Consider the following 201,377-nt stretch of genomic DNA (forward strand, 5'->3'; position numbering starts at 1 on the left):
TGATACAGAAATTTTTGTATCAGATCAAGAGATTCAGAAGTTCAGAGAACAAAAACTTGCTGAAGATCAAGAAAGAGCCATGCAAGCCCTTGTTGAGATGGAGAAGAAGGAAAGTGAGGATCAAGAGGAAGCTCCTTCTGGCCCACTGATGATTGGCTATCAAATCAAAGACAATGAAGAAATACGTACGCTTGATAGTATTATGGACGAAGAAAGACGAATCACCGTCCAAGGGTATGTGTTCGATGCAGAAACGCGCGAACTAAAAAGCGGCAGAACCCTTTGTATCTTTAAAATTACCGATTATACGAATAGTATTTTGATCAAAATGTTTGCGAGAGAAAAAGAAGATGCTCAGCTCATGAAATCCTTGAAAAAAGGGATGTGGGTCAAAGCAAGAGGAAGCATTCAAAACGATACGTTTGTGAGAGATCTTGTCATGATCGCAAATGACGTCAATGAAATGAAACCTCAGCTGAAAGAAGATACTGCACCAGAGGGAGAAAAGCGTGTTGAGCTTCATTTGCATTCGCCAATGAGCCAGATGGATGCTGTCACTGGCATCGGTAAACTTGTTGAACAAGCAAAAAAATGGGGGCATGAGGCCATTGCCCTGACAGATCACGCCGTTGTACAATCCTTTCCAGATGCGTATGCAGCAAGTAAAAAGCATGGCATCAAAATGATGTACGGGGTGGAAATCAATTTAGTCGATGACGGAGTACCGATTGCGTATAATCCAGAGCACCGCTTGTTAGAAGATGCGACGTTTGTCGTATTTGATGTTGAGACAACGGGACTCTCTGCTGTGTATGATACGATCATTGAGCTTGCAGCCGTGAAAATCAAAGGCGGGGAAATCATTGACCGCTTTGAGGCATTTGCAAACCCTCATCATCCGTTATCAGCCACAACCATTGAACTAACCGGTATCACGGATGATATGGTGAGAGATGCACCAGATGTGGTCGATGTTGTTCGGGATTTCAAAGAGTGGATTGGACAAGATATCCTTGTTGCTCACAATGCGAGCTTTGATATGGGCTTTTTAAATGCAGCATATAAGCGACTGTTAAAAACAGATAAAGCGTCAAACCCTGTCATTGATACACTAGAACTCGGCCGATTCCTTTATCCAGAATTTAAAAATCACCGGCTGAACACGCTGTGTAAAAAGTTCGATATTGAACTCACGCAGCATCACCGGGCGATTTATGATGCAGAAGCAACTGGTTACCTCATGCTGAAGATGCTAAAAGATGCGGCTGAAAAAGAGATTGCCTACCACGATCAATTGAATGAAAACATGGGGCAGTCCAATGCGTATCAGCGCTCACGTCCTTACCATGCAACCGTGATTGCACAAAATGAGACGGGTCTAAAGAATTTATTTAAGCTTGTTTCACTTTCTCATATTCATTATTTCTACCGCGTGCCGCGCATCCCTCGCTCACAGCTTGAGAAATATCGAGAAGGTTTAATTGTTGGGTCTGCTTGTGATAAGGGTGAAGTGTTTGAAGGAATGATGCAGAAGTCACCTGATGAGGTAGAAGACATTGCCGCATTTTACGACTATTTAGAAGTTCATCCGCCAGAAGTGTATCAGCATTTACTCCAGTTGGAGCTTGTTCGGGATGAACGTGCATTAAAAGAGATCATCACAAACATTGTAAAACTTGGTGAAAAACTGAATAAACCAGTCGTGGCGACTGGAAATGTGCACTACCTGCATCCAGAAGACAAAATTTATCGCAAAATCTTAATTTCATCACAAGGCGGGGCGAATCCACTCAATCGTCATGAACTGCCAAAAGTTCATTTTAGAACAACTGATGAAATGCTAGAAGCCTTCTCTTTTCTTGGAGACGAGAAGGCGAAAGAGATTGTCGTGACGAATACGCAAAAAGTATCTGAGATGGTCGAAAGTATCAAACCAATCAAAGACGATCTTTATACACCAAAAATTGAAGGTGCAGATGAAGAAATTCGGGAAATGAGCTATAACATGGCTCGCAGCATCTACGGTGACGATTTACCGAAAATTGTAGAAGACCGGATTGAGAAAGAATTAAAGAGTATTATTGGTCACGGTTTCGCTGTTATTTATTTAATTTCTCATAAGCTTGTTAAGAAATCACTTGATGATGGATATCTAGTTGGTTCAAGGGGATCAGTTGGTTCATCTCTCGTTGCGACATTAACAGAGATTACAGAAGTGAACCCGCTTGCGCCGCACTATGTATGTCCAAGTTGCAAGCACTCTGAGTTCTTTAATGATGGATCGGTTGGCTCAGGATTTGACCTTCCTGATAAAGACTGTCCTGAATGCGGCACACCGTATAAAAAAGACGGACACGATATTCCGTTTGAAACGTTCTTAGGTTTTAAAGGAGATAAAGTGCCCGATATCGACTTAAACTTCTCAGGAGAATATCAGCCGATTGCCCATAACTATACGAAAGAGCTGTTTGGTGAAGAGTATGTATACCGCGCAGGTACAATCGGTACCGTTGCAGAAAAAACGGCATATGGTTATGTGAAAGGCTACGCAGGAGATCATAACCTTCATATGAGAGGTGCTGAAATTGACCGGCTCGTACAGGGCTGTACGGGCGTCAAACGGACAACGGGCCAACATCCAGGCGGTATTATCGTCGTGCCGGATTATATGGACATTTACGATTTCTCACCAATTCAATATCCAGCAGATGCGACAGGTTCTGATTGGAAAACGACACATTTTGATTTCCATTCAATCCATGATAACTTGCTGAAACTAGATATTCTTGGACACGATGATCCAACGGTCATTCGGATGCTTCAGGACTTGAGCGGAATTGATCCAAAAACGATTCCGACAGATGATCCTGAGGTCATGAAAATCTTCCAAGGAACGGAATCTCTCGGTGTCACAGAAGAACAAATTGGATGTAAAACGGGAACACTTGGGATCCCAGAGTTTGGCACAAGGTTTGTTCGTCAGATGCTTGAAGATACAAAACCGACCACCTTCTCGGAACTTGTTCAGATCTCTGGTCTATCTCACGGTACAGATGTATGGCTCGGCAACGCCCAAGAGTTGATTCATAATAAAACGTGTGAACTAAGCGAAGTGATTGGCTGTCGTGATGATATTATGGTCTATCTGATTTATCAAGGTTTAGAGCCGTCACTTGCCTTTAAAATCATGGAATCTGTTCGTAAAGGGAAGGGACTTCCTCCTGAATGGGAAGAAGAAATGAAGAATAATAACGTACCGAACTGGTACATTGATTCTTGTAAAAAGATTAAATACATGTTCCCTAAAGCCCACGCGGCTGCTTATGTATTAATGGCTGTTCGGATTGCTTATTTCAAGGTGCACCATGCACTTCTGTACTATGCGGCTTATTTTACCGTTCGTGCTGATGATTTTGATATCGAAACGATGACAAAAGGATCGAATGCGATTCGAGCGGTCATGGACGATATTAACTCAAAAGGTCTTGATGCATCACCGAAAGAGAAGAACCTATTAACTGTACTAGAGCTTGCACTTGAAATGTGTGAAAGAGGCTATCACTTTAAAAAAGTAGACCTATACCGATCAAGTGCCACTGAGTTTATCATTGATGGAGACGGGCTAATCCCGCCATTCAACTCCATCCCTGGACTCGGAACAAACGTTGCGTTAAATATTGTACGCGCACGCCAAGATGGTGAATTCCTTTCAAAAGAAGATTTACAAAAACGAGGAAAAGTGTCTAAGACCATCCTTGAGTATTTGGATCGTCAAGGCTGCTTAGAAGCACTTCCTGATCAAAACCAGCTTTCTTTGTTCTAATTTGAAAAAGAAGAGCGCCCTTAAAGGGCGTTCTTTTTATATATACAATAATATTATTATGTTAACTAAATATTTTAACTGGAATTATTTTCTTGTTGGTTCATATATCTTGATTTAACGTCGTGTTTTGAGAGAAGAGATCGTATGTCATTCTTTCTACCCAAATAGAGCAAAAAAGAGAATTTAGCCGTCTGAAATGTTCTCATACGACATATGATCATTTTGGGTACAGTCACATGAAGAATCAGGAGAAAACCCTCGGTGAGCGTCAAGCTGATGGCTGTTTACTATGCACATTTTTGAAACACGCTTGATTCTTTTCAACACTGTACAAAACACGAACGGAATGACAAGGAGGTGGTCATTTCTTGTTCAATGTTTCACGTTTAAGAAAAAAGAAGGGGTGAGAAGTAGGTACATGTCAGATTACAACTATGTAGAGGTGCTTCAAAAATCTATTTTGTTTTACGAAGCCCAGCGTTCCGGAAAGCTTCCTGAAAGCAATCGTCTTAACTGGCGAGGGGATTCTGGACTAGAGGATGGGAAAGATGTTGGTCATGATTTAACAGGCGGCTGGTACGATGCTGGTGATCATGTGAAGTTCGGGCTTCCGATGGCTTACTCGGCAGCCGTGCTTGCATGGACAGTCTATGAGTACCGAGAAGCTTACGAAGAGGCAGAGCTGCTTGATGATATGTTAGATCAAATCAAGTGGGCAACCGATTATTTTTTGAAAGCCCATACAGGTCCAAATGAATTTTGGGCGCAAGTAGGCGATGGGAACGCTGATCATGGCTGGTGGGGGCCAGCAGAAGTGATGCCGATGAACCGGCCTGCATTTAAAATTGATGAACATTGTCCAGGAACAGAAGTAGCCGCCCAAACCGCAGCCGCTTTAGCAGCGGGTTCAATTATTTTTAAAGAAACAGACGCGCCATATGCAGCAAAACTTCTCACCCATGCAAAGCAGCTTTATGCATTTGCTGACCAATATCGCGGTGAGTATACAGATTGTGTCACCAATGCGCAGCCATTTTATAACTCCTGGAGCGGCTATATTGATGAGCTCATTTGGGGTGGAATATGGTTGTACTTGGCGACAAATGACCAGACCTATTTAAACAAAGCACTAAAAGCAGTAGAAGAATGGCCGAAGGATTGGGATTATACGTTTACGATGTCGTGGGACAATACCTTTTTTGCTTCGCAAATTTTACTTGCGAGAATCACAAAGGAGAAAAGGTTTATCGAATCGACAGAGCGTAATCTCGATTACTGGTCGACGGGTTTTGTTCAAAATGGAAAAGTAGAAAGAATCACTTATACGCCTGGCGGACTAGCGTGGTTAGATCAATGGGGCTCACTTCGTTATACAGCAAATGCTGCATTTTTAGCGTTTGTGTACGCAGATTGGGTCTCTGATCAAGAAAAAAAGAATCGATACCAAACGTTTGCGATCAGGCAAACACACTATATGTTAGGGGATAATCCGCAAAATAGAAGCTATGTCGTTGGATTTGGCAAAAATCCGCCGATGCATCCACACCATCGAACTGCACATGGCTCATGGTCTAATCAGCTGACAACTCCTTCTTCTCATCGGCACACGCTTTATGGAGCGCTTGTTGGGGGGCCTAATGCACAGGATCAGTATACCGATGACATCTCTGACTATGTATCAAACGAGGTAGCAACAGACTATAATGCCGCCTTTACTGGAAATGTAGCCAAAATGGTGCAGCTGTTTGGTCAGGGGCAGTCAAAGCTGCCGAATTTTCCGCCTAAAGAAAAAGTGGAAGATGAGTTTTTTGTAGAGGCAGCTGTCATGAGTAACGATACAACATCTACTCAGATCAAAGCCATTCTATACAATCGATCAGGCTGGCCGGCAAGAAGTAGTCAATCACTTTCTTTTAGATATTATGTCAATCTAAGCGAGATATTTGCGAAGGGATTCACTGATAAAGATATTCAAGTGACAGCTGTCTACAATGAAGGCGCTTCCTTATCTCCGTTAACGGTGTATGACGCATCATCCCATATCTATTTTACAGAAATCGATTTTACTGGCGTAGCTATTTTTCCAGGAGGCGAATCGCTTCATAAGAAGGAAATACAGTTCCGGTTATCTGCGCCAAATGGTGCGAATATATGGGATGCCTCAAATGATTATTCCTTTCAAGGATTAACATCCAATATGCAAAAAACAGCGAGAATTCCTGTTTTTGATCAAGGTATTTTAGCATTTGGTACGCTTCCGAATAAATAAATATAAAGGGTGAGGACATGACAAATAAAGAACGGTTTTTAGCGCTTTATCATCAAATGAAAAACGATGCGAATGGATATTTTTCAAAAGAAGGCATTCCGTATCATTCCGTTGAGACACTCATTTGCGAGGCGCCTGATTACGGGCATATGACAACTTCAGAAGCTTACAGCTACTGGTTATGGCTTGAAGTATTGTATGGGCATTACACAGGCGATTGGAGCAAACTAGAAGCTGCTTGGGATAATATGGAGAAGTTTATCATTCCAGTAAACGAAGATGGACATGACGAACAGCCGCATATGAGCTCTTACAATCCATCTAGCCCAGCCACATACGCTTCAGAAAAACCATATCCAGATCAATATCCGAGCCAGTTGACGGGTGCTCGCCCTGCTGGTCAAGATCCAATTGATCATGAACTGAGGTCAACTTACGGAACGAATGAAACGTATTTAATGCACTGGCTTCTTGATGTAGACAACTGGTATGAATATGGGAATTTGCTCAACCCATCACATATAGCCGCATATGTAAACACATTCCAGCGGGGTCCGCAAGAATCCGTATGGGAGGCCATCCCTCATCCATCACAAGATGATAAAACGGCCGGAAAGCCCAATGAAGGTTTCATGAGCTTGTTCACAAAAGAAAATCAAGCGCCAGCCGCCCAGTGGCGCTACACAAATGCGACGGACGCTGATGCGCGTGCAATACAGGCGATGTATTGGGCAAAGGAACTTGGCTATAATGGGTCAGTCTATCTTGATAAAGCGAAAAAGATGGGTGATTTCCTTCGTTACGGAATGTACGATAAATATTTTCAAACAATTGGAAGCGGCAAGCAAGGTAATCCGTATCCTGGAAATGGAAAAAGTGCATGTCATCACTTAATGGCGTGGTACACCTCTTGGGGCGGGGGACTTGGAGAATATGCGAATTGGTCATGGCGTATCGGAGCGAGCCATTGTCATCAAGGGTATCAAAACCCAGTCGCTGCCTACGCTTTATCCTCAGATAAGGGAGGCTTAAAGCCATCGTCACCAACTGGTGCAAGTGATTGGGAAAAGACGTTAAAGAGACAGCTTGAATTTTACGTCTGGCTTCAATCAAAAGAGGGAGCGATTGCAGGAGGTGCTACCAACAGCTGGAATGGAGACTATAGCGCTTATCCAGCAGGAAGAAGCACATTTTATGATATGGCTTATGAAGATGCGCCTGTTTACCATGATCCTCCGTCCAATAACTGGTTTGGAATGCAAGCATGGCCGATTGAGCGTGTAGCAGAGCTTTATTATATCTTTGCAAAAGATGGCGACAAAACATCTGAAAATTTCCAAATGGCCAAATCTGTCATCACAAAATGGGTCAACTATTCACTAGATTATATTTTTATTGGCACTCGTCCTGTGTCGGATCAAGATGGATATTTTTTAGATGGTCAGGGTCAAAGAATTCTAGGGGGGACAAATGTTGCTGTTGCTACGACGAGTGCACCTGGAGAGTTTTGGATTCCTGGGAATATAGAATGGAGCGGCCAGCCTGACACTTGGAGCGGGTTCCAATCTGCAACAGGTAATCCAAATTTAACGGCAGTTACAAAAGATCCTACTCAAGATACTGGTGTACTGGGCAGTCTAATCAAAGCACTCACATTCTTTGCTGCTGCAACACAGAAAGAGACAGGAAACTACACAGCGCTTGGCATAAGAGCAAAAGAGACAGCGGCACAGCTCCTTGAGGTTGCTTGGAATTACAATGATGGTGTAGGGATTGTGACAGAGGAAGACAGAGAAGACTACCACCGTTTCTTTAAAAAAGAAGTGTACTTCCCTAATGGCTGGAACGGAACATTTGGTCAAGGAAATCAGATCCCTGGTTCCAGCACCACTCCTTCTGACCCGCAGCGAGGAGGTAACGGAGTGTATACGAGCTTTGCAGATCTTCGTCCGAAAATCAAGCAAGACCCAGCTTGGTCAGCACTGGAGAGTAAATATCAAGCATCTTTTAATGAAGCAACAGGCAAATGGGAAAACGGAGCGCCAAGTTTCACCTATCACCGTTTCTGGTCGCAAGTTGATATGGCTACGGCTTATGCAGAATACCATCGTCTCATAAACGAATAGAACTTAGTGCAGCTGCCGGCTTTTTTAGTCGGCGGTCTTCTCATGAGATAAATGAAGTGAAAGCAAAGGTGATGTCATCATGGTTAATAAGAAAGAATTTATGAATCATTCATCGAATGGCGGATCACAGGAACAAGAAAATCAAAGCTGGAGAAAAGAAGCAAATGATCGAATCTTACAACATAGACAAAGAGAGCTTGTCATAAACGTCATCGATAAAGAAAAAAAACCTTTAGCCGGAATAGAGGTTGAAATAAAACAAATCAGACATGAATTTGCATTTGGTTCAGCAATGAATGACCAAGTACTATTCAATCAAACGTATGCTGATTTTTTTGTTCAACATTTTAATTGGGCTGTGTTTGAAAATGAGGCAAAATGGTATGCAAATGAGCCTGAACGAGGGAAAATAACCTACGAAAAAGCAGATGCCATGCTGAATTTTGCCAATAGACACCAAATTCCAGTGAGGGGGCACGCCTTATTTTGGGAGGTAGAGGATGCCAATCCAAACTGGCTGAAATCATTACCGAATCATGAAGTATATGAAGCTATGAAAAGGCGGCTTGAACATGCAGGGAATCATTTTAAAGGAAAATTCCGTCATTGGGATGTAAACAACGAAATGATGCATGGTTCATTTTTTAAAGACCGGTTTGGGAAACAGATTTGGAAATGGATGTATGAAGAAACGAAGAAAATTGACCCTCAAGCCTTGTTGTTTGTCAATGATTATAATGTAATCTCATACGGCGAACATCATGCATATAAAGCACATATCAATGAACTTCGTCAGTTGGGGGCACCAGTTGAGGCTATTGGAGTTCAAGGTCACTTTGAAGATCGAGTGGATCCAGTCGTTGTAAAACAAAGACTAGATGTGCTTGCTGAGCTTGGTCTACCGATATGGGTGACAGAGTATGACTCTGTTCATCCGGATGCCAATAGACGAGCGGATAACTTAGAAGCTTTATATCGGGTAGCCTTTAGTCATCCAGCTGTAAAAGGTGTGCTGATGTGGGGATTTTGGGCGGGTGCTCATTGGAGAGGTGAGCACGCAGCCATCGTGAATCATGATTGGTCGTTAAATGAAGCAGGCAGGCGTTATGAAAAGCTACTACAGGAATGGACGACACAAAGAGTGGAAAAAACAGATGCGAATGGCCAAGTGACATGTCCAGCGTTTCACGGGACGTATGAGGTTCGAATTGGTGAAGTAAGTAAAATGTTGCAGCAGCAGACGATTGAACTTGATTCAACTAAACAAACACCGCTGCAACTAGATATCATCGTACCAGTAGAATAAGGGATTGTGATGAGAATGGAATGAAAAAATGGGTTCAACGGGTGGCTTGTTTTATGCTGCTGATCACTTTATGGGCGGGTTGGTTCACTCTGACCGTAAAGGCCTCCTCCTATGTGCAAACATCTGGTACACATTTTGTATTGAACAACCACCCATTTTACTTTGCTGGCACAAATAATTATTATTTTCATTACAAATCAAAAAAGATGGTAGATGCTGTTTTTGACGATATGAAGGCAATGGATTTAAAGGTTATTCGTATTTGGGGATTTCACGATGGTACCCCTCAAGAAAACTCAGTCTTACAATCTCGTCCAGGTGTTTATGAAGAATCCGGTTTTCAAAAACTAGACTATGCGATTTATAAAGCAGGGCAGGAAGGAATCAAGCTGGTCATCCCATTCGTGAACAATTGGGATGACTTTGGCGGGATGAATCAATATGTGAAGTGGTTTCAGGCAGGATCACATGATCACTTTTATACAGATCCTCGGATTAAAACAGCTTACAAAAACTATGTGCGCTATGTATTAGAGAGAACCAATACGTACTCAGGTGTTCAATATAAAGATGATCCTGCTATTATGACATGGGAGCTCGCCAATGAGCCGCGCGCTCAGTCAGACCCTTCGGGAGATATACTAGTAAACTGGGCAGATGAAATGAGTGCATGGATCAAATCAATTGACTCGAATCATCTTGTTGCTGTAGGAGACGAAGGGTTCTTTCGCATGACAGGTCATGATGATTGGTTTTACAGTGGAGGAGAAGGTGTTGATTGGGATCGTTTGACTGCTCTCCCTCATATTGATTATGGAACCTATCATTTATACCCGGATCACTGGAATCAGTCTGCTGCATGGGGAGTGAAATGGATCAAAGATCATATCACCCGAGGAAACGCAATCGGAAAACCTGTTGTATTAGAAGAGTTTGGCTATCAAAATCAAGCAGCCCGTCCTGATGTATATGATAGCTGGCTGAAGACAATTGAACAGCTCGGAGGCGCAGGTAGCCAATTTTGGATTTTAACAAGCATTCAAGACGATGATTCCCTCTACCCGGATTATGATGGTTTTCGAGTTTTAAAGGAGAGCCGGGAGGCAGGAATTATTCGTGAACACGCCAAAAGAATGAATGAAAAGAACTGATGAAGAATGCCTGTTTATAAGGAACTTCATTTGCATAAAAAAATTGGATATGGTATAGTTTTTATGGAAATGCTAACGATTACCGAGACAAGAGTGGGGAAACCCGCTCTTTTGTATTGAACAGGCAATTTTTGTCTCGACATTATTCATCCGTTTTCTGCTCCCCCTGCTCACAATAAAGCAGGGTTTTTATGCAGAATGATTGATAAGAGCGTTTATCGAAAGCACAAGGAGGAAGAGAATGAGCAAAAAAGTAGTGGATATCGTAAGCGACATGGTGCAGCCAATTTTAGATGGCTTACAGCTTGAACTCGTTGATGTTGAATTTGTCAAAGAGGGTCAAAACTGGTTCCTTCGCGTATTTATTGACTCTGATAAAGGCGTCGATATCGAGGAGTGTGCCAAAGTGAGCGAAGCCTTGAGCGAAAAGCTTGATGAGGCAGATCCAATTAGCCAAAACTACTTTCTTGAAGTGTCCTCTCCTGGAGCGGAGCGCCCATTAAAGAAAAAAGCTGATTTTGAAAAAGCACTTGGAAAAAATGTTTTCATGAAAACATACGAACCAATTGATGGTGAAAAGGCATTTGAAGGTGAGCTTACAAGCTTTGATGGTGAGATTGCAACAGTGACAGTGAAGATCAAGACAAGAAAGAAAGAGATCAATATTCCATACGAAAAAATCGCTAACGCAAGATTAGCAGTTTCGTTCAATTAACCTTTTCATTGATATAAGGGGGAACCATAAAAATGAGTAGTGAGTTGTTAGATGCCCTGACTGTTCTTGAGAAAGAGAAGGGCATTAGTAAAGAAATTATTATTGAAGCGATAGAAGCTGCACTCATTTCTGCATACAAGCGTAATTTTAATCAAGCACAAAATGTGCGTGTTGATTTAAACCGTGAAACGGGAACGATTCGCGTATTCGCAAGAAAAGATGTTGTAGATGAAGTGTATGATTCTCGCCTTGAAATCTCTGTAGATGATGCAGCAAATATCAACCCGAATTACATGGTTGGTGACGTGGTTGAAATTGAAGTCACACCAAAAGATTTCGGACGCATTGCAGCTCAGACAGCGAAACAAGTCGTGACGCAGCGAGTGAGAGAAGCAGAGCGAGGTGTGATTTACACTGAGTTTATCGATCGTGAGGAAGACATCATGACGGGAATCGTTCAGCGAATTGACAGTAAATTCATTTACGTGTCACTTGGCAAAATCGAAGCCCTTCTTCCGGTCAATGAACAAATGCCAAATGAGGACTACAAACCACATGACCGCATTAAAGTGTTCATTACGAAAGTAGAAAAAACAACAAAAGGACCACAAATTTATGTATCAAGAACACACCCAGGTCTTTTAAAGCGTTTATTTGAAATCGAAGTGCCAGAAATTTATGATGGTACTGTAGAGCTTAAATCTGTCGCTAGAGAAGCAGGGGACCGTTCTAAAATATCTGTTCGTACAGATGATCCTGATGTTGATCCAGTTGGTTCTTGTGTAGGACCTAAAGGTCAGCGTGTACAAGCAATTGTCAATGAGCTGAAAGGCGAAAAAATTGACATTGTTCATTGGTCGAATGACCCGGTTGAATTTGTTGCCAATGCGTTAAGTCCATCAAAAGTTCTTGATGTCATTGTAAATGAAGAAGATAAGGCGACAACTGTCATTGTCCCTGATTATCAGCTGTCATTAGCCATTGGTAAAAGAGGTCAAAATGCGCGTCTTGCAGCAAAATTAACGAGCTGGAAGATTGACATTAAAAGCGAAACAGATGCAAGAGAACTCGGTATTTTCCCAAGAACTGAAGACTCTGAATCTCTTTTCTTAGAGGCTGAACCAGTAGCTGAGGAATCTGACGAATAAGAGGTGATATAAAAGGTGAAAAGCCGAAAAAAAATCCCGCTTAGAAAATGCGTCGTGACGGGAGAAATGAAACCAAAGAAAGAACTGATTCGCGTAGTTCGTTCAAAAGAAGGTGAAGTGTCTGTTGACGCAACCGGAAAAATGAACGGGCGCGGCGCTTACCTTTCTCTCGATAAAGAAACCATTCTTGCGGCGAAGAACAAACGTAGTTTACAGCAGCAATTTCAGACACAGATTGACGAACACATTTTTGAAGAATTACTAGAACTAGCTGAAAAGGTGAAAAAACCGAATGACTGAATCTGAATGGTATCCTTTGCTTGGTCTAGCAAATCGAGCTCGTAAAGTCGTGTCAGGAGAAGATCTGGTGATCAAAGAAATTAGACATGCGCGTGCTAAGCTGGTTCTTCTTGCAGCAGATGCCTCATCCAACACAGAGAAAAAGGTATCTGACAAATGCAAATTTTACAATGTTCCGGTTAGAAAAGTTGAAGACCGTTCCGTTCTCGGACGTTCTATAGGGAAGGAAGCTCGCGTAGTTGTCGCTGTCACTGACCAAGGCTTCGCTAAGAAGCTCATAAGCTTGCTCGATTAATTTATTTGGGGGTGAACGAATGGCTAAAGTGAGAGTATATGAATACGCAAAAGCCATAGATGTTTCAAGTAAAGATATTATAGCAGCGCTTAAGGATATGAACGTGGAAGTGAACAACCACATGGCGACGCTTGAAGACGACACTGTGAAAAAGCTAGACGCTATCTATAAAAAAGCCAAAGCAAAAGAGACAGCTAACGAGAAACCCGCAGAACAAAAAAAACAATCATCTAACAAAAACAATGATAGAAAGAAGAATGACGTGCAGAATAATCAATTTAATAAAAACAAAAAAAACAACAACCAAAACAAAAACAAAAATAAACGCGGCGGCAACAACAAGGCGCAGCATCAGCAAGCAAGACCTGTGAAGCCGAAAAAAGAGCTTCCTGAAAAAATTGAATTTACAAATTCAATGACAGTCGGCCAGCTTGCTGACGAGCTTGGCAAAGAAACTGCTGAAATCATCAAAAAACTGATGATGCTTGGTGTCATGGCTACGATCAACCAAGAGCTCGATAAAGATACAGTCGAATTAATTGCTTCTGAATATGGTGTTCCAGTAGAAGAAGTCATCATTTTAGAAGAAACTGAACTTGAAAAGTATGAAGTTGAAGATAAAGAAGAAGATATGCAAGTACGCCCTCCAGTCGTAACGATCATGGGACACGTTGACCACGGGAAAACAACGCTTCTTGACAGCATTCGGAAAACGAAAGTTGTTGAAGGCGAAGCGGGTGGAATTACGCAGCATATTGGTGCATACCAAATTGAAGAAAACGGTAAGAAAATCACGTTCCTTGATACACCAGGACACGCAGCTTTCACTACGATGCGAGCACGCGGTGCTGAAGTAACAGATACGACGATCTTGGTCGTTGCAGCAGATGATGGTGTCATGCCGCAAACGATTGAAGCGATCAACCACGCAAAAGCGGCAGAGGTGCCAATCATTGTGGCTGTCAATAAAATTGACAAACCAACAGCGAACCCTGACCGCGTGATGCAGGAATTAACTGAGCATGGTCTTGTACCTGAGGCTTGGGGCGGCGAAACCATTTTCGTTCCTTTATCTGCAAAAACAGGCGAAGGCATTGACGAATTGATCGAAATGATCCTTCTTGTCAGCGAAGTAGCAGAACTAAAAGCCAACCCAAATCGTGCGGCAAAAGGAACTGTGATCGAGGCTGAGCTTGATAAAGGAAGAGGTTCTGTTGCAACCCTTCTCGTTCAAACTGGTACACTTCAAGTAGGTGACCCAATCGTTGTCGGAAATACATTTGGCCGTGTACGTGCAATGGTCAATGACATCGGACGCCGCGTGAAAACAGCAGGACCATCTACACCTGTTGAAATCACTGGTTTAAATGATGTACCGCATGCAGGGGATCAGTTCCTCGTATTCAAAGATGAAAAAACAGCTCGTCAAGTCGGTGAGGCGCGTGCATCTAAACAACTTGATGAACAGCGTTCAGACAAAGCGAAATTATCTCTCGATGACCTATTTGAGCAAATCAAACAAGGTGATGTAAAAGATATCAACTTAATCGTAAAAGCAGACGTACAAGGTTCTGCTGAAGCACTGACGGCAGCTCTTCAAAAAATTGAAGTAGAAGGCGTCAAAGTGAAAATCATCCATACGGGTGTTGGAGCGATTACAGAATCTGATATCATTTTAGCAAGTGCTTCTAATGCGATTGTGATCGGATTTAACGTACGTCCTGATGGCAATGCGAAGAGCACAGCTGAAACAGAAAACGTAGATATTCGCTTACACCGCATCATCTACAAAGTCATCGATGAAATTGAAGCTGCAATGAAAGGGATGCTTGACCCTGAATATGAAGAAAAAGTCATCGGTCAAGTTGAAGTTCGTCAAACGTTCAAAGTATCAAAAATCGGTACAATTGCTGGTGGCTATGTCACTGAAGGTACCATTACTAGAGACAGTGGTATCCGCTTAATTCGTGATGGCGTCGTCATCTTTGAAGGTGAAGTCGACGTATTAAAACGATTCAAAGACGATGTGAAAGAAGTTTCACAAGGCTATGAATGTGGTATTACCATTAAGAAATACAATGATATCCGTGAAGGTGATGTCATGGAATCATTCGTTATGCAAGAAATCGAAAGAAAATGATCGGTTATACCGAGTGTGAGTGTATGATCTATGATGCATCCTCACTGAAGGAAAAACGTGCGGTTCTGCAGCGTATCATGACAAGAACGCGCCATAAATTCAATGTGACCATTGCTGAAATGGACTATCAGGATACATGGCAGCGTACTTCGATCGGAATCGCCGTCATTTCCTCCTCCCGGGTTCAAGTGGAAAAGGAACTTCAGCGTGTGTTAAGCTTTATTGATTCTTTTCCGGAAATTGAACGAACGATCACGAAAACTGAGTGGTTTTAACTAGAGGTGATAAGATCATGAGTATGAGAGCAACCCGTGTGGGTGAGCAAATGAAAAAAGAATTAGGCGACATCCTTGGCAGAAAGCTAAAAGATCCAAGAATCGGCTTTTTGACTGTAACGGATGTTGAAGTATCCGGTGATTTGCAAATTGCTAAAGTCTATATTTCTGTTCTTGGCGACGAGAAGAAAAGAGAGGAAACCTTAAAAGGCCTTGCAAAGGCGAAAGGGTATATCCGCTCTGAAATTGGCAATCGAATCAGACTTCGCAAAACACCAGAGCTTCACTTTGAATTCGATGAGTCTGTAGACTACGGTAACCGAATTGAAAGCCTGATTGCTGAACTAAACACAAAAGATCACGAATAAGACGTTGAAATAAGGATAGGCGATGATCGTCTGTCCTTTTTCATCGTTTATGAAAGGAGAGAACGCAGGTGCAAAACGGTGTTCTTTTATTACATAAAGAAAGAGGCATGACCTCTCACGACTGTGTGTTTAAAGTGAGAAAGATTTTACACACAAAAAAAGTGGGACATACAGGGACACTCGATCCAGAGGTTTCAGGTGTTCTGCCTATTTGTATTGGACGAGCGACAAAAATTGTGGAGTACTTAACAGATAAATCGAAAACGTATGATGCGGAAATCACCATTGGATTTTCTACAACGACAGAAGACCAAACAGGTGAAGTAGTAGAAGAAAAAAAGGTGCCGGTACCGATGTCAGAAGATGACATTGATGCTGCGTTGAAACAATTTGAAGGAACCATTGAACAGATTCCTCCGATGTTTTCTGCTGTGAAAATTGGCGGAAAAAAGCTCTATGAATATGCGAGGCAAGGCATTGAAATTGAACGTCCAAGCCGTGAAATTACCATTCATCGCATCGAGCGGACAACACCTGTCACATTTGAAAATGGTAAAGTATCATTTAGATTCACCGTACTGTGTTCAAAAGGCACATATGTGAGAACGTTAGCTGTCGATATCGGAAAAAAACTTGGGTTTCCAGCCCACATGTCTCACCTCATTCGCATAGGATCTGGTGACTTTACGTTAGATGAATGTATCACTCTTGATGAGTTGCGGGAGATCAGCGAGAAAGGAACGGTTGAGGAACATCTTGTGCCGATCGAGCGTGCGCTCAATCATTTGCCGAAATGGGAGATAAATGATACATTAGCAAGTAAAGTGGAAAACGGTGCAGTCCTACCTATGCCTGATGAATTTGCTCATTTTGCAGAGGAAGATCGTGTCGCTGTCTTTGCTCCTTCAGGCCATTGTATGGCGATTTATATGAAGCACCCGACCAAACAGAACCTGATGAAGCCGGCGAAGATTTTATCACAGGACAAGCAATCTTAAAGAAAAGGTGACCATCTCGTGAAGACTATACATATTTCACACCCACATACATTGAATCAAAAGGATCAAGTCCCGTCTGTGATGGCTTTAGGGTATTTTGACGGTGTTCACCTCGGACACCAAAAAGTGATTGATGCAGCGAAAAACATTGCGGAAAAAGAGGGTTTAGCTCTAGCTGTCATGACTTTTCATCCGCATCCATCACATGTTCTGCAAAAAGCACGTGAACCAAAAGACTTAATCACACCGCTTGAGGATAAGATTGATTTTATCGAACAATTAGGTGCTGACTACTTATACATTGTGCAATTCAGCGAAAGCTTTGCAGCACTGTCTCCTCAAGACTTTGTCGATCAATATTTGGACGAACTGAATGTGAAGCATGCAGTCGCTGGTTTCGATTTTACATTCGGCCGGTTTGGCGCAGGCACAATGGAAACGTTTGACGAATACGGGAAAGGGCGGATTGCTGCGACCATTGTACCTAAGCTTTCCAACCAAGACCGGAAAGTCAGCTCGACCCTGATACGTTCCGCATTGAAAAATGGAGACGTTGAATATGTGAGTGAGCTTTTAGGCAAACCGTATCAGCTGCGAGGCATTGTGATTCATGGAGATAAACGAGGACGCACGATTGGCTTTCCAACCGCCAATGTTGGTTTATCTGCTGAATACATCATCCCGCCAACAGGCGTATATGCAGTGAGAGCGGAAGTGAAAGGCAAGGTGTATGACGGTGTTTGTAACGTTGGCTACAAACCAACATTTTATGAAAAACGTCCTGATCAGCCTGCGATTGAAGTGAACCTTTTTGATTTTAACGAAGAAATTTATGGTGAACCGATTAAATTACAGTGGTACAAACGGATTCGCAGTGAACAAAAATTTAACGGTATCCAAGAATTAACGGCTCAAATTAGTCAAGATAAAGAAGAAGCGATTCAGTTTTTTCAAAATCATCTTCATTAAACAAAAAAATCGCAGAAAAACCGCTCTATCATTTGCAAAATCGGCATATTTTTAGTATGATAATTCCTGTAGCTTTAAAACCACTTACTTGGCAGGCCGACTTCACCGACGGTTGCGAGGTAGATGGGGCTAACATGATTTGGAGGTGAAACAGGATGGCTATTACTCAAGAGCGTAAAACTCAATTAATTAATGAGTTCAAAACACACGAATCTGATACTGGATCTCCAGAAGTTCAGATCGCTGTCCTAACAGAATCAATTAACAACTTGAACGAGCATTTACGTACTCATAAGAAAGATCACCACTCACGTCGCGGTCTTTTGAAAATGGTAGGTAGACGTCGTAATCTTCTTACGTATCTACGTAATAAAGACGTAACTCGTTACCGTGAGTTAATTAACAAACTAGGCTTACGTCGATAATCGTAAAAAGCGGGAGGATTCCCGCTTTTTTATCGTATAATCACTAATATTTTATGGTTAAAATGTTGAAAGAATGGCAAAAACCCTTCTACATACAGCTTTCACATTGATATGTGAAAATCATTTTGTTCATAATAAGAAATAACCTAAAAACTTTACGACAAGAGAGGAGTTTATCACAGAATGGGACAAGAGAAACAAGTCTTCACCATAGACTGGGCTGGACGTCAACTGACAGTTGAAACTGGCCAGCTTGCAAAGCAAGCAAACGGAGCGGTTCTCGTACGCTACGGAGATACGGCTGTGCTTAGCTCAGCAACAGCTTCTAAAGAACCAAAACCACTTGATTTTTTCCCGCTCACTGTAAACTACGAAGAAAGATTATATGCAGTTGGTAAAATTCCTGGTGGTTTCATTAAAAGAGAAGGCCGCCCAAGTGAAAAAGCAATCCTTGCGAGCCGCTTAATTGACAGACCGATCCGTCCACTATTTGCAGACGGATTTAGAAATGAAGTACAAGTCATTAGTATTGTCATGAGTGTGGATCAAGATTGTTCATCTGAAATGGCTGCAATGTTTGGCTCATCTTTAGCTTTATGTGTGTCTGACATTCCATTTGAGGGACCAATCGCTGGCGTGACAGTAGGACGAGTAGATGGAAAGCTCATCATCAACCCAAATGTTGAGCAGCTTGAACAAAGCGATATCAACCTTGTTGTAGCTGGAACAAAAGATGCAATCAACATGGTAGAGGCTGGTGCTGATGAAGTCCCAGAAGAAACAATGCTTGAAGCCATCATGTACGGCCATCAAGAGATCAAACGCTTAATCGAATTCCAAGAAGAAATTGTAAAAGCTGTCGGTAAAGAAAAAATCGATATTCCTTTATATGAAGTCGATCAAGCATTAGCAGAGGAAGTAAAACAACTTGCTGAAGCGGATCTACTGAAAGCGATTCAAGTACATGAGAAGCATGCTCGTGAAGATGCTATCAGTGCTGTGAAAAAAGCTGTCGTTCAAAAATTTGAAGAAGAAGACCGTGACGAAGCAACGATTAAACAAGCGAAGGATGTCTTAAACAAGCTTGTGAAAAACGAAGTTCGCCGCCTTATTACTGAAGAGAAGGTACGTCCAGATGGACGCGGCGTCGATCAAATCCGTCCACTTTCTTCAGAAGTAGGACTTCTTCCAAGAACGCACGGTTCAGGATTGTTTACAAGAGGCCAAACACAGGCACTCAGTATTTGTACATTAGGTGCACTTGGTGATGTACAGATTCTTGATGGTCTTGGTGTTGAAGAGTCTAAGCGATTCATGCACCATTATAACTTCCCACAATTCAGTGTTGGTGAGACCGGCCCAATGCGTGGTCCAGGCCGTCGTGAGATTGGACATGGTGCGCTAGGCGAACGTGCATTAGAGCCAGTCATTCCATCTGAAAAAGATTTCCCTTATACGGTTCGCCTTGTGTCTGAGGTGTTAGAATCAAACGGTTCTACTTCACAAGCAAGTATTTGTGCGAGCACACTTGCGATGATGGATGCCGGTGTTCCAATTAAAGCACCAGTTGCAGGGATTGCAATGGGACTTGTTAAATCTGGTGAATACTACACAGTGCTGACAGACATTCAAGGAATGGAAGATGCACTTGGAGATATGGACTTTAAAGTAGCAGGTACATCTAAAGGTGTAACAGCGCTTCAAATGGACATTAAAATCGATGGTCTATCAAAAGACATTTTAGAAGAAGCACTTCAACAAGCGAAAAAAGGAAGAATGGAAATTTTAGATAGCATGCTGTCAACGATTCCAGCTTCTAGAGGAGAATTGTCACGTTATGCACCAAAAATCTTAACGATGACAATCAATCCAGATAAAATTCGCGATGTCATTGGACCAAGCGGTAAACAAATCAATAAAATCATTGAAGATACCGGTGTGAAAATTGATATTGAACAAGACGGTACAATCTTTATCTCTTCTACTGAAGAAGACATGAACCAAAAAGCGAAGAAAATCATTGAAGATCTTGTCAGAGAAGTTGAAGTTGGCCAACTTTACCTAGGTAAAGTGAAACGAATTGAAAAATTCGGTGCCTTCCTTGAAATCTTCAGCGGCAAAGATGGACTTGTTCATATTTCTGAGCTTGCACTTGAACGTGTTGGCAAAGTAGAAGATGTCGTGAAGATTGGTGACGAACTACTCGTCAAAGTCACTGAGATCGATAAACAAGGCCGTGTGAACCTTTCTCGTAAAGCTGTTTTACGTGAAGAAAAAGAAAAAGAAGAAAAGCAGTCTTAATGAGATTAAATAAAATGTGTTAGAAGCCAGGTATCCGTGCCAGGCTTCTTTCTTTTCTTGCGCGTAACAATAGTTCTAGCTTGTTTCTCCCCATCATAATTTGTGGTAAAGGGGAGGGACAACCATTGAAAAAAACGATACCATTCTTTGTGTTTGTATTTTTACTGCTCGTGTCATATCAAACGATGAAGCAGCCGGCTGCTGTTACATATATGAATTCAATGAAAGAGCACGCCGAGGTAGCATCTGTTTCAAAAGATATTCTATATCAAGAGATCGAATCGAAGTCTTCTGACTATGAAGAGAAGCCGCAAAATGCTAAGATTGATAAAGTGTGGAAAAAGATGCCTGGTTTAAATGGACAGACAGTCGATATCGATGCTTCTTACGAAAAAATGAAAAAACAGGGCTCTTTCGATGAAAAGCTGCTTGTTTTTAAAGAAACAAAACCATCTGTCCATTTGCATGAACTTGGTGCTGAACCTATCTATAAGGGACATCCAGACAAAAAGATGAATGCATTCCTGATCAATGTAGCTTGGGGCGACGAGCATTTAACAAAGATGTTGAATACACTAGAAAAGCATCAAGTGAAGGCAACCTTTTTCTTAGAAGGCAAATGGGTGAAAAACAGTCCAGACCTTGCTAAAAAAATCGTGGCAGATGGTCATGAAATTGGAAATCATTCATACAATCACCCGGATATGCGCACACTGACAAGAGAACGAGCATTAGAGCAGATGATTAAAACAAATCGCCAAATTGAAGAATCCCTTGGGAAAAAACCGATATGGTTTGCGCCTCCAAGTGGCAGCTTTAAAGAAGAAACAGTAAAGCTTGCGAAACAAGAAGGAATGGAAACCATTATGTGGACAGTAGACACGATCGACTGGCAAAAACCATCACCAGCTGTATTACAAAAACGAGTGCTTGGGAAAATTCACAATGGGGCGATGATATTAATGCATCCAACAGACGCAACAGCGAGAAGTCTTGACGCACTTATCACTCAAATCAAAGAAAGAGGATATGAATTAGGAACGGTTTCTGACCTCCTAAGTGAAAAAAGACATCCGTGATGCGATCTGTTTGTTGAATAGGAGGAGCAAAACTTGGTCAAAACGTATACATGCCAAAACGGAGTAAGAATTGTACTTGAAAACAATCCCACTGTAAGGTCTGTCGCAATTGGCGTCTGGATTGGAACAGGTTCTAGACATGAGACACCAGAAGTAAATGGGATCTCACACTTTTTAGAGCATATGTTCTTTAAAGGAACAAAGACGAGATCTGCACGTGATATCGCAGAATCCTTTGACCGCATTGGTGGTCAAGTGAATGCCTTTACGTCAAAAGAATATACTTGCTATTATGCAAAGGTACTTGATTCACATGCTGGGTATGCCCTCGATGTGTTGAGTGACATGTTTTTCAACTCTGCTTTTGACGAAGAAGAGCTGAAGAAAGAAAAAAATGTGGTCTATGAAGAAATTAAAATGTATGAAGATACTCCTGATGACATCGTTCATGATTTGTTAAGTAAAGCCATTTACGGTGATCATTCATTAGGTTATCCGATTTTAGGGACAGAGGAAACACTCTCTACTTTTAACGGTGATTCCCTTAGAAAATATATGGATGAATTCTATACGCCAGATCGCGTCGTCATCTCTGTTGCAGGGAACGTCGATGACACCTTCATTCGTGAGGTCGAAACATTATTTGGCTCGTATGAAGGAAAGGGGAAAAAGCAGCCTGTCGAAGCCCCGCAATTCCACTATGACAAACTGACACGCAAAAAGGAAACAGAACAGGCGCACCTTTGCATGGGCTTTAACGGACTTCCTGCTGGAGATCAGGGCATCTATGACTTAATCGTCTTAAATAATGTTCTAGGCGGTAGCATGAGCAGCCGGTTGTTCCAAGACGTAAGAGAAGATAAAGGACTTGCGTATTCTGTATTCAGTTATCATAGTTCATTTGCAGATAATGGAATGCTGACGATCTATGGTGGAACTGGAGCGAAGCAGCTGAACCTGCTATCTGAAACCATCTTACAAACATTAGACGTCTTAAAACGTGAGGGAATTACGCAGAAAGAACTTGAAAACTCTAAGGAGCAAATGAAAGGCAACCTCATGCTCAGTCTTGAAAGCACAAACAGCAAGATGAGCCGAAATGGTAAAAATGAATTACTCCTTGGCAAACATCGTACGCTTGATGAAATTATTGATGAAATCAATCGCGTCTCATTAGACGGCGTGAATAATTTATCGAAAAGAATCTTTACAGAAGATTATGCGCTCTCGCTTATTAGTCCAACGGGTGATCAGCCATCATAATGTAAACAACACGGCAGACTTCTCAAGAGGTCTGCCGTTTATTGTATACCAAGAAGAAAGGGGCCCTGCGTTCATGAAACACGAAAAACTGAAACAGCTATCTCCGCTTCTTAAACAAGCCATCTCTTTCCAGCCGATGACATCTGGATTTTCGGGAGACCGCACCTTTTTGGTCATAACGCCTAGTGAAAAGCTAGTACTCAAGCTATCAGACATTCAGAAATATTCCAGTTTGAAAAAGAAAGCGTCCATTCAGCAGAAGTTAAAAAATCGAGGCGTTATTTGTTCTGAAGTGATGGAGGTCGGAGTGAGTGCTGAACAAAACTGTACCTTTCGTATTTTTCCATTTATCGAAGGAGAGATTGCTAGAGCATCCATTCATCTGCTCACAGAAGAAGAGCAGTATGAAATCGGAAGGCGGGCAGGCAGAGACTTGAGTATCATGCATACATGCGATGCCCCTTTTTATGCAGCCCCTTGGGATAAGAAGGTATTAGCGAAACATGAACGGTATGTATATGCCTATCAATCAAGTGGAGTTGCCTTTTCCCATGATCAATTCGTATTAGATTTTATTCAGTCACATGCTGATGTAGTTAAAGAGAGACCAAACCAGTTCCAGCACGATGATTTTCATGTAGGGAATATCATCATACAACGTCATCAATATGCGGGTGTGATCGACTTTGATCAATCCGACTGGGGTGATCCGATTCATGACTTTTATAAACTGTCTTTATTCAGTCGAGAAAGCAGCATTCCATTTTCAGCCGGGCAATTGGATGCCTATTTAAGTACGCAGACAACACATGATTTTTGGCTTCTTTTTTCCATCTATACAGCCATGAGCTGTTTTTCTTCTATTGTTTGGACGTTATCCTATGACCCGGGGCATGTAAAAGACATGGTGAATCGAGTGGAGAGAATGCTGACAGACCATAAGCGTTTTACTCAACTGACGCCAGTTTGGTATACAGATTGGCTTGATTCGTGCGTGTAGAACGGGACGGTCTATTCACCCTCCGTGCTGCATATATGATATGGAAGGGGAGTGATGCGATTTTGAGGCTGAGTGAGCTGTCAGGAAAAGAGATCGTCGATATTAAAAGAGCGGAGCGGCTTGGCGTGCTTGGACAAACCGACCTTGAAATAAATGAACAGGACGGTCAAATTACAGCACTCATCATACCTTCCGTCAAATGGTTTGGCTTTCGAAAACAAGGAAATGACATCCGCGTTCCGTGGAATCACATTCAAAAAATAGGATCAGATATGATCATTCTCGATGTGCCTGAAGAACTTCAGCCGCACGGAGAAAAAGAGCACCCATCATAAAAGGGTGCTCTTTTTCTTTTCTCTCCCCGATTTGTTCACAGGCTGAATCCTCTCCTCATATGCTGAAAGGGAGATTCGGAAAATATTACAGACTTTTTTAAATAAAGAAGGTGAACGGTCAGTATGTTGAGCGGTTTAACGGTTGCGGTGATCGGGGGAGATGCTAGGCAGCTTGAAATCATTCGCAAGCTGTCACAGCAGCATGCCAAAGTGTTTTTGGTCGGATTTGATCAGCTGGATCATGGATTTATTGGTGCTGAAAAGCTGAAAATGTCAGAGCTTCCATTTGAGCAGGTAGACAGTATGATCCTTCCGGTATCAGGTGCTACAGACGAAGGGGTCGTTGCCACCGTTTTTTCAAATGAGAAGGTCGTGCTAGAAGCTAAATATTTAGAAAGAACCCCTGCACATTGTACCTTGTACTCAGGTATTTCTAATATGTACTTAGACAATATGGCAAAGCAGGTGAACCGGAAGCTTGTGAAGCTGTTTGAGCGAGATGATATTGCCATATATAATTCTATTCCAACAGTTGAAGGGATTATCATGATGGCTATTCAGCAAACGGACTATACGATTCATGGGTCACATGTCGCTGTTCTCGGGCTTGGTCGAACAGGGCTCACCATTGCCCGCACATTTCGGGCGCTAGGTGCGGAAGTGAAAGTTGGTGCTGCAGATACAGCCCATTTAGCGCGAGCCTTTGAGATGGGACTTGATCCATTTTCAATGGACCGTTTAAAAGATGAAGTAACGGATGTCGACATCATCATCAATACGATTCCAAGCTTAGTATTAGATTCATCTGTCATCGTTAGCATGACACCAAAGACACTCATTTTGGATATCGCCTCCCGCCCAGGTGGAACAGACTTTGACTTTGCACAAAAGCATGGAGTGAAGGCACTTCTTGCACCAGGACTTCCAGGGATTGTGGCACCAAAGACAGCCGGACAGATCATTGCAAAAGTGCTTTCTGGGCTCTTATGTCAACTTGCGGAGGAAAAAAGGGGGATGGAATCATGACAACACTAAAAGGGAAAAGAATCGGCTTTGGTTTAACAGGTTCTCACTGCACGTACGAAGCTGTTTTTCCGCAAATCGAATCACTCGTGAAAGAAGGGGCAGAAGTGCGTCCTGTCGTGTCGTATACGGTGCAAAATACGAATACGAGATTCGGAGAAGGAGCGGACTGGATTGAGCGGATTGAGAAGCTGACAGGATTTCAAGCGATTGACTCAATCGTCAAAGCAGAGCCACTCGGACCAAAACTTCCACTTGATTGTATGGTCATTGCGCCTTTAACAGGCAATTCAATGGCGAAATTTGCAAATGCACTGACAGACAGTCCAGTCTTAATGGCTGCTAAGGCGACCATTCGTAATCACCGCCCTGTCGTTTTAGGCATTTCCACCAATGATGCATTAGGTTTAAATGGTACAAATCTCATGAGACTCATGTCGACAAAGAACATTTTCTTTATTCCATTCGGCCAAGATGATCCATTCAAAAAACCGACTTCCATGGTAGCGCATATGGATCTACTGACGAAAACGGTAGAAGAGGCGCTCGAGCATAGACAAATTCAGCCCATTTTAATTGGAGCAAACGAATAATAGATTCACTAGAAAATCATGAAAGATTCAAAAAAGGTACTTCAAGCCTTGCTTTTCTATGGTAAAATAAAATGTAAAAAGTCATAGGATGGCCATCCGAAAGAAAAGAATCATGGATGGGTCGGAAGGAGTTTTACTGATGGGAAGAGGATTGCATGTAGCTGTAGTTGGAGCGACTGGAGCTGTCGGTCAACAAATGTTAAAAACACTAGCTGACAGAGATTTTGAAATGGATACACTTACCCTACTATCCTCAAAACGTTCTGCTGGAACAAAAGTGACATTCAGAGGTCAAGAGTATACCGTTCAAGAAGCAACACCTGAAAGCTTTGAAGGGGTCAATATTGCACTATTCAGTGCGGGAGGAAATGTTTCCAAAGCGCTAGCTCCTGAAGCAGTCAAACGAGGTGCAATTGTTGTCGATAATACAAGTGCTTTTCGTATGGACGAAAAGACCCCTCTTGTCGTACCAGAGGTAAACGAAAAAGATTTGCATGACCATCAAGGGATCATTGCAAACCCTAACTGTTCAACGATTCAAATGGTGGCGGCGCTAGAACCGCTTCGTCAAGCGTATGGCATGAAAAAAGTCATTGTGTCTACTTACCAAGCAGTATCAGGTGCAGGACATGAAGCCATTGACGAACTGTACAGCCAGTCGCAAGCCATTTTAAATAAAGAAGATGTGAAACCAGAAGTCATGCCTTATCAAATTGCCTTTAATGCGATTCCGCAAATTGATAAATTCCAAGACAATGGCTATACATTTGAAGAAATGAAAATGATCAATGAAACGAAAAAAATCATGCACTTGCCAGAGCTAGAAGTAGCGGCAACATGTGTGAGACTACCAATTGAAACGGGTCATTCAGAATCAGTTTACGTTGAACTTGAATCAAATGACGCAACGGTTGATGACATCAAGTCCATCCTAAAAGATGCACCAGGCATCACATTACAAGATGATCCGTCTCAGCAAATTTATCCAATGCCTGCAGATGCTGTTGGTAAAAACGACGTATTTGTCGGCCGCATTCGGAAGGATTTGGATCGTCCAAATGGCTTCCATATGTGGATTGTATCTGATAACCTGCTAAAAGGCGCTGCATGGAACTCCGTTCAAATTGCAGAAAGCTTACGAGCATTAAAATTAGTTTAACATTCAATGGATGATGAGGACGAATAGAAGAGAGTTAGGCATCTTTCGCCTACTCTCTTCTGTTACGTCAGAATGAACTTGGAGTGAAAACAGTGAAAATAATTGTCCAAAAATTTGGCGGTACATCTGTCAAAGATGATCAAGGGAGAAAAAGGGCACTTGCACATATCTTATCTGCAAAAGAGAAAGGCTATAAATCGGTCGTTGTCGTGTCTGCGATGGGACGAAAAGGCGATCCTTATGCGACAGATACGCTGCTTGGTCTGCTTTATGGCAGTGCGCAGCATATGACAAACCGAGAAAAAGATTTACTCGTGTCTTGCGGAGAAAATATTTCAGCTGTTGTTTTTTCAAGTATGCTGAATGAAAACGGGCTAAAGGCTGTTGCGATGACAGGATCACAAGCAGGCTTTGTGACAGATAAAGAACATACAAATGCGAAAATTATTGACATGAAGTGTGAACGTCTTGAGGCGGCACTTTCAGAGCATGACGTGGTTGTCGTTGCTGGATTCCAAGGCGCTGCAAAAAATGGAGACGTGACAACAATCGGACGAGGCGGCAGTGATACGTCAGCTGCTGCGTTAGGCGCTGCATTGCAGGCAGATTACATCGATATTTTTACAGATGTAGAAGGGGTCATGACAGCAGATCCTCGTATCGTAGAAAATGCAAAACCACTGAGAGTCGTGACATACACAGAAATTTGTAACCTCGCATACCAAGGGGCAAAAGTCATTCACCCTAGAGCTGTTGAAATTGCCATGCAAGCAAAAGTACCAATGAGGGTCCGTTCAACATACTCTGATGATGAGGGCACACTCGTGACATCACACTACTCAGATAAAATGAGTCATGATGTGTACGACCGCCTGATTACGGGTATTGCACATGTCAATGATGTCACACAAATCAAAGTCCCAGCTAAAGAGGGACAGTACAGCGTACAAACAGAAGTCTTTAAAGCAATGGCAAATGCCCAAATCAGTGTCGATTTCTTCAACATTACACCGAGCGAAATCGTCTATACGGTGACAGGTGCAATGACTGAAAAAGCAACGGCGATCCTAAAAGATCTAGGCTATACGCCGATTGTCACGACAAACTGTGCAAAGGTATCAGCTGTTGGAGCAGGCATTATGGGTGTACCAGGTGTCACATCTAAAATTGTATCTGCACTATCTGAGCAAAATATTCCGATCTTACAGTCCGCTGACAGTCATACGACGATTTGGGTGTTAGTGAACGAAGAAAACATGAGAGCGGCTGTTAATGCCCTTCATGAAGTGTTTGAACTTTCAAGATAAATGTGATTGAATCATGATGAGGTGAAAAAAATGAATTTCGGAAATATCGCAACAGCTATGATTACACCTTTTGATAAAAAGGGCAACATTGATTTCCAAAAGCTATCAATTCTCATGGATTACTTGTTAAAAAACGGCAGTGACTCTTTAGTCGTTGCAGGGACAACAGGCGAATCGCCAACTTTATCGACTGAAGAAAAAGTCGCTCTTTTTCAGCAATCGGTGAAATTAGCAAATGGTCGTTGTAAAATCATTGCAGGAACAGGCAGTAATAACACAAATGCGTCTATTAAACTAACGAAAAAAGCAGAAGAAGCGGGCGTTGATGCAGTGATGCTTGTCGTACCTTACTACAACAAGCCATCACAGGAAGGCATGTATGCACACTTTAAAGCAATTGCCGAGTCTACATCTCTTCCTGTCATGCTTTACAATGTACCAGGAAGAACGGTTGCTTCATTAGCACCAGAAACAACGATTAAGCTTGCGCAAATACCGAACATTGTCGCAATCAAAGAAGCAAGCGGTGATCTAGATGCCATGACAAAAATCATTGCAGAGACACCAGAAGATTTTGACGTTTACTCTGGTGACGACAGCCTAACGCTTCCTGCGGTTGCGATTGGTGCAAGAGGAGTCGTCTCTGTGGCTTCTCATATCGTAGGCCTTGATATGCAGCAAATGCTAAAAAGCTACGCTTCAGGACAAACAGCGAATGCGGCATTGATTCATCAAAAGCTGGTGCCGATCATGAACCAGCTGTTCTCAGCGCCAAATCCAACGCCTGTCAAAACAGCTCTTCAGCTGAAAGGATTAGATGTCGGATCTGTTCGACTCCCGCTTTTACCTTTATCAGAAGAAGAGAGACTGAATTTAAGCAGCGTATTAAACAGCTGATCAAAACAAAAAAATTCGTAAGCGGTCATTCTCAGATGTCCCTGAGTATGACCGTTTTTTATACATAAACACTTTCTTAAAATGTGACTTCATCTTGTTTTCTAAAATTAGATTCAGTTATAATAGCATTAAGCGATGATGGACGGGCTTGAGACTAGGAGGATAAGAATTTTGAAAAAGAAAAATACAGAGAACGTAAGAATTATTGCACTGGGAGGCGTTGGAGAAATCGGGAAAAACTTATATGTCATTGAGATTGATTCCGACATATATGTTGTAGATGCAGGACTCATGCATCCAGAAAACGAAATGCTAGGCATTGACGTGGTCATTCCTGATATCTCTTATTTAACAGAACGAGCTGATCGGGTGAAAGCAATTTTTCTTACCCACGGACATGATGAAGCAATCGGAGGCGTATTCCATTGCTTAAGCAAATTGTCTGTACCAGTTTACGGCACGAAGCTAACCCTTGCGTTACTTCGAGAAAAGTTAAAGCAATACGGCTTCAATCAAAAAGCTGATTTGCGAGAGGTTCATGCAAAGTCAGTCATTACATTTGAAACAACAAAGGTATCATTCTTTAGAACGAATCACAGTATTCCTGATTCAGTCGGAATCAGCTTCAAAACATCTCTTGGTTCAATCGTATGCACAGGTGATTTTAAATTTGATCAAACCCCAGCGCTTAACCAAGCCTGTGACATCGGAGAGATTGCGAAAATTGGAAACAATGGCGTTTTAGCACTTCTTTCAGACAGTGCAAATGCTGAAAAACCAGGCTATACACCTTCTGAGGCGCTCGTCCAAGACGAAATCTCAAATGCGATGTACAATGCTGAAAATCGTGTGATTGTCGCTGTATCTTCATCAAATATTAACCGTGTACAGCAAATCATTAATGCCACAAACCAAAATGGCCGTAAGCTTGCAGTAGCAGGGAAAAATATGATGACAACTCTTCAGCTTGCGATCAAACTTGGTTATGTGACAGCAGACGAAGAATTATTTGTTCCAGTCCAAGAAGTGAAAAAAATGGCGAAAAACAGTGTGGTCATTCTCACAGCAGGAAGCCACGGTGAGCCTCTCGCTGCTTTAACAAAAATGGCGAAACAAAATCACAAACAGCTTCATATTGAAAAAGATGACACGGTTGTGATTGCTTCTACACCTCTTCCAGGACAAGAACTCACCTATTCAAAAACGGTGGATTTCCTTACAAGAAGCGGAGCACAAGTGATTTTTGCTCAAAAACGTGTGCATGTATCTGGACATGGCTGTCAAGAAGAGTTAAAGCTTATGCTGAACTTACTGAAGCCGAAGTATTTAATTCCTGTAAACGGCGAATATCGCATGCAAAAAGCACATTCTCGTATTGCTGAAGAAGTGGGAATGAAACGAAGCGACATTTTCTTAATTGATAAAGGCGATGTTGTAGAATTTAGAGGACAAAACGTAAAGATCGGTGAAAAAGTGCATCAAGGGAACATTTTGATCGACGGTCTTGGTGTTGGTGATATTGGGAATATTGTCTTACGTGATAGACGCCTATTGTCTCAAGATGGCATCTTAATTGTGGTCATTACGCTCGATAAACAAAAGAAACAATTAATTTCTGGACCTGAGATCATCACAAGAGGATTTGTTTATGTAAGAGAATCCGAAGAGCTGATTGTGAAAGCAACAGAAATGGTCAAAGGGATTGTGAAAGAGCAAACGGAAAACTCAATTGTTGAATGGTCAACACTGAAACAATCCATGCGCGATGTACTAAATCAATTCCTATATGAAAAAACAAAACGCAAGCCAATGATCATTCCAATTATTATGGAAGTGTGATGAGAAAAGCCCAAAGAGCACAAGCTCTTTGGGCTTTAGATTGTTGACAAAGTGCTAAAATGAACTTTATTTTAGCACTTTGTCTTCTTTTTAGCGTGATAGAAAACCTTTGCAGTCTAGGAAGGACGAGCACCGGAGCGGAGCGAATTTGACATTCGTGAGTACCGAAGCGCAGGACTGACAACGAATGCGAGGGTTTGTCTACACGCTAAGCCCAAGGAGCACAAGCTCTTTGGGCTTTTTTGATGTGACATGATGAATGCGGATGGAATGTGACGATCTTGTTCATAATAGGAGGAGAGTTTTTAGGAAAGGATGGAGACAAATGGACGAACAGAATGAACAGCAGCCTGAGCGAAAACCAGAAGAAAAAGATAGCATTATGAGCAAAATACAACAGCTTGGTGAAACAGCCGTCCCGCAGTTGTCACAAGATACAAACATACATTGCCTGACTATTATTGGACAAATTGAAGGGCACATGCAGCTGCCGCCACAAAATAAAACAACCAAATACGAACATGTCATTCCACAAATCGTAGCAGTTGAACAAAACCCAAAAATTGAAGGACTTCTGATCATTTTAAATACAGTGGGCGGCGATGTAGAAGCAGGACTAGCTATTGCGGAAATGCTCGCTTCTTTATCCAAACCGACTGTATCCATTGTGCTTGGCGGCGGCCACTCTATTGGGGTCCCAATCGCCGTATCGTGTGATTATTCATACATTGCCGAAACAGCAACGATGACCATTCACCCTGTACGTTTAACCGGTCTAGTCATCGGTGTTCCGCAAACCTTTGAATACTTAGATAAAATGCAGGAAAGAGTCATTAATTTTGTCACGAGTCACTCAAACATTACAGAAGAGAAATTTAAAGAGCTTATGTTCTCTAAAGGCAATCTAACAAGAGACATCGGGACAAATGTCGTTGGCCATGAGGCGGCTGAATACGGACTGATGCACGAAGTCGGCGGCGTTGGACAAGCGATTAAAAAGCTGAACGAGCTTATTGGAGAACGGGCTGCACAAAACGAGGGGCTGATCCAATGATTTTATATACACCTATGCCTTATGAAGCCATTTACGCTGAGGAACAAGGAGAACGTAAACTTCAGCAGGTAAACATTCAGGGCGTGCCAGTGATGGTTGAAATGAAAGAAGATGAAGCGGAAATCGTTCAAGTAATGAGTACAAATCCAATGGACTTTTTGAATCAGGAGCTTGCACCAGGTAAGCGATTGAAGTTACATTTAGGCACCAATCAAACCGACTCATATGAATGATTCTATGCTATAATAAAGGGAAAACTTACAACAAGATGCAGCCAAAACCAGGCTGCTTTCTTTCTGATCTTTTCGTAGGTTATATTTTCTTTTGTAGTAAGGTGATGAGTATGGCGAAAAAGAGAAAACGTAAAACAAGAAAAAAACAAAATAAACAGCTAAAACTGAAATATGAACTAAATGGGTTAGTCTGTATTGCCATAGCGATCATTGCCATTTTACAGCTAGGTGTAGTTGGACAAACCTTTGTACATCTATTCCGATTTTTTGCAGGTGAATGGTTTATTCTCTGCCTTATCGGATTATTTCTTTTTGGTGTGACGATCTTTTGGAAAAAACAAATTCCTGATTTACTGACAAGAAGAAAAGCAGGCTTATACTGCATCATTGCGAGCATCTTGCTTTTGTCCCATGTGAAGCTTTTTCAGCATCTTTCAGCTGCAGGCGTGATAGGCTCTCAAAGTGTAATCAGAAATACGTTTGAGTTATTCTTAATGGATATGAAAGGTGAGACAGGCTCGCCCGATTTAGGAGGCGGTATGATCGGTGCCGTATTATTTGCGGCCTCCTATTTCTTGTTTGCACAAGCAGGATCGCAAATCATGGCCATTGTACTAATGCTGATCGGAATTGTGCTGATCACAAACCGGTCACTGCAAGAAATGGTCAAAAAAGTGATGCTGCCTGTATCACAATTTTTGGTGAAGCAGTGGAAAGCATTTATTGAAGATATGAAAGGCATAAGGCAGGCGAAAAAGAATGCACCTGCGCAGAAAACAAGTGAAAAGAAAAAACGTTCACGCTTGCAAGAAGAGGCCGAAGAAGATCATGATCATATCTTGATCGAGGAAGAAGAACAGGCTTCTGACAATCGTCAGCCGATTATCTCAAGTTTTGCTGATCGAGATGACATGCTCACACCGCAAGTTCAAAAAGATCAGCCGATCAATGAGCCAGATCCTCTTCAAGAAACTGTACAAGGCACTCCGTCTCATGATACAGGGGATGAACCAAAAGAAGCTCCGCCTATGACGTTTACGGAGCTTGAAAATAAGGATTATGAGCTGCCATCGCTTGATATTTTAGCTGAGCCGCAGCATTCAGGTCAGCAAACAGATAAGAAGAATATTTATGAAAATGCAAGAAAGCTTGAAAAGACCTTCCAAAGCTTTGGTGTAAAAGCAAAAGTGACACAAGTTCATTTAGGGCCGGCCGTCACAAAATATGAAGTATACCCTGATGTCGGCGTGAAAGTAAGTAAGATCGTCAACTTGAGTGATGATCTAGCCCTTGCATTAGCAGCAAAAGACATTCGAATTGAAGCGCCGATTCCTGGCAAATCCGCCATCGGAATTGAAGTTCCCAACGCAGAAATTGCGATGGTTTCTTTAAAAGAGGTTTTAGAATCGAAACAAAATGACCGCCCAAATGCCAAGCTACTCATCGGACTCGGCCGAAATATTTCTGGTGAAGCTGTGCTGGCTGAAATGAACAAAATGCCGCATTTACTTGTGGCTGGTTCGACAGGAAGCGGAAAGAGTGTATGTATCAATGGTATTATCACAAGCATTCTCATGAGAGCAAAACCTCATGAAGTAAAAATGATGATGATTGACCCGAAAATGGTTGAATTAAATGTTTATAACGGCATCCCGCATCTGTTGGCTCCAGTTGTGACCGATCCTAAAAAAGCCTCACAGGCACTTAAAAAAGTGGTTAGTGAAATGGAGCGCCGTTACGAATTGTTTTCTCATACGGGCACAAGAAATATTGAAGGGTACAATGATTACATTAAACGAATGAATCAATCAGAAGAGGCGAAGCAGCCAGAACTCCCTTATATTGTCGTCATTGTAGACGAGCTTGCTGATTTAATGATGGTTGCTTCCTCTGATGTGGAAGATTCCATTACAAGGCTTTCTCAAATGGCGCGTGCTGCAGGGATTCATTTAATTATCGCCACACAGAGACCTTCGGTTGATGTCATTACTGGTGTCATTAAAGCCAATATTCCATCCCGTATTGCATTTAGCGTATCGTCACAAACCGATTCAAGGACCATTCTTGATATGGGAGGCGCAGAAAAATTGCTGGGCAGAGGGGATATGTTGTTTTTACCGGTCGGTGCGAACAAACCAGTTCGTGTACAAGGCGCCTTTTTATCAGATGAAGAAGTGGAACATGTCGTTGATCATGTCATCACACAGCAAAAAGCACAATATCAAGAAGAAATGATCCCAAGTGAAGAAACGCAAGATCAGCTTGGGGCTGTGGACGACGACTTATATGATGAAGCAGTTGAACTGATCATTGGCATGCAGACGGCCTCTGTTTCTATGCTGCAAAGGAGGTTCCGCATCGGTTATACCCGTGCCGCACGTCTTATTGACGCAATGGAAGAGCGCGGGGTTGTCGGACCATATGAAGGCAGTAAACCGAGAGAAGTCCTCCTCTCAAAAGAACAACATGACGAGCTCTCTTCATAATTCGAAGAGAGCTTTCCTAACATGAAGTTAACGATATATTGATTATGTTAACTGGATGTCAGACTATTTATTTATTTGCAAAAACGTGATATAGTTATGTTCATCTTATCTCGGAATAGAGATTTCTCATCTTATCATTTGCATTGATTAGACGGAGGGAAAACATGTCGACCAAAACAGACAATCGCCATTTATATTTGAAAGTGATTGACCGTATTAAAGAAGATATTCAAACAGGTGTATATGCCGAAAAAGAAAAGCTCCCTTCTGAGTTTGAGCTCTCAAAGCTTTTAGGCGTGAGCAGAGCGACCCTTCGTGAAGCCCTTCGTATATTAGAAGAAGAGAAGTATTTAATTAGAAGGCATGGTGTGGGAACTTTCGTCAACTCAAGACCGCTTTTTTCTACTGGCATTGAACAGCTGACAAGTGTCACAAAAATGATTGAACAGGTCAATATGACGCCAGGTACGATCTTTTTGTCCTCACAAGAAGGAGAGCCGACAGAGAATGATGTCATTCGTTTTCAGTGTGATGAATCCGAGAAGGTTTTTTCAATGGAACGCGTTCGAACAGCAGATGGACAGCCAGTCGTCTATTGTTTAGATAAAATTCCGGTCAAACATCTTCCCGCTTCTTTTACTCATGAGGAAGAATCGCTTTTTGAGCTGTTTGGCAGAGAACCGCACAGCGGAATTAAATATGCAGTGGCAGACATCGAACCGATTGGTTATCACGATCAGGTTTCACCGATACTAGAATGTGACCCAGAAACAGCCTTACTATTACTGAAACAAATGCACTATGATCAAGATGATCAGCCGGTCTTATACTCGCTCAATTATTTTCGAGCGGATAAATTCAGCTTCCATGTCATACGTAAACGATTTTAACAAAGCAGTCGCTTCCATAGGCGGTTGCTTTTTGTTTGCCCATACATAAAACCCGTGAAACATGCCACACTAATACGTAACAGTATATAGAATTGGGTGAATGATGTTGGGCGAGAAAACTGTCAGTAAAAAGAATATTATTGCATTATCATCAGTGCCTCTAATCATGACACTTGGGAACTCGATGCTAATCCCCGTATTACCAGAGATCGAAAAGAAACTCTCAATCACTTCCTTTCAAGTGTCACTCATTATTACGGTATACTCCGTTGTGGCGATTTTGTGTATTCCGATTGCCGGTTATTTATCTGACCGAATTGGGCGAAAAAAGGTGCTTTTGCCGTGTCTTTTAATCGCAGGACTTGGAGGAGCTGTGGCAGCTGTTGCCTCAACCATCATGAAAGAACCCTACATGTGGATTCTATTTGGCAGGGTCCTTCAAGGAGTTGGTTCAGCTGGGGCGGCACCTGTCGTTATGCCATTTATTGGCGATTTGTTTCACGATGATGAAGAGGTAAGTGCGGGACTTGGAGCCATTGAAACTTCTAATACAGCTGGAAAGGTACTAAGTCCTATTATTGGGGCACTTCTCGCTTCTTGGTTTTGGTTTGTACCGTTTTGGTTCATTCCATTCTTTTCAATCATCAGCTTTGTGATGGTACTGTTTATGGTTGAATCCGCAAAGAAAGAGGAAGATCCGCCTACATTTAAGGAGTTTTTAAAATCAACAAAGACGATTTTTAAGCATGAAGGGCGCTGGCTTTATGCCATTTTTGCTATTGGCGGTTTTATTATGTTTCTTCTTTTTGGCGTGCTCTTTTATTTATCAGATAATCTAGAGGCAGCGTATCAAATAACGGGTGTCAAAAAAGGCTTGCTGCTAAGCATCCCGCTTCTTTTCTTATCAATCAGCTCGTACATTGCAGGGAAAACAATCGGGAAAGAAAAGGGGAAAATGAGGATATTTCTCATCGTTGGTATGGCTCTTTTATCACTTTCGTATATATTTTTATGGTGGAATCACAGTTTTTACGTGTTGTTTATCTGCTTAAGTATTGGCGGCGTAGGGATCGGCATTGTTCTTCCAGCACTTGATGCGTTGATAACAGAAGGGATTGAAAAAGAGCAGTGCGGAACCATTACGTCATTTTATAGCAGCATGCGGTTTATCGGTGTTGCTTTAGGACCTCCAATTTACGCATTTCTGATGGATAAAGGAGACTCCATCGTTTTTATTCTATCGACCATATGTAGTCTCATTTCATTATTTTTGGTCCTCTTTTTTATCCAGCCAGATGAAAAGGATGAAAGTGAACAATTGAAAACGGTTTAAACATAGAAAAAAGACGGTATTTTGCCATCTTTTTTCTTTTTTATAAATTGACATGTAAAATTTTGATAGTTAAACTAATGTATAGTAATATCTTTTAAATTATCCCAAATAGGAGGTGTTCAAAAACATTCATTTTCTGTCTTTGTTTTAAGGCAGAAATTGAGCTCGTGGCTGATGATGGATATGCGTTTCTTCAACACGAAAGGACAATTGAATAGGTCATCCTGCCATTAGCACGTTGAAGGAGACGAAGTCAGCACTTCAGACACGCTCAAAAACAGCAAATTGATTGATGAACTAGAAGGAGCTTGAAGCAGCTATGTTGCAAATAATTAAAGCAAGATGGATTGTATTAATGGTGTGGATGATAACAGCTGTGATTCTGTTTATTACTGCGCCCAATTTAGAGGAATTAACAAGAGAAAAAGGGCAGTTAAAGGTTCCAGAGGGGACACCAACAGCTGAGGCACTTCACTTATTGGATAAGCTTTCAGATCATAATGGGAAAAAAGATACTGGTGTGATTGTATTCTCCGAACAACATTTGTTCCCTGCCAAAGAGCAGGAATTAAAAAAGGCTTTAGCTGCACTCATGACACATGCCCCAGAACTCCACATTGACGGAATTACTTCGTATTTTCATGTAGAACGTGACATTCAAAAACAACTTTTATCAAAGGATAAAAGTACACTTCTTGTTCCATTCAAATTCGACCACTACGAAACAAAAGCTGTGAAGGTTAAAGAACGAATTGAGGAAGTTTTAAAGCCCTACAACGTCTCATATGAAATGACAGGTCAAAAATTTGTGGACTCAGATGTCATTAAAAGCTCTCAACAAGGTCTGAAGAAAACTGAACTTATTACGATGATTTTTATTTTCTTTATTTTAATAATTGTATTCAGATCGATACTGGCACCTGTTGTCCCGCTTATTACGATTGGCATTTCTTATGCTGTCAGCCGGTGTATTGTGGCTTTTCTCGTAGAATATACACCATTTCCTCTGTCTAATTTCACTCAGATTTTTATGGTAGCTATTATGTTCGGTATAGGAACGGATTATTGTATATTACTTTTAAGCCGTTTTAAAGAGGAGATTGGTCAGGGGCGTGATGTCAAAGAATCGATTATCATCACGTATCAATGTGCAGGGAAAACGGTCTTTTTCAGCGGCTTAGCTGTGTTAGTCGGCTTCTCAAGTATTGGTTTCGCAAAATTCCAATTGTACCAATCAGCCGTCAGCGTTGCCGTAGGCGTTGGCATTCTGCTCATTGCACTTGTCACAATCGTTCCCTTTTTTATGTCGGTTTTCGGAAAATCCCTTTTTTGGCCGTCTAAAAGAGAAAACATTCGTCATCCACAAAGTAAGATTTGGGAATGGGCTGGGCGCTTTTCATTTAAAAGACCGCTCATCAGCTTAGGTGTAGTTGCACTCATCACTGTTCCTCCGATTCTGATGTATGACGGCACTCTTTCTTATAATAGTTTAAATGAGATTGGGACAAAGTATGAGTCAGTGTCTGCATTTAATACGATATCTGAGCAATTTGGCTTTGGTGAAGCGCTGCCGCTGAATGTGCTTGTCGAAAGTGACAATGAGCTCGATAATCAAGAAAAGATTGTCATGATTGAAAAACTGACCCGTAAGTTAAATGACATTGAGGAAGTAAAAGCGGTTCGCAGTGTCACTCGCCCAGTTGGAGATGGGTTAAGTCAGCTCTACGTTACCTCTCAAGCGAAAGAGCTGGGAGGAGAGCTTGGGAAAGGTCATGAGGGCATCGGGAAAATTACAGATGGCTTGACCGAAACAAACTTAGCACTTCTCAAACAAAAACCAAAAATTGAAGAATCCGCTAAAGGGATTGATCAATTGATTGATGGGACAAAAGCCATCAAAGGTGGGATCGGAGAAGTGAGGAAATCACTCATTTCTTTAGAGGATGGTGTGAGGCGCAGTAAAGAGGGCGTAGGAACCATTCGCACTGAAATCAAACAAGCGAAAAAAGAATTAGAGCAAGAATATCGCAAAAGTGAAACCATGATTCAAGATCTTGAACGAGTCGTAAGCACACTCGAAGGTCACGCAACATCAAATGAGCAACTGATGACAACGATTAAGAAAGTGAAACAATCCTACGAAAACGTATCATTTGAAGGGCTTGAAAACCGGCTTCCAGAAATCAAAGATATGAATGAATATAAAGAAATCAAAAAAGTATTCAAAGACACAAAAGGAATGATCGATCAAGCTGGAGAGCAAATGAGCGTCTATGAAGAGGAAGCAACTGCCTTTAAACAAAAGATCAAGAAAGCAGATCAAGTCATTCAAACGTTCTCATACAAGCAAAAAGAAATCAAACAACAAGTAAAGGAGCTGATGACAGGTTTAGATCAAATTTATGATGGTCTTGATGAAACGAATAAAGGACAAAAACAGCTCATCAAAGAAATGCCTAAAATTGAAGACGGCGCAGATCAGCTGACAGATGGCCAAAAAGCCGTGAAAAAAGGGTTTAACCAGCTATCATCTAAACTCTCACTATTAACAGATGGATTAGATGAAAGTATTTCCGGACTTGAGCAAGTAAAAAGCGGCTTTACCGAGGCGGACAGCTATTTAAAACAGCTTCAGGAAGCACCAGATGAAGAAGTAACGGGCTGGTTTATACCAGAAGAAGTATTGAAACGCCATGAGTTTAAGAAAATATTTAATACGTATATGTCCCCAGATCGTAAATTAACAACCTTTGAAGTGATTTTAAATGTAAATCCATACAGCAATGAAGCAATGAAAGGTGTTGCAAAAATCGAGGAAACCCTTGATCAATACTTACCTGTAAGTGGTTTGAAAAACGCCAACTACGGTGTATCTGGTATCTCCAGTTTAAATGTTGACTTAAAAGAAACGTCAGACGGTGACTTTATCAGAACGGTTATTTTCATGTTAATTGGTATCTTTATTATTTTAGTTTTATTATTAAGGTCAATCGTCATGCCGATATACTTAACACTTTCACTTATATTAACGTATTTTACATCCATTGGCTTAACAGAATGGATTTTCAAAACATTCTTTGGCTACGATGGTGTCAGCTGGGCTGTTCCATTTTTCAGCTTTGTGATCCTTGTGACCCTCGGCATTGATTATTCGATCTTCCTCATGGATCGTTTTAATGAATGGAAGGGAGAGCATGTTCAAGCATCCATGATATCAGCGATGAGAAATATGGGGTCGGTCATTATTTCAGCAGTTGCTATTTTAGCGGGTACTTTTGCTGCGATGCTGCCCTCGGGTGTATTATCATTAGTTGAAATTGCAACGGTCGTACTCATTGGACTTTTATTATATGCTTTTGTTGTTCTACCACTCTTTATCCCGGTCATGGTTCGCATCTTTGGAAAATGGAATTGGTGGCCGTTTAGAATGAAATAACAACCTGCGTCTCTGCTTTTAGCAGAGGCGTTTTTATTTCCTATCCTTTCCTCTGATTGATATAATGACTATTAAATGGCTGTTTCACGTATATATCAGCTATGTTCTAATACATAATAAATAGGATGAACAAAGGAGGTTTCTCATGACGTACTTACAAGAGAAGACATTTGATACACCTGGTCTTCATACTCATATTGTCAAAACAGAAAAATTTAAAACCGTGACGATCCTTTTTAAAATGCTTGCGCCTTTATCCAAAGATGACGTCACCATGCGTTCTCTTTTCCCGCATGTGCTATTAAGAGGAACAGAAAAAATGCCGAAAACGGGAGAGCTTCGTGCTTATTTCGACGAGCTCTATGGGGCGACCGTTTCCGCAGACATGGCGAAAAAAGGTGAAAATCACATCATTACCTTCCGTCTAGAAATGGCGAATGAAAAATATTTAAAGGATCAAACCCCTTTACTAGAAAAAGGGATTGCCTTACTTTCTGAACTATTATTCCACCCGTACGTGGAAAACGGGGTATTTCATGAATTGTACGTTGAGCAAGAAAAACGAACATTGAAACAGCGCATTCAAGCCGTTTATGATGACAAAATGCGCTATTCAAACTTAAGACTTGTGCAGGAAATGTGTAAAGGTGAGCCATATGCACTGCACGTCAATGGTGAAATGGAAGACGTCGAAGCGATTACGTCAGAAGCGCTCTTTAAAGCATACGAGCATGCACTTCAGTCCAACCAGCTGGATCTCTATGTTGTGGGAGACGTTGATGAACAAGACATCAATCGAATGGTCTCGCAATACTTTAAAACAAGTGAAAGAGAGCCGGTCAAACAAAATACCGAATCATCAAGATCACAAATAGAGCCAAAAGAAGTCATTGATGAAGAGGATGTAAAACAAGGAAAGCTGAACATTGGCTTTCGCACACATACAACGATAGCGGATGAAGATTATCCGGCGCTGCATTTGTTTAATGGCATATTCGGCGGCTTCTCTCATTCAAAGCTATTTATCAATGTGCGGGAAAAAGCAAGTCTTGCGTACTATGCTGTCTCTAGACTTGAGAGCTTTAAAGGTTTGATGATGGTCATGTCAGGAATTGAAGTCGGCAACTATCAGCAGGCAGTAGACATCATCAAAGAACAATTTGATGCCATGCAAAAAGGCGATTTTTCTGATGAAGCAATTGAACAGACAAAGGCTGTCGTCAAAAACCAGTTGCTCGAAACCATTGATACGTCTTATGGAACAGCGGAATACTTATATCAGCATGCCGTCGTGCCAACAGGGGAGAGCCTCGATTCCTTTTTAGATGCGTTAGACAGAGTGACAAAAGAGGACATCATCAAAGTGGGTCAAAAAATCGAATGGGATACGACCTATTTTCTTAAAGGAACGGAGGGTGCTTCATGACAGTGAAAACAATTCAATTCGATCAGCTGCAAGAGACGGTGTATCACGAAAAAATGGACAGCGGACTTGACGTCTATGTGCTGCCAAAACAAGGGTTTAACAAAACATATGCAACCTTCACAACAAAATATGGCTCTGTTGACAATGAATTTGTGCCGCTTGGCAAAGAAGACATGATCCGAGTGCCTGATGGAATTGCCCATTTCTTAGAGCATAAGCTGTTTGAAAAAGAAGATGGTGATGTGTTTCATACATTTAGTAAACAGGGAGCAGCCGCAAACGCATTTACGACGTTTACGAGAACGGCATACTTATTTTCAAGCACGGCCAATGTCGAACAGAATCTTGAAACACTCATTGATTTTGTGCAAGAGCCTTATTTTACTGAAAAAACGGTCGAAAAAGAAAAAGGCATCATTGGTCAAGAAATCAACATGTATGATGACAATCCAGATTGGCGTTTATTCTTTGGTCTGATCGAAAACCTCTATCAAGAGCACCCAGTGAGAATTGATATTGCTGGAACCGTTGAAAGCATTGCGCCAATTACGAAAGACCATTTATATGAATGCTACGAAACGTTCTATCACCCAAGCAATATGCTTCTTTTTGTAGTGGGTCCTGTTGATCCGGCGCAAATTTTAGACCAAGTAAGAGCGAATCAGGCAAAAAAACCATTTACCGATCAGCCGGATATTCAGCGGAAAGAGATCAATGAACCTGATCGTGTATACCGAAAAGAATACGAACTGAAAATGAATGTACAAGGTTCTAAATGTATGTTTGGTTTGAAAACGAAAAACCCGCATAAAAAAGGAAAACAGCTCCTCAAACATGAGCTTGGCATGAATCTTATTTTAGAGACATTGTTTGGTAAAAGTTCTCTGCAATATGAGCGTATGTATGAAAAAGGCTTGATTGATGAGACATTCAGTTACGATTATACGGAAGAAGGCGGTTTTGGCTTCACTTCAGTTGGCGGAGACACAAATGACCCTGATCAACTCGCAGATGAATTAAAAGAAACGCTTCTTCAAGCAAAAAGCCTGATCACAGAAGAAAAGATTGAACTTGCTCGCAAGAAAAAAATTGGCAGCTTTTTAAAAGCGATGAACTCCCCGGAGTACATCGCCAATCAATTCACTCGATACGCATTCTTAGAAATGAGCTTATTTGATGTCGTGCCAGTACTGGAGCAAATCCAATTAACAGATATTCAGCAAATCTTAGACGAAGAAATTGATGAAGAAAGAATGTCAGTTTTTAAAGTCGTACCGAAAGCAAAATAAATGAAAAAAAGACAAACTCAACGTATAAGAGTTTGTCTTTTTTGTGTCCAGCTAAAGAAAGCGCTTTATATGCGAAGATATTGATTGACAATTGTTTTGGGTATTAGTTAAACTCTTTAATAGTTAAACAATCAAACTAAAGGAGCAGCATATGGTACAAAATAAAATTGCCCAGCTCATCCAGAGATATGCGGACGTCTATCTCATGATGGAGAAAAAAGTATCGAGTATGATCACGGAAAAGCTCGATAAAGAACTGACACTTGATCAATATTACTCGCTTCGATACATCAATTTACACCCAGGATGTACATCAACAGACCTTGCCATCGAATGTAATGTCAACAAAAGTGCTGTGACATCTATGACCAATCGTCTTTTTAATAAAGATTATATTTATCGTGAGCATGATCAAGCTGATCGAAGAAATGTTCATCTCTATGTGACGCCCGAAGGAAAAGACGTGGTCAGCCGAATGGAAAAGCAGCTTCAGGATCTTGTTCGGTCATATTTAGAAAAGTTTGATGAAAAAGAAATCGAATCATTTATTCAAACATATGAAAAGATTTATCAGATTATCATCGAAGAGGAGGCACAACATAGTAATGAGAGCAATCATAAAGGGTAGATGGCTGATCACGATCCTTTGGGTCGTACTAGCGGCTGTATTATTAATCACCGCTCCTAATATGGCGCAATTAACAAAAGAAAAAGGGCAGATTTCTGTTCCTGATGGTTATCCTTCTTCCTACGCCGATCAATTATTAAAGAACATGTCTGAAAATGGGGATACGGAAAAATCGATCGTCATTGTCTTTCAAGGTAAGGATATCGTCAAAGAAAGAGAAGCCTCTTTAAAGAAAGCGATGGAGATTTTAGAAAAGGATCAAGATCTCCATGTTGAAGACATCACTTCTTATTTTGATGCAAACAAAGATATTAAAAAACAGATGCTCTCTAAAGATCAAACAACACTTCTTGTTCCAGTTACATACGACTCGAACAAAATCAAAGCATCCGATTTTAAAGAAAGAGTCAATGAAAAGCTTAAGAGCCTGAACCTGACATTTGAAATGACAGGGCAGCCGCTAATCGACGATGATGTCATCACAAGCTCACAAGAAGGTCTGAAAAAAACAGAATTCATTACAATTGGGTTTATTTTAATTGTTCTTGTGCTTGTCTTTAGATCCGCAGTGGCACCGTTCGTTCCTTTAGTGGCCGTGGCGCTTTCCTATTTGGTCAGTCAATCCATTGTGGCTTACCTAGTAAAGTATGTTGATTTTCCGCTCTCGACCTTTACCCAAATTTTTATGGTCGCCATCATGTTTGGGATTGGAACCGACTACTGCATCCTGTTGCTAAGCCGGTTTAAAGAAGAACTATCTCACGGAAAAGATAAGATTGAGGCGATTATTACAACATATAAGACGGCAGGTAAAACCGTTTTATTCAGCGGAATTGCTGTCCTCATTGGTTTTACATGTATCGGTTTAGCTGAATTCCAACTGTATAAATCAGCTGTCGCCGTGGCGGTTGGTGTTGCCGTGTTAATTGTGGCACTGCTCACTGTCGTTCCATTCTTTATGGCGGTTTTAGGAAAAGTGTTATTTTGGCCGATCAAAGGCGATATTGCCCACCCACAATCGAAAATGTGGGAAACAGCCGGTCGTTTTTCATTTAAGAAACCACTTCTCAGCTTGCTAATCGTTGCAATTATTACCCTTCCAGCGATTCTTATGTATAAAGGAACACTTTCATATAACAACCTAGACGAAATCGGCAATAAATACGAATCCGTCAATGCATTTAATACGATCTCTGACAAATTTGGACCAGGTGAAGCTCTTCCAGCAACCGTTGTCGTGAAATCATCCGATCTTTTAGACAATAACGAAGGTCTGATTGCTGTTGAAAAACTAAGCCGCGCCATTGAACAAACAGATGGCGTGAGTAAAGTGAGAAGTGCCACTCGTCCTGTTGGTAAAGGGCTGAATGATCTGTACGTGAAATCTCAAGCCAAAGAGCTAAATAGCGGGCTTGATAAAAGTAACGAAGGGTTGAAAAAGATCCAAGATGCTCTTACAACCATGAGTAAATCCATCGAGGATCAAACACCACAAATTAAAGCATCAGGAAAAGGCATTAACAAATTGATTTCTGGAACCGAATCCGTAAAATCAGGTATTCAAAACGTCGAAAAAACGATGAGAGAACTGCAAACCTATATCGATCAAAACAAAAAAGGCGTTTCTGAAATTAAAGAAAGAATAAAGGGTGCGAAAAAGGAATTAACAGATCAAGTCGCACAAGTGAATCAGCAAGTGGCACTGTATAAAAGCATTTCCAAAGAATTAAAAGCCGCATTGGCACAAGTCGATACGTCATCCTCTGCCGCAGCGGATGTGAAAGCTTTGATCAGTCAAGCGAATAAACAATTCAGTACACTTGAGCAGCAAATTCCGCAAGTGAAAGAAAATCAATCATATCAAGCCATCAAAGCTTCATATAAGGAACTTTCTACTACCTTGCAAGAAGGAGCCAAACAGGCTGACAGCTATGCAAAACAAGCAAAAGAAGCAAAAAAACAGCTTGAAGCAGCAGATGCTTTTATCGCAAAAGCTTCAGAGCAGCAAAAAGTGTTTACAAATCAAATTGATGAGCTGATTGCTGGCTTAGAAGCCATTGAAAACGGGCTAGATCAAACGTCTAAAGGCCAAGGGCAGTTAGCTGATGGTATGCCTAAACTTGCAAATGGAGCCGGCGACATCATTAATGGTCAAAAACAAATGAAAGAAAAAATTGGCGGCTTTGGTGACGATCTGACCAAGCTGACGGATGGTCTAAACAAAAGTGTCGACGGCCTTGAGAAAATTTCAAACGGCTTAATGGGTGCAGGAGACTACTTAGATGAACTGAAAAACGCGCCAGATCAAGACATGGCCGGTTGGTTTATTCCAAAAGATGTCCTGAAAAACAAAGCATTCAAGCAAGTGTTCGATTCCTATATGTCTGATGACCGCAAAATGACAAAGATTGACGTCATTTTAGAAGACAATCCTTATGGAAACGACGCCATGAAAACAATTAAACAAGTAGAAGCTTCGGTCAAACGTGCACTTCCTGAAACAAACCTAAAAGATGTTTCATTTGGCGTATCTGGTGTTTCAAGTATGAACGCTGATTTAAAACAGCTGTCAGACCAAGACTTCAATAAGACGGTTCTTTACATGATGATCGGTATTTTCTTAATACTAGTGATTCTCTTCCGTTCTCTCGTGATGCCGCTTTACTTAGTTGGATCGCTGATTTTAACGTACTTTACCGCCATTGGTGTAACAGAATTTATTTTCACCCATTTCTTCGGATATCCGGGCATCAACTGGGCTGTTCCATTCTTTGGCTTTGTCATCTTAATGGCGCTTGGAGTCGATTATTCGATTTTCTTAATGGAACGGTTCAATGAATACAAAACAAAAGACATCCAGTTTGCCATGACTGAATCAATGAAAAATATGGGATCTGTTATTATGTCTGCTGCCGTCATTTTGGCAGGAACATTTGCAGCGATGCTGCCATCAGGTGTATTGTCACTCTTACAGATTGCAACACTTGTTCTCACAGGGCTTTTATTGTATGCACTCGTTGTGCTACCATTGTTCGTACCTGTGATGGTCAAATTGTTCGGTTCAGCCAATTGGTTCCCATTTAAACGAAAAGAATAAGGATTCCATAAAGAAAGTAGGAACAAAGTATGAGTCGTTGGGCACTGATTACTGGTGCCAGTGGCGGAATTGGGCAGGCGACAGCCAAAAAGCTTGCCCAAGAAGGCTGCCATCTGATGCTCCATTATCATCAAAATGAACAAGCGACTAGTCGTCTTTCCGCTGATCTCAAAGAAACATATCAAGTAGAAACGTGCGTCGTCCAAGCTGATTTAGCGAAAACAGGCGGAGCAGCAGAGCTTGTCAGCCGCCTGCCGCTTGATCCAGATATTCTTGTTTTAAATAGCGGAAAGAGTCATGTTGGTTTAGTGACAGATACTGAAAAAGAAGTTCTAGCCAGCATGGTGCATCTTCATGTGACAAGTCCATATGAGCTTACCCAATCCATTTTGCCTGCCATGATTCAAAAAAAGTCAGGACATATTATTGCAGTTAGCTCAATATGGGGGGAAACGGGTGCCTCGTGTGAAGTACTGTACAGTATGGTCAAGGGTGCTCAAAATGCCTTCATTAAGGGGCTTGCCAAAGAGCTTGCCCCAAGTGGAATTAGAGCAAATGCAGTCTCACCAGGTGCGGTTCAGACTGATATGATGAAAAGCTTCACACAAGAAGACCTTGCGATGATGGAAGAGGAGATTCCACTAGGCCGTCTTGCCGCACCTGAAGAGATAGCCGATGCCATTTGGTTTCTTGCCTCCAAGCAGTCAAGTTATATCACAGGTCAAATTTTATCTGTCAATGGCGGCTGGTACTGTTAAAAAACGTGTATAATTCGTCTCTCCATGACAAAAGCTATGGCTGTAATTCATCTTTTCGAATGGAGGAATCGACATGTCTGTACTTGAGAGCTGGGACCATTGGAAAAACTTTTTAGGTGACCGTTTAAATCATGCACAGGATAAAGGTTTATCAGATGATACCATCAATAACCTTGCGTATGAAATTGGCGGATACCTGGCTAATGAAGTTGAAGCAAAGAATGAGCAAGAAAGAGTACTTTCTGACCTTTGGAGCGTTGCATCAGAAGATGAGCAGCGTGCCATTGCAAACATGATGGTCAAGCTAGTTGAAAATAATAGCTCGCACTAAACAAAAAGAGAGGTCGTTTGTGCCTCTCTTTTTATTTTAACCGTTTAGCAACATTGTGCTTTCTAAAAATGTGAAAATGCTTTATGATAAAGGAAGGTAAAAATTTGCCACAATGAAGGGGGTAATATCATTTGGCAAAGCTCGAATGGTATTTTGAATATGAGATACAGGTGAACCGTCCCGGACTTTTAGGAGACATTTCTTCTTTAATGGGGATGCTTTCAATTAATATTGTGACAATTAATGGTGTTGATGTATCAAGACGCGGCATGCTTCTTCGATGTGACCACACAGACCAAATTAAGCGGCTTGAATCAATTTTAAATACAATGGAAACGATAAAAGTAACGAAACTAAGACAGCCAAAACTTCGTGACCGTTTAGCTGTTCGTCATGGAAGATACATTCAGCGTGATGCGGATGACAAAAAGACGTTCCGTTTTGAAAGGGACGAGCTTGGTCTACTTGTCGATTTTATGGCTGAATTATTTAAAAAAGAAGGACATAAATTGATTGGAATTCGCGGAATGCCGCGGGTTGGAAAAACAGAATCAATTGTTGCTTCAAGTGTATGTGCAAGTAAGAGGTGGCTGTTTGTATCGTCGACTCTTTTGAAACAGACCATTCGCAGTCAGCTGATTGCAGATGAATACAGCCCAGATAACGTCTTTATTATTGATGGGATTGTGTCGACAAGAAGAGGTTCTGAAAAGCACTTGCAGCTTTTAAGAGAAATTATGAGACTGCCTGCTACAAAGGTGGTAGAGCATCCAGATATCTTTATTCAAAATTCAGAATATACAATGGATGATTTCGACTACATCATTGAATTGCGTAATAGTGCAGACGAAGAAATTACATACGAGCACGCAGAAGAACCACAAGTATTTGATCATTCTGGTTTTTCTGGCTTCGATTTTTAATATGGTAATGGTAGGTGTTTGTTTTGACTGAATTGGGAAAACGGCTCGTTGAGGCCAGAGAGGAAAAAGGGATGTCGCTGGAGGATTTGATGGCGGCTACCAAAATCCAAAAGCGCTATTTGCTAGCAATAGAACAAGGAAACTATGATATCATTCCAGGTAAATTTTACGTCAGAGCGTTTATTAAACAATATGCCGAAGCCGTTGGACTGAATCCTGAACAATTGTTCGAAGAGTTTCGTAAAGATGTACCAAGCACGTATAACGATGAAGTGTCTGATAAATTATCAAATATTAAACCGCAACGAGAGCTGCCAAAGCCTGCCTCAAAGGTACTGGAGCTGCTTCCGACGATTTTAATCATTGGAGGGATCCTTGTGGTGATCGCTATCATTTATGTGATCGTTCAAGCGGTTAATCATGATAGCGGACAAAAAAATAATCAGGCGGCTCCTCAGCAATCAGAATCAAAATACGAAGTGTCTAAGGATTCATCGCTTGCAAAGGATCAAAAGAAAAAGGAAAAAGCTTCGTCAGATGATCAAGAAAAATCATCTGAAAAAGACGATTCCTCAAAGGATTCATCTAAAGACGATGAAGATGTTTCTTTGAAGGCGACGAATACAGAGGGTTCTACGACAACGTATGAAGTATCAGGTGCAGAAGAGATGGAGCTAACCATTTCTGCCTCACAAGCTTCATGGCTTCGTGTGAGAGACGAATCTGGAAAAGTGCTGAAGATGGGTGAATTGAAAGATGGCGAATCGTTTAAAACAGACTTGACTGATCTTTCCCAAGTCGATATTCGCTTAGGAAATGCATCGGGAATCGATATTAAAGTCAATGACGAAACGCTGAAGTACGAATTAGACCCTAAAAACACCATGACACAAAACATTGTGATTGTGAATAAAGGAAAGGAAAAGTCATCTTAAGCAAGTAGATGACTTTTCTTTTGTTCCTACTATTATATACATAAAAAAATGCCTTATTGGAGGATTGGAATTCATGTTTAACTTACCGAATAAAATTACTCTTTCTAGGATCGCCTTGATTCCTGTGTTTATGTTGATTATGCTTGCTCCATTAGATTGGGGTGTTGCGCGCTTTGGTGACGTCAGCATCGAAGTCACTCACCTTGTTGGAGCGATCTTGTTTATTGTCGCTTCGACAACCGACTGGATTGATGGTTACTATGCACGTAAGCTCAATTTAGTCACAAACTTTGGTAAATTTTTAGATCCGCTTGCAGATAAATTGCTTGTTTCAGCGGCTTTAATTATACTTGTTCAATACAATCTCACACCGGCATGGATGGCAATTGTGATCATTAGCCGTGAATTTGCTGTAACAGGCCTAAGGCTTGTCTTAGCTGGAGGCGGTGAAGTGGTCGCAGCCAATATGCTTGGAAAAGTGAAGACGTGGGCGCAAATCATTGCGATTTCGGCACTTCTTTTGCATAACCTGCCGTTTGAACTTGTATCATTCCCATTTGGTGATCTTGCTATGTGGGTAGCGGTGTTCTTCACTGTTGTCTCAGGCTGGGATTACTTTGCGAAAAACTGGGAAGCCTTAAAGAATTCTAACTAAAAAGGACGTGTACGCTTTGAAGTCAGAGAGAAAAGCAGAAATTATTGCAGTCGGTTCCGAACTTTTGCTAGGGCAAATTACGAATACGAATGCACAATTCATCAGCAAACAACTAGCTGAAATTGGTGTGAATGTTTATTACCACACAGCAGTTGGTGACAATCCAGAGCGTTTAAAAAGGGCCATTCAAGTGGCACAGGAAAGATCGAATTTTATTATCTTCTCAGGGGGTCTTGGACCAACGAAAGATGATTTAACAAAAGAAACCATTGCGAGTACGCTCGGTAAAGAGCTTGTGCTAAATGAAGAAGCATTTGAGTCTATTCAAGAATACTTCCGTAAAACCGGACGTGATATGTCACCGAACAACCGTAAACAGGCGCTCGTTCTAGAGGGATCTGATGTGCTCGTAAACCGTTTCGGAATGGCACCTGGTATGTTTATACAAGAGGGAGATACGTTTTACATTCTGCTCCCTGGACCGCCAAGTGAATTGCATCCGATGTTTGAAAACGAAGCGAAGCCGCTTATTTCTGAAAAACTCGGCCTAAAGGAAAAAATCGTGTCTGTTGTCTTGCGTTTCTTTGGCATCGGTGAATCTCAGCTGGAAACAGATCTTGAAGATTTAATTGATGCACAGACCAATCCGACGATTGCACCGCTTGCAGCTGACGGGGAAGTGACGCTAAGGCTGACAGCCAAGCATGAGGATGAAAAAGAAACAGAGCGTCTGTTAAAAGAAACAGAAGCACAAATTTTAGAACGGGTCGGCGAGTACTTCTACGGATATGGTGATACATCTCTTGCCTTTGAAGCTTCAAAGGCCTTGCATGAACACGGGAAAACAGTAGCAGCAGCTGAAAGCCTGACTGGTGGTATGTTTTCAGAGTGGCTGACAGATCTCGAAGGGGCATCATCCATTTTAAACGGTAGTGTGGTTTGTTACACAAATCAAGTCAAGCAGCAAGTGCTGGGCTGCCGTGAAGAAACATTGTCTTCTCATGGTGCTGTCAGCAAAGAGTGTGCGTTAGAGCTCGCAGAAGGCGTTAGAAAACTGACGGGAAGCGATATCGGTATTAGCTTTACAGGTGTGGCAGGTCCTGAACCACACGAAGGACAGCCGGTTGGAAAAGTATTTATCGGGCTATCGACAAAAGATCAGACAGACGTGTTTGAATGGATGTTTACTGGCAGCCGATCAGGCATTCGCAAGCGTGCTGTGAAATATGGTTTGCACCACCTTCTCAAATTATTAAAAGAAAGTTAATTTTGGTTTTTATGAGGTTTACTCCTTTATAAAAGAGCGTTTTTTCTAATAGAAACAGCTCTTTTCTTAAATAATCTGCCAAGAAAAAATCGAATATGTGTTCGTTTTTTTCTTGGCAAATGACGTAAAACAAGGTATAGTATAGATAGTGGAATTGATAAAGGAGGAAACAATAGAATGAGTGATCGTCAAGCAGCCTTAGATATGGCTCTTAAACAAATAGAAAAACAGTTTGGTAAAGGCTCTATTATGAAACTAGGAGAGCAAACAGATACACGTATTTCAACAGTACCTAGTGGTTCGTTAGCACTTGATACTGCGCTTGGAATAGGTGGATACCCTCGCGGCCGTATTATTGAAGTATATGGTCCAGAGAGTTCTGGTAAAACGACAGTAGCACTTCATGCGATTGCTGAGGTTCAGCAGCAGGGAGGACAAGCTGCATTTATCGATGCGGAGCATGCGCTAGATCCAGTTTACGCTCAAAAATTAGGTGTCAACATTGATGAGTTATTGCTTTCTCAGCCGGATACAGGAGAACAAGCACTTGAAATTGCAGAAGCACTTGTTCGTAGTGGTGCAGTTGATATTGTTGTCATTGACTCAGTAGCTGCTCTTGTACCAAAAGCAGAGATCGAAGGAGACATGGGAGATTCACACGTTGGTCTTCAAGCACGTTTGATGTCTCAAGCACTTCGTAAACTATCTGGTGCTATCAACAAATCAAAAACAATTGCGATCTTTATTAACCAAATTCGTGAAAAAGTAGGGGTTATGTTTGGTAATCCTGAAACAACGCCTGGTGGACGTGCACTTAAGTTCTATTCATCTGTTCGTTTAGAAGTACGCCGTGCTGAACAGTTGAAACAAGGGAACGACATCATGGGGAACAAAACGAGAATTAAAGTTGTGAAAAACAAAGTGGCACCGCCATTCCGTATTGCCGAAGTAGACATTATGTACGGTGAAGGGATCTCGAAAGAGGGAGAAATCATCGACCTTGGAAGCGAACTAGATATCGTACAAAAGAGCGGGGCTTGGTATTCTTATCAAGAGGAACGTCTTGGACAAGGACGTGAAAATGCGAAGCAATTCCTAAAAGAGAATAAAGACATTCTTCTTATGATTCAAGAGCAGATCAGGGAGCACTACGGTTTGGATACAAACGGAGTGAAATCAACTGACGAAGAAGGACAAGAAGAATTGGAATTGAATGACTAAAAAGACGCTGAAAAGCGTCTTTTTTTTACAATTACATAACAGCTAGCGGGTCAAAAGTTCTGTCTTTGCTTGAAATAACGACTTACGCCTTAGTCTGACTAGCTTGACAAGTATTTCCGACACAATTACAATGGGAATGTATCACTTGTTTTTCTTAACATGATTGATAACTAATTTAAACTTGACAAGGGCAGTGAGGATCTCATTCCCTGTGAAGGCCCTGTATGTTGAGACACAAAACAATGTACATGCCGACACTTTATTTGTAAAACCAAGTTCATAGCAAGAGGAGGTGAAAATATGTCGCCTACGATGTTTACGATCATCTCCATTTTGCTGAGCCTAATCTGTTTAGTTGTTGGCTACTTTGTTCGTAAAACCATTGCAGAAGCAAAAATATCCGGCGCAAGAAACATGGCCGAACAAATTGTTGAGGATGCAAAGCGTGATGCGGAAGCATTGAAGAAAGAAGCACTCTTAGAAGCGAAAGATGAAATTCATTCGTTTCGTGTAGAGGCGGAGCAAGAAGTTCGTGAAAGACGTAATGAGCTTCAAAGACAAGAAAACCGTTTACTTCAAAAAGAGGAAAACCTTGATCGCAAGGACGAATCTTTAGATAAACGGGAGTCCCTGTTGGAGAAGAGAGATCATTCTCTGAATGAACGACAACAACATATTGAAGAGATGGAAAGCAAAGTGGATGATATGATTCGTTTGCAGAAAGCTGAGTTGGAGCGTATTTCTAGTCTAACTCGAGATGAAGCGAAACAAATCATTCTGGATCAAGTTGAAAATGAGCTTTCCCACGACATTGCAGTCATGACGAAAGAATCTGAAAACCGGGCGAAAGAAGAGGCTGATAAAAAAGCGAAAAACATTCTTTCACTTGCGTTACAGCGTTGTGCAGCTGATCATGTAGCTGAAACAACAGTATCTGTAGTCAATCTTCCAAATGATGAGATGAAAGGTCGTATTATCGGACGTGAGGGACGAAATATCCGTACGTTAGAAACGTTAACAGGTATTGACCTGATCATTGATGATACACCTGAAGCTGTCATCTTATCGGGCTTTGATCCGATAAGACGTGAAACAGCGAGGATAGCTCTGGACAAGCTAGTCCAGGATGGACGTATTCATCCTGCACGAATTGAAGAAATGGTGGAAAAATCACGCCGTGAAGTCGATGATTATATCCGCGAGATGGGTGAGCAAACGACATTTGAAGTCGGAGTTCACGGTTTGCATCCGGATCTCATCAAAATTCTCGGTCGCTTAAAATTCCGTACTAGTTATGGACAAAATGTCCTGAAGCATTCAATTGAGGTTGCACATCTTGCAGGTCTCATGGCTTCAGAGCTTGGAGAAGATGCAAAGCTTGCAAAACGAGCAGGTCTTCTGCATGACATTGGAAAAGCCATTGATCATGAAGTAGAAGGAAGCCACGTGGAAATTGGCGTTGAGCTTGCGACGAAATATAAAGAGCATCCTGTTGTCATCAACAGTATTGCATCTCACCATGGTGACCAAGAACCGACATCTATTATCGCTGTTCTTGTTGCGGCAGCCGATGCATTATCTGCAGCACGCCCTGGTGCAAGAAGTGAGACGCTTGAAAATTACATTCGGAGACTTGAGAAATTAGAAGACATCTCTGAATCTTATGAAGGTGTTGAAAAATCGTTTGCGATACAAGCTGGACGTGAAGTGCGTATTATGGTGAAGCCAGATTCAATTAATGATCTTGAAGCTCACCGTCTAGCAAGGGATATTCGTAAGCGGATTGAGGACGAGCTCGATTACCCTGGTCACATTAAAGTGACAGTTATTCGAGAAACTCGCGCAGTAGAGTATGCAAAATAGAGCGGTGCGCTTAGCGCCGCTTTATTTTTTTGTGTAAATATGCAACACTGATAAGAAGATCATTTTATAAGAGAAAGGGTTCAAAACGTATGAAAATATTATTTGTTGGAGATATCGTTGGTTCACCTGGCAGAGATACACTGAAAGAATACTTGCCAAAGCTAAAGAAAAAATATCAGCCACACTTTACGATTGTCAATGGAGAAAATGCGGCTCATGGGAAAGGTCTTACTGAAAAAATCTATCATGAGCTGCTTCAAGCTGGGGCTGATGTGCTCACGATGGGGAACCATACATGGGATAAAAGAGACATTTTCGATTTCATCGATGATGCACCCCATATTGTTCGTCCGGCAAACTTCCCGCAAGGTACACCAGGGAAAGGGCTCACTTTTATTAAAAAACAAGGTAAAGAACTAGCTGTCATCAACTTGCAAGGCCGCACATTTTTACCTCCGATTGACTGCCCATTTCAAAAAGTAGATGAGCTCATAGCAGAAGCTTCAAAACGTACACCGTTTATTTTTATTGACTTTCATGGTGAAGCCACAAGTGAAAAGCAAGCAATGGGTTGGTATACAGATGGTCGTGCATCATGTGTCGTTGGAACGCATACACATGTTCAAACAGCAGATAACCGCGTCTTGCCAAAAGGAACTGCTTATATTTCGGATGTTGGCATGACTGGTCCTTATGACGGTATTTTAGGTGTTGATCGGGAAACGATTATTAAACGATTTAAAACGAGCCTCCCTGTCCGTTTTGAAATTGCAGAAGGCCGCACGACATTAAGTGCAGTGATCGTAGAAATTGACGAATCGTCGAAAAAAGCTGTCAAAATTGATCGAATTTTGATAAATGATGACCATATTTTCTTTGAATAAATATTCACATATTTATTTCAGAAAAATATTAATCAGAAAGAAGGAATATGCGCCCTCTATCGTGAATATAGTAAAAATGGTAGGTAGCCTGCTATTTTTGAAAAACATTTTGGGGATGGATTTTCAAAAAAATAGCAACATCTAACAAAGATTGTTCTAATGAACACTCACTTATCCATTGTAAATTTAAGGGGGAGCAAAAATGGAAATTTTAAAAGTTTCAGCAAAGTCAAATCCAAATTCAGTAGCAGGAGCATTAGCCGGCGTTTTACGTGAACGCGGTGCAGCGGAAATACAGGCTATCGGCGCTGGAGCACTGAATCAGGCGGTCAAGGCTGTCGCCATTGCAAGGGGATTTGTTGCGCCTAGCGGAGTGGATTTGATATGCATTCCAGCCTTTACTGACATTCTTATCGATGGAGAAGAAAGAACAGCAATCAAACTGATTGTTGAACCACGATAATTCTAATTTTATTATTTTCAACCTGCTTACATCATGTAAGCAGGTTGTTTTTGTTTACCGCTATACATTTCTCATATAACATATTTCTTTCACAAAATAGATAGAAAATGACATATTAGAGCTTGCATTTTTTCACCATGATGATAAATTAAGATTAAGTTGAAAATACTTCATCAAAAATAAATATTTAAGTAGGTGAAATAATGATCGAAGCTTTTTTAAAAAGAGGAAAGCTTGTTTTTATTTTATTTTTTATCGTTCTCATTGCTGGAGGTTATTTGTTTACACAGCTTCCTAAACGAGAACTGCCAGAGTTTCAAGCAAATATTGTAACCATTTCGACTGTTTTCCCTGGTGCTGATGCAAAACAGGTAGAAAGTGATGTCACCAATAAGCTCGAGTCGGCCATTTCTGATATCAATGGTGTAGAGAAGACAAGCTCTGTTTCTACTATTGGTTTCTCAAATATTGTGCTTGAAATTGATGATCAAGCCGATTTTCAAAAGGTGGCAAGTCAAATCAAGAGTGAAACCTCAAATGCCGCCTCTTCTTTTCCAGATGGTGTGATGGAGCCAGATGTAAAGGATGAGTTTGGCAATGTGCCAGTTGGTTCTTATATGATTGTAGCAAGTAAATCATCTGATTTAGCAAAAAGTCAGAAATCGCTGCGTGCGTTAAAAGAAAAAGTGGAGGACATCAAAGGTGTTGATGGTGTTGTCATCAAAGGATTCAATGACAAACAAGCCATATTGAACTTGGATTCAAGTAAACTGGAGGATAACGGGTTAAACGTGACCGATGTCACAAATGCCATCAATCAAGAATTTGGCACATCCCCTCTAGGTGACGTCCAGGCAGATGGAGAAAAGGTCAAGCTGTCCATTGATGCCTATGATCGTTTAGATCAAATCAAAAAGATTGAGATTTTCTCAAAAACGAGCCGCAAGCCTGTTACAATCGGTGAGCTTGGTCGTTTAAAAGAAGTAGAAAAAGAGAAAAGCGATATCGTTTCATATAACGGAAAGCCAGCCTATTCATTTACAGTCAATATCAAGCCAGGACTGGATATTCCTAAAATGTATGACAAAGTCAATGCGGTCATTGAAAAAGAGAAAGAGCTGCCAAATGGTGTGGATTGGATAGACTACTATTCACAAAAAAGTGAAGTAGATGCTATTTTTAACGATTTAATCAAAGAAGCGATCGTGGCCGTCATCGCCGTCATTGTCGTCACCACACTTGGTCTAACCATTGGTGGTGCGTTTATCGTTTCACTTGCGATTCCGCTATCCATAACGATCGGAACCATCCCGCTGCCGTTTTTACAAGTGGACCTTAATCAAATTTCAATTATTGGCTTTATCATTGCGCTAGGGATACTTGTAGATGACGCCATTGTCGTCAACGATAATATTTTGAGGCAGATGAAAAAATACGAAAGTCCGCTTAAAGGAACCATTGCAGGTGTAAAAGAAGTGGCTGGATCTATTTTAACGTCAACACTGGCTGTTGTCTTTGCCTTCTTGCCGCTTGTTTTCCTTTCTGGTGCGAACGGTTCATTTATTCGAGCGTTACCGTCTGTTCTAGTCACAACTGTACTTGCGTCAATGGTCATTTCATTGACACTTGTGCCAGTGTATCAATATACAGCAAACCGAAAAAGAAAGAACAAGAAGATTCAAAAAGAACCGGGCTTTTTAGGCAAACCATTAAAAAGATTAGCTGATTTTTATGCAGATCGAGTACTGACAAACATCGTGAAGCGACCACTTCTCATTGGATTAAGTGGTTTGCTCATTGCCACACTTGCCTTTTTGCTTATTTTCGCCACACCATTTGAGTTTTTCCCTGCGGCGAATAAGAAAGAGGTGGTTGTCACTGTGACACTTCCAAGTGAAACAACCTTAGATAAAACAAATGAAACTTTAGAGAAAATAGAACAAGAGATCAAACAGCAAAAAGGCATTGAAGAGACGGCCATTTTTGCAGGCGGCGGTGTGCCGAACTTGTTTAATGAAAGTATCTCAAACGCAAGTGATCATACGGGTCAGGTTGTTGTCAGAGTAGACAATGAGCAGATGACAAGCAAAGCATTGATCGATCGTATGACAGAGCCATTGCGAAAGAAATTTAAAGATGCTGATATCTTTATGAAAACCATTGTTCAAGGACCACCAACGGGAGCGCCTGTGACCGTCACTGTTGCAGGAGAACAATTTTCAAAACTCGTGGATGTGAAAGAGAAGCTCACAAAAGAAATGAAAGAAAGCGGAGCGAGCCTGATCACAGACGATGTCAATCAGCCGGTGAAAACCATCTCATTTGAATTAAATCGTGACCGAATGGCAGAGGATGGGCTCACTGCTCAGTTTGTCAGCAGACAGCTTGGCCTTGTTACAGAAGGAATTCCATTAGGCACCTTTAAACAAGGAACAGATGACATCGACCTCGTAGTGAAACAAGACATGAGCACACATCAAAACGGACTGAAGCTAAAAGACATCAAGGTGCCTGTGAGTGCAAATGAGGGTGGCATTCCTCAATTGGAGCCGCTTAGCCGATATGTAAAGGAAAAAGAAACAGAGCAGTATGAAAGCATTCCTCATGAAAACGGGATGCCGACGATCACGTTAAAGGCATATCCTGGTACATCAGATACGTTTAAAGAGGATATGACAGAAGTCGTAAATGAAGTTGGGAAAAGCGATGCAGCGAAGAATTTGACCATTTCTCAGGGCGGAGAAAATGAAGATCAAACCCAATTCTTTATTGAAATTAGTCTCTTATTTGGGGTAGTCCTTCTGCTCATTTATGTGACCATCGCTTTCCAGTTCAATTCACTCATGCTTCCGCTTTTAGTTCTTGGAACGGTTTACTTAGCGATATCCGGCGCCATTATTGGACTATTTGTCACTCAAACGCCGTTTAGCTTTATGGCCACAATGGGGATTGTCTCATTGGCAGGTATTGTTGTCCGAAATGCGGTCGTTTTGTTTGAATTTATTGAACAGAGGCGCAAGCAAGGTCTCGATCAACAGGCAGCTGTGATTGAAGCGGGGAGAGCAAGGATTAGACCTATTTTGCTGACAGCATTTACAGCACTTGTCGCTCTTATGCCCGTTGCTTTAAGTAATGACCCACTCTTTAAGCCGCTAGCGATCTGCATCGTATCAGGTGTCTTTTTCTCAACGATTCTGACACTACTGATTGTGCCGGCTTTATATGTAGCCGTTTCAAAAAAACGCTGACAACTTAAAAGCAAATCTCCGAATAAAAGGAGATTTGCTTTTTTTTAGAAAAATATCTAAAAAAATATGTGGAGTGTTCATTTGTCTTCTCCTGAAAGACAGCGGTATTTACGTCTAAAATAAGACATGATAAGATCGGATTGGGAGAAGTTTTTTAACAAAGGGGTTGTACGTCATGTGTGGAACGATGAAAGCGATTGTTAAAAAAGAAAGCGCTTACGGAGCGGCGATGATGGAAATGCCGATTCCAGAAATAAGGGATCATGAAGTGCTCATCCAGGTAAAGGCTACATCGATATGCGGAACGGATGTGCATATTTATAATTGGGATGATTGGGCGAAGGGGAGAGTCAAAGCACCGTACATTTTTGGTCATGAATTTACAGGGGAAGTTGTCAAAACGGGGAACCAAGTCTCTCGAGCAAAAGTAGGGGATTTTGTATCGGCTGAGACGCATATTGTCTGTAATCAGTGTTATATGTGTTTAACGGGTCAGCAGCATTTGTGCAGCGAAACGAAAATTTTAGGGGTCGACATTGATGGCTGTTTTGCTGAATATGTCAAAGTACCAGAACAAAATGTGTGGCATAATCCAGCTCAAATGCCAGTGGAACTTGCATCTATTCAAGAACCGCTTGGAAATGCTGTTCATACAGTTCTGCATACACCTGTTTCAGGAAAGTCAGTGGCGGTTTTTGGCTGCGGGCCCATTGGTTTAATGGCGATTGCGGTTGCAAAAGCCTCCGGGGCTGTCCAAGTGTTCGCTGTTGATAAAAATGAATACAGACTGGATCTTGCCCGTAAAATGGGTGCAGATCATATCGTGGATATCGGAAAAGATGATCCTGTTGCCATGATCAAGCAGCTCACGCGGATGGAAGGGGCAGACGTGATGTGTGAGATGTCAGGACATCCCGTTGCGATTAATCAAGCACTCGAAGCTTGTGCAAATGGAGGGAAAGTGAATATACTAAGTTTGCCAGAGCGGCCGGTAACCATTGACATTACGAATCAAATTGTTTTTAGGGGATTAACCGTGCAAGGGATCACGGGGAGAAAAATGTTTGAGACGTGGCGTCAAGTATCTGAACTTTTAAGAACGAATACCATTGATGTACAGCCGGTTGTCACCCATACGCTGCCATTTGAAGATTTTGAAAAGGGATTTGAACTTATGAGAAATGGTACGTGCGGGAAGGTCGTACTGATCATGCCATCATATCAAAGGGGGACGAAATGATGAAAGAATTTACGTATTTACAAGATGAATTGGACACAATGAAGCAGCAAGGCACCCATCAAACACTGAAAGAAATCGATTCCAAACAATCATCCACGGTGACACTAAATGAACAATCCGTCATACAACTCTCTTCAAATAACTACTTAGGTCTCACCTCACATCCAAGGCTGATGAAAGCGGCAAAAGAGGCGATTGATGAATTCGGTGCTGGAACAGGATCTGTACGAACCATTGCTGGAACGATGACAATGCATGAACGGCTTGAAAAAAAGCTCGCTGCTTTCAAAAAGACAGAGGCAGCCCTTGTATTCCAATCAGGCTTTACGACCAACCAAGGGGTCTTATCCAGTATTCTCACAAAAGATGATATTGTCATTTCAGATGAGCTGAACCATGCATCAATCATCGATGGGATTCGCTTAACAAAAGCAGATAAAAAAGTATATGCTCATTCTAATATGGAAGAGCTTGAGAAAATATTAAAGAAATCGATGAATTACCGCGTCCGTCTTATCGTGACAGATGGTGTGTTTTCAATGGATGGAGATATTGCACCGCTTCCTGAGATTGTAAGACTTGCAGAAGCATATGATGCCTTTGTGATGGTAGACGATGCCCATGCGTCTGGAGTACTTGGTGAAAATGGCCGCGGAACAGTGAATCATTTTCAACTTGACGGCAGAGTGCATATTCAGGTTGGCACACTTAGTAAGGCAGTTGGTGTGTTAGGCGGTTACGTAGCTGGTTCTGCCGTTTTAATCGATTACTTAAAGCATAAAGCAAGACCGTTTTTATTCAGCACCTCACATCCGCCGGCTGTCACAAGAGCCTGTGAAGAAGCCATTGAAGTGCTGTTAGACGAACCGGAACGCATTGAAACACTTTGGGAGAACGCAGCCTATTTTAAAGAAAAAGTCATCGGTCTTGGATTTGAGGTGGCACCAACAGAAACGCCTATTATTCCAATGATGATTGGAGACGAGGCACTTACTTTCCGTTTTTCAAAAGCATTAATCGAGCGTGGCGTTTTCGCTCAAGGCATTGCTTTTCCAACTGTAGCGAAAGGAAAAGCGAGAATTAGAGCCATCATCACAGCAGAGCACACAAAAGAAGAGCTTGACCGTGCACTGACAATCATCGAAGAAGAAGCAAAAAAACTGAATATACTTAATTGAGAGAGCTGAGGCTCTCTTTTCTTTTGATCAAGAGTATTGATGACTGTCCAGATGATAGACATTTTTCATAGAAAAAACACAAATGAATTTATTTTCAATTCACGACAAAATAGTCTATACTGTAGGGTGGAGCTTGGTTTGAAAGGAGTACAAATTCATGAATGAAGAGCAGAGAAAAGCGAGCGGACAAGTAAGTTCATCGGACAAAAAATCCGAGAAGGACTACAGCCAATATTTTGAAGCTGTGTACATTCCGCCTTCCTTAAAAGATGCAAAAAAACGGGGTAAAGAAGAAGTCGAATACAATCAATTTCAAATTGACGAGCGGTTTCAAGGGTTAGGGAACGGCCGCAAGTTTTATATTCGCACATATGGCTGTCAAATGAATGAGCATGACACAGAAGTGATGGCTGGTATTTTTATGGCGCTTGGTTATGAACCAACAAATTCGACTGAAGATGCGAATGTCATCTTATTAAACACTTGTGCCATTCGTGAGAATGCAGAAAACAAAGTGTTTGGAGAGCTTGGTCATTTAAAAGCATTAAAGCGTGAAAAGCCAGATTTAATCTTAGGCGTCTGCGGATGCATGTCACAAGAAGAATCTGTCGTTAACCGTATTTTAAAGAAACACCCATTTGTTGACTTGATTTTCGGTACCCACAACATTCACCGCCTGCCAGAGCTATTATCTGAATGCTACCTGTCAAAAGAAATGGTCATTGAGGTTTGGTCTAAAGAAGGCGATGTGATTGAAAATCTTCCGAGAGCCCGCCAAGGAAAAATTAAGGGCTGGGTGAATATTATGTACGGTTGTGATAAATTCTGTACATATTGTATCGTCCCTTACACGCGCGGTAAGGAAAGAAGCCGCCGTCCGGATGAAATTATTCAAGAGGTCAGACGCTTAGCAGCAGAAGGATATAAAGAAATTACCCTTCTTGGTCAAAACGTGAATGCGTATGGAAAAGATTTTGAAGACATGGAATATGGTCTTGGTCACCTCATGGATGAGCTGCGTAAAATCGATATTCCACGTATCCGTTTTACAACAAGCCACCCGCGTGACTTTGATGATCACTTAATTGAAGTGCTTGCCAAAGGCGGAAACCTTCTCGACCATATTCATTTGCCTGTTCAATCAGGAAGTTCTTCTGTGCTGAAACTCATGGCAAGAAAATACGACCGTGAACGTTACCTTGACCTAGTGCGCAAAATCAAAGAGGCAATGCCAAATGTTTCATTAACAACGGACATTATCGTTGGGTTCCCAAATGAAACAGATGAGCAGTTTGAAGAGACGCTTTCCCTTTATCGTGAGGTTGAGTTTGATGCGGCTTATACGTTCATTTACTCTCCAAGAGAAGGAACACCAGCAGCCAATATGAAAGACAACGTGCCAATGCGTGTAAAAAAAGAACGTCTGCAGCGCCTGAATGCACTCGTAAATGAAATTTCTGCGAAGAAAATGAAGGAATATGAAGGGCAGACTGTCGAAGTATTAGTAGAGGGTGAAAGTAAAAACAACCCTGAGATCCTAGCCGGATATACAAGTAAAAGCAAGCTTGTGAATTTTAAAGCACCAAAAGAAGCGATTGGCAACATCGTCAAAGTGAAAATCACACAAGCCAAAACTTGGTCTCTTGACGGAGAAATGGTTGGAGAAGCTATCGAGGTGAATTAAAATGACGCTTTATTCAAAGAAAGAGATTGTCGAGCGCGCAAGAGAGCTCGCGAAAATGATTTCTGAAACAGAAGAAGTTGATTTCTTCAAAAAAGCAGAAGCGCAAATCAATGAAAATACAAAAATTGCAGCGATCATTAATCAAATTAAGGCGCTTCAAAAGCAAGCTGTGAATTTAAAGCATTATGGCAAACATGAAGCCTTAAAACAAGTGGAAGAAAAAATTGATGCCCTGCAAGAAGAACTGGATGAGATCCCAGTGATTCAAGAATTCAAAGAATCACAAACAGAGGTTAATTCCCTGCTTCAGCTTGTAGCGCACACGATTTCTAATCAAGTAACGGATGAAATCATTCTTTCAACCGGCGGTGACCTCTTATTAGGAGAAACCGGTTCAAAAGTGAAAAACTCATCCCCAAGTTGCTCCATTAAATGAGAAAACCCCGCAGATGCGGGGTTTTTTGTTTTCTGATGTAAGAATTGCATACCTTCTTTCTCCTTCAGCTTCCATCAACCCCAATCTCTCACTCTCCAACTTTTCCAATTTTCAAGGCAAGTTTATGGGCGACCATGCATACACTGAAACAGAAATGAATTTAATTGAACATGAGACTCAAAATCGTGACACACTAGACGAATGCCCAGCATAAGATAAAACGATCAAGAACAAGGAGGCATGCCGGAATGTCTGAATACAGAGAAATTATTACAAAAGCGGTGGTTGCAAAAGGGAGGAAATTTACCCAAAGCACACACACCATTTCTCCATCGCAAAAACCAACCAGCATCCTAGGCGGTTGGATCATTAATCATAAGTATGATGCTGAAAAGGTCGGTAAAACAGTTGAGATTGAAGGTACATTTGATATTAACGTGTGGTATTCTTACGCAGACAACACGAAAACCGAAGTGGTCACAGAACGTGTAAAATATGTAGATATCATCAAACTGAGATATAAAGATAAAAACTTCCTTGATGATGAGCACGAAGTGATTGCGAAAGTCTTGCAGCAGCCCAATTGCTTAGAAGTCACCATTTCTCCAAATGGCAATAAAATTGTCGTTCAAGCAGAGCGTGAATTCATTGCTGAAGTAGTAGGGGAAACCAAAATTGTTGTAGAAGTCAATTCAAGCTGGAAAGAAAAAGATGATCACGAATGGGAAGAAGAAGTGGATGAGGAATTAGAAGATATTCATCCAGAATTCCTCGCGGGTGATCCAGAAGAGTAATTGATGACTAGGGCGCATATCCCCCTAGTTTTTTTGTGCCTTGATCTAGGGAAAAAAGGTGAATTTTTATGCTATAATGAAAGATGGTATGAATTCGAAAGTAATATAGTGAGGGATTAGAAATATGGCAAGTTATACGCCCATGATACAGCAATATTTAAAGATCAAGGCAGATTACCAAGATGCCTTTTTATTTTTTCGCTTAGGCGATTTTTATGAAATGTTTTTTGATGATGCAAAAGAAGCAGCACAAGAATTAGAAATTACGTTAACAAGCAGGGATGGCGGCACGATTCCAATGTGTGGTGTTCCATATCATTCTGCGTCTGCATACATAGAACAACTGATTGAAAAAGGCTATAAAGTCGCCATTTGTGAGCAGGTGGAAGACCCTAAAACGGCAAAAGGTGTGGTCAAAAGAGAGGTCGTTCAACTGATTACACCAGGTACGGTCATGGACGGCAAAGGACTGAATGAAAACGAAAATAACTTTATCGCGTCTGTTTCCAGCTTTCAAAATGGCTACGGTCTTGCGCTTTCCGATTTATCAACAGGTGAAAACATGGCGGCTTTCATTGAACGGTTAGATGAAGTTGTGTCTGAAATTTATTCTGTCGGTGCAAAAGAGATTGTGGTATCAAAGCAGCTTGATGAAGAAACGGTGAAAACCCTGAAGGAACGCTGCCAAGCGACCATCTCATACGAAGATAGCGCTGAATTAATAGATGAAGCTGAACGACTCGTTGCTCATCTTGACGAACATCTGAAAATAGCATTTTTAACACTCTATGCATACTTAAGAAGAACGCAAAAAAGGAGTCTTGATCATCTTCAGCAAGTTCAAGTGTTTCAGCTTGAACAAACGATGAAAATTGATCTTTACTCAAAAAGAAACCTTGAATTAACAGAAACCATCCGTTCAAAAAGCAAGAAGGGTTCTTTATTATGGCTCTTAGATGAAACAAAAACGGCAATGGGCGGAAGATTGCTGAAGCAATGGATTGATCGTCCGCTCATCCGCCTTTCACAAATCAAAGAACGCCAGGAAATGGTGCAAATTTTGATGGAACATTTCTTTGAGCGAGAGGATCTGCGAGAACGTTTAAAGCAAGTGTATGATCTTGAACGTCTAGCAGGCCGTGTGGCATTTGGAAATGTGAATGCCCGAGATCTTATTCAATTGAAAGAATCTCTCAAGCAAGTGCCGGCTATTAAAGAGCTTGTCCATTCTCTCCCGGAGGAAATGGCGAAATCTAGAGCAAATGACATTGACCCATGCGGTGATTTACTTAATTTATTAGAAGATGCTCTTTATGAGAATCCGCCGATGACGTTAAAAGAAGGCAATTTGATTAAAGATGGCTACAATGCAAAATTAGATGAATATCGTGATGCGAGCCGAAACGGGAAAGATTGGATCGCTCGTCTTGAACAGCAAGAAAGAGAATATACAGGCATTCGATCGTTGAAAGTCGGCTTTAATAAAGTGTTTGGCTACTATATCGAAGTGACCCGTGCAAATACGCATTTATTAGAAGAAGGCCGTTATGAAAGAAAACAAACCCTTGCCAATGCAGAGCGGTATATTACACCTGAATTGAAAGAAAAAGAAGCCCTTATTCTTGAGGCGGAATCAAATATTAGTGAATTGGAATATGAACTATTTTCTGCGCTTCGGGAACAAGTAAAAGCCTATATTCCTAGATTACAGTTGCTTGCAAAACAAATGAGTGAGCTTGATGCGCTGCAATGCTTTGCCACTGTGAGTGAAAAACGGCGTTATGTTCGCCCTGAATTTTCATCAGATGAAGTGGAAGTCATTGATGGTCGTCATCCTGTTGTTGAAAAAGTGATGGATCATCAAGAGTATGTGCCGAATGACTGCCAAATGGGCAAAGGGAGACAAACCTTGCTCATTACTGGTCCGAATATGTCAGGGAAAAGCACATATATGAGACAAATGGCATTGATCTCGATTCTTGCGCAAATTGGCTGTTTTGTGCCAGCATCAAAGGCAACCCTTCCGATTTTTGATCAAATCTTTACACGTATTGGGGCAGCAGATGATTTGATTTCTGGTCAAAGTACTTTTATGGTAGAGATGCTTGAAGCAAAAAATGCGATGGTACATGCGACAAAGAACAGTTTGATTTTATTTGATGAAATTGGACGCGGGACAAGCACTTATGATGGAATGGCTCTTGCACAGGCAATCATTGAATTTGTGCATGATCATATTGGTGCCAAAACCCTTTTCTCCACTCATTATCATGAACTGACGGTACTGGAATCCCAATTAAGCGAACTGAAAAATGTCCACGTACGAGCAGAAGAACATGAAGGGACAGTTGTTTTCTTACATCAAATCAAAGAAGGAGCAGCGGATAAAAGCTACGGCATCCATGTAGCGCAGCTTGCTGAACTGCCTGATGCGATCATTGATCGAGCCCAGACCATCTTAACGGAGCTTGAGAGCGGATCACATGAAGTGATTCCGAGCGTCTCTAAAGCCCCGAAAAAAGAAATGGCTGAGGAAAAACAGCAGCTTTCTTTCTTTGAAGTGGAAGAAAAACCGCAAACAAAACCTGTTCTGAAAAACAAAGATCAAGCAGTGATCGAAGAATTGAAGTCATTTAATTTAATGGATATGACACCGCTTGAAGCGATGACAAAGCTATATGAATTGCAAAAGAAATTATAATGTAAAGTGAGGTGAGCAAGAAATGGCAAAGATTATTCAGTTATCCGATGACCTATCAAATAAAATTGCAGCTGGTGAAGTGGTCGAACGCCCGGCTTCTGTTGTGAAGGAGCTCGTGGAAAATGCGATCGATGCTAGTAGTACTGTCATTGAAATCGATGTAGAAGAAGCAGGACTTTCTTCTATTAGAATTATTGATAATGGGGTGGGAATCGATGCTGAAGATTGTAAGCTCGCCTTTCAGCGTCATGCGACGAGTAAAATCAAAGATGAAAATGATCTGTTTCGTGTCAGGACGCTCGGTTTCAGGGGGGAGGCGCTGCCAAGTATTGCCTCCGTCTCTCACTTAGAAATGAAGACAAGTACCGGTGAAGGTGCTGGAACACACTTAGCTCTCCAAGGCGGGAAGATCATTTCGGAGAAAAAAACCACTGGCCGTCGCGGCACCGAAATTGTGGTCACCAATTTATTTTATAATACGCCAGCCCGTCTAAAATACATGAAAACTGTTCATACGGAGCTTGGCAACATTTCTGATGTTGTGAACCGAATTGCACTTGCTCATCCAGAAGTGTCGATTCGTTTGCGACATCAAGGAAAAGTGCTGCTTCAAACAAATGGAAACGGAGATGTGCGGCATGTGCTTGCGGCCATTTATGGAACGGCAGTGGCCAAAAAAATGCTGCCACTACATGTACAATCACTTGATTTTGAAGTAAAAGGCTATATTTCCTTACCAGAAGTGACAAGGGCATCACGTAATTATATGTCTTCTGTTGTCAACGGCAGATATGTCAAGCATTTCCCGCTGGTGAAAGCCATTCATGAAGGATACCATACACTCCTCCCGATCGGACGCCATCCGATTACATTTATTGAGATGAAGATGGACCCCATTTTAGTCGATGTGAACGTACATCCTTCTAAACTTGAAGTCAGACTAAGTAAAGAGCAGGAACTTCATGAATTGATCAAACAAGGGATTAAGGACGTCTTTCAAAAACAGCAGCTCATTCCAAGTGCTTCAGTGCCAAAAAAAGCACCAATGCCAGCAGTGAAAAATGAGCAGCAGTCTTTATCTTTTGATTCTAAACAAACAATGAAAAGCCGAATGGAAACACCGGTTTCCTATGAGCCGGACTCGCTCGAATCGGCTGTATACGAGACCAGTCAGAACGACACATACGGGATGCGTGAACCGGAAAGTACGGAAGCGACTTTACCAGCATCGTCTGAAGAAACGTTTGACCATGTATATGTAGAGGAATCTGCAGCTTCGCATGAACAACATGACGAAGTGATACTGGAAGACAGTGCAGCCCAGCATCAGGCTGAAAGTGAACGTGTCCCTGTGATGTATCCGATTGGACAAATGCACGGAACGTATATTTTGGCTCAAAATGAACGCGGTCTTTATATCATCGATCAGCACGCTGCCCAAGAGCGAATCAAGTATGAGTACTTTCGTGAAAAGGTAGGAGACATTGAACAGGAAGTGCAAGAAATGCTTGTTCCATTAACCTTTCACTACTCAAAAAACGATATGTTGATTATTGAAGAGCATATCGATATTTTAGCAAAAGTAGGGGTCTTCTTAGAGCCATTCGGATCAGGCAGCTATATCGTTCGATCGCATCCGCAGTGGTTTCCTAAAGGAGAAGAGGCTGAACTCATCGAAGAAATCATTCAGCAAGTACTTGATGAAAAGCGTGTGGATATCAAGAAACTGAGAGAAGAAGCGGCGATCATGATGAGCTGTAAAGGCTCGATTAAAGCAAATCGTCATTTGCGTCACGATGAAATCAAAGCCTTATTAGATGAACTCCGGCAAACACAAGACCCATTTACATGTCCGCATGGCCGGCCGATTATGATTCATCATTCCACATACGAAATGGAAAAAATGTTTAAACGGGTCATGTAGCAAGGTTTGAGATGGTGGGTGAATCGGTTTGCCCACCAATTAATTTTTCAATCCGATAGTTTGGTTCGTGTTTTTGGTATGTGAAGATAAACACCCGCTGTCATGTTGTAAGGATAACCCCTTTCCTCAAATGGATAGGGGGTTTTGTTATTTGGTTATACGATTAGGTGAAGCGTGATATGATTTTAAAAAGGAGGGAATATGATGACATTCAAAAAAGCGTTCAATATAGGTTACTTTGTTTTGCTTTTATCTTTTTTTGTCGTATATTTTTTGCTTCCAGTCGATCAACTATTTACCGCAATGATGATCCTAACCTTACTATTTGGCGTATATCAATTTGTGATTTTTAAAAAATTAAAAGAGCAAAAATAACAATAAAAACGCCATATATGGGTTTGCCAACTAAATGATGACAGACCATCATGAGATATGGTGTAACAATCATATAAAATGCAGTAAGCACAGCGGCAAGAGCTGTAATAAATGAGAAAAAGCGCTCTAAGAGCGCTTTTTCGTTTAGCATCCGCAAGGATTTGGCGGTGTGACGACAACTGGTCGTTTATTAATATCAATCGTATCCTCTGCATAAAATGTGGAACCAATGCTGATCGCACGATTTTCTGCGCGGAACGTATATGTACCTGCAGCAGGAAGTACTTTATGAGAAAGTTGTAATGTATATTGGGAACTTCCGAATAAATCGAAACGAGCTGGAATGCGAACAGTTTTTCCATTGTTCAAAATGTAACTGTCTTTTAAAGCTTTTCCGTTGATAATATCTTTTGTTGTGGCTTGAAAACCTGCTGGTAAAGTAAATTCAACTGCACCAATACTAAGAACAGAATTTGGACGGTAAGTCAGGTCAATGTCAGAAAAAGACCATTCTTGTTTACTTGCTCCTGTGATTTTTGCATAAAGTGCAGCTGGTCGTGCATTTGTTGAAGCTTTGCCTTCCTCTGTTTTAGCCCCTTCAGCTGATGCGGCTAGCGGTACTGAGAGTGCCATGACCAATGTCAGCATCCCCATCATAATGATTGTCCATGTTTTCTTCATTTCTTCCTTCCCCCTTGGTTGATTATAGGTAAATAATAGATGATTACATCCATTATTTACCTATAAGATTACCATATTCATATATGTCATTAAATGGTATTTTATACCCTTATTTTGCTTGTTTTTTAGTAATAACGGGGTAGGAATGCATTTGGTTGGTTCATTCCGTAAGCATTTCCTGTCATATGATGATTTGCCGGCATCATCATCTGCATATCATGATAGCCATATGGCTGGTAGGGAGCCATACCATAATTGCCGTAGTGACCGAAGTGATGGTGATCGTTCATCTGTACATTTGAATAGGGTTCATACTGCTTCATAAAAGGGGAATAGGCTGAATGATGATGCGGATGGTGTCCGCTATAAGCATCTTTTTTACCGGTATGATAATGATTTGGCATATTCATAGCGTCATGCATGTTTGGTGCGATCATATGCTCATGATTGGCTGTATACACATTTTCAAACGTGTGATAGGGATTTCCTTGATGGTAATGGTTGGTTTGGTTATTCATATTGTTCATTTTGTATCTCATCCTTTTTTTCAGGTTGCCATATCTTATGAACTGCACCTGTTTCATGAGCCTATCCATATGAAAGAAAAGAACAACATGCAACAAAAAAACCGGCTTTTCAGCCGGGAAAACAAAAGCAGGTGAAGCGTCAAGCACTAAAATGAGAAGCTATGTCTTTTTCTGCGACGCTTCTTACATCTGCTACAGACACTTTTAGGAAAATAATGGGGATCGTAGCTTCTTGACGTATCCCAAAAATCGCTCTCAAACCAATCATCTTTTTTATGATAAGACTTCTTTTTTTCACACGGCTCAATATGGTGATGATCGTCATGCTTTTTATAGCATTTTGAGTGGGAATGTTTGCTCTTGCATTTGCACATTGTCATCCCTCCTAAATGTGACTCAATGCTAGTATATGCAAGAAAGGTGTACGAGGACTGGATGGTGGCGCTCCTTTTGTAAAAAAAGGCTAATTCTTTAAAAACTCAAATAAAAAGAATTGACTAGTGCTAAATTAACATGATAAAATATAAATTTTTATCCTCTGCTGAAATGTGTTATAATGATATTGTGAATACTTTCGGAGGTGGCGGATTTGTTTCAAATAGGTGATAAAATTGTTTATCCAATGCATGGAGCCGGTGTGATTGAAGGAATGGAAGAAAAAGAGATTTTAGGTAAGACGCAGGAATATTTTCTGATTCAAATGCCGAATATGCAGATGATGGTCCCAAAAGGCAGAATCAATCAACTAGGTATACGTCCGGTAGCTGATCAAGCTACGCTGAAAGTTGTGATGAACAATTTTGCAGAAGAAACAAACGACGACACGCTTACTTGGAAGCAAAGATATGATGAAAATCTGAAAAAGCTAAAAACAGGTTCGATTGAAGATGGCGCAGACGTTGTCAAAGATCTGATGAGACGTAATCAGAAAAAAGCCTTAAATTCTAGTGAAAAGAAGATGCTTGAAGATGCACGGGGCATGTTAGTGAGCGAAATTTCACTTGCACAAGGCATGTCGCAAGATGAAGTGCTGACAGCATTAGAGAATGAATTAAGAGTTTAATGCTGGATATACAGAGACTGGCTGTAAACAGAAGGAGATATTCCTTTTGTTTACAGCTTTTTTATTTGAAAAAAGATGAAAATTCCCAATTTTGTAGGTGTTTTTGACTAAAACTAAAATGAGGTCATAGGTTTTAGTTTTTACTTACACATGAACCGTTTTAAAGAAGCCGAAAATACCTAGGGCAACATAAAAAAACAGGTAACTTCTCCTGATTCATGAAAAGGAGCCGGACATTCTTTGAATTCTTTTAGCGATTGATAGTAAAATAATGCGATAAGATGACATCGAAGAGAATGAAAAGGAGCGGTGAAATGAAAAGACTACTCATAAGTGGATTCATCTTTCTCATCCTGTGTGCTCTTTTAATGGTGAAATGCAGCCATTCTATCCAAGAAAATAAAGAGCAAAAACAACATCATGAAGAAGTAGAAAAGTATAAGAAAGAGCGAAAAAAAGGGGATCAATATGAAAGTTTTAAACAGCTTATACGGCATGAAAGAGACGGCTATGAGATAGAGTTTCATGAAAAAGGGGGAAGTGACTTACTTGTCTTTTCTCCTCACGGCGGCGAAATTGAACCAGGAACAAGTGAAATTGTAGAAGCATTTGAAAAGAAGTACTCTACGTATTTATTTGAAGGGACAAAACAAGATAACAATCGTGACTTGCATATCACTAGTACAAAATTCGATGAACCGATTTTGGTTCAAATGATTAAAACATATCCCTTTTCTATATCAATCCACGGCTATAAAAGTGATAGAAGACATACACTTGTGGGCGGGACAAACGAAAAAATGCAAGAAGCGGTTGTGCGAGAACTAAAAGACCGGGGCTTCTCCGCAGAGCTCGTGCAAAAAGGCGAGCGCCTCTCTGGAACGGATCCAAACAACATTAATAATCAAAATGCCAGTGGCGAAAGTGTCCAATTAGAAATTAGTACGGCGCAGAGAAAAGCCTTTTTTGACAACTTTGATACGAGAAAAGGAAAGAAAAAAGCATTTAGTCGCTATGTCAGTGGTTTAAAAGAAGTGCTTAGAGAATTCGACCCTTCTTCGTAGAAAAAAGGTTTTGATGGGCAAAAGTACTCTCTTTAAACTTGGTAAAAAAGATAGAAATGTGCAAAAACAACATAAAATATGAAATAAATGACAATTTGCCTTAAAATCATAAATTATGTAAAATAATAGTTATCAGTTTGATATGATAGAATGGGGCTGAAGTGGATGGCACACAAAATACCATCTTCCGAAGTAGGTGTAAAAATCAATCAATGGTACACACATATTTGCAAATTTGAAGTCGATCAGGCAAACGATATGAAGCGCCTTGTTGAAGAAGACATTCATGAGATGGAAGAAGATCAAGATTTATTACTCTATTATTCTCTCATGGATTTTCGCCATCAAATGATGCTTCAGCACTTAACGCCAGTCCATGCAGGGAATGAATCGCTTCAAGCGGTTTCTTTTCCAAAAGAAATTGAAGAGGCAGAAGATGAGATGACGGGTTTATTGGGCTATTACTTTCATTTTTTCCATGGAATGTATGCATTTATCCAGCACCGGTATATCGAAGCCATTTCCTATTATAAGCATGCGGAACATCAGCTGATCTTAGTGACAGATGAGATCGAAAAAGCGGAATTTTATTATAAAATTGCTGAAGTATACTATCATATGAAACAAACCTATTTTTCTATGCATTATGCGAAAAAAGCGAGAGACATCTATAAGAAACATCAGCTTTATGGAAAAAGAAGCATTCAATGCGATTTTGTGATGGCAGGTAATTGGATTGATGTAAGTCAGCATCAAAAAGCGCTCCCTTATTTAGAAAAAGCTTTAAAAGTGTGTGAAGCAATGGAAAGAAAAGAATGCACATCTTATTTTAAGGCGATGGCCCTCAATAACTTAGGAACTTGTCATTATAGTATGGGAACCTACCATACAGCGACTGTCTTCTTTGAACAAGCCATTTCACTTTATCAAAAAGATCAAGCTGCAATGATGATCAAATCATTGTTTTCACTGGCTCTTACTTGTTTTAAACTCGAAGATATGGAGCGAGCGAGTGAGGCTATAAAGGAAGGCATGAATCAGGCCTCTATATTGGGAGATGAAATTTATCAATTGAAATTCCAATTTTTACAGGCACTCTATATAGAAACAGACAGCTGGGAACAATTGAGGTCAGCCCTTTTGGGACTACGAAACAAAAAAATGTTTGCTGATTTAGAGGAATTGGCACTTGATGCGGCTAATTATTATAAGGAACGCGACATGTACAAGGAATCTTCCACTTTTTTTGAAATTGTGATCGAAGCGCGTACGCACATTCAAAAAGGAGATGAGATGTATGAGAACGAAGCATAACATGTCAGCTGCTCAAGTAGAAGAAAGACTTCACACATAAAAACAGATAAAACAACACCCTTTACGAAAAACGTAAAGGGCTTTTTTATTTATTCTTGGATTGCTTTTTCTGCGTCGATGGCACCTGCTCCGTAAATCATTGGATCCTCTCCAGACCACTTGCTTGTATTTTCTTTTAATAAAGTTTTGACTTCATCAGGAGTTAAATCTGATGAATGCTCTAATAATAGTGCGCAGATACCGGCACAAATGGGTGTCGCCATCGAAGTGCCAGATAATGTCGTATAAACATCATCGACTCTGCTTGATTTATCTAGTTTATCTAGGAATGATCTTGGTGATCTAAGAGAGACGATATTGACTCCTGGTGCGAGGAGGTCGGGCTTTGTTTCACCATAGACCGTTGGACCTCTGCTCGAAAATGGTGCCACGACATCGTCACTTGATTCGGGCGTATTTCGATCATCATAGGCTCCGACTGTAATGACTTTTTGACTCACGGCAGGGCTGGCGATCGTTTGACTGTTAGGGCCGGAGTTCCCAGCAGCAACGCATACGACAATCCCTTGATCCCAAGCCGCATTGACAGCGCGCACCATCGGATCGTCTTGTTCGTCATCATAACGCTGCGCATCGCCGCCAAGTGACATACTGATAATGTGAATTGGGTCGTCAGGATGGTCTTCGTTGAACTGTATGCACCATTCAACACCTTCTATAATAGTAGAAAGTGATCCAGCTCCTTGTTTATTTAACACTTTCACCCCAATGATATTGGCTTTTGGAGCAGGACCTTTGTATAAGCCACCTGAAGCAGCTCCGTCTCCAGCCACATCCCCAGCGCAATGCGTTCCATGACCGTTATCATCATAAGGTTTCGTTTTTTGTTTGACTAAATCTACAAAGTCGCGAATTCTTCCTTCTAAGTCCTGATGTGGGTATACGCCCGTGTCAACGACCGCCACCGTAATGCCTTCGCCAGTTAAGGTCATGCCATTTCGAACGACTTCATCCGCATGACTTGATTGTGTCGCCACATCCAGCAGTGCATGTACCTGTCTGTCTAAATATATTTTGCGAATATGCTCCCCATTCGCTAAGAGTTCCTCTAAAGCAGCAGGGGTAAGATCAGCTGCGCAGCAGTCAATGTGTGAAAAATGTTTTTTGATGTTTGTTTTTCTGCTTTTTTTCAATAGCTGCTTTGTGCTTTGAATACCTGCTTCGACTGCATCTTCTTTAAATTCAATGATGACCCGAAGCTTCTTGCTCTTCTTTAACCTACCTTCAAAAAAACGATGAAGAAAACAAGGTGTCCACTTAAAAGGCTTATAGAGGTGAAGGACGGTCTCTCTTAAAGGTTGATCCAATTTACTAGCATGTGTTCTGACCATTTGTACCATGGAAAATCCAAACATGTGATGCCCTCCATTCTAGCTATCAATTCTCGTACACTCTTACGTTATGAACATGACAGCATCTTCGTTCGGATTCTTGTCCCTTCTTTTGTTCATATTGGCGTCTGACTCATTTCATCCAAAAAGAAAAAGCGTTTACATTTTGTAAAATAATAGAAAAAGGTGGAAATCATATCAAAACTGCCGATGATAGGTGGGAGAGTTCTTCTTAGAGAACCAGTAAAACAGAGGATTCTGCAGAAAAAAGGGGGTTCTAGACAGGGTCAATGCTCATACAAATGTGATTCATTCCAGATGAAAAAAACCAAATCCGCATAAAAAAAAGACGAATTAAAGAAAACAGACTGGGTAGGACTAGGTCATTTTAAACATAACTTCATTTGTTTGTCATACTATTCTAACTCTGTTTTCAATCAGGAAAGGCGTTTCTGTGTATATAAATGCAATTATCTTATTTTTGAGGAATCTCATGATCTAGAGTGTTATGATCAAATTTGAAGAGAAAATGTGGAAAAAATGAAAAGAAATGATGATTCAATATTAATCATAGAAACGGCTTAGAAATCTGTTAAAGGAGAACGGGAATGAAGAAGTTTTTTGCTTTGCTTCTCCTGCTTGTCATCGGATGGGGCGTTTATTATACCATGCAAGCACAGGAACATGATGAGCCAGTGTCATCAGGTGGAGAAGACGAAAGCGGTTCAAATGATATGTATCGCAATTTTAAAGAACTGGAAGAGAATGAATCAACAGATCATTATCAAATCACATCCAATCCAGTGCCCGGCAGCCGTCTTCTAGTGATGTCGCCTCATGGCGGGAGAATCGAAGGCGGCGTTAGTGAGATTGTCCATTTTTTTGATAACGATTTTTCTACGTACTTATTTGAAGGTTTTAGAGAAAATGCATCAGAACTTCATATTACAAGTACAAACTTCGATGAACCAATCGGAGTCGCACAGGCAAAAGCACATGATTATGTATTAGCTGTTCATGGATATAAAGGGGAGCCGGGAATTGACCACACCCTTGTTGGCGGAACAGACTATGACCGTGCTGAAAAAATTGTGAACTCATTAGAGCGCAACGGTTTTTCTGCTGAACTTGCAGTTGCACACGCAACCCTAAGCGGAACGAGCAATCATAATATTAATAATCTTACAAAAACAGGGCAAAGTGTACAGCTTGAGATTAGTAGAAGTCAACGGGAAGCGTTATTTGACAGTTTCGATTTTCGGCAGCGATCGAGTACAAAAAACGAGACGTTCTACCGATATGTCAGGGCGATTCGAACGGTGCTGGATGAAGAATATACGTAAGGATGGTGCACATCTTAAGACAGCAAGGTGAATTCTTGTTACACTATAAAAAGTGATAACAAAAGGAGAGACAGATATGGCGCGTCATCATTTTCATCTTCAGGCAAGCTGGCCTGGTCTGCGTAACGATGTGGGGACAATCGAATGTGCACAGTTAAAGACGGAGATTTCCATTCCAAAAGAAATGGATGGACCGGGTATTGGAACAAATCCAGATGAGATGCTCCTAGGTGCAGCGGCCACATGTTATATCATTACACTTGCAGCCATGATGGAGCGGAGTCAATTAGAGAAAGAGGATCTATCGATGAGCTCTGAGGCAGTTGTCGATGTGACAAACGGTGTGTTTACATATGAGAAAATCATTCACCGTCCTGTCATCATTCTCAAAGAGTCTGCTACTGCACAGGACATAGAACGAGCTCGTAAGCTTGCACATAAAGCTGAAAGCTCATGTATGATCTCTAGAGCTGTGCAAGGGAATGTCCATATTTCTTTAGAAGAAACCATCAAAGCGGGTCATTAAGACAAAAAAGTCATTTTCTCTTGATTAATGGAGAAAATGACTTTTTTTATGACGTCCATTCGGTTTGATCGAATGGTTCTTTCTTTTCTTCCTTTTGTTTTTTGGATTGATTTAAGACAATGACGCCGCATATGACAAGTGCAAGACCAATGAATCCTTTCATATGAATGGTTTCGTTAAATAGTACGAGGCCCACAAGAGCAGTAAGTGCTGTACCGACCCCAGACCAAGTGGCATATGCAGATGACAGCTCAATTGTTTTGAGTGCCAAACTGAGAAAGGTAAAGGCGCACCCAAATCCGATCAGGACCCCCATACTCGGCAGCACCTGTGTAAAACCTTGCGAAAGCTTCAGCATCGTACTGCCAAAAACCTCTGTCAAAATGGCTCCTGTTAAATAAAGCATTCCTTTCATATCACTTCACATCCTTTAAGACATATTTAATAGTACGACCCCTGAAACAAGCATTGCCATTCCAATAAGTGCTTGACGGTTCAAGGTTTCTTTGAAAAAGAGCACGCCAAAAAAAGCCGTGAGGACGGTACCTACCCCAGACCATGTGGCGTAAGACATGCTAAGTGGAATGATATTAAGGGTCAATGACAGCATGTAAAAAGCAAGTGTATAGCCAGCGACAACGACAGCGCTAGGTTTAAAGCGTGTGAAACCATTTGATAGTTTCAGCATCGCTGCCCCAATCGCTTCTGAAAAAATGGCGATAGCCAAAAAAAGATATCCGAGGATCATCATCATCCCTCCTCTAAAATGTGTAAAATCCGATGAAGTAAAAGGGTTTTTTCCTCTCGATTCAATGGTTCAAGCTGAAACATTTCTGAAAACCATATGCCATCACAGGCAAGACGGATCAATTGGCTAAGTGCAGGGTCATTGATTTCCTCGGCTGCTTTTTCTTTAAATTCCGCATAAAAATGACGCCAAGGATTTAATAACGCTTCATCAAATGACATGGTTGCCAGCATACTTGTACATAGCTGTGTGGTGTTTTGTCTATCAAGATCATTTAATGTGGCCAATATATAGGCACGTACATAGGGCGCCTTTTCGTTTTTGTATGTTTCCTGATACGTGTCAAGCTGCTGACGAAAAGAGGCAACCGCATGCTCATTCATTTGCTGGATCAGGTCTTCCTTGCTTGAAAAATGATACAGTAGCCCAGCTTTGGTCATATTTGCATGTTCTGCCACCTGCTGAAGGGTGAGCTGACTCAATCCTTCTTTTAGAATGGTGTGAGCTGCTGCCTCAAAAATTTGTTCTTTTTTCGTTTTAGACATAAAAAAAACACCTACTTTACTGAACGGTCGGTAAAGTAAATGTTAACCTATGAAAAACAAACGTGTCAATCGATTCATTTTATAAGAGGATGTTTTCACTAAATCGTCATATTTAATAATAAGGGTATGGTCCATATGGCGGTGGATAAGGATAACCATAGCCATATCCTGGAGCAAGAAGCGACCCAGCTAGAAGCCCTCCAGCAAAACCACCTAAAAATGGCGGTCCAAAAAATCCAGGTCTCCCATAGCCAAAACCAGGGCGCCCAAAACCAAACCCAGGTCTTCCAAAACCAAATCCAAAAGGTCTTCTCATCTCATCTTGAACAAACGGTGCGTCAAAATAATTCATAAAAAAAGACTCCTTTCACATAAAATCACTGTAACTGACATCAGTGTATTCGAGTGGCCCACTTGTGTTTGGGTGAATGCCTAAAATAAGGAGGAATGTAAAAAATGGGCCTGTATCCGTCTGATTGGGCTAAATGTCCACCTCATGCTCATGCTTATAAAGCGCGAACGGATGTAACCGAAGAACATTATCATTTAATAGAAGGTATTTCTCAGCCTGTGAATGGAAGCAGTACCGACAGACATACTCATTATTACCGGGGGATCACGTCATTTGAAAGAGGGCATTTTCATAGATATTATGGCGTCACTGGACCTGCTATCCCAAGAGTGGACGGGACGCACTACCATGAAATTGAGGAAGTCACGTTTTCTGCCTATACCGATTCTGTCCCGATTCCATACGGGGGAGTCGTTTACAGTCCAGATGAAGAAAGGCCAACGCATAAGCACCGTTTAAAAGGAAAGACATATGAAGTGGTCGGGAATGAACCACTTGGCTGGTGACGGGAGGATATAGGAGAGAAAGAGAAGTTATGCTATACTGTAGGCAGTTTGTAAAAGAGAGTGATGTTATGAAAAAACAACCAGTGATTGTATTAGTAGGTCCGACGGCTGTCGGAAAAACAAAGCTGAGCATTGATATAGCGAAAGCATTTAATGGAGAAATTATCAGCGGGGACTCCATGCAGATCTATAAAGGGATGGATATTGGCACAGCGAAAATCACCCCTGAAGAAATGAATGGCGTACCGCACCATTTAATCGATATTAAACAACCGGATGAATCGTTTTCTACAGCTGAATTTCAGCAGCTTGTCCGCTTAAAAATCAAAGAGATTGCTGCGAGAGGGAAAACGCCCATGATTGTTGGTGGAACTGGGCTATATATTCAGTCTGTTTTATATGATTACACGTTTACTGATGAGAAAAGTGATCCTGCTTTTAGAGAAGAGATGACGCTGTTTAAGCAGCAGCATGGACCGATCAAGCTGTATGAAAAGCTAAAAGAAGCCGATCCTGACGCTGCAAAAGCGATTCATCCGAATAACGTCCGCCGCGTGATCAGGGCGCTTGAAATCATCCATACAACAGGTCAGAAAATGTCTGATATGCAAAACGGGCATCAAGAAGTTCCTCTGTATGACACTGCCTTCATTGGGCTGAAAATGGACCGAGAGCTTTTGTACGAGCGCATTCATCAAAGAATTGATATGATGTTAGATGAAGGCTTAATTGAAGAAGTGAGCGCACTTTATCAATCTGGTTTGAAAGATTGTCAGTCTGTTCAAGCGATTGGTTATAAAGAGTTGTATGCCTATTTTCAAGGCAACTGCTCACTTGATGAAGCCATCCAGCAATTAAAACAAAATTCCCGCAGATATGCGAAGCGTCAGTTTACGTGGTTCCGTAATAAAATGGATGTCACCTGGTTTGATATGACACCACCTTGCCACTTTTCGGACAAAAAAGAGGAAATTTTCGCATATATAGCAGGAAAGCTTGGACTTAAAGCGAAACTGTAGTTATCAGAATCAAGGAGGACGAAACATGAAACCGATTAATATTCAGGACCAATTTTTGAATCAGATCCGCAAAGACAATACATTTGTCACAGTATTTTTACTGAATGGCTTTCAGCTTCGCGGTCAAGTAAAGGGATTTGACAATTTCACGGTGCTGCTTGAGACAGAAGGGAAGCAGCAGCTTATTTATAAACATGCGATTTCAACATTTGCACCTCAAAAAAATGTAAATCTTGAATTAGAATAAACACCCGTTTTCACCAATAGCCCCATGCAGCTGCGAATAAACCGGCCGAAACCCGCTACGTTTTTTGTCAGTGCAGAGGGGCTATTTTGCATGCCATGAAACTTTTCTGTCCAAGTTGCGTATAAATCCTTATTGGACATTTAAAAGGTGAGGGGATTTATATGGAAAATGCAGAGCTTGAATTAAGAAGGATTAGAGTGATCCTTCTTTTGATTGGAATCGTTGTCTTATTTGGATCATGCGCCATCTCGAACATCGAAACGAGACAAGAAAGTTGGCATAACCATTCTGGTGAGCATGATGGGAGCCATGTTGATGGTCTTTTACCATCATCTGTTGCGCTAAAAAATAATCACATTGCTGTTGTAAAAGATGATGAAGTACATGTATACCGGTTTGATGAAAAAGAAGGAGAGCTGACGCTCATTACGACAAAATACATAGATGAATGGGATGAAGATGATGGTGATAGTGAAGACTTTGATGAAGAGTAAGCACGTAAATTTACAAATGAATGTGAAGTCGCTACACTATAAACATGCATCAGACATCTAGACAGAAAAGGATGAGTTCATGACACACAAAATTAAAATTAATCATTGGGAACAAACTTGTGAAGATGACTCCTGTTTCGAATATGGAACAAGTGTTTCTGTAAACGGGAAAGAGTTAGTAAGAGAAGCCTCGATCGTCTCTGCGCTTGAAGCGGTGCTGAAAGAATTAGGTGTTGAAGTGGAAATAACAGAAGTGTCAGAAGATTTACAGTGCGATGCCTACAAAAAATAAAACAAAAAGTCTAGTCTACTAAGCGATTTTTTTTCGTGTTATGATAGATTTCGGTTTCAGTTGAATAGGGAGTAGGGCAGTCTATTTTTAGAACCTGCTCTGCTCTATTTATTTGAACGTACGAGTTCGGCTATGAATGTTCGGCCGGGTTGGTTGATTTTTTTCGTTTCGAGCATCTATATATTGTGTTTTGAAAAAACATAGTATACTATATATAGTGAATAACGAAATGATCAACAATACTAAAAACTAGGTCGTGATGGAATTGATTCAAATCGTATTTGATTCAAAAACAGGAAATGTTCAACGCTTTTTGGACAAGACCCCTTTTACAGACAAACGAAAATTGACTGGAGAAGAGTTTTTGGATACGCCGTTTATTCTCGTCACCTTTACGACAGGATTTGGACAAGTCCCTGGTACCACTCAGTCATTTTTAGAGAAAAATGCGCACCTTCTACTAGGTGTAGCGGTGAGTGGGAACAAAGTGTGGGGAGATAACTTTGCCAAAAGCGCCGATACGATTTCTAAACAATATCAAGTTCCTATTTTGCACACCTTTGAACTAAGCGGAACAAAAAGGGATGTTGAATTGTTTACACAGGAGGTAGAAAGAATTGTCACAAAATCAGGTTCCAAAGTGGATACAATTAAATAACGAGATTATGATTCAAAAAGAAGGAAAGTTTCAGTTCGACAAGGACAAAGAAGCTGTACATAGTTATTTCGTAGATTATATTAATCAAAACACGGTCTTCTTTCATAATCTAGAAGAGAAGATTGATTACTTAATAGAAAACGACTACTATGAGGAAGAATTTTTAAGACAATACAGCATGTCAGATATTAAAGAAGTATTTGAAGCTGCATATGCCAAGAAATTTAGATTCCCATCATTTATGAGTGCGTTTAAGTTTTACAATGACTATGCACTGAAAACAAATGACAAAAAGAAAATCCTTGAACGCTATGAAGACCGCATTTCAGTTGTGGCTCTTTTCTTTGCGGGCGGAGACAAAAAGAAAGCACTTGAGTTTGTGGAACTGATGATCAACCAAGAGTATCAGCCAAGTACACCAACATTCTTAAACGCAGGCCGTAAAAGACGTGGTGAGCTGGTGAGCTGCTTCTTGCTTGAAGTGAATGACTCATTAAACGATATCTCAAGAGCCATTGATATTTCCATGCAGCTGTCTAAATTAGGCGGCGGCGTTAGCTTGAACCTTTCAAAGCTTCGTGCGAAAGGTGAAGCGATCAAAGATGTTGAAAATGCGACCAAAGGTGTCGTAGGCGTCATGAAACTTCTTGATAATGCATTCCGATATGCAGATCAAATGGGACAAAGACAAGGTTCAGGCAGTGCCTACCTGAATATTTTCCACAGAGATATTAATGATTTCTTAGATACGAAAAAAATCTCTGCGGATGAAGATGTTCGTGTGAAAACACTTTCGATCGGTGTCGTCATCCCAGATAAATTTATCGAGCTTGCTAGAGAAGATAAAACAGCTTATACATTCTATCCTCATACAGTTTATAAAACTTATGGACAGCATCTTGATGAGATGGATATGGAAGAAATGTATGACGAGCTTGTAGAAAACCCGAAAGTCAAAAAAGAAAAAGTCAATCCAAGAAAACTTCTTGAAAAATTAGCTGTTCTGCGCTCAGAATCAGGCTATCCTTATATCATGTTCCAAGATAATGTGAATAGAGAGCACGCTCTGAACCATATTTCACGTGTGAAATTCTCAAACCTTTGCTCAGAAGTACTTCAAGCTTCAGAAGTCTCTTCTTACACGGACTATGATCAAGATGATGAGATCGGACTTGATATTTCTTGTAACCTTGGTTCTTTAAATATCATGAACGTGATGAAAAACAAATCCATTGAAAAAACAGTCAAGCTTGCAACGGACTCACTCACACTTGTGTCTGAAACAACAGATATCCGCAATGCACCAGCTGTTAGAAAAGCGAACAAAGCGATGAAGTCAATTGGACTTGGTGCGATGAACCTTCATGGGTATTTAGCTCAAAACCAAATCGCTTATGAAAGTGAAGAAGCAAGAGATTTCGCTAATACGTTCTTTATGATGGTGAACTATTACTCCATTAAGCGTTCAAGTGAGCTTGCAAAAGAAAAAGGGGAAACATTCCACCGTTATGAGGGCTCTGGTTATGCAACAGGTGAGTACTTCAATAAATACGTAGAAAATGATTTCACTCCAAAAACAGAAAAAGCAGCTGCGCTATTTGAAGGCATGCACATTCCAACAAAAGAAGATTGGGCAGCACTCAAAGACTTTGTAGCGGAAAATGGCATGTACCATAGCTATCGATTATGTATTGCGCCAACAGGTTCTATTTCGTATGTTCAATCGGCAACAGCTTCTGTAATGCCAATTATGGAACGTATCGAAGAAAGAACATACGGAAACAGCAAAACGTATTATCCAATGCCAGGACTTTCAGCACAAAACTGGTTCTTCTATAAAGAAGCATACGATATGGACATGTTTAAAGTAGTCGATATGATCGCAACCATTCAGCAGCACGTCGATCAAGGAATTAGCTTTACATTATTCCTAAAAGATACGATGACAACGCGTGACTTAAACCGCATCGATCTTTATGCACACCATAAAGGCATTAAGACACTTTATTATGCAAGAACGAAGGATACAGGGCAGGAAGGCTGTCTTTCTTGTGTTGTTTGATTAAAGGAGAGTTTAACGTGACAAAAATTTATGATGCAGCCAACTGGTCAAAACACGAAGATGATTTTACACAAATGTTTTACAACCAAAACGTCAAGCAATTCTGGCTTCCAGAAGAGATTTCCTTAAACGGGGATCTCTTAACATGGAAATATTTAGGTGAAGAAGAGCGAGATACGTACATGAAGGTACTGGCTGGACTGACGTTACTTGATACAGAACAAGGAAATACAGGAATGCCGATAGTGGCTGAACATGTAGACGGTCATCAGCGTAAAGCCGTGTTAAACTTTATGGCCATGATGGAAAATGCCGTGCATGCAAAATCATACTCAAATATCTTCATGACACTTGCACCGACTGAAACAATTAGTGAAGTATTTGAATGGGTCAAGAAAAATAAATTCTTGCAAAAGAAAGCAGATATGATTGTAAGTCTGTACCGTTCCATTCAAAAGGATGACCCGATTTCCTTATTTAAAGCAATGGTTGCTTCAGTGTATTTAGAAAGCTTCCTATTCTATAGCGGCTTTTACTACCCGCTATATTTCTACGGTCAAGGAAAGCTCATGCAAAGTGGTGAAATCATTAACTTGATTTTGCGCGATGAAGCGATTCACGGTGTGTATGTTGGATTGTTAGCACAAGAAATTTACAACAAGCAAACACCTGACGTGCAAAAAGAGCTTTATGATTTCTCTATCGATCTGCTTAATGAGCTTTATGAAAATGAACTTCATTACACTGAGGATATTTATGACCAAGTCAATTTATCGCATGATGTGAAAAAGTTCATTCGTTACAATGCCAATAAAGCGTTAATGAACCTTGGATTTGCCCCTTACTTTGAAGAAGAAGAGATCAACCCAATTGTATTGAACGGACTCAATACAAAAACAAAGTCACATGACTTCTTCTCAATGAAAGGGAACGGCTACAAAAAGGCAACAGTTGAGCCGTTAAAAGATGACGACTTCTTCTTTGGAGATGAATCATAAGGAAAGCGTAAAAGTCAAAACGCATCACTCGTTTTGGCTTTTTGCCATTTCTAACAATGTGTTACATACTGGAGGTTACCGAACATGGGAAAAATGGACGAAATCATTTTAGTTGCACCTCGCGCACGCGTGTTCCAAAACGAAACACTTGCGTTTAATGGTGTGAATAGTGAAGAGAAAACAATCAACACCATTATGAAAGAAATTGAAGAGCACTTCGAGCAAATGCGAAGAGGCGATGCTGAAGAAAATCCTGACTTTAAGCAGCCAATTCCATATGTTGTCATTAAGCGTGAGGACGAAGTGTATGTATATGAAAGACTTCAAGGTGGGGGAGAGACTCGCTTACATCATAAGTTATCTCTTGGCTTTGGCGGTCATATGAATTTCATTGAAGGAAAAAAATTTGCTGAGATTCTAAAAGAAAATACCGATCGTGAACTGGACGAGGAACTTTCGATTCAAGAAGAAGACAAACTTGAGATGAAAACCCATGGGCTCATTAATGATGATGACAACAGTGTCGGCCGTGTGCACATCGGACTGTTATCAGCCCTTGAATTATCGCCAGGTGCTCATGTAGAAGTAAAAGAAACAGATCAAATCTCAGGGAAATGGATGAAAGTAACAGATTTGAAAAAGCCTGAGTACTTCGATCGTCTTGAAACATGGTCTCAATTTGTCGTGAACATTTTAGCATAATTGGATAGACAACAAACCGGCTCTAAAGATGACTTGAGCCGGTTTGTTTTTTAGATTATTGAAAAACGAATGCGTCGTGACCGGCCTGCTTTAATCGAGCGACGAGGTCATCTGCATTTTGCTTTGAACGGAAAGCGCCAGCTTGGACTCGGTACATGCCGCTATCCAGTACGACCAGCGCTTCAAATCCTTTGGATCTGAGTGTAGCTGCTAGTTCATCCGCATTGGCTTTGACCTTGAAAGCCCCTGCTTGCACTTTATATAGGTTACTTGCTTTTTTTTTCAATTGAAGGGCTTTTTCTAATCCAGTGGCATGAGCACGAGCGATCCCTTGAAGGAAAGTAGTGTTACGGAGCTTATTTGCATCAGCTACCGTATCAATGAAACCGTTTTCAGTTAAAATGGCAGACATAGAAGTTTCCCGCAGAACGTGGAAGTTCGCCGTTTTCTTGCCGCGGTCGGCAAAATCAACGGAGCGGACAATCTCATCATGAAGGGCATTGCGATACGTGGTGGTTGGTGCTGAAACGCCAGGGTACACATAACTTTCAAAACCTGTGCCTCCGCCAGCATTAATATGAATAGACACGAAATAGTCAGCTCCCCAGCTGTTTGCCGCATTCGTACGCTGGGATAACGTGACGGATTGGTCAATTGAACGACTTAAGCGGACGGAAACCCCATCATATTCACTAATCAACATATCTCTCAGAAAAAGCGCAATTTGCAGTGTGATATTTTTCTCCAAAAGTCCATTAGCAGCAGCTCCAGAATCTGTTCCTCCGTGGCCAGGATCAATAAAAATTTTCACCATCTATTCATCACCTCGTCTTTATTTTATGAGGAAATAGAAAAATTGCCTGTACAAAATGCGGAAATCCTCGAGACTCTTTTCTGCACAATTTGTGATGAAAAAGCGCCATTTTTCTTAGAAAAAACAAATTGTTGGTTTGTCCGCCCGAAATGGATGAATACAATGGAAATAGCACATCATTTCCTGGGAAACCGCACAATCCCCTACAATAACCGGTATCTCGGGTCATTTTGACAGTAAACCGATGCTAGTGCGGGCGATTGTCACGATTACAGCTCCACCTGAATAGATTAAAGAGAGAAGAGCGAGAGGTGAATACGTTGGAGCGAGCTGTCACATATAAAAATAACGGCCAAATCAACATTATACTTAATGGACAGAAGCAAGTATTGGTTGATGCAGATTCAGAGGCAGAATACCTAGAGGCCTTGCAAAAAAATGAGGCCAAACACAGCATCTTACGAGAAATAGAACGAGAAATGAACAGCCTTGTCGGGATGGATGAAATGAAACGAAACATAAAAGAAATTTATGCTTGGATTTTTGTGAATCAAAAAAGACAAGAACAAGGATTAAAGGTAGGAAAGCAAGCGCTTCATATGATGTTTAAAGGAAATCCTGGCACAGGGAAAACAACGGTTGCACGGCTTGTCGGGAAGCTTTTCTTTGAAATGAATGTTCTTTCAAAGGGGCACTTAATTGAAGCGGAACGAGGAGATCTGGTTGGAGAGTACATTGGACATACAGCTCAAAAAACAAGAGATTTGATTAAAAAATCACTAGGCGGCATTTTGTTCATCGATGAAGCCTATTCTCTTGCCCGCGGAGGAGAGAAAGATTTTGGGAAAGAAGCCATTGATACCCTTGTAAAACATATGGAGGATAAGCAGCATGAATTCATCCTCATCTTAGCTGGATACTCCAAGGAAATGGATCATTTTCTTTCTCTAAATCCTGGTCTACAATCGAGATTTCCGATCAATATCAACTTCCCTGATTATACGGTCGATCAGCTGATGGATATTGCAAAACGAATGATGGCCGATCGGGAATATGTCTTTACCCAAGAGGCAGAATGGAAACTGCGAGACTATTTAATGCACATCAAGAGCACCACGAGTCCTGCCAAATTCAGCAACGGCCGTTTTGTGCGAAACACCATTGAAAAAGCGATTCGAACTCAGGCTATGAGGCTGCTTCTTGTGGATCATTATGATAAAAAAGACTTACTTACGATTAAAAGCCATGATCTGCAAATGAAAGAGGATACGCCTTCTTGAAATGGCGTATCCTTTTTGTAAAGAGACAAGAAATTAAACCTTCCGAATGGTGGTATACGTGTGGTGTGTTTGGTATGATGGTACTACTGAAACTTAAGTACAGAAAGGAAACAACTGACGTTGAATGAACATGAAATGATCGAAAAAGCGATCCTTGTCGGCTGTCAACTGCCGCATATAACGGATGAACGCTTTCAATATTCTATGGAAGAATTAGCTTCCTTAACCAAAACAGCTGGCGGTGAAGCTGTCAGCATCATGACGCAAAAAAGAAATAGACAAGACAGCGCGACTTACATCGGGAAAGGGAAAGTGGAAGAGCTTGAAGTGCTTTGCGAAGAGTTAGACTGTGACGTTATTATTTTTAACGACGAGCTTTCGCCTAGCCAGTTAAAAGCTTTGGCGACTGCCTTAGATGTGAAAATCATTGACCGTACGCAATTGATTCTAGACATCTTTGCCAAAAGAGCCCGTACAAGAGAGGGGAAGCTGCAAATAGAGCTTGCCCAGCTTCAGTATGCCTTGCCGAGGCTAAGTGGACAAGGGATCAGCCTTTCAAGACAAGGCGGCGGAATTGGCGCAAGAGGTCCAGGTGAAACAAAACTTGAAACAGACAGACGTCATATTCGAAACCGCATACACGAAATTCACGGACAACTGTCTGCAGTCAAAGAACACCGCACGAGATACCGGGAACGACGGAAAAAAAATGGCGTATTCCAAATCGCTATTGTCGGGTACACAAATGCCGGGAAATCAACATTGTTTAACCAGTTAACAGAAGCGGATAGCCATGAAGAAGATTTGCTGTTTGCTACACTTGACCCAATGACGCGTAAAATGACACTTGAATCTGGCTACAGTGTACTGATTTCCGATACAGTTGGTTTTATTCAAGACCTTCCAACCACACTGATTGCAGCATTTCGTTCCACTCTTGAAGAAGTAAAAGAAGCAGACTATTTGCTTCATGTGATCGATTCTTCGAATGAGGATTATGAAGGGCATGAACGAACGGTTCATAAGCTTTTAGAAGAATTAGAAGCTGATCGTATTCCGATGCTGACAGTCTATAACAAAAAAGACCAAATCAGGCCGGATTTTATCCCTTCCTCAAAGCAGCGCCACATTTTAATCAGTGCTAGGCGCGAGGAAGATGTGAAGCGGTTAAAAGCGGATATCATGGCTGAACTGAAAAAAGATTTTTTAAAGCCATATCATGTAAGAATTCCGGCATATGAAGGAAAACTCATATCTGCCTTAAAGTCAGAAACCTTGGTGGAATCACTGGAATTCCAAAAGGAAGCAGAGCTTTATGACATCACTGGATTTAGTGGTGAGGAGCAAACCATATTAGGACAAATCAAGAAGTATATGTTGTAGGAAAGGAATTAAATCACGATGTTTCACACTTTAAAACATGGCACCATTTTAGAAAAAAAAGCAGCAGAAGCAGAACAAGACATTTCACAAATACATCAGCAAATTGATCGAAAGAGCGAACAAAATGAGTGGCGGGTTCTTGAAAGCTACCGGAAACATAAAGTCAGCGACTCTCATTTTAACCCGACAACTGGTTATGGCTACGATGATATGGGAAGAGACACGTTAGAAAAGATCTATGCGGATGTATTTGGAGGGGAAAGCGGTCTTGTACGCCCGCAGATCATTTCTGGAACACATGCCATTTCCATCGCCTTATTCGGTGTGCTAAGACCTGGTGATGAATTGATCTACATGACGGGGAAACCTTACGATACCCTAGAAGAGATTGTCGGGATTCGCGGCAAAGAAGGGACAGGCTCATTAAAAGATTTTCAGATCGATTACAAAGCCATTGATTTGCGTCAAGATGGATCTGTCGATTTCGACAAAGTCAAAGAATCTATTTCCCCAAAAACAAAAGTCATCGGGATTCAGCGTTCTAAAGGCTATGCGTCAAGACCATCCTTTACAATAGAAGAAATTGAACAAATGATTTCATTTGTGAAAGACATCAATGAGGACATCATTGTGTTTGTTGACAACTGCTATGGTGAATTTACTGAATTACAAGAGCCGTGTCATGTGGGCGCAGACCTTATGGCAGGTTCTCTCATTAAAAACCCAGGCGGCGGCCTTGCCAAAACGGGCGGTTACATCGTCGGAAAAGAAAAATGGGTAGAGGCTTGCTCTTATCGAATGACATCTCCAGGCATCGGCAGTGAAGCGGGTGCATCGCTGTATGCGCTTCAGGAAATGTATCAAGGATTTTTCTTAGCACCGCATGTTGTTGCACAAAGTTTAAAAGGCGCCGTGTTTACAGCGCGTTTTCTTGAAAAACTCGGGTTCCAAACAAACCCGGCGTGGAATGCGAAAAGAACCGACTTGATTCAATCTGTAGAATTTGGAGACCCTAAAAAAATGATTGCATTTTGTCAGGCGATTCAATATGCATCACCGATTAACAGTCATGTCACACCGCATGCAAGCTATATGCCGGGATACGAGGACGATGTGATTATGGCAGCGGGCACATTTGTCCAAGGAGCCAGCATTGAATTATCAGCTGATGGTCCGATTAGACCGCCTTACACAGCCTATGTTCAGGGCGGTCTCACGTATGCCCATGTGAAAAATGCCATTTGCAGTGCTGTAGATGCCTTACTAGAGCAAGGTTTTATTGAAGTGCCTGCTCGATAAAAAAATCCATGTTAATATTCCTAACATTTCGTTGACACATAATATAACATGACATATAATAAATTTAAGCAAAGAGGAGGAGACAGTTGAGATGAGTGATAACATTCGCCGCTCAATGCCTTTATTCCCAATTGGGATTGTCATGCAGCTAACAGAATTATCTGCAAGACAAATTCGCTATTATGAGGAAAATGGTTTAGTATTTCCAGCTAGAAGTGATGGGAATCGCCGATTGTTTTCTTTCCATGATGTTGATAAATTACTAGAAATCAAAAACCTCATCGAACAAGGTGTAAACATGGCAGGCATCAAAAAACTTTTTGCCAAAGCTGAGGCAGAAAATCCATCGTCTGAAACAAAGACAGAGGAGAAAACCACAGCGAAGCACAACTTGACAGATGATGAACTCAGGAAGCTACTGAAGAAGGAACTCATTCAGGCTGGACGTTTCCAACAAGGAACGACCTTTAGGCAGGGGGATATGTCAAGGTTCTTCCGTTAACCAATTAGCAAAAGCATTGCTATACACATTTTACCTTTTGTAGGGGAGGAGTTTTACGAAATGGCAAAGTACACAAGAGAAGATATCGTAAAATTAGTAAATGAGGAAAACGTAAAGTACATCCGTCTGCAATTTACAGACATTCTCGGAACAATTAAAAATGTTGAGATTCCTGTGAGCCAGTTAGAAAAAGCTCTCGATAACAAATGTATGTTTGATGGTTCATCTATTGAAGGGTTTGTACGTATCGAAGAATCAGATATGTACCTATATCCAGATCTAAACACGTTTGTTATTTTCCCTTGGACAGCAGAAAAAGGTAAAGTTGCACGCTTTATTTGTGACATTTATAAGCCAGACGGAACACCATTTGATGGAGACCCTCGTAACAACTTAAAGCGTATCTTGAAGGAAATGGAAGAACTAGGATTTAGTGATTTCAACCTTGGACCTGAGCCAGAATTCTTCTTATTTAAATTAGACGAAAAAGGCGAGCCAACGCTCGAACTAAACGATAAAGGTGGATACTTTGACCTTGCACCAACAGATCTAGGCGAAAACTGCCGCCGTGACATCGTGCTTGAGCTTGAAGAAATGGGCTTTGAAATTGAAGCGTCTCACCACGAAGTAGCACCTGGACAGCATGAAATTGACTTCAAATATGCAGGCGCTATCCGCTCTTGTGATGACATTCAAACGTTCAAACTCGTTGTTAAAACAATTGCGAGAAAGCACGGACTTCATGCGACATTCATGCCAAAACCATTGTTCGGTGTAAACGGATCTGGTATGCACTGTAACCTATCATTATTCAAAAATGGCAAAAACGCATTCTTTGATGAAAAAGCAGATTTACAATTAAGCGAGACAGCTAGACACTTTATCGCAGGTATCGTGAAGCACGCAACAAGCTTCACAGCGGTCACAAACCCGACGGTGAACTCTTACAAACGTCTTGTTCCTGGCTATGAAGCACCTTGCTACGTAGCATGGAGTGCACAAAACCGCAGCCCATTGATTCGTATTCCAGCATCACGCGGCATTAGCACACGTGTAGAAGTACGCAGTGTAGACCCATCTGCAAACCCATACCTTGCACTAAGTGTATTACTTGCAGCAGGTCTAGACGGAATCAAAAACAAACTAGACGCACCAGCGCCAATCGACAGAAACATCTATGTCATGGACAAAGAAGAGCGCCTTGAAAACGGCATCGCTGACTTACCTGCAACACTTGCAGAAGCACTTGAGCTGCTCAAGTCAAACGAAGTCATGATCAACGCACTAGGCGATCACTTATTCGAGCACTTCATCGAATCAAAAGAAATCGAATGGGATATGTTCCGCACCCAAGTACACCCATGGGAACGCGATCAGTATATGTCTCAGTATTAATAAAGAAATCCTCTTGGAGCCATTGGCTTCAGGGGGATTTTTGTTTTTATGAGTGTTTCTTATATTTTAAAATGAAGCAGGCACCACCCACCATTCACCCACAAAAAAGTGATAAAAAACCACTCCATTATCTTGGAGATATACTCTTCATAATTATTCATTGAATCTGTGTCTATTTTTTCTAGTATGAGGTCCAAGCCAACGAAGCTGTACCTATGCAGAAAGATGAGAAGCAGCTACTAATGATTAGATTGCCCTCAAAGTGTGCAAGACGATTCTGACGAGAATGATTAAAAAGAAGAGGAAGACGGGGCTGCCTAAGATGGCACGCAAACGATCAAAACGGTGGTTCCTACTTTATCGCTTAGAGGATGGACATCGTGTTCATCTATATGAACTGCTTAGTCGGATCAGGAAAAGGTGGAGGATTATCAGATGAAAAACAAATTCTTAGAAGGAGACTGGATTAAAGCATCTAAGAAAGGAAAAAGAGAACAACTTAATAAAGCAGGTTATGTACTTAAAGTAGCCGAGGATGATATTTTAGTAAGGTTCCTTAGTGGTAATACTTTGGTTGTTCCAAAGTCTTGGGCTGAAAATTTGGATGAGGCACTTATTGTTGTAATATCATCGGTTGGGAATTATGGGTTACAAGAAAAGAGTGATATACTCTACCCTGCTAAATTTGAAGGTGTTATCGCTGTAGGAGCATTAAATATGAACGGTGATATATGGAAAGGGACAACTGTAGGTAATGGCCTTAAATGTGTTACTTCCGGGGCATTATATAAAAAGTTATTCAAAAGATGGTTCTTTTTTATATAGTAGTGGTACTTCAATGGCGGCTGCCTACATGGCAGGTCTTGCTGCTCTCTTTTTTGAAGAATATTCTTCTTATAATAAATCCACAATCTCTAAAAAATCATGGGAAAAAATCAAAAATTCAGATAAAATAAATGGGTATTCAGTTATGGATACAGTTAAATTTTTTTGAGAAACTAGGGTTTATATGAAGAATAAGCTTATTTTAGTAGTACTGTCTTTTATTCTATGTTTTTCGCGGTGACTCCAGCATATTCTTAGAGCGTAACTTCACTGAATAGTGAACTTGTGGTTAGTGATCAATTGATTGAACAAGATACGAGGATACCAGTATAGATGTTTCAAACTTTAATAAAGAATTTGACTTTCTTTTGAATGATCCAGTATTTATTGAAATAGAAGAAACTTTAGCGTTACAGAGTCAGAATGCTGAATTGAAAGAAGACAGTGTAACTGGTCAGTGGATACCGGTGGTGGCTGCTGCTTTAAGATTATTAATTTCTCAAGTTGGAAAAAAGGGAATGCAAAAAGGATGGAAAGTAGCTAGACCATATGTGCAGAAAGCATTAAAGGCGCCTCAAAATCGTATTATTGATGGCCCTGGATCAGGAGGGTGCATTATACAGGTACGTAGCAAAAAAACCACTATTCAGACTAGATTATGCACCTATAAAACATGGAAGACCTGCTGTTCTGCATTATCATGTTCCACCAAATCTAGAAGATCATCATGTTATTTTCTAAAGGGGAGATCAACGTTGCTTAACTTAGACGATACAATGCATTTGCATGTAGGCTATTATGAAAATGATTTAGATTATGAAGGAGTGTTTTTAAAAAGTTTAGATTCAGGGAAATGGTTATTGTTTTTTTATCAAGAAAGCTATGGTATAAAACTTGAACAAAAATATGAAAAATATGATGATTTTGTTTTGTTGGTTGGAGAGTATAATATTGATGATGAAGATATTGAGGATAAAGGTGATGCATTGTTCGAACAATTTCTAAAAGAAAATGGTTTAATAAAAGCATAGCGTTTTTGTGTGATACGTTACAATAAATAAAATGATATAGAAGAAGATATCTTTATCTGTTTAAAGACTGTTATGTAGACTTTAAAACTTTTCTAGAAGTATATTGATTCTGAAGGCGATGCGTTTTGGGAATAATAGAACCAAAGTGTCCATGTTTATGGGCACTTTTTTTATTTTCATTGCCGAGAAAAAGCGAACATGAATATTTTGTCCAGAAAGAAGAACCTGCGGACGCTGATCATTGGGCGCTTTAAGTGCCACACAATGGGTGTCCACTTTTATGTTGTGTTTTTTGTATCTTTACTCCTATTTAATGACAGCCATCACGTTGGTAAAATTGACCTTGTTAATGGATAGAAGGGAGTGACTTCTTCTGGGGAAGATACTTGATGCTAAAGCACTAATCAGTGCCATGGACGCAAGGGCGAAACATTATCAGGAACTCCGCGAACAAATGATTGATTTAAAAAAGGCACTACAAGGCGTGGCAAACCTCGGTGATGATTTCACTGGAAAAGGTGCGGTTAACATTAAAAGCTTTTATAAAGAACTAGCGGGTAATGTAGACATGTTTATCAGCTTTATTGATAAGCAAAAAGCGTTCCATGAAGGTGTTTCTGGTACGCTTGATGATACGAGCTATGGCGGGGACACCTTCGTAGAAGAACACTTTTTAGACAACGCTGTACATATGGGCATCAAAAACGCCAAAAGCATTGTGAAGGATCAAAAAAATGCTCTTAAAACGATTTTTGAAGATATCGATGACCTCATTTCACTGGAGGTATTCGATAGCAAAACCAAGCCTTATTCCGCAGCGTAAGGAAGGTGGGAAGAGGGTAACACTTAAGCATTTCCTCCAATTATTGAAAGGGTCGAAGCACTTTTAAAAGCATGTCCGTTATCTTTGAGTACCCTGAAGATTAAAAAGTACGCAACTTCTGAATTGGAAGTTGCTCTATGTTATTTACTCCTAAAATAACTCAAGATGGCATTTATAATTAAGGTGATCACAGATGCAATCAGTAAAGATATACTGATTGCACCCAGTCCTAAACCTTCCCACTTTCCTACGAAAAAACTGATTAATAATAAGATCATACTGATGAAGATGAGAATTGATGGTATTCCATACTGTAAAGGTGCATTCTTTCTTTTAAAGATAACAGAAACAACAAGTATAACGATCGTAAGGATAACTGTTAGCAGCCAAAATGATGACATTTATTGACCTTCCTTCTTCTAAAAATATATGAAATTATTTTATTTCCTCATCCATTACTTTCTTATACTTTTCAAATTCAGCATCTTTCATTTCACCGTTCATTTGTAATAAAAAGTTTCCTTTTGAATAGGTGTGAGAGAAGAACATAGATCCAGCATTGCCTAACTCATCATAATAGGATTTCGCCTGCTGTAAATCAGTTTCATTTCCAAATTTAAAAATCCTTCCGCCAGCATTTTCACCTAAGGAAGGAACGAGAATTCTTTTTCCTTCTTCTCTTATATTTCCAAACTCTTTTTGTTTAAGATCAGATGGTTTTTCTGCTTCAAGGCCAGCACTTTTAAAAGCTTCAATAATATTGGCTGTCGTGAGCTGTTTTTCATTTGATGCTGCGCTACTGCAAGCTGTTAGCATCATTAAACAAATAAAAATGAATATAGATAATTTCTTCATATTGGATCCTCCTGATTTTTAGGTGCAAAGGAAATTTTACATGAAGTACCTTCTTTTTACTATCGTTTCGACAAAAATAGACAACGTGAATGACTAAGTAACTAAGGTTCTTCTTTTATTTTGCCTAAATTGTTAAATATACTCAGCAAGATGGTATACTTATGTGCATATTTTACTAGGAGGCATTCATCTTGAAATCATTTTGGGAAATAGACGAGGAAGGTTACTATACGTTAAAAAAGATCAACGAAGCAGAAATAGCTAAAGCTGAAAAGAAACTTGGTGTCACTTTGCCAGATACATATAAAAAGCTCATATTAGAGCAGAATGGTGGTAATACCATTCATAATGCTTTTCCAACCACTCACTCTAATTCATGGGCTGAGGATCATATTCAATTTAATCACCTGCTGGGAATTGCTGAAGATGAAGGAATTATGGATAGTGCCTATTTAATAAAAGAGTGGGAGCTGCCAGAAGGGCTTGTTTTGATTTTTGGGGATGGTCACACTTGGGTAACGATGGATTATCGAAAAACGAAAGAGAATCCTGCAATTCATTATTATGATGTTGAGATGGAAGAAGACTTTAAGTTAGCAGATTCCTTTGATGAATTCATTGAGGGGCTTTATACAGTTGAGTACAGTGTTGATGAGGAAGCAGCAGAGGGTGAATATGAACTTTCTGAAGTTCATTTAAGTAAAGAAGAACTTGAAGCCATATTTGAATTGGACGTCCTTGATGAAGAGAATCTTTATAAAATTCAATATTACCCGATGGTTGATTTGAACGAAATTGAATGGTTTTTTAAAAAGATGCAATATCACATTGAAAAAACAAAAGATGAAGATGATCTTTATGAAGTAGCTTCTACGGTTAACAACGCTCTCTTATTGAATCCAAATATGCCAATCAACGATAAAATTAATGAGATTTTACAGCAAATAGCTAAATTTCTAGAAAAAAATGATGAACCACTATTAGTGAATCTCGGAGAACATATTGCTATGAAAACAAGTTTCCTTTATTAAGCTTTGATCTGGCATAGGCTGTCCATACTGATGGAAGATCATTTTAGGAAAAAATGCAAAAGAGAGCATTCTGTCTAGAGTTGCTCTCTATATTACATCTGTTTTTATTAATCAGTAATTCAGTGCTTAAAAATCCAATAAATCAAGGTTGATGATCCACGAAGACATATAAAGACAATATAGTACACTTGTGGGAACGCGATCAGTATATGCCTCAATATCACTTCTAAGCAATTCTTCATGTTTTGAAGAGGAAACGCTTCTTCTATGTAATAAACTTACGCTAGAAAACATTTGTTACTTCTTGTGTTACAGTATACCTATGTTTAACTATTCACTGCCATGTCATTCCTATTTTAATGCGTTCTACACAAAACATACCTTTTATAAATAAACATTATTGTATTTTGCGGGATACCGAAAACTTTTAAAATAAGCACCTTGTCTTTACATATGTTGTAAATGTCATGTTAAAATTATACAAAGGAAATGATAGCAAGGGGGTAATGGAATGTCGAATTTGATTGCTTCTGTAGATGTAGCAAACACTCTCAACAAATGGTATTTACATATTAAAAAGAGAGAAGTTTCACAAGCAGTAGAGTTGAGGGATGAGATTCAAGATATGTTAGGCGAAATGGAAGAAAATCAAGATGTTTTACTCTATTTCAATATTCTTGATTACAGGTTTAAGGTGCTTATGGAAGATTTAGTTGGGCAACCAACCATAACAGAAAGTGAAAGAGTCAAAACAGATGACATGCTAAGGTTTTACTTTTATCTTTTTAAAGGTATGTATGAGAGTGCAAAGAATAACTATTCAGAAGCTCTAGTCCTATTCAGAGTAGCTGAGAGACAACTGGACAAGGTACATGATGAAATTGAAAAGGCCGAATTCCATTATAAAATTGGTACACTCTACTATTTCAATAAGGTCACGCTCCTTTCTCACCATCATCTACAAACAGCAAAGGACATCTACAAGGGTCATGAAGGCTACAGCATACAGACCATAAACTGTAATATGTTGTTGGCACTGAATTTGATTGATGATGGTAGACTAGACAAAGCTGAAAAAATGCTTTTGGATTGTGTTGAGAGACTAATTGAAAAGAATGATAAGAGATTGTTAGCGTTAGCTTATTATGATCTAGGATTTCTAAAAATTCAGGATGACCACCATATAGAAGCAATTGAATATTTCAACAAAGCAATTTCCGCAGATGATCTAAAACAGTCAGCTCCCGTTTCATACTTACAATGTGCGTATGAATTTGCAAGATCAAGCTATAAATCAAATCAGTTGGATCAGGCAATAAGTTGGGTTGCTGAGGGGAAAGCCTTTTCTAAAGAACAGCAGAACACAAACTTTATTTTGAAATTCAATATCCTTGAGAAATGTTATACAACACCACAGGAAAGCTCTGAGGATATTAAGAAAGAACTAGGACTTTTGGAAGAAAGAAAAGCATATGTTGATATAGAGGCTTTAGCTCCTGATGTTGCCTCCATTTATAAGAAGTTAAATCTTTATGAAGAAAGTAACTATTTCTTGGAATTGGCTTTAAAATCTTGTACGCTTATAGGAAAGGAGGTCATATGATCATGAAAAAAGTAATGATGATGATTACTACTGCTTTGCTATTAGGTACAATTCTTGGAATGCCTGTTGTACAACAAACTCAGTCAGATGTTAAAGATGAGATAGTGTTACTTTCCTCAAGAGGTGCAGGATCATAAAAGGGATAGGGTTTTAATTCATCACTGCGAAGTATAATTGTTTAAAAAACGATAAAGTGGATTAAAGCGTCAAGCTCCTTATGGTATAAAAGAATATGCCATAAAGGAGTCTTTTTTATATGAAAATATTAGATGCTCCATTTGCTTTGATGGCAGCGTATAGAGATACTAAAAAACAAATGAATGTATTAAGCTTTTTGAAGAGGAAACTTTTAGTGTCCGTTAGAGGAACGCTGGCTATTACCCAATTTCACTGTATATATTTATGCGAGAGCTGTATAAAGCATGGGATTCTGAAAATCCGAAAAAATGTATGAAGAATTTCAGGATGTTTTTATGAAGAAAGAGAAGAAAAGAATTTTGAGGTAAAAACAAATATAGTACATACTTTCAATTTTATTACTTAACTCCTAAATATGGAACTGACTGTAGAATGTTAAGACTGATTGTTTTATAATTTCACGGTAACATAACGTAATTAAAAGTATAAAACGTAAGTGAAAGTATATCGGAGGATTTGGATGATAAAAAAAGAAGTTTTTCAAATAGTTTTGTTTACAGTCCTTTTGGCAATTTTTCTTTATCAAGGTGTACAAAGAGATTTTCCTTTTGAATATCTGATTACCTTAGTTGTGTGCTATGTTGCTGTAATAGTTTATAGAATTATAAAAGTAATGAAATATAAAAAGGAGCAAAGTACAGTTAAGTAGTTTGAGCTATTTTTGTTTCCGTTGGTCGCAATCACTTTTTGGATCAGACGTATGAGGTCATGGCTCTTTGGCATGTTGACATTAAGAATTTTATAATGAACTAAATTTAACTTCGGAGGTGCTTTTATATGTCTATTCAAGTAGATGATGATGATGTTTTAGAGATGTGTAATATATATGCTCAAGAAACTCATCACAGAGAAGCATTGATTTTAGGAAACAGGAAGGGTCTATTGGAATTAAAAAATGCGATAGATCAGGCTTTAAAAAACGGTAGTGCTGTTGCAAATTTATACCCATCTGATTTTGAAGGGTATGAAACTTGTATTGCTCTAGTGGATGATGAAAAGCAGTTTGAGAAATTAATTACTCCTTATGTAGAGGAATATACACAAGATGATGATGCGATTGATCCAATTAATATTATTAAAGAGTACGATTCCAAAAAAGAAAAACCCTTATAATAGGGTTTTTCTTTTATTATTTAGTGGAGTATAGTTTCACCTTTTTTAGCTTTGTGTCTACTTGGAGTAAGGGGTGGAGAAAGTTATGTAGGTGTGAAAATAAATAAATGGTAAACAGAATATTACAGGGTGGCATTACAACCCCAAGTGATTTGAGATGCAAAAAATTAATAAGTGTCTTAATGATTGCTATCATAATTTGATGAAGTTGTGATGGAGTTTGAACGTGAAAGTAATCTATGTGAGTACTGCCTACCGAAGTGTAGACTATAAGAGCAACTTTGCTAAATCATTTTTGAAAGGTCTTAAAAAATATGATATCGTTGAGAAAAAATTGTTGGGGGGATGTAAATGAAACGCACATTATATATGTTGTTAGGAGCCATCATTTTAACTTATTTTACTTTGATTTTACCTTTTTCAAAAATATACAACAGTGGACTGTTTGAAGTATTGTCTTTTTGGTTAATTCTAATCTTTGTATTTTCTTATAATAATAAAAACCATACTTGAGATATTTACGATTTTTTCTTTATATGGTAGTGTGTGGGCGGAGGTGTTTGGGATGAAAATCAGGTTCATACTCATTTTACTAGCTTTCGTATTCTCATTGACAATGTTTGGGGGTATTTCAAGTGCAAAAAGTAAGGAAACTAAAGATAATACAAGCCAAGAACATTCAGTCAAACTTGAAGTTGTCAAGTCTACTACATATTATAATTCACTAGATGGAGAACGAATTGAATATAATTCTGAGAATGAAAAGCGGATTGCAAAAACAAAATTAGAGGACATAAAGAAGTATAAAAAGCTCACAGGAAAAAGTATTTCATACGAAGATGTAGGGTTGAAAGATAATGGTGATTTAGGAGAATCTGATAAAATACATACCTTATCATCTTTACCGCCAACCGATCCGGCAACAAATAGCAAACTGCTTATTTCTCAACAAGTTTTTTATAAAGGTACATCTGGAACTAATTATAAATATCAATATCATTCTTATGCCGAATGGTTTAAAAAGCCTGTTAACCATAAAAAAGATGCGTTTGCAGTAGCTTGGGATACATCTGCAGTCCCATTATCAGGTACTTTTGAGGGGTATTGGCAGCAACAAAAGGCCGTTGCTGACGGTAAAGGTGGCCTCACACATGTAACAGAAGATAAACAACTATCAGCTGATACAGACTCATACAAAAATTATGGTCATGGAGTTATTCTTTCACCTGGCTATGGAGATACTCAATTTATAACGATGGATAGAGATGTACTCGTTCCAACGTCTAAAAAAGGAGATCCTGCAAATATTATCACAAAATATCATCACACTTATGCAACAATAAATGGTATTTCCATTAGTGTTGGCCCAGCTTCAATAAGTTTTAGCGATAGTTGGGGAGATGATTTAGTTACAGAATATAGCTTTGTATATGGAGATAGATAAGAGAAGAGTGAAGCCCTTCTCTTTATTAGGATTGCTTTAATTCCTATTAATAACAGGATCTCATAAATAAGTATGTTCAAATCCTTCAAAATTGGTTAAAAAACGATAAAGTGGATTAAAGTGTCAAGCTCCTTATGGTATTCTAGTAAAAGAATATGCCATAAAAGGAGTCTTTTTTATATGAAAATATTAGATGCTCCATCTTTACTATCAGCTGTAGAACAGAGATCAAAGGCCTATCATGAGCTTCAAGAAGAAATGAAACTTGTGAAAAAAGCATTAAAAAGTGTGTCGGGCTTAGGTGATGAATTTACTGGAAAAGGTGCAGACAATATCAAATCTTTTTATGAGGATCTTGCGCTGTACACAGACACATATCTTGATTTTATCGATATGCAGAAAGCTTTTTTAGATGGGGTGAAAGGAAAGCTTGATGATGAATCATTAGGCGGGAGTACTTTTATTGATGAGCACTTTTTAGACACTCAATTGAAACAAGGGATTCAGAACAATAAAGATATGGTCAAAGAACAAAAAGAGGCACTTTCCACTATTTTTGATGATATTAGTGATTTAATTGAATTACATACTTTTTCAAGTAAAGAGGTCAATGAACATTTAGACGATGCGAACAAAAAAAGAAAAGTGACCATTGAAGTTTTACATCAAATAGACAATGATTTAAAAACGGAATACGCAAAGTCAGAAGCGGTTGAGAACCACCTCAACACTTTTTATGCAAAGATGATGGCTGCTACTGGAAAAGGAAAGAATGCTCAGCCAATGTATTATGATGCAAAAGCATTTCATGAGACAGATGTGTACAAGAACCATGATCAGATTGATGCTCAAGTGAAAGCCTATTTAAAGGTGAAAAAAGAAGAACAAGAAAAACGAAGAATCAGAGAATTGAAAGAAAAGCTCAATGATCCTTCGTGTCTATCAGAAGCGAAATACTTTGAGATTGTAGATGAGATCGGTTATGAGAATCTCACATATGATCAAAAAATGTATTACAGTCAGCTTCTCCAAATCAAAGCACAGGAAGAAGCATCGGAGGTGTTCATTGATAGTGTAAAAGGTGCTGCAGTGGGTCTATATGATGTGGCAAAAGATACAGTGACCGGAATCTATGATCTTGTCACTGATCCTGGTGGGGCTGTGGAATCAGTCGTAACGGCTGTTTCTCATCCAATTGAAACGTCGAAAGCGATTGGAAAGTCGATTTCAGACTCATTCCAAAAAGAAGTCATAAATGGTGACGCGTATTCACGGTCACACTGGTTCGCCTATGCGACTGGTTCTCTTGCAGAAATTGTCTTTGGTTCTAAAGGGGCAGGAGCCATCACAAAAACAGGGACAACAGCTGCCAAAACAACAGTGAAGAAAGGCCTTGAACAAGGGGCAAAATCAATAGATAGAGTCTCTATTCCGAATCTATTGCCATACTCACCAAAGTTTCAAATGGCTGGTGGACCGAAGCTGCCGTATAACGTGTTTGACGGAGAAAATCTCAAAAATAAACTTCTCTCCATGGCAAAGCGTCTAGACAACAACTCAGGATACGGTATCTCTCAGACAGGCAGAAGATTACCGGCACCAAAATCACCACCGACCGTTGTCAGTTACGGAGATCATTATGTGAGATGGAAACGCAAGAAGGTATTAAAACCGAATGTCGTTTATTCAACAAAGCAAGGTTACACCTACACAACAGATCACTATGGTCGCATTGTCAAAGTCGAAGCAAGTGATTTAAAATATGGAGAGGTCAAAAGAAACCAATATGCTCAATCCAATTCAGGAAAGCCGGATCGATTGCTGGATGATGATGGTGGTCATCTGATAGCGTCTATTTTTAAAGGTTCTGGTGATATTGATAATCTGGTGCCGATGAATTCGCAGATTAATCGTAGTGGCGGGAAATGGTATGAGATGGAACAAAAATGGAGAAAAGCATTAGCATCTGATCCACCAAAGCGTGTAGAAGTTATAATTGAGCCGAAATATTTAAATGATTCAATTAGACCCTCTGAGTTTGGTGTGTTTTATAGCATAGAAGGAAAAGAAAAGTATCTAATTATTGAAAATAAAATCGGAGGGTGAATAATATGGAAAACATAACAATAGATTCTATCTATCAAAAAATAGCTGAACTTATTCATGATAACATTCCAGTTGAATGGGAAAAAATACGAATGTATACGGAAGTGGTCAAACACGAAGCAGAAATAACTTTTTACTTTAGAAAAAAGGGTGATAAGGAGTTTATTTACGGGCACAATATACCTAAATTATTTAATATCAGTAGATCAATATATATGGATTTTTTAGTTGAGTTAACACGATTATTTAGACAGTTAAAAACATTTTATGAAAAAAATAATTATGGTTCATGGACTAATCTCACGCTTGAGATGGAGCATTCAGGTAAATTCTCGATTGAATATGGGTATGAAGATATTTTCTCATTAGGTATTGATGGTGATCAAAGAATAGCCGTTTGGGAATACGAAACGTTCGGATTTCTACCTGAAGATGAGGAAGATAAAGAAGCTGTGCTAAATTATTTGAAAAATAAAGAAGAAAATAGAAAATAGCAAATGACCCTCCAAATAAATGAAGGAGGGTTTTTGTAATACTTGTTTCATAAGAATTTATCGCTCTACTTATTTAAACCGATAAACCGTAACTTCACACTCACCAAGGACCTCTTCTATCATCTCTCGAACAATCGTCCAATCGCCGCCTGCCAAGCCGCAGCCGATCCCATAAGGAATGGCGATAGAATGAAGGGGGTTCTTTTCATTTGGATTTGTCACTGTCTGTTTTAGATGTTCAAAGCAGCTGCGTAATGCGTCGTCATCTGTTTGTTTTGTTTTTCTTCCGTATCCAACTTGGGCGAATAAGTTGGCAATGGTTTTTCCGTCGCTCGTTGTGATGAACTGGACGGAGCTTAATAAATCATCTCCTTGTTCTGCACATAACCGTTTATAGTCTTTATACACATTTGGGTATTTGCTTTTGATTTGCTTTGCTAATCCTGCTCCCATGACACCCTTACAATTCACTTGGTGACAGATGATGTCTTCTTCTGCGTCTAAGATATTGCCTTCTACCGTTTTAATCATTTTAAGTCATCCCTTTTCAATAAAATGCAAACTTATGTTCTATTATATCAGTTTTGATGACATTATGTTTAAAAAAATGGATACGTTCATACGACCAAATTGGCAAAAAAAGTCCATGACATCTAAAATAGTGAAAGATAAAGAAAAAGTAGTAAGGAGAGTCTTATGGATAAAATAGAAACAAATCGTTTAATTCTTAGACCATTTCGTGATGAAGATGCACCCGGAATGCTTGCATACTTGTCTCAACCAAGAGTGAATTGTTTTCTGGATGATCAAATTTTTACATTAGAAGAAGCGGTCGCTAAGGTGCAAAAAAGAAAAGCAGATCACTCTTATATGGCGGTTTGTTTAAAAGAAAGTCAGTTGATTATCGGTGAACTGTTTCATTTAAAAGATGAGCCGGACACGTATTCGATTGGCTGGAATTTTCATGCGTCATATGAAGGGAAGGGATATGCCCGTGAAAGTGCAGAAGCTCTCTTGTCGTATCTATTTGTCAATCAAGGAGCAAGACGCTTATATGCATATGTAGAGGATGACAATGATCGATCTCAAACATTATGTGAGCGTTTAGGCATGAGGAAGGAAGGCCTCTTTCTTGAGTTTGTTTCATTTACTACAAATGAAGATGGCACACCTAAATATGAAAATACCTATCAATATGCTTTGCTGAAAAAAGAATGGGAGCAGTATCATTCTAAATAGTGCATGGTTTCTTGGTATTGGGATGACAACGAAGTGACAAAAATGTGAGATGATCCCTTTGTTTTGTTCGCTCGATCGATGTCACGGTCTTCTTTTTTCATTTATCCTTTTCCTAAACGAAGCAAAAGGAATGAAATGAGATGCAGGAGTTTAATGAACGGGTTTTTCGGTCGATTAATCAGCTTAGTATGAATCACGATGTCTTAAATCCAGTTCTTATTGGATTGGCTGAATATTCAGTGATGTTCATTGCAATCATGTTTTTGATCATGTGGTTTCAAAACCGAAGCAGAAAAAACAGATGCATGATGATATCTGCTGGGTTGACCTTTATCTTGGCAGAGATGCTAGGGAAAGTCGCTGGGCTCTTTTATTCCAATCAGCAGCCCTTTGCAGAATTGAATCAAGTCAACCTTTTAATCGAAAAGGAAGTGAACAACTCTTTTCCGAGTGATCACACCATTTTTATTTTTTCCATTTGTATGGTCTTTTGGCTTTTCCACAAGCGTCATATTTATTGGCTTTTCATTGCCTGCGCTGTAGGATTTTCAAGGATTTGGGTAGGTGTTCATTATCCATTTGATGTGTTGGCAGGTGCTGTGATCGCTTGTTTAACGGCAGTAACGGTTGTTTATTTGCCGCTATTCCAAAAGGGCGTTAATGTACTTCTGTCGTGCTATGAATGGGTGGAGCAGAAATGGACAGGAGAGAGAACCAAATAAAATGTAAGTCCACGAAAAAACACCCCAATCTGTTATGAAAACAGATCGGGGTGTTTATTATTTTCGCCAAAATGTGGAACAATCTGCTTTGTCTTCAATGTTAAATTCGATGATTTTTTTTAGGAGAGGGTAGTCAATCGGTAAGCTTTCCTTCATCCGAAACATCTTTTTTCCATGGTCATAACCAGCTTGTACAATATCTGTTGAAAAGTGATCAATCCCTTTTCCTTCTGGCGCAACAGAAATGTGGTGTTTTGCGACGCTAAATCCGATAATAAATGTGCCATGATCTGTGAACATGGGCTGATTCCAAGCAATTCTTGGCTCTAATTGAGGGAATGTGTCTGAAATCCATTGTAAGATGTCTTGTGTGCGCTGTTTCAGCTCTGGATGACCGATATTGCTTACATATTCTTCAAAAACCTGCATTGTTTTCATCCTCCATATTCATCAAGCCTCAGACGGGATTCGAACCCGCACTCCTTTCGTAAGCATAGGCTAGGGGGCAACACGCTTCCCTACGGAATTTCACCGACAGGAGTTTCACCTGTCTCAGCTCATTTGCTTTTCGGTGCTTCTGAAACCCTTGCCTTGCGACCCGCTAGCTACAATTGTTTTACGGCGCTCTTCCCTTCTAGAGCTACTGAGGCACGGAAGTTCTTGTTCATATTATATAGAGAAACTTGAAAAATGAAAAGCAGTGCTCATGATTCAGGGCCATCGCACAAAATAGGCAATGGAATAAAACCAATCAACGGTGTCTTTTGATAAAAAAAGACGGAATTTTTAGTGTATGCATCATTGACTAGGAGAAAGAAACGCAATAACGAAGGAATCGGTTATTGAAGATTCAAGTGATTCATATTAAAATGATGTCAAATGGACTAATTAGCAATTGCTAATAGAAGTTCCATATTTAGTGAAATCATGTGGTGTAGCTGAAGGTGATTGGGGGTGTAGAATGAGCAAAGTTCCTGTGGCGGAATTGGCATCACTATTAAATGACTGGAACATGGAAATCAAAAAAGATCATGCAGATGAGGCAGAACGGCTATTTGCTAAAGCGAAACAGGCAGTAGAGGAAATTGATGATGCTGACATCCTCATGTATTATTCTCTTCTAGAGAAAAGGCATCATATTCTGATGTACAATTTAAGAGGGCAAAAAGGCAATGTTTCAACGAAAAGTATAGAAGGCCATTATGGGAAAAAAGATGATGATTTGTCTAATCGCCTTGCTTATTATTTTGATTTTTATGAGGGTGTGTATGAACAGCATCAGGGGAATTATGAGGTTGCATTACAGATGTATCAAAGTGCGGAAAAGCTCTTAGATAAAATTCCGAGTGAAATTGAACGCGCTGATTTCGATTTTAAGGTCGCGTGGCTTTACTATCGCCTGAGTCATATTATGCTTTCATTAAGTTATATTCGCAGGGCTCTACACGTCTATAAACGTCACAAGCAATATGAAAGAAGAACTGCACTTTCATATTCTCTTATTGCAGCCAACCTTACAGAGATTGGCAGGTACGAAGAAGCGCTTGAGAATTATCGTTTGGCGGAAGAGGTGTTGACGAGCGAACAGGATGATTTTATGCTGGCTCAGCACCATCATAATGTGGCCATTTTATATTCATTTTGGAATAAACCGAAAGAATCCATCAGCCATCTTGAAAAAGCATTGTCTCATCAAGAGTATTATGATTCAGATTTCTTTTTCCATTCTACGTATCTGATCAGCCGGGAACTCTGTGTGATTGGTGAAAAGCAGCGCGCAAGCCAGTATATAGAGGCTGCATATGCACGAATAAAAGATGCTTCTCATGAAGTGTTTCAGCTCAAAATAGGCATCGTACATGATCTTTACTTAACGAATGTGCCACAAAGATTTCAGCAAATTAATGAGAAATTAAGAAAGTTAGAAGAAAAGAATGAATATCATGAAGTGAAAGAGCTTTCTCACTTTGCTGCAAAGTATTGTGAAAAGCAAGCACTTTATGAGCAGTCTGTTTTTTACTTGAATAAAAGTTTAGAAGCGGATTTACATATGAAAAGAATGGGGTTGATATAAGATGAAAACAGGATTAAAAGTATTATTCGTTGTGGGTTTAGCGGTCGCTGCGGCTGTTTTAACTGAAAATGTAGCGGGTTCTTTCGAAGTAGCAGAAAAAATCATTGGTGGTTAATCACCCAATCATATCTCGCCCTTGTTGATGATCATCAGCAAGGGTTTTTTATATGGGTGAAAATAGGCTCTTCTTATTAAACGCTGCAAGAACGTTTAATAAGAAGAATTCGCAACAAAGGGGGTGTGCAAATTTGTTACCTGCTCCATTATTCTAAATAAACATAGGGCAGAGCAACAAGTTAAAAAGGTCACCTTTCTTTGCTTAATTTAATTTTTTGCAGGACTTTTCATTCAAATTTTATGAAATTGGTCTATTGTACATAGAAATTGTTACAAAAGAGGGAACACCGCTCCATTTGTCACGCATATGATGAGATGAAGTGTAAGTTGAAGGCAGGTGATTGTATGGATCCACGGGTGTATGGAGGCTTTCATGGCGGCGGTTTTAGCGGTGGAGCAGTGGGACCTCATATTGGCTTTGGCGGGTATTATGTGAGCCCTGGCGTGTTCTCGGGCTTAGGAGGTTACCCTGGATATGGAGGGTTCGGGACGTTTTCTGGATATTCTCCATATGGCTCCACATTCATTATGGGGCGTCCTCCTGGTTTTTATGTAAGAAGTTATTAATGTTTCATCAAAGTGGTTGAAATAGCCATCTAAGATTGGCTATTTCAATTGGTGAAAGTGCTTAAATGTAGCTGTGATTACAATAACCCCTAGGATGCAAATAGGCAGCCAAATGATGATAAACGGATCGTACGCATCTGTGTATGCTGCTAAAGCAGCACCTAGGCAGTAAAAGACAATAGATCCAATTCGCAGAAAGCTCACATGCTGAATAGGGGCTTTTCTTTTTTCCCGATTTGATAAGCGCTGCGCCAAATCTTCAAATAAGTTAGCAAGTGTACTCGTTAAAACTGTTGTAGAAATGCCAGCGACATTTAATTTGCGTGCGGCCGCCGTTTGCATGCCCATCGCCATACTTAAAAGAATAATCAGCATAAAATAAGCACCTTGCGTATAAGGGAAAATGGTCATAAGAGCAAATAGAAGCAAGATGATGACTTCTATGATAAAGATGCGTGTAACGGCTTTTGGCCAAAATGTTTTTTCTTGTTTTCCACCTATGACAACAGCTAGTAAAACACCTAGAACAAATCCGCTAAGTGCCGTGATGGAATGAAGAGCGGTTAACTGCAATGAACTGCCTGCTGCAATGCCAAGCAGTACAATATTTCCCGTCATATTTGCTGTAAACACATGCCCTAGGCTTAAATAGCCGATAACATCCACTATTCCTGCGGTAAGACATAAGAACATCAGTGCAATGTTTCGTATTGAGTGTGCGGTCAAAATGGTCATCCCTTTCTTTCTCTCTAATGAATAAGTGTAACGCTTAATGACCGCGTATGTCCATTTTATGAGCTGGTAACATGTCCTGCAACTGATATAAAACTTGTCGAAAAGAATCATCATTCACATGGTGCCTCATTTTCCGGAATGGATCGCCTTTTTCCTTTAGACGTTTCATAACAGCCGGCATCGTAAATAAAGAAGGGTGACATTCTTCGCTATTTAATTCTTCCCATTCAATCGGTGTTGCAACAAGTCCGAGCTCGTTTCCTCTCGGGGAATACGGGGCGATGATTGTTTTTCCAGCATCATGTTGAAGGTAGTCTAAATATAAACGGTTGCCGCGGTTTTTCTTTAGACGCTCTAGCGTAAACAGCTCGGGTGCTTGTTCACATAAAAATTGGCAGATGAATGCAGTGAATTGTCTAGTTTGTTCATATGTGAAGGCATTTTTCTTCAAAGGGATATAAACTTGCAGCCCTTTCCCACCACTTGTTTTAATAAATGCGGTGAGAAAGAGCCCATCTAAAATGGCCTTGATTCGTTTGGCTGCTTCTATTGCTAGGTGAAACTCTTTAACAGAAGGCGGATCTAAATCAAATACAATTTCTACAGGCCGATCTGTATCTCTCGTTTCAAAAGGAATATGAAATTCCATCGCCAGCTGGTTACCAAGCCAAAGCAACGTGTTAGGATCATTACAGATTGTGTAAGAAATATCGTGCGCTTGATCTGTCTCAACAAAATCAGGCGCATAATCGGGCGTTGCCTTTTGATAAAAAGATTCTCCACCAGTGCCATGAGGAAAGCGTATTAACGTAAGACGTCTTTCACGTAAAAAGGGTAATAAACAGGAAGCGGCTTGCCTCAAATAAAGTAAGTAATCTGCCTTTGTGATATGAAGGGCAGGTACAACCGGTTTCTCTGGGTGGGTGACGTCAATCATAGTTGGGAGCGGATAAAGCTGTTTGAGCATGTGTTGAAAGGTACACGTTGCTGGATCTGCATCGAATAAAAACGAAGAAAACCGGGGCTCTCGTAAGGCTGATCCATCAAAAGAGATACAGGCAATCTTTGCGACAATGGATGGTGGGATTTCATAATGTGATGCTTCAGTCATTTGACCTTTGGTTAGAAATAAGGTGCGCAGGGTTTGTTCTTCTTCTTTAGAAAAACCATGCTTAAATTGGACAACCTCTACGAGATTCGTTTCTTGATAAAGACATCCTTGAAAATAGCCATTGTCTTTATCAAAACGAGTCACGATGACAGATACATACCGCCAATTTTTGATTTTGAGCCATTCTTTCGAGCGGGTATGCTCCTGCCATTTACTCATCTTCTTTTTAGCAACTAATCCTTCCGCTAAATAGGTCAGCATGATTTTTTTCATGTCATCAGGGCTGCTATCGGTTTGGATGATTTGAAGAAGAGAGGGGTGATTCAGCTGAACGGAGGGAGGAAGATTTGCAGCTTGGAACACCTCATGCAGCTCAGCTTTTCTTTCAATCAGCGGTAAATCAACGAGGGATTTCCCTTTGCATCTCAATAGATCAAATGCAATCAAATGACATGGAAACCGCTTAGCCTGGCGTTGAATGGTTTCTGTGTTTTTCAGGCGGCCTCTTTGCTGAACTTTAGTAAAGTCGCTTTCTTGTTCACTCAGTAAAAAGACCAATTCTCCATCTAGGGTCAGCGGTAAAAAAGGTGCAAGCTGCTTTGTTAGTTGCTGGCACTGCTCAATGACTTCAGGAAATTGTTTGTTTAATCGTTTTCCCGCTCTGCTCTCTAAATGGATGGCGTCTTTTTCCCAAATAAGAATGGCCCTGAAGCCGTCATATTTTAATTCATACAGCCAGTCTGCTCCAACAGGAATACCATGTGCAGACGTTAAACGCATCGGTTTCATTGTGTTTTTCACTTCCTTACATCATGTGTTCTTATGGTGGGATGAAATTTTCATAAACATACATAACTCTGATGAAAACATTACATAGTAAGGAGAAAAGAACGGAGGCGTTACGATGCATACAGTATGGAAGGGCGGCATTAGCTTTGGACTGGTGAATATTCCAGTCAAGCTGTTTACCGCTACAGAAAACAAAGATATTAAATTAAGACAGCTTCATAAAGAATGCCATACGCCGATTAACTACAAAAAGGTTTGTGCTAACTGCGGCGAGGAGGTAGCGCCAGAGCAAATTGTAAAAGCGTACGAGTATGCCAAAAATAAATTCATTGAATTGGATGAGGAAGAACTCGAAAGGCTGAGAAAAGAAAATGAAGAAAAAGCCGTCGAAATTATTGATTTTGTGAAGATAGAAGAAATCGACCCCATCTATTATGAAAGAAGTTATTTTCTATCTCCAGATACCGGCGGAGCAAAGGCTTATTCATTATTAAGAAAAGCGTTACAAGAATCAGGGAAAATCGGTGTAGCCAAGATCATGATTCGCTCAAAGGAGCAATTAGCGATTGTTAGGTGCTACGAACATATTTTACTAATGGAAACCATTCATTTCCCTGACGAAATTAGGCAAGTATCAGATGTCCCGAATATCCCGCAAGAGGAAAACATCGTGAAGAAAGAATTAGATACGGCACTCCTTTTAATTGAGCAGCTGACCACCACATTCGATCCAGCCGCTTATCGCGATGAATACAGAGAGCAGCTGATGAATGTCATTGGAGACAAAATTTCTGGAGAACATACCGTTCAACCAGAAACGACAGGTAAAAAAGAGGCTTCATCCAATGTCACTGATTTGATGGCCGCTTTGCAGGCTTCTATCGATCGATCAAAACCAGAAAAAACGAAAAAAGCAGCACCTAAGAAAAGAAAAGCACCCGCTAAAAAAGAAAAGAATGCATAAAGAAAAGACCGCTCGCCAAAGGGCGGTCTTATTTTGGCTTCACTACATCCTGAATCGTCCCGTCTGATCGGTGGATGACAACTGCTGTTCCTTTTTTAGATGAAATCTCTTTCGCGCGGTCGATGGCTTCCTGTTTCGTTTCTTTTACCTCACTTGCACGCTTCGCTTTTTCAGTTTGAACCGCCCAGCCTTCATCATGTTTCACGACATGCTGCGCATGATCCATGAGCTCAGGTCGTGCAGAGCTGCTTTTCTTAGAAGGAGTCACAGAACCATGAGAGTGAAAGTCCTCCATTTCTTTTTCCGTCGCATTCTTTTTCCACTCTTTCGCTTGATTGATCGCAATTGGAATCGCTCTACCTTCTTCATAGCCTTCCTGCACCATTTTGTTGGCAATCTCAAGTGCTTTTTTTCGAATGACTTTGTCTAGTGATTGGAATGAAGCTGGATAATCTTCCATTGTCCAAGGCATATTGAACGCTCCTTTCTTTTATTTGAACACCTTCCCCCATATGCAATGGATCAAACATTTAACCATCTCAATCCAATGGCTTGGTTGAAATACATCGTTTTGCTGAGGAAGAATGTTTTCAATTCCTGCACAATAGAAGATAGTAAAGGAGTGATTGAAATGATGATGAAAGGCTTGTATGAAGCACATTTACCTGTGAGTGATTTGAAGGCATCCATTTCTTTTTATGAAAAATTGGAATTAACACTTGCTCATGAAAATGAACGAGTGGCCTTTTTATGGATTGAGAAAGGAAAGAGCTGGCTTGGCTTATGGAAGGCTGATATATCCACTATTCCATATCATCCAGCGACGCGACATGTTGCGTTCCAAATAGAAACATCCAGCATTGAGCAGATCAAAGAATGGCTGATAGAAAAAGGGATCAGCATACATCCGATGTTTGGCTTTTCGGAAGAGCAACAGCCTTTAGTACTTGATAATCCGCCACAATTTCATGCCGCGATTTACTTTCTTGACCCAGATGGCAATTTGCTTGAATGCATTGCACCGCTTGAAATCGATGCAGGAGAACATCATGAGATGATGACATTTGAAGATTGGGAAAGAAAGAAACATCCGTTTATTGATTGACAAAACCGCTTATTGTAACTATATTGATTACAACGGTGGTGAAGGAATGTGAAACAAATTAGCAGCAGATATACCATTGCTGTTCATATCTTGTCTTTTATTGCGGGTGTTTCAAAAGAGTGCACAGGGGATTTTATTGCAGAAAGTGTTAATTCAAATCCAGTCATTATCAGAAAAATGATGGCTATGCTCAAAAAGGCGGATCTCATTGAGATTCGCCGAGGAGTTGGCGGTGCTTCTTTAAAAAGGCCGGCAGAGGACATTACTCTACTAGATGTGTACCGGGCTGTGGATGTAAGCGAAGATGAAGAGTTATTTAACTTTCATCAACCAGTCATTGCATGTCCAATTGGTCAAGCCATGGATACGAGACTGCGGCAAGAACTTAAAGAAGCACAGTCCGCACTTGAGCATCACCTTAAACAAGTGACAATTAAGCAATTATTAATCGAGGCGGAGTAGAAAAAGCTCATACATAGAGCTTTTTTTACCCCTTCGTTGTAACCATTTCGATTATAACGAATGATCTGATGCAAGAAACCAGCTGCTTCATACATGAAACATCACCGTTGAACGAAAAATGAGGAGGTCAAATCAATGACATTATTAGTGACAGGTGCAACAGGACAACTTGGATCGCTCGTCGTCAAACATTTGCTCGCAAAAGTACCAGCTGAACAATTGGCGGTCAGTGTTCGAGATCCGCAAAAAGCAGTTCATCTAAAGGAAGCTGGGGTGGATGTGCGCAAGGGAGACTTCACACAGCCGGATACACTTCAATCAGCGTTTCAAGGGATTGATCGCCTTTTGATCATTTCGTCTGGGGATGGAGACCGCGTGAAGCAGCATATCAATGCCATCCAAGCAGCGAAAGCAGCAAATGTGTCATTTATTGCTTATACAAGTGTTGTCAATGCAAGAGAAAGTCAGCTTAACCTAGCACATGACCATGCAAAAACAGAAGAAGCAATTTTGGCCTCTGGCATACCTCATGTTTTTCTAAGAAACAATTGGTATGTGGAAAATGAAAAAGATACGATTCTGGCATCAGTGAACGGAGCGCCGTTTATCAGCCCAATTGGTGAAGGTAAAGTCGGCTGGGCAACAAGAAATGACTATGCAGAAGCAGCAGCAAATGCGTTAACACTGCCGGCACATGATCAGGAAATCTATGAATTGTCAGGACCGCTTCGCACACACACTGAACTTGCACAAATGGTCAGCAAAGTGAGCGGGAAAGAAATCAAAGTAGAGCACATGGATGTAGATACATTTGGAGAATTTTTAGCGTCAAATGGTGTACCGAAAGAAGCTGTTCCATTTGTCAAAGCGATGCAAAGCGGAATTCGCGATGGGGCATTAGCAGTCGAAAGCCATGATTTCGAAAAACTATTAGGCCGCTCTTTAACACCTATTGAAGATAGAATACGAGAAATGATGTCAAACTAAACATGTAAAAACGCCCTGTAAAAGGGCGTTTTTTTCATGTACCTTCACAAGTATGATGTCCAAATTTTAGACAAATCCGTTCGTTGAAATTTCAGAAATTTGGGATTAAAATGAAATGAAAGTCTATTATTTAGTCGTCAGATGACCAGATATAAATCAAGGTGCAGTAAAAGAAAGGAAGTTCGCCGATGAGAGTCAGTTTATTTGTCACCTGTATCATTGACACGATGCAGCCACATGTAGGAAAGGCGACTGTTGAGGTATTAGAGCGGCTTGGTGTTGAAGTGGAATTCCCTGAAGAACAAGTGTGCTGCGGGCAGCCCGCCTTTAACAGCGGCTATACAAAAGAAACAATCAAAGCGGCCAAAAATATGATGAAAGCCTTTGAATCAGCTGAATATGTCGTCACACCATCAGGTTCTTGTAAGGCCATGTTTTTAGAATATCCGCACCTTTTTAAAGAAGACCGAGCGTGGTTCGCCCGTGCTCAGGCACTTGCTGCGAAAACATATGAATTAACGGAATTTATTGTTGATATATTACATGTAACAGATGTAGGTGCGAGTCTGAAAGGAAAAGCCACCTATCATACCTCCTGCCATATGACGAGACTGCTTAGAATTAAGGAAGCGCCTTTCACACTGTTGTCAAATGTCAAAGATTTGGTGATGGAACCATTGCCTCGCGCTGAAAATTGCTGCGGATTTGGAGGAACTTTTTCAATCAAAATGACACCCATTTCTGAGCAGATGGTCGATGAAAAAGTACAAAGCATAGAGGAGACAGGCGCTGAATATATCATCGGTGCTGACTGTGGATGTCTGCTGAATATCGGGGGAAGGCTGAATCGTCTTCATAAGCCAGTTAAAGTGATGCATATCGCAGAAGTGTTGAATAGCCGCTGAAGCTAAGAGGGGGAACGGCACATGAGTATGAAAATTGGAGAGAAGGCTTTTAAAGAGCGGATCGGCGAAGGATTAGAAGACGCTGTGATGAGAGGAGCTGTTTCCTCTGCACAGGAGCGTCTGTATAAAAGACGGATGACTGCAAGTGAAGTGCTTGGAAACTGGGAAAAGTGGCGTGAACTTGGAGAGGACATCAGGCAGCATACACTGGCTCATCTTGATGACTATTTATATCAATTAAGTGAGAGCGTGAGTAGACGTGGAGGTCATGTGTTTTTTGCAAAAACAAAGGAAGAGGCATCGGCGTACATTCAAGATGTAGCACAAAAAAAAGCAGCAAAAAAGATCGTGAAATCAAAATCAATGGTCACAGAAGAAATTGAAATGAATCAAGCGCTAGAAGAGATTGGCTGCGAGGTAGTTGAAAGCGATCTTGGAGAATATATTCTTCAAGTTGATGACCATGAACCACCTTCACATATCGTGGCACCAGCCCTTCATATGACGAAAGAACAAATACGGGAAGTTTTTCACGAAAAGCTTGGATATGATATGTCAGAGACTCCTGAAGAAATGACCAAATTTGTAAGAGCTTTGTTACGAGAAAAATTTCTTGAAGCAGACATTGGTGTGACGGGCTGTAACTTTGCTGTGGCTGACACAGGATCGATTTGTCTTGTGACGAATGAAGGGAATGCGGATCTTGTCACGTCCATTCCAAAGACACATATCGCAGTCATGGGGATGGAGCGGCTTGTACCAACGACGGAGGAGCTCGATGTCCTTGTCGGCCTATTGTGCAGAAGCGCAGTCGGTCAAAAGTTAACAAGCTATATCTCTGTCGTGGGACCAAAAGGAGAAGGAGAGGTCGATGGACCAGAAGAGTTTCATTTGGTCATTGTGGATAACGGACGGTCAACTATATTAGGGACGGAATTTCAGCCAGTTTTGCAATGTATTCGGTGTGCGGCCTGTATCAATGTGTGCCCCGTTTATCGGCATGTTGGCGGTCATTCGTACGGATCAATTTACCCGGGTCCGATTGGTGCTGTTCTTTCGCCGCTACTTGGAGGATATGACGACTACCAAGAGCTTCCTTTCGCCTCAAGTTTGTGCGCAGCCTGTACAGATGCTTGTCCAGTGAAAATTCCACTTCACGAATTATTAATCAAACATCGACAAGTCATCGTTGAAAAAGAGGGGAGAGCGCCTAAAGCGGAAATGATGGCAATGAAAATGTTCGGAATGGGCGCATCCACTCCTAGAATGTATCGATTTGGCACAAAAGCAGCCCCTGTGCTCTTGAAACGTATGGCTTCAAACGGACAGATTTCAAAAGGTGCGGGTCCTTTAAAGAATTGGACAGAAATTCGTGACCTCCCAGCGCCAAGCAAAGAAAGGTTTCGGGATTGGTTTAAAAAGAAACAAAAGGAGGAGCGGCAATGAAAGGAACCATTTCTCATCGGGATTCATTTTTAGCACATATCCAGCAACAATTAGGCAAAAGCTCCACCAAGCCTGCATCTATTCGGCGTCCGGTTTGGAAGCATCGAGTCAATTGGGAAACAAATGAAGGTCTGTCGAAAGAAGAATTGGTAGAGCAATTGAAGGTGCAATGTCAGCAAATTCATACGAGAGTGGTAGAAACAACACCAAAAGAAGCACCCTCAACGTTACGATTATTGATGAAAGAGTATGGAGAAGGTCCTGTGATGACTTCGAGCGATAGACGTTTTGCACAATATGAATGTCATCCTATGTTTCAAGCCTTGCAGAAAGAAGGAATCTCAGTCACTAGCTGGAATGCAGATACATCAAGAGAAGAAAATATAAGGCAGGCAGAACAAGCGAAATATGCAGTGGTATTCAGCGATTACACACTTGCAGAATCCGGAACCGTTGTTCTTTCCTCCCATCAAGGTCAAGGGAGAGCACTTCATTTTTTACCGATGATGTATATCGTATGTATTGAAAAAAGCACAATTGTCCCGCGGATGATTCATGCTGTTTCAGCTCTTCATCGCCTAGTAGAAGAAGGAGAGCAGACGAAAGGCGCCATTCATTTTATATCAGGTCCAAGTAATTCTGCCGATATTGAAATGAATTTAGTCGTTGGTGTTCATGGCCCGGTGCGGGCTGTGTATGTATTAATAGATGATGAATAAGGGCTTTCGTGAAGAAAGCTTTTTTTATGTAAACATTCTAAAAATTCATCTTGCCTCTAGGCGAATAGTCATAGTAAGATGACGTCATACAAGATGAGAAGCTCATCTACTGCTGATGTAAAGGAAGCTGCTAATGGAAATGAAGACAAATGCTCCAAAGAAGTCGATTGCGGTGCCGCTTGTGATCTCAATCATTGCGATTTCGTTTTCGGCCATTATTGTGAAGTGGTCAAGTGCGCCTGCTGCTATTTTAAGTATGTATCGAATGATATTTGCGGCGGTTTTGATGCTTCCGTTTATTCTGCCGCGTCAAAAAGAGTTTGTCTCATTAAAGCGGAGAGACTGGTTTTTCTTATGTATGTCAGGTTTCTTTTTAGGGCTCCATTTTGTTTTGTGGTTCGGCTCATTGAAGCTCACCACAGTGGCGAGCTCTACAATCATCATTGCACTTCAGCCGATGGTGTCATTATTAGGCGGATTTCTCATTTTTCGTGAACGAACAACGAAGTCAGCCATTTTCACAATGTGTGCGGCGATTGTTGGTGCGCTCATGATCGGATGGGGGGATATCGGACATAACCAAGACGCCATTATAGGAGACATTTTATCCTTTTTCAGTGTAATCGCTGTTGTTTGTTATTTATTAATCGGCCAACAAGCTGTGAGAAAGATATCTCATTGGATTTATAGTTTTTGTGTATTTGGTTTTGCCGGCCTTTTTTTAATTTTATTTAACCTTATACAGCAAACGCCTTTTGTAGGCTATTCGGGTAAAGAATGGGGGATTTTCTTACTGCTCGCCATTATTCCTACCATGTCCCATGTGATTAATAACTGGCTGTTAACCTATGTGAATGCGACAACTATTTCAATGAGTATTCTAGGCGAACCTGTTGGGGCAACGATACTCGCTGTTTTACTGCTTGGAGAGAAAGTCACGCTGCTGCAAATGTTCGGTGGTCTTCTTGTCCTTTTAGGTGTCTTTTTCTTTTTGATGCAGCAGCGACAAGGGATCGTAATGAAAACACAAAAATCCGGCTAACTCCCGGATTTTTTTACTCTTTTAAATGATTTTTTTCAATTACTTTGTTTAATCTAGCCTCGACTTTCTTCAATTCCACTTGTTTTCTTCTTATCATTCGAATCGCGATGACCACGATGGTCACGATCAATGCAATAAATAGAAGAGAAAATACTTGAAATACGATATCCCCAATGTTGAATGCAGTATTCGCTTCATTAGGCATGTGTAACCCTCCTTATATCTATATATTACCATAAACAATAAAAGATTGAGATTTATCCATAATTTATCTATAATAGGTAAAATATCACTCATTAAAGGAGAACCATTATGAGAACTTTAGTCCTTTTACGAGGTCTCCCAGGTGCAGGTAAATCAACTTGGATCAAAGAACAAGGCTTAGAACCATATACATTATCAGCGGATCAGATCCGTCTGTTAACCCAGCCTCCGCAGTTATCAGTCAATGGGAAACCAGAAATTTCAAGCAAACATGATCATAAAGTCTGGTCTTTATTATTTGAACTCCTCACAGCCCGAATGGAACGAGGAGACTTTACTGTCATTGATGCAACACATGTCACAAGTAAGTCCATTTCGCAGTATAAATCATTAGCTACTTCATACCGCTATAGAGTGTATGTCGTCGATTTTACGCAAGTGCCTCTTGAAACATCCCTGCTGCAAAATCGCGGTCGAGAGCCGCACAAAGTAGTGAAGGAATCTGTGTTATATCAAATGAATGAACGGTTAAAGACAGAGAAGGTGCCTTCATGGGTAACCGTTTTGACGCCTGAGGAATATCCAGCCATTATGACGTATCAGCCCAGGTCTTTTGATCAGTATGAGGCCATTCACGTCTTCGGTGATATTCACGGCTGTTACACAGCTCTAAATACTTATTTGCAAGGAGACTTGAAAGAAAACGAGCTTTATATCTTTGCAGGTGATTTGCTTGATAGAGGAATAGAAAACAAGGAAGTGTTAGAATGGATGCTGGCACATAGAGAATGCCGCAATGTGATCGTCATTGAAGGAAATCATGATCAGCATCTTTACAAATATGCATATGAAGAAAAAGTGAGAAGTAATATGTTTAACCGTCATACTGCGCCTGAAATTGCGGAAGCAGGTTTTGACCTAAAAGAATTAAGGAAGTTTGTCAGAACATTTCATCAGCTCACCTATTTTACGTATCATGGTCAGACATTTCTTGTCACCCATGGTGGGCTTGCCCATTTGCCAGAAGAGCTTCTGCATGTCTCAACGCAGCAGCTTGTTCACGGAGTAGGTGAATATTCAGATGACATTGACCACTTATTTGTGCAAAACACTTCTGGATTAGATATCATTCAAATTCACGGTCATCGCAATTTATATAGACTGCCTATCCAAGCGGCGGAAAGATCTTATAATCTCGAAGGTCAGGTTGAATTTGGAGGACAGCTGCGTGTGTTAAAAATTACAGCAGGCGGGATTGAGACACATGAAATTGACAATCCTGTCTACAGAGCTTCTGCAAACAAGCAACCGGTCTTTGTTCAGCCCAATGTGACGCTGGATGATTTTTTATCCCATTTAGATCAGCATGAATATGTACAAGAATTAAAGCTGCCACACGATATTTCATCTTTTAATTTCACGAAAAAAGCATTTAGTGAAAGACAATGGGATGAAATAAATGTCAAAGCAAGAGGGTTGTTTATCAATATGACTTCAAAGCAGATTGTGTCTAGAAGTTATAATAAGTTCTTTAATATTGATGAACGTCCTGAAACCAGAATGCAGCATTTAGTGAATCATCTTCAATTTCCTGTGACGGTCTATGATAAAGCAAATGGATACTTAGGCACGGTTGGGTTTAACGACATAAAAGATGAACTGGTGTTTACGTCCAAATCGTATACGTCACATGTGAAGCAAAATCAGCATGCTGCTTGGGTCGAAGAGCTATTTTATGCGACCTTTGACGATGTGCAGGTCGATTACATCAAATCATACGTACGCGACAACCATGTATCCCTTGTATTTGAAGTCATTTTGCCAGAGAAAGACCCGCATATTATCACATATGATCATGATCAACTCATTTTACTTGATATCGTGAAGCGTCAGCTGAGCTATGAAAAAGAACCATTTGCTGAAGTGAAAAGGCTCAGTGAACAGCTTGGCATGCGGTGCAAACAGCAAGTGGCAGTGTTTCATGATTGGACCTCTTTCTATAAATGGTATCAATCTGTATCACATGATGACACAATCAAAGAAGAAGGTTATGTCATTGAGGATAACAGCGGCTTTATGACCAAGTTAAAGCTTCCTTATTATCAATTTTGGAAGCAAATGCGATCCATTAAACAGCGTGTTGCAGATAAGCGCTCCACCCAAAAATATATGCAGGCTTTGCAAACAGCAGAGCAAGCAAGATTTTATACATGGCTACTCGAGCAAGATCCAGTAAACGTGAGAAACAGCTCAATCATTGAGCTGCGTTCACAATTTGAGCAAACGGAAGCAGCCCATTTGAATAATGACGGAATAAATGCATAGTCTAACAAAGAGTCTTTTCTAAAGAAAAGGCTTTTTTTCATGAAATCGAAAGGTGGAAGCTGAAATGCCAGATCACATTGAAGTCATTCTTCGAACCATATTTGCTTTTGCTATTTTATTCGGCGGTGCCCGTCTTCTTGGAAAGCAAACCATTGCACAAATGAATATTTTTGATTTCATTGCGGCGATCAGTCTAGGTTCAATTGCGGCGAACTTGGCGTTTAATACTACGCTTCCGCTTCATCACACAACCATTTCTTTTATTACACTTGTGATCATTATTTATGTGATTTCTTTACTTGCTTTAAGAAGCCGGAAGATGAGAGGTTTTATGGCCGGTAAACCAACGCTTGTGATTCAAAATGGCAAAATCCTTGAAGAGAATATGAAAGGAATGAGGTATACACTTGATTATTTAAATCAACAGCTCAGAGAAAAGAATGTGTTTGACATTAGTGAAGTTGAATTTGCAATGATTGAAACAGATGGGCATATGTCAGTGAAAAAATACCCTTCATTTGATTATGTCACGCGAAAAGATCTTAACCTGTGGATGCAGGCAGAGCGTTACATGCCCATTGAAGTCATTATGGACGGAAAGCTCATTTTGAAAAACCTTCATGAAAACCAATTAACGGAGCAGTGGATCTATGAAGAAATTCAAAAAAGGCAGCTGTCTTTAAAAGACATTGTTTATGCGGTTCGTTCAAGTAATGGCAGTTTATATATTGATACATATGACGATCACATCCATTCTCCAATTGACCAAGAATGAACATATAGTTCAGACGACACCCGCGCGTCACAGAACTGCCAATATTTATAAGTCGTTTGGATGTCATCTATCTAGGTATCATTTCTCAATTATTATTATTTTCAGAAAATGTAGTGACGGAGAAAAATAAGTATGTTTAAGTATAAATAGAAGAATTTAAAATATTAATATAATATACATCAAGCGGAATGAACATTCATTCCTGATAAAACGAAAGGAGAGGATGAAATGCCCGCAGCAACTACTGATAAACAGGAGCAGATTATGAAGGCTTCTCTGGACTTATTTATTGAACGGGGTTTTGACGGTACAACGATGCCGATGATTTCGAAAAGAGCCAATGTTGGAGCAGGAACCATTTATCGTTATTTTGATAGTAAAGAAGCTCTTGTGAACATTTTATACCAGCGAAGTCTGACTGCATTTATCGACAAGGTGAATACAAACAGTCCAGACCCTAAAGCAAGCATTAGGGCTTATTTCAAACATGTCTTTTATTGCTTAGTGCTCTTTACAAAAGAGAATCCAAGTGGTCTGTACTTCTTAGAAATTGACAAACGCTCACACTATTTAGATGAGACAAGTAAAGAGAAGATGCAGCAGCTATTAAATGAGCTATTTCATATTTTTGAAGAAGGCAAAAAGGATGGAATTCATCCAAATCTTTCAGGGAGAACGATTTTATCCATTGTTTTTGGAGCGTTCGTTCAGCTTCATAAACAGATTCTAGCAGAGGAAATTGAGCCAACGATTGAATTTTTAGAAGATATTGAGCAATGCTTATGGCGTGCCATTAGCGTTGCATCATAAAGAAATAAAGGGAGTGGGCACATGCAACAAACATCAATCATTCCAAAACCGAAAACATATGGACCTTTTAAAAATATCCCTCATATCAAAAAGGGAGAGCTTTCTCAAAGCTTTTGGCGGCTGGCAGATGAATTGGGGCCGATCTTTCAGTTTGAATTTTCAAAAGCAACAAGTATTTTTGTTTCCAGCCATGAACTTGCCAAAGAAGTATTTGATGAGAGGCGTTTTGATAAATTCATTGGAAGCAGTCTCAATAAAGTGAGAACTTTTTCAGGGGATGGGTTATTCACAAGTTGGACAGAAGAGCCGAACTGGAGAAAGGCTCATCACATCTTGATGCCGGCGTTTAGCCAGCAGGCCATGAAGGGGTATCATGAGATGATGCTCGATATTGCCACACAGCTTGTACAAAAATGGCAAAGAACGGGCCGTGATGAAGAAATTGAAGTAGCAGAGGATATGACAAAGCTCACTTTAGATACGATCGGGCTATGTGGTTTTGATTTTCGATTTAACAGCTTTTATAAAGAAAATCAGCATCCATTTATTGAAAGCATGCTGAATGGTTTAAATGAAGCGATGGATCAAGCAAGCAGATTGCCGGTCGCAGATAAATTAATGATCAAAAGAAGAAAAGAATTTGAACAAGATGTTGATTTTATGAAGCAATTAGTAGATGACATCATTCAAGAACGGAAAAAACAAGATAAAACGGGCAATGATTTACTGTCTCTCATGCTACATGCAAAGGATCCTGAAACAGGTGAACGCCTGTCAGATGAAAATATCCGTTATCAAATCATTACCTTCTTAATAGCGGGTCATGAAACAACAAGCGGATTGTTGTCATTTGCGATTTATTTTTTACTGAAAAATCCAGACAAATTAAAAAAAGCCGTACAAGAAGCAGACGACGTGCTACAAGGCGGCCTGCCGACATTTAAGCAGGTTCAAAAACTAAGTTATACGCGTATGGTCTTAAATGAAGCACTTCGCCTCTGGCCGACGGCGCCTACGTTCTCTCTTTATGCGAAAGAGGATACAGTCATTGGAGAAAAATATCCGATCAAAAAAAACCAAAGTGTCAATGTGCTGCTTCCTAAATTACATCGGGATCAAGCGGTTTGGGGGGAGGATGCAGAAGAATTCAAGCCTGAACGTTTTATGCATCCTGAAAAGATTCCACAGCATGCCTATAAACCATTCGGAAATGGCCAGCGTGCATGTATTGGGATGCAATTTGCCCTTCATGAAGCCACGATGGTTCTGGCGATGGTTCTGCACAACCTTGAATTGATTGACCATACGTCGTATGAACTGGATTTAAAAGAATCCCTGACGATTAAACCGAACGATTTTAAAATCAAAGTACGGCCAAGAAAGCAGCAATTCTTTATGGCGCCTCCGAAAGAAGAAGTGAAGAAAAGCACGGCATCTGCTGAAGCAAAAATAGCGAGTCATGGGACACCGCTATTGGTCTTGTACGGATCAAATCTTGGCACAGCAAAGCAGATGGCAAACGAATTTGCTGAAGACGGAAAAGCAAAAGGGTTTGACGTGACAACGGCACCGCTTGATGATTATACTCGAAAGTTACCAGAGTCAGGCGCAGTTTTAATTGTAACGGCTTCATACAACGGTCATCCGCCTGATCATGCGAAACAGTTTGTGGATTGGGTGTTGCAGGATGAGGAGCAAGATCTATCAAACGTGACATTTGCAGTCTTTGGGTGCGGGGATCGAAATTGGGCGAGCACGTATCAGCGTATTCCTCGTCTGATTGATGAAGCACTTGAAAGAAAAGGGGCGAAGCGTGTAACGGATATTGGTGAAGGCGATGCGGGCGGTGATATGGATGAAGATAAAGAAACATTCCAGAAGACAGTCTTCGATGAGCTTGCAAAAGAATTCAATTTAACCTTGCAGGAGAAACGCCAAGAAAAGCCAAACCTATCCATTGCATATACGAATGAGTTAGTGGAACGTCCTGTTGCTAAAACATACGGTGCTTTTTCAGCTGTTGTATTGAAAAATCAAGAATTACAATCTGAAAAAAGTACCCGCCAAACAAGGCATATCGAATTTCAATTACCTGAAGGCAAGCACTATAAAGAAGGAGATCATATCGGAATCGTGCCAAAAAATAGTGCAACACTCGTTCAGCGAGTGACCGATCGTTTCAAGCTGGATCCAGAGCAGCACATGATACTCTCTTCGGAAAAAGAAGCAAGTCATTTACCTTTAAATCAGCCAATTCAAGTCGGAGAATTGCTGGCGTCACATGTAGAGCTGCAAGAGCCTGTGACACGTACTCAGCTAAGAGAACTTGCAAAATATACGGTATGCCCACCTCATCGTATTGAACTTGAACAAATGGCGGGAGAAATTTATCAAGAAGCTGTATTAAAGAAGCGTGTGACCATGCTGGATTTACTAGAACAATACGAAGCATGTGAACTGCCATTTGATCATTTCTTAGCCCTCTTACCAGGATTGAAGCCTCGTTATTACTCGATCTCCAGTTCGCCAAAGGTGGATGAAAAGAGGCTTAGTATCACAGTAGCTGTTGTGAAAGGAAAATCATGGAGTGGACGCGGTGAATACGCAGGCGTCGCATCAAACTATTTATGCGGACTGCAAGAAGGAGATGAAGTGGCCTGCTTCCTTCATGAAGCTCAAGCAGGATTCGAATTGCCGCCTTCTCCTGAAATACCAATGATCATGATTGGACCAGGAACAGGTATCGCCCCGTTTAGAGGGTTCATTCAGGCAAGGGAAGCATGGCAAAATGAAGGGAAGTCTTTAGGTGAAGCCCATCTTTATTTTGGCTGCCGCCACCCGCATGAAGATGATCTGTATTATGACGAATTGCAGCTTGCACAAGAAAAAGGAGTCGTCACCATCCACCGTGCTTACTCTCGCTACGAGGAGCAAAAAGTGTATGTCCAGCACTTCATTAAAAATGATGGAGCCAAGCTCATTGAATTGCTCGACAAAGGCGCCTACCTGTATATTTGCGGGGATGGAAAGGTCATGGCACCAGATGTCGAGGCAACACTTATTGAACTGTATCAGACTGAGAAACAGTGTGCGAAAGAAACAGCTGAACAATGGCTGACATCTTTAGCCAATGACAACAGATATGTAAAAGATGTATGGAGCTGATCTCACTGAAAAGAAGACAAAGGGCTAAAATAAATCACATTTTAGCCCTTTGTCAACAATCTGAAACCGCCAAAATGGCGGTTTTTCTTTTTTCATAGAGAGATCGCTAGAATAAATATTTGGAAGATACGAAACACCTAATTTACAAATGAAATATTTTGTAAAAAATAAGAATATTCTCTCATTTACTCCAATATGAAACAATCGTATCATTTTTGATATAGGACATAAAGGAGGAATATGATGAAAAAGGTGAAAAAATTAATCCCTTCTCTACTCGTTTTTGGTGCTTTAAGTGTGCCTAGTTTTGCCCATGCAGCATCTGATTCAGTACTTACGTCTGATTATGACATGGTGACTTCTGACGGAAAGGTGATTTCTTCAGCTGACTTCCACAACGATACGAAAACCCCCTCATCCTTTGACAAAGTGGATGATCTCTCTTCTACTATTGGCGAAAAAGTAAAACCACTCACAAAATATTTAAAAGACTTTCAAACAAAAGTAGTCATTGGAGACGATGGTAGAACAAAAGTGACGAATACAAGAGTAGCACCCTATAATTCTATTGCTTATATTACATTTGGCGGTTCTAGCTGCACTGGAACACTCATTGCTCCAAACAAAATATTAACAAACGGACACTGCGTCTACAATACAGTCACAAGAAGCTATAGTGCAAAAGGGTCTGTCTACCCAGGCATGAATGACAGCACGGCTGTGAACGGCTCAGCAAACATGACCGAATTCTATGTACCAAGCGGATATATCAACACGGGGGCGAGTCAATATGATTTTGCCGTCATTAAAACAGATACGAACATTGGAAATACGGTCGGCTACCGCTCTATTCGTCAAGTGACAAATCTAACAGGTACAACGATTAAAATTTCTGGATATCCAGGTGATAAAATGAGATCGACTGGCAAAGTGTCACAATGGGAAATGTCAGGTCCAGTCACGAGAGAAGATACGAATCTCGCATACTATACGATCGATACATTTAGCGGAAACTCTGGCTCTGCGATGCTAGATCAGAACCAACAAATCGTCGGGGTCCATAATGCGGGTTATTCAAACGGAACGATCAACGGCGGACCAAAAGCGACTGCTGCTTTTGTTGAATTTATCAACTATGCGAAGGCGCAATAAAAAATAGGGCATTCAGCTTGTTTCCTTTACAGGGGACAGGCTTTTTTTATCGTCAAATGCAGAAAAGTTTCTTTTTTTGTTCATCACTATTTCATATTTACAAGCTATGCTGAATGAAATAAATGAAAAAGAAAGAAGAGATATGAGTGAAAAATAAAAAAATAGATATGATATTGTTGTTGATTTTATTGATTGCAGCTTTTCTCTACACTTATCAAATTTGGCAGAATGACAGTGCCAATCAATATTATTTAGCTGCAGTCAAAAGTATGTCCAAAAGCTTCCATCACTTTTTTTATGCCTCATTTGATGCAGCTGGATTCGTATCAATTGATAAACCACCCGTCGTTTTATGGATTCAAACCATCAGTGCACTTATTTTTGGCTTTCATACATGGAGTGTGATATTGCCGCAGGCACTTGCTGGAGTGGGGTCTGTTCTTCTTCTTTATCTCATGATAAAACCGGCTTTCGGTCAAGGTGCTGCAAGGGTGTCAGCGGCCGTTATGGCTCTCACGCCAATTGCCGCAGCTGTGAGCAGAACAAACAATATCGACAGTATGCTCGTCTTCACATTACTTGCGGGTACGTATTTCTTGATGCGTGCTGTAAAAAGCGGAAAGATGCGCTGGCTTCTTATTGCCTTTGCTTTGATAGCGGTAGGATTTAATATGAAGATGCTGCAAGCGTTTATGGTCGTTCCAGCATTTATTTTCTACTATTTTATTGCTGCTCGCGTACCGTTAAAAAAGAAAATTTTCTCTCTCTTATGCTCGATCGTTGTATTAGCCTGCTTATCTCTATCGTGGGCAGTTGCTGTAGATATGACAGCTGAAAGTGAGCGCCCTTATGTGGGAAGCAGCCAAACAAATTCAGTGTTAGAACTTGCCTTTGGGTATAACAGCACGGAACGGCTACTTGGTCAGACGACAGGGAAATCCTTTGGTGACATGAACCAGCAAGCAGGTATGGTGATGCCAGACAATTCTGGATTAGGCGATTCGTCAGAGGATCAGTCAAACAGAAATCAGCCGCCGCCATCCCAAAATCAAATGATGCCACCTCAACATGGTCCAGATGGTGGTTCTCCGCCTGGAAGTGCTGTAGGTCAACAAAGTATGAATATGTATGGCACTGGGAATCCCGGTATATTTCGTTTATTTCAATCTGCATTGTCAGGTCAAATCAGTTGGATGCTGCCGTTTGCTTTGTTTGGGCTTTTAGGGATGATCATCAGCTGGTGGAATGAGAGAAAAGCACAATTAAATGAATGGAAACAAACGATGTTTTGGACAGCATGGCTGATTCCTGCTGCCGGATTCTTTAGTATTGCGGGTTTCTTTCACCATTACTATCTCATTATGCTTGCCCCGCCTATTGCAGCACTATGCGGCATAGGAGCTAAGAAGATGGGAGAGTTATTTAAGGCAAACAAAGGAGTATCTGCGTATTTGCTTCCAGCAGCAATCGCTGTTACAGCCATCTTCCAAGGGTATATTTTGAGTAACTATACGACTCAACTCAGTAGTATTTGGATGTATGCCATTGCCATTGCGGGAACAAGTATCGCTATCCTATTGCTGATGTACAGAGAAAAACAATTGATCATGAAACGACTGCTCATCACTGCTTTGACAACGCTGTTACTGTTTCCAGGTTTTTGGTCCGCCACCCCAATCATATATGGTGGAAATGCTGTTCTTCCAGAGGCAGGTGTACAGCTGGCTAGTTCACGAGGTGGGAACATGTTTACATCTAGTGTCGATCAAGGCTTACTCACTTATTTAAAGGCTCATCAAACAGGTGAAACGTATTTATTTGCAACGCTTACGACTGTTACCGCAGCGCCATATATCATTGACGAAGATGAGAATGTCATGGCTTTAGGCGGTTTTAATGGGACAGATCCTATTTTGAATGTCAACAAATTAAAAGCACTTATTCAACAAGGAAAGGTGAAATACTTTTTATTACCAGACAATCAGTCATCAGCTAACAGCAAATTGGTTAGCTGGATTAAATCACATGGTACAGTCATCTCATCTGAAGAATATAAACGATCCACATCAGCTGAAGAGGGGATGCCATCCGAGATGTCTTCACAAAACGAAACATTATATAGAGTAGATGAAATATCTTAAGTAGAACAAGGCGAATGATGAAGAGATCATTCGTTTTTTCTTATGGATCAGTATCCAGGAAGATTCAGCTCATGTTTTTCACATGTCATCACTCAGCCACTCATACATTAAAAATGACTCATTCCCTTCAAGTCAACATCATTTCATCAAAAGTATGAGGAGGTCACGAGCTTTTGAAGATGAGAAAAGGCTGGATCGCTGCTGTCGTTCTTTGTTTTGTCATTTGGATGGGTGCGTTATTAGGTGGTTTTGGAGAGGATCGTTCCGCAAAAGGAGCAGATCGTTATGATCATGTGATTCAATTTCCTAAGGAACGGTATCCTGAAACAGGCAGTCATATTCAAGAAGCTATTCGAAAAGGGCACTCAGACGTGTGTACCATTGACCGAAATGGGGCAGATGCCCGCAGGCAAGAATCATTAAAAGGAATTCCCACAAAACCTGGTTTTGACCGGGATGAATGGCCGATGGCGGTGTGTCTTGAAGGAGGAAAGGGGGCGAGCGTTCAATATGTAAGTCCATCAGATAATAGAGGCGCTGGTTCATGGGTCGGGCATCAAATCAGCGGGTATCCTGACGGGAAACGAATTTTATTTATTGTCAAATAAACATAGACAAGAGGCTCCTTGAGAGGGGCTCTTTTTGTTCAACAGGAGCGTATTCGAGCTAGCAGGTACAAAAGATTCAATGGTACAATCAATCCATCAGGTACAAAGACTGACAAGTAGAAAATGTGAAGGGACATATGCTTATGGAAAAGAACCGTGCATTATACGATTTTTTCATGCAACATGCAGAGAAACTGACTGAAACATGGTATGAATCAATTGAGGATGATGATCCAGAATCCATTTATCGTTCAACAGATTCCAGCATCATAGCAGAGCTAAAACGGCAAAATCAAGATTATTATCAGCATTTTATACGCGCACTTATTGAAGACAAGACGTATTTACATACGAAATTTAAAAAATGGTCTGAAGACTTAGCAAGTGATCCGAAGCACTTGAACACGCCATTAGATTACGTCGTGAGAGAATATATGTCCAATCAAAGAGTGGTTCTTCATTACTTAAAAGAGTTTATAAAACAGCATCAAGGTGATATTGACATTGACCGAATATTTTATTGGTATGATTTGATATCTGAGGCATTTAACATTTCAATTCATGTCTTTATTCAGCAATATGTGAAAAATACCACCAAAAAACTCGTTGCGCAAAGAGACATGATTTATGAGTTGAGTTCCCCAGTCATTGTGTTAAAAAGTCATGTTGCCTTATTGCCTTTAGTTGGAGATATTGACACTGCGCGAGCAAAGATTATCTTAGAAAATACATTAAAACAGTGTTCGCAAAAAGGTGTTCAACATTTATGTATTGATTTATCGGGTGTCGTCATCATTGATACGATGGTAGCACATCAAATCTTTGATCTTGTCACGTCACTTCGGTTAATCGGGGTTGATACGACCATTTCAGGTATTAGACCAGAAATTGCTCAAACGGCTGTACAGCTTGGACTTCCTTTTAATGAATTTCAAACGGCTTCATCACTTGCTCACGCTTTAGATCGTATGACTGAATTTTCACCAATATAAAAAACCAGGCCTAGTAAACGGCCTGGTTTTTTATTTAGATCACAGCGTCAATTTTTGTTACTTTCCAATCCTTTTGTACTTTCTCGAAAGTGACAGTACGTTTTACTTTGCGTCCATCAAGTGTTGGGACTGTGAATTCGTATGTGCGGATTGTATTTTTCTTAGAGACGAGTTTAGGTGTTGCCTTATCCCAATTAAGCATATTGTCTCCGTCACCAACTGGCACAGCCATTTTTCCTTTATGAACGATGAACTGATAGTCTTTTAAACCGTGAGTAATGGCATCTTTTGTGAAAACTTGAGATAGATAGCTGTTTAGTTTTTTCTTTGTGTCAAATGTTTTAGACAGGTAGTTGTAAGTCATATCTTTATAAGTAAATGATTTTAATTTGTAATCTGAATGCTCTTTAATGTTGTAGCCTGACATCGCACTCCAAAAGTGTTCTCTTGCATCAAGGGCAATATGTAACGCTTCTTTATTTGTCAAAGCGGCTGATTTTTTGGAAGCGGCCAGTGTTGTTGTTTGTAATGAGATCATAAGCATAATAGCGGTTAATAAAACAAATAATTTTTTCAAGGCGATTGCCTCCTTTTCTCAATGAAAACTTCTTATGTTACAAATGTTACAATAGTTACAGAGATATTACAAGTATTAAATCTAAATGTTTTTTATTTCTTTTCTTTCTACATATATAACGTTTGAGGGAGACAAAAAGTTTTCATTTTTTTATTTTTTTTCTTCCTCATTGGTATTTAACCGTTCTAAAGAAGAATAAAACGTCTTTTGGAAAGATTTCTATTTGTCTCCTCAACACTCTTTTTTTATGTATGACATATACTGTCGTGATGAATGTCTAAGAAAGTGGTGTTTAGTATGTATTATCCATATGAAGGTACGTGGAATGGGTACTTGTACGATCGGCAGGTACAAAGCATGCCGGCGTTTCCTATTTCTCAAGTTGGAGGATTTCCCGGCTTGCCATTCGGAGGGACTGGGCAAGGGCAAGGTGCAGGAGGACAATCGGTCCCGCCAGCCCCGCCGCAGCATATCATCTCGCAATATCAACAAGCAGTCTCTCAGCCTCAAAGTATGCAGCCGCTCATTGCAGGGCAGAGTGTAGGCGGAAGCCAGCAAACGGTTCAATTTGCAGCTGGATGTAATAGAAGGTGGACCATTGTGTTCCTTAGAAACGGTCAAGTATTTCTCATGTATGTTCTTTCCTCGCAGCCTTTTGGCCGTACAACGGGTTTCATATGGCCGAACTTTACATTTGGCTCGTTCCCAAGCTCTAGTATTCTTGCATATTCTTGTTCATAAAAGAAAAAGCCGGCTCTCATCAGCAGTTGATGAAATACCGGCTTTTTTTAATGAATATTTCTAAATACGCCAATCACTTTACCTAGTATACTCACATTCTGTAAAATAATCGGTTCCATTGATGGATTCTCGGGCTGTAATCTAAAGTGTGTATCTTCCTTATAAAAACGTTTCACTGTTGCTTCATCTTCTTCTGTCATAGCCACCACGATATCTCCATTGTTGGCAGTGCTTTGCTGACGCACAATAACGTAGTCTTTGTCCAAAATACCTGCATCGATCATACTTTCTCCCATAATTTCAAGCATAAATACTTGTTCATCTGGCGCTGCAAAAGTTTCTGGAAGTGGGAAATATTCTTCTACATTCTCAACAGCCGTGATAGGCAAGCCTGCTGTGACTTTTCCGATGACTGGAACATTCATTACAGTGCTCTTTGGAATATTCATTTCCTCTTCATCTAGTACTTCGATCGCTCTAGGTTTTGTTGGGTCTCTTCTAATTAAACCTTTCGTTTCTAGTCTAGCTAAATGTCCATGGACAGTTGAACTTGATGCTAGACCGACAGCTTCGCCAATTTCACGAACGGATGGGGGATAACCCTTGCTTTTTACTTCTTCTTTTATGAATTTCAGGATATCGAGTTGTCTTTTTGATAGCTTCGTCATCTTTTGCACCTCAAAACGTCAATTTTAAAGAAATTATAGCATGTTTTTCCTAACAGTACAAACATAGGTTCGAAAAAAACGTTTGACAGAAACGTTTGTTCGTATTTATAATGAGTGACAGAAAGAACGAACACACATTCTATTAGGAGAGATGACATTATGAGGTTAAAGGAATCTATTATTTTTATTGGGCTATTCTCATTCATCGTTGGCATATTTCTCTCACTTATTGCAGTCACTAGCCATAATGATCCAAATCAATATGTTAAAATAGAGGTTCAATCAGGTGATACTCTTTGGGGATTAGCTGACCAAGTAAACGACAGTAAATCAATCGATAAAAATGCTTTTATTGACTGGGTAACTGAACACAATGATCTCGCTTCAACTGACATCCAGCCTGGAGATATCCTTGTCATTCCAGTTAAAAAAGAGCATCCAGTCGTATATCAACTTGCAACAGTACAGTAGAAAGGTCGATTGAAGACATGAATGCAATCATTTATGCGAGAGTAAGTACTGCCAAAGAAGAGCAAGAAACCTCGCTTACAAGACAAGAAGAAGAACTGCTTGCTTTAGCCGCAGCGCACAAGATGAATGTAGTCAAAGTGATTAAAGAAAAAGCGAGTGGATACGATCTTGATCGTGACGGTGTTTTTGACATGCTGGCTGCGCTGAAAGAGGAAGAAATCGATGCTGTTCTCATTCAAGATGAGACACGCCTTGGAAGAGGGCAGGCGAAAATCGCTCTTCTTCATTGTCTGTTTAAAGAAAAAGTCAAGGTGTACAGCGTATTTCATAGAGGAGAGCTTGAGCTTTCAGAAGCAGACGAGATGGTCATTGAAATTGTAGGCGTTGTAGAAGAGTATCAGCGGAAAATTCATAATTTGAAAATTAAGCGTGGGATGAAAAAAGCTGTTGAGCGAGGGTATCAACCCGAACTGAATTTAAAACACCAAGAACAGGCGCCTGGCCGCGAACGTATTGAAGTACCGATTTCTGAAATTGTTCGATTAAGAAAAAACAACATGACATTCGCTGAAATTGCAGTGACATTGCAGGCACTTGGTTTTGACATTTCAAAAGCAACCGTCCATAGAAGGTACCAAGAATATGAAAAAGGGCTTGCGACTTAAAGCGTGATTTGTTGTAAAAATGACTGATATTTAGTAGTATGTAGAGAAAATGTTTTAAAGGAGTTTGTCATGATTTCTAAAGAACAGCTTGCAAGAATCAATGAGCTTTCAAAAAAGTCGAAAGAGGCCGGTTTGTCGGACGCTGAGAAAACAGAACAGAAGCAATTAAGAGAGGAATATTTAAAGGCTTTTCGTTCTTCTATGAAAAATACACTCAAAACCGTGAAAATCGTCGATCCAGAAGGAAACGATGTCACACCAGAAAAATTAAAAAGAGAAAGAGACCAGAATCTTCATTAAAGGTCATCATTTCTTTATTTTTGAAAAGATGGGAGGAATATTCTCATCTTTTTTCATATTTGCATAAGTTTTTAGGTGATCGATAAACTAAATGTGACAAAATCCTTCTTTTTCGGCGTGAAATAGTTGTGAAAAAAGGACAGTAGATTTATGATAATGGTGTACACAAGATACGGAAGGGGATTTATATGGAAACGATTGAATTGAAATCTATTGCAACAATACGTACTCTCTCCATAGACGCAATTGAAAAAGCGAATTCCGGTCACCCTGGAATGCCGATGGGCGCTGCACCAATGGCATACGCTTTATGGACGAATCACTTAAACGTAAGTCCGCAAAATCCAAATTGGTTTAACAGAGACCGTTTTGTGTTATCTGCGGGACATGGCTCTATGCTTTTATATAGCATGCTTCATTTAAGCGGATACAATCTGAGCATCGAAGATTTAAAACAATTCCGCCAATGGGGAAGCAAAACACCTGGACATCCTGAGTTTGGACATACAGAGGGCGTAGATGCGACAACAGGTCCTTTAGGACAAGGGATTGCGATGGCTGTTGGAATGGCACTTGCAGAAAGACATCTTGCAGAAACGTATAACAAAGACAATTTTAATGTTGTGGATCACTATACATACAGCATTTGCGGAGATGGAGACTTAATGGAGGGCATTTCCTCTGAAGCTGCTTCACTTGCTGGTCATTTAGGCTTAGGCCGTTTAATTGTTCTTTATGATTCAAACGACATTTCTTTAGATGGCGACCTTGATCGTTCTTTCTCTGAAAATGTGAAGAATCGTTTTGAAGCGATGAATTGGGAAGTTCTTTATGTAAAAGACGGCAATAACATTGAAGAAGTGACGGCTGCCATTGAAAAAGCCAAACAAAGTACAGACAAACCTACACTTATTGAAGTGAAGACGACAATCGGTTTCGGTTCACCAAACCGTGCGGGAACGTCTGGGGTGCACGGTGCACCGCTTGGCAGTGAGGAAGCGAAGCTAACGAAGGAAGCTTATTCTTGGACGTTTGAAGAAGATTTCCATGTACCTTCTGAAGTGTACGATCATTTCAAAACTGCTGTTAAAGACGCTGGACAGAAAAAAGAATCAGCGTGGAATGAACTGTTTGAGCAATATGAAAAAGAATATCCAGAACTGGCAGCTCAGCTGAAGCTTGCGATTGAAGGAAAACTTCCTGAGAATTGGGATCAAGAAGTTCCTGTTTATGAAGCAGGTTCAAGCCTTGCCTCTCGTGCTTCTTCTGGAGAAGTATTAAATGGCATTGCAAAGCAAGTACCATTCTTTATTGGTGGGTCTGCTGACCTTGCTGGATCAAATAAAACAACAATCAAAGATACAAGTGACTTTGGTAGAGAGAATTATGCTGGCAGAAACATTTGGTTTGGTGTGAGAGAATTCGCAATGGGTGCAGCATTAAACGGTATGGCACTTCACGGCGGACTTCGTGTATTCGGTGGAACATTCTTTGTTTTCTCAGACTACTTAAGACCTGCCATTCGTCTTGCTGCATTAATGGGACTTCCTGTCACTTATGTATTTACGCATGACAGCATTGCGGTTGGGGAAGATGGACCAACGCATGAGCCAGTTGAACAGCTCGCTTCATTACGTGCGATGCCTAACCTTTCTGTTATTCGTCCAGCTGATGGAAACGAAACAGCTGCAGCATGGAAAATTGCTGTATCTTCAACGAATAAACCGACAGCGCTTGTTCTTACTCGTCAAAACCTTCCAACGATTGATCAATCACCAGAGAAGGCGTATGAAGGCGTAGAAAAAGGTGGATATGTCGTCGTTGAAGCAGCTGATGCACAGCCAGAAGCTCTTCTACTTGCTTCAGGATCTGAAGTAGGTTTAGCCATTGAAGCGCAAAAAGCACTTGAAAAAGAAGGCATTCGCGTTTCTGTCGTGAGCTTACCTGCATGGGATCGCTTTGATGAGCAGTCAGACGAATACAAAGAGTCCGTTCTTCCTAAAGCAGTGAGAGCACGTGTTGCAATCGAAATGGGTGCTTCACTTGGCTGGGAACGTTACACTGGCCTTGATGGCGATGTGATTGCGATTGATAAATTTGGCGCTTCTGCACCAGGCGAAACCATTATTGAAAAATACGGTTTCACTGTCAGCAACGTGGTGAGCCGCGTAAAAGCAAAGCTGAATAAATAATCAGTCTCCAAGCATCATGCTTTTTTGCAGTCGGTTTGCAGAGCTTTTCACTATGCTCTGCAAACTTTTTTCTTTTTTCTTGTTTTTTTGACAAAACTAGTTTCTTCTTGCTTCATATATAGACAATTCTTTCTTTCACATTTTTGTATAATACAAGCAATAAGCGAGATTGACGAAATGTGAAAGGAAGGGATAGACATGGAACGCCATTATTATATTTATTGGATTGAGGATGAGTTTGCTCATCATTATTTTGGTAGAGAATCTATTTTGTTTCATTTGTTTGAATCGTTACACTGGACGAACCGCAGTGATGACGAATTAGTCATGCTTGTTAAGCAAGTGGATTATGTAACGAAACGAATCCCTGCTTTTCATATGCACCAGCGTTTAATGAACAATTTAACCAACATTCACTATACACAAATAGGCTCAATATACAGTGCATCGCTGCCAGATGGAAAAGGCACAGCCGCATTCATTATAAAAGACCGTTACATTCAAATGTCTGCCACAGGCAGTTATGAGGCAGAAGCGGTGTTTTTTGAAGTACTCAGAAAAATTAGTCCTTGTTTCCTGGCTATGGACTTTGGATCAAAGAAGCACGGGTGGCTCAATCCGGTAAAAGTGAGGAATTTTGTTTAAAAAAATAAAATTGAACGTGAAATGTTGTATAATAGCCTTTTGTTTAGTACACTTTATACGAGACAACATGAAGGAGGAAGAATTATGGATTTATGGGTTGTCATCCTTGTAGGCGTTGTTGCACTGCTTGCAGGAGTTGCACTCGGATTCTTTATTGCTCGTAAGTATATGATGAGCTACTTGAAAAAGAATCCACCAATTAATGAACAAATGCTTCGAATGATGATGATGCAAATGGGCATGAAACCGTCCCAAAAGAAAATCAATCAAATGATGAAAGCCATGAACAACCAAGCGAAATAATACGTACGTTATTATGATCATAGATGGAACATGGTCCCTAAAGATTGGACAAGCGATGTCCTTTCTTTATTGAAGTCACCTTCATCAGACGCATAAAACCACTGTACTTGCATGAATAAAGCAGGGAAAGTGGTTTTTATTTTGCCGTGAACCGTCCGTTAAAGACAAAACAAAAAACCCCTGTGAGCAGAGGTTTTCGTTTCTTTTATTGTCACACATATCAACTTTTCTAAAATCGTGCGGCATTTGTTTCTATCTTGAGATATCATTAGTTGGCTGAGTTTGAGTGTAAGTGTCGTTGATATTGTAAGAGGAGATGATCTAGCTGCTGGCTATGTTCGATGGTCACTGTTGATGTCATCCCATTATGCAAGACAACTTTCATCAGCTCTTCTCTTTTTTCTTCAATTTGAGTTAATAATGATGTTTTTACCAAAGTCATGTTCCTTTCATGCAAATCTTGATAAAAAGAATCGATTCTATTATATCCATTTTAAGGTTTATTTTCAAATTTAAAGGGTTTGGTATCTTGATGTCAAATTAAATTATATAAGGTTTTAAGAGATTAGACCATCTTTATTGAGATGATGTAAAAAAAATGAAATGAATTTGTCATCTCTTATTGTATATTGTAAGAAGGGGGTGTTCTTTTGTCAGATTTGAATTACTTTTTAGCGTTTGGAGCAGGGTTTCTATCTTTTATCTCACCGTGCTGTCTGCCACTTTATCCAGCCTTTTTATCCTATATTACGGGCGTTAGTATAGATGAAGTGAAATCTGAGAAGGTGATGCTGAGAAGAAGAAGTCTTCTTCATACATTATTCTTTTTAATTGGGTTCTCTCTCATTTTTATTGCCATTGGATTTGGGACATCGTTTGTTGGGAAGTTTTTCATTGAATATCAAGATGCGATTCGTCAAATTGGTGCCATTCTTATTATTTTCTTTGGCTTTATGATTCTTGGTGTATTTCAGCCTTCTTTTTTAATGGGAGAAAAGAGGTTGCAGTTTAAAAATCGTCCAGCCGGTTTTTTTGGATCGATTCTCATCGGAATGGGTTTTGCTGCTGGTTGGACACCATGTACCGGCCCGATTTTATCAGCTGTCATCACACTTGCCAGCAACAAGCCAGAGTCCGCTGTGACCTATATGATTGCGTATGTATTAGGTTTTGCTATCCCATTTTTTGTTCTTTCCTTTTTCATCACAAAAATGGCTTGGATCAGAAAGCGTCAGCAGCTCATCATGAAAACTGGCGGGATTATTATGATCGTAGTAGGGATCTTGCTGTTCTTTGATCTTCTGACATGGATCATTATCATGTTCTCATCATTATTTGGAGGATTTACGGGCTTTTGAAATCGTTTTCTACAGTCGCGGCGAATGGTTTTTTTTCGTCAATTGGAGTATATTATACATAGACTGACCTTAAAGAATAAAGGAATGATTTGATATGATGATCATAATTTCTTCTATAGTGGCGGTATGTATGGCGGTAGCCGTCATGTTTATTCGCATTAAATCATCTGCAAAACCTGCAACCGCGAAAAAAATTATATTACCTCCTATCTTTATGAGCACTGGTGCACTGATGTTTTTTGTGCCAATGTTTCAAGTAACTGGAGCTGAATTTTTAGAGGCGATTACTGTAGGGATGTTTTTCTCTATCTTTTTAATTAAAACATCGAAATTTGAAATTAGAGGCAATGAAATCTATTTGAAACGTTCAAAAGCATTTGTGTTTATTCTCATTGGACTTCTTGTCCTTCGTATCGGAATGAAGACGATTTTAAGCTCTTCCATTGATTATGGTGCGCTCAGCGGGATGTTTTGGATTCTAGCCTTTGGCATGATTGTCCCATGGCGGGTTGCGATGTATTTGTCGTTTAGAAAGATGTCTAAACAATTAGATCTGCAGCAGGCCCAAATAAATTAAACCTCCTTTTTAAAAAGGAGGTTATTTTAATAAAGATTCATATGGTGAATGGTCGATCTTTTTTTCTTGAAGGCGCTTTAGTAGAAATTTATGATCCCGCTTCGGTGTAGCGATAATATAGCCGCGAATGATTAAGTCTAAATTAATGCTGGCCGCTTGTTCTTTTAGTGCCAGTTCGCCAATTTTGCCGGCGATTTTTTCTTTGGCGACATCTCTAAACAGCTCTGGAACCGGTAATACTAGCTCATTTAATAGCTGTTTGTCTTCATCGCGCCATAGGTGCAGGCTCTTTTGAATATATTCATCCTGCCAATCAAGCTCTGATTTCCCGTCTTCTTTCGGCAATCGTTTTAAAAACTTGCGAAACATAAAAAAGCCACCGATTGCTAGTAATCCAATCATCACTGTACCCCAAAATAAAATGAACCACAAAAACCAGCCGCTTAACATGTTCTCACTCCCTATATCCCTTCTCTCTATTCTATTTTACATGAAGAGAAGGTAGAAGAAAATAACAAAAATGTATGTGTTTTTTCTCTATAAATGCCTTTTTTGATAAAGAGACGCCCATTTACTAGAATGACCCAAACCATTTAGTAGAAAAGGAATACATTATTGTATAGCGACTCTACTATTTGGCCATGGTGGTTCGCACAAGGTATTGACTTGAAACGAACGGAAGAGAGCCCACCTGTATACAGGTGGGCTCTTAATGTTTGAAGTGCGGCATTTGAAAGGAAAATGCTCCGTCTTGACGATGGGCATCTTTTTTGATTTTTATTGATATGATTCTGTTTTCGTAATCTGTATCAATGTCTTTGTCATTCAAATAAAAAGGGAGCATGACACTTTTTTCAATCGGCTGTTCTCTTTCATCAATCAAATAAGCGAGGATGAGCTCACATCCGGAAAAGGTCAGTTTTAAATCAGTGATCGATAGGGTGGAGAGGTCGATCTCAATAATATAATCACGGCTCGTTTCGTAAAGATCTATTGGGAGCTGTTCGTCATACCATGCAAAAGGATCGTCCATTAATACACTCAGCCAATCATCTATTTCAAGAAAATCAGAGGAATTCACTTGCTTTTCATTCTCCATAAACACTCCTCCATCACATCTCATAATAAATCATATGATGAAAGTTGAAATGTGTGAAAGACCTAAAACATCCCGTTTGGTCACGGGCTTAAGAGAAAATGTTTACATATCATGATGTGAATTGTGCTTTTGTCTTGTATGGTTGCGGTTTTTCACTTTTTTACTGCCTGATAGTGGCTCAGGCTGCCCGCCTTGATGCTCTTTAGGAGAGTTTTGACGTATGTCTTTCCCAGTGTTTTTGTTCGTCATCATTTCTCACTCCTTTCTTATTGGTTTTTTTTACGCTTTTTATTGTTTTGCTTTTGTTCTTCTGTTAAAACGAGCTGATCATTTTCTATATAGCCTGCACCATTTCCTTGGCTTTTGGCTGCGTTCATGTCGTCAATGACATGATTTGCTTTTCTTTTTGTCATGTTCTATCACCTCAGCATTAGTATGAACCCGTGCTGCTCAGTTTATGAGGAGTAATCATTTCCTTGTGATAAGCTAAACTTATTGAATTTAATAAAAGCATTGTTATTTACTTATGTATGAATTTGTTTTAAGATGAAATTGTGAGAAAATTGTGGTGAAATGCGACGATTTTTCTGAGAATTGAAATTGATCTTGATCATCAAAAGGGGGATTTTGGACATGTCGAAACAGCAGCAAGTCGCTAAACAAGACGCTTTTCAATCTAGAAAAACGTTTTCGACAAATGGGAAAACGTATCACTATTATTCGTTAGAAGCACTCGAGAAACAAGGAATCGGAAATGTTTCTAAATTGCCTTATTCCATTAAGGTACTGTTAGAATCAGTGCTTCGCCAAGTAGACGGTAGAGTGATCAAAAAGGAACACGTTGAGAACTTGGCAAAATGGGGAACTGCCGAGGTAAAAGAAATTGATGTTCCATTTAAACCTTCTCGTGTTATTTTACAAGACTTCACGGGTGTGCCAGCTGTCGTTGACCTTGCTTCTTTAAGAAAAGCAATGGCAGATGTGGGCGGAGACCCAGATAAAATCAACCCTGAAATTCCAGTTGACCTGGTCATTGACCACTCTGTACAAGTCGATAAAGCTGGAACTGAAGATGCATTAAACATTAACATGGATTTAGAATTCGAACGTAACGCAGAGCGTTATAACTTCCTTAGCTGGGCAAAGAAAGCGTTTAACAATTATCAAGCTGTTCCGCCTGCAACAGGGATCGTTCACCAAGTGAACTTAGAGTATCTTGCAAGTGTTGTTCATGCAATCGAAGAAGATGGCGAGATCATCACTTACCCAGATACATTAGTTGGTACTGACTCACATACAACAATGATTAACGGTATCGGTGTACTTGGATGGGGCGTTGGCGGTATCGAAGCAGAAGCTGGAATGCTCGGTCAGCCTTCATACTTCCCAGTACCAGAAGTCATTGGTGCTAAATTAGTTGGAGAGCTTCCAAACGGAACGACTGCAACTGACCTTGCCTTAAAAGTGACACAAGTTCTTCGTGAAAAAGGCGTAGTTAACAAGTTCGTCGAGTTCTTCGGACCTGGTGTTGCACAATTGCCGTTAGCAGATCGTGCAACAATTGCGAACATGGCGCCAGAATACGGTGCAACTTGCGGATTCTTCCCAGTAGATGAAGAAGCGCTAGCTTACCTTCGCCTTACTGGACGTGATGAAGAGCAAATTAATATCGTTGAAGAATATTCTCGCGCAAATGGCTTATTCTATACGCCAGATGCAGAAGAGCCAATCTTTACTGATGTTGTGGAAATTGATCTTTCTCAAATTGAATCAAACTTATCTGGTCCTAAACGTCCACAAGATTTGATTCCACTTTCTCAAATGAAAGAGACGTTCCATAAACACATCGAAAGCCCAGCTGGTAACCAAGGTTTTGGCTTAGAAAAATCAGAGCTAGACAAACAAATCGAATTTGATCTAGCAAATGGTGAAAAGGCTGTGATGAAGACAGGTGCGATTGCGATTGCAGCGATTACGAGCTGTACGAATACATCGAACCCATACGTCTTAATCGGAGCAGGTCTTGTTGCGAAAAAAGCAAGTGAGCTCGGTATGAAGGTGCCAAATTACGTGAAAACGTCACTAGCACCGGGTTCTAAAGTTGTAACAGGGTACCTTGTGAATTCGGGACTTCTTCCATATTTAAGAGACCTCGGATTTAACATTGTTGGGTATGGCTGTACAACATGTATCGGAAACTCCGGACCGCTTGAAAAAGAAATTGAAGATGCTGTCTCTGAAAATGATCTGCTGATCACTTCTGTTTTATCAGGTAACCGTAACTTCGAAGGTCGTATCCACCCGCTTGTAAAAGGAAACTACCTTGCATCTCCACCATTAGTTGTGGCTTATGCACTTGCTGGTACGGTGAATATTGATTTAACAAAAGATCCGATCGGTGTCGATAAAAATGGCGAGAACGTTTATTTCAATGACATTTGGCCATCAATGGATGAAATCAACAGCGTCGTGAAAAGCACTGTCACACCTGAGCTATTCCGTTCAGAGTATGAAACTGTTTTTGACAACAATGACCGCTGGAATGAAATTAAAACGACAGACGATGCATTGTATAAATGGGATGAAAATTCCACATACATTGATAACCCGCCATTCTTCGAAAACTTATCAGTTGAACCTGGTAAAGTTGAACCACTTAAAGGATTGCGCGTAGTGGCGAAGTTTGGTGACTCTGTCACAACAGACCATATTTCTCCTGCTGGAGCGATTGGTAAAGACACACCTGCAGGTAAATACTTGCAAGAAAGAGGCGTATCGCCTAGAGACTTTAACTCATACGGATCTCGCCGTGGTAACCACCATGTTATGATGAGAGGTACTTTTGCAAACATCCGTATTAAGAACCAAATCGCACCAGGAACAGAAGGCGGGTATACAACGTACTGGCCAACTGGTGAAGTGACATCCATTTATGATGCATGCATGCGTTATAAAGAAGATGGAACTGGTCTTGCGATCTTAGCAGGTAAAGATTACGGAATGGGTTCTTCTCGTGACTGGGCTGCAAAAGGAACAAATCTTCTTGGAATTAAATTCGTTCTAGCGGAAAGCTTTGAGCGTATCCACAGAAGTAACCTTGTCTTCATGGGCGTACTTCCTTTACAGTTTAAAGACGGTGAAAGTGCAGAAACTTATGGACTAACAGGAACAGAAACATTTGAAGTAGATGTTGATGAAACAGTTCGTCCGCGTGATCTTGTCACTGTAAAAGCAATTGATACAGATGGCAACGAGAAAACATTTGAAGTAATTGTTCGCTTTGACAGTGAAGTCGAAATTGACTACTACCGTCATGGTGGTATCCTTCAAATGGTACTGCGTGAGAAATTGGCAAGCAACTAATAAAGCAAAGAAGAGAAGGCGATTAGACAGCTTTCTCTTCTTTTTTAACATAGTGGAGGATCAATCATGTGGAAAAAAGGAATGGCAAGCGCTGTTTTACTTGTGTTGATTGGTTTACTTGCATGGAATGTATTCGGACCAAAAGAACCCGCCATCGGTCTTGAAACAGGGGACAAAGCCCCTGATTTTGAGCTCAAAACCCTTGATGGCAAAACGGCATCTTTATCTGATTATCGAGGGAAAAAAGTACTTCTCAATTTTTGGGCGACATGGTGTAAGCCTTGCCGAACAGAAATGCCAGATCTAGATGCAATTAGAAGTGAAAATGACCAAGTTGAGGTACTAGCGGTGAATTTGACGAACACTGAAAAGAGTGTGGATCACGTCGCATCTTTTATTGATGAACTTAAGGTCAGTTTTCCTGTTTTATTAGATCAAAAAGGTATTCAAGCGAGATATCAGGTACTTTCATATCCGACGACATACATACTAGATGAAAAAGGGCGTATCCTGTCTGTAAAGCATCAAATGCTCACAAAAAAAGAAATTGAAAAAGAGCTGGATCTATAATGATTCAGCTCTTTTTTGCTTATTTTCTAAATGTTTTGGCGAAAATGGTATGAACAGAGTGGAGGTGGTGATAGAAATGAGACGAAGAAAGCGCCGTACTTTTGAAGAACTTGTGCTTGAAAATAAAAAAGAATTATTAAGCAATGAGGAATTTTTAAACCAGCTTGAAGAAAAGTTGGAAGAGCGATTTAGACAGAAATAAGTTATGATTTGACCTTTTTCGTTCATCCTAAAGAAGAGGGAGGGATGAATGATGGGTAGAGAGCATGATAAACAAGCGCAGTTTACACCAGACCATTTAGGGACAAAACCTGTAGCATACAAACGAAATAAAGGCAAAAAGATGCATAATAAATCGAATGAACAGCCTGATGTGATACAGACGAAGGGCGAATAATAGGAGGGAAGCATGATGAATGACAAGTCATATCAATCCAATCCAGATGATCGTTCTGATAATGTTGAGAAGCTGCAGGATATGATCGAAAACACACTTGAAAATATTGATGAATCTGAAGCAGCAATGGGTCTTTCAACAGAGGAAGAAAAGCAGATGATCAAGCAAAAAAATGAAAACCGTAGAACAAGTATTGACGCAATGCGTTCTGAAATAAAGGACGAGGAAGCAGCAAGAAAGAGCGGTTACACTGAATAAACCAGGGATTCCTGGTTTATTTTATTGCCTCTTTTTAGAAGAACCAATTGGAATGTGGTAAAATGTCAGAGACGTTAGGTTTTGATAGGAGAGCGATGAAAACGTGTATGTATCTAAAAAAGAAATAGAAGTCCGTTATGCAGAAACAGATCAAATGGGCATTGTGTATCATGCCAACTATTTAATTTGGATGGAAGTCGGCAGAACAGCGTTAATTAAAGAATTAGGCTTTTCCTATGCCCAGTTAGAGGCAGACGGTGTCCTTGCACCTGTTGTCGATCTTCAGGTTCAATATAAGAAACCACTACTGTACGGTGAAACGGCTACAGTTCACACATGGATAGAAGAATATAACGGCGTGAAAACAGTGTATGGCTATGAAATACAAAAACCTGATGGACAAACGGCTATTACAGGGACCACCTCACATATTTGTGTGGACAAAGAAACCTTTAGACCGATTCAATTTAGAAAAGCTTTCCCTGCATGGCACAGCGTTTACGAACAGTCCAAGAAGCAGGTTTGATTCATGGCATTTGGAATTAAAAGAAAGGATCTACATGCTTGGAAATCAGCTGTTCGGGAAGGGAATGTGGCCTTTTTGACACACTATTGGCTTGATGACCGTTTTCCGCATGCGAATACTGTCACAAAGGCAGCCTGTCAGGATATGGAGCAATTAATCGCTTGGGGACAAAAGCATGGATTAAAGAAAGAATGGATCCATGTTCGCGAAGGTTTTCCTCATTTTGATCTCATTGGTGATTCGCAAAAACGGATTTTGCAAAAAGAGCGGTCATTAGGAAACATTCAGGAGTATGGACTTTATATTGAGTGATAAACAAAAAAGATACCCGAGGGATGAGGTATCTTTTTTGTTTATTCATAATGAAATTCTGGTTCTTTCACGGACTCGTTATAATCAATATGCAGATCATGGTTGTCAAAATACCAAATATCACTTTCTTCCACAAAGAAAGTAATGCCTTCTACTTCAGCGGTTGCGCCGGCATTTTGAGGTTCATCTTTTGCGACGCCGAGAGAAAAGCCTTTTTGTACATTACTGCACCCGCCATATCTGACAAAAAAGCGAACATGATCACCTTTTTCTAAATCCAGTTCATTCTTGTACCAATTGAGTGCATCATCTTTTATCGTTAATTTCAATGTGATCGCCCCTTTTTGAAGTCATGCTGTTTTTAAATGCAGGATGCAAAAACAGCTTTTCTTTACTTTTACCACATATTTAAATTGATGAAACGGCTAAAGCCATTTGATTTTCGGTTCAGTTTTGTTGAGAATTCGTTTGAGGTTGGCGATGTGTCTGAAGATCACAAAGCCAGCAAGAACAGCAACAACAATAATTAAAAATAGATCTTGGGTGAATATGCTGTAAATGAATGTGTAGATCCCAGTCAGCATAGATGATAATGAAACATATTTACTAATGTATAAAAATAAGAAAAAAGCAGCGATCATCGTGATAAATAAGAACGGGGCATAAAATAACAGCACGCCGCCTGATGTAGCGACCGCTTTTCCCCCTTTAAATTTTGCAAAGACAGGAAAGCTGTGACCGATAACAGCAGCAACTCCTGCTAATAAGGGATGAATGTCCAGTTGCATGAAAAACGGTAAAGCCGAAGCAAGAGTCCCCTTTAAAATATCAGCTGTGATAACGATGGATCCTGCTTTCACACCTAGTGTACGGAATGCATTCGTCGCACCTAGGTTCCCGCTGCCATGTTCACGGATATCGATTCCCTTTGCAGCTTTCCCGACAATGAGACCTGATGGAATACTGCCGAGAAGATAAGCCAAAATAAACATCAAAGCAATTAACATCTGCATAACTCCTTTATATTCTCCCTCTTGTCTTACATTTTAACATGATCTTATGAAAAACATGGCGATCTTTTTTTGAAAAAAAACGATGGCCGATGAATTCAGCTTTGTTTTTAACAAGAAATTCGCTAAAATAGAAGAAAAGGAGTGTCTGGATGAATCATCCTTCAAAACAAGAAATTGGGCGTATATTAAAAAGCAGTAAGCGAATTGCAGTTGTAGGTTTGTCAGATCAGCCGCACCGAACGTCCTATATGGTTTCAAAAGCCATGCAAGATGCCGGTTATGACATCATTCCTGTCAATCCAACGATTGATGAAGCACTTGGGGTAAAAGCGGTCGCCTCTTTAAAAGACATAAAAGAGCCTGTTGATATCGTCAATGTCTTTAGACGTTCTGAGTTTTTGCCTGAGGTGGCGAAAGAATTTCTTGAAATAGACGCACCTGTTTTTTGGGCGCAGCAAGGCGTATATCATGAAGAGGCAAAAAGGCTGATTGAGGAAAATGGCAAGGTCGCCATCATGGACTTATGTATCAAAGTGGCTCATGCGATGACAAAAACTCATTAAATCGTCAAAAATCCTTGGTTTTTCAAGGATTTTTGCTTTTTTGTTGCAGAAATATATTTGCGATTCTAGAAGAAAGCGATAAAATAAGGCGACAGGGACCTATCGGTGACCTTGCATATCGAGAAAAAGAGCGATAAGATAAATTTAGAACATTTGTTCTGTTTTGCTAAAACCATCATATGATTGCATTTGGCTTATGAAACAGTCTTGTTTATAATGGACTTCTAGTTCTGATTGCAGAATGTAGAACATTCTCATAACCGTGCAAAAGAGCATGTATCGCTGAATCACACATGCATGGTGATGATGCAGCTTATTAAAGTGGACAGTAATGAGCAGCATGATCATCATTAAAATCTAGAGAGATCATTGATGATTAGCCGGTTATGTTTGTTAGTGAAAGGGGATTAAGCATTTGGTTAAAAAGCAGCAAGTAGATTATAACGATGATTCTATTCAGGTGCTAGAGGGGCTTGAAGCCGTCCGTAAACGCCCAGGGATGTATATTGGATCGACGGATTCACGCGGTCTTCATCACCTTGTCTATGAGATTGTAGATAACTCTGTCGATGAAGTGCTCGCTGGCCATGGAGATCATATCATTGTCAAAATACATAAAGATAACAGCATTTCCGTCCAAGATAAAGGGCGCGGAATGCCTACTGGTATGCATAAGCTTGGAAAACCGACACCAGAAATCATTTTAACGGTCCTGCACGCAGGCGGAAAATTTGGTCAAGGTGGTTATAAAACAAGTGGTGGACTTCACGGAGTTGGGGCGTCCGTTGTGAACGCACTTTCAGAGTGGCTCACCGTGACGATAGAACGCGATGGATTTATTTATCACCAGCGCTTTGAACATGGCGGAAAGCCAGTCACATCACTTGAAAAAATCGGGAAAACTAAAAAGACCGGTACACTGATTCATTTTAAGCCAGATCCAACGATGTTCAGTGTCACCACCTATAATTTTGATACATTATCAGAGCGTTTAAGAGAATCAGCCTTTTTATTAAAAGGGCTAAAAATAGAGCTGATTGATGAGCGCCATAATGTGCAGGAAACCTTTTATTATGAGACAGGTATTGAAGCGTTCGTTGCTTATTTAAACGAGGAAAAGGATGTACTTAGTGAAGTCGTTTCGTTTGAAGGCGAACATCAGTCCATTGAAGTCGATTTTGCCTTTCAATTTAACGACGGATATTCAGAAAATATTTTGTCGTTCGTCAATAACGTAAGAACCAAAGATGGCGGTACGCATGAGTCTGGTGCAAAAACGGCCATGACGAGAGCCTTTAATGAATATGCACGCAAAGTGACCCTTTTAAAAGAAAAAGACAAAAATTTAGAAGGTACAGATATTCGTGAAGGCCTGTCAGCTGTTATTTCTGTCAGAATTCCTGAAGAACTTCTTCAATTTGAAGGACAAACAAAAGGAAAGCTTGGAACGAGTGAGGCAAGGTCAGCTGTTGATGCCGTGATTTCTGAAAAATTGGCTTATTTTCTTGAAGAAAACCGCGAAACGGCGACACTGCTTGTGAAAAAAGCGATTAAAGCGCAGCAGGCAAGAGAAGCGGCTAGAAAAGCAAGAGAAGAAGCAAGGAGCGGCAAGAAACGGAAAAAATCTGAAGCAACACTCAGCGGAAAATTAACACCTGCTCAATCTAGAAACCCGGCAAGAAATGAACTGTATCTAGTAGAGGGCGACTCTGCTGGTGGATCAGCCAAGCAAGGACGTGATCGAAAATTCCAAGCGGTGCTGCCGCTTCGAGGAAAGGTCATTAATACAGAGAAAGCAAAGCTTGCGGATATTTTCAAAAACGAAGAAATCAACACCATTATCCATGCCATTGGCGGCGGGGTTGGTGTCGATTTTAATGTAGAAGACATCAATTATGACAAAATTGTCATCATGACAGATGCTGATACAGATGGCGCGCATATTCAGGTTCTATTGCTTACATTCTTCTACCGCTATATGAAGCCGCTGATTGAGCATGGCAAAGTATTCATTGCCCTTCCGCCTTTATATAAAGTTAGCAAAGGCTCAGGGAAGAAAGAAGTCATTGAATATGCTTGGTCTGATGAAGAAATGGATGATGTACTAAAGAAAGTTGGAAAAGGATATACGATTCAACGCTATAAAGGTTTAGGTGAAATGAATGCCGACCAGCTATGGGAAACGACAATGAATCCAGAGTCGAGAACGCTTGTCAGGGTGAAGATCGATGATGCTGCACGGGTGGAGCGCCGCGTCACGACACTGATGGGTGACAAAGTAGAACCACGCCGTAAATGGATTGAAAAGAATGTCGCCTTTGGACTTGATGAGGAAAGCAACATTCTTGAAAATGAAAACTTGTCGCTAGCTGAGGAGGTTTAAACATGGCACAACAAGAACGATTTCATGATTTACCGTTAGAAGAAGTGATTGGGGACCGTTTTGGTCGCTATAGTAAATATATTATCCAAGATCGTGCACTTCCAGATGCACGTGATGGATTAAAGCCTGTACAACGAAGAATTTTATATGCAATGTATGCGGAAGGAAATACACAAGATAAAAACTTCCGTAAAGCTGCCAAAACAGTCGGTAACGTCATTGGTAACTATCATCCGCATGGTGATTCTTCTGTTTATGAAGCAATGGTGAGAATGAGCCAGGATTGGAAAGTGCGAAATGTGCTGATTGAGATGCATGGAAATAACGGGAGTATCGACGGAGATCCTCCTGCTGCCATGCGTTATACGGAAGCAAGGCTTTCTGCAATTGCATCAGAGCTTTTAAAAGACCTCGACAAGGAGACGGTCGAATTTGTCGCGAACTTTGATGATACAAGCAAAGAGCCTGTTGTCTTACCAGCGATGTTTCCCAACCTTCTTGTGAACGGGTCAACAGGGATTTCAGCCGGTTATGCGACTGATATTCCACCGCACCACCTAGGAGAAGTGATTGATGGCGTGATTAAGCGAATTGAACAGCCGCATTGTACGGTTGAAGATTTAATGACAGTCATCAAAGGGCCTGATTTCCCAACAGGCGGGATCATTCAAGGTGTGGATGGAATTAAGAAGGCATATGAAACAGGAAAAGGAAAGATTATGATTCGCGGAAAAGCGGAGATTGAAACCATCCGCGGTGGACGCCAGCAAATCGTGATCACAGAAATTCCTTATGAAGTGAATAAGGCCAATCTTGTCAAAAAGATGGACGAGTTCCGCATTGAAAGAAAAGTAGAAGGGATTTCTGAAGTTCGGGATGAGACGGACCGTACCGGCCTTCGGATTGTTGTAGAGCTGAAAAAAGAAGCGGATGCGAATGGTGTCTTGAATTTCTTATATAAAAATTCTGATCTGCAAATCCCTTATAACTTTAATATGGTCGCGATACATAACAGAAGACCGACTTTAATGACGCTTACAACTGTACTAGACGCTTACATTGCTCATCAAAAAGAAGTGATGACTAACCGCTCAGCATACGAGCTTCGAAAAGCAAAAGAACGTCATCATATTGTAGATGGGTTAATTAAAGCTCTTTCCATTTTAGATGAAGTCATTGCGACGATCCGTTCGTCTAATGATAAGCGTGATGCGAAAAACAATTTGATGGAGAAATATGATTTTACAGAAGCACAATCAGAAGCGATTGTTTCTCTCCAGTTATATCGTTTAACAAATACAGATATCACTCAACTAAGAGACGAAGCAAGAGAGCTTGACGTGCGAATTGCAGAACTTGAAGACATTTTAGCGAATGAGAAAAAGCTGTTTAAAGTCATTACGAACAACTTGAAGAAGTTGAAAAAGACGTATGCTGATGAAAGACGATCTGTTATTGAGGAAAAAATTGAAGAAATTAAGATTAACCTTGAAGTGATGATCGCATCAGAGGACGTGTACGTCACAGTCACAAAAGATGGATACATCAAACGGACAAGCCAGCGTTCCTATGCTGCATCAAACGGTAAGGACTTCGGTATGAAGGATACAGACCGACTGATTCACCAGTTTGAAATGAATACAACAGATGTTCTTCTGCTCTTTACGAATAAAGGGAGCTATATTTACTGTCCAGTTCATCAGCTGCCAGATATACGCTGGAAAGACATGGGGCAGCATATTACGAATATTATTTCGATTGATCGCGATGAATCCATTCAAAAAGCGATCCCAATTAAAGAATTCGATGAATCATCGTATCTCTTGTTCTTCACAAAAGGCGGTATGGTGAAGAAAACAGAGCTTCTCCAATATAAAGCGCAGCGCTATTCAAAACCGCTTGTCGCCTTGAATTTAAAAGGTGATGATGAACTTGTAGATGTTCATGTCACAACAGGTCAGCAAGAATTGTTTATTGCAACGAAAAATGGCTATGGATTATGGTTTGATGAAGAAGAAGTGAGTGTGGTCGGTCCGAGAGCGGCTGGTGTGAAAGGCATCAATTTAAAGGACGGAGACGAGGTGGTCTCTGGACAAATGATTGATCCGAAGAACAATGTGCTTGTTCTCACGACACAAAGAGGTGCTGTGAAGCGGATGAACCTCTCTGAATTTGATAAGACATCAAGAGCAAAACGTGGAGTGATCATGCTAAGAGAATTAAAGAAAAACCCTCACAGAATTGTTGCTGTGATTGCTGCTTCACTGCACGATACACTTGAGATTGATACGGAAAAGGGTGCCACGATCCCGCTCGATATTTCCACACTAAGAGCAAATGATCGTTATAGCAATGGATCGTTTATTTTAGATGAGGAAGAGCAGGGAGAAGTAACTCAAGTTCTTTTATCACCTGCTGCATCTGACCAAGATGACAATAAATAAGCAAAATGAAAACCCCCTGCGTAAGGCAGGGGGTTTTTTATGATGAGGTCAATTTAACTCTCGTGATTGCCAAACATGCTTGTGATGGCATGCACTACTTCAATTCCTTGGTAAACGAAAAGAGAAAGTGAAGTGACAGAGAACAGACCTAGAATGAATACTCTTAAGAAAAATAACATCGTGTAAAACCTCCCAATTTTTGTTTGATTTAAATGGTTGGGTTAACACGAGCTACTCGGAAATTCGAAGACTGGTAGAACACTGCAAGTAAATGCTTCTTTTTCCGGTCAAATCGATCAGTATAAGTGATGCGTGCAAATCCAGCTGCCATACTGCCAATGACTAGCAGTGCTGTAAATGCCGCAAATACTGCGTTCACATGTTTTTGTTTCTTTTCATCGCCTGCTGTCTGAACGATTTTCATTTCATGTGATTCTTGATCAGCAACCACCTTTGCATGATGGTATACCTGAACGGAATGAGGCATTGAGAACAAATGAAAACTTGCAAGTGCTATGAATAAGACTGCTAATTTTAACAGCATATTTTTTTTCATTTTTCTCACCCCTTCCTGTTTATTTTCATGATCTTACCACGTTTTCAGTTATTTGAAAAGTCTTATTTTTTTACTTTCCCTCTTTAAAAAAGCGCTAAACATCAAGACATCTATAGGACTGTTTCACTTCATGAAAGGTTTCAATTTTATTTATTAAATTTAAAAAAAGTACCGAGATCAAAGATCTGGCACTTGTCAAAAAGAATGTATTGATGTCGGTTTTGCAACAGCTTTTGTAAAGATTCCTGCAATACAAATGGCAAACAGAACAAAAATAAACGCATGAAGCAGACCGACTTGATTGGCGAGCAGTCCTAAAACAGGGGGCCCTGATAGAGAGGCTGTATACCCAGATAAAGTGACGATACTGACACGTTTGACAGCATAGCGGCTATCATCACCAGCTGCTGAAATGGTCAGCGGGAAGCCTAAGGACGCGCCAAGTCCCCATAAAAAGATAGATATCATACACACGACGAGTGAAATCTTTAAAATCACCAAGAATAGTCCGGCGGCAGCAGATAAGATCGCGACTCTTAGCAACAGCACCCTGCCAAAGCGATCAATGAAACGTCCGCTCAGTAATCTGCCACTAATCATCCCGCACAAAAATAATGCATAGATGACCGTACTCATTGAATGAGAAACCTGATAGCCATCAACCATTGCTAGTGGAATCCAATCATTTGCAGAACCTTCTACAAATGCGAGACATAAGGCAATCATCGCTAATGAGATCGTCCGTTTGTTCAGCCATGATGTTTGAGAAGCCTCAACTGATTCTGTCTGCGTCTCATCCGAATCTTTTCCTGTCCCGTGCGGAATAAACCGTGTACAAATCAGGATACTGAGAAAGAAAAGGAGTGCAATGGTGAGAAGGTGAATGAGGACAGACACACCTAAATAAATAAAGAGAATTCCGGCACCTGCACCAATTAACGTTCCAATACTGAAAGAAGCATGCAAAATCGGCAGGATCGTTCTCTTGATCTGATACTCAATCTCCGTTCCTTCTAAGTTCATGGCTACATTGCACATACCTGAGCCTGAACCAAAAAGAAAAAGACCAGCAGTGACAATTAGCGTAGAAGAGAGGGCGGCGCCGATTGCAAGGGTTGAGAATCCAATAAACATCAAAAAAGCGCTGACCACAATCGCCACTCGGCCGCCTTTTTTGCGAACGAATACATTGGAAAGAATCAGCCCGACAATGGAACCTACAGATAGGCCGAGTAAAATGAGTCCCATTGTGCCTGTATCTGCTTGCAACAAATCTCTCACTTCTGGTGTTCTTGAAAACCAAGTGGAGATGGAGATCCCAGACATCGTAAAAATAACAATGATCGCTTTATACCACTTTAATTTCATCTAATCCCTCATATCTATGTAGTCATACAGAACAAATCTACTCGATTATAAATGAGACTTCCTGATTCGTAAATAACATGAGGGAGGATCATCATGAAGAAAATATTCCAACTTCATCATTCTTTGATAGAATAAAGACAAAAGGGGCGATACATATGTCATATCGAATAGGTGTTTTAAAGGGAGACGGGATTGGACCGGAAATTGTTAATTCTAGTATGCGTATTTTAAAGACAGCGCTGTCACAGTTCAATGAACCATTTGTGGAATTTGTAGAGTGTCCTATCGGTGCTGAAGCCATTCATTCTCATCAAGATCCAGTGCCAGCATCTACAATAGCCGTCTTGAAAAAATGCCATGGCTGGATATTAGGACCTCATGATTCAGCTTCATATCCTGATCTATTGAAAGAAAGAAGAAATCCAAGTGGAGAACTGCGTCATACATTTGATTTATTTGCAAATATTCGTCCATCGCAATCGCTGCCAGGTGTGAAAAGCGTTGCCAGTGGTGTCGACCTTGTCATTTTTCGAGAAAATACAGAAGGCTTTTATCCAGACCGGAATATGTATCAGGGGACAGGAGAGTGGATGATTACACCAGATGTCGCCATATCTACAGGTGTGTTTACAAAAAAAGCAATTACCCGTATTGCCCACGCAGCCTTTCAACGTGCAGTGGAGAGGAGGGGGAAAGTCACCATTGTTCATAAAGCGAACGTGATCAAATTAGGATCTGGCTTGTTTTTACGAACATGTCAAGAGGTAGCGAAAGCATATCCGCAAGTGGAGGTTGAGGATATTCATATTGATGCGATGGCTGCTCATTTAGTGAGACGTGCAGGTGATTTTGATGTGATTGTGACAGAAAATATGTTTGGCGACATATTATCTGATCTTGCAGGGGAACTAGTCGGCAGTTTAGGAATGGCACCCTCATTAAATTGTAACGAAAATCAAGCGATGGCACAGGCGGCACATGGTTCTGCACCGGATATTGCTGGTCAAAATATCGCCAATCCAATGGGCATGATTCTTTCTACAGTGATGCTTTGTAACTGGCTACATGTGAAATATCAAGATGAAAGATTAAAACAGACAGCCAGTCTGATCGAACATACTCTTGGTGAGACCTTAAAAAAGAACTTGAAAACGAAGGATTTAGGAGGAAATGAGACGACGACACAATTCACCGAGGCATTCATTCAAACGATGAATGAAGTTTCAATAAAAGGGAGATGAACATGAAAACAGAAAAAGAAAAGATGATCAAGGGAGAATACTATCACCCAAATGACCACACATTGATGGCAGATCGAGCAAAAGCGCGACAATTGACATTTGCCTATCAGCAAACAAATGAGCCATCACAGAGAATGGCCATTTTAAAGGAGCTTTTAGGCGCTTGCGGAGAAGATGTGGTGTTTGAAGGCAGAATACAATGTGATTATGGATACAATATCGAGGTTGGTGAGCATTTTTTTGCGAATTTTGATGCTGTGTTATTAGATGTTTGCAAGATTACAATTGGAGATCATTGTTTGTTAGGTCCGAATGTACATATATATACAGCTGGACATCCGTTAAATCCGGAAGAACGTCAAACAGGTATTGAATTCGGCAAACCAGTTACAATTGGACATCATGTATGGATTGGCGGCGGTGCCATTATCAATCCAGGTGTGACAATCGGAGATTATGCTGTCATTGCATCAGGATCCGTTGTGACAAAAGATGTTCCGTCAAATGTGATTGTTGGCGGGAATCCTGCAAAAATCTTAAAACATTTAGAGGAATGAAAATCTGACGAATCAACCGTTGGATTTTCATTTTTTATTTTATCTCAATAAGATAAGTATACTTAATAATGAGACAAAGAAAATTCAATTGTTGTTTAACTTCCTAGAATATATATTATGTAAACTAAAAAGAAAATATAAAGGTGAATTTAGATCAATTATTTTATACCCATCTTTCTATACATGTTTCCAATGATAATTACGTCTTTTACTTGCTTGAACAGCTCCCTTGTCTCTATGACAAAAATTCAATCATGTTCTTTCCTCCCATCAGTGGTCTTCATTATCAAAGTTTATTTACATGAAAATCTGTATCAATTTACCATGATAAAAAAACGTTCTAACCATAAAATAAGAACTCTCCTTACCATTATCCAAAAAGTTAAGAAAGGTTGTTGAGTGATTGAAGATGAAAAACAAATTGATCATTCCAAATATCGCCTCATCTACTAGAGAATTGGGGCTTAGATACAATGGTGATAATAAATAATGGAAACATTAATGGAAATCTTAAAGGTGTATGGAAGGATCATTACTATCATCCCCTGTCTTTTAATTATGACATTGTTTATGGGAAAACGGGCCATCGGAGAAGTGCCTGTATTTGATTTCTTGATCATTATTGTACTTGGTGCTGTGGCAGGGGCAGATATCGCTGATCCGGATATTCCTCATGTGTATACATTTTTAACAATAATAGCTATAGGGGTCTTACAAATTATTGTATCAAAATTGAAATTAAAACACCGAGCTTTTGAACGAATGATAACATTTGAACCAACTATTGTTATCCGAAATGGTGTTTTTATTGTAGGAAATTTAAAAAAAATCCGATATTCCTTAGATAATGTCTTACAAATGTTAAGAGAAAAAGATATTTTTGATGTAAATGATGTAGAGATAGCTTTAATCGAACCAAATGGGAAACTAACAGCTTTTAAAAAACCACATAAATTGACTATTACTGCAGAGGATTTAGGAATTAAAAAAGCATCTGATAATATTGCTTATCCTGTTATTATTGAAGGTAACATAGAAAATCAGATTCTCACTCAATTACATTTAAATGAACAGTGGCTTATTCAGGGAGTTACAAAAGAAAGATCTGAAAATGGGTGATATTTTTTATGCATCTGTTAATGCGAACCATGAATTGCACGTATCATTAAATAGTCACCACAAATCCTTTAAGCCGGAGATAAATCATTAGTCTCACTTTTTTGTATATCCAGTACTGCTTGTAGAAATTCTCCAATAGCAATTAATCATCACTCCCCTTCACCCTGTAAACGTTTAAAAGAGCGATGTGCAATGTCGTATGCTACGACATCATAAGTCCTCCAAATAGGCTTTAGGCGAACTCCATCGCCCCGTTCACAGATGTATTGGAATTAGGGTGATCATTAACCTTGTAATTCATTTCTTTCAAAACGAGCGATATCTTTCATTGCTCCAATTACAATTAAGATATCGTTTTTCTGAATTTGTTCATGAGCAAGCGGGGAAATAATCACTTCTTTCCCTCGTTTGATAGCTACAATATTGATTTGATATCTTGCTCTAATATCAAGGTCAAGTAATGACTGATTTTCTAAATGGCCGTTTGCTTCAACCTCAATTAGTCCATATTCATCAGATAACTCCAAGTATTCGATGACATTATTTGTAATGATTTTATGCGCGATTCTTTTCCCCATATCTCTTTCTGGATGAACAACTCGATCGGCCCCAATTTTATTTAGTAACTTTTCATGGTAGTCGTTTTGTGCTTTTACCGTTACCAGCTTAACACCAAGTTCCTTTAATATAATGGTTGTTAAAATACTAGCCTGGATGTTTTCACCTATAGCCACTATGACATGATCAAAGTTTCGCATTCCTAAGTTTTTCAATACGGCTTCATCTGTTGAATCGCCAATGACTGCATGCGAAGCGATTTGCGCATATTCGTTTACACGATCTTCATTTAGATCTATAGCTAGCACTTCAAGTCCCTCTTCACTTAATGCTTTACATATACTTCCCCCGAAACGACCTAACCCGATAACAGCAAATTCTTTTTTTGGCATTTTAATGACTCCTTTTGTTGTCTATCAAATCTTTTCTCTATTTAAATAAAAACATCAGAGATAAACATTCCTATCCCTATTCGTTATATAATAACATTAAAATTTCAAGTGAGTGAAAGTAGGATAGGAAATGTTTAAATACGATCATTTTTTTAAAAAACCAGTAAAATTAACGCCTCCTCAAATTTTATTGTTTGGATTTTTGACGGTCATAGTGATAGGGGCATTTATTTTAACTCTACCAATCTCCACTGTTGAATCCATCTCAATCATTGATGCTTTCTTCACAGCTGTTTCCGCTACAACGGTTACAGGTTTAGCTGTGGTTGATACTGGAACAACCTTTACTTTATTCGGACAAATTATCATTATGCTGATGATACAAATTGGTGGGCTTGGTTTTCTAACTTTAGCTGTCATGGTCATTTTGTTATTTGGTAAAAAGGTAGGTTTACGAGAGAGATTATTGGTTCAAGAGGCTTTTAATCTGACAAATATAGGTGGTATTGTACGTCTTATAAAGGTTTTGTTTATCTTTTCAATAACATTCGAGTTAATGGCTACGTGTATATTATCATTTCGGTGGATACCGGAATATGGTTTTTTTAAAGGGATGTACATCAGTTTATTTCATGCCATTTCTGCTTTTAATAACGCTGGTTTTTCTCTTTTTTCAAATAGTTTGATGGACTATGTACATGATCCACTGATTAATTTGACCATCACCTTCCTGTTTATCATTGGTGGTCTTGGATTTACAGTGATATTTGACATTTGGAATAAGCGGAGATTTAAATTGTTATCAATCCATTCGAAACTGATGATCATAGGAACCCTCATAACAAATGGTGTTGCGCTTTTACTCATCTTTTTAATGGAATTTGGAAACCCCCATACTCTAGGTTCTATGAATCTTCTTGATAAATTTTGGGCCTCTTATTTTCAAGCTGTAACACCAAGAACTGCAGGTTTTAATTCGATTGATATAGCACATATGCATGAAAGCTCTTTAACTCTTATGATGCTTCTTATGTTTATTGGTGCGGGAAGTGCGTCCACAGGAAGCGGAATTAAGTTAACAACGATGATGATCATTTTGATCTCTGTCCTGCATTTTCTGAAAGGGAATAAAGAACCGGTTATCTATAGACGTACAATAAAACATGATGTAGTTATTAAGGCATTATCTATTAGTTTTATCAGTTTATGTTTTGTGTTTATCACTATTTTTTTATTGACTATGACTGAAAAAGCTCCTTTTATTGATATTGTCTTTGAAACTTTCTCAGCATTTGGTACGGTAGGTCTTTCAATGGGGTTGACTCCGGATTTAACGTTTTTAGGTAAGGTTATTCTGGCGATCCTTATGTTTATTGGTAGAGTAGGTTCTCTCACCATCGTATTTATCTTTATGAAACGAACGAGAAGCCCAATACGTTATCCTGAGGGAGAAGTATTTGTCGGTTAAAGTTAAAATAAACTTTAATGGATTCACCATGCTGAAGGTGAATCCATTTTTCATTACAAGAAGTTACTTTCCAGTCTCAGCAAACTGTTTCAATCGATCTCCAATTTCATCTCTTACCCTTTGGAAAAATGACCACTTCTCTTCTTCTGTTCCTTCTGCTTTTGCTGGATCATCAAAGCCCCAATGGACACGTTCGACATGAGGAGGAGTCATCGGGCATTTATCAGCTGCGTCACCGCATAATGTTACGACTAAGTCAGCGTGATGCAATATCTTCTGATCAATCAGGTCAGACGTTTGATGAGAAATATCAATCGCTATTTCTTTCATTGCTTTTACAGCATTCGGATTTAATCCATGAGCTTCAATACCAGCGCTATAGACCTTCCACTCATCTCCAAGATGCTTTTTAGCCCAACCTTCAGCCATTTGACTGCGGCAAGAATTACCGGTACATAAAAAGTAAATTGTTTTCTTTGACATGTTGATCGTCTCCTTTAATGTATAATCATTAGCCAGAAATACAACGCTAAAAGTGTGATGAATAGTGTTGGTACAGTTAAAATGACCCCTATTTTGAAATATGTCCCCCAGGAAATCTTCACACCTTTTTGAGAAAGGACGTGGAGCCATAGTAGTGTTGCTAAGGAGCCAATGGGCGTAATTTTCGGTCCTAAATCAGAACCAATGACATTTGCGTATATTAACGCTTCTCTCATCATTCCTTGTGTATCGGTGCCGGAAATGGCTAATGCATCGATCATGACCGTCGGCATATTATTCATGACAGATGAAAGAATCGCTGCGATAAATCCCATACCAAGAGTCCCTGCCAATAAACCTTGATCTGCTACAGCTTGAATCACGCTTGAAAGAGCATCAGTAAGCCCTGCATTTCGCATGCCATAGACAACAACGTACATACCTATGGAAAAGAAAACGATCGCCCAGGGAGCTTCTTTTAGAACGCTTTTTGTTTGAACAGCAGGGCTTTTTTGTGCAATGACCAAGAATAAAATGGCAATCACTCCAGCTATGACCGATACAGGTATAGATAAAAATTCGCTTGCAAAATAACCAATCAACAAAAAAGCTAATATATACCAAGATAATCTAAACATCTTTGGATCTTTTATTGCTTCCCTAGGTTGCTTTAACTCAGTCATATCATAGCGTTTTGGTATACTCTTTCTAAAGAAAAGGTACAGCACAGTGATACTCGCTAGCAATGAAAAAAGGTTTGGAACAACCATTCTGGATGCATATTCAATAAACGTAATGTTGAAATAGTCGGCTGTTACAATGTTCACCAAATTACTTACGACAAGTGGAAGCGATGTTGTATCTGCAATAAACCCACTTGCGATAATAAAAGGGAATACTATTTTTTCATTGAAGTGTAATGCTCTGACCATGGCTAAAACAATGGGTGTCAAAATAAGTGCTGCACCATCGTTTGCAAATAAAGCAGCGACGATTGCCCCAAGGATGGTCACATACACAAACATACGTAGCCCACTGCCTTTTGCAGCCTTTGCCATATGCAATGCTGCCCATTCAAAAAAGCCGATTCGATCAAGGATGAGTGAAATGACGATAATGGCGACAAAAGCTAAAGTCGCATTCCAAACAATGCCTGTCACGGTGATCACATCGTTTACATTCACAACACCTACGATTAATGCTAAAATAGCTCCTCCACAAGCGGACCACCCTATGGATAAATTTTTTGGCTGCCAAATAACCAGTACCAAAGTGAACAAAAATATGATTAATGATAAAACGGCAAAACTCAAACCCATCCCTCCTTACGAACAAGAAATGTTTGTTGCTTTATGTTGTATACTTTTTAAAAGGTCATCTTCTTTATCAATTTGATTTAAGATGATCCGAATCGTCTCAAATTCTGGAGACAGTGTATTGATTGAATAATAACGCCACTGCCCTTTTCTGTTCTCATGAACAAATCCAGCTTTTTTTAATTTTCGTAGATGCTGACTAATCGCTGGTTGACTCATTTCGAACATATCTACCAGTTCACAAACACAATATTCTTTCTCCAAAAACAATTTCATCATGATCAGTCTTGTTTGATCACTGAGTGTTTTTAAACAATTCGACATATGTGTCACACCAATTGAAACATCTGTAGTCACAATGATTCCCCCTCTTTTCAACTCCTTCAATAGTATATAACTGAAAACTTATATAATCAATTGATTATATGAATTCAAACAAAAATTGATTCGTGTGAAAATGATTGATTTAAATACCGACTTCTCTTCTTCAAATGAAACCACATATTTATTTAAATAGCCCAGTTCTCCTAATTGGCAAAAATGTGTTGATAAAAACAAAAGACAGAGATCTTGTGCCTTTTATCATTCGAGTGAAATTAAATAATCAAGAAGAAAAAACTTACGAGGCAAAGGCGGTTATACATGCCCACTGGTACGTGGAAAAACCATAACCCAATAAATGCTGAAGGGATTATGACAGAAAATGAACAATCGAATGGTATTCCTGATATTTTAAATCGCGATCTGACTCGGTATCAGAATTGCAGTAGTTGGCATTGGGCATTCTGCTGTTAACACTTTGCTCGAGCTGCCAAAGCTAAAAGAGACATCAAAAAGCACAGAAATGATATGGATTTTAAGAAAGCAGGATATTAGTGAGGTATTAAGAGGAGAAAACAATGATCAATTGCCTGCAAGAGGTCAACTAGACTAGATGGGAAGGACCCTTCTTGATGTCCTTTGATCAGAAGGAGAAAGAGGGTCCATTAATAAAGATACAGTTATTGTTTCAACTAATTAAAGGACCCTTGTTCTTGTCTTGGTACAAATTAGATAGGTCATAAAGGTTTTTGGGGTAATTCCATTATTTGAATCTCCATTCCCCATGAAGTTGTGATATAGAAAAATCCAAGAGGGCTCAGCTCTCTAACTTTAACATCAGACTGTTCTGCAAAATATTTTAAAGCCTCTTCTATATTGGTGACTGTAATAGCTAGATGGGCTACACCGATATCACTGGGTTTTAGGTGAACATTCTGTTGATCTGGCGTCGACCATTGAACCAGTTCGATCTTTCTACCGCCATATTGCAAAAATGCCGCCCCTTCTACAACTGAATGTTCGTGAACCCCAAAGTATCTTTTTAAACTATCGTCCTCAAACTGCATCCGTCCTGGCCGGAACAAGACTTCAAAACCCAAAATATGAGTGAAGAATTCAACTGCTACTTCGATATCGGGTACTACAAATCCTGAATGCTCGATTGTGCCTTGGAAAATTGTATTTTTCATATCGCTAAACCCCTTTGATTTTTTGGAAGTAAATGTTTCATTATAAAGTGGTATTTAAAGTAGCTATATCAATCTTTTGTGATTTCTATATCTTTTTTGAATATCCATTAAAATTTACATGTTCCATCTGAACAATATTCATCGAGCGACGACTCTAATTTATGCTCTTCAACCTTACGATTCCCGTACTCTTCTTTCCATACCTGTTGTAATGTTTCTAAAAACACTTCGCTAGGTTGTGCTCCTGAGATGACATATTTATCATTCACAACGTAAAAGGGCACGCCCTGAATCCCAATTTTAGATCCCTCGGCTCTATCAGCTGCGATATTCTCGCTATATTGATCATTTGATAAAACATCCAAAGCTTCGTTGCCATCAAGACCTATTTCACTTGAAAGTTGAGCAAGTGTTGCGTGATCACCGATATCTAGTGAATCTGTGAAATGAGCTTTCAAAATACGTTCCATAAACTCCCGAATCTTCCCTTTCTCTTTTGCATAATAAGAAAGACGAAGTGCATCATATGAATTCGTAGGAATCATTGTATCAAATTGATAATCTAACCCAACCTCTTTTGCTTTCTGTTTCAATTGATTGTTCAGTACTTTTGCTTTTTCATATGGGACACCATGCTTAGAGGATAATACTTGATGGATATCCATTCCTGTATTTTTTTTCGCATATGGATCTAATTGAAAATGTCGAAATAAGACTTCGACCTCTTCTTTATGTTCAAACTGTTCTAACCCTATTTCAAATTGACGTTTGCCAATATAACAAAACGGGCAAACAAAATCAGACCAAATTTCTACTTTCATCCTATGTTCCCCCTTTATGATTTTAATGAATGTATTTTGTCTATTCTTCTTTATTACGCTTTTGAACGTGCGAGGTGGGATGATGTTAATTAAAATCTTTTTAACTAATCCCACCAATGCTCTTTTTTAAAACGTTCGTGCTACCGTTTTTGCTTTTTCAATTGTTGAAGTAACAATTTCTTCTTCTTTAGTTGGATCATAGTCAATACCTTCAACAAAAATCGTTGGTTCCACTTCAATTCCAACAAACTTCAGCGCACCTCTTACGTAAGAATCGGAATGTTCCATTCCAATTGCCTGCGAATAAAATCCTCCCATACCATGAATATGGATTGCTTTTTTCCCTTTCATCAATCCTTCTGGACCTTCTGATGTATATTTAAACGTTTTTCCAGCACTCATGATTGTATCAAAATAGGCTTTTAATAAAGGTTGGATTCCTAAATTCCACATTGAAGACTGAATGATATATTTATCTGCTTCCATAAATTGCTTTGTGAATGCATTCACTGCTTCTATTTTTTGTGATTCAACATCTGTTAGCACTTCCCCACTTCTTAACTTCTTTTGTCCAGTTAAAAAATCAGCATCGATTAATGGCACATTTGCATAATAGACATCTACTTCTATTATTTCATCCGTTGGATTTACTTTCTTATATTCAGTGATAAATGCTCTAGCAACTTGCGTACTTCTTGATTGTTCCTCACTTTGAGGTGTTCCTTTAACAAATAATACTTTTGACATGATCATTTCCCCTTTATGATTTTGATTTTGAATACTTATAAAAAGAATGCACACGCAATATTTTGGTATGACCCTAAATGATTCCTATAATTTCTGCTGAATCAACAACCTCATACAAAAAGCTGATTTAATGATTATAGACAATGGGCATTTTTCCGATTAATTGGTGTTGCCTAGCAGCGTCATACATGAGTTTAGCGACATTTTCCCTAGATACGGACATTTTAGCTGGCTGATCGCCGAATGAATAACCGTAAGATTGCCCGTTGTATTTGATATTAGGATTAATGATTCGAACGACTGTCCAATCCAGGTTCGATTCTTTAATCAGTTCTCCTATCTTCTTCATTTCGGCATAACCATTTGGCATGAGAAGTTTAGGCAATATTCTTGGCAATATCGTCGATAAGCTTTTCTTATCGTCTTTAGATTGCAAGGCTGGCGTCGCGAGTGTAATCAACCTTTTTTTGGTGAACTTCTTCATCGCTTTGACAATTCGGTTATGTCCGTCGGCGATCGGTGTACCTTTTTGTTTTCGAGACAAATCAATGCCGGGACCTAAGGTGCTTATCACGACATCAGCTTCTGAAACTGCCGTTTCAATAGCTGAAGTGTTCGTTAGTTCACCCGTTACAATGCGTAAATTCGAATGCTTTTGCTTGATTTTCTCAGGGTTTCTAACATATACCGTAACGATATCTCCGTTTTCTAGTGCAAACTGTGTTAAAAGTTGACCGATTGCACCAGTTGCCCCAAAAATAGTGATATTCATGGTCGTCTATCTCCTTTTGTTATTCAGAATGATCATAATGATTTCCTTGATCAAAAACCTTTCTTAATAACATGTGTTATTTAAGCAACGCGCGTTGTATAATTGATGATAAGATGAAAAAGAATAATAAACAATAACCAAAATAGCCAATATGTAGTTTACGCAACACTTCTAATGTATTGTCGTTTTTAGACAAGATGATGAACCCTAAAAGGAGAAGAAAAAATGATTATGCCAAAAAAAGATCCGAGAATACTTCGTACAAGACAATTGATTGTAGACTCTTTTCTTTCGTTAGCTAGTGAAAAAGATTTCAACCATATAACGGTACGTGATATCACAGAAAAGGCTACTATTAACCGGGCTACATTTTATGCGCACTTTGACGATAAATTTGATTTGTTACATTCTACAATCACCAATACATTTACAGACAAATTGAAAAAAAGACTCAATGATCACGATGGATTCAATGAAAAAGTCATTGCAAATATTTTTCTAGCCATGTGTGATCATCATAAAGAGATAAGCGACCTATGTCCCAAAGGTTATCATTCTTTAGGAACTATTATCGAAAGTAAAATTAAAGAGGAGTTACAGAAACTAATAGCTGATCTTATGCTAAAAGGAACAAAAAACATCATCGAATTAGAGGATAAACAAATGGTAACAACCCTATCTACTATGCTAAGTTGGGGGATATACGGAGCTGCATACACATGGAATAAGGATGGAAGACTTATTTCATCAGAGGAGCTAGTGACTAAGACCCTGCCTATCTTTAAAAATGGCATGAGTCAGTATTATCTTTAATGAAAATGATGTTAACAATCTGCTTGAGCCGGCAGTGCTATAAAAAATATTAAAAAAACACAGAAATGGTATGGATTTAAATAATGGTGTATTTGGAGGAGTGCAAGAGGTCAATTAGGCAGGCTCGATTTGTTGTTGCTTAAATGACAAAACTTCTACGACCTTCTCAATAAATTAAATCGGTCGTAGAAGATGGCCCTTATTTGTTGTACTGTAAATCAAATATTCTGGGATATTTCTTTTAAGAATTGCTTTCTCTTTTCATCTGTTGTTAAATTCACTCTAGAAAAATGAATCCATTTCGTGGATTCATTTTTCAATCCCAAATCTGCTAGCGTTCTGTTAATAAAAACGCTTTGAATGGCATTTCCAGCTTCAGATTCTATATACTCTTTATCTGTAGTTGATGTTGAGATCACGGTTGTTTTTTTTATATTTGTTAATAAACCTTTTAAAGTACCAGTATTTTGATCTTCAATGAATGCGAAACCGCTTAACATCACTTTATCAATAAATCCTTTTAAAATAGCAGGTAGATCCCACCACCAGACTGGGAATATAAATACCAATTCTGTTGACTGTTTTAATTTTTCTTGATAATCCTTCACTAATAGATAAGGCGTTTTTCCTTTATGAAAATGCTTTAATTCTTCAGCTGTAAAAACAGGATTAAATCCATCTTTATATAAATCGATCACTTGAAACGGTTCTCTCTTTGTTTCTAATTTTTCTGTTATGGAAGTCAAAATGGCATGATTATAACTTCCATCCCAAGGATGTGCATAGACAATCGTTTTCATTATTCATTCACCCTTTTTCTGAGTTTTGTATCATTTTTTGATGTACATTCATTTTATTATGTGCTATAACATACTACAAGTACGGTAATCAAAGTGCGATACTAACCCAAAGGAGAGTATAAAATGAATGAGGAGTCCTTCCAGACGAGAGCTGAGCTAAAAGATACTGGTTTTGGGTATACTTTGTCATTAATTGGTGGGAAATATAAAATGCCAGTTCTGTATGCTTTATATTCAAACGATGGTCCTGTTCGCTATAATCAGCTGAAACGTAAGCTCGGAACGATTTCTTTTAAAACATTAACCAATACACTAAAAGAGCTTGAAGCGGATCACTTAATTCATCGTAAAGAATATCCCCAAGTGCCTCCAAAAGTAGAATATAGTTTATCTGAAAAGGGTTTATCACTGATGCCTGTATTAGATGAGATATGTTATTGGGGAGAGGAACAAATGAAAAATAATTAGGTAGAGTGGAAAGAAAGCTACTACGGTTTAAACATGCTTTCTAAAGTAGCTTTCTTCTCATCTTATATCAATCCCATTGGCTCATTTTGTTGATGCGCTAACTCCATTCCTTCTGCCAGATAGAGAGCGTTCTTCTTATCTAAATCATCATCAGGCCAATTGTGGATCAGTTGACGCAATCTAACTGCAACGGTCTTACAAACATCTGGCATTAAGTAACTATCAGAATCCGAAAGATTCAGCAAAGGAATGATGTCATCTGTAAAGTTTTCAAAGGGTATGTCCGCGTCAAATCTCTCCATTTCATCTAAATTCATTTCGCAAATATTACTCGTGATTGAACCTATAATAGGACAACGAAGCACGCAACGCACTATTCTACCAGAGTCCTAAGGTTATGTTGATTTAATCCCTGCCCCACAAAGAGGGATGATAATGGTTTCTTCTGATTCCTTTTGATATTTCATGTAGCCAGCAAAATTGATGGCAGATGTCACTTCGACATAAAATCCTTTCTGACTCAGTTTAGAGCGTGCATGTATAATTTCTTCTTCTTCAATATCAATAAACGTACCATTCGTCTTGTATACAGCTTCTAAAATTTGTTTGGAGCGAGCCGGGGCAGCAATAGCGATCCCTTCTGCTACAGTCCCTTTATTTGTCACAGGCGTTGCTGATTCCTCCGCATGTTGAAAAGCTTTCACAAGTGGTGCGCAGTTCTTTGCTTGTACGGCAATAATTTTCGGTATTTTATGAATGAGACCATTTTCGAATAACTCTCTAAAGCCATAATACGCACCGAGCAGCAGAGTGCCGTTTCCAACCGGAATAATTAAAGCATCCGGTGCTCCTTTTAGTTGCTCATAGATTTCATAGGCGTATGTTTTTGTACCTTCGAAAAAATAAGGGTTATAGACATGGCTTGCATAAAAAACGTTTTCTTCGTCTACTGCCTTTTGGGCCGCAGCTGCAATGTCCTCTCGTGTACCATGAATTTCTTTAATCGTTGCTCCGTGGGCTTTTATTTGAGCGACTTTTTTAGGTGATGTTTGATCACTTAGATAGATGTCACAGGCAATACCACAACGCGCCGCATACGCAGCAATTGCCGTTCCTGCATTCCCGCTGCTATCAGCAATGACTTTTGTTACCCCTAATTCCTTAGCTTTTGTCATTAACACAGCTGCTCCACGGTCTTTAAATGATAGTGTAGGCATCATATAATCAACTTTTACATAAGTGTTTGGTTCATTAGGATCTAGAACGATTAAAAGAGATTGGCCCTCGCCCATTGTCACAGTTTCCCACGTCTTAGAACCTTTTGGAAATGGCATGGTTTCAACATAACGCCATAATGAATTTGGATAGTGATCCCAAGCTATGACGTCTATTTTCGGGGTATCTTTCACTAGATTGAATACTCCACCACAATCACATTTCCATAGAGTTGGTGTCATCTCATATTTTTTCCCGCAATCGTTACAACTTAATTGATTCATTCTTCATCTGCCCCTTTGAATATTTTTTTATACAAAATATAATTTTTTATATAGGGTGGTCAAAAAAATATTCTAAACATATGCAATGGCATCCATTTCAATTTTGAAACCAAAATGTAATTCATTCGTTGGTACAATCGTACGTGCTGGTTTATGTTCACCGAAAAATTCGGTATAAACCGCATCTACTTTGTCCCATAATTCAATATCTGAAATGTATAATGTCATGCGCAAAATCTTTTCTTTTTTACTTCCAGCAGCCTCTACAATCATCTCTACATTCTTAAGCGCTTGTAATGTCTCTTTTTCAATGGGGCCGAACTCTTTTTCTGTCGTTTCAGGATTGATGGCAAATTGTCCCGACACATAGACCGTGTTTTGATGAATGGTTGCGAATGCATAGTGTCCGTTTGATTTTAGATTTCCTACCTCGAGTACGCTTTCCATTTTGACACTCCTTACCTCGATTTATTTTTGATTTCATCCAAATAGCTATAGACGGTTACTTTGGAAATGCCTAACATAGATGCGACCTTCTCAACAGATCCTTTCATTAAAAAAATGCCCTTTTCATCCATGAATTTGATTAGTTCAATTTTTTCATGACGTTTCATAACTGGATGAACACTGTTTTGAATGATTTGTTGAATCAATTGATCTACTATTTCTTCCACATTTTCAAGATCATCATTTGATGTTGTTTCTTTCTCTTGAGCTTCCACGTGTGTAGTAAGAAAAGTATCCATAAATTGCTGCATTTGATTCAGTGCTTCAACATCAAAATTGATACAGAAAGCACCGATTACTTTTTGCTTTGAATCACGTATTAATGAAGTCGAAGAACGAATCGTACGCTTATCTTCTGTTACAAATGTATAACCAGCCAGATAATCTTCTTTAAAATCTTCTGATTGTAATACAGTCTTGACTAGATGATCAAATGATTGGCCGATTTCTCTTCCTGTCACATGGTTATTTACTGTAAACATGACAGATGCTTGAGGATTCGTTAAATCATGAATCACCACTTCACAATTTGGTCCAAACATTTTTGCAGTAGATTTTGCTAAAGGAATATAACTCTCTAATAACTTTTTAATATGTTCCATGCCTAAGCACCTCATTTTTTTATTCCACTAGATTATATAATTTTTTATATATAAAAACAATATATAGATTTATTTATATACTATAATGCTCACAAGATCACAAAACGTTTGTTTCACGATTGTGTTTTAATAAAAGAAACCAATCGCTCACCAGCATATGATACACTCCATTTAGGATGGTTAAAGGTTGTCAAATCATAACAATGATACTTGGATCAGTAGATCTCCATTGTTCTCACTCTAAGTTAAGAGGTGTTTCTATGAATAAATTATTGGCCATGTTGATATTAGGATTGAGCTTTAGTGGTGCCGCGCTCATTCTTTCAGTCCCTTTGTTATTCAAATCCAAACTAGACCAAACTGAGCTGGTGTTTGCTGCTGGATCATTGGGCGCTTTCGCAGTATTTGCTGTCTCATGCCTAGTTCTTCGAAAACGATTCAAGCGCTTGACTAAGTGACATCGTAATGATCACCTATCAGCTTCATAAAGCTCGATAAAATCGTTACCTGATTCAATCCATCTTTTTGAGGTTTGTTAAGGCGTTTGAACGTTTTAAAATGAAACAAAAATAAGCCATTGATCCAGCATGGCTTATCAAATACACTCATCTATTGAAATCAAGATAGTGGCGACAAAAACTGATGTTAGAAAGACAATCGTATCCCTGGTTTTGGATTTACCGGATATATGGGTTAAACGTAAATATAAATTATTATGCATCCATTCAAAGCTTATGATCATAGGAACTCTTGTCACCGAGGGTATTGGAATATTATTTATATTTATAATGGAGTTTGTAATCCTCATACTTTAGGTCCAATTAATACTTCATGATGTGTAAACTAAAGTGGTGAACATACCACCAGCTCCATCGGTAAGGTTATTAGAAATATGATGTGAAATATGGCAATGAAAAGGCCATACACCTGGATTATAGGCTTTAAATAAGACATCCCAAGTTTCACCAGCAGCCACTAATATTGTGTTTTTTAACAATCTATTATGATCAGGAATTGGATTACCGTCTGCTTTTTCAACTAAAAATTGATGCCCATGAATATGCATTGGATGATGGTTGATTTGTATCGCTCCTAATCTCAAGCGTACAATATCACCATATTTAATTGGCATAGGTGATGTAGAAGGGAAGCATTTTCCATTAATAGTAAACATGTTGAAGTCCATGGCAAAAGGCTTTAAATCATATTGACCTGGCTCTACTTTTTCCCCTTTTTCTAAACCATCAAGGCTCCATTCCTGCATTAACATTAGATAATCTTTATTAATATGTCTTTCCTTCGGGTCTAGTATGACAAAACCTCCTAGTAATCCTAGCATGTCTTGCTTTGCTACATTAACGTGCGAATGATACATATGTGTGCCAGGAGGATTTGTTATCCTAAAATGATAATCATAATAATGACCTGGTTCTATTCTAGGAGATGCCTCCACATCTGGGACACCGTCCATCACATTTGGAACATCTAAGCCATGCCAATGAATACTTGTAGATTCTGGTAGGTGGTTAATGACTCTTATACTGATGTAGTCATCTGGATATACTTGAATAGTTGGTCCGGGTATACTCCCGTTGTATCCCCACCCTTTAATAAAAACACCAGGAAGTATTTCTTGACTTACAGGTTCAGCTACTAATTCGAAAAATTTAATACCATTTCTAAAGCTATATTCAAGCGCAGGAATATCTGGTGTTGTTACCATTTAAACACCTCATTAATAGATTGTTTATACAATGAAGAATAATACATTATATTAAAGGCTGTTTTATTTCATGACCAATTTAAAGGTTGTGACGCTGTTTTAGGAAGCAGTATGTATTTCTCTGATAAATTAAAAAGTGTATAAATTTTGGAACCAGACATACTATAAGAAAAAAATGCAGAAGGGATCATCATGATGGATGTAACATTAATTTGGAAAACACTTTTAATATTTATTGTCGGAACAATTATCTTAAGAATTGGTGGAAGAAGAACAATTTCTCAAATGACGATTCCCCAAACAGTTATGATGGTTGCTATCGGTACCTTATTAATCCAACCCGTCGCTAGTCAGAGCCTTTGGAGTACTTTTGGTATAGCTGGATTATTAGTGCTTTGTCTAATTATTACTGAACTTATCCAATTAAAATATGACAATGCAGAAACAGTTCTATCTGGTAAGGCTGTATTAGTGATTGAAAATGGTGAACTAATTGAGAGACATTTAAAAAAACTTAGATTACCCGTTGATAAATTAGAAGAACGATTACGACAAGCAGGAATTTCAAATATTAGTGATGTTCAATATGCTACATTAGAATCTAACGGGCAATTAGGATATACTTTAAAATCAGAAAAACAGCCTGCCACAAAGGAAGATATTCAAAACCTGATGAACCTTATTCAAAAGGGACAACTGGTCAATATCAAAAATCCATCAAAAGATCATCTTTTCACTGAAATTTTAAACGAAAATTCAGATGCTGACCTTAAACATTTACAATAGGCTCTACATTAATATATGAATGCGATCATTGGTGTTAACAACAGCATGAAAACCTAACTCTTGGCTTGCCATGTCTGTACAGATGGCTGTCCCCCATTCAGGCGAATCCCCGCCCCCGCCGCAAACATAAAATAGTACTGGATAGCCCTCTTCCTTACGAGAAAGAGCCACGTCGTCGTAAAAATGCGTTTAGATATCAAATATTTAGTGACAAGCGGCTAGTCATGAAGCATTTCGTACACTTCAGGAAACATGTATGTGGTTGGAGTCTTTCCTTCACTGCTATCAGATGGATAGTACATAAATGCGGTCAGTTCTCTTTTGGATTGATCTGATGCCGTTTACTCAAAATCCATCTGGATTCCTATGTAGCTCCGATTGGTTCTGGAAATGTGTCAAACTTTTTCATTCTTTTATGCCCCTTTCATCATGAAAATGAATATCGGTTCTTTGCTGACTGAGTATCGTATTGTGATATAATTTTGAGTCAAAGACAAGAGCTGATAGAAAATGAACTGGCTGAATGGACATCATGATGGTGAAAAATTCTGAAGAAATGATAGGGTGATAGCGATGAGAAGACTTGAGTCTGGTATATCAGTAGACAACGAAACATTTTCTGATGTTGCCAGGTATGAAAACGAAACAATCAGCAGAACAACAATTATCAACTCAAATGTCCGTTCTCCTATATTTTGGAGCTGTCACTTGGATCATCTTGTATTTGATACGTGTGATCTGACGAATGCGAGATTTTTTGCCGATAGTACGATTGATCATTGTACTTTTAGTCATTCAGACTTGCGCTCTGTGGGCATTGGCAAAAACGAAGCTGTCTTCACCAATTGCGAATTTTCTTCCTGCGATATGAGAGGAATGACATTGGAGAATGCTACGTTTATCGATTGTACTTTCTCTAATTGTAGATTCAATGACCGTGTTTTACAGGCAGCGAACATCGTCAATTGTACCTTTGCTGGTAAGCTAATAGATATAACGTTTGAGGGAAATGGCAAACAAAAGCTGATCGCCAATTTTGAAAACTGCACCCTTGATGGTGTTCGTTTTATAGGCTGTGACCTAGCGGCATGTATTCCGCCAGCATCCAAAAACCATTTATATGTTGAACATGTATCTGCACGTGTGAAAAAGGCCTTAGAGAAGATAGATGATGATCCTACTCTGTCTGATCATGATCGGAAAATACTAGTGCGGAGTCTGCGGAAGCTTGAACAAATGGAACAGTATATTTTTAACACGAAATATATGGAGAACATACATGGGGCCGCTTTTGTTGAACGCTTTTTCAGTCATCTTGGATGTAGCAAGGATCACATGTAACGTTTGCTACATCTCTTTTCCTATTTTATCTTTATGTGGTACATCAGTTTCGAGTATATTTGAGCGGAATGAGTTCTTCGATTTTCACCTTGACCAGCTCCCCATCCATATCAAGGATGACAAAACATGTTGGTCCAAAGTCTGAAATGAGCTCTCGGCAGATGCCACAAGGGCTGACTACCCTAATTCTTCTATCTTCTTCATCTGAATAAGGGTGTCTCACTGCAACAATTGTATCAAAATCTTTGTATCCATTCGATAAAGCGCTGCCAATCGCAATGGCTTCTGCACAAACAGTTACCCGTCCGATATAGGCTTCTATATGGACAGCTGATATGATTTCTCCTGTTTTCATGCGGATCGCTGCCCCTACATGATGCTTGTCATCTTCATAAAGACTGATCATCTTCTTTTTTGCTTCGTCTATTAATTCGATATCTTCATGTGATAGATCAAACGTTTTCATTTCGTTCCCCTTTCACCTCACTGCTCGTATGTATTATACCAAACATGAGGTGATGAACTAAACTTCACTCCCCTTTACTAACCAGCCAAAAGACCGTTTGTTCTGTAGTGAATGGCCATTCTGAATGTATTTCATATTCAATTGAAAAAGGCTGCTTTCAAGTAAGCAACCTTTTCCCTTATTTACATCAGAACATGTACCCTTTCTAGGTGTGAACTGAATCCCTATCGATTGATCGCTTGAATGATTTTCTTCAGAGCATCTGCCGCTTCTGGAATTGGCATGACAACAAACACATGCAGCATTTCAGGATAAACAAAGGTTTTGATGTCCATTCCTTGTGCTGTTAATTTTTCATCAAGCTTGATGGCATCTGGATATAACATATCATGTGTTCCAATGAAATGAGTGATCTTCGCTAGTCCTTTGAAGTCGCCGTATATGGGACTGATCAATGGATCTGTGAGACTTTGATCAGCTGCCCACAATTTTGTGATGACTTCCATTCCTTCATGACCTAGAATCGGGTCCTTTTTTGCATATTCAAAAATGAGAGGGTTGCTCATACTCATATCAACACACGCAGATAGTAACACGATATCCTTTGGCTGCGGCAGATCTTCCTTCTTTAAAAGGTGCGCAAGACCAAGTGAGATGTTTCCGCCAGCTGAATCTCCCATGATCGTCAATTGATTGGCACTTCCGGCAGTTTTCAGAAGGTCTTTATATAGGTTAAGCATTTTCGGATACGTATCCTGGTTGCTATAATGAGGTACTTTTGGGTAAATAGGAGCGACTACTTTCGCACCTAGTGATTGCGCCATTTTATCCATGAACCACCAATGGACATTCAAAGGCTGATTTGTCCACGCGCCACCATGTAGATAGAGAATGACTTTTTGATTTTGTGATGCTTGTTCATTCAATGTGAAAACTTGCATGCCTTCGAAAGTCTGCTCTTGTACCTCACTGATTAAATTCACATCATCCCCAATGGCATAAGGCTGCGTATTTTCAATTCCTTTTTGCTCAAGAAATTTTTTTGTCTGTTCGATACTAGAAAAACTCTCTTTATTACTTTGCGAAGCGAATAATGTTTCAAATTGAATACTTTCTTTAGAACGTTCACCATGATACATTTCTACACTCATTTTTTTCTCTCCTTCACCCAATAGGTTTATTGATCATCCTGCTTCGGAACACGAAATGATTCCAAGTAGACTTGTACTTTTTTTTCAGGGGTTTTTAATAAGTTAGATAAAAGGTCTTGAATGAGACGAAGGCTTTTAATTTTCTTTTCAATTTCTTCATGTTTAAGATGGACAATTTGTCTTAGGGTATCAAGGTCTATGTCTTGACTTAGCATGTCCATAATTTCAGCTATTTCCTTTAATGAATAACCGAGCGTTTTCGCATCTTTGATCAATTGAATTTTCACAACATAGTCGTCTGTATAGAATCTGTAACCGTTTGAACGTCGTCTTGGAGCAGGTAATATGTTGTGCTCTTCATAGTAACGAATTGCGGCAGGACTTACTCCTGTTTTTTTGGCAAGTTCTCCTCTAGTCATCAACTCCATCGTTACTCCTTTTTTATTATTTTGTTTTACTATATGTACATTATAAAGGTTGAACTATACTTCAAGGTCAAGGTGAAACATTTTTCGGCCAACTTTTGTTATCAAATGATTGTAGCAAAGAGATCTCTAGTGCTTGCTATGACATAATTGAGGTTACTTTTTGGGTAAACAAAAAAACACCATCGCACCCGGCCAAATAAGGCGGATGCAATGGTGTCATCATCATTCCATCTGGATTATGATAAATCTTCCCCATTTGTTGCAATCACTTTTTTGTACCAGTAGAAGGAATCTTTTTTGTAACGATTTAATGAACCATTCCCTCTGTCGTCTTGATCTACATAGATCAAACCATAGCGCTTACTCATTTGAGATGTTCCGCAGCTAATTAAGTCAATACAACCCCATGGTGTATACCCCATTAAGTCGACACCTTCTTTGACTGCTTCTTTCATCTGTTCAATATGTTGTTTTAAATAATCAATTCGATAATCGTCGTGAATTTCTTTGTCTGTTGTCAATGTATCTCTTGCGCCAAGTCCGTTTTCACAAACAAATAAAGGTTTTTGGTATCTGTCATACAGTTTAATTAATGAAATGCGCAGACCCATTGGATCAATTGGCCAATCCCATTGTGATAACTCCAAATGCTCATTTTTAATTGGACTATCAAATGTACCCGCTAGCTCGGCTGCATCTTCTCGGGCTTCTGCTACGTGGGACATATAGTAGCTGATCGCCACAAAATCAACGATGCCCTCTTTCAAAATTTGCTCATCCTGCTCTTCGATATCAAGTTTGATGTCGTTGTCAGCAAAATATTTCACCATGTATGTTGGATATTCACCTCTAGCTTGAACATCCGGATAGAACATATTCAATTGGTTCGATTTTACCGCTTGCAACTGGTCCTCTGGTTTCGTTGTTTTTGCATAGGCTTCAATTTGGTTTATCATACAGCCAATTTGGACATTTGGAATGATTTCTTTTGCAGCCTTCACTGTGAGAGCGCTGGCGATAAATTGGTGATGTGATGCTTGATACGCAGCCTGTAATTTATGGTCTACTAGGTCCTCTAAAATTCCAGCACCGGTGTAAAGGCTGTTGAGGTTCATATTCATTTCATTGAATGTAATCCAATACTTCACTTTATTTTTATATCTTTCTAAAATGGCACGGGCATATTTTTCAAACAACGGGACAAGCTCTCTACTCATCCAGCCATTATATTTCTCTGTTAAAGTAATCGGCATTTCGTAATGAGACATCGTGACTAGCGGTTCAATTCCATATTTCGCACACTCATCAAATACGTTATCGTAAAAAGCCAATCCTTCTTCGTTCGGCTTGTCTTCTAAACCAGTTGGAAAGATTCTTGCCCATGAAATAGACAAGCGAAACACTTTAAAGCCCATCTCTGCAAATAGTGCAATATCCTCTTCATATCGATGGTAAAAATCGATTCCGCGTCTTTTCGGAAAATCAAATTCATCGGGTTGTTCCTTGTATCTTGTTAATTCAGCTGAACTCACATCGAAAGTAAAGTTGTTCACTTTTCCTTTTTCATAAGGATCTTTATATGCAGCAAAGTCTGACGTCGACAGGCCCTTGCCACCTTCTAAGTATGCGCCCTCTATTTGATTGGCAGCAGTTGCGCCACCCCATAAAAAATCATCTGAAAATCCTTTTTTTAATTCTTTCATTTCAATCATCCCTTCTCTTTATATTAGTGAATAAGCATTAAGAGCTTATTTTGACCTGCGGTGACATGAGCGTCACCTGTATGAATCACATCAAGATATTGCGTTGAATTTGTGACGATAATAGGTGTCACTACATCTAAATGGTTTGATTGAATGCCTTCTATATCAAACGATAATAAATGATCCCCCGTCTTTATCTTATCGCCCTCTTTTACCAGTACATCAAAGAATTGGCCGTTTAGGCTGACCGTATCAATCCCCACGTGGATCAATAATTCAATCCCATCATCTGAAACGAGTCCGATGGCATGTTTAGTAGGTGTAACAGTCACTACTTTTCCTGAGAACGGTGCTTGTACCACCCCCTTATCAGGCAAAATTGCGACTCCCTTCCCCATCATTTCACTTGAGAACACGGAATCATTCACTTCAGATAAAGGAATGACCTTTCCACTCATAGGTGCTTGAACTTCATAAGGGTTTGTTTGCTTAGACATTTGTTGATTCTCTGTACTCTCAGTGTGATTTGGCTTTTCTGCAGCTTGCTCGTTAAAAGCCGTTACAGACTCCTGAAATCCAAGGAGAATGGTGATGAGAAGTGACACGATGAAGCTAAGGGCGATTCCAATCAGAGCCAGCTGAAAATTATTTGTCCCTTTCATAATGTAAGTTGGCAGTGAAGTAATGCCTGGGATCGAAAAGGCTGTCGTTTTAACTGAAAATAAACCGTAAAAACATCCACCGACTGCGCCGCCAATTAATGAAGCATAAAAAGGTTTTTTTAGTCTAAGTGTGACTCCATAAATGGCTGGTTCTGTGATCCCGAAGAAACTAGGAAGCAATGTTGAAAGCGCTAAAGACCTTGTTTCTACCCGCTTGGTGCGGATGATGACACCTAACACAGCGCCTGCTTGTGCCATATTCGCAATGAAATTCATTGGAAGCAGCATGATATCGTAACCCACTTTTTCAAAGCTGGCTAACGTGCTTGGGAAGAATGCGTAATGCATTCCAGTTAACACAATGAGTGGCATAAGGCCCCCCATTAATAAACCGGCAATCGGACCAGCGAAATTGAACAATGAAGTGAAAAAGATTTCTAAATATTGCCCAGAAACGTTCCCAATAGGAGCGATAAAAGCCAGTGTAAGAGGAGCCGTGATCATCAGGCTCAGTACCGGTGTAAATACGATACTTAAGGATTTTGGGATCGCTTTTGTTATCCACTTATCGACAAAACTTAGTAATAGCACACCTAAAATAATTGGTAATACAGAAGATGTGTAATTATTTAGTGGAATACTTAACCCTAAAAAATTTAACGGATCTGCTCCTTTTGCTGCACCTTCGATCATCGTTGGATATAGTAAAATCCCTGCTAATGCGAGCGCAAGAGATTCTCGCGTTTTAAATTTCTTCGCTGCCGAATAAGCAATGAGGAAAGGTAAAAAGTAAAAGACAGCATTTGAAAAAATTTGAAGTACTTGATAGGTAGAACTTGTCTCCGTCAGCCAGCCTAAGCTAACGAACAGTGCCATGATCCCTTTGATCAATCCACTACCAACAATCGCTGGCAAAATAGGTGTGAAAATCCCGCTGATCACATCGAATACGACTTCAATTGGGTTCATCTTTGACGTGTTTTTAACAGGAGCAGAATTATTGCTACTATGACCGGCTAGATGATCGATTTCCTCATAAACCTCTGCTACCTTTGCTCCAATAATGACTTGGAACTGTCCACTTTGGAATTGAGCACCTAAAACACCATCTAATGTTTTCAGCTCATCTACTTTTACCTGATTTTCATCGTTGAGATTAAACCTTAGCCGTGTGATACAATGCCAACTTTGAGATATATTTTCGGTTCCACCAATTAATTTCACAATTTTTCCAGCCAATTCTTTGTTTTCCATGCTTTCACCCCTTCATTTTCACAAAAAAAACCTAAACAAAATCCACCATAGAAAAGATCATTCTTTCTCATGGAGATTTGTTTAGGTTAATGCTTTTTCATAACACGCCTAAAAGAAATCATTTATTTTTTTGGTGTTCCTTTGTGATTCGCTCAATATGGATGACTAAAAAAACAAGTTCGTCTTCTGTCACATTCCAATTGAATTCTCGTTTTAACATTTCTTTGATGATCAATCCACAGGCATAACTCTTCATATAACGATCCTGTATTAATTCTTTTAACGAGTCATCCATCTGCTGCGGTGGTTGATTGGTTTCCTGCCTGACAATAAAATATCTCAAGTGGGTAATAAACCTCGAATAATTAATGGATGATTTATCCAATATCATCTCGAAAATATTTTGAATGATTTTGACGATTTCTTTCGTCAGGTGAGTCATCTTAATGGTGTCTCCCATAGACTGACCATCTATTTGAGCGTTTACAAAATGCAGGGCAATGAATGAAGCTTCAGTATCTTCAAAAGAAATGCCCATCATCTTTTGAATAATTGTCAGTGCTTTTTTCCCGACTTGATATTCTTGAAAATAGAGATGTGGAATTTCCCACACAATGGGGTTTTCATACGCCATTTTTTCTTCGTGCCTTTGAATAGCGAAGGTGAGATGATCGGATAGCGAAAAGAGCACGCTGGAACCTAACTTCTTATTCAACATCTCTTCGCCTACGCGAATGATTTTTTCAGTTAATAAAAGGATATCAGTTGGGATAGCGGCAAGTTGAGATTCTAATGGAGACGTCTGATCGGAATAAAATGTCTTACTGACAGCGCTCTCATCAAGTGTATCACCTTTCTTCTTTTTAAAACCTATTCCTGTTCCAAACACAACGACTTCATTTTGAGCCTCTGTTAGAGCTAATACGATATTATTATTTAAAACTTTAACGACGGTGAACATCCTCATCCCACCTTACCTAAAATGCTAAAAAAGCATAAAAAAACACCAAAATCTCAGCAAACAACGTACAAATGTACAATCTGTTTACCTGACTTGGTGGTGCCTGATCATATCAGTAACACTCCTGCATCGGTTACGACTTTATTTTAAATAGATGGATGACCAAAGTCAACTATTTTTTTCTGAAAAAATAGATTAAAATACCCAGAATCATTTTATCTTTCCTTGTCTTTTTACAGTTTAACATATTTAAGGTTGCTGTAAGGTTCGGATTAATACGAGTTAAGGTTGAGGTTGTACAATGGGTTTGTAAGGAATTGAGGGATGAGTCAAATGGTCCCCTCTTCTAAATCAATCATAGAGGTGAAAAGCTTTGAGAGAAAATAAAATTTTGTCTTCATTATGTTACTTCAGTATCTTTTTTGCACCGTTTCTATTTCCGATTATCGTTTATTTCTTAGGAAAAGACGAAGTGAAATACCATGCGAAAAAATCACTATGGACACACATTATTCCTTATTTGATTTTCGGTCTTGGTATTGCCGGTTCAGGTTTACTTGGCATGAACGATATCAGTCATGCTGGTCCGTTCTTAATTGCAACGTATACTGTGACATTCCTTGTGGCGATCTACTTCTTCATTTGGAACATTGTGAAAGGCATTAAAGTGTTTTCAGAATAAGAGTTAGAAAAAACGGTTCTGTGATTGATCAGAACCGTTTTTTTTATGTCCGTTTAAGCGGGTAATTGGATATCAATCGTTGTTCCTTCTCCTATTATACTTTGTATTGTCATATCTCCCCCGTGTTTTTGGATGATATCTTTTGCAATCGCCATTCCAAGACCTGAGCCTGCATGTGTCCCTCCTGTATTCGTCCCTCTATAGTAGCGGTCAAATACTTTTTCTAGCTCTGCTTCTTCAATTCCTTTGCCATTGTCTTGAATGGTGATATGGGTATGTTCTTTTTGTTCAAGCTGTACAATGATTTTCACATCAGCATCATTGTGAACAAGGGCATTTAAAATGAGATTGGTGACCGCTCTTCTTATGAGGATCGTATCAATATTCAGCATAAGCTTGTCTACATTCGTTTGCAGCTCAATGGTCTGATCTGCATATCTCGAATCGTTGAGGATACCAATTAACGTTTCACGCAGCAATGGCACAATGTTCACCAGTTCTTTATGCAGCATCACGTCGTTATTTTTCAGCCTTGTTGTTAAATTGAGATCCTCCATCACATCTTTGATGTACAATGATTTATTCTCTATGATGCTGGCATAATGTCTAATGTCTTGATTTGAAAGAGGATAATTTGGATCTTTCATGATTTCTGCATAGCCTTGAATAGAGGATAATGGTGTTTTAATATCATGAGAAATATGACTGATCCACTCTTCCCGCATCATTTGCTCTAATTTGTCTTTTTCTTTTTGGCTTGAAGCGAGCTGCTCGGATAAGTGATTGACATTATAGAACACATCTTTATATATCCCCTTCGTTGGCAGCTTCGTCGTATAATCTCCGTTTGCGAGCCGCTGAATGCCGTAAATGGCACGGCCGAGCGGTTTGATGAGTTGCCGGCTGAATAAGTATCCAATGAATAAGGCAATGATGGCATCAATCGATAATAAAATCATCGTCCCGATATTGAATTGCGATATTAATTCTTTCGTATCAAAAGAAAATAAATATTTTCCGATGGAAGGGTCCTTAAATCCGATGAAGTAGCTGTATTCCTTACCCTTTCCATTTTTCCCTCCAGCATAGATCGTCGACATCAATTGCTTATCTTTATATTTATGTAAGTTTACAATTTCTATAGGTGTGTATTTGCTCTTTAAGCCTTTAGGTGCTAGTGCATGATAGACGTCTTGTCCATTTTCGTCTAATATTTGAATCCACGCATTTTGTTGTTTTAAGGCTTGCTGTCCTTCTTTATTCACAGTGATATTTTGATTAGACAAGGTGATGTATTGTTCAAATGTTCTTGTGAAGGTTTCCGGCGTATTTTCTTCGTTTTGCTGACTGCTTGCTTGTAGTACAAGCCATATCATGAATCCAAATAAGTTAATAAAGACCGTGATAATGGTCACGATAATGACAGAGACCATGTATCTGCCTGTTAATCGCCATTTCATCTTTATGCATCCTTTACAACAAATTTATAGCCAAGCCCTTTGACCGTCACGAGAAATTCTGGTGTAGATGGGGAATGTTCTATTTTTTCCCGCAGTCTTCGTATATGAACCATTACCGTATTATCAGAACCGAAGAAATCCTCTCCCCAAACCGTTTGATAAAGCGTTTCTTTACTGATGACGCGATTCGGATGCTGCATGAAATAAGTCATCAACATAAGTTCTTTCGGAGTGAGTTCAATTGCCGCTCCGTTTTTCGTCAGTTCGGCTTGCTGCTCGTTTAACTCAAATGGGCCTTTTTTGATCACGGGCTCCGCTTGAGAAGGCTGTAAGTAGGATGACCGTCTTAGCTGGGCTTTTACCCGGTAGGCGACTTCTTTTGGACTGAACGGTTTTGTAATGTAATCATCGCCGCCAATGGCAAGTCCTACAATTTTGTCTGATTCCTCTCCTTTTGCTGATAAAAAGATAATCGGAACATGCGAGACATCTCTGATTTGTTTGCAAATATCGTAGCCTTCTCCGTCTGGCAGCATAATATCCAGTATGACGAGATCTGGTTGTTCTTGATGAAATTGCGTGAGCCCATCACGGGCAGTTGAAGCTGTTAACACCTGGTCAATGCCTTCTCTTGTTAATACGGTATGGATTAATTCTAAAATTTCTTTTTCGTCATCTATAATCAATACTTTGCTTTGAACCTTTGGCATGATGATCACTCTCCTGAAGTCATTGTTATTATTATACCCAAAGTGTTGACGTCGTGAAAAATCAACTTACTATTTACACAGAAAAAAGCCAATTTTCTTTTTTAATGAGAAAATTGGCTTTTCGTGTTTCTCTAGCGTTTGACCACAAATGTTGTCACACTTTGAGCTGGGAGATGAGCCCAAAATTGATTTCCTGATATGTTTAAGTCAGTTCCAGGTTGAAGGTTGCTGCTGCCGCTCGTCACCCATCTAGACGCCTGAGAAACAGAGCCATTTTGCACGACGAAGTGTTGATTGACCCCTGCATTGTTTTTATTAATCGCCACAATGACGACCTGATTGTTTCCTTTATAGGCTGAGACGAAAACATTCGATTCAGGGCTTTTCGTTGCATCAATTCTGACGTACCCTGGACGCACAAATTTGGAGAAATGCGCCATGTTGTATCCGCGTTTGCTAATCATTCCATCTTCTTTCATAGGACCGTATGATCTCCGGATGTACCACCACACATACGCCTGAAAGTCCCCTTCCACCATTGAATGGTGAATATGCTCTGATACCCCTAATGCCTCAGGCCAGCGGTCCGCTGAATTGTTATCACTATTCGGATAGTAGACCTCTGTCATCCATAGCTCTTTCCCTGCCCCTTTTTGTTTGAAAAGAGGGTACGGAAGCTGGCTAATTTGGGTTCCGTATAGATGAGCGCCGAGAATGTCCATATTCCTAAGCGCCTGTGGATCGTTTAAGATAGGATCTGAGATATTCTTAAGATATTGAAACGATTCTGGTGCAATCACACGTGCATTAATGGAGCCGGCATTTTCTCTCATGAATCGCAGGATTTCCTGAGGTGTCCACCATGTCCATTCATGCGCATAATCGGGCTCGTTTTGAACAGAAATCGCATAAAGATTGACTCCGTTGTTTTTCATGTAAGTGACAAAATCATTCAGATGCTGAGCATATGCTGCGTATTGATTGTATTTAAGCCGCTTGGCAGGTGATCCATTCCGGTTGAATGTTTCAACCATACTGCTTGGAGGATTCCAAGGGGAAGCAATGACTAGAGCACCATGCTCGATCGCTCGTTTGGCCGTCGCGACTTCTCTGCTCCAATTGTTTCTGTTTTCGTCTACATAAATTCTAAGAATGGAAAACCCTAACTGATTTTGTCCATTGCCAAAGGCGGTTTCCCTTTGTGGTGCTGTCAAATCACCAATCCAAGCTGGATGGTTCATTCCGCCAAAACCACGAATCACTTGTCTTTCTGCGTTGAGGTTAATGTTTGCGTCAGCTGCTGATACTTCAGCTACTCCGGGGCCTATGAACATGACAGATAGCATGGTGAAACACACCAATAAAGCAAGCATTGGTTTTTTTACACATGACATCAAATTTTCCACTCCTCTATCAAACATTTAAGCACCTTTATTCGCTACCTTTGAGTAAACTGCCAAGAATCAAATTGGAATAGATTTCCCCCGCCTGTTCCGGTAAAGACAAAAAATACGTTGTGCACTCCGGATGCGCCGTTAATCGATGTTTCTATTTCCCGCCAGTTTTGTGTTCCACCGGTGGAAGGGACATTCAGTGTACCGACCAGTCTGCCGTTCGCGCCGCCAAGGCGTACTTCTATTTTCCCGCCTACTGTCGATGCGACATTGGCTTTAAATGTTCTAGCGCCATTGGAACCAAAGTCTACATTCCCTAAAGCGACCCAATCGCCATTTTGAATATTGGTGACATGCTGGTTATTCACTGGTCCTCCTGGTGCTGACGAGGCTTCTGTCAAAATGCGTCCATTCCAAGCGAATGTTTCAGCTTCAACACGTTGATATGGATTCAGATTAGATAGCTGTTTCACCCCTTCATAATTGGCTGCTACTTCTCGAAGGGAGCCATCTGCATTATGCACAAGCTTGTTAATATGTGGAGAGCGATAGCCTTTGCCACTTCCGTATAAGGCAGAGCTAACGGTTTGCGTATGATACACCACATACCACTCATTTTTAAAATTGAACACCGCATGATGGTTGTTACCGCCGCCACCAAAAAAAGCACCCGGATTTTTCAGAAAGTGTCCTTTATACGTGAAGGGTCCCATCGGACTTGAGCTCGTCATATAGCCGATTTCACCAGGTGGTTTATCGGCAGGATGTGAGCCGCCAAAATTGATGCAATAGGAATAGTAATAGGTTCCGTTATACTTATGCATCCCTGAGTCTTCAAACATAAAAGGAGCATCAATGGTGGATGCGCTACTGGCCACACTTGTCATATCAGCACCTAGCTTCAGGACTCTTGCTGTTTTAGGATTTGCCCATTGTCCCTGCGTTGGATTGGAACCGCCTGGAACACCTCCGCCGGCATATAGATAGCCAGTACCGTCATCATCTACAAATACGGCCGGATCAAAAAGCCATACAACTCCGGACATGCCAGGTGTACTTGGCGTAACGAGTGGTTTCCCAATCGGATCAGTCCATGGGCCGATCGGGCTGTCTGCTGTAAGGACTCCAATCCCTCCGCCGCTGTTAGCGAAATAAAGGAAAAATTTATCCTTTCCGTTGATCTTCTTTACCGCTGCTGATGGGGCCCATGATGCGCCTGCCCATTTGGCAATGCCTCTGCCGCCATTTGCCCCATTTGCCCCCGCTACTGGAATCGCTCCGTGATCGGTCCAGTTGACCATATCCGCCGAAGAGATGACGAATACTCTATTCAGATTTGCAAATGAATTGTCCTTAATCGTTCCGTTGCTTTGATATTCATAGTCATCACTCGACATATAAAGGTACACTCTTCCGTTATAGGTAAGCGCAAACGGGTCTGCTCCTAAGTGATGATCAATGAGCGGGTTTGCATTTCCTACTTGCTTGGCAATAGGAGTGCTTGCCGCATTCGCTTCATATACCGGCAAACAACTCAGTACCAAAGTGAAGATCAATAAACAAACGCTACACTTCATCCTCGTCCTCATCGTGTCATTTCCTCCTGTTTTCATCTTCCTGATATTGGGGTTTAGGCCCAATTTCAAATTATGTTGATGTTTCGTGATGAAGAATGAATACAAAGAATGATTTCTCCCTGCGAATCCCTGTAAAGAGTGCAATGAAAACCCTTACTTTTTAACTAGAAGACAACAAAAAAATGCAGTCTCCATGATGGAGCTGCATTCTTCCTCAATGTTCAATAAATGTAGACTACATATAACGAGCGGTCACCATTTTCTTTCTCGTGTAAAACTCTACTCCGTCTGTTCCATTGGCGTGCAAGTCTCCGTAGAAGGAATCTTTCCAGCCAGAAAATGGGAAGAAAGCCATTGGAGCAGGAACACCAATGTTAATGCCTAACATGCCGGCTTCGATGTTTTCACGAAATTCTCTTATGCTTGAAGCGCTGTCTGTGTATAGGCAGGCACCGTTTGCGAATTTTGATTGATTGGACAGGTCGATTGCTTCTGCGAGTGATGAGACACGGACAATGGATAAGACTGGGGCAAAAATCTCGTCCTGCCAGATTTTCATTTGATTTGTGACATGATCAAAGATCGTTGGTCCGACAAAATACCCTTCTCCATTTGTTTCGTTATCTTGTCTGCCATCACGAATCAGGCTTGCGCCTTCTTCAATTCCTGATTGGATATATTGAAGAGTTCGTTCTTTATGCTCCTTCCGAATGACTGGTCCGAGAAAGACATCTTTATTTATTCCGTTTCCGATGACAAGCTGGTTGGATTCATCGACCAATTGTTGAATCAAGTCGTCTGCCACGTCTTCTTCCACTGCGACAACAGCTGCTGCCATGCAGCGTTCACCTGCTGATCCAAAAGCAGCGCCAATGATCTGTTTTGTGGCCGATTCTAAATCAGCATCTTTCAAGACGATGGAGTGATTTTTTGCACCGGCAAGTGCTTGTACACGTTTACCATGTGCTGTCCCTTTTTTATAGACGTATTCTGCGACTGGCTGAGAGCCGACAAACGAAATGGCTTTTACCTTTTCATGTTCAAGCAGACCGTTTACTACATCGTGAGCGCCGTTGACAATGTTGAGCACACCTTTTGGAAGTCCTGCTTCTTCAAATAATTCTGCTAACCGTGCAGCAAGGATTGGCGTCCGTTCTGAAGGTTTTAAGACAAATGTATTTCCGCAGGCAATGGCAAGCGGGAACATCCAGCATGGGACCATCATCGGAAAGTTAAAAGGGGTAATGCCACCGATGACGCCAATTGGGTAGCGGTACATGCCAGACTCTAGACCAGTCGCAATATCAGGTAGTTGTTTCCCCATCATTAAGGTTGGTGCACCAGCGGCAAATTCCACACATTCAATTCCTCGTTGCACCTCTCCTTTTGCTTCTGTTACACTTTTTCCGTTTTCCAGCGTGACGAGTTCAGCTAACTCATCCCATTTCTCAACGAGTAACTGTTGGTATTTAAATAAAATACGTGCGCGCCGGGGAACAGCTGTTTTAGACCAAGTGGTGAACGCTTCTTGTGCAGCTTGGACTGCATGTTCTACATCCGTTTTTGTTGAAAGCGGTACTTCTGCGATAACCTCGCCAGTAGCTGGATTATAAACAGCTTCCGTTTGGTTCGTTTCGGCGTCCACCCATTGTCCGCCAATATAATTTTTCAACGTTTGTACATCTGTTTTGGTCATGTTCCCTCTCTCCTCTTTGTTTGGATTGTGATGCAATCGTGTGTTGATTTATCGTCATTGTCTCATCTAAGGGGCCTTCATCTGTATACACTCTTTGTCAAATGAAACCACAGTTCTGCTTTACGTTCTGATAAAACATGTGAAGTCTATACCTTCTAGCTCTTTTGGTTCCGAAGATCTGTCCCCCTTTTAGGTCGTTTTGTCTGTTTGTCATGTGGCATGATCATGTTAACTAATTGATGATGTATTTTTGGTTAACTGTTGGTTAACTTTAGAAAAATCATAATATTAAAAACGCTACCAGTCAATGATCAGTTTGTTGATCTAAAAAAACCTGATGCCAGGTGCATCAGGTTAAGACTGTTTATGTTAGTTATTTAGAAGAAATTGCGTATTGACTCGGCTCTGTATAAGCCGGGAGCATCTCCCCGTGTGCTTCAATTAATTCATTACATAGTTTGATGGTGTCATCAATTGATAATTCAGCACTTGTATGCGGGTCTAATAATGCCGCTTGGTAAATGTGTTCTTTTTTGCCGCTGATTGCAGCTTCAATCGTCATGAGCTGTGAGCTGATATTGGTCCGGTTGAGTCCAGCCAATTGTTCAGGTATCTCTCCGATATAACATGGCATGATACCGCTCCGGTCTGCAACACATGGCACTTCGACACAGGCTTTTTCAGGAAGGTTGTGAATGAGTCCTCCTGTGTTCAGTACATTTCCACCAAATTTAAAGGGAACGTTCGTTTCAATTGCTTCAATGATACGTGAACCATATTCTTTAGAGCGCGTATGCGTGATCTGTGTGTTTCCCACAAGGTCATGTTTCATCGTATTCCAATTGTTGATTTGTTCCTCGCAGCGTCTTGGGTATTCATCGAGCGGAATGTTAAACTGTCCAATCAGTTCTGGATAACGAGATTTGATAAAATACGGATGATATTCTGCATTGTGCTCTGAGGATTCGGTGACATAGTAACCGAATTTATCCATTAGTTCAAAACGAACCATATCTGGATGCCGTGTTTTTTGTTTTTCTTTTGCTCTTGCTTTGATTTCTGGATACAAGTCTTGACCGTCCCGTTTCACTTCTAACAACCATGCCATGTGGTTAATGCCGGCAATTTTTTCTTCAATGCCTTCATGGTCCATTTCAAGTGATTGAAATAAATCTTTCGTACACACCTGTACGCTATGGCAAAGACCAACCGTTTGAACCCGAGTATAACGCAGCATAGCGCCAGTCAGTGTGGCCATTGGATTCGTGTAATTTAATAATAAGGCGTGTGGACATACTTCTTCCATATCCTTTGCGAAGTCGAGCATCACGGGAATGGTTCGAAGTGAACGGAAAATGCCACCGATGCCAACCGTATCCGCAATCGTTTGTCTTAATCCATATTTTTTTGGAATCTCAAAATCAATAACAGTGCTTGGCTGATAGCCTCCCACCTGGATGGCATTGATGACATATTTCGCATTCTTTAAGGCTTCTTTCCGGTTGTGATACGACTGAATGGTCACATGTGCACCGTAGTTCTCTTTTAAGTGACGCAGCATCGTTTCTGATTCTTTTAGCCGGTTATGGTCGATATCATATAACGCAAATTCAAAGCCGGCAAGTGCGGGAACGAACAGACAATCTCCTAATATATTTTTAGCAAACACGGTACTTCCTGCACCGATAAATGTAATTTTAGACATAGACGACACTCCTTTTTACATCAAGGTTGGATTACCCTTTAACAGAGCCTTGAGACAGCCCTGCGATAAAGTATTTTTGCAAAAGTAAAAACATCGTGACCATTGGCAGCATCGCAATAAGAGCAGCGGCGCCAACGAGCTGGAGTTGGTGTTGATTTTGACCAAAGAAATTGGATAAGGCGACTGTAAGTGTATGCATCTCTTTATCTTGCAAGAAGAAGATGGCAAATTGATAGTCGTTCCAAATATACACACAGGCAATGATTAAAACAGAAGCGGTAATCGGCTTCAGCAGCGGAAAAACGACGGTGAAAAAGACTCTGAGTGTTCCCGCGCCATCAATACGAGCGGCTTCTTCAAGCTCCTTTGGTATCGTCGACCGGATAAAACCGGCATATAGAAAAATCGTCAGTGGCAAAAAAGCAGCAACATTGTTTAAAATAGCGATTTGATAAGTATTCATCATGCCAATTTGTACAACCATTTTGTATAAAGGGACAAGGGCTGTGAGCGGCGGTATGACCATAATGGCAATGAATAAGAGATACACCGCTTGATTCAGCTTTGTTCCTCTTCTTGCAAGCGGATAGGCGGCAAGTGATCCAAAGATGATGAGTAGGGCAGCCGAGCTGAACGTAATGATCACTGTATTCAAAAAGGACTGGCCAAGCTGAGCATCTGTCCATGCCATCAGAAAGTTTTCAAAATGAAGCGTTGATGGGAACAACCATTTTGAGCTAAAATCTCCTATCCCCTTTAGAGAGGTCGTGACTAAAATATAAAATGGAATCAGGTGCAGCAATGTGATCAAAAGGGCGAGTAAGGAGTACCATCTTTTCTTTCGTTTATAGGCGTTATCCATCACACCTCGGTCTCCTTTCGTTTGAAATAAATGAGCGCTGTGACACTAACGACAAGGATGATAATAGCCATGAAGACACCTTGCGTCGCTGCATAGCCTGCATCCTGCCGTTTGAAATACAAATCGTACATAAAAGTCGACATCGATTGCGAGGAATCTCCGGGTCCTCCGCCAGTGAGGGCGACAATGACATCAAATAATTTAAGTCCACCGATCACATTGAGCACAACATTGATGGTGATAGATGGCATTAAAAGCGGTAATGTGATGCGCCAAAATTGCTGAAGACCTGAAGCGCCATCGAGTTGTGCTGCTTCATAATAATCTTTAGGTATGCTTTGGAGTCCTGCTAAATAAATGATCATGGCAATCCCGACGAATTGATACGTATTCACAAACACAATGATCCAAGTGTTTAGCTGCGGATTACCAAGTGCGTTCATTGGATCAAATCCAAAAAAGGTAACAACGTCGTTTAAAGCACCACCTTGGTACGCAAAGACAAAATACCAAATATAGCCCATAGCAATCGGGCTGATCATGACGGGTAAATAGATCACCGTTCTTGTGATGGCTCTCATTTTTAAACTTTGATTTAATAAGAGTGCATATCCAAGACCAATCATATTTTGTAAGATGGTGCTCCCGATGCCGTAAAGAAGGGTATTTTTCACAACAAGCCATGTGGTTGGATCTTGCAGCAATCGTTTGTATTGATCCAGTCCAATCCACTCATACTGTTGTGAGAAACCGTTCCAATTTGTAAAAGAAAGCTGAATCCCGTTAAAAAAGGGATAAATGATAAAGGCACTGACAACGAGAACAGCAGGCAGATACATCCACCAAAGTGAAGAATTTTGGCTATTTTTCATCTTCTGTTTGGGAAAAGAGGTAAATGTCGCCGCCTGTTTTTCTTTTGTGATGTCACTCATTGGCTTCACTCCTGTTTCAGCATGAGCCTGCTATTGTTTTTTCAGACGTTTATATTCCTCTTCCATTTTCTTCGATAATTGTTCCGGTGTGATGGAGCCTGCTAATAATTCTTGGCCGGTCGTTGCCATGACAGCCCACATGCCGCTCGGTAAGTATTTCCGATCAAAATATGGTTCAATCTTAATATCTTCATATTGCTCGTAAAATGTAGAATAATAGTTTTTGGCTTTGACTTCTTTTAAAGCCGTTTCAGAGGAAGTGCCCTCTGCGATTTTTTTTGCGTTTTCAGGCTTTGCTAGAAAGTCAATGAATTGTTTTGCTTCTTTTAGATGCTTTGAGTCTTTCCATGCCGCAACAGTAAAGCGTTCCCCGCCAATCCAGCTTTGCTCATCTCCTTCATGAATAGCTGGTACGGGCATGGTGCCTACTTTGATCGATTGATTGAGTTCAGTCGCCTCAGGTCCTAAAGATCCTCCCACAAAGGTGAAAGCGATTTTGTTTTGTGCCATCAGCTCAGGTGCTTGGGATAGTTTCGCAGTGAGTACATCTTTGTTTAAAAGGTCTTGATCTTTCAGCTCCTTCATAAACTGTGCAAGCGGTGTATAGTGAGACCAATCAAATGATCCATTTTCAAGGTCTTTTCCGTATTGATGTTTTTGATCAGTAATGAGTAAAGGCGTTGCCAGCTCATCAAAGACTTGGGCAATATTTGAATTATCGCCTCCTGGGATCCAGAGCGGCACAACTTCCCCTTTACTTTTTTCTTTGACAGTCTGTAAAGCACTTTTCAGTTCATCCAGTGTTTTAGGAACTTTCAGGCCATATTCTTTTAATAGATTGGCATTAAAACTAAGTCCGTCTTTTGCTTGATTCAGCGGATAAGCATAGACTTTGCCATCTTTGTCTTTTAAAATTTGATCGAGTGAAGGATCGAGTTGTTTTACCCAGTCCATCTCCTTTAGATCAGCCACGTATTCGCTATATCGCAGCTTGGCCCAGCCGTGTGTATCAAATAGGTCTGGCATATCGTTTGCCCCCATTTTGACGCGTATCATATCTTCATAGCTGTTGCCAGGGAAGTTGGCATCAATTCGGATGTTTTGATGTTCTTTTTCAAAATCACGGATCACTTCTTCAAATGCCTTTCTCTCCCCGCTGTTACTCATTGTGGAGAATAGGGTCAAGGTCACTTTCCCGTTTGCTTCAGACGCACCGTTATTGCCGCAAGCAGACAAGATCATCGACAAAACTAGAGCTACACACAGCATCAGAATTTTTTTACTCATCGTTTCCTCCTTTTGATTACTGAAAATTCAGACGATTATCGGTAGAATTCATGCAGTTGCGGAAACAAAAGAAGTCCATTATACTGGAATTCTATTCTTTTCAAAGAGATAAGAGAGCAATTGGGTGAACTGCGTTGTTTTCAGCATGATCTGGCCATCATGCTCAGCAGCTCCCTTCCTGCTTTTTTGTCTCTTTTTTGTTTGCTGAAATGCTCGTTCACCCCCTTTCATGGATTGGGCATGTGCTGCCTCTTTGCATGAGCTTTGTTGGCACGACGACTTTTAGGGGAAGCTTTCTTCCTTCTATCCGCTCAAGCAAAAGCTTTAGACCTACTTCCCCCATTTGTTCTGTATATACTTTAACCGTTGTGAGCGGCGGGCTTGAAAAGGAAGCGGCTTCGATATCATTAAACCCCACGATTGAGACATCTTGAGGTACACGAAGACCGGCTTCATGTAGCGCACGCATAGCGCCTATTGCCATAGAATCACTTCCGATAAAAAAGGCTTCTGGAAGCTTTCCTTTCTGAATGGCTTTTTGCATAAGTGAGTAGCCTTCTTGCATCGAATATTCGCCTATGTGGATGTCATTCATATGAAGAGTTCCCGCTTCTTGCATTCTTTTGATAAAAGTTGTTTGTCTTTCATCCTCAATCACAGCATTTCCTTCAAAATAATGCTCCCTCTCTTTCCCGCCAATATATCCTAGATGTGTATAGCCGAGAGATTGCAGATGACGAATGGCACGATCTGCCGCTCTGACAAAATCCACATGTACACAATCATACAAATCTTCATCCGCATAATGATTGATAAACACAATATGTTCCATTCGGTTTGTCATCTTTTCAACCGTATCAGGGCTGATTCGTCCAATGACGATCAAACCGTCAATATCCTTTAGTATCGCCCCTTTATCCATGTTTCTTAGGCGAAAGGTATGGAGAGTGGACAGACCTCGTTTGGCATATTCTTTTTCAATTCCTTTTCGAATCGATGAAAAAAAAGGATCATTTAATTCTTCGTCAATGGATTGGGCGACAACGACACCGATGACTGGGGATGCGGGTGGGCTTTTAACTTCTGCTTGATCGGCTTTTCTTGCTCTGACTGGGGTATAGTTTAATTTCTTGGCTATGTCGAGGATGTTTTGTCTTGTTGCGTGTGAAACGGCAAGCGTTTGGTCGCCATTTAACACACGGGATACAGTAGAGACGGATACTTTTGCATCATGAGCAATATCTTTGAGTGTAGTCATAGGTAAACTCCTCATCATTTTTGACTAAATGTTTACTAAAGATATTTGAAGAATAACACATAAATAAAGCGCTTTCAATTATAAATTTGTGCTTTTATGAAGTTTTTGAGTATGTTTTGATAAGGAGATAGTTTGTTTAGTAAAATTGCGTAAAAAAGAGGATGGGCTTCATCCTCCTTTTTACTAAGGTGATTTCATTGTGGCTGTTTCTTTTGCGAACAATTGCTTCATTATTTCCCATGCTTTATCTAATTCTTCGTGAAGGCCAAATAAACCTGAAGTGCCAATGATGTAAATTTCATTTCCTGCCTCAGCAAGCAACCGGAACGTGCTTTCATTACAAGAGCCGTCTACCTCAATTGAAAATGAGTATCCCCCCTTCTCTTTGATTTCTTTCACCTCTTTCATTTTCGGAAGCATTTCTTTGATAAAAGGCTGACCCGCAAACCCTGGATCAATTGTCATGATCGTCACCCGGTCTATTAAATGAATAAAAGCATCTAATGCTGCAACTGGTGTGGCGGGATTGAGAACAAAGCCGACCTCACACTTTCTTTCGTGGATATGCCGAATGATTCGAAAAACGTCTTTTTGCACCACTTCTGGATGTAAACAAATCATCGTTGCGCCTGCATCAATACATGCATCAATTAAAAATTCCTGAGGCTGTTCGGCCATTAGATGAACATCAATCGGAACATCTGTCAGTTTCCGAAGTTGTTCAATGAAAAAGGGTGATAAGGTCATATTCTTTACGTAATGACCATCCATGACGTCGACATGATAACGGTCTGCCCTTGTGTTCAGAAGCTGAATTTGTTCACGGAAGTGCGTTAAATCCATACACATTAATGAAGGTGAGAAAATGGCTGTCATCCCCTAATGCCTCCTTTTTATAGATGAAATAAAAATTTGATCAATCCAATCAATATTCCGATGATACCGAAGTCTGTATCGCCAAATGTTGTCCCTTCAAAGCCAAGAGTGCCTAACACAGGAAGTAAACAAGCTGGTAAAAATGAAAGGAGTATTCCATTTACAAAGGAACCGGCGACTGCACCTCTCACTCCCCCCGTTGCATTGCCATATACGCCCGCTGTCGCACCGCAGAAAAAGTGTGGCACAAGTCCAGGAACAATGACAGTTAAACCAAACAAAGGAAGAAGGAAAATAGACACGATGCCTCCAGCAAAACTGCATAAAAAACCGATGATCACCGCATTTGGAGCAAATGGGAAAACAGTTGGTGCATCAAGTGCCGGCTTTGCCCCTTTGACGAAACGATCGGCAATCCCTTTGAAAGCAGGCACAATTTCTCCGATTGCCATCCGTACACCTGCTAAAATAATGTACACCCCAGCAGCAAAGGTAATGGCCTGAATGAGAATGAAGACAGCAAAGTTCGTACCACCACTAATGTTTTCTATGAATGAAATTCCCGCAAACGGTGCAATCGCAAAGAAAAGCAAAGCCATTGTAATGGAGATGGCCACCGATGTATCTCTTAGAAAACCGAGTGATTTAGGCACTTGAATGGTTTCCGTTGATTTCTCTGGGCGCCCGACCCATTTGCCGATCATTCCCGCTGTAAAATAGCCGAACGTACTGAAATGACCGAGCGCCAGATCATCATTTCCAGTGACTTTCCTTGTAAACGGCTGAAGGATTGCGGGAGCAATGACCATTGCTGCACCTAATACGATTGAACCAGTGGTGATCAGCAGCGTTCCTTGCATGCCAGCTGTTGACAGAACGACTGCAAGCATAGCCGCCATATATAGCGTATGATGACCAGTTAAAAAGACGTATTTAAAGGGTGTGAATTTTGCCAAAAGCAAATTGACCACCATACCAAAAATCATAATAAGCGCTGTCTGTGTACCGAATTCCTTTTGGGCAATGGCCGCCATGGCATCAGTATTTGGGACAACCCCTTGAATGTGAAAGGCTGCTTCAAACATCTTTCTGAAAACCCCAAGTGAATCAGATACGACTGTGGCGCCCGCTCCTAATATTAAAAAACCCATTGTTGTTTTTAAGGTGCCTGATACAGTATCGGCAGCTGACTTTTTCTGCAAAAGTAAACCAGCGAGTGCAAACAAACCGATGAGAATTGCGGGTGTGCCCAATATATCGTTCATGATCAGTTCTATCATGATGTGAATCCCCCTTTTTCCGTCGATTATATGTGTTTACGAAGGACGTCTTTAATGGCTTCCTGGTCTAACAAGTTATTTAATCCAGCGACCTTTCTTGTGCCGTCATCCAGCTGATCGATAATATCTGTTGCGCCAATATAGAGGTCTGCTTGTTCATTTTTGCTTGTACTGAGATCGGTGTGATCCACTTCCGCTAATAGTCCTAATTCTTCTAATGCCTTTTTGACATTCATTTCAACAATAAAGCTGCTTCCTAAACCGTTTCCGCATACAACTAGAATTTTTTTCATCCTCTTTTTCCTCCTTTATACTTGTGAAAATCGATTGATTAGTTGTTGAATGGCTGCTAATTCCTCTGCTTCAATCAATTGTCTCACCCGTTTTTCTTCACTTAACAGCATCGTCAGCTGTTTGAGTGCTTTCAGGTGGGTCATACTGTCAATGGCAGCTAATACAATGATGAGCCGAACTTGCTTTTTTCCATCCTTTGAAAAAGAAACGGGCTGATGACATGACATAAGTGACATGCTTAATTTGTTCACGCCATCCTCTGGTCTGGCATGCGGAATCGCCACTTGTGGCGCAATCACAATATAAGGGCCATTTTGATGAACAGACTGGATCATCGCTTTCACATAACTTTCCTGAATCGCTTGTTGATCAAGCAAAGGCTGCGCTGCTTTTGTAATGGCCTCCTGCCATGTGTCTGCTGTTTGCTGGAGCTGAATGGTTTCTTCTGTTAATAAATCGTTTAACACTGGTTTCCACCCTTTCTGGTGTGATACATATGTGGAATGAAGCAGCTCCTTCAAGTCATGAAGCAATGCTTTTTCATTTTGAACGATGGTATGCTGCTGAATGATATTGAATAAAGCATTCACATGGTGCTCATCAAGCTTAGGTTCTGAGCCTTCTCCATATTGAAGCAATGTTTTTTTCTCATAAGCAGTGAGAATCGGGTGCACGAGATGAACAGGTTTTCCTTTAAACGATATAGGTGTCGTTGACACAACAAAGTCGGCATCAATGGATGTTAATTCTTCATATGAACGTTTTGATAACAGTCCGCGTATGTCGATGTAGCCGATTAATTCAAGAAGCTGCGTTTTCAGCATGTGACTTGTGCCAATGCCTTCTCCGCAGACAATGTAAACAGAACGTTTCGCAATGGATGAAATCCCTTCTCTTCTCATCCAGCCGCCAAAATGCATCGCCACATAGGCAATTTCATGATCGCTCATCTTTGAACAGGCCGCCTTCTCTAAATGGCAAGCAACCTTTTGCGTGATGTCAAACACCTCTGGTTGTGCATGTTTCATGGAATCTGTTAATTCATTGATGATCTCAATGTGATAGATGAGCCTATAATAGGCGGGAATTAAATGCATGGTTAAGTTTTGTTCCAAGACTTCTACTTCCTGGAAGGAAATACACGCATAACGCTGAAAGTCAATGATCATTTGTCTCGCAATGGTTCGAATGAGATGTTCTTCTGGTTTTTGACTTGTTGGAAGTTTTTGTTTTTTGGCACTGAGCCATAGCGTACTAAGAAAATAGATTTCATCATCATGAACCAAAAGACTGGTTTCTTTTTGAATTTGCGCCATGAAACGAATAGCAGCCAAGCATTCATCTGTTTCCTGCAGTGTCCGTTTTTCTTCTGTTGAAATGTGTACAGCACGTCCTAGCTTCATCCGTTTAAAGTAGAAAAAGAGATCCATAGACAGCTGATCCAGCATGTCATCTGCAAACTCAAGCTTCAGATCTTGTTCGGATTGTTGAAGGAGAGCATGTATTCTCTGATATGAAATAGGACCCTTTAACCAAACCGATGGAAACGTTTTTTCGTTTTTTATCATGGTGCGAATGAAATGAATATAAGGTTTCAGCGCCAACCGAATTGTTCTTTCTTCTCCTGAAATTAAATAGCCACTGGCCGCCTGATAATGAAGTGTAAGCTGCTGTTTTGAAAGTGCTTCTTTTAGTCGTTTCATATCTTCAAGCAGTGTATTGCGGCTTACCTTCGTCATCTCCATAAAATCATCAATTTTTAGATGCTTCTCACTGCATGCAATGGATAGGAGCAAGAGGGCACGTCTTTCTTTTACACATGGTTCATAGTCATGACCGACAAGAACAGTGTCAGCTTTTTCGATAATGACTTCTCTCTCGTGTGGATGTAAATAGTAGCCTCGTTGATCTTTTCGCTGGACGCCACTAAGCTGATGGGTTTCCAGCCAGCTATTCATTCGTTTGATTTCAGCGTAGACCGTTCGAGTAGAGACATTCAGTCGATTCTGTAAATCTTCAATTGATAGATAAGTGGTCGTGTGAAGCAGCATCGATAATAAAGTCGTGCCCCTTTTGGTTAAGTGCAGTTGGAATCCCTCCCCTCTTCCCTTTGGTTATAAGTCTAATCAACTCGCATGTGTCAAAGAAGTCCAAATGTCTTCAGTAAATGCTGTGCAGGTTTTGGGTGCTGTTTTTTCGTCAAAAAAGCACACCCGTATGAGTGTGCTTTTAAACTTATATCCAAAGAGTTCTTTGTCTTCTTTTATTATGAAAGGAATGAGGTCATAAATGTCCTGGTAAATCTTTTTAAATGCCTATATTTTAATATTTCTCAATGCCTTTCACGTTCTTGATTCACCCATATATACTGCATAAAACGGACATTCATCACAGGGCCAATAGCCTTTGTTTCGGTTTTATTCGGTTTGAAGCGCAACAAACACAAAAACCTTAAAAGGCATAAAGACAATCAAGATTCATTTTGTTACTTCATTTTCACTGCTTCTTTCATTTCCTCTATTACTTTATCAAACCACTGTAGAGGATTTAATGAGATCGCCGGAAAGTAGATTTCTGCATTATTTTCGATAAAGCTTTCTTTTTCCTGTATTGTTAAAGGACTATTCGAAAAATCCTGACAATCCTTTATAGTGGACAGCAGACATTCTTTGCTAGCTTCATGGATAAACTCATCTAACGCTTCCTCTGGTGAATCAATATCCTGATGAAATGTCCCACCTAAAAAATCTTCTAACTTTTTTAAATAACTAGAGCTCTCATTCATTGAATCACCTATCATAATTAAAATTATCAGTTTAAATAGTCGAGTTTAAAAACCTTCATCTCATAGAAAACAATGTAGTGGTGTTTGCTAACCTAATTAATGTCAAACGAGAGCTTTCAGGTTGTGGCTCTGCTCTTTGATCAATTAATCTTGCTTACAATTAAATTGCGCAGTTTCCAATATGAAGTTCAAAGTGTTTTTCTTCTGAAAATATTTGAGCAATTTTACCTGTTATTTTATCTGCTACAATGATGCTATGATTCTCTGAAAATAGCCAAATTTCTTCAATTGCCTTATCGAAATCTAAAGCTTTTACATTTGCCCAAACAGGAAAAGGGTCATTTTCAATTAAAATAAACCATTCTTTTTTCTCTTTGAGAAAATCTAATGAATTTTTTAACCAAGTCATAATCGAGTCTTTGTCTGTATTTGTTAATATTTTGGAAGGTGTTGAATCTATTTGACGAAATTGTTTTAATACTGTTTCACATAATTTTAGCCATTGAGAAGCATCATCTTCAAAATCAATTACCTCAATATATGCTAATTGTTGTATTCTCTTTTTAGCATTCATCAAAGCAATTTTTTTCTGTATTTTTTCATTTTTATATACCATTTTTTTCATTCCTCGTTATTCATTATAATAGATATGGTGATCACCATTTGGTCCATATATATTTGAATATCTTTCTTTTTTAAAATCATAATTAAATGGATCGGCACCCTCTTTTGGTTTCCCTGCATGAGTGTGTAATTTTCCATCATTAGTATGTTGTACTATAACTCTTTTTCCTTTTGGGGTATCAAATTCATAGTACCGACCATGGTGAGTATGGTTAGAACTGTACTCATAATTACGATGTTCTTGCCCTTTCTTAAAAACATTATCTCCTACTTGCCATTGACGAGTAGGTTGTTGAGATCTAGGTATCCCCCCTAAATCCTTAGCGTGTCGCAAAGCCCTTTTTCGATTAAATCCTTCTGGACTTTGAGAACTTAACCCTATCTTCGCATGAAACCCTTTTGCCCCAAACGGCAACAGCATCCCCAGAGCCGCATTCATACTCGCTTCCTGCTGTTCTTTCGAGATCTTATTCCCAAACATATCTCTACCAGTAATCGCTTCGCTGAAGCCGTTGGTGGCGGTGAGGCCATATAAGCCTTTTTGAGATATTTTTAAGGCATCGAAGGACTTTTGGGACGTCTTGTAGATGTCGACTGCCCTAACTGCGGCAGACGTGGCTTGAGTCGTTTTATAGACGGCTTTACCGCCTTTGAAAATGCGTCCTGCCCAGCCGATGATTGGGATATATCCTGCTGCTGCCATGCCGCCTGCGGCGA

Annotated in this window: 198 protein-coding genes and 2 pseudogenes (1 of these 200 only partly in view); 134 read left to right on the forward strand and 66 right to left on the reverse strand. The window is 40.1% G+C overall.

The annotated features are described in order from the left end of the window. The 55 genes from BA79_RS02970 to BA79_RS19505 form a co-directional block, all read left to right on the forward strand. Window positions 1-3,823 carry the 3' portion of a PolC-type DNA polymerase III gene (locus BA79_RS02970; protein WP_035700769.1) on the forward strand. The gene continues 491 nt to the left of window position 1, outside the view, so only the last 3,823 of its 4,314 coding nucleotides appear in the window; its start codon lies off the left edge, out of view; the stop codon is at window positions 3,821-3,823. A 418-nt stretch (window positions 3,824-4,241) separates the two neighbouring features. Continuing rightward, window positions 4,242-6,092 carry a glycoside hydrolase family 9 protein gene (locus tag BA79_RS02975; RefSeq protein ID WP_035700771.1) on the forward strand — a complete coding sequence of 617 codons (1,851 nt, stop codon included), beginning with the start codon at window positions 4,242-4,244 and terminating at the stop codon, window positions 6,090-6,092. Window positions 6,093-6,109: 17 nt separating this feature from the next. Beyond that, entirely contained in the window at window positions 6,110-8,218 is a 2,109-nt protein-coding gene (locus tag BA79_RS02980) for a glycoside hydrolase family 48 protein (protein ID WP_035700774.1), read from the forward strand. A 79-nt stretch (window positions 8,219-8,297) separates the two neighbouring features. After that, window positions 8,298-9,524: an endo-1,4-beta-xylanase gene (locus BA79_RS02985; RefSeq protein ID WP_035700777.1), complete on the forward strand. Its 1,227-nt coding sequence runs from the start codon at window positions 8,298-8,300 to the stop codon at window positions 9,522-9,524. Window positions 9,525-9,544: 20 nt separating this feature from the next. Then, on the forward strand, window positions 9,545-10,675 hold the full coding sequence (locus BA79_RS02990) for a glycoside hydrolase 5 family protein (protein WP_035700780.1): 1,131 nt from the start codon (window positions 9,545-9,547) through the stop codon (window positions 10,673-10,675). A 241-nt stretch (window positions 10,676-10,916) separates the two neighbouring features. Next, window positions 10,917-11,390: a ribosome maturation factor RimP gene (gene rimP, locus BA79_RS02995; RefSeq protein ID WP_008344744.1), complete on the forward strand. Its 474-nt coding sequence runs from the start codon at window positions 10,917-10,919 to the stop codon at window positions 11,388-11,390. Between the two features lie 32 nt (window positions 11,391-11,422). After that, on the forward strand, window positions 11,423-12,538 hold the full coding sequence (nusA, locus tag BA79_RS03000) for a transcription termination factor NusA (RefSeq protein ID WP_007499530.1): 1,116 nt from the start codon (window positions 11,423-11,425) through the stop codon (window positions 12,536-12,538). A 15-nt stretch (window positions 12,539-12,553) separates the two neighbouring features. Continuing rightward, the gene (gene rnpM / locus BA79_RS03005) at window positions 12,554-12,838 is read left to right on the forward strand and encodes an RNase P modulator RnpM (RefSeq protein ID WP_008344742.1); all 285 of its coding nucleotides are present in this window, start codon (window positions 12,554-12,556) and stop codon (window positions 12,836-12,838) included. Beyond that, window positions 12,831-13,133, forward strand: coding sequence for a YlxQ family RNA-binding protein (locus BA79_RS03010; protein WP_007499528.1), 303 nt, complete (start codon window positions 12,831-12,833; stop codon window positions 13,131-13,133). The genes rnpM and BA79_RS03010 overlap by 8 nt, the downstream gene beginning before the upstream one ends. A gap of 19 nt (window positions 13,134-13,152) precedes the next feature. Continuing rightward, window positions 13,153-15,273, forward strand: a complete 2,121-nt coding sequence (gene infB, locus BA79_RS03015; RefSeq protein ID WP_007499526.1) for a translation initiation factor IF-2 — start codon at window positions 13,153-13,155, stop codon at window positions 15,271-15,273. Continuing rightward, window positions 15,270-15,548, forward strand: a complete 279-nt coding sequence (locus BA79_RS03020; protein WP_017359071.1) for a DUF503 domain-containing protein — start codon at window positions 15,270-15,272, stop codon at window positions 15,546-15,548. Before infB ends, BA79_RS03020 begins: the two co-directional genes overlap by 4 nt. 17 nt (window positions 15,549-15,565) lie before the next feature. Continuing rightward, window positions 15,566-15,916: a 30S ribosome-binding factor RbfA gene (gene rbfA, locus BA79_RS03025; RefSeq protein ID WP_007499525.1), complete on the forward strand. Its 351-nt coding sequence runs from the start codon at window positions 15,566-15,568 to the stop codon at window positions 15,914-15,916. 68 nt (window positions 15,917-15,984) lie between these two features. Beyond that, window positions 15,985-16,914: a tRNA pseudouridine(55) synthase TruB gene (truB, locus tag BA79_RS03030; RefSeq protein WP_025207343.1), complete on the forward strand. Its 930-nt coding sequence runs from the start codon at window positions 15,985-15,987 to the stop codon at window positions 16,912-16,914. Window positions 16,915-16,932: 18 nt separating this feature from the next. Then, the gene (gene ribF, locus BA79_RS03035; protein WP_025207344.1) at window positions 16,933-17,883 is read left to right on the forward strand and encodes a bifunctional riboflavin kinase/FAD synthetase; all 951 of its coding nucleotides are present in this window, start codon (window positions 16,933-16,935) and stop codon (window positions 17,881-17,883) included. A gap of 155 nt (window positions 17,884-18,038) precedes the next feature. Next, on the forward strand, window positions 18,039-18,308 hold the full coding sequence (gene rpsO / locus BA79_RS03040) for a 30S ribosomal protein S15 (RefSeq protein WP_008354438.1): 270 nt from the start codon (window positions 18,039-18,041) through the stop codon (window positions 18,306-18,308). A 183-nt stretch (window positions 18,309-18,491) separates the two neighbouring features. Continuing rightward, entirely contained in the window at window positions 18,492-20,609 is a 2,118-nt protein-coding gene (pnp, locus tag BA79_RS03045; RefSeq protein WP_025207345.1) for a polyribonucleotide nucleotidyltransferase, read from the forward strand. 125 nt (window positions 20,610-20,734) lie between these two features. Then, window positions 20,735-21,688: a polysaccharide deacetylase family protein gene (locus BA79_RS03050; RefSeq protein ID WP_017359068.1), complete on the forward strand. Its 954-nt coding sequence runs from the start codon at window positions 20,735-20,737 to the stop codon at window positions 21,686-21,688. Between the two features lie 33 nt (window positions 21,689-21,721). Then, window positions 21,722-22,951 (forward strand): M16 family metallopeptidase, encoded by a 1,230-nt coding sequence (locus BA79_RS03055; protein WP_007499520.1) that lies wholly within the window; start codon window positions 21,722-21,724, stop codon window positions 22,949-22,951. A 73-nt stretch (window positions 22,952-23,024) separates the two neighbouring features. Beyond that, window positions 23,025-23,951, forward strand: a complete 927-nt coding sequence (locus tag BA79_RS03060; protein ID WP_025207347.1) for an aminoglycoside phosphotransferase family protein — start codon at window positions 23,025-23,027, stop codon at window positions 23,949-23,951. Between the two features lie 62 nt (window positions 23,952-24,013). Continuing rightward, window positions 24,014-24,286, forward strand: coding sequence for a YlmC/YmxH family sporulation protein (locus BA79_RS03065; protein ID WP_008344726.1), 273 nt, complete (start codon window positions 24,014-24,016; stop codon window positions 24,284-24,286). Window positions 24,287-24,409: 123 nt separating this feature from the next. Further along, window positions 24,410-25,312 carry a dipicolinic acid synthetase subunit A gene (gene dpaA, locus BA79_RS03070; protein WP_035700785.1) on the forward strand — a complete coding sequence of 301 codons (903 nt, stop codon included), beginning with the start codon at window positions 24,410-24,412 and terminating at the stop codon, window positions 25,310-25,312. Then, window positions 25,309-25,902 (forward strand): dipicolinate synthase subunit B, encoded by a 594-nt coding sequence (gene dpaB, locus BA79_RS03075; protein WP_008344723.1) that lies wholly within the window; start codon window positions 25,309-25,311, stop codon window positions 25,900-25,902. The genes dpaA and dpaB overlap by 4 nt, the downstream gene beginning before the upstream one ends. A gap of 139 nt (window positions 25,903-26,041) precedes the next feature. Then, window positions 26,042-27,061 carry an aspartate-semialdehyde dehydrogenase gene (asd, locus tag BA79_RS03080; RefSeq protein ID WP_035700789.1) on the forward strand — a complete coding sequence of 340 codons (1,020 nt, stop codon included), beginning with the start codon at window positions 26,042-26,044 and terminating at the stop codon, window positions 27,059-27,061. A gap of 92 nt (window positions 27,062-27,153) precedes the next feature. Next, window positions 27,154-28,368 carry an aspartate kinase gene (dapG, locus tag BA79_RS03085; RefSeq protein ID WP_035700792.1) on the forward strand — a complete coding sequence of 405 codons (1,215 nt, stop codon included), beginning with the start codon at window positions 27,154-27,156 and terminating at the stop codon, window positions 28,366-28,368. Window positions 28,369-28,398: 30 nt separating this feature from the next. Beyond that, the gene (dapA, locus tag BA79_RS03090; protein ID WP_017359061.1) at window positions 28,399-29,265 is read left to right on the forward strand and encodes a 4-hydroxy-tetrahydrodipicolinate synthase; all 867 of its coding nucleotides are present in this window, start codon (window positions 28,399-28,401) and stop codon (window positions 29,263-29,265) included. A gap of 171 nt (window positions 29,266-29,436) precedes the next feature. Further along, window positions 29,437-31,104, forward strand: coding sequence for a ribonuclease J2 (gene rnjB, locus BA79_RS03095; RefSeq protein ID WP_008344715.1), 1,668 nt, complete (start codon window positions 29,437-29,439; stop codon window positions 31,102-31,104). Window positions 31,105-31,429: 325 nt separating this feature from the next. Beyond that, a complete protein-coding gene (locus tag BA79_RS03100) occupies window positions 31,430-32,158 on the forward strand; it encodes a ClpP family protease (protein ID WP_008344713.1) in 729 nt (242 codons plus the stop codon). Next, a complete protein-coding gene (locus tag BA79_RS03105) occupies window positions 32,155-32,391 on the forward strand; it encodes a YlzJ-like family protein (protein ID WP_008344712.1) in 237 nt (78 codons plus the stop codon). The genes BA79_RS03100 and BA79_RS03105 overlap by 4 nt, the downstream gene beginning before the upstream one ends. 110 nt (window positions 32,392-32,501) lie before the next feature. After that, a complete protein-coding gene (locus tag BA79_RS03110) occupies window positions 32,502-34,877 on the forward strand; it encodes an FtsK/SpoIIIE family DNA translocase (protein ID WP_035700795.1) in 2,376 nt (791 codons plus the stop codon). A 164-nt stretch (window positions 34,878-35,041) separates the two neighbouring features. Continuing rightward, window positions 35,042-35,767 carry a GntR family transcriptional regulator gene (locus BA79_RS03115; protein ID WP_008344706.1) on the forward strand — a complete coding sequence of 242 codons (726 nt, stop codon included), beginning with the start codon at window positions 35,042-35,044 and terminating at the stop codon, window positions 35,765-35,767. Between the two features lie 103 nt (window positions 35,768-35,870). Further along, the gene (gene bcbE, locus BA79_RS03120; protein WP_225310403.1) at window positions 35,871-37,100 is read left to right on the forward strand and encodes a bacillibactin exporter BcbE; all 1,230 of its coding nucleotides are present in this window, start codon (window positions 35,871-35,873) and stop codon (window positions 37,098-37,100) included. Window positions 37,101-37,419: 319 nt separating this feature from the next. Continuing rightward, entirely contained in the window at window positions 37,420-40,536 is a 3,117-nt protein-coding gene (locus BA79_RS03125) for an MMPL family transporter (RefSeq protein WP_035700800.1), read from the forward strand. Between the two features lie 145 nt (window positions 40,537-40,681). Next, window positions 40,682-41,962, forward strand: coding sequence for an EF-P 5-aminopentanol modification-associated protein YfmF (gene yfmF, locus BA79_RS03130; protein ID WP_008344702.1), 1,281 nt, complete (start codon window positions 40,682-40,684; stop codon window positions 41,960-41,962). Continuing rightward, the gene (gene yfmH / locus BA79_RS03135; RefSeq protein WP_008344700.1) at window positions 41,959-43,251 is read left to right on the forward strand and encodes an EF-P 5-aminopentanol modification-associated protein YfmH; all 1,293 of its coding nucleotides are present in this window, start codon (window positions 41,959-41,961) and stop codon (window positions 43,249-43,251) included. Before yfmF ends, yfmH begins: the two co-directional genes overlap by 4 nt. A gap of 151 nt (window positions 43,252-43,402) precedes the next feature. Beyond that, a complete protein-coding gene (locus BA79_RS03140) occupies window positions 43,403-43,879 on the forward strand; it encodes a MarR family winged helix-turn-helix transcriptional regulator (protein WP_007499493.1) in 477 nt (158 codons plus the stop codon). Then, window positions 43,857-46,976 carry an MMPL family transporter gene (locus BA79_RS03145; protein ID WP_008344698.1) on the forward strand — a complete coding sequence of 1,040 codons (3,120 nt, stop codon included), beginning with the start codon at window positions 43,857-43,859 and terminating at the stop codon, window positions 46,974-46,976. The genes BA79_RS03140 and BA79_RS03145 overlap by 23 nt, the downstream gene beginning before the upstream one ends. A gap of 29 nt (window positions 46,977-47,005) precedes the next feature. Further along, entirely contained in the window at window positions 47,006-47,734 is a 729-nt protein-coding gene (ymfI, locus tag BA79_RS03150; protein ID WP_035700804.1) for an elongation factor P 5-aminopentanone reductase, read from the forward strand. Between the two features lie 73 nt (window positions 47,735-47,807). After that, window positions 47,808-48,065: a DUF3243 domain-containing protein gene (locus BA79_RS03155; RefSeq protein ID WP_008344693.1), complete on the forward strand. Its 258-nt coding sequence runs from the start codon at window positions 47,808-47,810 to the stop codon at window positions 48,063-48,065. A 131-nt stretch (window positions 48,066-48,196) separates the two neighbouring features. Further along, complete coding sequence (locus tag BA79_RS03160) at window positions 48,197-48,988, forward strand: DUF3388 domain-containing protein (protein WP_003211480.1); 792 nt, start codon at window positions 48,197-48,199, stop codon at window positions 48,986-48,988. A 23-nt stretch (window positions 48,989-49,011) separates the two neighbouring features. After that, window positions 49,012-49,923 carry a helix-turn-helix domain-containing protein gene (locus BA79_RS03165; protein ID WP_008344690.1) on the forward strand — a complete coding sequence of 304 codons (912 nt, stop codon included), beginning with the start codon at window positions 49,012-49,014 and terminating at the stop codon, window positions 49,921-49,923. 73 nt (window positions 49,924-49,996) lie between these two features. Continuing rightward, entirely contained in the window at window positions 49,997-50,578 is a 582-nt protein-coding gene (pgsA, locus tag BA79_RS03170) for a CDP-diacylglycerol--glycerol-3-phosphate 3-phosphatidyltransferase (protein ID WP_008344688.1), read from the forward strand. Window positions 50,579-50,594: 16 nt separating this feature from the next. Beyond that, window positions 50,595-51,845 (forward strand): competence/damage-inducible protein A, encoded by a 1,251-nt coding sequence (locus BA79_RS03175; RefSeq protein ID WP_007499480.1) that lies wholly within the window; start codon window positions 50,595-50,597, stop codon window positions 51,843-51,845. A 177-nt stretch (window positions 51,846-52,022) separates the two neighbouring features. After that, the gene (gene recA, locus BA79_RS03180) at window positions 52,023-53,066 is read left to right on the forward strand and encodes a recombinase RecA (RefSeq protein ID WP_007499478.1); all 1,044 of its coding nucleotides are present in this window, start codon (window positions 52,023-52,025) and stop codon (window positions 53,064-53,066) included. 300 nt (window positions 53,067-53,366) lie between these two features. Further along, window positions 53,367-54,929, forward strand: a complete 1,563-nt coding sequence (rny, locus tag BA79_RS03185; protein ID WP_003211958.1) for a ribonuclease Y — start codon at window positions 53,367-53,369, stop codon at window positions 54,927-54,929. 89 nt (window positions 54,930-55,018) lie between these two features. After that, window positions 55,019-55,813, forward strand: a complete 795-nt coding sequence (locus BA79_RS03190) for a TIGR00282 family metallophosphoesterase (protein WP_008344680.1) — start codon at window positions 55,019-55,021, stop codon at window positions 55,811-55,813. Between the two features lie 202 nt (window positions 55,814-56,015). After that, window positions 56,016-56,276, forward strand: a complete 261-nt coding sequence (gene spoVS / locus BA79_RS03195; RefSeq protein WP_003211281.1) for a stage V sporulation protein SpoVS — start codon at window positions 56,016-56,018, stop codon at window positions 56,274-56,276. A gap of 203 nt (window positions 56,277-56,479) precedes the next feature. Beyond that, on the forward strand, window positions 56,480-59,524 hold the full coding sequence (locus BA79_RS03200) for an efflux RND transporter permease subunit (RefSeq protein WP_035700808.1): 3,045 nt from the start codon (window positions 56,480-56,482) through the stop codon (window positions 59,522-59,524). A gap of 175 nt (window positions 59,525-59,699) precedes the next feature. After that, window positions 59,700-60,764, forward strand: coding sequence for an L-threonine 3-dehydrogenase (tdh, locus tag BA79_RS03205; protein ID WP_035700811.1), 1,065 nt, complete (start codon window positions 59,700-59,702; stop codon window positions 60,762-60,764). Next, entirely contained in the window at window positions 60,761-61,942 is a 1,182-nt protein-coding gene (locus BA79_RS03210) for a glycine C-acetyltransferase (RefSeq protein WP_155923899.1), read from the forward strand. Before tdh ends, BA79_RS03210 begins: the two co-directional genes overlap by 4 nt. 157 nt (window positions 61,943-62,099) lie before the next feature. After that, complete coding sequence (gene miaB, locus BA79_RS03215) at window positions 62,100-63,626, forward strand: tRNA (N6-isopentenyl adenosine(37)-C2)-methylthiotransferase MiaB (protein WP_035700817.1); 1,527 nt, start codon at window positions 62,100-62,102, stop codon at window positions 63,624-63,626. 1 nt (window position 63,627) lies between these two features. After that, window positions 63,628-64,062 carry a regulatory iron-sulfur-containing complex subunit RicA gene (ricA, locus tag BA79_RS03220; protein WP_008344661.1) on the forward strand — a complete coding sequence of 145 codons (435 nt, stop codon included), beginning with the start codon at window positions 63,628-63,630 and terminating at the stop codon, window positions 64,060-64,062. Between the two features lie 248 nt (window positions 64,063-64,310). Further along, entirely contained in the window at window positions 64,311-64,856 is a 546-nt protein-coding gene (cotE, locus tag BA79_RS03225; RefSeq protein ID WP_007499466.1) for an outer spore coat protein CotE, read from the forward strand. A 124-nt stretch (window positions 64,857-64,980) separates the two neighbouring features. Next, window positions 64,981-67,557 (forward strand): DNA mismatch repair protein MutS, encoded by a 2,577-nt coding sequence (mutS, locus tag BA79_RS03230; RefSeq protein ID WP_035700820.1) that lies wholly within the window; start codon window positions 64,981-64,983, stop codon window positions 67,555-67,557. Between the two features lie 22 nt (window positions 67,558-67,579). Beyond that, the gene (gene mutL, locus BA79_RS03235) at window positions 67,580-69,481 is read left to right on the forward strand and encodes a DNA mismatch repair endonuclease MutL (protein ID WP_035700822.1); all 1,902 of its coding nucleotides are present in this window, start codon (window positions 67,580-67,582) and stop codon (window positions 69,479-69,481) included. Window positions 69,482-69,682: 201 nt separating this feature from the next. After that, the gene (locus tag BA79_RS19505) at window positions 69,683-69,856 is read left to right on the forward strand and encodes a hypothetical protein (RefSeq protein WP_158082758.1); all 174 of its coding nucleotides are present in this window, start codon (window positions 69,683-69,685) and stop codon (window positions 69,854-69,856) included. Window positions 69,857-70,000: 144 nt separating this feature from the next. Here BA79_RS19505 and bslA read toward each other — a convergent pair whose 3' ends face one another. Together bslA and BA79_RS03245 are read right to left on the reverse strand one after the other, a co-directional pair. Next, window positions 70,001-70,537, reverse strand: coding sequence for a biofilm surface layer hydrophobin BslA (bslA, locus tag BA79_RS03240; protein WP_017359045.1), 537 nt, complete (start codon window positions 70,535-70,537; stop codon window positions 70,001-70,003). Window positions 70,538-70,662: 125 nt separating this feature from the next. Then, a complete protein-coding gene (locus BA79_RS03245; protein ID WP_035701075.1) occupies window positions 70,663-71,064 on the reverse strand; it encodes a hypothetical protein in 402 nt (133 codons plus the stop codon). Between the two features lie 589 nt (window positions 71,065-71,653). Between BA79_RS03245 and BA79_RS03255 the strand changes: the two genes are divergently transcribed. The 3 genes from BA79_RS03255 to BA79_RS03265 all read left to right on the forward strand — a co-directional run bounded on the left by BA79_RS03255 (window position 71,654) and on the right by BA79_RS03265 (window position 74,505). Further along, window positions 71,654-72,127: a CarD family transcriptional regulator gene (locus tag BA79_RS03255; RefSeq protein WP_007499456.1), complete on the forward strand. Its 474-nt coding sequence runs from the start codon at window positions 71,654-71,656 to the stop codon at window positions 72,125-72,127. 314 nt (window positions 72,128-72,441) lie between these two features. After that, entirely contained in the window at window positions 72,442-73,191 is a 750-nt protein-coding gene (locus tag BA79_RS03260) for a poly-gamma-glutamate hydrolase family protein (protein WP_008344021.1), read from the forward strand. Between the two features lie 165 nt (window positions 73,192-73,356). Next, window positions 73,357-74,505 (forward strand): Rap family tetratricopeptide repeat protein, encoded by a 1,149-nt coding sequence (locus BA79_RS03265; RefSeq protein ID WP_035700830.1) that lies wholly within the window; start codon window positions 73,357-73,359, stop codon window positions 74,503-74,505. A gap of 89 nt (window positions 74,506-74,594) precedes the next feature. On the opposite strand, the gene BA79_RS03270 is transcribed toward BA79_RS03265, so the two are convergent. Beyond that, window positions 74,595-75,920, reverse strand: coding sequence for a S8 family peptidase (locus BA79_RS03270; protein WP_035700833.1), 1,326 nt, complete (start codon window positions 75,918-75,920; stop codon window positions 74,595-74,597). A 584-nt stretch (window positions 75,921-76,504) separates the two neighbouring features. Between BA79_RS03270 and BA79_RS03275 the strand changes: the two genes are divergently transcribed. Together BA79_RS03275 and BA79_RS03280 are read left to right on the forward strand one after the other, a co-directional pair. Continuing rightward, the gene (locus tag BA79_RS03275) at window positions 76,505-77,239 is read left to right on the forward strand and encodes a poly-gamma-glutamate hydrolase family protein (RefSeq protein ID WP_007499447.1); all 735 of its coding nucleotides are present in this window, start codon (window positions 76,505-76,507) and stop codon (window positions 77,237-77,239) included. A gap of 76 nt (window positions 77,240-77,315) precedes the next feature. Further along, window positions 77,316-77,765 (forward strand): OsmC family protein, encoded by a 450-nt coding sequence (locus BA79_RS03280; RefSeq protein WP_035700836.1) that lies wholly within the window; start codon window positions 77,316-77,318, stop codon window positions 77,763-77,765. A 46-nt stretch (window positions 77,766-77,811) separates the two neighbouring features. Here BA79_RS03280 and erbB read toward each other — a convergent pair whose 3' ends face one another. The 4 genes from erbB to BA79_RS03300 all read right to left on the reverse strand — a co-directional run bounded on the left by erbB (window position 77,812) and on the right by BA79_RS03300 (window position 79,410). Next, window positions 77,812-78,180, reverse strand: coding sequence for an SMR family multidrug efflux transporter EbrB (gene erbB, locus BA79_RS03285; protein WP_007499443.1), 369 nt, complete (start codon window positions 78,178-78,180; stop codon window positions 77,812-77,814). Between the two features lie 15 nt (window positions 78,181-78,195). Further along, complete coding sequence (gene erbA, locus BA79_RS03290) at window positions 78,196-78,513, reverse strand: SMR family multidrug efflux transporter EbrA (RefSeq protein WP_017367286.1); 318 nt, start codon at window positions 78,511-78,513, stop codon at window positions 78,196-78,198. Window positions 78,514-78,515: 2 nt separating this feature from the next. Then, the gene (locus BA79_RS03295) at window positions 78,516-79,058 is read right to left on the reverse strand and encodes a TetR/AcrR family transcriptional regulator (RefSeq protein ID WP_008344015.1); all 543 of its coding nucleotides are present in this window, start codon (window positions 79,056-79,058) and stop codon (window positions 78,516-78,518) included. Window positions 79,059-79,170: 112 nt separating this feature from the next. Continuing rightward, window positions 79,171-79,410, reverse strand: a complete 240-nt coding sequence (locus BA79_RS03300) for a hypothetical protein (protein ID WP_035700839.1) — start codon at window positions 79,408-79,410, stop codon at window positions 79,171-79,173. 104 nt (window positions 79,411-79,514) lie between these two features. Between BA79_RS03300 and BA79_RS03305 the strand changes: the two genes are divergently transcribed. From BA79_RS03305 to BA79_RS03345, 9 genes are all read left to right on the forward strand, one after another. Continuing rightward, a complete protein-coding gene (locus BA79_RS03305) occupies window positions 79,515-79,916 on the forward strand; it encodes a YmaF family protein (protein ID WP_007499437.1) in 402 nt (133 codons plus the stop codon). A 68-nt stretch (window positions 79,917-79,984) separates the two neighbouring features. Further along, window positions 79,985-80,935 (forward strand): tRNA (adenosine(37)-N6)-dimethylallyltransferase MiaA, encoded by a 951-nt coding sequence (miaA, locus tag BA79_RS03310; RefSeq protein WP_017359035.1) that lies wholly within the window; start codon window positions 79,985-79,987, stop codon window positions 80,933-80,935. Window positions 80,936-80,960: 25 nt separating this feature from the next. After that, the gene (hfq, locus tag BA79_RS03315) at window positions 80,961-81,182 is read left to right on the forward strand and encodes an RNA chaperone Hfq (RefSeq protein WP_003211269.1); all 222 of its coding nucleotides are present in this window, start codon (window positions 80,961-80,963) and stop codon (window positions 81,180-81,182) included. A gap of 161 nt (window positions 81,183-81,343) precedes the next feature. Next, a complete protein-coding gene (locus BA79_RS03320) occupies window positions 81,344-81,676 on the forward strand; it encodes a YmzC family protein (RefSeq protein ID WP_025207367.1) in 333 nt (110 codons plus the stop codon). A gap of 79 nt (window positions 81,677-81,755) precedes the next feature. Then, a complete protein-coding gene (locus BA79_RS03325) occupies window positions 81,756-81,968 on the forward strand; it encodes a hypothetical protein (protein ID WP_003212415.1) in 213 nt (70 codons plus the stop codon). Between the two features lie 265 nt (window positions 81,969-82,233). After that, window positions 82,234-82,626 (forward strand): class Ib ribonucleoside-diphosphate reductase assembly flavoprotein NrdI, encoded by a 393-nt coding sequence (gene nrdI, locus BA79_RS03330; RefSeq protein WP_017359034.1) that lies wholly within the window; start codon window positions 82,234-82,236, stop codon window positions 82,624-82,626. Then, window positions 82,586-84,688: a class 1b ribonucleoside-diphosphate reductase subunit alpha gene (gene nrdE, locus BA79_RS03335; protein ID WP_019743850.1), complete on the forward strand. Its 2,103-nt coding sequence runs from the start codon at window positions 82,586-82,588 to the stop codon at window positions 84,686-84,688. The genes nrdI and nrdE overlap by 41 nt, the downstream gene beginning before the upstream one ends. A gap of 17 nt (window positions 84,689-84,705) precedes the next feature. Next, complete coding sequence (nrdF, locus tag BA79_RS03340) at window positions 84,706-85,686, forward strand: class 1b ribonucleoside-diphosphate reductase subunit beta (protein WP_035700843.1); 981 nt, start codon at window positions 84,706-84,708, stop codon at window positions 85,684-85,686. Window positions 85,687-85,770: 84 nt separating this feature from the next. Next, a complete protein-coding gene (locus tag BA79_RS03345; RefSeq protein WP_035700846.1) occupies window positions 85,771-86,388 on the forward strand; it encodes a hypothetical protein in 618 nt (205 codons plus the stop codon). Between the two features lie 55 nt (window positions 86,389-86,443). Here the strand turns inward: BA79_RS03345 and BA79_RS03350 are convergent, their stop codons facing one another. Continuing rightward, window positions 86,444-87,202 carry an N-acetylmuramoyl-L-alanine amidase gene (locus BA79_RS03350; RefSeq protein WP_035700849.1) on the reverse strand — a complete coding sequence of 253 codons (759 nt, stop codon included), beginning with the start codon at window positions 87,200-87,202 and terminating at the stop codon, window positions 86,444-86,446. 320 nt (window positions 87,203-87,522) lie between these two features. Here BA79_RS03350 and spoVK point away from each other — a divergent pair, with 320 nt between their 5' ends. The 9 genes and pseudogenes from spoVK to BA79_RS03400 all read left to right on the forward strand — a co-directional run. Next, window positions 87,523-88,482, forward strand: a complete 960-nt coding sequence (gene spoVK, locus BA79_RS03355) for a stage V sporulation protein K (protein WP_008344008.1) — start codon at window positions 87,523-87,525, stop codon at window positions 88,480-88,482. Between the two features lie 120 nt (window positions 88,483-88,602). Next, window positions 88,603-89,865, forward strand: a complete 1,263-nt coding sequence (gene hflX, locus BA79_RS03360; protein WP_017367291.1) for a GTPase HflX — start codon at window positions 88,603-88,605, stop codon at window positions 89,863-89,865. 18 nt (window positions 89,866-89,883) lie between these two features. After that, the gene (locus BA79_RS03365) at window positions 89,884-91,164 is read left to right on the forward strand and encodes a methionine gamma-lyase family protein (protein ID WP_035700853.1); all 1,281 of its coding nucleotides are present in this window, start codon (window positions 89,884-89,886) and stop codon (window positions 91,162-91,164) included. Window positions 91,165-91,255: 91 nt separating this feature from the next. Beyond that, window positions 91,256-91,666: a MerR family transcriptional regulator gene (locus tag BA79_RS03370; protein WP_007499423.1), complete on the forward strand. Its 411-nt coding sequence runs from the start codon at window positions 91,256-91,258 to the stop codon at window positions 91,664-91,666. 60 nt (window positions 91,667-91,726) lie between these two features. Next, window positions 91,727-93,061 (forward strand): type I glutamate--ammonia ligase, encoded by a 1,335-nt coding sequence (gene glnA, locus BA79_RS03375; RefSeq protein WP_007499421.1) that lies wholly within the window; start codon window positions 91,727-91,729, stop codon window positions 93,059-93,061. Between the two features lie 435 nt (window positions 93,062-93,496). After that, the gene (locus BA79_RS03380) at window positions 93,497-93,886 is read left to right on the forward strand and encodes a S8 family serine peptidase (RefSeq protein ID WP_035700856.1); all 390 of its coding nucleotides are present in this window, start codon (window positions 93,497-93,499) and stop codon (window positions 93,884-93,886) included. Window positions 93,887-93,899: 13 nt separating this feature from the next. Next, window positions 93,900-94,055: a hypothetical protein gene (locus BA79_RS19785; protein WP_263490855.1), complete on the forward strand. Its 156-nt coding sequence runs from the start codon at window positions 93,900-93,902 to the stop codon at window positions 94,053-94,055. Between the two features lie 199 nt (window positions 94,056-94,254). Beyond that, window positions 94,255-94,917: a DUF3986 family protein gene (locus tag BA79_RS19675; RefSeq protein ID WP_224559748.1), complete on the forward strand. Its 663-nt coding sequence runs from the start codon at window positions 94,255-94,257 to the stop codon at window positions 94,915-94,917. Between the two features lie 373 nt (window positions 94,918-95,290). Further along, window positions 95,291-95,719: pseudogene (locus tag BA79_RS03400) on the forward strand (T7SS effector LXG polymorphic toxin); the annotation flags it as partial. A 161-nt stretch (window positions 95,720-95,880) separates the two neighbouring features. On the opposite strand, the gene BA79_RS03405 reads toward BA79_RS03400, so the two are convergent. Then, window positions 95,881-96,141, reverse strand: a complete 261-nt coding sequence (locus BA79_RS03405; protein ID WP_035700867.1) for a YesK family protein — start codon at window positions 96,139-96,141, stop codon at window positions 95,881-95,883. A gap of 34 nt (window positions 96,142-96,175) precedes the next feature. Beyond that, on the reverse strand, window positions 96,176-96,595 hold the full coding sequence (locus tag BA79_RS03410; protein WP_024720408.1) for a hypothetical protein: 420 nt from the start codon (window positions 96,593-96,595) through the stop codon (window positions 96,176-96,178). 191 nt (window positions 96,596-96,786) lie between these two features. On the opposite strand from BA79_RS03410, the gene BA79_RS03415 reads away from it, so the two are divergent. The 8 genes from BA79_RS03415 (at window position 96,787) to BA79_RS03450 (ending at window position 104,584) form a co-directional block, all read left to right on the forward strand. Beyond that, complete coding sequence (locus BA79_RS03415; protein ID WP_035700871.1) at window positions 96,787-97,626, forward strand: SMI1/KNR4 family protein; 840 nt, start codon at window positions 96,787-96,789, stop codon at window positions 97,624-97,626. A gap of 511 nt (window positions 97,627-98,137) precedes the next feature. After that, window positions 98,138-99,229: a Rap family tetratricopeptide repeat protein gene (locus BA79_RS03420; RefSeq protein WP_035700873.1), complete on the forward strand. Its 1,092-nt coding sequence runs from the start codon at window positions 98,138-98,140 to the stop codon at window positions 99,227-99,229. A 2-nt stretch (window positions 99,230-99,231) separates the two neighbouring features. Continuing rightward, complete coding sequence (locus BA79_RS19790; RefSeq protein WP_255201816.1) at window positions 99,232-99,366, forward strand: hypothetical protein; 135 nt, start codon at window positions 99,232-99,234, stop codon at window positions 99,364-99,366. Window positions 99,367-99,887: 521 nt separating this feature from the next. Then, complete coding sequence (locus BA79_RS03430) at window positions 99,888-100,076, forward strand: hypothetical protein (protein WP_025207373.1); 189 nt, start codon at window positions 99,888-99,890, stop codon at window positions 100,074-100,076. A gap of 128 nt (window positions 100,077-100,204) precedes the next feature. Next, a complete protein-coding gene (locus BA79_RS03435) occupies window positions 100,205-100,540 on the forward strand; it encodes a hypothetical protein (protein WP_025207374.1) in 336 nt (111 codons plus the stop codon). A 565-nt stretch (window positions 100,541-101,105) separates the two neighbouring features. After that, entirely contained in the window at window positions 101,106-101,984 is an 879-nt protein-coding gene (locus BA79_RS03440) for a hypothetical protein (RefSeq protein WP_035700877.1), read from the forward strand. Window positions 101,985-102,164: 180 nt separating this feature from the next. After that, the gene (locus BA79_RS03445) at window positions 102,165-104,090 is read left to right on the forward strand and encodes a T7SS effector LXG polymorphic toxin (protein ID WP_035700879.1); all 1,926 of its coding nucleotides are present in this window, start codon (window positions 102,165-102,167) and stop codon (window positions 104,088-104,090) included. A 5-nt stretch (window positions 104,091-104,095) separates the two neighbouring features. Beyond that, window positions 104,096-104,584: an immunity protein YezG family protein gene (locus tag BA79_RS03450; RefSeq protein WP_035700881.1), complete on the forward strand. Its 489-nt coding sequence runs from the start codon at window positions 104,096-104,098 to the stop codon at window positions 104,582-104,584. A 69-nt stretch (window positions 104,585-104,653) separates the two neighbouring features. Here the strand turns inward: BA79_RS03450 and BA79_RS03455 are convergent, their stop codons facing one another. Beyond that, a complete protein-coding gene (locus BA79_RS03455) occupies window positions 104,654-105,115 on the reverse strand; it encodes a macro domain-containing protein (protein ID WP_035700884.1) in 462 nt (153 codons plus the stop codon). Window positions 105,116-105,280: 165 nt separating this feature from the next. Here BA79_RS03455 and BA79_RS03460 point away from each other — a divergent pair, with 165 nt between their 5' ends. Both BA79_RS03460 and BA79_RS03465 read left to right on the forward strand, forming a co-directional pair. Further along, on the forward strand, window positions 105,281-105,823 hold the full coding sequence (locus tag BA79_RS03460) for a GNAT family N-acetyltransferase (RefSeq protein WP_035700887.1): 543 nt from the start codon (window positions 105,281-105,283) through the stop codon (window positions 105,821-105,823). Window positions 105,824-105,963: 140 nt separating this feature from the next. Continuing rightward, the gene (locus tag BA79_RS03465) at window positions 105,964-106,545 is read left to right on the forward strand and encodes an undecaprenyl-diphosphatase (protein ID WP_035700890.1); all 582 of its coding nucleotides are present in this window, start codon (window positions 105,964-105,966) and stop codon (window positions 106,543-106,545) included. A gap of 57 nt (window positions 106,546-106,602) precedes the next feature. Here the strand turns inward: BA79_RS03465 and BA79_RS03470 are convergent, their stop codons facing one another. Further along, window positions 106,603-106,974 (reverse strand): iron chaperone, encoded by a 372-nt coding sequence (locus BA79_RS03470; RefSeq protein WP_035700892.1) that lies wholly within the window; start codon window positions 106,972-106,974, stop codon window positions 106,603-106,605. Between the two features lie 532 nt (window positions 106,975-107,506). Between BA79_RS03470 and BA79_RS03475 the strand changes: the two genes are divergently transcribed. Both BA79_RS03475 and BA79_RS03480 read left to right on the forward strand, forming a co-directional pair. Next, window positions 107,507-108,619: a response regulator aspartate phosphatase gene (locus tag BA79_RS03475; RefSeq protein ID WP_008343950.1), complete on the forward strand. Its 1,113-nt coding sequence runs from the start codon at window positions 107,507-107,509 to the stop codon at window positions 108,617-108,619. A gap of 462 nt (window positions 108,620-109,081) precedes the next feature. After that, window positions 109,082-109,303, forward strand: a complete 222-nt coding sequence (locus BA79_RS03480) for a hypothetical protein (RefSeq protein WP_008343948.1) — start codon at window positions 109,082-109,084, stop codon at window positions 109,301-109,303. A 39-nt stretch (window positions 109,304-109,342) separates the two neighbouring features. Here BA79_RS03480 and BA79_RS03485 read toward each other — a convergent pair whose 3' ends face one another. Continuing rightward, window positions 109,343-110,038 (reverse strand): YoaK family protein, encoded by a 696-nt coding sequence (locus BA79_RS03485; RefSeq protein ID WP_035700895.1) that lies wholly within the window; start codon window positions 110,036-110,038, stop codon window positions 109,343-109,345. Window positions 110,039-110,072: 34 nt separating this feature from the next. Next, window positions 110,073-111,938 (reverse strand): DNA ligase D, encoded by a 1,866-nt coding sequence (locus BA79_RS03490; protein ID WP_035700898.1) that lies wholly within the window; start codon window positions 111,936-111,938, stop codon window positions 110,073-110,075. A gap of 115 nt (window positions 111,939-112,053) precedes the next feature. Here BA79_RS03490 and ku point away from each other — a divergent pair, with 115 nt between their 5' ends. After that, window positions 112,054-112,902, forward strand: coding sequence for a non-homologous end joining protein Ku (ku, locus tag BA79_RS03495; protein WP_035391954.1), 849 nt, complete (start codon window positions 112,054-112,056; stop codon window positions 112,900-112,902). A gap of 28 nt (window positions 112,903-112,930) precedes the next feature. Here ku and BA79_RS03500 read toward each other — a convergent pair whose 3' ends face one another. Beyond that, window positions 112,931-113,374, reverse strand: coding sequence for a DUF2188 domain-containing protein (locus BA79_RS03500; protein WP_035391952.1), 444 nt, complete (start codon window positions 113,372-113,374; stop codon window positions 112,931-112,933). Window positions 113,375-113,533: 159 nt separating this feature from the next. On the opposite strand from BA79_RS03500, the gene BA79_RS03505 reads away from it, so the two are divergent. The 7 genes from BA79_RS03505 to BA79_RS03535 all read left to right on the forward strand — a co-directional run bounded on the left by BA79_RS03505 (window position 113,534) and on the right by BA79_RS03535 (window position 119,568). Next, window positions 113,534-114,007 carry a VOC family protein gene (locus tag BA79_RS03505; RefSeq protein WP_051626170.1) on the forward strand — a complete coding sequence of 158 codons (474 nt, stop codon included), beginning with the start codon at window positions 113,534-113,536 and terminating at the stop codon, window positions 114,005-114,007. A gap of 48 nt (window positions 114,008-114,055) precedes the next feature. Next, a complete protein-coding gene (locus BA79_RS03510) occupies window positions 114,056-114,469 on the forward strand; it encodes an Rrf2 family transcriptional regulator (protein ID WP_035700902.1) in 414 nt (137 codons plus the stop codon). 135 nt (window positions 114,470-114,604) lie between these two features. Next, window positions 114,605-115,456, forward strand: a complete 852-nt coding sequence (locus BA79_RS03515; RefSeq protein ID WP_008343941.1) for an SDR family oxidoreductase — start codon at window positions 114,605-114,607, stop codon at window positions 115,454-115,456. Between the two features lie 188 nt (window positions 115,457-115,644). Then, complete coding sequence (locus BA79_RS03520) at window positions 115,645-116,361, forward strand: (Fe-S)-binding protein (RefSeq protein ID WP_035700904.1); 717 nt, start codon at window positions 115,645-115,647, stop codon at window positions 116,359-116,361. 21 nt (window positions 116,362-116,382) lie between these two features. After that, window positions 116,383-117,807 (forward strand): LutB/LldF family L-lactate oxidation iron-sulfur protein, encoded by a 1,425-nt coding sequence (locus BA79_RS03525; RefSeq protein ID WP_035700907.1) that lies wholly within the window; start codon window positions 116,383-116,385, stop codon window positions 117,805-117,807. Further along, a complete protein-coding gene (locus BA79_RS03530) occupies window positions 117,804-118,526 on the forward strand; it encodes a LutC/YkgG family protein (protein WP_035700910.1) in 723 nt (240 codons plus the stop codon). Before BA79_RS03525 ends, BA79_RS03530 begins: the two co-directional genes overlap by 4 nt. A gap of 133 nt (window positions 118,527-118,659) precedes the next feature. Next, on the forward strand, window positions 118,660-119,568 hold the full coding sequence (locus BA79_RS03535; protein ID WP_017359593.1) for a DMT family transporter: 909 nt from the start codon (window positions 118,660-118,662) through the stop codon (window positions 119,566-119,568). A gap of 13 nt (window positions 119,569-119,581) precedes the next feature. Here the strand turns inward: BA79_RS03535 and BA79_RS03540 are convergent, their stop codons facing one another. After that, window positions 119,582-119,773, reverse strand: a complete 192-nt coding sequence (locus BA79_RS03540; RefSeq protein ID WP_035391946.1) for a hypothetical protein — start codon at window positions 119,771-119,773, stop codon at window positions 119,582-119,584. A 107-nt stretch (window positions 119,774-119,880) separates the two neighbouring features. Here BA79_RS03540 and BA79_RS03545 point away from each other — a divergent pair, with 107 nt between their 5' ends. From BA79_RS03545 to BA79_RS03580, 8 genes are all read left to right on the forward strand, one after another. Beyond that, entirely contained in the window at window positions 119,881-122,097 is a 2,217-nt protein-coding gene (locus BA79_RS03545) for an RNA ligase (RefSeq protein WP_035700913.1), read from the forward strand. Window positions 122,098-122,161: 64 nt separating this feature from the next. Beyond that, window positions 122,162-122,872 (forward strand): DUF421 domain-containing protein, encoded by a 711-nt coding sequence (locus BA79_RS03550; protein WP_035700916.1) that lies wholly within the window; start codon window positions 122,162-122,164, stop codon window positions 122,870-122,872. 228 nt (window positions 122,873-123,100) lie between these two features. Then, a complete protein-coding gene (locus tag BA79_RS03555; RefSeq protein ID WP_007499369.1) occupies window positions 123,101-123,682 on the forward strand; it encodes a TetR/AcrR family transcriptional regulator in 582 nt (193 codons plus the stop codon). A gap of 21 nt (window positions 123,683-123,703) precedes the next feature. Beyond that, the gene (locus BA79_RS03560; RefSeq protein ID WP_035700919.1) at window positions 123,704-126,847 is read left to right on the forward strand and encodes a bifunctional cytochrome P450/NADPH--P450 reductase; all 3,144 of its coding nucleotides are present in this window, start codon (window positions 123,704-123,706) and stop codon (window positions 126,845-126,847) included. Window positions 126,848-127,090: 243 nt separating this feature from the next. Next, the gene (locus tag BA79_RS03565) at window positions 127,091-127,999 is read left to right on the forward strand and encodes a trypsin-like serine peptidase (RefSeq protein WP_035700922.1); all 909 of its coding nucleotides are present in this window, start codon (window positions 127,091-127,093) and stop codon (window positions 127,997-127,999) included. Window positions 128,000-128,145: 146 nt separating this feature from the next. After that, the gene (locus BA79_RS03570) at window positions 128,146-130,140 is read left to right on the forward strand and encodes a glycosyltransferase family 39 protein (RefSeq protein ID WP_035700925.1); all 1,995 of its coding nucleotides are present in this window, start codon (window positions 128,146-128,148) and stop codon (window positions 130,138-130,140) included. 227 nt (window positions 130,141-130,367) lie between these two features. After that, on the forward strand, window positions 130,368-130,748 hold the full coding sequence (locus tag BA79_RS03575; RefSeq protein WP_224559893.1) for a NucA/NucB deoxyribonuclease domain-containing protein: 381 nt from the start codon (window positions 130,368-130,370) through the stop codon (window positions 130,746-130,748). 143 nt (window positions 130,749-130,891) lie between these two features. Further along, the gene (locus BA79_RS03580; protein WP_008343823.1) at window positions 130,892-131,740 is read left to right on the forward strand and encodes an STAS domain-containing protein; all 849 of its coding nucleotides are present in this window, start codon (window positions 130,892-130,894) and stop codon (window positions 131,738-131,740) included. 34 nt (window positions 131,741-131,774) lie between these two features. Here the strand turns inward: BA79_RS03580 and BA79_RS03585 are convergent, their stop codons facing one another. Beyond that, window positions 131,775-132,317 carry an IseA DL-endopeptidase inhibitor family protein gene (locus BA79_RS03585; RefSeq protein WP_035700928.1) on the reverse strand — a complete coding sequence of 181 codons (543 nt, stop codon included), beginning with the start codon at window positions 132,315-132,317 and terminating at the stop codon, window positions 131,775-131,777. 297 nt (window positions 132,318-132,614) lie between these two features. Between BA79_RS03585 and BA79_RS03590 the strand changes: the two genes are divergently transcribed. Further along, a complete protein-coding gene (locus BA79_RS03590; protein WP_035700931.1) occupies window positions 132,615-133,058 on the forward strand; it encodes a hypothetical protein in 444 nt (147 codons plus the stop codon). A gap of 47 nt (window positions 133,059-133,105) precedes the next feature. Here BA79_RS03590 and lexA read toward each other — a convergent pair whose 3' ends face one another. Continuing rightward, window positions 133,106-133,726 (reverse strand): transcriptional repressor LexA, encoded by a 621-nt coding sequence (gene lexA / locus BA79_RS03595; protein ID WP_035700932.1) that lies wholly within the window; start codon window positions 133,724-133,726, stop codon window positions 133,106-133,108. Window positions 133,727-133,885: 159 nt separating this feature from the next. Between lexA and yneA the strand changes: the two genes are divergently transcribed. From yneA to BA79_RS03625, 6 genes are all read left to right on the forward strand, one after another. Further along, on the forward strand, window positions 133,886-134,197 hold the full coding sequence (yneA, locus tag BA79_RS03600) for a cell division suppressor protein YneA (RefSeq protein WP_007499348.1): 312 nt from the start codon (window positions 133,886-133,888) through the stop codon (window positions 134,195-134,197). Window positions 134,198-134,214: 17 nt separating this feature from the next. Continuing rightward, window positions 134,215-134,862, forward strand: a complete 648-nt coding sequence (locus BA79_RS03605) for a YneB family resolvase-like protein (RefSeq protein ID WP_019744126.1) — start codon at window positions 134,215-134,217, stop codon at window positions 134,860-134,862. A 69-nt stretch (window positions 134,863-134,931) separates the two neighbouring features. After that, window positions 134,932-135,162, forward strand: coding sequence for a DUF896 domain-containing protein (locus tag BA79_RS03610; RefSeq protein WP_008343816.1), 231 nt, complete (start codon window positions 134,932-134,934; stop codon window positions 135,160-135,162). A 188-nt stretch (window positions 135,163-135,350) separates the two neighbouring features. Further along, window positions 135,351-137,354: a transketolase gene (gene tkt, locus BA79_RS03615; RefSeq protein ID WP_019744127.1), complete on the forward strand. Its 2,004-nt coding sequence runs from the start codon at window positions 135,351-135,353 to the stop codon at window positions 137,352-137,354. A 198-nt stretch (window positions 137,355-137,552) separates the two neighbouring features. After that, window positions 137,553-137,999: a sporulation inhibitor of replication protein SirA gene (gene sirA, locus BA79_RS03620; RefSeq protein WP_007499339.1), complete on the forward strand. Its 447-nt coding sequence runs from the start codon at window positions 137,553-137,555 to the stop codon at window positions 137,997-137,999. Window positions 138,000-138,083: 84 nt separating this feature from the next. Then, entirely contained in the window at window positions 138,084-138,302 is a 219-nt protein-coding gene (locus BA79_RS03625; protein WP_003212379.1) for a YneF family protein, read from the forward strand. Window positions 138,303-138,570: 268 nt separating this feature from the next. On the opposite strand, the gene BA79_RS03630 is transcribed toward BA79_RS03625, so the two are convergent. Further along, a complete protein-coding gene (locus tag BA79_RS03630) occupies window positions 138,571-138,744 on the reverse strand; it encodes an aspartyl-phosphate phosphatase Spo0E family protein (protein WP_369810454.1) in 174 nt (57 codons plus the stop codon). Between the two features lie 208 nt (window positions 138,745-138,952). Between BA79_RS03630 and BA79_RS03635 the strand changes: the two genes are divergently transcribed. Then, the gene (locus BA79_RS03635) at window positions 138,953-139,660 is read left to right on the forward strand and encodes a cytochrome c biogenesis CcdA family protein (RefSeq protein ID WP_008343813.1); all 708 of its coding nucleotides are present in this window, start codon (window positions 138,953-138,955) and stop codon (window positions 139,658-139,660) included. A gap of 94 nt (window positions 139,661-139,754) precedes the next feature. After that, the gene (locus BA79_RS03640) at window positions 139,755-140,237 is read left to right on the forward strand and encodes a CcdC family protein (RefSeq protein WP_007499337.1); all 483 of its coding nucleotides are present in this window, start codon (window positions 139,755-139,757) and stop codon (window positions 140,235-140,237) included. Window positions 140,238-140,258: 21 nt separating this feature from the next. Here BA79_RS03640 and BA79_RS03645 read toward each other — a convergent pair whose 3' ends face one another. The 4 genes from BA79_RS03645 to sspO all read right to left on the reverse strand — a co-directional run bounded on the left by BA79_RS03645 (window position 140,259) and on the right by sspO (window position 141,749). Continuing rightward, the gene (locus tag BA79_RS03645; RefSeq protein WP_007499335.1) at window positions 140,259-140,687 is read right to left on the reverse strand and encodes a DUF2621 domain-containing protein; all 429 of its coding nucleotides are present in this window, start codon (window positions 140,685-140,687) and stop codon (window positions 140,259-140,261) included. Window positions 140,688-140,946: 259 nt separating this feature from the next. Further along, window positions 140,947-141,336 carry an Hsp20/alpha crystallin family protein gene (locus tag BA79_RS03650; protein WP_024719083.1) on the reverse strand — a complete coding sequence of 130 codons (390 nt, stop codon included), beginning with the start codon at window positions 141,334-141,336 and terminating at the stop codon, window positions 140,947-140,949. A gap of 102 nt (window positions 141,337-141,438) precedes the next feature. Continuing rightward, a complete protein-coding gene (locus BA79_RS03655) occupies window positions 141,439-141,585 on the reverse strand; it encodes a small acid-soluble spore protein P (protein WP_003211331.1) in 147 nt (48 codons plus the stop codon). A gap of 17 nt (window positions 141,586-141,602) precedes the next feature. After that, the gene (sspO, locus tag BA79_RS03660) at window positions 141,603-141,749 is read right to left on the reverse strand and encodes a small acid-soluble spore protein SspO (protein WP_035700940.1); all 147 of its coding nucleotides are present in this window, start codon (window positions 141,747-141,749) and stop codon (window positions 141,603-141,605) included. 220 nt (window positions 141,750-141,969) lie between these two features. On the opposite strand from sspO, the gene acnA reads away from it, so the two are divergent. From acnA to BA79_RS03690, 7 genes are all read left to right on the forward strand, one after another. Next, the gene (gene acnA / locus BA79_RS03665) at window positions 141,970-144,699 is read left to right on the forward strand and encodes an aconitate hydratase AcnA (RefSeq protein WP_008343808.1); all 2,730 of its coding nucleotides are present in this window, start codon (window positions 141,970-141,972) and stop codon (window positions 144,697-144,699) included. A 66-nt stretch (window positions 144,700-144,765) separates the two neighbouring features. Beyond that, window positions 144,766-145,269: a TlpA family protein disulfide reductase gene (locus BA79_RS03670; RefSeq protein WP_008343807.1), complete on the forward strand. Its 504-nt coding sequence runs from the start codon at window positions 144,766-144,768 to the stop codon at window positions 145,267-145,269. Between the two features lie 76 nt (window positions 145,270-145,345). Next, window positions 145,346-145,471: an FbpB family small basic protein gene (locus tag BA79_RS18850; RefSeq protein WP_003211002.1), complete on the forward strand. Its 126-nt coding sequence runs from the start codon at window positions 145,346-145,348 to the stop codon at window positions 145,469-145,471. A 51-nt stretch (window positions 145,472-145,522) separates the two neighbouring features. Beyond that, window positions 145,523-145,666, forward strand: a complete 144-nt coding sequence (locus BA79_RS03675) for an acid-soluble spore protein N (protein WP_008357830.1) — start codon at window positions 145,523-145,525, stop codon at window positions 145,664-145,666. 15 nt (window positions 145,667-145,681) lie between these two features. Next, entirely contained in the window at window positions 145,682-145,924 is a 243-nt protein-coding gene (tlp, locus tag BA79_RS03680; RefSeq protein ID WP_017359579.1) for a small acid-soluble spore protein Tlp, read from the forward strand. Between the two features lie 103 nt (window positions 145,925-146,027). Next, window positions 146,028-146,450, forward strand: coding sequence for an acyl-CoA thioesterase (locus tag BA79_RS03685; RefSeq protein WP_008343800.1), 423 nt, complete (start codon window positions 146,028-146,030; stop codon window positions 146,448-146,450). A gap of 3 nt (window positions 146,451-146,453) precedes the next feature. Next, on the forward strand, window positions 146,454-146,762 hold the full coding sequence (locus BA79_RS03690) for a hypothetical protein (RefSeq protein ID WP_017359578.1): 309 nt from the start codon (window positions 146,454-146,456) through the stop codon (window positions 146,760-146,762). Window positions 146,763-146,803: 41 nt separating this feature from the next. Here BA79_RS03690 and BA79_RS03695 read toward each other — a convergent pair whose 3' ends face one another. Both BA79_RS03695 and plsY read right to left on the reverse strand, forming a co-directional pair. Then, window positions 146,804-147,091: a HesB/YadR/YfhF family protein gene (locus BA79_RS03695; protein ID WP_008343795.1), complete on the reverse strand. Its 288-nt coding sequence runs from the start codon at window positions 147,089-147,091 to the stop codon at window positions 146,804-146,806. 96 nt (window positions 147,092-147,187) lie between these two features. Further along, a complete protein-coding gene (gene plsY / locus BA79_RS03700; RefSeq protein ID WP_008343794.1) occupies window positions 147,188-147,769 on the reverse strand; it encodes a glycerol-3-phosphate 1-O-acyltransferase PlsY in 582 nt (193 codons plus the stop codon). Window positions 147,770-147,924: 155 nt separating this feature from the next. On the opposite strand from plsY, the gene BA79_RS03705 reads away from it, so the two are divergent. The 3 genes from BA79_RS03705 (at window position 147,925) to parC (ending at window position 153,165) form a co-directional block, all read left to right on the forward strand. Beyond that, the gene (locus tag BA79_RS03705; RefSeq protein WP_007499324.1) at window positions 147,925-148,338 is read left to right on the forward strand and encodes a CoA-binding protein; all 414 of its coding nucleotides are present in this window, start codon (window positions 147,925-147,927) and stop codon (window positions 148,336-148,338) included. A gap of 415 nt (window positions 148,339-148,753) precedes the next feature. After that, window positions 148,754-150,721 (forward strand): DNA topoisomerase IV subunit B, encoded by a 1,968-nt coding sequence (parE, locus tag BA79_RS03710; RefSeq protein WP_025207402.1) that lies wholly within the window; start codon window positions 148,754-148,756, stop codon window positions 150,719-150,721. 2 nt (window positions 150,722-150,723) lie between these two features. Then, entirely contained in the window at window positions 150,724-153,165 is a 2,442-nt protein-coding gene (parC, locus tag BA79_RS03715) for a DNA topoisomerase IV subunit A (RefSeq protein WP_035391924.1), read from the forward strand. Window positions 153,166-153,218: 53 nt separating this feature from the next. Here parC and BA79_RS19795 read toward each other — a convergent pair whose 3' ends face one another. The 3 genes from BA79_RS19795 to BA79_RS03725 all read right to left on the reverse strand — a co-directional run bounded on the left by BA79_RS19795 (window position 153,219) and on the right by BA79_RS03725 (window position 155,089). Beyond that, complete coding sequence (locus BA79_RS19795; protein WP_008343787.1) at window positions 153,219-153,344, reverse strand: hypothetical protein; 126 nt, start codon at window positions 153,342-153,344, stop codon at window positions 153,219-153,221. Between the two features lie 29 nt (window positions 153,345-153,373). After that, window positions 153,374-153,721 (reverse strand): hypothetical protein, encoded by a 348-nt coding sequence (locus BA79_RS03720; protein WP_008343786.1) that lies wholly within the window; start codon window positions 153,719-153,721, stop codon window positions 153,374-153,376. A 195-nt stretch (window positions 153,722-153,916) separates the two neighbouring features. Next, window positions 153,917-155,089, reverse strand: coding sequence for an MFS transporter (locus tag BA79_RS03725; RefSeq protein WP_035700946.1), 1,173 nt, complete (start codon window positions 155,087-155,089; stop codon window positions 153,917-153,919). Window positions 155,090-155,166: 77 nt separating this feature from the next. On the opposite strand from BA79_RS03725, the gene BA79_RS03730 reads away from it, so the two are divergent. The 3 genes from BA79_RS03730 to BA79_RS03740 all read left to right on the forward strand — a co-directional run bounded on the left by BA79_RS03730 (window position 155,167) and on the right by BA79_RS03740 (window position 158,006). After that, complete coding sequence (locus BA79_RS03730) at window positions 155,167-156,330, forward strand: isocitrate/isopropylmalate dehydrogenase family protein (RefSeq protein WP_035700948.1); 1,164 nt, start codon at window positions 155,167-155,169, stop codon at window positions 156,328-156,330. A gap of 2 nt (window positions 156,331-156,332) precedes the next feature. Next, window positions 156,333-156,887, forward strand: a complete 555-nt coding sequence (locus BA79_RS03735) for a sugar O-acetyltransferase (protein ID WP_035700951.1) — start codon at window positions 156,333-156,335, stop codon at window positions 156,885-156,887. 489 nt (window positions 156,888-157,376) lie between these two features. After that, window positions 157,377-158,006, forward strand: coding sequence for a DUF421 domain-containing protein (locus tag BA79_RS03740; protein ID WP_345917538.1), 630 nt, complete (start codon window positions 157,377-157,379; stop codon window positions 158,004-158,006). Between the two features lie 284 nt (window positions 158,007-158,290). On the opposite strand, the gene BA79_RS03745 is transcribed toward BA79_RS03740, so the two are convergent. Further along, window positions 158,291-158,956: a potassium channel family protein gene (locus BA79_RS03745; protein ID WP_035700953.1), complete on the reverse strand. Its 666-nt coding sequence runs from the start codon at window positions 158,954-158,956 to the stop codon at window positions 158,291-158,293. A 130-nt stretch (window positions 158,957-159,086) separates the two neighbouring features. Between BA79_RS03745 and BA79_RS03750 the strand changes: the two genes are divergently transcribed. Beyond that, window positions 159,087-160,424, forward strand: coding sequence for a TrkH family potassium uptake protein (locus tag BA79_RS03750; RefSeq protein ID WP_035700955.1), 1,338 nt, complete (start codon window positions 159,087-159,089; stop codon window positions 160,422-160,424). Window positions 160,425-160,487: 63 nt separating this feature from the next. On the opposite strand, the gene arsC is transcribed toward BA79_RS03750, so the two are convergent. The 7 genes from arsC to BA79_RS03785 all read right to left on the reverse strand — a co-directional run bounded on the left by arsC (window position 160,488) and on the right by BA79_RS03785 (window position 166,074). Then, window positions 160,488-160,907: an arsenate reductase (thioredoxin) gene (arsC, locus tag BA79_RS03755; protein WP_035700958.1), complete on the reverse strand. Its 420-nt coding sequence runs from the start codon at window positions 160,905-160,907 to the stop codon at window positions 160,488-160,490. Between the two features lie 14 nt (window positions 160,908-160,921). After that, complete coding sequence (locus BA79_RS03760; RefSeq protein WP_035700960.1) at window positions 160,922-162,220, reverse strand: arsenical efflux pump membrane protein ArsB; 1,299 nt, start codon at window positions 162,218-162,220, stop codon at window positions 160,922-160,924. A 12-nt stretch (window positions 162,221-162,232) separates the two neighbouring features. Continuing rightward, on the reverse strand, window positions 162,233-162,580 hold the full coding sequence (gene aseR / locus BA79_RS03765) for a metal-responsive transcriptional regulator AseR (protein ID WP_025207408.1): 348 nt from the start codon (window positions 162,578-162,580) through the stop codon (window positions 162,233-162,235). 701 nt (window positions 162,581-163,281) lie between these two features. Further along, entirely contained in the window at window positions 163,282-163,734 is a 453-nt protein-coding gene (locus BA79_RS03770) for a VOC family protein (protein ID WP_017359572.1), read from the reverse strand. Between the two features lie 107 nt (window positions 163,735-163,841). After that, window positions 163,842-164,555 (reverse strand): DsbA family oxidoreductase, encoded by a 714-nt coding sequence (locus tag BA79_RS03775; RefSeq protein ID WP_035391913.1) that lies wholly within the window; start codon window positions 164,553-164,555, stop codon window positions 163,842-163,844. Window positions 164,556-164,681: 126 nt separating this feature from the next. Then, entirely contained in the window at window positions 164,682-165,302 is a 621-nt protein-coding gene (locus BA79_RS03780) for an FMN-dependent NADH-azoreductase (protein WP_025207412.1), read from the reverse strand. A gap of 127 nt (window positions 165,303-165,429) precedes the next feature. Further along, on the reverse strand, window positions 165,430-166,074 hold the full coding sequence (locus BA79_RS03785) for an NAD(P)-dependent oxidoreductase (protein ID WP_035700963.1): 645 nt from the start codon (window positions 166,072-166,074) through the stop codon (window positions 165,430-165,432). A gap of 225 nt (window positions 166,075-166,299) precedes the next feature. Between BA79_RS03785 and BA79_RS03790 the strand changes: the two genes are divergently transcribed. Further along, window positions 166,300-166,887 (forward strand): TetR/AcrR family transcriptional regulator, encoded by a 588-nt coding sequence (locus BA79_RS03790; protein WP_035700966.1) that lies wholly within the window; start codon window positions 166,300-166,302, stop codon window positions 166,885-166,887. Between the two features lie 218 nt (window positions 166,888-167,105). Here BA79_RS03790 and BA79_RS03795 read toward each other — a convergent pair whose 3' ends face one another. Next, window positions 167,106-167,687, reverse strand: coding sequence for an NAD(P)H-dependent oxidoreductase (locus tag BA79_RS03795; protein ID WP_035700969.1), 582 nt, complete (start codon window positions 167,685-167,687; stop codon window positions 167,106-167,108). A gap of 123 nt (window positions 167,688-167,810) precedes the next feature. Here BA79_RS03795 and BA79_RS03800 point away from each other — a divergent pair, with 123 nt between their 5' ends. Beyond that, window positions 167,811-168,155, forward strand: coding sequence for a winged helix-turn-helix transcriptional regulator (locus tag BA79_RS03800; RefSeq protein WP_035700972.1), 345 nt, complete (start codon window positions 167,811-167,813; stop codon window positions 168,153-168,155). 62 nt (window positions 168,156-168,217) lie between these two features. Here the strand turns inward: BA79_RS03800 and BA79_RS19435 are convergent, their stop codons facing one another. From BA79_RS19435 to BA79_RS03830, 5 genes are all read right to left on the reverse strand, one after another. After that, window positions 168,218-168,472, reverse strand: coding sequence for a hypothetical protein (locus tag BA79_RS19435; protein WP_035701082.1), 255 nt, complete (start codon window positions 168,470-168,472; stop codon window positions 168,218-168,220). Between the two features lie 78 nt (window positions 168,473-168,550). After that, window positions 168,551-169,654, reverse strand: coding sequence for a threonine synthase (locus BA79_RS03810; protein ID WP_035700975.1), 1,104 nt, complete (start codon window positions 169,652-169,654; stop codon window positions 168,551-168,553). Window positions 169,655-169,726: 72 nt separating this feature from the next. Continuing rightward, complete coding sequence (locus BA79_RS03815; RefSeq protein ID WP_035700977.1) at window positions 169,727-170,101, reverse strand: RidA family protein; 375 nt, start codon at window positions 170,099-170,101, stop codon at window positions 169,727-169,729. An 11-nt stretch (window positions 170,102-170,112) separates the two neighbouring features. After that, a complete protein-coding gene (locus tag BA79_RS03820) occupies window positions 170,113-170,763 on the reverse strand; it encodes a helix-turn-helix transcriptional regulator (RefSeq protein WP_035700980.1) in 651 nt (216 codons plus the stop codon). An 829-nt stretch (window positions 170,764-171,592) separates the two neighbouring features. Beyond that, complete coding sequence (locus BA79_RS03830; RefSeq protein ID WP_007499295.1) at window positions 171,593-172,486, reverse strand: multicopper oxidase family protein; 894 nt, start codon at window positions 172,484-172,486, stop codon at window positions 171,593-171,595. A gap of 195 nt (window positions 172,487-172,681) precedes the next feature. On the opposite strand from BA79_RS03830, the gene BA79_RS03835 reads away from it, so the two are divergent. After that, on the forward strand, window positions 172,682-173,272 hold the full coding sequence (locus BA79_RS03835) for a DUF421 domain-containing protein (protein WP_035701085.1): 591 nt from the start codon (window positions 172,682-172,684) through the stop codon (window positions 173,270-173,272). A 63-nt stretch (window positions 173,273-173,335) separates the two neighbouring features. On the opposite strand, the pseudogene BA79_RS19870 reads toward BA79_RS03835, so the two are convergent. After that, window positions 173,336-173,681, reverse strand: a pseudogene (locus BA79_RS19870) (alpha/beta hydrolase); the annotation flags it as partial. 164 nt (window positions 173,682-173,845) lie between these two features. Between BA79_RS19870 and BA79_RS03840 the strand changes: the two are divergent. Then, window positions 173,846-174,613 (forward strand): pentapeptide repeat-containing protein, encoded by a 768-nt coding sequence (locus BA79_RS03840; RefSeq protein WP_035700985.1) that lies wholly within the window; start codon window positions 173,846-173,848, stop codon window positions 174,611-174,613. Between the two features lie 43 nt (window positions 174,614-174,656). Here BA79_RS03840 and BA79_RS03845 read toward each other — a convergent pair whose 3' ends face one another. From BA79_RS03845 to BA79_RS03870, 6 genes are all read right to left on the reverse strand, one after another. After that, window positions 174,657-175,079: a cytidine deaminase gene (locus BA79_RS03845; RefSeq protein ID WP_035700988.1), complete on the reverse strand. Its 423-nt coding sequence runs from the start codon at window positions 175,077-175,079 to the stop codon at window positions 174,657-174,659. A gap of 224 nt (window positions 175,080-175,303) precedes the next feature. After that, window positions 175,304-176,230 (reverse strand): alpha/beta hydrolase fold domain-containing protein, encoded by a 927-nt coding sequence (locus BA79_RS03850; RefSeq protein WP_035700990.1) that lies wholly within the window; start codon window positions 176,228-176,230, stop codon window positions 175,304-175,306. Between the two features lie 26 nt (window positions 176,231-176,256). Beyond that, window positions 176,257-176,658, reverse strand: a complete 402-nt coding sequence (locus BA79_RS03855; RefSeq protein WP_017367349.1) for a MerR family transcriptional regulator — start codon at window positions 176,656-176,658, stop codon at window positions 176,257-176,259. Between the two features lie 236 nt (window positions 176,659-176,894). Beyond that, the gene (locus BA79_RS03860) at window positions 176,895-178,370 is read right to left on the reverse strand and encodes a glycoside hydrolase family 1 protein (protein WP_035700993.1); all 1,476 of its coding nucleotides are present in this window, start codon (window positions 178,368-178,370) and stop codon (window positions 176,895-176,897) included. 14 nt (window positions 178,371-178,384) lie between these two features. Continuing rightward, window positions 178,385-180,277 carry a beta-glucoside-specific PTS transporter subunit IIABC gene (locus BA79_RS03865; protein ID WP_035700996.1) on the reverse strand — a complete coding sequence of 631 codons (1,893 nt, stop codon included), beginning with the start codon at window positions 180,275-180,277 and terminating at the stop codon, window positions 178,385-178,387. A 118-nt stretch (window positions 180,278-180,395) separates the two neighbouring features. Beyond that, window positions 180,396-181,238, reverse strand: coding sequence for a PRD domain-containing protein (locus tag BA79_RS03870; RefSeq protein WP_035700999.1), 843 nt, complete (start codon window positions 181,236-181,238; stop codon window positions 180,396-180,398). 373 nt (window positions 181,239-181,611) lie between these two features. Here BA79_RS03870 and BA79_RS03875 point away from each other — a divergent pair, with 373 nt between their 5' ends. Continuing rightward, window positions 181,612-181,920: a magnetosome magnetite crystal formation protein family gene (locus tag BA79_RS03875; protein WP_035701001.1), complete on the forward strand. Its 309-nt coding sequence runs from the start codon at window positions 181,612-181,614 to the stop codon at window positions 181,918-181,920. Window positions 181,921-181,973: 53 nt separating this feature from the next. Here the strand turns inward: BA79_RS03875 and BA79_RS03880 are convergent, their stop codons facing one another. The 17 genes from BA79_RS03880 to BA79_RS19645 all read right to left on the reverse strand — a co-directional run. Beyond that, complete coding sequence (locus tag BA79_RS03880) at window positions 181,974-183,380, reverse strand: sensor histidine kinase (protein WP_035701003.1); 1,407 nt, start codon at window positions 183,378-183,380, stop codon at window positions 181,974-181,976. Between the two features lie 2 nt (window positions 183,381-183,382). Beyond that, complete coding sequence (locus BA79_RS03885; RefSeq protein ID WP_035701006.1) at window positions 183,383-184,090, reverse strand: response regulator transcription factor; 708 nt, start codon at window positions 184,088-184,090, stop codon at window positions 183,383-183,385. A 131-nt stretch (window positions 184,091-184,221) separates the two neighbouring features. After that, on the reverse strand, window positions 184,222-185,484 hold the full coding sequence (gene xynC, locus BA79_RS03890) for a glucuronoarabinoxylan endo-1,4-beta-xylanase XynC (protein ID WP_035701008.1): 1,263 nt from the start codon (window positions 185,482-185,484) through the stop codon (window positions 184,222-184,224). A gap of 44 nt (window positions 185,485-185,528) precedes the next feature. Further along, window positions 185,529-187,073: a glycoside hydrolase family 43 protein gene (locus BA79_RS03895; RefSeq protein ID WP_035701011.1), complete on the reverse strand. Its 1,545-nt coding sequence runs from the start codon at window positions 187,071-187,073 to the stop codon at window positions 185,529-185,531. Between the two features lie 223 nt (window positions 187,074-187,296). After that, window positions 187,297-188,757: a CoA-acylating methylmalonate-semialdehyde dehydrogenase gene (locus tag BA79_RS03900; RefSeq protein WP_019744147.1), complete on the reverse strand. Its 1,461-nt coding sequence runs from the start codon at window positions 188,755-188,757 to the stop codon at window positions 187,297-187,299. 373 nt (window positions 188,758-189,130) lie between these two features. Next, the gene (melA, locus tag BA79_RS03905; RefSeq protein ID WP_007499268.1) at window positions 189,131-190,462 is read right to left on the reverse strand and encodes an alpha-glucosidase/alpha-galactosidase; all 1,332 of its coding nucleotides are present in this window, start codon (window positions 190,460-190,462) and stop codon (window positions 189,131-189,133) included. 31 nt (window positions 190,463-190,493) lie between these two features. After that, complete coding sequence (locus tag BA79_RS03910) at window positions 190,494-191,324, reverse strand: carbohydrate ABC transporter permease (protein ID WP_007499267.1); 831 nt, start codon at window positions 191,322-191,324, stop codon at window positions 190,494-190,496. Further along, window positions 191,324-192,256, reverse strand: coding sequence for a carbohydrate ABC transporter permease (locus BA79_RS03915; RefSeq protein WP_035701015.1), 933 nt, complete (start codon window positions 192,254-192,256; stop codon window positions 191,324-191,326). Before BA79_RS03915 ends, BA79_RS03910 begins: the two co-directional genes overlap by 1 nt. A 30-nt stretch (window positions 192,257-192,286) precedes the next feature. After that, window positions 192,287-193,543, reverse strand: coding sequence for an ABC transporter substrate-binding protein (locus BA79_RS03920; protein ID WP_035701017.1), 1,257 nt, complete (start codon window positions 193,541-193,543; stop codon window positions 192,287-192,289). A gap of 217 nt (window positions 193,544-193,760) precedes the next feature. Next, window positions 193,761-194,801: a LacI family DNA-binding transcriptional regulator gene (locus BA79_RS03925; RefSeq protein ID WP_008343725.1), complete on the reverse strand. Its 1,041-nt coding sequence runs from the start codon at window positions 194,799-194,801 to the stop codon at window positions 193,761-193,763. Between the two features lie 183 nt (window positions 194,802-194,984). After that, entirely contained in the window at window positions 194,985-195,677 is a 693-nt protein-coding gene (gene alsE, locus BA79_RS03930) for a D-allulose 6-phosphate 3-epimerase (protein WP_008343724.1), read from the reverse strand. Window positions 195,678-195,694: 17 nt separating this feature from the next. After that, window positions 195,695-196,957 carry a PTS ascorbate transporter subunit IIC gene (ulaA, locus tag BA79_RS03935; RefSeq protein ID WP_025207436.1) on the reverse strand — a complete coding sequence of 421 codons (1,263 nt, stop codon included), beginning with the start codon at window positions 196,955-196,957 and terminating at the stop codon, window positions 195,695-195,697. Window positions 196,958-196,983: 26 nt separating this feature from the next. Beyond that, window positions 196,984-197,250, reverse strand: a complete 267-nt coding sequence (locus tag BA79_RS03940; protein ID WP_017359544.1) for a PTS sugar transporter subunit IIB — start codon at window positions 197,248-197,250, stop codon at window positions 196,984-196,986. Window positions 197,251-197,265: 15 nt separating this feature from the next. Then, window positions 197,266-199,338 carry a BglG family transcription antiterminator gene (locus BA79_RS03945; RefSeq protein WP_282706809.1) on the reverse strand — a complete coding sequence of 691 codons (2,073 nt, stop codon included), beginning with the start codon at window positions 199,336-199,338 and terminating at the stop codon, window positions 197,266-197,268. A gap of 398 nt (window positions 199,339-199,736) precedes the next feature. Then, entirely contained in the window at window positions 199,737-200,036 is a 300-nt protein-coding gene (locus tag BA79_RS03950; protein WP_035391876.1) for a contact-dependent growth inhibition system immunity protein, read from the reverse strand. Between the two features lie 160 nt (window positions 200,037-200,196). Continuing rightward, the gene (locus BA79_RS03955) at window positions 200,197-200,652 is read right to left on the reverse strand and encodes a hypothetical protein (protein ID WP_051626171.1); all 456 of its coding nucleotides are present in this window, start codon (window positions 200,650-200,652) and stop codon (window positions 200,197-200,199) included. Between the two features lie 15 nt (window positions 200,653-200,667). Further along, window positions 200,668-201,377, reverse strand: a 710-nt coding sequence (locus tag BA79_RS19645) for an HNH/endonuclease VII fold putative polymorphic toxin (RefSeq protein ID WP_035701089.1), incomplete at its 5' end; no start/stop codon positions are given.

The organism is Bacillus altitudinis 41KF2b (assembly GCF_000691145.1).
GTDB lineage: Bacteria > Bacillota > Bacilli > Bacillales > Bacillaceae > Bacillus > Bacillus altitudinis.

Coding starts and splice junctions, on each gene's coding strand:
- BA79_RS02975 (WP_035700771.1), top strand. CDS start 4,242: ATGTCAGATTACAACTATGTAGAGGTGCTTCAAAAATCTATTTTGTTT.
- BA79_RS02980 (WP_035700774.1), top strand. CDS start 6,110: ATGACAAATAAAGAACGGTTTTTAGCGCTTTATCATCAAATGAAAAAC.
- BA79_RS02985 (WP_035700777.1), top strand. CDS start 8,298: ATGGTTAATAAGAAAGAATTTATGAATCATTCATCGAATGGCGGATCA.
- BA79_RS02990 (WP_035700780.1), top strand. CDS start 9,545: ATGAAAAAATGGGTTCAACGGGTGGCTTGTTTTATGCTGCTGATCACT.
- rimP (WP_008344744.1), top strand. CDS start 10,917: ATGAGCAAAAAAGTAGTGGATATCGTAAGCGACATGGTGCAGCCAATT.
- nusA (WP_007499530.1), top strand. CDS start 11,423: ATGAGTAGTGAGTTGTTAGATGCCCTGACTGTTCTTGAGAAAGAGAAG.
- BA79_RS03010 (WP_007499528.1), top strand. CDS start 12,831: ATGACTGAATCTGAATGGTATCCTTTGCTTGGTCTAGCAAATCGAGCT.
- infB (WP_007499526.1), top strand. CDS start 13,153: ATGGCTAAAGTGAGAGTATATGAATACGCAAAAGCCATAGATGTTTCA.
- BA79_RS03020 (WP_017359071.1), top strand. CDS start 15,270: ATGATCGGTTATACCGAGTGTGAGTGTATGATCTATGATGCATCCTCA.
- rbfA (WP_007499525.1), top strand. CDS start 15,566: ATGAGTATGAGAGCAACCCGTGTGGGTGAGCAAATGAAAAAAGAATTA.
- rpsO (WP_008354438.1), top strand. CDS start 18,039: ATGGCTATTACTCAAGAGCGTAAAACTCAATTAATTAATGAGTTCAAA.
- pnp (WP_025207345.1), top strand. CDS start 18,492: ATGGGACAAGAGAAACAAGTCTTCACCATAGACTGGGCTGGACGTCAA.
- BA79_RS03060 (WP_025207347.1), top strand. CDS start 23,025: ATGAAACACGAAAAACTGAAACAGCTATCTCCGCTTCTTAAACAAGCC.
- dpaA (WP_035700785.1), top strand. CDS start 24,410: ATGTTGAGCGGTTTAACGGTTGCGGTGATCGGGGGAGATGCTAGGCAG.
- dpaB (WP_008344723.1), top strand. CDS start 25,309: ATGACAACACTAAAAGGGAAAAGAATCGGCTTTGGTTTAACAGGTTCT.
- asd (WP_035700789.1), top strand. CDS start 26,042: ATGGGAAGAGGATTGCATGTAGCTGTAGTTGGAGCGACTGGAGCTGTC.
- dapA (WP_017359061.1), top strand. CDS start 28,399: ATGAATTTCGGAAATATCGCAACAGCTATGATTACACCTTTTGATAAA.
- BA79_RS03100 (WP_008344713.1), top strand. CDS start 31,430: ATGGACGAACAGAATGAACAGCAGCCTGAGCGAAAACCAGAAGAAAAA.
- BA79_RS03105 (WP_008344712.1), top strand. CDS start 32,155: ATGATTTTATATACACCTATGCCTTATGAAGCCATTTACGCTGAGGAA.
- BA79_RS03110 (WP_035700795.1), top strand. CDS start 32,502: ATGGCGAAAAAGAGAAAACGTAAAACAAGAAAAAAACAAAATAAACAG.
- BA79_RS03115 (WP_008344706.1), top strand. CDS start 35,042: ATGTCGACCAAAACAGACAATCGCCATTTATATTTGAAAGTGATTGAC.
- bcbE (WP_225310403.1), top strand. CDS start 35,871: ATGTTGGGCGAGAAAACTGTCAGTAAAAAGAATATTATTGCATTATCA.
- BA79_RS03125 (WP_035700800.1), top strand. CDS start 37,420: ATGTTGCAAATAATTAAAGCAAGATGGATTGTATTAATGGTGTGGATG.
- yfmF (WP_008344702.1), top strand. CDS start 40,682: ATGACGTACTTACAAGAGAAGACATTTGATACACCTGGTCTTCATACT.
- yfmH (WP_008344700.1), top strand. CDS start 41,959: ATGACAGTGAAAACAATTCAATTCGATCAGCTGCAAGAGACGGTGTAT.
- BA79_RS03140 (WP_007499493.1), top strand. CDS start 43,403: ATGGTACAAAATAAAATTGCCCAGCTCATCCAGAGATATGCGGACGTC.
- BA79_RS03145 (WP_008344698.1), top strand. CDS start 43,857: ATGAGAGCAATCATAAAGGGTAGATGGCTGATCACGATCCTTTGGGTC.
- ymfI (WP_035700804.1), top strand. CDS start 47,006: ATGAGTCGTTGGGCACTGATTACTGGTGCCAGTGGCGGAATTGGGCAG.
- BA79_RS03155 (WP_008344693.1), top strand. CDS start 47,808: ATGTCTGTACTTGAGAGCTGGGACCATTGGAAAAACTTTTTAGGTGAC.
- pgsA (WP_008344688.1), top strand. CDS start 49,997: ATGTTTAACTTACCGAATAAAATTACTCTTTCTAGGATCGCCTTGATT.
- recA (WP_007499478.1), top strand. CDS start 52,023: ATGAGTGATCGTCAAGCAGCCTTAGATATGGCTCTTAAACAAATAGAA.
- rny (WP_003211958.1), top strand. CDS start 53,367: ATGTCGCCTACGATGTTTACGATCATCTCCATTTTGCTGAGCCTAATC.
- BA79_RS03190 (WP_008344680.1), top strand. CDS start 55,019: ATGAAAATATTATTTGTTGGAGATATCGTTGGTTCACCTGGCAGAGAT.
- spoVS (WP_003211281.1), top strand. CDS start 56,016: ATGGAAATTTTAAAAGTTTCAGCAAAGTCAAATCCAAATTCAGTAGCA.
- BA79_RS03200 (WP_035700808.1), top strand. CDS start 56,480: ATGATCGAAGCTTTTTTAAAAAGAGGAAAGCTTGTTTTTATTTTATTT.
- tdh (WP_035700811.1), top strand. CDS start 59,700: ATGTGTGGAACGATGAAAGCGATTGTTAAAAAAGAAAGCGCTTACGGA.
- BA79_RS03210 (WP_155923899.1), top strand. CDS start 60,761: ATGATGAAAGAATTTACGTATTTACAAGATGAATTGGACACAATGAAG.
- miaB (WP_035700817.1), top strand. CDS start 62,100: ATGAATGAAGAGCAGAGAAAAGCGAGCGGACAAGTAAGTTCATCGGAC.
- ricA (WP_008344661.1), top strand. CDS start 63,628: ATGACGCTTTATTCAAAGAAAGAGATTGTCGAGCGCGCAAGAGAGCTC.
- cotE (WP_007499466.1), top strand. CDS start 64,311: ATGTCTGAATACAGAGAAATTATTACAAAAGCGGTGGTTGCAAAAGGG.
- mutS (WP_035700820.1), top strand. CDS start 64,981: ATGGCAAGTTATACGCCCATGATACAGCAATATTTAAAGATCAAGGCA.
- mutL (WP_035700822.1), top strand. CDS start 67,580: ATGGCAAAGATTATTCAGTTATCCGATGACCTATCAAATAAAATTGCA.
- BA79_RS19505 (WP_158082758.1), top strand. CDS start 69,683: ATGATGACATTCAAAAAAGCGTTCAATATAGGTTACTTTGTTTTGCTT.
- bslA (WP_017359045.1), bottom strand. CDS start 70,537: ATGAAGAAAACATGGACAATCATTATGATGGGGATGCTGACATTGGTC.
- BA79_RS03245 (WP_035701075.1), bottom strand. CDS start 71,064: ATGAACAATATGAATAACCAAACCAACCATTACCATCAAGGAAATCCC.
- BA79_RS03260 (WP_008344021.1), top strand. CDS start 72,442: ATGAAAAGACTACTCATAAGTGGATTCATCTTTCTCATCCTGTGTGCT.
- BA79_RS03265 (WP_035700830.1), top strand. CDS start 73,357: ATGGCACACAAAATACCATCTTCCGAAGTAGGTGTAAAAATCAATCAA.
- BA79_RS03270 (WP_035700833.1), bottom strand. CDS start 75,920: ATGTTTGGATTTTCCATGGTACAAATGGTCAGAACACATGCTAGTAAA.
- BA79_RS03275 (WP_007499447.1), top strand. CDS start 76,505: ATGAAGAAGTTTTTTGCTTTGCTTCTCCTGCTTGTCATCGGATGGGGC.
- BA79_RS03280 (WP_035700836.1), top strand. CDS start 77,316: ATGGCGCGTCATCATTTTCATCTTCAGGCAAGCTGGCCTGGTCTGCGT.
- erbB (WP_007499443.1), bottom strand. CDS start 78,180: ATGAAAGGAATGCTTTATTTAACAGGAGCCATTTTGACAGAGGTTTTT.
- erbA (WP_017367286.1), bottom strand. CDS start 78,513: ATGATCCTCGGATATCTTTTTTTGGCTATCGCCATTTTTTCAGAAGCG.
- BA79_RS03295 (WP_008344015.1), bottom strand. CDS start 79,058: ATGTCTAAAACGAAAAAAGAACAAATTTTTGAGGCAGCAGCTCACACC.
- BA79_RS03300 (WP_035700839.1), bottom strand. CDS start 79,410: ATGAATTATTTTGACGCACCGTTTGTTCAAGATGAGATGAGAAGACCT.
- BA79_RS03305 (WP_007499437.1), top strand. CDS start 79,515: ATGGGCCTGTATCCGTCTGATTGGGCTAAATGTCCACCTCATGCTCAT.
- miaA (WP_017359035.1), top strand. CDS start 79,985: ATGAAAAAACAACCAGTGATTGTATTAGTAGGTCCGACGGCTGTCGGA.
- hfq (WP_003211269.1), top strand. CDS start 80,961: ATGAAACCGATTAATATTCAGGACCAATTTTTGAATCAGATCCGCAAA.
- BA79_RS03320 (WP_025207367.1), top strand. CDS start 81,344: ATGGAAAATGCAGAGCTTGAATTAAGAAGGATTAGAGTGATCCTTCTT.
- BA79_RS03325 (WP_003212415.1), top strand. CDS start 81,756: ATGACACACAAAATTAAAATTAATCATTGGGAACAAACTTGTGAAGAT.
- BA79_RS03345 (WP_035700846.1), top strand. CDS start 85,771: ATGGGAAAAATGGACGAAATCATTTTAGTTGCACCTCGCGCACGCGTG.
- BA79_RS03350 (WP_035700849.1), bottom strand. CDS start 87,202: ATGGTGAAAATTTTTATTGATCCTGGCCACGGAGGAACAGATTCTGGA.
- BA79_RS03365 (WP_035700853.1), top strand. CDS start 89,884: ATGTTTCACACTTTAAAACATGGCACCATTTTAGAAAAAAAAGCAGCA.
- BA79_RS03370 (WP_007499423.1), top strand. CDS start 91,256: ATGAGTGATAACATTCGCCGCTCAATGCCTTTATTCCCAATTGGGATT.
- glnA (WP_007499421.1), top strand. CDS start 91,727: ATGGCAAAGTACACAAGAGAAGATATCGTAAAATTAGTAAATGAGGAA.
- BA79_RS03380 (WP_035700856.1), top strand. CDS start 93,497: ATGAAAAACAAATTCTTAGAAGGAGACTGGATTAAAGCATCTAAGAAA.
- BA79_RS19785 (WP_263490855.1), top strand. CDS start 93,900: ATGGCGGCTGCCTACATGGCAGGTCTTGCTGCTCTCTTTTTTGAAGAA.
- BA79_RS03405 (WP_035700867.1), bottom strand. CDS start 96,141: ATGTCATCATTTTGGCTGCTAACAGTTATCCTTACGATCGTTATACTT.
- BA79_RS03410 (WP_024720408.1), bottom strand. CDS start 96,595: ATGAAGAAATTATCTATATTCATTTTTATTTGTTTAATGATGCTAACA.
- BA79_RS03420 (WP_035700873.1), top strand. CDS start 98,138: ATGTCGAATTTGATTGCTTCTGTAGATGTAGCAAACACTCTCAACAAA.
- BA79_RS19790 (WP_255201816.1), top strand. CDS start 99,232: ATGAAAAAAGTAATGATGATGATTACTACTGCTTTGCTATTAGGTACA.
- BA79_RS03430 (WP_025207373.1), top strand. CDS start 99,888: ATGATAAAAAAAGAAGTTTTTCAAATAGTTTTGTTTACAGTCCTTTTG.
- BA79_RS03435 (WP_025207374.1), top strand. CDS start 100,205: ATGTCTATTCAAGTAGATGATGATGATGTTTTAGAGATGTGTAATATA.
- BA79_RS03440 (WP_035700877.1), top strand. CDS start 101,106: ATGAAAATCAGGTTCATACTCATTTTACTAGCTTTCGTATTCTCATTG.
- BA79_RS03445 (WP_035700879.1), top strand. CDS start 102,165: ATGAAAATATTAGATGCTCCATCTTTACTATCAGCTGTAGAACAGAGA.
- BA79_RS03450 (WP_035700881.1), top strand. CDS start 104,096: ATGGAAAACATAACAATAGATTCTATCTATCAAAAAATAGCTGAACTT.
- BA79_RS03455 (WP_035700884.1), bottom strand. CDS start 105,115: ATGATTAAAACGGTAGAAGGCAATATCTTAGACGCAGAAGAAGACATC.
- BA79_RS03460 (WP_035700887.1), top strand. CDS start 105,281: ATGGATAAAATAGAAACAAATCGTTTAATTCTTAGACCATTTCGTGAT.
- BA79_RS03465 (WP_035700890.1), top strand. CDS start 105,964: ATGCAGGAGTTTAATGAACGGGTTTTTCGGTCGATTAATCAGCTTAGT.
- BA79_RS03470 (WP_035700892.1), bottom strand. CDS start 106,974: ATGCAGGTTTTTGAAGAATATGTAAGCAATATCGGTCATCCAGAGCTG.
- BA79_RS03475 (WP_008343950.1), top strand. CDS start 107,507: ATGAGCAAAGTTCCTGTGGCGGAATTGGCATCACTATTAAATGACTGG.
- BA79_RS03480 (WP_008343948.1), top strand. CDS start 109,082: ATGGATCCACGGGTGTATGGAGGCTTTCATGGCGGCGGTTTTAGCGGT.
- BA79_RS03485 (WP_035700895.1), bottom strand. CDS start 110,038: ATGACCATTTTGACCGCACACTCAATACGAAACATTGCACTGATGTTC.
- BA79_RS03490 (WP_035700898.1), bottom strand. CDS start 111,938: ATGAAACCGATGCGTTTAACGTCTGCACATGGTATTCCTGTTGGAGCA.
- ku (WP_035391954.1), top strand. CDS start 112,054: ATGCATACAGTATGGAAGGGCGGCATTAGCTTTGGACTGGTGAATATT.
- BA79_RS03500 (WP_035391952.1), bottom strand. CDS start 113,374: ATGCCTTGGACAATGGAAGATTATCCAGCTTCATTCCAATCACTAGAC.
- BA79_RS03505 (WP_051626170.1), top strand. CDS start 113,534: ATGATGATGAAAGGCTTGTATGAAGCACATTTACCTGTGAGTGATTTG.
- BA79_RS03515 (WP_008343941.1), top strand. CDS start 114,605: ATGACATTATTAGTGACAGGTGCAACAGGACAACTTGGATCGCTCGTC.
- BA79_RS03520 (WP_035700904.1), top strand. CDS start 115,645: ATGAGAGTCAGTTTATTTGTCACCTGTATCATTGACACGATGCAGCCA.
- BA79_RS03525 (WP_035700907.1), top strand. CDS start 116,383: ATGAGTATGAAAATTGGAGAGAAGGCTTTTAAAGAGCGGATCGGCGAA.
- BA79_RS03530 (WP_035700910.1), top strand. CDS start 117,804: ATGAAAGGAACCATTTCTCATCGGGATTCATTTTTAGCACATATCCAG.
- BA79_RS03535 (WP_017359593.1), top strand. CDS start 118,660: ATGGAAATGAAGACAAATGCTCCAAAGAAGTCGATTGCGGTGCCGCTT.
- BA79_RS03540 (WP_035391946.1), bottom strand. CDS start 119,773: ATGCCTAATGAAGCGAATACTGCATTCAACATTGGGGATATCGTATTT.
- BA79_RS03545 (WP_035700913.1), top strand. CDS start 119,881: ATGAGAACTTTAGTCCTTTTACGAGGTCTCCCAGGTGCAGGTAAATCA.
- BA79_RS03550 (WP_035700916.1), top strand. CDS start 122,162: ATGCCAGATCACATTGAAGTCATTCTTCGAACCATATTTGCTTTTGCT.
- BA79_RS03555 (WP_007499369.1), top strand. CDS start 123,101: ATGCCCGCAGCAACTACTGATAAACAGGAGCAGATTATGAAGGCTTCT.
- BA79_RS03560 (WP_035700919.1), top strand. CDS start 123,704: ATGCAACAAACATCAATCATTCCAAAACCGAAAACATATGGACCTTTT.
- BA79_RS03565 (WP_035700922.1), top strand. CDS start 127,091: ATGAAAAAGGTGAAAAAATTAATCCCTTCTCTACTCGTTTTTGGTGCT.
- BA79_RS03575 (WP_224559893.1), top strand. CDS start 130,368: ATGGGTGCGTTATTAGGTGGTTTTGGAGAGGATCGTTCCGCAAAAGGA.
- BA79_RS03580 (WP_008343823.1), top strand. CDS start 130,892: ATGGAAAAGAACCGTGCATTATACGATTTTTTCATGCAACATGCAGAG.
- BA79_RS03590 (WP_035700931.1), top strand. CDS start 132,615: ATGTATTATCCATATGAAGGTACGTGGAATGGGTACTTGTACGATCGG.
- lexA (WP_035700932.1), bottom strand. CDS start 133,726: ATGACGAAGCTATCAAAAAGACAACTCGATATCCTGAAATTCATAAAA.
- yneA (WP_007499348.1), top strand. CDS start 133,886: ATGAGGTTAAAGGAATCTATTATTTTTATTGGGCTATTCTCATTCATC.
- BA79_RS03605 (WP_019744126.1), top strand. CDS start 134,215: ATGAATGCAATCATTTATGCGAGAGTAAGTACTGCCAAAGAAGAGCAA.
- BA79_RS03610 (WP_008343816.1), top strand. CDS start 134,932: ATGATTTCTAAAGAACAGCTTGCAAGAATCAATGAGCTTTCAAAAAAG.
- tkt (WP_019744127.1), top strand. CDS start 135,351: ATGGAAACGATTGAATTGAAATCTATTGCAACAATACGTACTCTCTCC.
- sirA (WP_007499339.1), top strand. CDS start 137,553: ATGGAACGCCATTATTATATTTATTGGATTGAGGATGAGTTTGCTCAT.
- BA79_RS03625 (WP_003212379.1), top strand. CDS start 138,084: ATGGATTTATGGGTTGTCATCCTTGTAGGCGTTGTTGCACTGCTTGCA.
- BA79_RS03630 (WP_369810454.1), bottom strand. CDS start 138,744: ATGACTTTGGTAAAAACATCATTATTAACTCAAATTGAAGAAAAAAGA.
- BA79_RS03640 (WP_007499337.1), top strand. CDS start 139,755: ATGATGATCATAATTTCTTCTATAGTGGCGGTATGTATGGCGGTAGCC.
- BA79_RS03645 (WP_007499335.1), bottom strand. CDS start 140,687: ATGTTAAGCGGCTGGTTTTTGTGGTTCATTTTATTTTGGGGTACAGTG.
- BA79_RS03650 (WP_024719083.1), bottom strand. CDS start 141,336: ATGGAGAATGAAAAGCAAGTGAATTCCTCTGATTTTCTTGAAATAGAT.
- BA79_RS03655 (WP_003211331.1), bottom strand. CDS start 141,585: ATGACGAACAAAAACACTGGGAAAGACATACGTCAAAACTCTCCTAAA.
- sspO (WP_035700940.1), bottom strand. CDS start 141,749: ATGACAAAAAGAAAAGCAAATCATGTCATTGACGACATGAACGCAGCC.
- acnA (WP_008343808.1), top strand. CDS start 141,970: ATGTCGAAACAGCAGCAAGTCGCTAAACAAGACGCTTTTCAATCTAGA.
- BA79_RS03670 (WP_008343807.1), top strand. CDS start 144,766: ATGTGGAAAAAAGGAATGGCAAGCGCTGTTTTACTTGTGTTGATTGGT.
- BA79_RS18850 (WP_003211002.1), top strand. CDS start 145,346: ATGAGACGAAGAAAGCGCCGTACTTTTGAAGAACTTGTGCTTGAAAAT.
- BA79_RS03675 (WP_008357830.1), top strand. CDS start 145,523: ATGGGTAGAGAGCATGATAAACAAGCGCAGTTTACACCAGACCATTTA.
- tlp (WP_017359579.1), top strand. CDS start 145,682: ATGAATGACAAGTCATATCAATCCAATCCAGATGATCGTTCTGATAAT.
- BA79_RS03690 (WP_017359578.1), top strand. CDS start 146,454: ATGGCATTTGGAATTAAAAGAAAGGATCTACATGCTTGGAAATCAGCT.
- plsY (WP_008343794.1), bottom strand. CDS start 147,769: ATGTTAATTGCTTTGATGTTTATTTTGGCTTATCTTCTCGGCAGTATT.
- BA79_RS03705 (WP_007499324.1), top strand. CDS start 147,925: ATGAATCATCCTTCAAAACAAGAAATTGGGCGTATATTAAAAAGCAGT.
- parC (WP_035391924.1), top strand. CDS start 150,724: ATGGCACAACAAGAACGATTTCATGATTTACCGTTAGAAGAAGTGATT.
- BA79_RS19795 (WP_008343787.1), bottom strand. CDS start 153,344: ATGTTATTTTTCTTAAGAGTATTCATTCTAGGTCTGTTCTCTGTCACT.
- BA79_RS03720 (WP_008343786.1), bottom strand. CDS start 153,721: ATGAAAAAAAATATGCTGTTAAAATTAGCAGTCTTATTCATAGCACTT.
- BA79_RS03725 (WP_035700946.1), bottom strand. CDS start 155,089: ATGAAATTAAAGTGGTATAAAGCGATCATTGTTATTTTTACGATGTCT.
- BA79_RS03730 (WP_035700948.1), top strand. CDS start 155,167: ATGAGGGAGGATCATCATGAAGAAAATATTCCAACTTCATCATTCTTT.
- BA79_RS03735 (WP_035700951.1), top strand. CDS start 156,333: ATGAAAACAGAAAAAGAAAAGATGATCAAGGGAGAATACTATCACCCA.
- BA79_RS03740 (WP_345917538.1), top strand. CDS start 157,377: ATGGAAACATTAATGGAAATCTTAAAGGTGTATGGAAGGATCATTACT.
- BA79_RS03745 (WP_035700953.1), bottom strand. CDS start 158,956: ATGCCAAAAAAAGAATTTGCTGTTATCGGGTTAGGTCGTTTCGGGGGA.
- BA79_RS03750 (WP_035700955.1), top strand. CDS start 159,087: ATGTTTAAATACGATCATTTTTTTAAAAAACCAGTAAAATTAACGCCT.
- arsC (WP_035700958.1), bottom strand. CDS start 160,907: ATGTCAAAGAAAACAATTTACTTTTTATGTACCGGTAATTCTTGCCGC.
- BA79_RS03770 (WP_017359572.1), bottom strand. CDS start 163,734: ATGAAAAATACAATTTTCCAAGGCACAATCGAGCATTCAGGATTTGTA.
- BA79_RS03775 (WP_035391913.1), bottom strand. CDS start 164,555: ATGAAAGTAGAAATTTGGTCTGATTTTGTTTGCCCGTTTTGTTATATT.
- BA79_RS03780 (WP_025207412.1), bottom strand. CDS start 165,302: ATGTCAAAAGTATTATTTGTTAAAGGAACACCTCAAAGTGAGGAACAA.
- BA79_RS03785 (WP_035700963.1), bottom strand. CDS start 166,074: ATGAATATCACTATTTTTGGGGCAACTGGTGCAATCGGTCAACTTTTA.
- BA79_RS03790 (WP_035700966.1), top strand. CDS start 166,300: ATGATTATGCCAAAAAAAGATCCGAGAATACTTCGTACAAGACAATTG.
- BA79_RS03795 (WP_035700969.1), bottom strand. CDS start 167,687: ATGAAAACGATTGTCTATGCACATCCTTGGGATGGAAGTTATAATCAT.
- BA79_RS03800 (WP_035700972.1), top strand. CDS start 167,811: ATGAATGAGGAGTCCTTCCAGACGAGAGCTGAGCTAAAAGATACTGGT.
- BA79_RS19435 (WP_035701082.1), bottom strand. CDS start 168,472: ATGAATTTAGATGAAATGGAGAGATTTGACGCGGACATACCCTTTGAA.
- BA79_RS03810 (WP_035700975.1), bottom strand. CDS start 169,654: ATGAATCAATTAAGTTGTAACGATTGCGGGAAAAAATATGAGATGACA.
- BA79_RS03815 (WP_035700977.1), bottom strand. CDS start 170,101: ATGGAAAGCGTACTCGAGGTAGGAAATCTAAAATCAAACGGACACTAT.
- BA79_RS03820 (WP_035700980.1), bottom strand. CDS start 170,763: ATGGAACATATTAAAAAGTTATTAGAGAGTTATATTCCTTTAGCAAAA.
- BA79_RS03830 (WP_007499295.1), bottom strand. CDS start 172,486: ATGGTAACAACACCAGATATTCCTGCGCTTGAATATAGCTTTAGAAAT.
- BA79_RS03835 (WP_035701085.1), top strand. CDS start 172,682: ATGGATGTAACATTAATTTGGAAAACACTTTTAATATTTATTGTCGGA.
- BA79_RS03840 (WP_035700985.1), top strand. CDS start 173,846: ATGAGAAGACTTGAGTCTGGTATATCAGTAGACAACGAAACATTTTCT.
- BA79_RS03845 (WP_035700988.1), bottom strand. CDS start 175,079: ATGAAAACGTTTGATCTATCACATGAAGATATCGAATTAATAGACGAA.
- BA79_RS03850 (WP_035700990.1), bottom strand. CDS start 176,230: ATGAGTGTAGAAATGTATCATGGTGAACGTTCTAAAGAAAGTATTCAA.
- BA79_RS03855 (WP_017367349.1), bottom strand. CDS start 176,658: ATGGAGTTGATGACTAGAGGAGAACTTGCCAAAAAAACAGGAGTAAGT.
- BA79_RS03860 (WP_035700993.1), bottom strand. CDS start 178,370: ATGATTGAAATGAAAGAATTAAAAAAAGGATTTTCAGATGATTTTTTA.
- BA79_RS03865 (WP_035700996.1), bottom strand. CDS start 180,277: ATGGAAAACAAAGAATTGGCTGGAAAAATTGTGAAATTAATTGGTGGA.
- BA79_RS03870 (WP_035700999.1), bottom strand. CDS start 181,238: ATGTTCACCGTCGTTAAAGTTTTAAATAATAATATCGTATTAGCTCTA.
- BA79_RS03880 (WP_035701003.1), bottom strand. CDS start 183,380: ATGAAATGGCGATTAACAGGCAGATACATGGTCTCTGTCATTATCGTG.
- BA79_RS03885 (WP_035701006.1), bottom strand. CDS start 184,090: ATGCCAAAGGTTCAAAGCAAAGTATTGATTATAGATGACGAAAAAGAA.
- xynC (WP_035701008.1), bottom strand. CDS start 185,484: ATGTCATGTGTAAAAAAACCAATGCTTGCTTTATTGGTGTGTTTCACC.
- BA79_RS03895 (WP_035701011.1), bottom strand. CDS start 187,073: ATGAGGACGAGGATGAAGTGTAGCGTTTGTTTATTGATCTTCACTTTG.
- BA79_RS03900 (WP_019744147.1), bottom strand. CDS start 188,757: ATGACCAAAACAGATGTACAAACGTTGAAAAATTATATTGGCGGACAA.
- melA (WP_007499268.1), bottom strand. CDS start 190,462: ATGTCTAAAATTACATTTATCGGTGCAGGAAGTACCGTGTTTGCTAAA.
- BA79_RS03910 (WP_007499267.1), bottom strand. CDS start 191,324: ATGGATAACGCCTATAAACGAAAGAAAAGATGGTACTCCTTACTCGCC.
- BA79_RS03915 (WP_035701015.1), bottom strand. CDS start 192,256: ATGAGTGACATCACAAAAGAAAAACAGGCGGCGACATTTACCTCTTTT.
- BA79_RS03920 (WP_035701017.1), bottom strand. CDS start 193,543: ATGAGTAAAAAAATTCTGATGCTGTGTGTAGCTCTAGTTTTGTCGATG.
- BA79_RS03925 (WP_008343725.1), bottom strand. CDS start 194,801: ATGACTACACTCAAAGATATTGCTCATGATGCAAAAGTATCCGTCTCT.
- alsE (WP_008343724.1), bottom strand. CDS start 195,677: ATGACAGCCATTTTCTCACCTTCATTAATGTGTATGGATTTAACGCAC.
- ulaA (WP_025207436.1), bottom strand. CDS start 196,957: ATGATAGAACTGATCATGAACGATATATTGGGCACACCCGCAATTCTC.
- BA79_RS03940 (WP_017359544.1), bottom strand. CDS start 197,250: ATGAAAAAAATTCTAGTTGTATGCGGAAACGGTTTAGGAAGCAGCTTT.
- BA79_RS03950 (WP_035391876.1), bottom strand. CDS start 200,036: ATGAATGAGAGCTCTAGTTATTTAAAAAAGTTAGAAGATTTTTTAGGT.
- BA79_RS03955 (WP_051626171.1), bottom strand. CDS start 200,652: ATGGTATATAAAAATGAAAAAATACAGAAAAAAATTGCTTTGATGAAT.